This window comes from Neorhizobium sp. IRS_2294 (assembly GCF_050500145.1).
Lineage (GTDB): Bacteria > Pseudomonadota > Alphaproteobacteria > Rhizobiales > Rhizobiaceae > Neorhizobium > Neorhizobium soli.
In genome coordinates this window covers 336,263-566,948 of sequence record NZ_CP191439.1, presented here as the reverse complement: position 1 = coordinate 566,948, position 230,686 = coordinate 336,263, and the positions used below count along the sequence as shown (strand labels likewise).

Annotated in this window: 200 protein-coding genes, 5 tRNA genes, 1 pseudogene and 1 riboswitch (2 of these 207 cut by a window edge); of the genes and pseudogenes, 73 read left to right on the top strand and 133 right to left on the bottom strand. The window is 60.5% G+C overall.

What is annotated here, in order from left to right; genetic code table 11:
* The 3 genes from zwf to edd all read left to right on the top strand — a co-directional run.
* A protein-coding gene (zwf, locus tag ACQY1K_RS02750; protein ID WP_062453773.1) for a glucose-6-phosphate dehydrogenase crosses the window boundary here: on the top strand, positions 1–463 show its 3' portion. The gene continues 1,010 nt to the left of window position 1, outside the view; only the last 463 of its 1,473 coding nucleotides appear in the window; its start codon lies off the left edge, out of view; the stop codon is at positions 461–463.
* 7 nt (positions 464–470) lie between these two features.
* Entirely contained in the window at positions 471–1,169 is a 699-nt protein-coding gene (gene pgl / locus ACQY1K_RS02745; RefSeq protein ID WP_430258239.1) for a 6-phosphogluconolactonase, read from the top strand.
* A gap of 100 nt (positions 1,170–1,269) precedes the next feature.
* Positions 1,270–3,087, top strand: a complete 1,818-nt coding sequence (gene edd, locus ACQY1K_RS02740) for a phosphogluconate dehydratase (RefSeq protein ID WP_430258238.1) — start codon at positions 1,270–1,272, stop codon at positions 3,085–3,087.
* Between the two features lie 72 nt (positions 3,088–3,159).
* On the opposite strand, the gene ACQY1K_RS02735 is transcribed toward edd, so the two are convergent.
* From ACQY1K_RS02735 to ACQY1K_RS02595, 29 genes are all read right to left on the bottom strand, one after another.
* Positions 3,160–3,516 carry a hypothetical protein gene (locus ACQY1K_RS02735; protein WP_113109509.1) on the bottom strand — a complete coding sequence of 119 codons (357 nt, stop codon included), beginning with the start codon at positions 3,514–3,516 and terminating at the stop codon, positions 3,160–3,162.
* Positions 3,517–3,699: 183 nt separating this feature from the next.
* Entirely contained in the window at positions 3,700–4,788 is a 1,089-nt protein-coding gene (locus ACQY1K_RS02730) for an ABC transporter ATP-binding protein (protein ID WP_430258237.1), read from the bottom strand.
* 33 nt (positions 4,789–4,821) lie between these two features.
* On the bottom strand, positions 4,822–6,489 hold the full coding sequence (locus ACQY1K_RS02725) for an alpha-glucosidase family protein (protein ID WP_184654057.1): 1,668 nt from the start codon (positions 6,487–6,489) through the stop codon (positions 4,822–4,824).
* Positions 6,490–6,515: 26 nt separating this feature from the next.
* Positions 6,516–7,682, bottom strand: coding sequence for a carbohydrate ABC transporter permease (locus tag ACQY1K_RS02720; protein ID WP_430258236.1), 1,167 nt, complete (start codon positions 7,680–7,682; stop codon positions 6,516–6,518).
* A gap of 1 nt (position 7,683) precedes the next feature.
* Positions 7,684–8,697, bottom strand: coding sequence for a carbohydrate ABC transporter permease (locus ACQY1K_RS02715; RefSeq protein ID WP_062453780.1), 1,014 nt, complete (start codon positions 8,695–8,697; stop codon positions 7,684–7,686).
* Between the two features lie 153 nt (positions 8,698–8,850).
* Positions 8,851–10,212, bottom strand: coding sequence for an ABC transporter substrate-binding protein (locus ACQY1K_RS02710; protein WP_430258235.1), 1,362 nt, complete (start codon positions 10,210–10,212; stop codon positions 8,851–8,853).
* 112 nt (positions 10,213–10,324) lie between these two features.
* Positions 10,325–11,224 carry a bifunctional methylenetetrahydrofolate dehydrogenase/methenyltetrahydrofolate cyclohydrolase FolD gene (folD, locus tag ACQY1K_RS02705; RefSeq protein ID WP_430258234.1) on the bottom strand — a complete coding sequence of 300 codons (900 nt, stop codon included), beginning with the start codon at positions 11,222–11,224 and terminating at the stop codon, positions 10,325–10,327.
* A 129-nt stretch (positions 11,225–11,353) separates the two neighbouring features.
* Positions 11,354–13,195: a hypothetical protein gene (locus tag ACQY1K_RS02700; protein WP_430258233.1), complete on the bottom strand. Its 1,842-nt coding sequence runs from the start codon at positions 13,193–13,195 to the stop codon at positions 11,354–11,356.
* 83 nt (positions 13,196–13,278) lie between these two features.
* Positions 13,279–13,872, bottom strand: coding sequence for a hypothetical protein (locus tag ACQY1K_RS02695; RefSeq protein ID WP_430258232.1), 594 nt, complete (start codon positions 13,870–13,872; stop codon positions 13,279–13,281).
* Positions 13,873–14,017: 145 nt separating this feature from the next.
* Entirely contained in the window at positions 14,018–14,554 is a 537-nt protein-coding gene (locus ACQY1K_RS02690; protein ID WP_430258231.1) for a hypothetical protein, read from the bottom strand.
* Positions 14,554–14,919: a hypothetical protein gene (locus ACQY1K_RS02685; protein WP_062453786.1), complete on the bottom strand. Its 366-nt coding sequence runs from the start codon at positions 14,917–14,919 to the stop codon at positions 14,554–14,556. Before ACQY1K_RS02685 ends, ACQY1K_RS02690 begins: the two co-directional genes overlap by 1 nt.
* 19 nt (positions 14,920–14,938) lie before the next feature.
* A complete protein-coding gene (locus ACQY1K_RS02680) occupies positions 14,939–15,511 on the bottom strand; it encodes a rod-binding protein (protein WP_062579116.1) in 573 nt (190 codons plus the stop codon).
* Positions 15,512–15,541: 30 nt separating this feature from the next.
* Complete coding sequence (locus ACQY1K_RS02675; protein ID WP_062453788.1) at positions 15,542–15,961, bottom strand: hypothetical protein; 420 nt, start codon at positions 15,959–15,961, stop codon at positions 15,542–15,544.
* Positions 15,962–15,985: 24 nt separating this feature from the next.
* Entirely contained in the window at positions 15,986–16,738 is a 753-nt protein-coding gene (gene fliR, locus ACQY1K_RS02670) for a flagellar biosynthetic protein FliR (RefSeq protein WP_430258230.1), read from the bottom strand.
* Positions 16,735–18,819 (bottom strand): flagellar biosynthesis protein FlhA, encoded by a 2,085-nt coding sequence (flhA, locus tag ACQY1K_RS02665; protein ID WP_062454866.1) that lies wholly within the window; start codon positions 18,817–18,819, stop codon positions 16,735–16,737. Before flhA ends, fliR begins: the two co-directional genes overlap by 4 nt.
* Before the next feature lie 193 nt (positions 18,820–19,012).
* Positions 19,013–19,279, bottom strand: coding sequence for a flagellar biosynthesis protein FliQ (fliQ, locus tag ACQY1K_RS02660; protein ID WP_062454868.1), 267 nt, complete (start codon positions 19,277–19,279; stop codon positions 19,013–19,015).
* A gap of 156 nt (positions 19,280–19,435) precedes the next feature.
* Positions 19,436–19,867, bottom strand: a complete 432-nt coding sequence (gene flgD, locus ACQY1K_RS02655; protein WP_062453790.1) for a flagellar hook assembly protein FlgD — start codon at positions 19,865–19,867, stop codon at positions 19,436–19,438.
* The gene (gene flbT / locus ACQY1K_RS02650; RefSeq protein WP_062453791.1) at positions 19,858–20,307 is read right to left on the bottom strand and encodes a flagellar biosynthesis repressor FlbT; all 450 of its coding nucleotides are present in this window, start codon (positions 20,305–20,307) and stop codon (positions 19,858–19,860) included. The genes flgD and flbT overlap by 10 nt, the downstream gene beginning before the upstream one ends.
* Positions 20,304–20,651 carry a flagellar biosynthesis regulator FlaF gene (flaF, locus tag ACQY1K_RS02645; protein ID WP_062453792.1) on the bottom strand — a complete coding sequence of 116 codons (348 nt, stop codon included), beginning with the start codon at positions 20,649–20,651 and terminating at the stop codon, positions 20,304–20,306. Before flaF ends, flbT begins: the two co-directional genes overlap by 4 nt.
* Positions 20,652–20,699: 48 nt before the next feature.
* Entirely contained in the window at positions 20,700–21,728 is a 1,029-nt protein-coding gene (locus tag ACQY1K_RS02640) for a flagellar hook-associated family protein (RefSeq protein WP_092661200.1), read from the bottom strand.
* 3 nt (positions 21,729–21,731) lie between these two features.
* A complete protein-coding gene (flgK, locus tag ACQY1K_RS02635; RefSeq protein WP_062453794.1) occupies positions 21,732–23,171 on the bottom strand; it encodes a flagellar hook-associated protein FlgK in 1,440 nt (479 codons plus the stop codon).
* A gap of 16 nt (positions 23,172–23,187) precedes the next feature.
* On the bottom strand, positions 23,188–24,456 hold the full coding sequence (locus ACQY1K_RS02630; RefSeq protein ID WP_062579112.1) for a flagellar hook protein FlgE: 1,269 nt from the start codon (positions 24,454–24,456) through the stop codon (positions 23,188–23,190).
* A 179-nt stretch (positions 24,457–24,635) separates the two neighbouring features.
* Positions 24,636–25,307, bottom strand: a complete 672-nt coding sequence (locus ACQY1K_RS02625) for a response regulator transcription factor (protein ID WP_062579110.1) — start codon at positions 25,305–25,307, stop codon at positions 24,636–24,638.
* A 271-nt stretch (positions 25,308–25,578) separates the two neighbouring features.
* Entirely contained in the window at positions 25,579–26,094 is a 516-nt protein-coding gene (locus tag ACQY1K_RS02620) for a transglycosylase SLT domain-containing protein (RefSeq protein ID WP_430258882.1), read from the bottom strand.
* A 169-nt stretch (positions 26,095–26,263) separates the two neighbouring features.
* A complete protein-coding gene (locus tag ACQY1K_RS02615) occupies positions 26,264–27,871 on the bottom strand; it encodes a flagellar hook-length control protein FliK (protein ID WP_174195625.1) in 1,608 nt (535 codons plus the stop codon).
* Complete coding sequence (locus ACQY1K_RS02610) at positions 27,868–29,145, bottom strand: chemotaxis protein (protein ID WP_113166213.1); 1,278 nt, start codon at positions 29,143–29,145, stop codon at positions 27,868–27,870. Before ACQY1K_RS02610 ends, ACQY1K_RS02615 begins: the two co-directional genes overlap by 4 nt.
* Before the next feature lie 6 nt (positions 29,146–29,151).
* On the bottom strand, positions 29,152–30,360 hold the full coding sequence (locus ACQY1K_RS02605) for a MotB family protein (protein WP_062453799.1): 1,209 nt from the start codon (positions 30,358–30,360) through the stop codon (positions 29,152–29,154).
* Positions 30,357–31,004, bottom strand: a complete 648-nt coding sequence (locus tag ACQY1K_RS02600) for a hypothetical protein (RefSeq protein WP_430258229.1) — start codon at positions 31,002–31,004, stop codon at positions 30,357–30,359. The genes ACQY1K_RS02605 and ACQY1K_RS02600 overlap by 4 nt, the downstream gene beginning before the upstream one ends.
* Before the next feature lie 304 nt (positions 31,005–31,308).
* Entirely contained in the window at positions 31,309–32,193 is an 885-nt protein-coding gene (locus ACQY1K_RS02595) for a flagellin (RefSeq protein ID WP_184654067.1), read from the bottom strand.
* A 568-nt stretch (positions 32,194–32,761) separates the two neighbouring features.
* Between ACQY1K_RS02595 and ACQY1K_RS02590 the strand changes: the two genes are divergently transcribed.
* Together ACQY1K_RS02590 and ACQY1K_RS02585 are read left to right on the top strand one after the other, a co-directional pair.
* Positions 32,762–33,655 carry a flagellin gene (locus ACQY1K_RS02590; protein ID WP_184654068.1) on the top strand — a complete coding sequence of 298 codons (894 nt, stop codon included), beginning with the start codon at positions 32,762–32,764 and terminating at the stop codon, positions 33,653–33,655.
* 275 nt (positions 33,656–33,930) lie between these two features.
* Positions 33,931–34,821 carry a flagellin gene (locus tag ACQY1K_RS02585; RefSeq protein WP_184654069.1) on the top strand — a complete coding sequence of 297 codons (891 nt, stop codon included), beginning with the start codon at positions 33,931–33,933 and terminating at the stop codon, positions 34,819–34,821.
* Positions 34,822–34,903: 82 nt separating this feature from the next.
* On the opposite strand, the gene fliP is transcribed toward ACQY1K_RS02585, so the two are convergent.
* From fliP to flgB, 10 genes are all read right to left on the bottom strand, one after another.
* The gene (gene fliP, locus ACQY1K_RS02580) at positions 34,904–35,641 is read right to left on the bottom strand and encodes a flagellar type III secretion system pore protein FliP (protein ID WP_430258228.1); all 738 of its coding nucleotides are present in this window, start codon (positions 35,639–35,641) and stop codon (positions 34,904–34,906) included.
* Positions 35,638–36,144: a flagellar basal body-associated FliL family protein gene (locus ACQY1K_RS02575; protein WP_430258227.1), complete on the bottom strand. Its 507-nt coding sequence runs from the start codon at positions 36,142–36,144 to the stop codon at positions 35,638–35,640. Before ACQY1K_RS02575 ends, fliP begins: the two co-directional genes overlap by 4 nt.
* A 46-nt stretch (positions 36,145–36,190) precedes the next feature.
* Positions 36,191–36,913 carry a flagellar basal body L-ring protein FlgH gene (gene flgH, locus ACQY1K_RS02570; RefSeq protein WP_062453806.1) on the bottom strand — a complete coding sequence of 241 codons (723 nt, stop codon included), beginning with the start codon at positions 36,911–36,913 and terminating at the stop codon, positions 36,191–36,193.
* Complete coding sequence (locus tag ACQY1K_RS02565) at positions 36,910–37,467, bottom strand: MotE family protein (protein WP_062579097.1); 558 nt, start codon at positions 37,465–37,467, stop codon at positions 36,910–36,912. Before ACQY1K_RS02565 ends, flgH begins: the two co-directional genes overlap by 4 nt.
* Entirely contained in the window at positions 37,464–38,561 is a 1,098-nt protein-coding gene (locus ACQY1K_RS02560) for a flagellar basal body P-ring protein FlgI (RefSeq protein WP_371816134.1), read from the bottom strand. Before ACQY1K_RS02560 ends, ACQY1K_RS02565 begins: the two co-directional genes overlap by 4 nt.
* 17 nt (positions 38,562–38,578) lie before the next feature.
* Complete coding sequence (gene flgA / locus ACQY1K_RS02555; protein ID WP_244473995.1) at positions 38,579–39,031, bottom strand: flagellar basal body P-ring formation chaperone FlgA; 453 nt, start codon at positions 39,029–39,031, stop codon at positions 38,579–38,581.
* Positions 39,032–39,115: 84 nt separating this feature from the next.
* Entirely contained in the window at positions 39,116–39,904 is a 789-nt protein-coding gene (gene flgG / locus ACQY1K_RS02550; protein ID WP_062453809.1) for a flagellar basal-body rod protein FlgG, read from the bottom strand.
* Positions 39,905–39,921: 17 nt separating this feature from the next.
* The gene (locus tag ACQY1K_RS02545) at positions 39,922–40,260 is read right to left on the bottom strand and encodes a flagellar hook-basal body complex protein FliE (RefSeq protein WP_062453810.1); all 339 of its coding nucleotides are present in this window, start codon (positions 40,258–40,260) and stop codon (positions 39,922–39,924) included.
* 2 nt (positions 40,261–40,262) lie between these two features.
* Entirely contained in the window at positions 40,263–40,676 is a 414-nt protein-coding gene (gene flgC, locus ACQY1K_RS02540; protein WP_062453811.1) for a flagellar basal body rod protein FlgC, read from the bottom strand.
* A gap of 5 nt (positions 40,677–40,681) precedes the next feature.
* The gene (gene flgB / locus ACQY1K_RS02535; RefSeq protein WP_062453812.1) at positions 40,682–41,071 is read right to left on the bottom strand and encodes a flagellar basal body rod protein FlgB; all 390 of its coding nucleotides are present in this window, start codon (positions 41,069–41,071) and stop codon (positions 40,682–40,684) included.
* 297 nt (positions 41,072–41,368) lie between these two features.
* Here flgB and ACQY1K_RS02530 point away from each other — a divergent pair, with 297 nt between their 5' ends.
* Entirely contained in the window at positions 41,369–42,334 is a 966-nt protein-coding gene (locus ACQY1K_RS02530; protein ID WP_062579095.1) for a flagellin, read from the top strand.
* 142 nt (positions 42,335–42,476) lie between these two features.
* On the opposite strand, the gene ACQY1K_RS02525 is transcribed toward ACQY1K_RS02530, so the two are convergent.
* The 3 genes from ACQY1K_RS02525 to flgF are packed head-to-tail and all read right to left on the bottom strand — an operon-like array spanning position 42,477 to position 45,179.
* Positions 42,477–43,022, bottom strand: coding sequence for a flagellar protein (locus tag ACQY1K_RS02525; RefSeq protein ID WP_430258880.1), 546 nt, complete (start codon positions 43,020–43,022; stop codon positions 42,477–42,479).
* Between the two features lie 12 nt (positions 43,023–43,034).
* On the bottom strand, positions 43,035–44,426 hold the full coding sequence (gene fliI / locus ACQY1K_RS02520; protein ID WP_062453815.1) for a flagellar protein export ATPase FliI: 1,392 nt from the start codon (positions 44,424–44,426) through the stop codon (positions 43,035–43,037).
* Between the two features lie 18 nt (positions 44,427–44,444).
* A complete protein-coding gene (gene flgF / locus ACQY1K_RS02515; RefSeq protein WP_062453816.1) occupies positions 44,445–45,179 on the bottom strand; it encodes a flagellar basal-body rod protein FlgF in 735 nt (244 codons plus the stop codon).
* A gap of 205 nt (positions 45,180–45,384) precedes the next feature.
* On the opposite strand from flgF, the gene motA reads away from it, so the two are divergent.
* The 6 genes from motA (at position 45,385) to glf (ending at position 50,294) form a co-directional block, all read left to right on the top strand.
* Positions 45,385–46,257 (top strand): flagellar motor stator protein MotA, encoded by an 873-nt coding sequence (motA, locus tag ACQY1K_RS02510; protein ID WP_062453817.1) that lies wholly within the window; start codon positions 45,385–45,387, stop codon positions 46,255–46,257.
* A 2-nt stretch (positions 46,258–46,259) separates the two neighbouring features.
* On the top strand, positions 46,260–47,198 hold the full coding sequence (locus ACQY1K_RS02505) for a FliM/FliN family flagellar motor switch protein (protein WP_192078242.1): 939 nt from the start codon (positions 46,260–46,262) through the stop codon (positions 47,196–47,198).
* Positions 47,199–47,253: 55 nt separating this feature from the next.
* A complete protein-coding gene (locus ACQY1K_RS02500) occupies positions 47,254–47,589 on the top strand; it encodes a hypothetical protein (RefSeq protein WP_430258226.1) in 336 nt (111 codons plus the stop codon).
* A gap of 28 nt (positions 47,590–47,617) precedes the next feature.
* On the top strand, positions 47,618–47,851 hold the full coding sequence (gene fliN / locus ACQY1K_RS02495; protein WP_430258225.1) for a flagellar motor switch protein FliN: 234 nt from the start codon (positions 47,618–47,620) through the stop codon (positions 47,849–47,851).
* Between the two features lie 28 nt (positions 47,852–47,879).
* On the top strand, positions 47,880–48,917 hold the full coding sequence (gene fliG / locus ACQY1K_RS02490; protein ID WP_430258224.1) for a flagellar motor switch protein FliG: 1,038 nt from the start codon (positions 47,880–47,882) through the stop codon (positions 48,915–48,917).
* Between the two features lie 225 nt (positions 48,918–49,142).
* On the top strand, positions 49,143–50,294 hold the full coding sequence (gene glf, locus ACQY1K_RS02485) for a UDP-galactopyranose mutase (RefSeq protein WP_430258223.1): 1,152 nt from the start codon (positions 49,143–49,145) through the stop codon (positions 50,292–50,294).
* Between the two features lie 120 nt (positions 50,295–50,414).
* Here glf and ACQY1K_RS02480 read toward each other — a convergent pair whose 3' ends face one another.
* The gene (locus tag ACQY1K_RS02480) at positions 50,415–53,144 is read right to left on the bottom strand and encodes a beta strand repeat-containing protein (protein WP_430258222.1); all 2,730 of its coding nucleotides are present in this window, start codon (positions 53,142–53,144) and stop codon (positions 50,415–50,417) included.
* An 824-nt stretch (positions 53,145–53,968) separates the two neighbouring features.
* On the opposite strand from ACQY1K_RS02480, the gene ACQY1K_RS02475 reads away from it, so the two are divergent.
* The 5 genes from ACQY1K_RS02475 to ACQY1K_RS02455 all read left to right on the top strand — a co-directional run bounded on the left by ACQY1K_RS02475 (position 53,969) and on the right by ACQY1K_RS02455 (position 66,990).
* Positions 53,969–56,020 carry a glycosyl transferase gene (locus tag ACQY1K_RS02475; protein ID WP_184654074.1) on the top strand — a complete coding sequence of 684 codons (2,052 nt, stop codon included), beginning with the start codon at positions 53,969–53,971 and terminating at the stop codon, positions 56,018–56,020.
* 107 nt (positions 56,021–56,127) lie between these two features.
* A complete protein-coding gene (locus ACQY1K_RS02470) occupies positions 56,128–62,964 on the top strand; it encodes a beta strand repeat-containing protein (protein WP_430258221.1) in 6,837 nt (2,278 codons plus the stop codon).
* 154 nt (positions 62,965–63,118) lie between these two features.
* Positions 63,119–64,201: a flagellar biosynthesis protein FlhB gene (gene flhB / locus ACQY1K_RS02465; RefSeq protein WP_062453826.1), complete on the top strand. Its 1,083-nt coding sequence runs from the start codon at positions 63,119–63,121 to the stop codon at positions 64,199–64,201.
* Positions 64,202–64,205: 4 nt separating this feature from the next.
* Positions 64,206–64,661 carry a hypothetical protein gene (locus ACQY1K_RS02460; RefSeq protein ID WP_062453827.1) on the top strand — a complete coding sequence of 152 codons (456 nt, stop codon included), beginning with the start codon at positions 64,206–64,208 and terminating at the stop codon, positions 64,659–64,661.
* A 130-nt stretch (positions 64,662–64,791) separates the two neighbouring features.
* Positions 64,792–66,990 carry a DUF1217 domain-containing protein gene (locus ACQY1K_RS02455; RefSeq protein WP_430258220.1) on the top strand — a complete coding sequence of 733 codons (2,199 nt, stop codon included), beginning with the start codon at positions 64,792–64,794 and terminating at the stop codon, positions 66,988–66,990.
* A 5-nt stretch (positions 66,991–66,995) separates the two neighbouring features.
* On the opposite strand, the gene visR is transcribed toward ACQY1K_RS02455, so the two are convergent.
* The 14 genes from visR to ACQY1K_RS02385 form a co-directional block, all read right to left on the bottom strand.
* Positions 66,996–67,742: a transcriptional regulator VisR gene (visR, locus tag ACQY1K_RS02450; protein WP_062453829.1), complete on the bottom strand. Its 747-nt coding sequence runs from the start codon at positions 67,740–67,742 to the stop codon at positions 66,996–66,998.
* Positions 67,743–67,759: 17 nt separating this feature from the next.
* Entirely contained in the window at positions 67,760–68,476 is a 717-nt protein-coding gene (gene visN / locus ACQY1K_RS02445; RefSeq protein WP_082471832.1) for a transcriptional regulator VisN, read from the bottom strand.
* Between the two features lie 370 nt (positions 68,477–68,846).
* Positions 68,847–70,529 (bottom strand): flagellar basal-body MS-ring/collar protein FliF, encoded by a 1,683-nt coding sequence (gene fliF / locus ACQY1K_RS02440; protein ID WP_062579079.1) that lies wholly within the window; start codon positions 70,527–70,529, stop codon positions 68,847–68,849.
* A 151-nt stretch (positions 70,530–70,680) separates the two neighbouring features.
* Positions 70,681–71,070: a chemotaxis protein CheT gene (cheT, locus tag ACQY1K_RS02435; RefSeq protein ID WP_062453832.1), complete on the bottom strand. Its 390-nt coding sequence runs from the start codon at positions 71,068–71,070 to the stop codon at positions 70,681–70,683.
* Positions 71,071–71,101: 31 nt separating this feature from the next.
* Positions 71,102–71,659 (bottom strand): chemoreceptor glutamine deamidase CheD, encoded by a 558-nt coding sequence (gene cheD, locus ACQY1K_RS02430; protein WP_062453833.1) that lies wholly within the window; start codon positions 71,657–71,659, stop codon positions 71,102–71,104.
* Complete coding sequence (locus ACQY1K_RS02425; protein WP_062453834.1) at positions 71,656–72,045, bottom strand: response regulator; 390 nt, start codon at positions 72,043–72,045, stop codon at positions 71,656–71,658. Before ACQY1K_RS02425 ends, cheD begins: the two co-directional genes overlap by 4 nt.
* Entirely contained in the window at positions 72,045–73,085 is a 1,041-nt protein-coding gene (gene cheB / locus ACQY1K_RS02420; RefSeq protein WP_062453835.1) for a protein-glutamate O-methylesterase CheB, read from the bottom strand. Before cheB ends, ACQY1K_RS02425 begins: the two co-directional genes overlap by 1 nt.
* Positions 73,082–73,990 carry a protein-glutamate O-methyltransferase CheR gene (gene cheR / locus ACQY1K_RS02415; protein ID WP_062453836.1) on the bottom strand — a complete coding sequence of 303 codons (909 nt, stop codon included), beginning with the start codon at positions 73,988–73,990 and terminating at the stop codon, positions 73,082–73,084. Before cheR ends, cheB begins: the two co-directional genes overlap by 4 nt.
* Positions 73,987–74,466, bottom strand: coding sequence for a chemotaxis protein CheW (locus tag ACQY1K_RS02410; protein WP_062453837.1), 480 nt, complete (start codon positions 74,464–74,466; stop codon positions 73,987–73,989). Before ACQY1K_RS02410 ends, cheR begins: the two co-directional genes overlap by 4 nt.
* 5 nt (positions 74,467–74,471) lie before the next feature.
* Positions 74,472–76,715, bottom strand: a complete 2,244-nt coding sequence (locus tag ACQY1K_RS02405) for a chemotaxis protein CheA (RefSeq protein ID WP_430258219.1) — start codon at positions 76,713–76,715, stop codon at positions 74,472–74,474.
* Between the two features lie 16 nt (positions 76,716–76,731).
* A complete protein-coding gene (gene cheY1, locus ACQY1K_RS02400) occupies positions 76,732–77,097 on the bottom strand; it encodes a chemotaxis response regulator CheY1 (protein WP_062453839.1) in 366 nt (121 codons plus the stop codon).
* A gap of 2 nt (positions 77,098–77,099) precedes the next feature.
* Positions 77,100–77,393 carry an STAS domain-containing protein gene (locus ACQY1K_RS02395; protein WP_062453840.1) on the bottom strand — a complete coding sequence of 98 codons (294 nt, stop codon included), beginning with the start codon at positions 77,391–77,393 and terminating at the stop codon, positions 77,100–77,102.
* A complete protein-coding gene (locus tag ACQY1K_RS02390; protein WP_430258218.1) occupies positions 77,393–79,015 on the bottom strand; it encodes a methyl-accepting chemotaxis protein in 1,623 nt (540 codons plus the stop codon). The genes ACQY1K_RS02395 and ACQY1K_RS02390 overlap by 1 nt, the downstream gene beginning before the upstream one ends.
* A gap of 440 nt (positions 79,016–79,455) precedes the next feature.
* Positions 79,456–81,849 (bottom strand): cellulose synthase, encoded by a 2,394-nt coding sequence (locus ACQY1K_RS02385; protein WP_430258217.1) that lies wholly within the window; start codon positions 81,847–81,849, stop codon positions 79,456–79,458.
* Between the two features lie 242 nt (positions 81,850–82,091).
* Here ACQY1K_RS02385 and bcsN point away from each other — a divergent pair, with 242 nt between their 5' ends.
* From bcsN to ACQY1K_RS02370, 3 genes are all read left to right on the top strand, one after another.
* Entirely contained in the window at positions 82,092–83,138 is a 1,047-nt protein-coding gene (gene bcsN, locus ACQY1K_RS02380; RefSeq protein ID WP_162238117.1) for a cellulose biosynthesis protein BcsN, read from the top strand.
* Positions 83,139–83,212: 74 nt separating this feature from the next.
* Complete coding sequence (bcsA, locus tag ACQY1K_RS02375; protein WP_062453845.1) at positions 83,213–85,384, top strand: UDP-forming cellulose synthase catalytic subunit; 2,172 nt, start codon at positions 83,213–83,215, stop codon at positions 85,382–85,384.
* Between the two features lie 5 nt (positions 85,385–85,389).
* A complete protein-coding gene (locus ACQY1K_RS02370; protein ID WP_430258216.1) occupies positions 85,390–87,864 on the top strand; it encodes a cellulose biosynthesis cyclic di-GMP-binding regulatory protein BcsB in 2,475 nt (824 codons plus the stop codon).
* 10 nt (positions 87,865–87,874) lie between these two features.
* Here the strand turns inward: ACQY1K_RS02370 and ACQY1K_RS02365 are convergent, their stop codons facing one another.
* The gene (locus tag ACQY1K_RS02365) at positions 87,875–88,468 is read right to left on the bottom strand and encodes a DNA-3-methyladenine glycosylase (RefSeq protein WP_430258215.1); all 594 of its coding nucleotides are present in this window, start codon (positions 88,466–88,468) and stop codon (positions 87,875–87,877) included.
* 123 nt (positions 88,469–88,591) lie between these two features.
* Here ACQY1K_RS02365 and ACQY1K_RS02360 point away from each other — a divergent pair, with 123 nt between their 5' ends.
* A complete protein-coding gene (locus ACQY1K_RS02360) occupies positions 88,592–89,032 on the top strand; it encodes a DUF2231 domain-containing protein (protein WP_113109478.1) in 441 nt (146 codons plus the stop codon).
* Between the two features lie 3 nt (positions 89,033–89,035).
* Complete coding sequence (locus ACQY1K_RS02355; protein WP_430258214.1) at positions 89,036–90,622, top strand: PQQ-dependent sugar dehydrogenase; 1,587 nt, start codon at positions 89,036–89,038, stop codon at positions 90,620–90,622.
* A 94-nt stretch (positions 90,623–90,716) separates the two neighbouring features.
* Here the strand turns inward: ACQY1K_RS02355 and ACQY1K_RS02350 are convergent, their stop codons facing one another.
* Complete coding sequence (locus ACQY1K_RS02350) at positions 90,717–92,051, bottom strand: aspartate aminotransferase family protein (protein ID WP_174195610.1); 1,335 nt, start codon at positions 92,049–92,051, stop codon at positions 90,717–90,719.
* Between the two features lie 352 nt (positions 92,052–92,403).
* On the opposite strand from ACQY1K_RS02350, the gene ACQY1K_RS02345 reads away from it, so the two are divergent.
* Together ACQY1K_RS02345 and pbpC are read left to right on the top strand one after the other, a co-directional pair.
* Positions 92,404–97,869 (top strand): alpha-2-macroglobulin family protein, encoded by a 5,466-nt coding sequence (locus tag ACQY1K_RS02345; protein ID WP_430258213.1) that lies wholly within the window; start codon positions 92,404–92,406, stop codon positions 97,867–97,869.
* 94 nt (positions 97,870–97,963) lie between these two features.
* A complete protein-coding gene (gene pbpC, locus ACQY1K_RS02340) occupies positions 97,964–100,045 on the top strand; it encodes a penicillin-binding protein 1C (RefSeq protein WP_430258212.1) in 2,082 nt (693 codons plus the stop codon).
* 52 nt (positions 100,046–100,097) lie between these two features.
* On the opposite strand, the pseudogene ACQY1K_RS02335 reads toward pbpC, so the two are convergent.
* From ACQY1K_RS02335 to ACQY1K_RS02270, 14 genes and pseudogenes are all read right to left on the bottom strand, one after another.
* Positions 100,098–101,453: pseudogene (locus ACQY1K_RS02335) on the bottom strand (pilus assembly protein TadG-related protein).
* A 508-nt stretch (positions 101,454–101,961) separates the two neighbouring features.
* On the bottom strand, positions 101,962–102,681 hold the full coding sequence (locus tag ACQY1K_RS02330) for a hypothetical protein (RefSeq protein WP_430258211.1): 720 nt from the start codon (positions 102,679–102,681) through the stop codon (positions 101,962–101,964).
* A gap of 106 nt (positions 102,682–102,787) precedes the next feature.
* Positions 102,788–103,111: a hypothetical protein gene (locus ACQY1K_RS02325; RefSeq protein ID WP_192078226.1), complete on the bottom strand. Its 324-nt coding sequence runs from the start codon at positions 103,109–103,111 to the stop codon at positions 102,788–102,790.
* A gap of 426 nt (positions 103,112–103,537) precedes the next feature.
* Positions 103,538–103,613: transfer RNA gene (locus tag ACQY1K_RS02320), tRNA-Phe, on the bottom strand.
* Between the two features lie 181 nt (positions 103,614–103,794).
* The gene (gene yacG / locus ACQY1K_RS02315) at positions 103,795–104,013 is read right to left on the bottom strand and encodes a DNA gyrase inhibitor YacG (RefSeq protein ID WP_062579059.1); all 219 of its coding nucleotides are present in this window, start codon (positions 104,011–104,013) and stop codon (positions 103,795–103,797) included.
* A gap of 22 nt (positions 104,014–104,035) precedes the next feature.
* On the bottom strand, positions 104,036–104,656 hold the full coding sequence (locus ACQY1K_RS02310; protein ID WP_113109473.1) for a Maf-like protein: 621 nt from the start codon (positions 104,654–104,656) through the stop codon (positions 104,036–104,038).
* Between the two features lie 28 nt (positions 104,657–104,684).
* Positions 104,685–104,903 (bottom strand): translation initiation factor IF-1, encoded by a 219-nt coding sequence (gene infA, locus ACQY1K_RS02305; RefSeq protein WP_062453856.1) that lies wholly within the window; start codon positions 104,901–104,903, stop codon positions 104,685–104,687.
* A 129-nt stretch (positions 104,904–105,032) separates the two neighbouring features.
* On the bottom strand, positions 105,033–105,527 hold the full coding sequence (locus ACQY1K_RS02300) for a low molecular weight phosphatase family protein (protein WP_244508870.1): 495 nt from the start codon (positions 105,525–105,527) through the stop codon (positions 105,033–105,035).
* Between the two features lie 5 nt (positions 105,528–105,532).
* Positions 105,533–106,006: a UPF0262 family protein gene (locus ACQY1K_RS02295; protein WP_062453857.1), complete on the bottom strand. Its 474-nt coding sequence runs from the start codon at positions 106,004–106,006 to the stop codon at positions 105,533–105,535.
* 2 nt (positions 106,007–106,008) lie between these two features.
* Positions 106,009–107,322, bottom strand: coding sequence for a histidinol dehydrogenase (gene hisD / locus ACQY1K_RS02290; protein ID WP_430258210.1), 1,314 nt, complete (start codon positions 107,320–107,322; stop codon positions 106,009–106,011).
* 42 nt (positions 107,323–107,364) lie between these two features.
* Entirely contained in the window at positions 107,365–107,796 is a 432-nt protein-coding gene (locus tag ACQY1K_RS02285) for a DUF2948 family protein (protein WP_092663522.1), read from the bottom strand.
* Between the two features lie 83 nt (positions 107,797–107,879).
* Positions 107,880–108,722, bottom strand: coding sequence for an oxidoreductase (locus ACQY1K_RS02280; protein ID WP_174195605.1), 843 nt, complete (start codon positions 108,720–108,722; stop codon positions 107,880–107,882).
* Positions 108,723–108,875: 153 nt separating this feature from the next.
* Positions 108,876–110,168, bottom strand: coding sequence for a UDP-N-acetylglucosamine 1-carboxyvinyltransferase (murA, locus tag ACQY1K_RS02275; protein ID WP_192087543.1), 1,293 nt, complete (start codon positions 110,166–110,168; stop codon positions 108,876–108,878).
* Positions 110,169–110,297: 129 nt separating this feature from the next.
* Positions 110,298–110,522: a hypothetical protein gene (locus tag ACQY1K_RS02270; RefSeq protein ID WP_192087544.1), complete on the bottom strand. Its 225-nt coding sequence runs from the start codon at positions 110,520–110,522 to the stop codon at positions 110,298–110,300.
* A gap of 153 nt (positions 110,523–110,675) precedes the next feature.
* On the opposite strand from ACQY1K_RS02270, the gene ACQY1K_RS02265 reads away from it, so the two are divergent.
* Positions 110,676–110,750, top strand: a tRNA-Thr gene (locus ACQY1K_RS02265).
* Positions 110,751–110,936: 186 nt separating this feature from the next.
* Here ACQY1K_RS02265 and ACQY1K_RS02260 read toward each other — a convergent pair.
* Complete coding sequence (locus tag ACQY1K_RS02260) at positions 110,937–111,935, bottom strand: glycoside hydrolase family 5 protein (RefSeq protein WP_430258209.1); 999 nt, start codon at positions 111,933–111,935, stop codon at positions 110,937–110,939.
* A 303-nt stretch (positions 111,936–112,238) separates the two neighbouring features.
* Here ACQY1K_RS02260 and ACQY1K_RS02255 point away from each other — a divergent pair, with 303 nt between their 5' ends.
* Genes ACQY1K_RS02255 through ACQY1K_RS02235 form a run of 5 tightly spaced genes read left to right on the top strand, consistent with a single transcriptional unit; the run spans position 112,239 to position 117,620 of the window.
* A complete protein-coding gene (locus ACQY1K_RS02255) occupies positions 112,239–113,306 on the top strand; it encodes a glycosyltransferase (RefSeq protein ID WP_430258208.1) in 1,068 nt (355 codons plus the stop codon).
* Positions 113,299–114,402 (top strand): glycosyltransferase family 4 protein, encoded by a 1,104-nt coding sequence (locus tag ACQY1K_RS02250; protein WP_430258207.1) that lies wholly within the window; start codon positions 113,299–113,301, stop codon positions 114,400–114,402. Before ACQY1K_RS02255 ends, ACQY1K_RS02250 begins: the two co-directional genes overlap by 8 nt.
* Before the next feature lie 5 nt (positions 114,403–114,407).
* Entirely contained in the window at positions 114,408–115,187 is a 780-nt protein-coding gene (locus ACQY1K_RS02245; RefSeq protein ID WP_430258206.1) for a WecB/TagA/CpsF family glycosyltransferase, read from the top strand.
* A gap of 8 nt (positions 115,188–115,195) precedes the next feature.
* The gene (locus ACQY1K_RS02240; protein WP_430258205.1) at positions 115,196–116,119 is read left to right on the top strand and encodes a glycosyltransferase; all 924 of its coding nucleotides are present in this window, start codon (positions 115,196–115,198) and stop codon (positions 116,117–116,119) included.
* A gap of 43 nt (positions 116,120–116,162) precedes the next feature.
* Complete coding sequence (locus ACQY1K_RS02235) at positions 116,163–117,620, top strand: oligosaccharide flippase family protein (protein WP_430258204.1); 1,458 nt, start codon at positions 116,163–116,165, stop codon at positions 117,618–117,620.
* Positions 117,621–117,767: 147 nt separating this feature from the next.
* Here the strand turns inward: ACQY1K_RS02235 and ACQY1K_RS02230 are convergent, their stop codons facing one another.
* Entirely contained in the window at positions 117,768–118,388 is a 621-nt protein-coding gene (locus ACQY1K_RS02230; protein WP_430258203.1) for a transglutaminase-like cysteine peptidase, read from the bottom strand.
* A 370-nt stretch (positions 118,389–118,758) separates the two neighbouring features.
* Positions 118,759–119,193, bottom strand: a complete 435-nt coding sequence (locus tag ACQY1K_RS02225) for a BA14K family protein (protein ID WP_062453869.1) — start codon at positions 119,191–119,193, stop codon at positions 118,759–118,761.
* Between the two features lie 197 nt (positions 119,194–119,390).
* Here ACQY1K_RS02225 and ACQY1K_RS02220 point away from each other — a divergent pair, with 197 nt between their 5' ends.
* Positions 119,391–120,479 carry a hypothetical protein gene (locus ACQY1K_RS02220; protein ID WP_430258202.1) on the top strand — a complete coding sequence of 363 codons (1,089 nt, stop codon included), beginning with the start codon at positions 119,391–119,393 and terminating at the stop codon, positions 120,477–120,479.
* 21 nt (positions 120,480–120,500) lie between these two features.
* Here ACQY1K_RS02220 and ACQY1K_RS02215 read toward each other — a convergent pair whose 3' ends face one another.
* The 6 genes from ACQY1K_RS02215 to ACQY1K_RS02190 all read right to left on the bottom strand — a co-directional run bounded on the left by ACQY1K_RS02215 (position 120,501) and on the right by ACQY1K_RS02190 (position 128,670).
* The gene (locus ACQY1K_RS02215; protein ID WP_430258201.1) at positions 120,501–122,306 is read right to left on the bottom strand and encodes an ABC transporter ATP-binding protein; all 1,806 of its coding nucleotides are present in this window, start codon (positions 122,304–122,306) and stop codon (positions 120,501–120,503) included.
* 2 nt (positions 122,307–122,308) lie between these two features.
* Positions 122,309–123,163, bottom strand: coding sequence for an ABC transporter permease (locus ACQY1K_RS02210; RefSeq protein WP_430258878.1), 855 nt, complete (start codon positions 123,161–123,163; stop codon positions 122,309–122,311).
* Positions 123,164–123,168: 5 nt separating this feature from the next.
* Positions 123,169–124,110 carry an ABC transporter permease gene (locus tag ACQY1K_RS02205; protein WP_430258876.1) on the bottom strand — a complete coding sequence of 314 codons (942 nt, stop codon included), beginning with the start codon at positions 124,108–124,110 and terminating at the stop codon, positions 123,169–123,171.
* A 31-nt stretch (positions 124,111–124,141) separates the two neighbouring features.
* Positions 124,142–125,671, bottom strand: coding sequence for an ABC transporter substrate-binding protein (locus ACQY1K_RS02200; protein ID WP_430258200.1), 1,530 nt, complete (start codon positions 125,669–125,671; stop codon positions 124,142–124,144).
* Between the two features lie 63 nt (positions 125,672–125,734).
* Positions 125,735–127,216 (bottom strand): M81 family metallopeptidase, encoded by a 1,482-nt coding sequence (locus ACQY1K_RS02195; protein ID WP_430258199.1) that lies wholly within the window; start codon positions 127,214–127,216, stop codon positions 125,735–125,737.
* Positions 127,217–127,581: 365 nt separating this feature from the next.
* Positions 127,582–128,670, bottom strand: coding sequence for a D-TA family PLP-dependent enzyme (locus tag ACQY1K_RS02190; RefSeq protein WP_430258874.1), 1,089 nt, complete (start codon positions 128,668–128,670; stop codon positions 127,582–127,584).
* Positions 128,671–128,806: 136 nt separating this feature from the next.
* On the opposite strand from ACQY1K_RS02190, the gene ACQY1K_RS02185 reads away from it, so the two are divergent.
* Complete coding sequence (locus ACQY1K_RS02185; protein ID WP_430258198.1) at positions 128,807–129,670, top strand: MurR/RpiR family transcriptional regulator; 864 nt, start codon at positions 128,807–128,809, stop codon at positions 129,668–129,670.
* Positions 129,671–129,688: 18 nt separating this feature from the next.
* On the opposite strand, the gene ACQY1K_RS02180 is transcribed toward ACQY1K_RS02185, so the two are convergent.
* From ACQY1K_RS02180 to mscL, 7 genes are all read right to left on the bottom strand, one after another.
* Positions 129,689–130,084, bottom strand: coding sequence for a RidA family protein (locus tag ACQY1K_RS02180; RefSeq protein WP_430258197.1), 396 nt, complete (start codon positions 130,082–130,084; stop codon positions 129,689–129,691).
* 116 nt (positions 130,085–130,200) lie between these two features.
* The gene (locus tag ACQY1K_RS02175) at positions 130,201–131,961 is read right to left on the bottom strand and encodes a putative bifunctional diguanylate cyclase/phosphodiesterase (RefSeq protein ID WP_430258196.1); all 1,761 of its coding nucleotides are present in this window, start codon (positions 131,959–131,961) and stop codon (positions 130,201–130,203) included.
* Between the two features lie 171 nt (positions 131,962–132,132).
* Positions 132,133–132,336 (bottom strand): KTSC domain-containing protein, encoded by a 204-nt coding sequence (locus ACQY1K_RS02170; RefSeq protein ID WP_062579001.1) that lies wholly within the window; start codon positions 132,334–132,336, stop codon positions 132,133–132,135.
* A 170-nt stretch (positions 132,337–132,506) separates the two neighbouring features.
* Entirely contained in the window at positions 132,507–133,274 is a 768-nt protein-coding gene (locus tag ACQY1K_RS02165; protein WP_113109457.1) for a polysaccharide deacetylase family protein, read from the bottom strand.
* 120 nt (positions 133,275–133,394) lie between these two features.
* Positions 133,395–134,429 carry a UDP-glucose 4-epimerase GalE gene (galE, locus tag ACQY1K_RS02160; protein ID WP_113109456.1) on the bottom strand — a complete coding sequence of 345 codons (1,035 nt, stop codon included), beginning with the start codon at positions 134,427–134,429 and terminating at the stop codon, positions 133,395–133,397.
* Positions 134,430–134,593: 164 nt separating this feature from the next.
* Positions 134,594–135,769 (bottom strand): pyridoxal phosphate-dependent aminotransferase, encoded by a 1,176-nt coding sequence (locus ACQY1K_RS02155; RefSeq protein ID WP_062453879.1) that lies wholly within the window; start codon positions 135,767–135,769, stop codon positions 134,594–134,596.
* Positions 135,770–135,893: 124 nt separating this feature from the next.
* Complete coding sequence (gene mscL, locus ACQY1K_RS02150; RefSeq protein ID WP_062578996.1) at positions 135,894–136,337, bottom strand: large conductance mechanosensitive channel protein MscL; 444 nt, start codon at positions 136,335–136,337, stop codon at positions 135,894–135,896.
* A gap of 187 nt (positions 136,338–136,524) precedes the next feature.
* On the opposite strand from mscL, the gene ACQY1K_RS02145 reads away from it, so the two are divergent.
* A complete protein-coding gene (locus ACQY1K_RS02145) occupies positions 136,525–140,046 on the top strand; it encodes a PAS domain-containing hybrid sensor histidine kinase/response regulator (protein ID WP_430258195.1) in 3,522 nt (1,173 codons plus the stop codon).
* 206 nt (positions 140,047–140,252) lie between these two features.
* Positions 140,253–141,497 carry an OpgC family protein gene (locus tag ACQY1K_RS02140; RefSeq protein WP_430258194.1) on the top strand — a complete coding sequence of 415 codons (1,245 nt, stop codon included), beginning with the start codon at positions 140,253–140,255 and terminating at the stop codon, positions 141,495–141,497.
* A gap of 72 nt (positions 141,498–141,569) precedes the next feature.
* Here the strand turns inward: ACQY1K_RS02140 and ACQY1K_RS02135 are convergent, their stop codons facing one another.
* From ACQY1K_RS02135 to ACQY1K_RS02120, 4 genes are all read right to left on the bottom strand, one after another.
* A complete protein-coding gene (locus ACQY1K_RS02135; RefSeq protein ID WP_430258193.1) occupies positions 141,570–143,783 on the bottom strand; it encodes a 3-hydroxyacyl-CoA dehydrogenase NAD-binding domain-containing protein in 2,214 nt (737 codons plus the stop codon).
* Positions 143,784–143,798: 15 nt separating this feature from the next.
* Positions 143,799–144,182 (bottom strand): cupin domain-containing protein, encoded by a 384-nt coding sequence (locus ACQY1K_RS02130; protein WP_062453884.1) that lies wholly within the window; start codon positions 144,180–144,182, stop codon positions 143,799–143,801.
* A gap of 2 nt (positions 144,183–144,184) precedes the next feature.
* On the bottom strand, positions 144,185–145,393 hold the full coding sequence (locus ACQY1K_RS02125) for an acetyl-CoA C-acetyltransferase (protein ID WP_430258192.1): 1,209 nt from the start codon (positions 145,391–145,393) through the stop codon (positions 144,185–144,187).
* A gap of 195 nt (positions 145,394–145,588) precedes the next feature.
* Positions 145,589–147,382 (bottom strand): acyl-CoA dehydrogenase C-terminal domain-containing protein, encoded by a 1,794-nt coding sequence (locus tag ACQY1K_RS02120; RefSeq protein ID WP_430258191.1) that lies wholly within the window; start codon positions 147,380–147,382, stop codon positions 145,589–145,591.
* A 485-nt stretch (positions 147,383–147,867) separates the two neighbouring features.
* Between ACQY1K_RS02120 and ACQY1K_RS02115 the strand changes: the two genes are divergently transcribed.
* The 4 genes from ACQY1K_RS02115 (at position 147,868) to ACQY1K_RS02100 (ending at position 155,664) form a co-directional block, all read left to right on the top strand.
* Positions 147,868–151,782, top strand: coding sequence for a peptidoglycan-binding protein (locus ACQY1K_RS02115; protein WP_430258190.1), 3,915 nt, complete (start codon positions 147,868–147,870; stop codon positions 151,780–151,782).
* Between the two features lie 251 nt (positions 151,783–152,033).
* Positions 152,034–152,960, top strand: a complete 927-nt coding sequence (locus tag ACQY1K_RS02110; RefSeq protein ID WP_062453888.1) for a sulfite exporter TauE/SafE family protein — start codon at positions 152,034–152,036, stop codon at positions 152,958–152,960.
* A complete protein-coding gene (locus tag ACQY1K_RS02105; RefSeq protein WP_062453889.1) occupies positions 152,960–153,772 on the top strand; it encodes a TIGR02186 family protein in 813 nt (270 codons plus the stop codon). The genes ACQY1K_RS02110 and ACQY1K_RS02105 overlap by 1 nt, the downstream gene beginning before the upstream one ends.
* An 89-nt stretch (positions 153,773–153,861) precedes the next feature.
* Positions 153,862–155,664: a chloride channel protein gene (locus tag ACQY1K_RS02100; RefSeq protein WP_082476242.1), complete on the top strand. Its 1,803-nt coding sequence runs from the start codon at positions 153,862–153,864 to the stop codon at positions 155,662–155,664.
* Positions 155,665–155,724: 60 nt separating this feature from the next.
* On the opposite strand, the gene ACQY1K_RS02095 is transcribed toward ACQY1K_RS02100, so the two are convergent.
* Entirely contained in the window at positions 155,725–156,525 is an 801-nt protein-coding gene (locus ACQY1K_RS02095) for a DUF4394 domain-containing protein (RefSeq protein ID WP_430258189.1), read from the bottom strand.
* 311 nt (positions 156,526–156,836) lie between these two features.
* Between ACQY1K_RS02095 and ACQY1K_RS02090 the strand changes: the two genes are divergently transcribed.
* From ACQY1K_RS02090 to ACQY1K_RS02080, 3 genes are all read left to right on the top strand, one after another.
* Positions 156,837–157,361, top strand: a complete 525-nt coding sequence (locus tag ACQY1K_RS02090; RefSeq protein ID WP_113165352.1) for a sigma-70 family RNA polymerase sigma factor — start codon at positions 156,837–156,839, stop codon at positions 157,359–157,361.
* Positions 157,358–158,083 (top strand): anti-sigma factor, encoded by a 726-nt coding sequence (locus tag ACQY1K_RS02085; RefSeq protein ID WP_430258188.1) that lies wholly within the window; start codon positions 157,358–157,360, stop codon positions 158,081–158,083. Before ACQY1K_RS02090 ends, ACQY1K_RS02085 begins: the two co-directional genes overlap by 4 nt.
* 82 nt (positions 158,084–158,165) lie before the next feature.
* Complete coding sequence (locus tag ACQY1K_RS02080) at positions 158,166–159,170, top strand: alpha/beta hydrolase family protein (protein WP_430258187.1); 1,005 nt, start codon at positions 158,166–158,168, stop codon at positions 159,168–159,170.
* Here ACQY1K_RS02080 and pdeM read toward each other — a convergent pair.
* The 5 genes from pdeM to ACQY1K_RS02055 all read right to left on the bottom strand — a co-directional run bounded on the left by pdeM (position 159,064) and on the right by ACQY1K_RS02055 (position 164,786).
* Positions 159,064–159,810, bottom strand: a complete 747-nt coding sequence (gene pdeM / locus ACQY1K_RS02075; RefSeq protein WP_430258186.1) for a ligase-associated DNA damage response endonuclease PdeM — start codon at positions 159,808–159,810, stop codon at positions 159,064–159,066. The two genes, ACQY1K_RS02080 and pdeM, sit on opposite strands and share 107 nt — an antisense overlap.
* An 86-nt stretch (positions 159,811–159,896) precedes the next feature.
* A complete protein-coding gene (locus ACQY1K_RS02070; protein WP_430258185.1) occupies positions 159,897–162,419 on the bottom strand; it encodes a ligase-associated DNA damage response DEXH box helicase in 2,523 nt (840 codons plus the stop codon).
* A 39-nt stretch (positions 162,420–162,458) separates the two neighbouring features.
* Positions 162,459–163,103, bottom strand: a complete 645-nt coding sequence (locus ACQY1K_RS02065; protein WP_430258184.1) for a YitT family protein — start codon at positions 163,101–163,103, stop codon at positions 162,459–162,461.
* Positions 163,103–163,720 (bottom strand): YitT family protein, encoded by a 618-nt coding sequence (locus ACQY1K_RS02060; RefSeq protein WP_062453896.1) that lies wholly within the window; start codon positions 163,718–163,720, stop codon positions 163,103–163,105. Before ACQY1K_RS02060 ends, ACQY1K_RS02065 begins: the two co-directional genes overlap by 1 nt.
* Before the next feature lie 139 nt (positions 163,721–163,859).
* The gene (locus ACQY1K_RS02055) at positions 163,860–164,786 is read right to left on the bottom strand and encodes a methyltransferase (protein WP_430258872.1); all 927 of its coding nucleotides are present in this window, start codon (positions 164,784–164,786) and stop codon (positions 163,860–163,862) included.
* Between the two features lie 219 nt (positions 164,787–165,005).
* Here ACQY1K_RS02055 and ACQY1K_RS02050 point away from each other — a divergent pair, with 219 nt between their 5' ends.
* Together ACQY1K_RS02050 and ACQY1K_RS02045 are read left to right on the top strand one after the other, a co-directional pair.
* A complete protein-coding gene (locus ACQY1K_RS02050) occupies positions 165,006–165,272 on the top strand; it encodes a DUF6460 domain-containing protein (protein WP_062578966.1) in 267 nt (88 codons plus the stop codon).
* Positions 165,273–165,758, top strand: coding sequence for a CAP domain-containing protein (locus ACQY1K_RS02045; RefSeq protein WP_430258183.1), 486 nt, complete (start codon positions 165,273–165,275; stop codon positions 165,756–165,758).
* A gap of 1 nt (position 165,759) precedes the next feature.
* Here ACQY1K_RS02045 and ACQY1K_RS02040 read toward each other — a convergent pair whose 3' ends face one another.
* Both ACQY1K_RS02040 and ACQY1K_RS02035 read right to left on the bottom strand, forming a co-directional pair.
* Positions 165,760–166,848: a quinone-dependent dihydroorotate dehydrogenase gene (locus ACQY1K_RS02040; RefSeq protein ID WP_430258870.1), complete on the bottom strand. Its 1,089-nt coding sequence runs from the start codon at positions 166,846–166,848 to the stop codon at positions 165,760–165,762.
* Positions 166,849–166,859: 11 nt separating this feature from the next.
* On the bottom strand, positions 166,860–167,207 hold the full coding sequence (locus tag ACQY1K_RS02035; RefSeq protein ID WP_062453901.1) for a DUF952 domain-containing protein: 348 nt from the start codon (positions 167,205–167,207) through the stop codon (positions 166,860–166,862).
* A 92-nt stretch (positions 167,208–167,299) separates the two neighbouring features.
* On the opposite strand from ACQY1K_RS02035, the gene ACQY1K_RS02030 reads away from it, so the two are divergent.
* The 3 genes from ACQY1K_RS02030 to ACQY1K_RS02020 all read left to right on the top strand — a co-directional run bounded on the left by ACQY1K_RS02030 (position 167,300) and on the right by ACQY1K_RS02020 (position 169,325).
* Positions 167,300–167,704, top strand: a complete 405-nt coding sequence (locus ACQY1K_RS02030) for a hypothetical protein (RefSeq protein ID WP_430258182.1) — start codon at positions 167,300–167,302, stop codon at positions 167,702–167,704.
* 98 nt (positions 167,705–167,802) lie between these two features.
* Positions 167,803–168,450: a response regulator gene (locus ACQY1K_RS02025; RefSeq protein ID WP_062453903.1), complete on the top strand. Its 648-nt coding sequence runs from the start codon at positions 167,803–167,805 to the stop codon at positions 168,448–168,450.
* A 209-nt stretch (positions 168,451–168,659) separates the two neighbouring features.
* Positions 168,660–169,325, top strand: coding sequence for a S24 family peptidase (locus ACQY1K_RS02020; protein WP_062453904.1), 666 nt, complete (start codon positions 168,660–168,662; stop codon positions 169,323–169,325).
* A 43-nt stretch (positions 169,326–169,368) separates the two neighbouring features.
* Here the strand turns inward: ACQY1K_RS02020 and ACQY1K_RS02015 are convergent, their stop codons facing one another.
* Positions 169,369–170,223 carry a transporter substrate-binding domain-containing protein gene (locus tag ACQY1K_RS02015; protein WP_430258181.1) on the bottom strand — a complete coding sequence of 285 codons (855 nt, stop codon included), beginning with the start codon at positions 170,221–170,223 and terminating at the stop codon, positions 169,369–169,371.
* A 103-nt stretch (positions 170,224–170,326) separates the two neighbouring features.
* Between ACQY1K_RS02015 and ACQY1K_RS02010 the strand changes: the two genes are divergently transcribed.
* Positions 170,327–172,249 carry a glycosyltransferase family 2 protein gene (locus ACQY1K_RS02010; protein WP_430258180.1) on the top strand — a complete coding sequence of 641 codons (1,923 nt, stop codon included), beginning with the start codon at positions 170,327–170,329 and terminating at the stop codon, positions 172,247–172,249.
* A gap of 13 nt (positions 172,250–172,262) precedes the next feature.
* Here ACQY1K_RS02010 and ACQY1K_RS02005 read toward each other — a convergent pair.
* Both ACQY1K_RS02005 and ACQY1K_RS02000 read right to left on the bottom strand, forming a co-directional pair.
* Positions 172,263–172,336 (bottom strand) — tRNA-Gly (locus tag ACQY1K_RS02005).
* Between the two features lie 70 nt (positions 172,337–172,406).
* Positions 172,407–173,501, bottom strand: a complete 1,095-nt coding sequence (locus ACQY1K_RS02000) for a 2'-deoxycytidine 5'-triphosphate deaminase (RefSeq protein WP_062453921.1) — start codon at positions 173,499–173,501, stop codon at positions 172,407–172,409.
* Positions 173,502–173,574: 73 nt separating this feature from the next.
* Positions 173,575–173,653, top strand: a riboswitch (SAM riboswitch).
* A gap of 47 nt (positions 173,654–173,700) precedes the next feature.
* Between ACQY1K_RS02000 and ACQY1K_RS01995 the strand changes: the two genes are divergently transcribed.
* A complete protein-coding gene (locus ACQY1K_RS01995) occupies positions 173,701–174,891 on the top strand; it encodes an O-succinylhomoserine sulfhydrylase (protein WP_062578956.1) in 1,191 nt (396 codons plus the stop codon).
* 166 nt (positions 174,892–175,057) lie between these two features.
* A complete protein-coding gene (apaG, locus tag ACQY1K_RS01990) occupies positions 175,058–175,450 on the top strand; it encodes a Co2+/Mg2+ efflux protein ApaG (RefSeq protein ID WP_062453923.1) in 393 nt (130 codons plus the stop codon).
* A 13-nt stretch (positions 175,451–175,463) separates the two neighbouring features.
* Here the strand turns inward: apaG and ACQY1K_RS01985 are convergent, their stop codons facing one another.
* The 3 genes from ACQY1K_RS01985 to ACQY1K_RS01975 form a co-directional block, all read right to left on the bottom strand.
* A complete protein-coding gene (locus ACQY1K_RS01985) occupies positions 175,464–176,453 on the bottom strand; it encodes an Hsp33 family molecular chaperone (protein WP_092663650.1) in 990 nt (329 codons plus the stop codon).
* 199 nt (positions 176,454–176,652) lie between these two features.
* Positions 176,653–177,570, bottom strand: coding sequence for an ornithine carbamoyltransferase (argF, locus tag ACQY1K_RS01980; protein WP_062453925.1), 918 nt, complete (start codon positions 177,568–177,570; stop codon positions 176,653–176,655).
* Between the two features lie 49 nt (positions 177,571–177,619).
* The gene (locus ACQY1K_RS01975) at positions 177,620–178,816 is read right to left on the bottom strand and encodes an aspartate aminotransferase family protein (RefSeq protein WP_430258179.1); all 1,197 of its coding nucleotides are present in this window, start codon (positions 178,814–178,816) and stop codon (positions 177,620–177,622) included.
* 451 nt (positions 178,817–179,267) lie between these two features.
* Between ACQY1K_RS01975 and ACQY1K_RS01970 the strand changes: the two genes are divergently transcribed.
* Complete coding sequence (locus tag ACQY1K_RS01970) at positions 179,268–179,807, top strand: GcrA family cell cycle regulator (protein ID WP_062453927.1); 540 nt, start codon at positions 179,268–179,270, stop codon at positions 179,805–179,807.
* A 196-nt stretch (positions 179,808–180,003) separates the two neighbouring features.
* A complete protein-coding gene (locus ACQY1K_RS01965) occupies positions 180,004–180,438 on the top strand; it encodes a PACE efflux transporter (RefSeq protein ID WP_062453928.1) in 435 nt (144 codons plus the stop codon).
* Here ACQY1K_RS01965 and ACQY1K_RS01960 read toward each other — a convergent pair.
* A complete protein-coding gene (locus ACQY1K_RS01960) occupies positions 180,377–181,165 on the bottom strand; it encodes an ArsR/SmtB family transcription factor (RefSeq protein WP_192078195.1) in 789 nt (262 codons plus the stop codon). The two genes, ACQY1K_RS01965 and ACQY1K_RS01960, sit on opposite strands and share 62 nt — an antisense overlap.
* 124 nt (positions 181,166–181,289) lie before the next feature.
* On the opposite strand from ACQY1K_RS01960, the gene ACQY1K_RS01955 reads away from it, so the two are divergent.
* Entirely contained in the window at positions 181,290–182,204 is a 915-nt protein-coding gene (locus ACQY1K_RS01955; protein ID WP_430258178.1) for a DMT family transporter, read from the top strand.
* Here ACQY1K_RS01955 and phoB read toward each other — a convergent pair.
* The 7 genes from phoB to phoR all read right to left on the bottom strand — a co-directional run bounded on the left by phoB (position 182,186) and on the right by phoR (position 190,122).
* Entirely contained in the window at positions 182,186–182,869 is a 684-nt protein-coding gene (gene phoB / locus ACQY1K_RS01950; protein WP_062453930.1) for a phosphate regulon transcriptional regulator PhoB, read from the bottom strand. The two genes, ACQY1K_RS01955 and phoB, sit on opposite strands and share 19 nt — an antisense overlap.
* Before the next feature lie 125 nt (positions 182,870–182,994).
* Positions 182,995–183,708: a phosphate signaling complex protein PhoU gene (gene phoU / locus ACQY1K_RS01945; RefSeq protein WP_062453931.1), complete on the bottom strand. Its 714-nt coding sequence runs from the start codon at positions 183,706–183,708 to the stop codon at positions 182,995–182,997.
* Positions 183,709–183,759: 51 nt separating this feature from the next.
* Positions 183,760–184,575, bottom strand: a complete 816-nt coding sequence (gene pstB, locus ACQY1K_RS01940) for a phosphate ABC transporter ATP-binding protein PstB (RefSeq protein WP_062453932.1) — start codon at positions 184,573–184,575, stop codon at positions 183,760–183,762.
* 15 nt (positions 184,576–184,590) lie between these two features.
* Complete coding sequence (gene pstA / locus ACQY1K_RS01935; RefSeq protein WP_113109437.1) at positions 184,591–185,907, bottom strand: phosphate ABC transporter permease PstA; 1,317 nt, start codon at positions 185,905–185,907, stop codon at positions 184,591–184,593.
* On the bottom strand, positions 185,904–187,388 hold the full coding sequence (gene pstC, locus ACQY1K_RS01930) for a phosphate ABC transporter permease subunit PstC (protein ID WP_062453934.1): 1,485 nt from the start codon (positions 187,386–187,388) through the stop codon (positions 185,904–185,906). The genes pstA and pstC overlap by 4 nt, the downstream gene beginning before the upstream one ends.
* Before the next feature lie 187 nt (positions 187,389–187,575).
* Positions 187,576–188,610, bottom strand: a complete 1,035-nt coding sequence (locus ACQY1K_RS01925) for a substrate-binding domain-containing protein (RefSeq protein ID WP_062453935.1) — start codon at positions 188,608–188,610, stop codon at positions 187,576–187,578.
* 195 nt (positions 188,611–188,805) lie between these two features.
* Entirely contained in the window at positions 188,806–190,122 is a 1,317-nt protein-coding gene (gene phoR / locus ACQY1K_RS01920; protein WP_209903039.1) for a phosphate regulon sensor histidine kinase PhoR, read from the bottom strand.
* 97 nt (positions 190,123–190,219) lie between these two features.
* Between phoR and ppk2 the strand changes: the two genes are divergently transcribed.
* Positions 190,220–191,098, top strand: coding sequence for a polyphosphate kinase 2 (gene ppk2, locus ACQY1K_RS01915; RefSeq protein ID WP_062453936.1), 879 nt, complete (start codon positions 190,220–190,222; stop codon positions 191,096–191,098).
* A gap of 50 nt (positions 191,099–191,148) precedes the next feature.
* Here the strand turns inward: ppk2 and ACQY1K_RS01910 are convergent, their stop codons facing one another.
* The gene (locus ACQY1K_RS01910) at positions 191,149–192,420 is read right to left on the bottom strand and encodes a hypothetical protein (RefSeq protein ID WP_430258177.1); all 1,272 of its coding nucleotides are present in this window, start codon (positions 192,418–192,420) and stop codon (positions 191,149–191,151) included.
* 295 nt (positions 192,421–192,715) lie between these two features.
* Here ACQY1K_RS01910 and ACQY1K_RS01905 point away from each other — a divergent pair, with 295 nt between their 5' ends.
* Positions 192,716–193,672, top strand: coding sequence for an NAD(P)H-dependent flavin oxidoreductase (locus ACQY1K_RS01905; protein WP_430258176.1), 957 nt, complete (start codon positions 192,716–192,718; stop codon positions 193,670–193,672).
* A 116-nt stretch (positions 193,673–193,788) separates the two neighbouring features.
* Positions 193,789–193,864: transfer RNA gene (locus ACQY1K_RS01900), tRNA-Thr, on the top strand.
* Positions 193,865–193,896: 32 nt separating this feature from the next.
* Here the strand turns inward: ACQY1K_RS01900 and ACQY1K_RS01895 are convergent.
* Both ACQY1K_RS01895 and ACQY1K_RS01890 read right to left on the bottom strand, forming a co-directional pair.
* A complete protein-coding gene (locus ACQY1K_RS01895; protein ID WP_430258868.1) occupies positions 193,897–194,622 on the bottom strand; it encodes a response regulator in 726 nt (241 codons plus the stop codon).
* A gap of 2 nt (positions 194,623–194,624) precedes the next feature.
* A complete protein-coding gene (locus ACQY1K_RS01890; RefSeq protein WP_113109433.1) occupies positions 194,625–195,857 on the bottom strand; it encodes a sensor histidine kinase in 1,233 nt (410 codons plus the stop codon).
* Between the two features lie 239 nt (positions 195,858–196,096).
* Between ACQY1K_RS01890 and ACQY1K_RS01885 the strand changes: the two genes are divergently transcribed.
* The 5 genes from ACQY1K_RS01885 (at position 196,097) to ACQY1K_RS01865 (ending at position 201,510) form a co-directional block, all read left to right on the top strand.
* Entirely contained in the window at positions 196,097–197,104 is a 1,008-nt protein-coding gene (locus tag ACQY1K_RS01885) for a substrate-binding domain-containing protein (RefSeq protein ID WP_062453953.1), read from the top strand.
* 87 nt (positions 197,105–197,191) lie between these two features.
* The gene (locus tag ACQY1K_RS01880) at positions 197,192–198,670 is read left to right on the top strand and encodes an ATP-binding cassette domain-containing protein (protein WP_430258175.1); all 1,479 of its coding nucleotides are present in this window, start codon (positions 197,192–197,194) and stop codon (positions 198,668–198,670) included.
* On the top strand, positions 198,667–199,608 hold the full coding sequence (locus ACQY1K_RS01875) for an ABC transporter permease (RefSeq protein ID WP_430258174.1): 942 nt from the start codon (positions 198,667–198,669) through the stop codon (positions 199,606–199,608). The genes ACQY1K_RS01880 and ACQY1K_RS01875 overlap by 4 nt, the downstream gene beginning before the upstream one ends.
* Positions 199,605–200,552, top strand: coding sequence for an ABC transporter permease (locus tag ACQY1K_RS01870; RefSeq protein ID WP_430258173.1), 948 nt, complete (start codon positions 199,605–199,607; stop codon positions 200,550–200,552). The genes ACQY1K_RS01875 and ACQY1K_RS01870 overlap by 4 nt, the downstream gene beginning before the upstream one ends.
* 40 nt (positions 200,553–200,592) lie before the next feature.
* Positions 200,593–201,510: an SMP-30/gluconolactonase/LRE family protein gene (locus ACQY1K_RS01865; protein ID WP_430258172.1), complete on the top strand. Its 918-nt coding sequence runs from the start codon at positions 200,593–200,595 to the stop codon at positions 201,508–201,510.
* A gap of 172 nt (positions 201,511–201,682) precedes the next feature.
* Here the strand turns inward: ACQY1K_RS01865 and ACQY1K_RS01860 are convergent, their stop codons facing one another.
* Both ACQY1K_RS01860 and ACQY1K_RS01855 read right to left on the bottom strand, forming a co-directional pair.
* Positions 201,683–201,937, bottom strand: a complete 255-nt coding sequence (locus tag ACQY1K_RS01860) for a DUF6074 family protein (protein ID WP_430258171.1) — start codon at positions 201,935–201,937, stop codon at positions 201,683–201,685.
* Between the two features lie 115 nt (positions 201,938–202,052).
* Positions 202,053–203,165 (bottom strand): NAD(P)/FAD-dependent oxidoreductase, encoded by a 1,113-nt coding sequence (locus tag ACQY1K_RS01855; protein ID WP_430258170.1) that lies wholly within the window; start codon positions 203,163–203,165, stop codon positions 202,053–202,055.
* A gap of 85 nt (positions 203,166–203,250) precedes the next feature.
* On the opposite strand from ACQY1K_RS01855, the gene ACQY1K_RS01850 reads away from it, so the two are divergent.
* Together ACQY1K_RS01850 and ACQY1K_RS01845 are read left to right on the top strand one after the other, a co-directional pair.
* The gene (locus ACQY1K_RS01850; RefSeq protein ID WP_430258866.1) at positions 203,251–204,201 is read left to right on the top strand and encodes a D-2-hydroxyacid dehydrogenase; all 951 of its coding nucleotides are present in this window, start codon (positions 203,251–203,253) and stop codon (positions 204,199–204,201) included.
* A 31-nt stretch (positions 204,202–204,232) separates the two neighbouring features.
* The gene (locus ACQY1K_RS01845) at positions 204,233–205,078 is read left to right on the top strand and encodes a GNAT family N-acetyltransferase (protein WP_430258169.1); all 846 of its coding nucleotides are present in this window, start codon (positions 204,233–204,235) and stop codon (positions 205,076–205,078) included.
* A 64-nt stretch (positions 205,079–205,142) separates the two neighbouring features.
* Here the strand turns inward: ACQY1K_RS01845 and ACQY1K_RS01840 are convergent, their stop codons facing one another.
* Positions 205,143–205,535, bottom strand: coding sequence for a PRC-barrel domain-containing protein (locus ACQY1K_RS01840; protein WP_430258168.1), 393 nt, complete (start codon positions 205,533–205,535; stop codon positions 205,143–205,145).
* Positions 205,536–205,797: 262 nt separating this feature from the next.
* On the opposite strand from ACQY1K_RS01840, the gene ACQY1K_RS01835 reads away from it, so the two are divergent.
* The 4 genes from ACQY1K_RS01835 (at position 205,798) to ACQY1K_RS01820 (ending at position 210,943) form a co-directional block, all read left to right on the top strand.
* Entirely contained in the window at positions 205,798–207,495 is a 1,698-nt protein-coding gene (locus ACQY1K_RS01835; RefSeq protein ID WP_430258167.1) for a long-chain-fatty-acid--CoA ligase, read from the top strand.
* Between the two features lie 135 nt (positions 207,496–207,630).
* Positions 207,631–208,884 carry an alpha/beta hydrolase gene (locus tag ACQY1K_RS01830; protein ID WP_430258166.1) on the top strand — a complete coding sequence of 418 codons (1,254 nt, stop codon included), beginning with the start codon at positions 207,631–207,633 and terminating at the stop codon, positions 208,882–208,884.
* 101 nt (positions 208,885–208,985) lie between these two features.
* On the top strand, positions 208,986–210,602 hold the full coding sequence (pgi, locus tag ACQY1K_RS01825; RefSeq protein WP_430258165.1) for a glucose-6-phosphate isomerase: 1,617 nt from the start codon (positions 208,986–208,988) through the stop codon (positions 210,600–210,602).
* A 176-nt stretch (positions 210,603–210,778) separates the two neighbouring features.
* Positions 210,779–210,943, top strand: coding sequence for a DUF3096 domain-containing protein (locus ACQY1K_RS01820; RefSeq protein ID WP_082471821.1), 165 nt, complete (start codon positions 210,779–210,781; stop codon positions 210,941–210,943).
* 60 nt (positions 210,944–211,003) lie between these two features.
* On the opposite strand, the gene ACQY1K_RS01815 is transcribed toward ACQY1K_RS01820, so the two are convergent.
* The 4 genes from ACQY1K_RS01815 to pyrC form a co-directional block, all read right to left on the bottom strand.
* Positions 211,004–211,930 carry a carbohydrate kinase family protein gene (locus tag ACQY1K_RS01815; RefSeq protein ID WP_430258164.1) on the bottom strand — a complete coding sequence of 309 codons (927 nt, stop codon included), beginning with the start codon at positions 211,928–211,930 and terminating at the stop codon, positions 211,004–211,006.
* 91 nt (positions 211,931–212,021) lie between these two features.
* On the bottom strand, positions 212,022–212,717 hold the full coding sequence (locus tag ACQY1K_RS01810) for an orotate phosphoribosyltransferase (protein ID WP_430241093.1): 696 nt from the start codon (positions 212,715–212,717) through the stop codon (positions 212,022–212,024).
* A gap of 160 nt (positions 212,718–212,877) precedes the next feature.
* Positions 212,878–214,053: a diguanylate cyclase gene (locus ACQY1K_RS01805; RefSeq protein WP_430258163.1), complete on the bottom strand. Its 1,176-nt coding sequence runs from the start codon at positions 214,051–214,053 to the stop codon at positions 212,878–212,880.
* A 112-nt stretch (positions 214,054–214,165) separates the two neighbouring features.
* A complete protein-coding gene (gene pyrC / locus ACQY1K_RS01800; protein WP_325263981.1) occupies positions 214,166–215,209 on the bottom strand; it encodes a dihydroorotase in 1,044 nt (347 codons plus the stop codon).
* 253 nt (positions 215,210–215,462) lie between these two features.
* Here pyrC and ACQY1K_RS01795 point away from each other — a divergent pair, with 253 nt between their 5' ends.
* A complete protein-coding gene (locus ACQY1K_RS01795) occupies positions 215,463–216,389 on the top strand; it encodes a tetratricopeptide repeat protein (protein WP_430258161.1) in 927 nt (308 codons plus the stop codon).
* Between the two features lie 39 nt (positions 216,390–216,428).
* Here the strand turns inward: ACQY1K_RS01795 and ACQY1K_RS01790 are convergent, their stop codons facing one another.
* The 5 genes from ACQY1K_RS01790 to ACQY1K_RS01770 all read right to left on the bottom strand — a co-directional run bounded on the left by ACQY1K_RS01790 (position 216,429) and on the right by ACQY1K_RS01770 (position 223,152).
* Positions 216,429–217,466: a 4-hydroxyproline epimerase gene (locus tag ACQY1K_RS01790; protein ID WP_430258160.1), complete on the bottom strand. Its 1,038-nt coding sequence runs from the start codon at positions 217,464–217,466 to the stop codon at positions 216,429–216,431.
* Positions 217,467–217,532: 66 nt separating this feature from the next.
* Complete coding sequence (locus ACQY1K_RS01785) at positions 217,533–219,062, bottom strand: glycosyltransferase family 39 protein (RefSeq protein WP_430258158.1); 1,530 nt, start codon at positions 219,060–219,062, stop codon at positions 217,533–217,535.
* Positions 219,063–219,175: 113 nt separating this feature from the next.
* Positions 219,176–219,252 (bottom strand) — tRNA-Arg (locus ACQY1K_RS01780).
* A 136-nt stretch (positions 219,253–219,388) separates the two neighbouring features.
* Positions 219,389–220,897 (bottom strand): sensor histidine kinase, encoded by a 1,509-nt coding sequence (locus ACQY1K_RS01775; protein WP_113109678.1) that lies wholly within the window; start codon positions 220,895–220,897, stop codon positions 219,389–219,391.
* 218 nt (positions 220,898–221,115) lie between these two features.
* Complete coding sequence (locus ACQY1K_RS01770) at positions 221,116–223,152, bottom strand: methyl-accepting chemotaxis protein (protein WP_192087588.1); 2,037 nt, start codon at positions 223,150–223,152, stop codon at positions 221,116–221,118.
* A 484-nt stretch (positions 223,153–223,636) separates the two neighbouring features.
* Between ACQY1K_RS01770 and rpmH the strand changes: the two genes are divergently transcribed.
* The 5 genes from rpmH to yihA all read left to right on the top strand — a co-directional run bounded on the left by rpmH (position 223,637) and on the right by yihA (position 227,859).
* Complete coding sequence (rpmH, locus tag ACQY1K_RS01765) at positions 223,637–223,771, top strand: 50S ribosomal protein L34 (RefSeq protein ID WP_062578914.1); 135 nt, start codon at positions 223,637–223,639, stop codon at positions 223,769–223,771.
* A gap of 25 nt (positions 223,772–223,796) precedes the next feature.
* A complete protein-coding gene (gene rnpA, locus ACQY1K_RS01760) occupies positions 223,797–224,189 on the top strand; it encodes a ribonuclease P protein component (protein ID WP_062453971.1) in 393 nt (130 codons plus the stop codon).
* On the top strand, positions 224,189–225,997 hold the full coding sequence (yidC, locus tag ACQY1K_RS01755; protein WP_062453972.1) for a membrane protein insertase YidC: 1,809 nt from the start codon (positions 224,189–224,191) through the stop codon (positions 225,995–225,997). The genes rnpA and yidC overlap by 1 nt, the downstream gene beginning before the upstream one ends.
* 193 nt (positions 225,998–226,190) lie before the next feature.
* Positions 226,191–227,147: a DMT family transporter gene (locus tag ACQY1K_RS01750; RefSeq protein ID WP_430258156.1), complete on the top strand. Its 957-nt coding sequence runs from the start codon at positions 226,191–226,193 to the stop codon at positions 227,145–227,147.
* Positions 227,148–227,205: 58 nt separating this feature from the next.
* Positions 227,206–227,859 (top strand): ribosome biogenesis GTP-binding protein YihA/YsxC, encoded by a 654-nt coding sequence (gene yihA, locus ACQY1K_RS01745; protein WP_430258154.1) that lies wholly within the window; start codon positions 227,206–227,208, stop codon positions 227,857–227,859.
* Positions 227,860–227,942: 83 nt separating this feature from the next.
* On the opposite strand, the gene ACQY1K_RS01740 is transcribed toward yihA, so the two are convergent.
* The 3 genes from ACQY1K_RS01740 to ACQY1K_RS01730 all read right to left on the bottom strand — a co-directional run bounded on the left by ACQY1K_RS01740 (position 227,943) and on the right by ACQY1K_RS01730 (position 229,947).
* Complete coding sequence (locus tag ACQY1K_RS01740; RefSeq protein ID WP_062453974.1) at positions 227,943–228,500, bottom strand: fasciclin domain-containing protein; 558 nt, start codon at positions 228,498–228,500, stop codon at positions 227,943–227,945.
* Between the two features lie 170 nt (positions 228,501–228,670).
* Entirely contained in the window at positions 228,671–229,411 is a 741-nt protein-coding gene (locus tag ACQY1K_RS01735; protein WP_430258153.1) for an anti-sigma factor, read from the bottom strand.
* Positions 229,408–229,947 carry a sigma-70 family RNA polymerase sigma factor gene (locus tag ACQY1K_RS01730; protein ID WP_062454914.1) on the bottom strand — a complete coding sequence of 180 codons (540 nt, stop codon included), beginning with the start codon at positions 229,945–229,947 and terminating at the stop codon, positions 229,408–229,410. The genes ACQY1K_RS01735 and ACQY1K_RS01730 overlap by 4 nt, the downstream gene beginning before the upstream one ends.
* A gap of 142 nt (positions 229,948–230,089) precedes the next feature.
* On the opposite strand from ACQY1K_RS01730, the gene argB reads away from it, so the two are divergent.
* On the top strand, positions 230,090–230,686 hold the 5' portion of the coding sequence (gene argB / locus ACQY1K_RS01725) for an acetylglutamate kinase (protein WP_062453976.1). 291 nt of this gene lie beyond the right edge of the window; 597 of the gene's 888 nt are visible here — the first part of the coding sequence; the start codon lies at positions 230,090–230,092; the stop codon falls past the right edge of the window.

Genomic DNA, 230,686 nt, shown 5'->3' with positions numbered 1-230,686 from the left:
CCGCACCGGCAAGCGCCTTGCGAGCCGCATGTCGGAAATCGTCATCACCTTCAAGCCGATCCCGCACAATATCTTCGATGCGAGCGCTGGCCGGATTGCAGCCAACCAGCTGATCATCCGCCTGCAGCCGGACGAAGGCGTCAAGCAGTCCCTGATGATCAAGGACCCGGGTCCGGGCGGCATGCGCCTGCGCGAAGTGTCGCTGGACATGAGCTTTGCTGCTGCCTTCAACGTGCGCAACCCGGATGCCTACGAGCGTCTTCTGATGGACACGATCCGTTCCAACCAGACGCTGTTCATGCGTCGCGACGAAGTGGAAGCCGCATGGCGCTGGGTCGACCCGATCCTCAAGGGTTGGGAAGCCGCCGGCCAGCAGGTTCAGGGCTATACGGCCGGAACCTGGGGACCGAGCCAGGCGATTGCCCTGATCGAGCGCGACGGTCGCACGTGGCACGAGACCTGAGGTAGCCATGACCTATACGAAACACGAATATTCTGACGGCGCGGCTCTGGCAGCCGCGCTTGCCGACGAGGTGGCAAGCCGCCTCGCCGCAGCGATCTACGCACGCGATTCCGCCTGCATCGCGGTTTCGGGCGGCTCCACGCCGAAGAAATTCTTCGAGGAGCTTTCGAAGCGCGAGCTTGCCTGGGACAAGGTGAAGGTGACGCTGGTCGACGAGCGCTTCGTGCCCGCCGACAACGAGCGCTCCAACCATCTCCTGGTTGCCAAGCATCTTTTGGCGAACAATGCGGCGGCGGCAACCTTCGTGCCGCTCTATTACGAAGCGCCCTCGATCGAGGATGCGGCCGTGATTGCGACAAAGGCAACGGCTGCGCTCGACAAGCCGTTCGACGTCGTGATCCTTGGCATGGGTGGAGACGGGCACACCGCCTCGTTCTTCCCGCATGGCAACAATCTGGAGCAGGCGCTCGACCTTACCGGTCTTTGCCGCGTCATGACGATGAAAGCGGAAGGGGCCGGCGAAGAGCGGTTGACCTTCTCCTTCTCCAGCCTTTCGGATGCCCGCTTTCTGGCGCTGCATATAGAGGGACAGGGCAAGAAGGACGTGCTGGAAAAGGCGATCGCCGGATCCGACGAGACCGAAATGCCAGTCCGTGCGGTTCTGAACCGTGCCGCATCGCCACTCGACATTTACTGGGCGCCGTAACACGCGCCTCACCTGGCGGCCGCTTCTTGAGGGGCCGAAGCAGTAACACCAGCGATCCCGGCACTCTCCTAGACCGGGATCGACCCAAGGAGGATGAACCATGGGCGCCCATTCCGGCATCGAGGCGATCACCGCCCGTATCGTTGAACGATCGAAACCGCATCGTGAGGCCTATATCGACCGGGTGCGCCGCGCCGCATCGCGCGGGCCACATCGCACCACCCTGTCCTGCGGTAACCTTGCACACGGCTTCGCGGTCTGTTCCCCCGCCGAGAAGGACGCGCTCGCAGGAGACGTCGTTCCGAACCTCGGCATCATCACCTCCTATAACGACATGCTTTCGGCCCACCAGCCCTACGAGACCTTCCCCGCGATCATCCGCGAGGCGGCACGCGCAGCCGGCGGCATCGCCCAGGTTGCCGGTGGCGTTCCGGCTATGTGCGACGGCGTCACGCAGGGGCAGCCCGGCATGGAGCTTTCGCTGTTTTCCCGCGATGCAATTGCCATGTCAGCCGGTATCGGCCTGTCGCACAACATGTTCGATGCGGCCGTCTATCTCGGCATCTGCGACAAGATCGTGCCGGGCCTGGTGATCGCGGCCCTGTCCTTCGGACATCTGCCGGCAGTGTTCATTCCGGCTGGACCGATGACGACGGGCCTGCCCAACGACGAGAAGTCGCGCATTCGCCAGCTTTATGCGGAAGGCAAGGTCGGCCGCGCCGAACTGCTGGAAGCGGAATCCAAGTCCTATCACGGCCCGGGCACCTGCACGTTCTACGGCACGGCCAACTCGAACCAGATGCTGATGGAGATCATGGGCTTCCATATGCCCGGCGCCTCCTTCGTCAATCCGGGCACGCCGCTTCGCGAAGCACTGACGCGCGAGGCCGTCAAGCGGGCGCTCGCCATCACCGCACTCGGCAACGAGTTCACGCCGGCGGGCGAGATGATCGACGAACGCTCGATCGTCAACGGCGTCGTCGGCCTGCATGCGACCGGCGGCTCCACGAACCACACGATGCATATCGTGGCGATGGCGCGTGCCGCCGGCATCCACCTGACCTGGGAAGATATTTCGGAACTGTCCGACATCGTTCCGCTGCTGGCCCGCGTCTATCCGAACGGACTGGCCGACGTGAACCATTTTCACGCAGCCGGCGGCATGGGTTTCCTCATCCGCGAGCTTTTGAAGACAGGCATGGTGCATGACGACGTGCGCACCGTGTTCGGCCACGGGCTCGAGGCCTATACGGTGGAAGCCAAGCTCGACGAGAAGGGCCTCGTGGAGCGCCATACGGTGCCGCAGACAAGTGGCGACCCGAAGGTTCTGGCGCAGATCGAAACGCCGTTCCAGCCGACCGGCGGCCTGAAGATGCTGACCGGCAATATCGGCAAGGGCGTCATCAAGATTTCGGCCGTGAAGCCGGAGCGACATATCATCGAGGCGCCGGCCATCGTGTTCCACGACCAGCAGGAACTGCAGGACGCGTTCAAGCGCGGCGACCTGAACCGTGACTTCATCGCCGTCGTGCGCTTCCAGGGACCGCAGGCGAACGGCATGCCCGAGTTGCACCGTCTGACGCCGCCGCTCGGCGTGCTGCAGGACCGCGGCTTCAAGGTGGCGCTTCTCACCGACGGGCGCATGTCCGGCGCATCGGGCAAGGTGCCGGCCGCCATCCACATGACGCCGGAAGCCTGCGATGGCGGGGCGATCGCCAAGATCCAGAACGGCGACATGATCCGTCTCGACGCGGTGGCAGGCACGCTGGAGGTTCTGGTAGATGCCGCCGAATTCGACGCACGCCTGCCTGCCACGGCCGACCTTTCCGAAAACGAATTCGGCATGGGCCGCGAACTCTTCACCGCCTTCCGCCGCAATGTCGGCCGTGCCGAGCACGGCGCCAGCGTGTTTTCCTGAAATAACAAAGGGCGGCCTTGAGCCGCCCTTTCAAGAACTCCGACAGTGCCCGCGGTCCTTGGACCGGTGGATTTACCAGGCCCGGAGATCGATCGTCATGTCGCGGTGGTTCGGATGCGTCGAGAAGACGAAGATGCGGTTCATCTCCTTCTTCGTCAGCATCTTTAGAAAGCGAACCTGAATGGTGTTGTTGGTGTTGACCCGCATCAGGATGCAGCCGACCTTGGAGATGCGGGCGTCCGGGATGTCGAGATAGAATTGCTTGGGCAGGTGGTACTGGGTGATGATGCCGAGAACCGCTTCGGTTTCGGATATCTGCAGAACGTCGCAGCGGCGCTGCGCCATGTTCATCACGCCGTTTTCGGTGTACTCGATGCGGGCTGCGTTCATCGTGTCATGCATCTTGAACCGCGCTTCGCGGTCGTACATGAACGACTCTTCCTTATTCAGAAAATGGCTTTTTCCAATGGGGGCCGCGGTCACGACAGTGTCTCCTATTCCAATGTCAAAAGAGTAGGGCCTGAAGTTTAACAGAGCGTTGGAATTTCAAACGCGGCCCGAATCGGAGCATTAGTCACAAAATTCCGGTAAATGTAAAGTTATCCCGATCCGTCAGCGGCGATAGGTCTGGCCGTCCGCGTCGAAGAGATGCAGCTTCTGCGGATCGGCTGAAAAACGCATCGTGTCGCCTCTTTTCACGTCGATGATCCCAGGCAGTTTGGCGATGATCGGCTCCTTGGCCGACAAGCCTTCGATGTAGAGGAGCGTCACCTCCCCGAGCGCCTCGACGATGGAGACCTTGCCTTCGAAGAGATAATCCTCGCCGGTCGCGATGGTCAGATCTTCCGGCCGGACGCCGAAGCTTGCGCTCTTGCCGTTCGCGCCGGTTTCGGTCGAGATCGGTACGATGACCGACTTTCCGTCGACAAGCGAAACGGTGGTCACAGCGCCGGTTCCCTTGACGGTGACGGGCATGATGTTCATCGCCGGCGAGCCGATGAAGCGCGCGACAAAGAGGTTTTTGGGGCGCTCATAGAGTTCGAGCGGTGGCCCCACCTGTTCGATGCGGCCGGCCGACAGCACGACGATCCGGTCAGCGAGCGTCATCGCCTCCACCTGATCGTGGGTGACGTAGATCATCGTCGTGTCCGGCATCTGCTCCTTGAGCCGGGCAATCTCGATGCGGGTCGCGACGCGGAGAGCTGCGTCGAGGTTGGACAGTGGCTCATCGAACAGAAAGACTTTCGGGTCACGGCAGATCGCCCGGCCAATCGCCACGCGCTGGCGCTGGCCGCCCGAGAGCGCTTTCGGCAGGCGGTCGAGATAGGGCGTCAGTTGAAGGATATCGGCGGCCGCACGAACCCGTCGGTCAATCTCCTCCTTGCTTTCCTTGGCGATCCGCATGCCGAAGGCCATGTTGTCGTAGACGGTCATATGCGGATAAAGCGCATAGGACTGGAACACCATGGCGATGCCGCGGCGCGAAGGCGGAACGTCGTTGACCACCTGACCATCGATGAGCATCTCGCCGCCGGTGATCGTCTCGAGCCCGGAGATCATCCGCAGCAGCGTGGACTTGCCGCAGCCAGACGGGCCGACAAACACCACGAACTCGCCCTGCGCAATGTCCAGGTCGATGCCGTGCAGCACCTTCACCTGGCCATAGGACTTGCGGATATCCTTCAGTACGACACCGGTCATGACGTGATCCTCCCCGTTACCCTTTGTTGTCTCTTACGTGTGGCGAGCGAAATACGCCCCCCAAGGTGGCAGCTCGACACGATTGCCTTCGACACGGCTGTCAAAACCGTGGCCAACGAGCATGTCCCACTGACCGATCGGCAGGTCGGTCGCGACCTCGCCCGCACTCATGTTGAACAGGCAGAGCAGGGTCTCGTTGCCGTATTGGCGTTTGTAGCCCAGCACCGTGTCATCGACCGGAAGAGACATGAACTGCCCCTTGCTCAGGGCCGGATGCAGTTTGCGGAAGGCGAGAAAGCGGCGATACTGCTCCAGCACCGAAGCCGGATCGCCATACTGGGCGCCAACGGCTTTCAGCTGGTGTTCGACCGGGATCGGCAACCATGTCTTTTCGGCCGTCGAAAAGCCGGCCTGAAGCGCCTGGGCATCCCAGACCATCGGCGTGCGGCAGCCGTCGCGGCCCTTGAATTCCGGCCAGAACTGAATGCCGTAGGGATCGCGCAGGTCGGCATAGGCGATATCGGCCTCGGTCAGGCCCAGTTCTTCCCCCTGATAGATGCAGACGGAGCCGCGCTGGGTCAAAAGAATGGCCGAGAGCATTTTTGCGTAGGCTTCACGGTCGAGCACGTCCATGCCCCAGCGGCTGACATGGCGCACCACGTCGTGGTTGGAAAACGCCCAGCAGGCCCAGCCCTCAGGCGCGGCCTCGGAAAAGGCGGTCTGCACTTCGGCCACGCGGGCGGGCGTCAGAGCGTCGGGCGCCAGGAATTCGAAGGCGTAGCACATCTGCATCTTGTCATCGCCGGACGTATATTCGCCGACGATCTCAAGGCCTCGCTGACTGTCGCCCACTTCGCCGACGGCAGCGATTGCCGGGAATTCGTCGAGAACGGCGCGGAAGCGCTTCAGGAACGCGATATTTTCCGGCCGGTTCTTGTCGTAGATGTGTTCCTGGAAATTGTAGGGGTTCACGGCGGGCGCCGTCGACGCGTTGCGGCGCGAGGGATCGAGCGCCGGATTGTCGCGCAATTGCTTGTCGTGGAAGTAGAAGTTGATCGTATCGAGGCGGAAGCCATCGACGCCGCGGTTCAACCAGAAGCGCGTCATGTCCAGCAGCGCATCCTGAACCTCGGCATTGTGCAGGTTGAGATCCGGCTGCGAGGTGAGGAAGTTGTGCATGTAATATTGCATGCGGGTCGGATCCCAGTGCCAGGCCGAACCGCCAAAGATCGACAGCCAGTTGCAGGGCGGCGTGCCGTCGGGCTTCGCGTCTGCCCAGACATACCAGTCGGCCTTGGGATTGTAGCGCGAGGAACGGCTTTCGATGAACCACGAATGCTGATCCGACGAATGCGACATGACGAGATCGATCATCACCTTGAGGCCAAGGCGATGGGCTTCCGCGATCAGGCCATCGAAATCCGAAAGCGTGCCGAACATCGGATCGACATCGGAATAATTGGCGACGTCATAGCCGAAGTCCTTCATCGGCGACGGAAAGAACGGCGAGATCCAGATGGCGTCGGCACCAAGCGCTGCGATATGCGGCAGGCGCGCGGAAATGCCCTTCAGGTCACCGATACCGTCACCGTTGCTATCCTGGAACGAGCGGGGATAGATCTGGTAAATGACGGCGCCACGCCACCAGTCCCGATCCTTTGCTGCGTCCGTTGCTCCGGAGACTTCCGCCGAACTTGTCATCCACTATCCCTGTTGGTTCACAGACATCATCCGCCCTTGACCGACCCGGCGAGCAGGCCGCGGACGAGGTATCGCTGCAGTGCAAAAAAAACGATAATCGGGACGATGATGGTTATGAAGGCCGAAGCGGTGAGAATTTCCCATTTGCCGCCCATCGACCCCAACAGCGCGTTGAGAGAGCCGGTCAGGACCAGTTGATCCTTGCCGGTACCGAGAAATACCATGGCGACGAGAAGGTCGTTCCACGTCCACAGGAACTGGAAGATCGAGAAGGAGGCGAGTGCCGGAAACGACAGCGGAAGGACGATCTTGACGAATATCTCGAAATCGCTGGCGCCATCGACACGGGCGGATTCGATGATCTCCTTGGGCAGACCTGCAATGTAGTTTCGCAGGAGATAGATCGCGAGCGGCATGCCGAAGGCCGCATGCGCAAGCCATATCCCGACATAGGAGCGCGACGACACGCCGAACAGGTTGCCGATGTCGTTATAGAGCGTCAGCAACGGGATCAACGTCATCTGCAGCGGCACGACGATCAGCCCGACCACGAGCGCGATGATCAGCGACCGGCCGGGAAACTGCATCCAAGACAGGGCATAGGCTGCGAAGGCTGCGATCAGGATCGGGATGATGGTGGCGGGTATTGCGACCGTCAGCGAATTGATAAAGGACTGGCCGATGCCGGCGGACGTCAGTACCGTGCGGTAATTGTTGAGGGTGAAGTTCGGCGGTTGGGTGATCGAGAGATAGATGCGCTTGCCGCGCTTGTCGTCGAATGGGCCGCTCTTCACGTAGGAATAGCTGCCATCCGTGTTGACGGTGAGCTTCTCGCCGTCTCCCAGATCCGCTTCCTTGCCGGCCTCGAATTCTGTCGGTGCAGCGACCCTGGTGCCGAAGGCGACCACACTGCCGCTCTTGACGTCGCCGCCATCGAAGACGGAGCCTGATATGTTGTAGTTGGGGCCGTCCTGCCGGGCGCTTGCGGGATCGCCAAGGCGTGCGGCGCTGGTTTCAGCAGCACCCGTCAGCGCCGTCCACCAGCCCGAGGAGGTGATCTGGCCGGCATCGCGGAACGAGGTGACGAGGATGCCGAGCGTCGGGATCAGCCAGATGATGCAGATGATCAGAACCGAGGCATGCAGGATCAGTCTTGGAACGCCGATGCGGCGAAGGCTTGCGACAGCGCTCATCTCAATGGTCTCCCATGTCGCGGTTCGCCTGACGGATGTTCCAGATCATGATCGGCGTCACCGCCGCCATGATGACCAGCGCGATGACGGCACTTCGGCCGCTGTCGCCGCCGCCGCGGAACATCCAGTCGAACATCAGGTTGGCAAGCACCATCGTGTTCCACTGACCGTTGGTCATGGTCAGAACGATATCGAACACCTTGAGGACGAGAATAGTGATCGTGGTCCAGACCACTGCGATCGTGCCCCAGATCTGCGGCACCATGATTTTCCAGAAGATCTGCCAGCCATTGGCGCCGTCGATGACGGCTGCCTCGACGGTTTCCTCAGGAATCCCGCGTAGCGCTGCCGACAGGATGACCATCGCAAAACCGGTCTGGATCCAGATCAGGATCGCCATCAGAAAGAAGTTGTTCCAGAAGGGCAGCGAGATCCACACCTGCGGATCGCCGCCGATTGCCCGGACGATCGCGTTCAAGAGGCCGATCTGCGTTTCGTTGCCGCCACGGAATTCGTAGATGAATTTCCAGATCACCGAAGCGCCGACGAACGAGATCGCCATCGGCATGAAGATCAGGCTCTTGGCGAGATTTCCCCACCAGATACGGTCTGTGAGCACCGCGATGACCAGGCCGAGGAAGGTGCAGGCTGCCGGCACGACGGCGAGCCAGAGGATGTTGTTGAAGATCGACTGGCGGAACTGCGCGTCGAAGAAGGCCCAGCGGTAATTGGCAAAGCCGACGAAATTGCCGCCGGAACGATCGTAGAAGGACAGGATGAAGGTCGCGATGACGGGATAGACGAGATAGACCGCGAGCAGCAGGAGTGCGGGTCCGAGAAACAGCCAGGGGCGGATCGTGGCTCTGCGGTTGAGATTGGCCGAAGCCTTGCGGGCATCGCCTTCCGGCACCGGAAGTGCCGCTGATAGCAGCTTGTCGGAAAGCCAGTAGTAGAGCGCGCAGGCAAAAACGCCGGCAACGACGACACCCATGGCAGATGCAATCTGAGCTAACATAGGCCCTCCCCCTTTTCTGCAGTGCTAAGCAGGTCTTCCGTCGTCATATCCGGGAAATGCCAACCCTGGAAATGCCCCTCGCCCCCGCATCCACCCTTCTCCCTGTGGTCGAGGGAGAAGAGCAGTCGCGAGCACAGCCTTCGACGTGAATGACTATTTCTGGCCGTCCCAGGCCTTCTGGATATCGCCGCCCACAGCCTTTGCATCCTTGCCGCCGACATAGTCGATCATGCCGGTCCAGAAGGCGCCGGCACCGATCTTGCCGGGCATCATGTCGGATGCATCGAAGCGGAAGGTGGTGGCGGTGGTCAGCAGTTCGCCCTGCTTGCGCAGTGTGTCGTTGGCATAGGCTTCCGTCTTGGCGCCCTTGAACGGCGTGAGGAAGGAGGCTTGCGCCATCCAGACTTCATGGGCGATCGGCGTCTTCAGGAATTCGATGAAGGCCTTTGCCGCAGGAGAATCCTTGGTGATGGCAAACATCGTGCCGGCACCGAGGACCGGGGTGCCGAGTTCAGGCTTGGAGGCATAGGTCGGCAGGTAGAAGAAGTCCGCATCGACGCCCAGTTCCTTGTCCGCAGGGAAGAAGGATGGCACGAAGGAGGCCTGGTGATGCATGTAGCACTTCGGCGGGATGTCGAAGAGGCCCTTCGGGCTGTCGCGGAAGTCGGTCGAGGCGACCGCTGCAACGCCGCCCGCGACGTATTTGTCATTGCGGGCGAACTTGCCGAATTCCTCGATGGCGCCAACCACTGCCGGATCGTCGAACTTGATCTCGTTCGACACCCACTTGTCATAGGTTTCAGCCGACGACGTCCGCAGCATCATGTCCTCGACCCAGTCAGTCGCAGGCCAGCCAGTCGCGCCGCCCGATCCGAGACCGATGCACCACGGCACGCCGCCATCCTCGACGATCTGGTCGGAGAGCTTGATCAGGTCTTCCATCGTCTTTGGGACTTCGTAACCGGCTTCCTCGAAATTCTCCGGCACGAACCACACGAGCGATTTCAGGTCGGCCTTGAACGGGAAACCGAAATAGGCCTCTTTGCCGTCCTTGCCCTTGTAGGTCCCGTAGCGGATCCAGTCCTCGCCGGAGCCGTAGTTGGTCTTGATCCAGTCGGCATTTTCCTGGCCGAGCGGCGTCAGAAAGCCCTTGGTCGCGAGATCGGCCAGAAGACCCGGCTGCGGGATGATGGCAATGTTGGGCGGCGAGCCTGCCTGGGTATCGATGACGATCTGCTGCTCGTAGTTCTCGGACGACGAGTATTTACCGTTCGCACCCGTCGCGGCATTGAAATAGGCGAGCACGCTGTTGAACAGCACCTCGTCCTCACCACGCCAGGGACCGAACAGGGTCAGGCTCTGGCCCTTCAGGTCACCATGCGCGGATTTGAAATCCTCGTAGCTTTTCCAGTTGAACTTGGCATCTTCGCCGGGCGCGAACTTCAGTTCCTGCGCACCTGCGGCACCAGCCAGCAGTGCGACGAAAGCCGTGCCGATCCAAAACGATTTCTTCATCAAAATATCCTCCCCTTTGAAGCGTAATCTACAGGGGGATTTAAGGCAGAGCCAGAGGTTTCAAGGGCGCCAGTGCAAGCAAAACGCCTTGAATGTGATGAATGGTCCGAAATCAGAACTTTGGCGCAGGCAGCCCGGCGGCGCGATGGGCGGCGATTACGGTGTTGGCCATCAGCATGGCGATGGTCATCGGACCGACGCCGCCTGGAACCGGCGTGATGGCTGCGGCGACCTCTGAGGCCTCGTCAAAAGCAACGTCGCCGACGAGACGGGTCTTGCCCTCGCCCTTTTCCGGTGCCGGCACCCGGTTGATGCCGACATCGATCACGGTCGCGCCGGGCTTGACCCAATCCGCCTTGACCATTTCGGGCCGACCGACGGCGGCAACCAGGATATCGGCGTTGCGGCAGACGGCGGCGAGATCCTTCGTCTTCGAATGCGCCATGGTGACGGTGGCGTTTGCGGCCAGAAGCAACAGGCCCATCGGCTTGCCGAACAGGTTGGACCGGCCGATGACCACGGCGTTCAACCCGGACAGGTCTTCGCCATGGATGCGCTTGACCAGCAGCATGGAGCCGGCCGGCGTGCAGGAGATCATGCCTGTCGTCAGGTCACCGGTGGCGATCTTGCCGGCATTGGCGATGTTGAGGCCGTCGACATCCTTTTCCGGCAGGATGGACTGGATCACCGGCTCCTGATCGAGATGTCTCGGAAGCGGCAGCTGGACGAGAATGCCATGGATCGCCGGATCGGCGTTGAGCGTATCGACGAGAGACTGAAGCGCCTCCTGCGTCGTCTCTTCCGACAACGTGTGCTGGATCGAGTTGAAGCCGCACTGCTTCGCCATCCGGCTCTTGGAGCTGACATAGGCGTGGCTGGCCGGATCGTTGCCGACGATGACGACTGCGAGGCCGGGCTTTGCGCCGCCGGCCCGTTCGAGACTTTCCGCTGCCTCCGTGACTGCCGAAATGACCGATGCTGCCGCCTGCTTGCCGTCGATTACCGTGACCACGTGCCATCTCCCGTTGACCGAACAGATCTAAGCCGGAGGCTACTGCCCGAACTGGCTCACCTGCGCCTAATGCTGTCGGGAGCAAACAAAAGCAAGGTCAAATCTTGATCCGGGTGACCCGTGCCTGCCCTATCGTCCCGACGCGGTGCGCAGTTCGGAATAGCTCTGCACGCGGTCGCGCAGTTCTATCATTTCCTGTCGCAGAAGCTGCAATTCCTCGATCGCCCGGCGATCCTCATGCGAGAGTTCGGAATAGGCAAGCTCTTCCTCCCGCATCGCATGCCGGTGCGGATCCGAAATTGCGACCGCGAGAAGCGGTGGAACGGCGGCCTGATCGTAGGGCTGTCTGTTTGCCATCAGCAGTTCGCGAAGCTGTGCGGACAGCGGTAGACCATTGGCGGCCTCGCGCTCCTCCATTTCGTGTCTGTAATCCTCGGACACGGCATCGGTCTCGACGTCCTGCGCCCAGGCGTCGGAGCCCGCACCGTGGTCATATTCGTAGGCGGCTGCGATCTCTTCGGACTCATCGGTAAGATCCAGATCGGCGGCCCAACGCGCATCCATCGGCAGCGCGGCGATGTCCTCGACATCGTCCCGCAGGATCGGATCGGCCTCGTCGTGCTCAATATCGACGTGCGCGACCTGCGGCTCCGGCGACGAACGGCGTCCCATCAATATTGCGCCGGCAGCGCCGAGAAGCAGGCCAGCCATGCCGCCGAGCCCGCTCAGCGCGTACCAGGGCAGGCCGAGCCAGACGGTCGCCGGTGCTTCGTTGGGGGTGACGGTCAGAGGCTTTGAGATCTGCACCCGTGGGGCGGCGACCAGCTTGGAAGAACCGGGGCTGTTGAACCGGCCGCTTGAGTAATTGTCGCGCGCTTCCGCAACGGCCGTTTCCAGCCCTGAGAGCGCTGCGATCTCGTCAGACACCGTCTTGTCTGCGGAAAGCTGTTTCAGCTTGGCGCGAAGTTCCGCAAGCTGCGCGGCGGCATGCAGCTGCTGGCTGTTCAGCGACTTCACCAGTTGCTTCAACGCGTCCTGGATCGAGAGGCGCGCCTGTGCAAGCACTGCTTCGGCTGCCTGGAAACGCGGATGAAGCGGGCCGAGATCGCTGGAAAGCTGATCGACGGCAAGCTGTGCTTCCACATGCCGCTGGCGCTGATATTCGAGGCCGGTATAGTCCAGACTGTCCGGCAAAGGCTTGTTCAGAACGTCGGCGACCTTCATGGCGGAGGCCTGGCTCAGCCTGTCTTTCAGAGCGACGAGATCGCTCTCGGCCTGCTCGACATCGCGGCTCAGGTCGCGCATTTCGGAGGCCCGGCTTTTCAGTTCGGCAACCTTGTCCTTGCCGGTTCGGCTGACAAACCCTGAAAGCGCCGCTTCTGCGCGGCCAAGCGTGTCGCGAAGGGCTTCGACGGCCGGGTCGCGGCCATCGAACGCGCCGACAGACAACGCTGTCGGCACGGCATTGCCCAGCATGCCGACGATCTGGCGAGCCTCTTCAGGCTTTCCGGCCGTCGCCGCAATGCGCAGATCCGTGCTGCTTTGGTCGTATGAAATGGTGATTGCGCGGGTCAGGCGGTCGCGCAGACCCGCTTCGTCCTGCAGGGTCGTCGTCCCGGTGCCGGACAGGATTTCGTAGAGAAGGCCGGTCACGCTCTGGGGTTCGGTCGCAAAACTGCTGTCCTTGCCAAGGTTCAGGGCATGGATGAGATTGTCGATCGTGGTTCTGGCGAGAAGCTGCCCCGTCGCAGCAGATACGGTCTGCTCACTGACTGCCCCGACCTTCAGCTGCGTCTGGGCGGTAAACGTCGCATCGCTGCTGCCGAGGAGGACGAGCGGCGCCACGCCTCCGAGAGCCGTCATCAGACCGATCCCGAGCAGCGCGGACGGGAGTGCACGCCGCGCCGGGAGGTTGTCCCGGGCGCTATCCTCGAGCAGGCTGTCGGGCTTTTCGATCTCAGAATTATCCATGGAAAGACCGTCTTGTTTCGCGGGCAGCACCGAAGCGCTCCGATTTTCTTAATACAGTCTAAATTTCCATGGCAAAGAAAGCGTTAACGACGCGAAATCTGACCCGGCAGCCGGAAGAGATCATCGTTTGCGGCAATCGTCAGAGCTGCGGAGGCAATGGCCGGCAGATGGACGAGGCGATCGAGATCCTGTGGACGGCGAAGATCGGCGATCACGAGATCAAAGCCGCCTTCGAGAACCGACGACGGATCGACAGTCTCGAAACGGTGCCAGGGCGCATGGCGGGAGAACGCGGTGCGCAGCGGCTTGAGAACCGCCACGTCGTTGCCAACCAGGCCAATGCGGCGGTTCTTCTCGGAAAATGTCAGGAACGCCGGGACGAAGGCCGACGCGGTGAAGCGGTCACGCAGGCCGGGGCCGAACAGGCGTGCCGATATGCCGGCCAGACGTACGCTGCCACGAACGGGAAGCCGCGCGCGCGCAACGCTCTCACCCGTTTCCGAAAGGGTCCGATATTCGACGAGACCGCGTGAAAACGTTATGGTCGACGATGGATGTGGATCGTTGAGCATAGCCTCCGCACGCTCGAATGCGGCAGTCCAGCTCAGCTCTTCGATGCCGTTGCCCAGACCGTGCGGGACTGCCTTGAAGGCGTTGATGTGTACCGAGGCGTTCACGTGTGCTCTCCGCTCGAAAATCCAGTCGTCCTGGACCCTAGCGGAAAGTGCTGAACCGGCTTTGAAGCCAACCGTTAAAATGCGAGCGATGTGTCGAAAAGACATGGCCGTTGAAACGGCATGCCTGATCCGCAGCGACGACTGCCTAGTGCGACGGAGCTGCCGCCGGTGCCTCGACCTTGACGCCCTCGACGATTTTCTGGGCCGGAACGGGGTTACTGCCGCGTCTCGCCGTGTTCGTGTCGATCGTCTCCTTCGACATGTAGTCGAGCTGTTCGATCAACACGTTGGCGACGACCGTATCGCCGAGCTTGGCGTTGATGCCGTCCTTGATCTTCGTGCGGAAGCTTTCCGGATCGAAGGTGCCGACGCTTTTCAGGTCGATCATCTTTTCGCCCATCAGAAGCGAGAACAGTTGGTCCGTCAGAACGACTTCCATCGGAAGCTGAACGTGCTTGGACTTCATGCTGTCGACCGAAAGCGAGATGCGGCCAAGGAAATAGCCCTGAACCGTACCATTGTTGATGACCGGCAGGCTGACCGGGTTGCCTCGCACGATCGTGGTCACGACCGCGGCTTCCGCCTCGGTCGCCACGGGCGCCTTCGACATCTGCGCAGAGACATACACGCCACCGATCGTGGCGATGCAGACCCAGAGCCCGATCAGCAGAACCTTGATCATCAGGACGTGCCGAACCGGAACTGATGTTCCGAATAGGTGCCGTCGGCGTCCATGTCCTTGACGGCGTTCTTGAGGATGTCGGCAACGGCGCGGACGGCCTCGAGATGCGCTTCGACGCGCTGGGCGTTGAGCTTCAGCTTCTTCTTCAGGCCCTGCAACTGACCAAGATAAGGTGCCGACGTTTCCTTGACGTCCGGCCCGCGGAACAGGGTCGTCAGTTCATAGAGGCAGCGGCTCTTGTGGGCGTTCGACACTTTGAGGTCGAAGCCGGAGTCGCGGCCGATCCGATCATTCTCGTTATCGATGATCATCTCAAGACGGGAGAGCACGGTCTTGATGCGGTAGTCAGTGGAAACGACGTCCATATCAACCTTCTAATGTTAATTAATTTGATTTCTTGGCTGCGCCGGCGTTTTCCGACGGAGACAGGATCTGCCGCTGGAAATCAGTGATCATGCCCACCGCCATCTGGCGATCGCCTTCATCGGTCTTGGCATTCGGTGCCGTGCCACGTGCATGCTGAACCGACTGCGAGAATAGTTTTTCGGCAATACCGAAACCGCCCTGCTTGGAGACGGCATCAGCAATCTGTTCCGCCATCATGCCCTTCCAGAAATCGCCGGCGGAACCCTTGCCGAAGACTTCTTCGCTCTCGGATGGAAGCATGTTCTGGATAAACGTGGAGGCAACGCTTGCCTCGAACTTCCGGTAGGTCTCCGGAATATCCTTGTGGCGCGAAACACGGACGTTTTCGACCGTGGCGTCGGACCCGGCGGACTCTGCGGACTTGGCAGTCTGGCTTACGGCCTGGGCGAAACCCACACCGTTGGAGGCCAGCATGACCGATTGCGCCGTTGCTTCGTTTGCCTTCAGCTTTTCACGTGCGGCCTGAAGCAGGCCCGGATCTGCGGCCTGGACAACATCCAGGACAAGATCGCTCGGGGGGGAAATAGCCAATTCCAGTTCCTCATTATTTAGCGAACTGGATCATCCCTTATCAAGCTTGCTGGAAGCTGGTGTGGAGACCATCAGGCCGAGATCAACGAGATCGTACATGCGCTCGTCCTCGGCAAGCCGGCCTTCCAGCTCCTTTGCGTCGCCCATGCGCTCCTCGAGCCTATCGCCCTTGGTCTTTTCGCGCAGGACCCGCTGTTCCTGCGCCTTCTGCTGGGCAACGATCTGCTGGCTTCGCGAAAACAGGCGTGTCAGCCGGTCGGCGTAATTCTTGGAGAACTGCTGGTGTACGGGATCGGTCGAGGACAGCGCATCAACAGTCGTGTCGATGGATTGATCGATTTCCGCCTTGCGCTGCACCGTGGTGCTGAGCTCGAACTCGGCGAGCTTTTCTAGCTGGCGCTGGACATCGACCAGACGCCGCAGCTTGTCGGATTTCTTGTTGCCTGCCACGCGCGTCCTCCTTGGAAGCCTTGCCTACAGCCCGGTGAATACAAGCGGAAACCCGCGCACGAATTCCTCGATCATGGAGGCGATGCCGAGATAGAGCAGGAAGATACCACCCATCAGCGCATACGGCGTCGAGATGAAGTAGACCGGGATCTGCGGCGCCATCTTGTTGATCATTCCGACAGCGACGTTGAACATGATGCCGTAGACGAGGAAGGGGCTCATCAGCCTCAGGACGATCATGAACGTGGCCGACAACGTATCCGTCAGAGTGATCAGGATGCGCCGCGGATTGAGACCTTCGGCGAGCGGGATTGTCGTGTATGAATCGACCAGCGACCTGATGACGATGTGATGGAAGTTCAGCATAAACAGGACAAGCAGGCCGGACAGAGTCAGAAGACTGGTCAGCTGGCTTTCCGACGAATCTTCCAGCACGTCGGATCCGGGCGGACCGCTGAAGGAGATCGACATGGCGATGGCGGCGCCGGCAAACTGCAGACCCGACGCATAAAGGCGGGCGATCAGGCCGAACACGGCCCCGACGAGGGTTTCAGACGCAATCAGCAGGCCGAGACCCGCAGCGTCACCGGAAACCCTGGGGTAGATCGTGTCCCAGACCATCGGCAGCACCGCCATGGACAGCGCCACCGATAGAAACAGCCGGACTTCCATGGGCAATCTGGCAGACGAGAACCCGGGCATGATCATGATGCAGCCGCCGATTCGGCAGAATGCAAGAAAGAGAGCGATGATCGTGCCCTGCGGGTCCGTTATCATGAGATCGATCCAAGTACCTTGATCTCGGTGCCCTTTGCCAGCTCGACATGCGACAGGACGGGAAGAGTTGCGAACAGCCGCTCGATGATCATGCGCACATAAGAGCGTGTCTCCGGCGACGTGACAAGTACGAAGGGCATGCCCTTGTCCATGTATTCACGGATGACTTTGCCCGCCTGTTCGCTGAATTCCTCGAGCGAGCGCGGATCGATGTCGAAATCGATGATGTCGCCCTTGGGATCGCGCTTGATCGCCTGATGGAACAGAAGATCCCATTTGGAGCCGAGACGCAGGACGCGCAGGATGCCGTTGTCGGCAAGATCGCCGCAGATCTGCTGGGCCATGCGGACGCGCACGTGCTCGACGAGCTGCTCGGTCTTGCGGACATGCGGCGCGAGTTCGGCGAGGGCCTCGAGAATGAGGTGCAGGTTGCGGATCGAGACGCGTTCGGCGAGCAGAAGCTTCAGAACCGCCTGCAGTCCCGAGTAGGACATGTGCGACGAGCACATCTCATCGGCCAGCTTCTTGTATTCCGGATCGAGACGCTCGATGAGGATCTTGACGTCCTTGTAGGATAGAAGCTGCGGCAGGTTGTTGCGGATGACTTCGCTGACATGGGTCAGAAGCACCGAGACGTTGTCGATCGGGTGGAAACCCTCGCGCTTCAGATCCTCGACGAAATGCTCCAGCACCGAGACGGCCGGCATGCCGAACGTGGGTTCGCGAACCTCGTCGCCGGGAACCGACGGCTTGCGATCCTTTCCGACTATGACGAGGACTTCGCCCAGTCGCAGCGTGCTGCTGGCGACCGTCGTTCCGTGGATGCGGATCTGGTAGGACTTTTCCGGGATCTGGATATCGTCGACAACCTTGATTTCCGGCACGACGAACCCGTATTGCGTGGCAAACCGCTTGCGCATCTTGCCGACGCGGAACCCGAGTTCCTGGTGGGCGCCGAGAAGACGCGGCGAGACCTGCTTGCCGAGCGCCAGTTCGATTTCTGCCGTCTTGAGGACGTTCTTGACCGAATCCTTTTCCGATTCGCGGTTCTCGACGACCTTCTTCTCCTCGCTTTCGCGCACCCTCTGGTTCTCGGCTTCGATCTGCCTCGGAATGACCCAGCCGGCACCGGCGAGAAGGAATGCAAGCGTCATGAACGGCATGAACGGCAGGCCGGGCACCAGTGCCAAGGTCGCCATCATGCCGGCTGCGACCCACAGCGCGCGAGGATAGCCGCTCAGCTGGCCGATAACGGCTACGTCGGTGGAACCCTGGGTACCGCCGCGGGTGACGATCAGGCCGGCTGCGAGCGAAACGATCAGCGCCGGAACCTGTGACACGATACCATCGCCGACCGACAGCTTGACGAAGACGTCGGCGGCTTCGCCGATTTCCATGCCGTGACGGAAGTACCCGATGATGATGCCGCCGAACACGTTGATCGTGGTGATCAGCAGGCCGGCGACCGCGTCACCGCGTACGAATTTGGAGGCACCGTCCATGGCGCCGAAGAACGAGCTTTCTTCTTCCAGCTCGCGGCGGCGCAGCTGCGCCTCCTTCTCGTCGATGATGCCGGCTGACAGATCGGCATCGATCGACATCTGCTTGCCGGGAATGGCGTCGAGGGTGAAGCGCGCGCCGACTTCGGCGATACGCGTCGCACCCTTGGTGATGACGATGAAGTTGACGACGATCAGGATCAGGAAGACGATCAGACCGATCACGAAATCGCCGGACATGACGAGGTTCGCGAAACCCGCGATCACGCCGCCGGCGGCGGTATGGCCTTCGTGGCCGTGCGAAAGAATGACGCGGGTGGTGGCGATATTGAGCGCCAGCCGGATCATCGTCGCGATCAGAAGGATCGTCGGGAAGGACGAGAAGTCCAGCGGCCGCTGGATCCACAGCGCCACCATCAGGATCAGAACGGAAAAGGCGATCGAAAACGCCAACCCGATATCGATCATGAAGACCGGCACCGGCAGGAACAGGATGCACAGGATGGCCATGATACCGACGGCAAAGCCGATATCGCGGCCATTCGGCGCGGCCTTCACGGGGGTAATGGACGTCTTCGTCATTGCCATATGCGGTATCTCTTCATGAGATTAGAAAGGCGCGTGCTGCGCCCATGGATCGCGCAAAAAGCAAGACATGATAATGCCCGGACCTGTTGCGACAGATCCCTTCTAGGCAGCGAAGCTTGTGTGAGGGTGTCCGCCATCATCGCAGGCGAAGCGTGCGAGCAAGCCTCGCAGCCTTGGCAGCCGTGCGCTAGAAACCGGACTGGACGCGCGAAAAGACGAGATCGGTGAAAAGCGAGATCTGGCCGCCGATGAAGGGAGCAGCAATCCCGAGCGCCAGCATGACGGCGACGATCTTGGGCACGAATGTCAGTGTCATTTCCTGGATCTGCGTCAGCGCCTGAATGAGCGCCACGACCATGCCGACAATCATCGCGGTCAGCACTGCCGGGCTTGAGGCGATGAGAATCGTCCATATCGCCGAGTGCATCATGTCGAGAGCATCGGCTTCATTCATTGCAGGATCATCCGGGGCATTGGTGTCGTGGCCATCATCATCTGGCGCGAATCGCATGCGGATGATGACAGCCACCGACCGCCAATGCAATTGAGCGACCGGTACTGCCCCCGGCAAAACCGCAGGCTCGCCTGCAATTTCAGGAATTCAGTCGGATCAGGACTCCGAGGACTTCGTCGCAGATATCGTGATGCCGTCGCCGATCGTGATCTCCTTGCCAGCATCGGTCGTTGCAACCAGACCGTCAGAGGTGACTTCGATCGATTCGACCACACCGCTGGTCTTGCCATCACTGCTGGTGATCGTCTTGCCGATATAGGACGAGGCGTTGGACAGCGACGACTGTGCGATCAGGCTTTCCAGGTTGGTGTTCGTCTGGATCGACTGTTCGACCTGCGAGAAGGTTGCCAGCTGCGAGATCTGTTCGCTAGCATCCAGCGGATCGGTCGGATCCTGGTTCTGCATCTGGGCGATCAGAAGCTGCAGGAAAGCGTCGTAATCGAGCGAAGCGCTTGCCGCAGCGGATGAAGCCTTCGACGAACTCGTTGCAGTCGTCGAGGTTGCGGACGATACCGTATCTACTGCCATAGCCCCATCTCCTTGCGCAGACCGGCGATAGCAGCCGGCGCGACTTCCTTGCTGTTCAGGATGCGCTCTTCGACAGGATAGAGCGCGCGGATTGCCTTCAGTGCTTCAAAAGCGCGATCGGAGGCAACAAGCGCATCGATCTGCTTGAGCTCGTCGATGATTTCCGGATTGCGGAAGCATGCGAGCAGCATCATGACCGACCGGCGGAACATGGTCACGGCCTGGTCCTTGCCTTCCGGATTGATCAGCATCATCTGTGCGATGAAGTACAGCTGACGAAGCGGGGTCGTCGTATCCTCGGGCTGGAGAACATGGTTTTCCAGCAGAAACGTAACGTTGTTGAGGAATTCGAGAGAAACCTTGCGATCAACACGCAGGACTGCGCCGTTGATGAAGATCTTTTCGCCGGACTTCAGCGAGATACGCAGTGTGCTTTTCATCTTAGGCCATCCCTGATGATGGTAGTCACGTCGATAATGCCCTGGTAATTGTCGGACTGCTTTTTACGAATGCGTTCGCATTCCTTCAGTATCCAAAGGGCGATGGAGATCAGCTTTGCGCGCAGCTCGATGCCGAGCTCGTTGTCGGGCTGGTTGAGGTCTTCGATAAACCGGGTCCAGACCCTGCGCGTATAATGGATGGCCTCGACGGCCTCGCGTCCATAATGCGATTTGTTCGGGACTGCAGAGAGGAGCTCAATGGAGCGGGCCAGAACCTGGCGTTCTCTCTCTCTAGCGCTTGCGAGGTCATCCTTGATTACCTCGGCATACGCAAACTGGAACATGCTTGCTTCCTTCATGTTGCAAACCAAATGCCGCGGGGCAACTACCCATTATAGATAGTTGACGAGGCTCAGTCCCTGGATCTTGGAGGTGATGGTGTATGAGGTCTCTACTTGCGTCAACAACGTGTTGAGACGCACCGAAGCATCATAAGTATCCACGCCGACGAGATCTGTCAGTTGGGTGTTGATGATATCCATTTGCGCCGACATGGCGGTATTGGCCTTTTCGACGCGCTCCTGGGAAAGACCCATGGAAGAGCGCTCAGCATCGATGCCGGACACCGATAGGCCGGCAAGATTGGTAACGGTCGCGTTGACCTTGTTCAGTGCATCGGCGGACAGGCCCGCCGTTGCCAACTGGGACGTGATCAGGCTGCCGAGAACGAGGTTCTTGAAGCCATCGGCATTCAGGCTCGTCGAAGTGGTGACGGTCTCAGACGTGCTGACACGACCGGTCATTTTGGTGTCGGACGCGTTTGTCCAGCCGGACCAGTCGAAGGACGACGTATAGTCGTCGAGGAAGGTCGCCATCTGGCTGGACGATATATCCGATGCGCTGGAGATACCGTTGGCCGACATGAAGCTCGAAAACTGCGTGTTGAAGTCGTCCGTAAGGTCGGTGATGAAGCTGTCGTCCAGAGGTGCGGCATCGGTGTTGATGCCGGAAAACAGATACTCGCCATTGACCGAGACGTTTGCGTAGCTGACGAAATTCTCGAGCACGGACGTCGCCGTATCGGCAGAAACCTGCAAGCTCGTCTTGTCGCTGCTTCCGGAGAGCGCGACCAGTGAATCCAGCAGCGTCTGGCCGGAGTCGGACATCTGCTCCATCGCAAGCTGCGAGGAATCCATTCGCTGATTGGTCAGCGAATTGGAATCGATGATTGCCTGCAGCCGTGATGACTCGCGGCCGTAATCGAGGCTTGCAGACGTCCGCGTACCGAGTTCCAGACCCGTATCCGCATAGGTACCGTTGACCGATTCCTTCTGCAGTTTGGCGATCTCGGTCTGCGAGTTCTGTACGGTCAGCTGCATTGTCTGGCTGACGGACAGGGTTGAGATGGATGTCGTCTTCATGACTTAGTTCGCAGCCTCCATCAGCGCCGCCAGCATCTCGTCGATGGTCGACAAGAGCTTTGAGGCCGCCTTGTAGGATTGTTCGACATCGAGGAGGAGGATCAGTTCCTCGTCGAGATTGACGCCCGTTGCGTTGGAATAGGCCTCGGTTGAACGCGACAGCATGGCCGTCGTGGTTTCCGCAGCATTTGTGGCTCCGCTCCGGTATTCCTCGACCCAGCCGACAGAATCCGTTGAGTAATCCAGCAATGTGGCCTTGTCGCCGATCTTGGCGGCAGGATCAAATTCCATGGAAGTCTCGAAGCCCGAGACATATTCGCTGAGCAACGTGGAAAAGCCGCTCGCGCTTTCGGTGTTGACACTGGCACCCGAAATCGAGCCGTCCCTGAGCTTGGTGGGGTCGGCGACCGCCTCGGCATTGACCGTGATGATCCCAGCCAGGCCGGTGATGATCTCAGCCGTTTCGAAATCGACTTCGTCGCCTGTGGTCGTCGTGAAAAGACCGGCGATCTGGCTTGCGCCATCTGTTTCGGAAAACAGGGAAATCAGGCCGCGGGCGATTTCGTCGAGCTGGTCCTGGTACGTTGGATAGACCTCGTCACGCAGCTGGACGAGTGCCTGAAGCGACCCTTGCGCCGTCGTGTCGCTGCTCTGGCCGGCTTTCAGCTCCACGCCGTCGATATAGACTGCGCCGCCGACCGTCGTTGCATCGTAACCGGCAGTCGAATCGAACGTTACAGGCCGTGCCGTGCTTTCGAACAGCGTGATGCCGCCATTCGTATAGATCGACATGTCGTTGTTGTCGCGCGTCGCGGTGCTGATACCGACGATGCCGGAAATCTGCTTGAGCAGGCTTTCGCGGGTATCGAGAGCATTGTTGCCGTCGGTGCCGGCCGCAGCCGCCGTCACAACCGCCTTGTTGGCCTGCTCGAACTGCGCAAGCAGCTTATTGAGCTTGTCAACCTGGCCGGAAATCTGGGCGTCGGTGCCAGCGCGAAGCTGCTGCACTTCGGTGGTGCTGGTATTGAGAGCCGTCGCAACATCGACCGCCGAGTTGACCGCAGCCGAAGCCAGCGTCACGTCTCCGGGGGTCGCCGCGTAGGTCTGCAGCGCGTCCCGCAGTTCGGACAGTGCCGTGGACGGAGCAAGCGAATACCCGTCCCCGCCCATGATTGTGTAGACGGATTCCAGTCCGGCCAGCAATGTCTGCTGTCCCGCATCGTCGGCCGTAGACGAGAGTGTCTGCTTCAGCAGCGCGGCGTCTTCCGTCCGCGCTGTCTGAACGGTCGTGGCACCGGTATAGGCGTTCGTGACAGTCGCTGCGGAACGGCGGTTGTAATCGCTGTTCCCGACGTTTTGAACGTTTGTCGACAACACCCCCGTCTGCGTGGCGGTGTTGTTCAAGATATTCTTTGTCGTACTCAGTGCCGATGCGAGTGACATCGCTTAACTCCTGAAACTACCGGACCAGATTAATCAGTACGTCCATCAGATCGGAACCGGTCTGGAACACTTTGGAATTGGCGCTATAGCTGCGCTGCGCTTCGATCATCTCGGTCAGTTCGTTGGCCAGATCGACGTTGGAGGTTTCGAGCGCGCCCGAAACGATCTCGCCAAATCCACTGGAGCCGGCAAAGCCGAGGGTGACCACGCCGGAGCTACTCGTCGTGCGGTAGACGTTGCCGGAGGAGACTTCGAGGTTGTCGGGGCTTTCGACCGTCGCCATGGCGATCTGGTACAGCGACTTCGACGAACCGTCCGCATAGACCGCGTTGATCGTGCCGTCAGATTCGATCTTGACGCTGGAGATGGAGCTCGGCGCGCTGCCGTTGACGCTGCCGCTCGAGATGTTCGACTTGGCCGACAGCTGCGTCATGCCGGCGAGATCGAACTTGATCCCGTTGACCGTGACAGAAAGCTCCTCGGCACCGTCAACTGTTTCAAGCTTGCCGGACGAATTAAACGCGAGCGACAGGTTGGCGAGTTCGCCATCACCGCCATAAGGGAAGCTGCCGGTGCCGGTCGTGCTTGCGTCAGCTGCGTTATAGACGCTGAGCTGCCATTCGCCTGCAGCCGTCTTCGAGAAATAGAAGTCGTAGACGATCGGGTTGCCGAGGCTGTCGTAGCTGGTCAGCGACGTCTTCAGCGTGCTGTCCATGTCGACGTCGACATCTTCGGTGTTGTCGGCCGGCAGGTCGGCGGCGACGACATCGGACGCGCTGTTGAGGTTGCCGGAGAGCGACCCGGAGGTCGACGCGACCGCACTCAGTTCCGAGCCGCCGACATTGATCGGGACCAGGCCGTCATAGCTGTTGACGACGGTCGTCGGGGTTCCGGAATCGTAGGAGTAACCGAGGAGCGTATAGCCTGCAGAGTTGACCAGGTTGCCCTGCTCGTTCGGCGTAAAATCGCCGGAACGGGTCAGAAAGGTCTCGCCCGCTGAATTCTGTACGACGAAAAATCCGTCGCCCTGGATGGCAAGATCGGATCCTGACGTGGTGTATTCGAGAGCACCCTGCTCAGAAATCGAATACTTCACGCTGGTTTCGACACCACCGGAATTGTATGAGCCGGCCGTCGATGGCAGCACTAGCGACGCAAACTGCGTGGACGACTTTTTGTAGGCAGTCGTCGACGAGTTAGCAATGTTATCGCCAACGGTGCCCAAACGGTTTGCCTGCGCATTCATGCCCGATACGGCGGTTTTCATAGTTCCGAAAAGGCTCATAGCAATCCTCGTTGCACTTAGGCTTATGACTTTAGGGGATGGGCCTTGCGTGAAGCTGTCTGCGTGCTGGCATCGAGCGCTGATCTGCGTCGAAGTCGAGGGCCCTATCTGTCTGACAAAAATGACAAATCGAGCACGCAAAAAAAATGGCACCTCATATTTGGGTGCCATTTTCAGTGTCAGTTCCAGTCGATGCAGTATCCTAGGAACCGCTTCGAATCGATGGGATCGAAGCCCAGTTTCTTGCGAAGCTTCTTGCGAAGCTTGCTGATGTGGCTTTCGACCACGTTCTCTTCGACGTCCTCGTCGAACACGCCGTAGATGGCGTTGAAGATCTGCGACTTGGAAACACGACGGCCGCGATTGGCAATCAAGTATTCCAGGATGCGGCGTTCGCGCCGTGGAAGTGCAAACGCTTCGCCTTCGACTTCCGGATCGCGGCCATCGGAGAAAACCCGGATCGCGCCGATGTCGGTGTGATTGGCAACCGCGTTCAGGCGGCGGCGGATAGCCGCTGCCCGTGCCAGAATTTCCCTTGGATGAACCGGCTTGCGCACCACATCGTCGACACCGCAGTCGAAAAGCGCAAGCGTGGATTCCAGGGACGGCTGATCGCTGACAGCGATTACCGGTGCACTGCTGCGTCCACGGATTGCCCGTGGCAAATCATGGATCAGGTCGCCCTGACCAATCAAAAACGCCTCGATTGCAGCAATATCGGCTTCCGCTGCCGAATTCACCCAATCTGTAAATTCTTCCGGATCAAACCCGGTAGAAGGAACGCCTTCGCGCCCAAACAAAGACGTGTAACCGTCTTTCACTATTTCTCGTTCATCAACCACTACGATCATTCGTCCGCCTCCGAATCAATATCGCATCTCAGTGAGAGAGTGATACGAATCGTCAGGAATCTGGGCAACTAGAGGAAGTAACAGGGGCTTGCTAATAATTGATTAACCATGTTGCGCCGATTTGGTACTAGATCTAGTAGAAAAAGGGTGGCCTTCGCATAATGCGCGGTGGAAAATTAATTTTTGAGAAAATGCTCACTTGAAAACGCAGTTTGAACGCATTCTCTCATCGGCAGCCGTAAACAGATATTAGATTTCACTAATTTCTATTTCAGGTTGCGCTCTGACCGCAAAAATTCGTCGCGTTCCGCGTCCATTTTCCGAAGTCGGTGGCAACAAGATTGGCGATCACCCGGCACACATAGCGCTGCTGCGCCGGATTGTTGTTGGGACCGGCATGATATCTGGCGACTGCCATCGTCCATGTCTCGTGCTTGTCGTGCAGCCGTTTCAGAAATAGCGCCGCATATTCGACGTTCTTTCTCGGGTCGAGCATGTCCGGAACCGAGGCAAACTCCTCGCCATGGAAGTGGTGATTGATCTGCATGCAGCCGAGATCGATCAGCTTGGCGCCCGTGCTCTTCGCCTGGGTAAAGAGCTGCATCGCCTCCTGCACAGACGACGCGAAATAGGCCTTGCCTTCGATATTCAGCGCATAGGGACTGAGCGATCCCTTGCGTCCGGTCTCTGTCAGTCCCACCGAGTAAAGGATGCCTTCAGGGACGCCGTATTTGCGCGCTGCGGCCTGGATCTGGGCCTCGCAGATGCTGACCTGTTCCGAGGTGATCTTGCCGTTTCCAGCCTGGTCAGTCCCTGGCTGGGCGGTTCGGGCCTGATCGCGCCGCTGCGGCGCGCCGGCGCGCTTCTGCGTCCCCGGCTGCGCGGCGTTGGGCACGTCTGCCTGCTGAAGAGGCTGCTGGGTGGCGTAGAGCTGCCAGGCGCGGGTTTCGAGCGCGCTACAGGTAAATGTCGCCAGTGCCAGTGCTGCCGATGTCAGTTTCAACGACAGTCTCATTGCGCTTCTCCATGTCGTTGCGATTGCTGTCGTTGGAGCGGCCACCCTGAGCCTGTCCCTGCTGGCGGGCTGCCTCGCCGTCACGGGCGAGCTGCTGCTGTGTCTGGGCGCCGCTGCCGCCCTGCTGCTGGTCTGCAGACGAGTTCGAGCTGTCGGTCGACGGCGCCATGCTGACGGTCACCTGGTCGACGTTGAAGCCCTGGGCCCGCAAGGCATCGAGCATCGGCTTGCTGTCGTCGCTGAGCTCGCGATAGGCCATGCTGCTGTGGACGGTAAGATGGATGCTCAGCTGATCTCCCACCAGCCGCATATGCGCGGTCACGGTACCGAGATTGTCGGGCGTCAGCTGGAGCTTGAGCGTATTGACCACGCTGCCGGTGCCGGATGTGCGGGTCGGATCGGTCAGCGCGGAAGACGGCTGCATGGCCGCGGTCCATTCCCTGTTGCTGGAGGCAGCACTCAAAAGATTGCTGGCATTTTCGCCGACGCCAAAGCCGAGATAGCGCCGCGAGTCGAGAACCGTGACGGTTTCGGTGTTGGCTGTGCCTGGAAGGCTGTCCTGCAGGTCGGATCCGCCGTCCGCGCCTGTGACGATCGACAGGCTGACAGCCGCAATCGCATCTCCGGCTTTCTGGAAGCGGTAGGATTTAACGTCTGTCTGGGGTTCTGCCTCGCCCGTATCGAGGAAATCGAACGACGTGGCAGCATCCGTGTCGTCGGACGGCATGCTGGCGTCCGTCTTATCGTTCGACATCCCCGTCTCGGTCACGGAGATCATGGCCGACAGTGCGGCTATATCCGCGGACTGGGCCGGGTTACCGGTCTCGACGCTGGCCGTCAGATTGAGCAGTGCCGCTGTTGAGAGTGCAGCCGTTGAATCTGGCACAGCGGTCGCGAGGGCCGCTCCTTGGCTTTCATCGTCCGGCACGTCTTTCGAAAGCACACCGGCGATCTTCGCCTTTCCATCGTCGGCAGCAACAGTCGTGACGCGTTTGGTTGCAGTAGCAACCAACTGGGTAACGTCGATCTGGCCGCCGGCCTTGTCCGGGCTACGGGTCTGTTTGATGTTGCCTGTTTGGTTGAGGCTGTCACTCTGGTCCTGACCCGGAATCTCTTCCGGCAAGGCTTGTCCGACGAGCTCTTCTTTGACCGCTTCGTCTACAGACAGCGCCGGAACCGGCTGTCCGACCGGGTGCGGCACGTCCACCTGCGGGGCTGCGACTGGAAGCTCGGCTGCAGCCTGGACCAGCGTTGCAACGGATGGAGCAGCGGTATCCGCAGGTTCCGCCGGCTTGAAGTTTGCGGCAAGCGACGTCAGGTCGGTAAGCGTCTTGAAGCGGGAACTGCCGAGCGAAATCTTTCCCGTTCCGGATCCGTCTTCGGCAACCGCCGTGCCGTTCTCTGTCGATTTCCCGGCATCGGCGTCCGCGTCTGTCAGCACCTGGGCAAATTCGCCGGCTTCGCCGTTCTGCGGCGATGCCTTTCCGAAAAGAGTCCCGACCTGCCCGTCTGATACTGCCTTAACCGAAGCGCCTGCTACGTTCGTCATTCATATGCCTCATCGCTGAGCAGGTCGTCGATCTGCTTCAGCTTCATTCTGTTCTGCTCTACATAGGTCTGGAGGCTTGCCTCCATTTCCGGGTTCTCGGTCTTTGCTGCGGGCTTGGCCACAGAGGTGGTCGGTGCCGGCGCCGAAGGAATGGTGGCGGACGCCGTCGCAGCCTGACCCGCTTCGCCCGCGGGCATCACCACCGGCTCTGACGATACGCTCGACGTTTCGGGTGCCATCAGGATCTGTTCGACGACCTTTTGCGCCGCTGCACGCAGGTTCCTGTCGCGTTCGGAAAGCGCGCCATCGGGGATCTGCGACAGACTCTTTGCCGCTTCCACAACGTTACTGGACGAAATGCTGGCAAGATCGCCATACAGCTGCCCGATCGCATTGTTCTCCGAACCGGGACTGGGGGAGAGACGTTCCGCGTTCAATGCCGCAAAGCGAGCCAGATCCTTGTTGCCCGCGAGCAAGGCGCGCCTGGATACCCGGAGGTAGAACTCGTGCGCGCGCGGATCGTCCATCATTGAGACGACGTCGGTCCAGCGGCTCCGGTCACCCTTGCCGTCATCGTCAGTGGCAAGTTGCACGAACATGTCGATAAACTGGCTGGCATAGGGAGAATAGAGAAAACGACGGACGTATTTCGCCGCCAGATCGAAGCCCCTGCCCGGCTCCGTCGGTAGGATCACGGCGAGCGACCGTCTGAGCGCTGCCTCTTCCAGATTGGTCCCGGGTGCGAGCAGCCGAACCTGATCGAAATAGCCGATCGCCTTGGCGGGGTCGGCATTCGCCGTGATGTTGCCGGCGACGAGCGCCAGATAGGGGCCAACCGGGCTTGTGCCATACTCCTTGACCAACCCCTCGAATGCAGCGACCGCCGTCAGGCCCTGCCCCTGGAAATAGCGACGGAGAACGCGCGCCAACCGGCCATCGAATTCACCGTCGACATCGCGTGCCGCAAGAAAATCCAGCGTCTGCGGATTGCCGCCACTCATGGCGAATACGAAAACCGCATCGACGTTGCGGGGATCCTTGAACACATCAGGTGATGCCGTGCGTAGCCGCTGATCGAGTGTCTTGAGAAGGAAGCGCTGCATTTCGTTGGCGGAATGATCGCCCGCGACGATCGCGTCCTGCAGATATTGCAGGGACCGGATCATCTTGTATGGCTCAAGATCCTCACTGGCCACGGCGTTGCCCGCAGCGGCGAGAAAAACCCCGGCGACCAGTGAGCGCAGCAAGTTATGGCGATCGCGCGAACGCATCATCTCGATTTATCCGTTGCCCAGCAGGATTTCGATACGGCGGTTGGCGCCGCTCATCGGATCATCGACGTTTTGAAGTCGCCGGTCGGCAAATCCAGAGACCTGCTTTACCCTCTCCTCGTTCAAGCCGCCCCGCACGAGCATGTAATAGGCCGCATGCGCGCGGGACATTGACAGGCTCCAATTGTCTCCGGTGCGTCCCTTGAAGGGCCGTCCGTCCGTGTGGCCACGAATGATCACCGACCCTGGACGCGCGGCCAGGAGTTTGCCGATCTTTTCCATGGCGAGCACGAGCTCCTTGCCGGGCAATGCGGATCCGACATTGAACATCGCGGTATTTGCTTCGTCCGAGATCGTGATCAGCGTGCCGCCTTCGGCCGGCTGCACCACGATGCCCTCGGCCAGCTTGCCGGCAATCCCGGCGACCTGCGCCTGAATTTCCTTCTGAAGCTCTTCGGCCTTGTCCTGCCCGGCGGCGTCGAGTTCAGCCTTTGCCTTCTTGACCGATGCATCGGAAGCATTGGGCGCTGAGACGGCATCCGGCTTTACCGATACTGGGACAGTTTCCACCGCGGGCGGCTGGGAAAAGGCGCTCGCCTGCTCGCCCGGCAGACTCGTGTCCGAAGCAAGCTTGGCTTGCGCCGGTGTGTCGAGCTGCTTGCTCCAGAAATCCGGATCGAAAGGATCACGATAGGCTTCTCCGCCATCCGCACCGGTGGACGGACCGGAATCGCTCGCGCCGCCCTCGCCCTTCGTGCTGACATTGGCCTGTTGGCCCACTTCCTGAGCGATGCTGGCAAGCACGGAATAGGGATTCTGGAACAGAGCTGCTTCGGAAAAGGTCATGTCGTCGCCAGAGGCGGAAATGGACTCGCCATCCATGCCCGCCTTGCCGCCGCCCGTCTTGTCGTTCTCCACGGTGGACTTCTTGTCGGAATCTTCGCCCTTGGCCTGATCCGACGGCTTCTTGATGCCCTTGGATGCGGGCGTGTCGTCAGACAGCGGCACGGGATTGAAATAGCTCGCGAGCGATGCCTTCGTTTCCTCATTGGCGGCGTTGACCAGCCACATGACGAGAAAGAAGGCCATCATGGCGGTCATGAAGTCGGCGAACGCAATCTTCCATGCACCGCCGTGATGGCTGTCGTGATCGCCGCGGTGACGCTTGATGATGATGATTTCGTTTTTGCCGTGATGATGGTTCTCAGCTTCGCTCATGCCAGCACCCTCTCAAGGTCGGCGGCAAAGGCAGAAAGGCGCGTCACGAGAAGCGAATCACCGATCTCGACGCGGATGTCGGTGTCATCTGTGTGGACGAAAGACACCGCATCGCCTTTCTCCTCAAGCTGGGCTTTGAGAAGATCGCAGAGGTGCTCCGGTCCGAAGACCGTAATCTGCTCCAGAATTTCCTTGGCGAGCGTCGGTTTAAGCTCCTCGACAAGCTCGTTGATAGCGCCGCGCATCACCTGTTCTTTGAGCAAGGGAGACAGAACGCGTGCCGTCGCCTCGGACAGTTCGGCAGAGACCCGCGACGCGAGATCCGGAAGAGCCTTCGAGAGATAATCGGCCAACCCGTCCTCGAACTGGAGGCGCTGCTGTTCGATCTCCTGCGCATGCTGTACCTTCAGCGCCTCGAGCTCTTCGGCATGCTTCGCCGTCAAGGATTGGGTCGCCGCAAGATGACCTTCATCATAGGCTTCGCGACGCTCGGCCTCGAGATCGACTTCTACCGTCTGCGCAAAGCTTTCCAGCGCCGGCATCTCGGCGGGCGACGCAAAGTGAGAGGGCGTTTCTATCGGGGCCGCAAGCAGCGCAGCCTCGGCGCCGAAATCTCTGAGATACCGCGCAAGTGGGGAATTCATCAACGCACTCCATCAACGTCGTTTGCGGAATAAGGCCGCAACGTCTCACGCATCGCCCGTTCTGTGATGCTCCACACCGGCCTCCGGCCCGCGCCCGATCGCCGGGGCGGCGGAGTTCGCCATGGGAATAGATCAGAAATTAGGAAGTTAAACTTGTGCGAGGATGATGCAGTCCTCGTGAACCTGAACGACAAGGTGCGACGACACCAAGATACCTGACACCTACGCCGCAAGAGCCGTACAGCAAATGCAATCGGCCGCGCTCGAAAGCGCGGCCGACTTGAAAATTGCCTCGGGACTACTCTTACTGCTGGAAGAGCGAAAGAATGTTCTGCGACGAGGAGTTCGCGATCGACAGCGACTGGACAGCGAGCTGCTGCTGGGTCTGCAGGGCCGAAAGCTTGGCGGATTCTTCTTCCATATCGGCGTCGACGAGGCGGCTGATGCCTTCCTCGATCGCATCAGACAGCGTGCCGGCATACGTTGTCTGAAGATCGATACGGGTCTGGAGAGCACCGAGCGCTGCACCGGCGTTCGTCATTTCAGACAGGGCGGATTCTACAGTCACGAGAAACCCGTCAAGCTGTGCGGGAGTCGTGGCGTCCGAAAGCACGATGCCCATGACATTGCCGAGGATGCCGTCGGAACCAACGCCGTCGTCATCGATTTCGCCGAACATGGCATAGGTCGAAACCTCGAAGGATGCCGTCGTGACTTCGACCGTACCGTCGTCGTTACGGATGAAGCCGTCAACGACGGTTTCGTCGGCTGCGCCGGCTGCGGCAACCATCCAGTTCTCGCCCGAGAACGACGCGCCCTGAGCGATCGAGGACAGCTGTTCCTGCAGCTTCTTGATTTCGAGCTGGATCTGCTCCTTGTCCGTCGAACCTTCGTTCGCGGTGACAAGCTTCGACTTAATTTCGTCAACGACATCGAGCGCGGCTTCCATGGCAGCATAGGCCGTGTCGACCTTGGCAGCACCGACGCCGAGAGCATCGTTGGCAGCCTTGAGTGCGTTGTTGTCCGACCCCATCGTGGTCGAGATCGACCAGTAGGCGACGTTGTCCGAGGCTTCTGCAACACGATAACCGGAGGAGACGCGGCCCTGGGTTTGCTCCAGGCTGTCGTTGATACCGCGCAGCGTCTGGAGTGCGGAATTGGCGGCAACATTGGTCAAGATACTGGTCATTGAAAACTGCCCCTTGTGGCGTTTATTGTGAGGGCATCCCGGATGTACCGGTAACGACGATCAGCCTCATGCCTGCCGCGCCCTTGCGTTCGACTCGTCGCTTCGATGAGCACAGAAAATCATTTTATGGTTAATGGAGAGTTAAGCTGTAGTAGAAGTTAACGCCGGCCCAAACTTTTTCGGTTTTTTTAACGGTCACAGCGAGCCTCGCCTAGATCAGCAGAAGGACGCGGTGGACGCTCGCCGGTCGGGCCTTACGCTTCTTTGCAGAGCGACCCGAGCCGAGGTTTCCAACCGACCCGCCGCTCGCGCAACTTGCCGCCGAAGCGCGCGCCGCCCCATCAAGCCTATTTCGTGTTGTTTCGAACTCGTTAACCACGTCCCTAGTCGTTCAAGAGTTGGACGCCGATTTAAGACCTTGGCAAGGAATGGCTGCGAAATTGCAGCCTAGATGACGGGCTTGGATCCAATAAGGAACAAGAGGCATGAAGCCGGGCCGTCATTTGCCGGTGACACTACCGAACCCGGTATGTCCTCCTTTTTTGTATAGAGTCCAAGGGGACACTCCATGACTAGCATCAATTTCAATTCTTCTGCTTCGTCCGCTCTTCAGACACTGAGCACCATCAACAAGAGCCTGGAGCAGACGCAGAACAACGTTTCTTCGGGCTACAAGGTTGGCAAGGCTTCGGACAACGTCGCCTACTGGTCGATCTCGACCACGATGAATTCAGACAACAAGGCCCTCAACGCCGCTTCCGACGCTCTCGGCGTTGGTGCAGCCAAGGTCGACACGGCCTATGCCGCTATGGAAAGCGCCATCGACGTCGTCAACGAGATCAAGTCGAAGCTGGTCACCGCGACCGAAACCTCGACCGACAAGGGTCAGATCAACCTTGAAATCAGCAAGCTGAAGGAACAGCTGACCTCGATCGCCAAAGGCGCTTCGTTCTCGGGCGAAAACTGGATGATTGCCGGTGATCAGACGAATGGTTCCGTCGTCGACGGCTTCGTCCGCTCGACCGACGACGGTGGCGTCCAGAGCGTTGCAGTGACTACCGCGACTTACGCCATCAATACCAACGCGCTGTTCGACGACGAAGACGCAACGACCGGCGGCATTCTCGGTGCTGACGACGGTGTCATGTCGATCGCGCTGACCGACACCACGACCCAGGCCCAAATCGCGACATACATGTCGGCTGTCGAAACTGCTCTCGACGGCATGACGACTGCCGGCGGTACGCTCGGCGCTCTGTCGACCCGCATCGACCTCCAGACCGATTATGCCGGCAAGCTGTCCGACGCTATCGATCAGGGCGTCAGCCGTCTCGTCGACGCCGACATGGAAGAAGAATCTGCCAAGCTGTCTGCCTTGCAGACCCAGCAGCAGCTCGCCATCCAGTCGCTGTCGATCGCCAATTCCTCTTCGCAGAACATCATGTCGCTGTTCCGCGGCTAATAGAACGCCAGCCAATTTCACTTGCCTCGAAAAGCCCCGGTCTATCCGGGGCTTTTTGCGTTTCCGGACAGAGCTTTCCGAAAAAATAGCGATCGCGCGACAACTAATGGCCGGTCATTCGATATTCATTAACCTTAATGGTGTTTTCTACCATCATCTAAGCGGCGGGCCGGAATGAGTGAGTATTTTCCGACTGGCATGATGCTCACACGTCGCTTCCCGGTGATTTACCGGAATGTCCCCTCACCTGTTTCTTTTATCTAGGGGTTAGTACAATGACGAGTATCCTTACCAACGTTGCAGCGAATTCTGCACTCCAGACGCTGAGCACCATCAACAGCAGCCTTGAAGAGACCCAGGGCCGAGTATCCTCAGGCTACAAGGTCAGCGAAGCTTCCGACAACGTCGCCTACTGGTCGATCTCGACGACGATGAATTCCGACAACAAGGCCCTCAACGCCGCTTCCGACGCTCTGGGCGTTGGTGCAGCCAAGGTCGACACGGCCTATGCCGCTATGGAAAGCGCCATCGACGTCGTCAACGAAATCAAGGCCAAGCTGGTCACAGCGACCGAAACCTCCACCGACAGTGTTCAGATCAACCTTGAAATCAGCAAGCTGAAGGAACAGCTGACGTCTATCGCCAAAGGCGCTTCGTTCTCGGGCGAAAACTGGATGATTGCCGGTGATCAGATGAATGGTTCCGTCGTCGACGGCTTCGTCCGCTCGACCGACGACGGTGGCGTCCAGAGCGTTGCAGTGACCACCGCGACTTACGCCATCAATACCAACGCGCTGTTCGACGACGAAGACGCAACGACCGGCGGCATTCTCGGTGCCGACGACGGTGTCATGTCGATCGCGCTGACCGACACCACGACCCAGGCCCAAATCGCGACATACATGTCGGCTGTCGAAACTGCTCTCGACGGCATGACGACTGCCGGCGGTACGCTCGGCGCTCTGTCGACCCGCATCGACCTCCAGACCGATTATGCCGGCAAGCTGTCCGACGCTATCGATCAGGGCGTCAGCCGCCTCGTTGATGCCGACATGGAAGAAGAGTCTGCCAAGCTGTCTGCCCTGCAGACCCAGCAGCAGCTCGCCATCCAGTCGCTGTCGATCGCCAATTCCTCTTCCCAGAACATCATGTCGCTGTTCCAGTAAGAGCAGCTTATCTACCAAGACCGAAAGGGCCGCGCTCGATGCGCGGCCTTTTTTATGCGCCGATGGCAGAGAAGAAACGCTGTTACGAGAACGATCTCACCAGCGAGCCGACGAGAAGGTTCCAGCCGTCGATAAGGACGAAGAAAAGGATCTTGAACGGCAGCGAGATCGAGGTTGGCGGCAGCATCATCATGCCCATCGCCATCGTGATGCTGGCAACGATCATGTCGATGACAAGGAACGGCAGCACGATGAGAAAGCCGATTTCGAAGCCGCGACGGATTTCCGACAGCATGAATGCCGGGATCAGCACGCGGTAGTCCGTCTGCGCGCCGAGCGTGACCGTCTGGCCGCGTTCCCGGGCGATGTCGACGAACAGCGCCACATCCTTGTCGCGGACGTTGGCAATCATGAATTCGCGGAACGGCTGCGCGATGCGCTGTATCGCTTCGGCCTCGTTGATCTGGTTCTGCAAAAGCGGCTGTGCGCCATCCTGCCAGGCACGGTCCATCGTCGGCGCCATGACGTAGAAGGTCATGAACAACGCCATGCTGGTCAGGATCATGTTGGACGGTGTGGTCGACAGGCCCATGCCGGACCGCAAGATCGAGAAGGCGATGATGAAGCGCGGGAAGCTCGTCACCATGATCAGGATGCCGGGCGCGATGGATAGAACCGTCAGCAGGCCGAAGGTGCGGATGATCCAGGCGGAAACCGAGCCGTCGACCGGCAGGTTCAGCATGTCCAGGGCAGACTGTTGCGCATTCGCCGCGTCGGGTAACGCAGCGAAGAGAGCAAGAACGGCTAAAAGTCGAATCATTCGATGATGAAAGTCCTGAACACCAGATCAGCAACCTTGCCCTGAGACCTCAGCTTGGCGCGTTCCTTCAGGTCATCTCGGAGATAACCGAAGCCGCGTGGCCCCTGAATTTGCTGCAGCGACAAGGTCCGCATATAGGCGAGTATATCTTCCTGAATGGAAGCCGCCACCGCTTCATCGATGTTTTCACCGAATATTAACGAAACCTCGAGGCGGACCATGCTGTCCGAAGGATAGGCGAGGTTGGCAATGATCGGTTCCAGCGGCCGGACGTGGCTCGCACCGGCAGCGGCGCCGTGTTCCCCTCCCCCGGCAGGGGTCGCGGCTGCGCCATGACCGGCGGCAGGTGCCTCCTCCACGACCGGCGACGGGACGATCATCTTGCCGACAACCCAGCCTCCGCCCACGCCGACGACCGTCAGTCCCAGTACGGCCGCCGCAGTCATCACCAGGGAAGACTTTTTCTTCGCTGGTTGATCCGCCGTGAGGCTGGCGTCGGTCATGGTGGCTAAACTCCGCTAGTAGTGAGGGACATCGAATCGCGCCCGGTCAGATCGGCGAGAAGATGTCGCTGATCTGCTGGCCGACCGGCGGCTGCTGGACTTCCATCAGGCGACCGCGGCCACCGTAGGAAATGCGGGCTTCGGCGATCTTCTCATAGGATATCGTGTTCTCGGCATTCACGTCCTGAGGGCGCACGATGCCGGCAACGTTGAGGATGCGGATCTCGTGATTGACGCGCACTTCCTGCGAGCCGCTGATGATGAGATTTCCGTTTTCGAGAACGCCGGTGACGACCGCGGCCACGAGAAGTGTGAGCTTCTCGGCGCGGCTGATGGAGCCCTTGCCGTTCGACTGGCTGTCGGAATCAAAGCCCGCCGTCGAATCTGCCTCCGGCTTCCAGCCAAGGATTTCCGCGGCGGCCTGCCAGTTGGTGGTCTTGGAATTCTTGCGGCTGCGATCCGTCTCGTTGTCAAAGCTCGCCTTGTCGTTCATCGAGATATTGACCGTCAGGATATCGCCGACGTTCAGCGCGCGGGCATCCTTGAACAGGGCGCCCTGGCTGTCGCTCCACAGCGAGAAGCCGCTCGCCATGTGGCGCGGCTGCTTGGGATACATCGACATCTGCTGCGTCTGGCCATATTGCAGGCCGCTGCCGATCGGGCTCATGGCCGGCGCATTGCCGATTTCCTTGATGGTCGTCATCTGCCCGTTCTGACATCCGGCGATCAGCGATGTCATCGCAAGAAGAGCCGTGAGTTGCTTTTTCATGACGGGTCCTTGGAGGTATTGGGGTCTGCGGCGCTCGCCATGATCATTGCGACCATGGCAGCCTTCTGGGCGTCCATTTCGGCAAGGATCAGGCCCGATTGCCGCGGTGGCAGCTGCATGATGATGGCGGCTGCAATGTTGATGTTCATCTGGTCGAACTGCGGCGCGACTTCGTCAGCCTTTGCCGTCTTGTAGATTTCGACCAGACTGGCCTTGGCGCTGGCCAGGAACGCGTTGCGTTTCTTCAGCCAGTCCTGATATTCAGCGCGCCGATTTTCGAGCTCGGTGATGCGCGTGTTGATGTCGCCCTGCAGCTTTTCCAGTTCCTGCTTCTGCAGGAGATAACGCTGGTCGCGGGCCGAATCGACGATGTTGCCGCAGAACTGCTGGACTTCCTGCTGGCTGCCACCGGCTTCCTGTGCGGCGCCAAGAAGTTGCGGCTGCTGCTGCGCGCGGGCGCCCGGTAGAAGGCAGAGCGAGAGAGCGGCGGCGATCAGATAGACCGAGCTGCGAGTGGCGAGAACCGGGAACCTGCCTGAAACTGTGTTGGTCATTGCAGAACGAGCTCCGCTTGCAGGGCTCCGGCAGACTTTATCGCCTGGAGGATCGAGATGATGCCGTCCGGCTTGACGCCGATATTGTTCAGGCCGGCGACCAGCGTCTTCAGATCAGGTCCGTCGATGACGGCAATCGGTCCGCCGGTCTTTTCGGCCATGATATCGGTCTGCGGCTGCACCGCCGTTTCGCCCCTTGAGAACGGTTCGGGCTGGATGACCTGCGGCGTCTCGGTGACCTGAACAGTCAACGTGCCGTAGCTGACCGCAACCCGGGCGACCCGGACATCGGCGCCGATGACGATCGTACCGGTGCGCTCGTTGATCACCACGCGTGCGGGGGCGTCGGTCTGGACCACGAGATTTTCGATGTCGCCCATCAGGCGGGTCAGGTCGGCTGAGCGCGGTTTCTGGACAACCACTTCCTGGCTGTCGCGCGCTTCGGCGATCGGATCGCCGAAGGTGCGGCGGGCATAGGCGTTGACGACATCGGCGATCCGAACCGATGTCGAGAAATCCGGGTTGCGAAGCTGCAGCACCAGATTGACCGAATCCTTGAACTTGGACGGAAGCTCGCGCTCGATGATCGCTCCCGACGGCACACGACCGGCTGTGGTGACGCCTTCGGTCAGTGTCGCAGCAGCACCCTGTGCGTTGAAGCCGGAGACGATCACCGACCCTTGCGCGACGGCATAGATCTGTCCGTCGGCGCCGGTGAGCGATGTCATGATCAGCGTGCCGCCGCGCAACGAGGTGGCGTCGCCGAGCGAGCTGACATTGACGTCGATCCGGCTGCCCGGGCTCGCGAACGAGGGAAGATTGGCGGTGACCATGACCGCAGCAATGTTCTTGGCGCTGGACTGACCGCCCTGCGTCGAGATGCCGAGGTTCTGCAGCATGGCGCGCAGCGACTGATCGGTGAACGGAGACGAACGCAGGCTGTCGCCGGTTCCCTGCAGACCCACGACCAGGCCATAGCCGATCAACTGGTTCTCGCGACCGGACTGCAGCGAAGCGATATCCTTGATGCGGGACGACGTGGCCGTGGCATCGGTGACGGGCAGCATCGTGATGACCGCGATCGCCGCAATCATCAGTTTCCGGACCATACTCATTTCTGAACCACCTCGACGCTGCCGTCCGCCATCACCGTGCCGTTGACCATGACGCCCGTATCGAGGTTCCTGACCTTGATGACCTCGCCTGTCATCGCATCGTCCATGGGCGCGCCGCGGGCAGCGATGACCATGCGCTGCGACGAGAAGGTAAGCCTGACACTTGTGCCGCGCTTGACCGTGAAAGGATCGCGGAGAACGTTCAAAGGAATGGTGCGGCCGGCAAGCAGCGTCTTGCGCGTGACCTTGCCGACCACCTGATCCAGCGAACTGGCATAGCCCGGCGCGATATTCGGATTGGTGACGGCCACCTCGCTGACGAACGCCTCGCCGATCGTATCGCCCGGATAGATCGTGGTGCTGGGCACGACGGCATTGCGCGGCTCCGCGAATGCCGCCCCCGGCAGGATGAGCGCGCTCAAAAGCGCCCCGGCCAGCCAGGTCTTCATTCCGGTTTTCCAGCTGCTTGCCCGACCGGTTTTCCGGACGTTCTCTTGCCAAAGCATCATGCTCGGTCCGCCTTCTATCTTCCGCTACTTGAGGTTCTGGCTGACGATCTGCGCCATCTCGTCGGCGGTGGTGATCACCTTCGAGTTCATTTCATACGCACGCTGAGCGGAGATCAGATCGGTGATCTCCTTGACTGAATCGACGTTGGAGTTCTCGAGATAGCCCTGCTTGAGGTAGCCGAAGCCAGTCTCCTGCGGGTTGGCGACGACCGGCTGCCCGGATGCCGCCGTTTCAGAAAACAGGTTGTCGCCCAAAGGCTTCAGACCAGCATCGTTGACGAAGTTGGTCAGAGTGATCTGGCCGAGTTCCGTCGGGGTCGTCGATGTCCCGATCGTCGCATTGACGATCCCGTCTTCGCTGACGCTGACCGACGTCGCGTCAGTCGGAATGGTGATTTGCGGGATGACACCGTAACCGTCGGCAGTCACCAGTCTTCCGTTGGCATCCTTGTTGAAGGACCCGGCGCGGGTGTAGAGGGTCTCACCGTTGGTGCCTTCGACCATGAACCAACCACGCCCGACGATCGCCATGTCAAGATCGTTGCTCGTCTGGGTGATTTCGCCCTGGATGTGGAGCTTGCGGACGGACTGCGTCTGAACACCGAGACCGATATTGGCACCTTCCGGCACAGCGGACTGATCGGCGCGGTTGGCGACGCCCGAAGCGCGCTCGGTCTGATAGAGAAGGTCGGTAAACTCGGCACGCGACCGCTTGAAGCCGGTCGTGTTGATGTTGGCGATGTTGTTTGCAATGACTTCGAGATTGGTCTGCTGCGCATCCATGCCGGTGGCGGCAATTGCTAGTGCTCTCATGGTCTCTGCTCCAGTCTCTAGATCTGCATCTTGGTGATGTCGAGGTAGGCGGACACGATCTTGTCGCGGAACGCCGTCGCAGTCTTCAGCGCCTGTTCGGCCTGGAGAACGGCATCGACCACTTCACGCGTGTTCGCCTTGCCCTGGATGCCGGCAAACGATGCAGTTTCACCGCCCTTGACGGCGTTGATCGCGTCTGTTGCCATGCTGCCCAGGACATCACCGAAGCCCGGTCCTGCAACGGCCGTCGTTGCCGCGTTGACCGCGGTGCCGAGAACATTTGCTGCCGTATTGTCGCCGGAGACGCCGTCGGTCTGCTTTGTGAACAGGCCGAGGCCCTCAATAGGATTGATCATCTTTAACCTTTCAAGAGATCGATGGTCGCCGAGATCAGATCACGGGACTGGCGAATGCTCTGGAGATTTGCCTCGTAGCTGCGGTTTGCTTCACGCAGGTCTGCCATTTCGATCAGCATGTTGACGTTCGGCATCTTGACGACGCCGTTTGCGTCCGCTGCCGGATTGCTGGGGTCGAGTTCTTCAACGAAGTCACCCTTGTCGACACCGATCTTCTGGACGCCGACGGTCCTGACCCCTGTTGCCCGGTCGAGTTCGGCGCCGAACGTCACCGTCTTGCGGCGATAGGGATCGGCACCCGGCGTATCGCCGGTGGTGCGGGCGTTGGCGATGTTTTCCGACACGATGCGGAGTCTGGTCGCTTCCGCTTCCATGCCGCTGCCAGAAATCTTGAGGGCTGCTGATAAAGGATCCATTGGGCTCACTTGCCGACTGCGGTCAACATCATGTTGTGGAACGCCTTCACCAGCTGCGTATTCAGCTCGTACTGGCGCTTGATCTCCCCGCTCTTGGAGAGTTCGCTGGCAACAGCAACCGTGTTGCCCGACTCCTGATTGCCGATCTCGTTGTTGAGATCTTCGTCCCTGACGTCGACATTGTCCGAGCCAAGGCCGACGCTGGCGAAATGGGCCGAATTGGTGCGCGCCATCGGGATGTTCGAGGCGTCGAGTACCGATTGGAACGGCGTCACGTCCTGTGCCCGGTATTGCGGTGTATTCGCGTTGGCGATGTTGGTGCTGACGACTTGTTGCCGGATCGACAGCCACTCCGCCTGCCTGGAGGCAAGCTCAAACAATTGGATCTGTTGCATCACGTCTTCTCCGTCTTCTCGACAAAGGAGTAAGATTAGAAACTTGCGTGGGACTTGTGCTGATGCCCGCAGACCCGCGGCGAGCCCGGCATCCAAGATGAATGCTGCGTGGGTGCGGACCCGTTGCACGAGGTTTTGCGGGTCGACCGTTGAGGCCTAATTAACTTTCTGTTAAACATAAGCTTACAAATTGCTGCAAAAGCGATGGGCCTGCGTCTTCGACCAGGCGGGCATGAAGCCATTCGATCGCAGCCAGATGTTTTGGCAAAATCCCTTATTTTTCAAGGATCATGCCTGATGTCCGACGCTATCTCCGTCAGCTATATCCAGAGTGCTTTGCAGACTCTGCTGTTTACCAGTGATTCGCTGGAAGAGGCACAGAAGCGTACCTCCAGCGGCTACAAGATCAATTCCCCGGCGGATAATGCGAGCTACTGGTCGGTCGCAAATTCGATGACGTCGGACACGAAAATTCTGAGCAGTGTGAACGATGCGCTCGGTCTTGGCGCCGCAAAGGTCGATGCCGCCTATTCCGCTGTCGAATCGTCGATCGATATTGCCGACCAGATCGTGGCCAACCTGACCACCGCCAAGGAAGACGGTGTCGACCAGAGCGCCGTCAACGCCACAATCAGCGATCTCAAGGCCAGCCTCTCGTCACTGATCAAATCCGCATCGTTCGGGAGTGACAACTGGCTTTACAACTCGTCGGAGGCCGACGCTGGCGCGAAGACCGTTCCGGCCTATTTCCAGCGCAGTGTGTCGGGTTCAGTATCGCTGTCCTACGCGACATTCGATGCAACAAATTCCACGCTGATCGATACCGGCGATGCAAACCGCGGGCTTCTTACGAGCTCGATCGATCCGAGTACTCTTGCCTCGAACGGAACCGGCTCGGGCAAACAGTATTATCTGCTGGACGCAGGGTCGGAGATCGCCACGGATGGTTCCCCGATCGAACTGACCGACGAGACGACGTCCGAAGACATCGACGACATGATCAACGTCATGAACTACATTCAGCAGAAGCTGACGACGCTCGGTTCAACGCTTGGGACGATGTCGAACCGGATCGATACCCAGTCGAGCTTCGTTTCGAGCCTGGCGGACGTGTTTGACAAGAGCATCTCGCACCTCATCGATGCGGACATGGAGGCGGAGTCGACCAAGGTCAGCGCCTATCAGGCCCAGCAGGAGCTTTCGTCCCAGATCCTCGGCATGGCCAATACCCATCTGCAGAGCCTCGCGACCCTCTTTAGGTAGGGCGGCCCTCTTCAGCGCCACGGCTCTGAAATTTTCGCAATAAAAAGCCTCGGACGCCGGTGAACTGACCCCATCAAAGCTGGATCAGCTTTGATGGGCAGCGTACGGACGTGCCGAAGCTTTTTGCTGTGCTGCCAGTTGCTTACTGGGCGCTCTCGTACATTTCTCCGGTGGAGGTGACGATCACCCATTTGCCGTTCTTCTGGGTAAGCGCGGCCAGACGGCTGTTGTCCGGCAGGACCGAACCCGTCTGAACAATGTACATTCCCCGATCGTCCTCGATCATCGCGCGTCCGTTGGCGACGTGAAGAAGACGGAAGCTAGAGCGTCCAGGGAACGGCTGCTGAGTGCCCGTGTCCTCGCCTTTCGCATCGGCCGCGCCCGCCTTGGGAACTGTTGCCGTTACAAGCAGGTCGGTCGGGTCCTCGGGCGGTCTGCGGGCCACCGACATCGGCGGCACTTCGACCACGTCGCGCTGACGGAAGCTGCGCAGGTCGCGCAGTTGCTCCCAACCCGAAACGTTGACGCCGAACTTATCTTCGTTGAGGAGGACGTACCACGGGAACATGGCGGCGGCGACGGCGAGCAACAACGTGCCGCCCTTCAGCGTGATGTCTGCCGCCGTGGTCTTTTCGTCCGACTTCTTCTTGAAGCGTTTTGCCAGTTTCTGCCGTTGCGTGAATTTCATCCCCAATCCTCATCAACCCCTCTTGAGAGCCGGCATCTGGCCTTGGGCCGCGACATTGCGCAGCGCGATGGCCAGCTCCGCGTAGGCGTCGGCAACGCGCTTGTCGCCGGGCGTCTGCTTCAGCACTTCATAGATCGCGGGCACCTGCCTCACCGCCATGTCGAGATCGGCATCGGTCCCTTGCCGGTAGCCACCGATCAGGCGCAGATCGCGGGTTTCCTCGAAGCGATGCATCAGTGTTTTCAACCGCATGACCAGTTTCTCCTGGTCGGGCGTCCAGGCCTTTCGGGCTAGACGCGAGATCGACGACAGGGGATTGATCGGCGGGTAGCGACCTTCGTCGGCGAGACCGCGCTCCAGCACGATGTGCCCGTCGAGAATGCCGCGGGCGGAGTCGGAGACCGGATCGTTGTGGTTATCGCCGTCGACGAGGACGGAAATGATGGCGGTGATCGTGCCGCTGTCTTCGAGGCCCGGCCCTGCCCGTTCCAGCAGTTTGGGCAGTTCGGTAAACACCGAAGCCGGATAGCCGCGCGAAATCGGCAACTCGCCGCCGGCGATCGCGACTTCACGCACCGCATGCGCAAAGCGCGTCACGCTGTCTGCGATGAACAGCACGTTTTCGCCCTTGTCGCGAAAGTGCTCGGCAATGGTCATGGCGATCAGCGGCGCCATCTTGCGCAGCATCGGGCTTTCATCGCTCGTGGCCACCACGGCGATGGATTTCTTCATGTTCTCGCCCATCGTGTCTTCGATGAATTCGCGCACCTCGCGGCCGCGTTCCCCGACGAGGGCAATCACGACGCGGTCGAACGCATCGGCGCCGGCCATCATCGACAGGAGTGTCGACTTGCCGACGCCGGAGCCTGCGAAAATGCCGAGACGCTGGCCGAAGCAGAGCGGCGTGAAGATATCGATCGCCTTGACGCCGGTACGGAAACCTTCCTCGACGCGACGGCGGGACATGGATGGCGGCGCGGTACTCATGATCGACCGCGCCACGTCGCCCTGCACGAGCGGGCCGCGGTCGTCGATCGGCCGGCACAGCGCATCGATGGCGCGACCACACCAGCTGTCATGCGGGGATACCTTGAACTCACCGATGCGCAGAACACTGTCACGGATGCCGATCGGCTCGCCCGGTTCGATCGGGCAGATATGAACCTGGTCGGACTCGACCTTGATCACCTGGCCGAGATGCGTACCAACACTGCTGCAATGCTCGACGAAGTCGCCCAGCCTGACATGTTTCGAAAGGCCGCTGACGGTGTAATAGGTCGCGGAAATTGCGGTGACCACGCCGCCCGGTGCAAACGCAAAGGCCGGCCCGGTGTGGCGCCCAACGAGGGCTGCCAAGAGATCGAGCTTGTTTGCCGGGCCGTGAACTGTCTGACTTGCGGTCATGAGGGATCGTTTTCCGGCTTACTGGCTACCGCCCAAGGTCTTGATGGCCTCGGTGAAGCTGCTGTCTGTGGAGCTGAGAAGCGAGGAAATGCTTTCAAAATTGCGGCTGATCGAAATCAGCTCGGTCATCTGGCCGATGCCGTTGACGTTCGACTGCTCGATAAAGCCCTGCATGACGCCGACGTCGCTGTTGTCGACGACCGGCTGTGCCGGTGACGACGGCAGGACGCCGCTGTTTTCATAGCGCAGATAGCCCTTGGAAAGATCGGCCTGGAAGAGGCCGAGCGAAGCGACAATCCTGCCGTCCTGCATGATGCGACCATCGGTGCCGACCGAGGGCGGGCCGCCGTTGCGGTCGAGCTGGATGGCGCCACCGCCGGCATCGAGAACCGGATAGCCCCGGATCGACTGGAGTTCGCCCGTGTCTGCCATGGTGAAGCGTCCGTCACGGGTCAGGACCTGGCCCGCCGGCGTATCGATCGCCATCCATGCGTCACCCTTGACCGCAAAGTCGAGAGGGTTGCCGGTCTGCTGCAGTTCTCCCGATCTCGTGGAGAGGTAGTCGTTGCCCTGCGACACGAAGGAAACCGACGCGGAGATGTTGTTATCGATCTTGGCGAGCATCTGGTCGAACTTTACTTCGGTCGCCCGGAAGCCGACGGTGTTCATGTTGGCCATGTTGTCCGCGACGGTCGTCAACCGCCGCTCAAGCGCCATTTGGGCCGACAGGCCAACATAAATACCAGATTGCATCGATGGATCTCCTGAGATGAAGCGGCTCCTACCATCGAGGAATCGCCGAGCGGCCTGAACCGGCCTTCGTGCGCATTCAAACAGGGGTTGCTTGTGTGAAGCTGATCGAAAGTGCGAAACGGCGGAGAGGCCGCGATAGCCAGCTTCACGCAAGGCTACCCGCCTAGATGTTCCGCTGCATTAATGACGGCGGATACACATCAAAATGATGATCATTGTGGGTTTCATAATCACTATTGGCTGCGTGCTTGGTGGCTTCATGGCCATGGGCGGCCATCTCAATGTTCTGTTCCAGCCTTTCGAGCTGGTGATCATCGGCGGCGCAGGCCTGGGCGGCTTTATCATGGCCAACCCGATCAAGGTCGTGAAAGACAGCGGCAAGGCACTGGGTGAAGCCTTCAAGTTCGCGGTTCCCAAGGAGCGCGAATATCTCGACATCCTCGGCGTTCTCTACGCACTGATGCGCGACCTCAGAACCAAGCCGCGCAACGAGATCGAAGCGCATATCGACAATCCGCAGGAATCGTCGATCTTCCAGACGGCTCCGACGGTTCTGAAAAACAAGCAGCTGACCGTGTTCATCTGCGACTATGTTCGCCTGATCATCATCGGCAACGCCCGCAGCCACGAGATCGAAGCGCTGATGGACGAAGAGCTGGAGACGATGCTGTCCGACAAGCTCAAGCCCTATCATGCGATTACCGCAATGGGTGACTCGTTCCCGGCCATCGGTATCGTCGCCGCCGTTCTCGGTGTCATCAAGGCCATGGGCAAGATCAACGAGTCGCCTGAGGTCCTGGGCGGACTGATCGGCGCCGCACTGGTCGGCACCATGCTCGGTATCATTCTCTCCTACTGCGTTTGCAATCCGCTGACCTCGCAGATCAAGGTCGTCCGCACAAAGCAGCATCGCCTCTACACGATCGTCAAGCAGACGCTCATCGCCTACATGAACGGCTCCGTACCGCAGGTCGCTCTCGAATACGGTCGCAAGACCATCGGCAACGGCGATCGTCCTTCGATCGACGCCGTCGAGCAGGAGATGATGAACCCCGGTGGTGAGAGCAAGGCGGCCTAACGATGAACAATCCGTCGAGCGAAGTCACTAAGCCGATTGACCCGATCGTCCTTGCGCGGCTGACAGGCAGCCTGGGTGACGTGAAGACGATTGCCCATTGCTGCAGCGATGTTGCGGCCCTGCAATGCCAGCTTCTCGGCGATGTCGTCCAGGAGGAAATGCAGCTCGACATCGGCGTCGAATATGCCGGCCACGTCTCCGGTCTGCGCTCTCAGGTCATCGCGGGCCTTGGCTCGGGTTACACGCTTGTCAGCGCCAGTCAGCGCAACTGGTGTACCCATTTCGTGATCGCCACCCGGAACAGCCTGCCGATCGCCATGATCGCGCAGCTGCTCGGCGATACCGACCAGCCTTCTGACGACACGCGCACGTTGACGTCTATCGAGGGCGATATCGCATCGCTGCTCGTTTCGCGGATCGCGGGCGTGCTTCGCCTCGGCCTCGGCCCCAAGGGGGAGTTCGAGCCGGTGCTGTCGCCATGCTATCCGATCACCGACTACGCCCGGCAATCGCTGGAGATCCCCGACTGTTTCGCAGCCGCGGTCCGGCTTCAGGTCAAGCTTGGATCGCTGACGGGGGAGGTCGTGATCGTCATTCCGCAAAGCGTGTTGCTGAAGACGACGATCACCCGTCCTTCCGGACAACTGGCAAACAGTCTTCCGGCGCCGGCCGACGCCGTTGCCGATCACGTGCTGCGCTCGCAGATCGATCTTTGCGCGCGCATCAAGCTCACGCCGCTCAAGCTTGGCTCAATTGCCAGATTGAAGCCTGGTGATACCATACCGTTCGAAGACATCGGCGACATTGGGGTCGATATGGATGCGAACGGGAAACTGATCTACCGCTGCGAGTTCGGCCGGTCCGGCGACAGCTATTCCGTAAAGATAAAATCCAACGTCTCTCCAGACGGCAATATACTCAAAAAAATTCTCGATAATTGACGCGGCGCTTCCGCGCCCGGCAGCTTCAGACAAGTTTCGATGTGGATAATAGATCATGGCTAGAAAAACGACCGTCAAAAACGAACTGACTGAAGATCCGATCGCTTCGAGCAGCCTGGATCTGGAACACGCGATCGACGACCTACGTGGCGCATTGAAGGCGGACGAGGACGGCACGCTGCTGTCGGCCGATCCGTTCGCGTCACCGGCCTCCGATTTCGGCAGCGACAGCTTCGGTTCGAACGGATTTCGGAACGAGCGACTTTGGCTCGACCGATTTCGGCGGCAGCGACTTTGGTGGTGGCGACCTTGGCAAGTCCGACTTCGGAGCCAGCAGCTTTGGTGGTGGCGCAAGTGCGATGCCGAGCTTCGGATCCGACACGCATGGTGAAAGCCTCGAGGCCAATCATGACCTCATCTTGGACATTCCGATCGATGTCCAGATCGTGCTCGGTTCAAGCCGCATGCCGGTCAAGGCTCTGATGAGCCTCAAGGAAGGCACGACGATCACGCTCGACAAGAAAATCGGCGAGCCGGTCGATATCACCGTGAACGGTCGCCTGATCGCCCGCGGCGAAATCACGCTTCTCGAAGACGACGATACACGCTTCGGCGTAAAGCTCACTGAATTGTCAGGAGCTCCCAAGAGCTAAAATGAATTTAGCGTTTTAGGACAAGCCCATGATGGACTTCGATACCTTTAGTGACAACCTGCCCGGCCAGCCGCTTTCTCAGGCAGAGAAAGCGGCTGCGGTTCTGCTCGCAATGGGAACGGGCGTTGCAGGTAAGCTGCTGAAGTATTTTACCCAAGCCGAACTGCAGACAATCATTGCCTCCGCGCAGAGCCTGCGCGCCATTCCGCCAGACGAACTGACCACTCTCGTCAACGAGTTCGAAGACCTGTTCACCGAAGGAACAGGTTTGATGGACAACGCCATGGCGATGGAAAAGATTCTCGACGAAGGCCTGACGCCGGAAGAGGTCGACGGCCTGCTGGGAAGACGCACCGCGTTCCAGACCTACGAGGACAGTCTCTGGGACCGTCTTCTGGACGCCGATCCGGTTTTCATCTGCAAGTATCTCGGCCGCGAACACCCGCAGACGATCGCCTACATCCTTTCCATGCTGCCTTCCGCCTTCGGTGCGAAGATCCTGGTCGAGCTGCCGGAGAGCCTGCGCGCCGACATCATGAAGCGTGCGGTGAACCTCAAGAACGTCAATCCGCAGGCGGTGCAGATCATCGAGAAGCGGATCGCCGATCTGGTCAACGAAATCGATGCCGAGCGGAACTCGACCGGCCCGGTCAAGGTCGCAGACCTGATGAACCAGCTCGAAAAGCCACAGGTCGATTCCCTGCTGGAATCGCTGGAACTGGTCAGCCAGGAAGCAGCGCAGAAGGTTCGCCCAAAGATCTTCCTGTTCGAAGATCTCATGGTCATGCCGCAGCGCAGCCGTGTCATCCTGCTCAACGATATCGCGGGCGACATCCTGACGATGGCGCTGAAAGGTTCGTCGGCACCGATGCGCGAATCCGTGCTCGTCTGCCTCAGCCCACGCCAGCGCCGCATGGTCGAATCGGATCTTGCCGCCGGCGGTACGATCAACCCGCGCGAAGTGGCGCTTGCCCGCCGCGCGATCTCGCAGGAAGCGATCCGGCTTGCCAATTCCGGCCAGATCGAACTCAAGGAAAAAGAAGCACCGGCAAGCGAAGCGGCCTGATTGCCTCCGCTGCCGGACGCATCCAACACCGAAATGCCCGCCTCGTGCGGGCATTTTGTTATCCTTCGCCATCTCGGATGCGGTCAAGCATAGCCGGGACACGATGGAAACTATGCTCGCAGCGCCGCGAATCGGTTAAGGCTTTCGCGCTCGCCGAGCTGGACGAGTATGGGGAGATGTCGCGCTTTCGTGGGCCGACATGCTGAATGCCACTGGGAGAGATCGATGTCGAATAAGCGCATATTGCTGGTCGGAGCCGGATTGTCGGGCGCCGTCATCGCCAGGAAACTTGCGGAGGCCGGTCATTCCGCTGTCGTTCTCGACGAGCGCGCCCACATCGCCGGCAACTGTTTTACCGAGCGTGACAGCGATACGGGCGTGATGGTGCATGTCTACGGACCGCACATCTTTCATACCGACGATGAGCCGGTCTGGGATTATGTCAACCGGTTCCAGACCTTCATGCCCTATGTCAACCGCGTGAAGACGACCAGTGGCGGGCGCGTGTTCCTGCTGCCGATCAACCTGCACACGATCAACCAGTTCTTCGGCAAGACGCTGCGACCCGACGAGGCAAGAGAGTTCATCGCGTCGCTGGCCGATACGTCCATCGGTGAGCCGAAGACGTTCGAGGAACAGGCTTTGAAATTCGTCGGCCGTGATCTCTACGAAGCGTTCCTGAAGGGCTACACAGTCAAGCAATGGGGCTGCGAGCCGAGCCAGCTGCCGGCCAGCATTTTGAAGCGTCTGCCCGTCCGTTTCAACTATGACGACAACTACTTTTTCCATCGTTTTCAGGGCATGCCTGAGAACGGCTATACGGAAATGGTCGAACGCATCCTCAATCACGAGCGCATCGACGTCAGGCTCGGGACCCGTTTCACCCGGCCAGATGCCGCGTCATTCGACCATGTCTTCTATTCGGGACCGCTTGACGGTTACTTCGACTTCGAACTGGGTCGGCTAGGCTATCGGACGCTGGATTTCGATCGCTTCAGCTACAACGGCGACTACCAGGGCTGCGCCGTGATGAACTACGGCGATCTCGACATTCCCTATACCCGGATTACAGAGCACAAGCATTTCTCGCCTTGGGAAACCCATGAGAAGAGCATCTGCTACCGGGAATATTCGCGCGCCTGCGGACCAAGCGACATCCCCTACTATCCGATCCGCATGGCCGACGAAAAGGCCCTGCTCGAGCGCTATGTCGAGCTGGCCCAGACGCAGCAGAACGTGACATTCGTCGGCAGGCTCGGCACCTATCGCTACCTCGACATGGACGTGACGATCCGCGAGGCCCTGGACACGGGGGACGCCTATATCAACGCCCTGCAGGGGAAAGGCGCGCTCGGAGCGTTTTTCGTTAATCCGTAGGGAATAGTCAGCGGCAACTATGTGTCTAACTGCTGCGGCGCGGTTAAAAACCGCGCCGCAGCTTTGAATTGAGCGCTGTTGGGAAGACCATAGAGTCTGTGATCTTCCCGTTAGTCGCAATCAGTAGTTTTTGTACGCCGCAACAACGGCCTCAACCTGCGCAGTGTTCAATGCCTGAAGCTGCGCTGAAGACAAAGCAGCCATGTGGCCGCTGGCGAGTCCGGCGAGTGCGTCCGTGGAGAAGCCGGCGACCGCCTTCACGCCAATAGCAGAGATCTCGTCGGTAGAGAACAATCCGAGCTCTGCGGAGTCCAGGGTTCCTATCTGGGCGGAGCTCAGACCCGCGATCTGCGTGCTGGTCAGCGCCGTCACCTGATCGGAAGACAGGGTGCCGAACTGGGTGGCTGACAGCGCTGCAAGCTGCGTCGAGCTCAGAGCCGCGACATTGGCCGTGCTGAGCTTGGTGAGATCCAAGCCACCGATCGCCTTTTTGCTGATCGCAGCCATCTCTTCGGAGGAGAAGGTCGCGAGCTGGCTCGAGGACAAGGCGGCAAGCTGGGTCGAAGAAAGTCCTGCAACCTGTGTCGTGGTCAGAGCTTCCGCATTGGCTGTCGTGAGACCGGCGATTGCGTCAGTCGAGAGGCCTGCAAAAGCCTTGGCGCTGATGGCAGCAATTTCGTCAGTGGAGAACAGTGCAATTTCTGCGGAGTCCAGGGTTCCTATCTGGGCGGAGCTCAGACCCGCGATCTGCGTGCTGGTCAGCGCCGTCACCTGATCGGAAGACAGGGTGCCGAACTGGGTGGCTGACAGCGCTGCAAGCTGCGTCGAGCTCAGAGCCGCGAAATTGGCCGTGCTGAGCTTGGTGAGATCCAAGCCACCGATCGCCTTTTTGCTGATCGCAGCCATCTCTTCGGAGGAGAAGGTCGCGAGCTGGCTCGAGGACAAGGCGGCAAGCTGGGTCGAAGAAAGTCCTGCAACCTGTGTCGTGGTCAGAGCTTCCGCATTGGCTGTCGTGAGACCGGCGATTGCGTCAGTCGAGAGGCCTGCAAAAGCCTTGGCGCTGATGGCAGCAATTTCGTCAGTGGAGAACAGTGCAATTTCTGCGGAGTCCAGGGTTCCTATCTGGGCGGAGCTCAGACCCGCGATCTGCGTGCTGGTCAGCGCCGTCACCTGATCGGAAGACAGGGTGCCGAACTGGGTGGCTGACAGCGCTGCAAGCTGCGTCGAGCTCAGAGCCGCGAAATTGGCCGTGCTGAGCTTGGTGAGATCCAAGCCACCGATCGCCTTTTTGCTGATCGCAGCCATCTCTTCGGAGGAGAAGGTCGCGAGCTGGCTCGAGGACAAGGCGGCAAGCTGGGTCGAAGAAAGTCCTGCAACCTGTGTCGTGGTCAGAGCTTCCGCATTGGCTGTCGTGAGACCGGCGATTGCGTCAGTCGAGAGGCCTGCAAAAGCCTTGGCGCTGATGGCAGCAATTTCGTCTGTGGAGAACAGTGCAATTTCTGCGGAGTCCAGGGTTCCTATCTGGGCGGAGCTCAGACCCGCGATCTGCGTGCTGGTCAGCGCCGTCACCTGATCGGAAGACAGGGTGCCGAACTGGGTGGCTGACAGCGCTGCAAGCTGCGTCGAGCTCAGAGCCGCGACATTGGCCGTGCTGAGCTTGGTGAGATCCAAGCCACCGATCGCCTTTTTGCTGATCGCAGCCATCTCTTCGGAGGAGAAGGTCGCGAGCTGGCTCGAGGACAAGGCGGCAAGCTGGGTCGAAGAAAGTCCTGCAACCTGTGTCGTGGTCAGAGCTTCCGCATTGGCTGTCGTGAGACCGGCGATTGCGTCAGTCGAGAGGCCTGCAAAAGCCTTGGCGCTGATGGCAGCAATTTCGTCAGTGGAGAACAGTGCAATTTCTGCGGAGTCCAGGGTTCCTATCTGGGCGGAGCTCAGACCCGCGATCTGCGTGCTGGTCAGCGCCGTCACCTGATCGGAAGACAGGGTGCCGAACTGGGTGGCTGACAGCGCTGCAAGCTGCGTCGAGCTCAGAGCCGCGAAATTGGCCGTGCTGAGCTTGGTGAGATCCAAGCCACCGATCGCCTTTTTGCTGATCGCAGCCATCTCTTCGGAGGAGAAGGTCGCGAGCTGGCTCGAGGACAAGGCGGCAAGCTGGGTCGAAGAAAGTCCTGCAACCTGTGTCGTGGTCAGAGCTTCCGCATTGGCTGTCGTGAGACCGGCGATTGCGTCAGTCGAGAGGCCTGCAAAAGCCTTGGCGCTGATGGCAGCAATTTCGTCAGTGGAGAACAGTGCAATTTCTGCGGAGTCCAGGGTTCCTATCTGGGCGGAGCTCAGACCCGCGATCTGCGTGCTGGTCAGTGCGGTCACCTGATCGGAAGACAGGGCGCCGAACTGGGTGGCTGACAGAGCTGCAACCTGCGTCGAGCTGAGAACTGCGACAGTGCCTGTGCTGAGCATGGCAACATCCAGGCCAGCGATCGCACTCTTGCTGATTGCAACGATCTGCGTGCTATCAAGAGACCCGATCTGCGCAGTTGAGAGCTCAGCAACCTGGCTGCTGTAAAGACCTGCCACCTGGGCGGTGGAGAAGCCATCGAGCTGAGCAGAGCTGAGAATTTCGATCTGAGCCAGGGTCAAGCCCCCGAGTGCCTTTACCGAGATAGCGCTCATATCCGCTGAATCGAATCGAGCCAGGCTGTCGGTCGAAAGGGCCGCAATCTGCAATGAGCTGAGGGATGTGATTTGAGCACTGCCCAAAGCATCGACATCTTCCGAGGTCAGCCCCGCGATCGTGGTCGTCGATAGTTTGGAAATCTGCGTATTAGATAGGGAAGAGATGATCGTGGTCATGGACGTGTCCTTGATGTCGTTAACGAGAGGTCACGCCTATCTGCCGTCAGACACCCACACACCTGGCGGCAATCCGACCTTGCGCAAATACAGCGAAACAAAAGGGGACATGGCTCACGTGAACCTCGGCGTCGGAAAGGCATCATGCAATTCGAGCCAGAACATAGCTCGGATTTCCCACGCTCACTTGTGCGAAAACTTGAACGCTGTTTTCGCGCCCTAAATTATTTAGCCGAGAAGTCTTAAATGAGGCTTAACAAGGGCACAGGTATAATTGTTGGCGCTCCAGCCGACACTTTATTCGGTTAAACGCTAAGATGCCTTGAGAGTTTCGCGGCTTGGAATAAAACAGTGGTACTCATAGTATATAAGGAATTGTTGAATTTCTAAAGTCACTTAGCCACCGCTTGTTTCAATCAAAAAGGCGCCGGCTACAATGACAATCGTCATTTTACCAAAACATCTCAGCCCTTAAGCTTGAACGTCGGGGATAACTCTCTGAGGATAAAAAACTCAAGCGTACCTATCAAGACAAACGGCTATGGCATCACTCACGTTTGTTGTTGGCCTATTGCGCCGGAGACGAGAACGATCTGGCATTCATAGACATGCTGCACTAGGCCATCCTTCTTTGGACCGCGGCCCTGGATAAGCTTGTCGCTGGTGAGCGACATCATCGCGCGAGCCACTGCACCCCTGGATTGCCCTCGCCCCGTTTCGCGACCGCGATAACAAGCCCTACGCAAGCTACCCCCGATAATCACAAGGATAAGACGCGTGTAGTGCGTCAATCGTCAGCAACGCTGCCTTGGAACGGGATGGTCATGAACGCCAATATCGCACCTGCAACTGCCCAGGCTTCGCCCTTCGACAACATTCTGGAGAAGGCGCAGAACCAGCAACTTTCGCTTGGCGATCTGTTTCAGGTGGCCGAAGCGCTCAATTCCAGCGGTCAGCAGGCGCGGGCCGTTGAGGTCTACAAGGTGTGGACCGCCTTCAACGAGAACCACCCGCTTCTGCATGTCGCCTATTTCAACTATTCCGTGACGCTGAGACAGATGGGTGACAATGCGGGCGCCATTCTCGCCTTGCAGGCCGCCAACAAGCTCGAACCGCTATTTGGTCCCGCCCATATCAACCTGGGACGTACCCTCGAAGATTCCGGGCTGATCAACCAGGCGCTCGAGAAATGGCGCACCTATATCGATCTGACCGACGAAGTCATTCCTGACCGCATCAACAACCGCCTGATGGCCATGCAGCATACCGGCCGCGTGCTCGAAAACGCAGGTCGGCTGGATGATGCGGAATCCATCCTGTGGCAGGCGATCGAACTGCAGCCAAACAAGACGGAGGCCGGCCAGCACTGGAGTTCGATTCGCCAGCGCCAGTGCAAATGGCCGGTTCTGACTACGACATCGCCGCATGTGACGCCGCGCCAGCTTCTCGATGCGATGTCGCCGCTGACGCTGTCGTGCTATTCGGACGATCCGATGTTCCAGCTGGCCAAGGCCTATCGCTACAGCAAGCAGCTTATCGGCGGGCCGTTCGACCTCAGCGCCTTCCCCCGCAAGGCGGCCAAGAAAAAGACCGGAACCGGGCAGCGTCTGCGCATCGGTTATCTCTCATCAGACCTTCGCGACCATGCCGTCGGTTTCGCATTGCGTGAAGTGCTCGAGTTGCATGACAAGGATAGCGTCGAGATCTACGCCTACTATTGCGGCGAGGCCCGCACCAACGATGCCACGCAAGACCGCATCAAGGCGGTCGCCGACCAGTGGCGCGATATTGCGGCACTTGGCGATGCGGAAGCGGCGAAGACCATCCGCGCCGACGAGATCGATATCCTGATCGACGTCAACGGCTATACGAAAATGGCCCGTGCGAAAATCTTCGCCTACCGTCCGGCACCGGTCATCGTCAATTTCTGCGGCTATCCGGGATCGATCGGCAGCCCGTTCCACCAGTACATGATTGCCGACGGTCACATCGTGCCACCGGAAAACGAGATCTTCTACACCGAGAAGGTGCTGCGGATCGCCTGCAACCAGCCGATCGACCGCAAGCGCGTAATCGCCCCGACGCCGAGCCGCATCGATGCCGGACTGCCGGACGGCGCCTTCGTCTATGCCTGCTTCAACGGCATGCAGAAGATCACATCGGACTGCTTCAATCGCTGGATGAAGATCCTGTCTGCAACGCCCGGCAGCGTCCTCTGGCTGCTCGCGGGGGACGAGGATGCCAATGTGCGGCTGCGTCAGTTGGCAGAAAAGCAGGGCATCGCGGCAGAACGGCTGATCTTCGCGCCGAAAGCGCCGAACGCCAATCACCTTGCCCGCATCGCCTGTGCCGATCTCTTCCTCGATACATTCCCCTACGGCGCGCATTCGACGGCATCGGACGCCATCACCATGGGTCTTCCGATCCTCACCGTGTCGGGCAACGGCTTTGCCTCGCGGTTCTGCGGCAGCATTGTTGCCGCCGCCGGCATTCCGGAGATGATCTGCGCCACACCGGAGGAGTATGTCGCGCGCGCCATCGGCTTTGCGCATGACCGCGAGAGCCTGCGCGCGATCAGAACGTCGCTCTGGGACAAGCGCGACACGAGCGCGCTTCGGGACATGCCCGGCCTGGCGCGTCGGCTGGAAGAACTCTACTGGCAGATGCAGGGCGAGGCCGAGCGTGGCGAGACGCCGGTGCCCGATCTTCGCAATCTCGACATCTATTACGAAGTCGGCGCGGAGCTCGTTCTCGAGGGGATCGAGTTCGAAACTGCCGATGCCTACCGGAAGCGCTACACATCCAAGCTGGCATATCAGAACGAATATGCGCCGATTCCCTACGACGACCGTTTCTGGAAACAAAACAAGGGCTGAACTGTCCTGACCCGGCTGTTCTCGATCGAGAGCGTCCGGGTTTTCGGCAGTCTCAAAGGCTCAAAATCCATTTTTAAAATCAAATGCCGCATCAAGGATCATAGCGTATGACCTCGACCATTTCCTCCCTGAGTGCCTCTCAGGTCAGGTCCCTCTCAACGGCAAGCGTCGCTGCGTGGACCACGGAAGATGTCGCATCGCTTTCGACCAAGCAGATCGCTGCGATGTCGTCCTCGCAGATTGCGGCCCTTGATGTCGAAGACGTCGACGTGATGAACACGGTGCAGCTCAATGCCATTTCGCAAAATGCGATCATCGGCCTGACGCTGGACCAGTTGTCCATTCTCAACGGGAACGAAATCGCCAGCCTGAGCACGAGACAGGTTTCCTCACTGTCGACCGCACAGATCAGCAGCCTTTCGGACGATCAGGCCGAGGCTCTGACCTCCGTCCAGGTCGGCGCCCTCACCTCGGAACAAATCGCGGCCCTTACACCCGACGAGATCGCAACATTTTCGACCGCCGACATGGCTGCGATCAGCGCGAAAGGTGTGCGCGGCCTGACATCGACGCTGATCGCCGCACTGTCGGAAGAACAGGTTGCAGCGCTCAACACAGCGGCGATTTCCAATCTCGCCACGAGCCAGATCGATGCCTTTTCCGCCGATCACCTTGCAGCGCTGAAGACAATCCAGATTGCCGCTCTCGGCGGGTCGCAAATGGGCGCATTGACCAGCAACGATATCGCGGCGCTGTCGACGGATCAGGTTGCGGCGCTCAACACAAGGGCGATCGTCGGTCTCAACACCGATCAGATTGCTGCTCTGTCCATCGACCAGGCCGAAGCGCTATCCTCGGTCCAGGTAAAAGCGCTGACCTCGATCCAGCTCGCGGTTCTGAGCGCAGAAGCGATCGAAACGTTTTCGACGGCGGACATCGCATCGATCAGCAGCAAGGCGGTCTCCGGTCTGACAACCGACGTGATCTCAGCCCTGTCCGAACAGCAGATTGCCGCCCTGACCGTGGGGACGGTTGCGAAGCTTTCGGCAACGCAGGTGGCAGCGCTCTCGGTCGATCAGTTCACTGCCATGGCAACAGCGCAGATCGCAGCGCTCAGCGCAACGCAGATCACCGCAATCAGCACGGGGACCATAGCCGAATTTTCCACGCAGCAGATTGCTGCACTCGGAACCGCGACCGTTGCCAAGCTTTCGACGGTGCAGATTGCAGCACTTTCCGAAGATCAAGCGGAAGCGCTCTCCTCGGTCCAGGTAAAGGCCCTGACCTCGTCGCAGATCGCAGCCTTCAGCGATTCGGCAATCGCCACCTTCTCGACCGACGATATCGCTGCCATCAGCAATCGTGGCATTGCGGGGCTGACCGTCGAGAACATTGCCGCGCTGACAACCGGACAGATCGCTTCGCTCAGCACGTCCGCCATTTCCAACCTCGGCACGGACCAGATTGCCGCCCTTTCGGTCGAACAGGCCGAGGCCTTGTCTTCGGTCCAGATCAAGGCGCTGAGCTCGAAGCAGCTTGCCGCACTGTCGCCGGAGGCAGTCGCGACCTTTACCACCGCCGAAATCGCCGCGATCAGCAGCAAGGGTATCGGCGGCCTCAGTTCGGATGCGATCGCAGGACTTTCCATCAGCCAGGTCGCGGCTCTCGGCACGGGTGCGATCGCCAAGCTTTCGACAACCCAGATCGCCAGCCTTTCGGCCGAGCAGGCGGATATCCTATCCACCCTGCAGATCGCGGCACTGACCTCGAAACAGCTTTCAGCGCTTTCCCCCGAGGCAATCGCGACGTTTACGGCCGCAGAAATCGCGACGCTCACCAACAAGAGCATCGGCGGCCTCAGCACCGATATCATTGCGGCACTCACGACAGCGCAGATCGCCGCTCTCGGGACGAGCGCGATTGCCAACCTCGGCACGCAGCAGATTGCGGCACTGTCGACGGATCAGGTGGCTACGCTTTCGGCGGCTCAGGTGAAGGTACTGTCTTCCAAGCAGGTTTCTGCGCTGACGGAAGACGGTATCGCGACACTGTCGACGAACCAGGTGGCAGCACTGTCAACAGGTGCCATCAAGGGCTTGGTCGCGGACCAGATCGGTGCAATGTCGACCCGGCAGGCCGAAAGCCTGACGTCGGCACAGGTCGGCGCCCTGTCGTCGAAACAGCTCTCGGCGTTCGACGATGATCACATCGCCACCTTCTCGACGCTCGATATTGCAGCAATCGGATCGAGCGCGGTTGGCGGGCTGTCGGAGGATGCGATCTCGTCGCTCTCCGCAAGCCAGATCGCAGCGCTTGGGACAGGTGCCCTGGCGGCACTTGGTACAGGCCAGATCGCAGCTTTTGCGACATCCCAGATCGGAGCATTGAGCACCCAGCAGATCGCCGCCCTGAAACCGACACAGATCGCAGCGCTCGGCGCGAGCGACATTGCGGTTCTCTCCACGGCGCAGGTCGCCGCACTGAGCGCCTCCGCAGTGGCAGCGCTTGGCGTCGATCAGGTCGAGGCTCTCACATCCGCACAGATCACGGTGCTCGGCTCCAAGCAGATGGCGGCCCTGACATCGACGCAGGTCGCAGCGCTTGATACCGCCGACATCGCACGGCTATCTTCCATGCAGGTCGCAGCCCTAAGCGCCTCCGGCGTTGGGGGTCTCAGCACCAGACAACTCGCCGTTCTGTCGGTTGATCAGGCCGAAGCGCTGAATTCCAATCAGATCGGTGCACTCACATCCTCGCAGCTTGCTGCACTCGGGACCGACGACATCGCGACATTCTCGACCAAGGAGATTTCGGCGATCGGTTCGGGCGCAATTTCGGGTCTGTCCACGTCAACGATCGCCAGCCTGTCGAGCGAGAAGATCGTGGCGATCAGCACAGCCGGTATCTCCGGCATGACGACACGGCAGGTCGATGCCCTGAGCGCTGGTCAGATCGCGATCCTTTCCACGAAGCAGGTGTCGGCGCTGACCTCGCTGCAGGTCTCTGTTCTTGAGACTACAGATATTGCCGCTCTTTCCTCGAGCCAGGTGAACGCACTCAGTTCCACCGGTGTTGTCGGCCTGACCACGAGCCAGATTGCCGCGCTCTCCTCGGATCAGATCGCAGCGCTGTCCACCCGCCAGGCTGCGGTTCTGAGCTCGTCGCAGATCGTGGCGATCATCTCCAACAATATCGAGGCGTTTTCCGCCAAGAACCTCGGCGTGATCAGCTCCAGCGCGGTTGCCGGGCTTTCAACATCGGTCATCGCTGCTCTTTCGACCGCAGCCATCGCGGCGCTCAGCACGAACGGCATTTCCGGACTGACGACGAAACAGGTGGATGCGCTGACATCCGACCAGGTTTCGGTCCTCACCACGAAGCAGCTCGCGACACTGACCTCGGCGCAAGTCGGTGCTCTCGGCGCCAGCGACGTGACCGTGCTGACGACGTCCCAGATCGCGGCGCTTAGCGCGGCGGGTGTCGCCGGGCTTTCGACCGGCCAGCTGAGTGCGTTGAGCACGGCGCAGGTCGAAGCCATGACGGCCTCGCAGGTCGGCGCGCTCAGCTCTAAGCAGCTTGGAGCGCTCGGCACCGACGACATCGCCACATTCTCCACCGCAGATATCGCCGCGATCGGCTCGGACGCCATTGCCGGCCTCTCCACCGACATGATCGCGGCACTGTCGGTCGACCAGGTCGATTCGCTCAGCACAGCCGGCATAGCCGGTCTCAGCACCAGGCAGATCGACGCCATGGACTCGGCGCAGATCGAGGCGCTGACAAGCAAGCAGGTCGCGGCCCTCAATTCCCGGCAGGCGACGGCGCTCGACACTGCCGATATCGGCAAATTCTCGACGCAGGATATTGCAGCGATCGGCTCCGACCTCATCGTCGGGCTTTCGACCGCCGTGATCGCAGCACTGACCACCGATCAGGTCGCAGCGCTGAGTGCAGCCGGACTGTCCGGGCTGTCGACGAAGCAGATCCAGTCTCTGACAAGCGACCAGATCGGATCGCTGTCATCGTCCCAGATTGCCGTTCTCAACTCCAAGCAGATCGCAGCGCTGGATACGGAAGATGTCGCGGCCCTTTCGGCCGGCCAGATCGCCGCTCTGAGTTCTAGCGGCGTTACGGGGCTTTCGAGCGCTCAGATCAGCGTCCTTAGCACCGCTCAGGTCGAGGCCTTTACGGCGACCCAGGTTGGCGCCTTCAGTTCATCGCAGATTGCAGCGCTTGGCGCCGACGATCTTTCGACCTTCTCGGAGGCCGATATCGCAGCGATCAGCTCGGCTGCGATGCAGGGTCTGTCGACCGCGACCATCGCGGGCTTTTCGGCAGACCAGATCGAAGCGCTAGGCACCGCCAATATCGCCGGCCTGACGACGGCTCAGGTCGGGGCGATGAGCACGGATCAGCTGTCTGCGCTGACCACGAGCCAAATCAAGAACCTGACCTCGCGGCAGATTTCGGCGCTCGGCACATCCGGGATCGCTGCCTTCTCCCACGATCAGATCGAAGCGCTCAACACGGCCGCCATCGCGGGGCTGACAACGGCCCAGATGAGCAGCATGAGCAGCGATCAGATCGAAGCTCTGACGTCCGTTCAGGTTGCCATGCTGAGTTCGACGCAGATCGCATCGCTTGGCACGGACGATCTGGCGACATTCAGCACTGGCGATCTTTCGGCGATCAGTTCGTCGGCCATGCAGGGGATCTCGACAGCGACGATTGCAGGCTTCTCCGCCGATCAGATCTCTGCACTCGGCACCGGCGGCATTGCCGGGCTGACAACGGCCCAGATCAATGTCCTCAGCACCGATCAAGTCGGCGCACTCACCACCGGCCAGCTTTCGGCTCTGACATCGAGGCAGGTGGCAGCGCTCGGCACCGACGACATTCTTGCCATCTCGGCCGATCACATTTCGGCGCTCAACCCGTCGGTGATCGCCGCTTTTTCGACGGTCCAGATCGCAGCGCTCAGCACGAGCCAGTCGGAGGCACTGACATCCAGCCAGATCGCCACCTTGAGCTCAGGCCAGATCGCAGCCTTCGGCCTTGACGACATCGAGACATTCTCGACTGCAGACATCGCCGCCATCACGTCCAAAGCCGTGCCCGGCCTGTCGACGTCGATGATCGCGGCACTTTCGACCGACCGGATCGCGGCTCTCAGCGCCGACGGCATTGCAGGCCTGTCGACCGCCCAGATCAATGCCCTGAGCGTGTTGCAGGTGGAAGCCCTGACGACTGCACAGTTCTCGGTGATGACGTCCCGCCAGCTTGCGGTGCTCGGCACGGACGATCTGGCGATGCTGTCGCCGAACGATATCGCGGCGCTCAACACAGGCGCGATATCAGGCCTCTCGGCGACCCAGATTGCCGCCTTGACGGTCGATCAGGTGGAGGCATTCACCTCCGATCAGGTGGGCATGCTCACATCCACACAGCTTGCCGCGCTTGGCCAGGACGATATCGAATCGTTCTCGACCAGTGACATTGCCGCGATCAGTTCGAAGGCGATGCCTGGCCTTTCCACAGCAATGCTGTCGGCGTTTTCGGTCGAGCAGATCTCCGTGCTCGGTACCGGCGGCATTGCAGGACTTTCGACGGCGCAGATCGTCGTCTTGAGTTCGATGCAGATCGAAGCTTTGACGACCACGCAGATCGCGGTCTTCACGTCCAAGCAGATTGCAGCGCTCGACACCGGCGATCTCGCCGTTCTCTCGAGCCAGCAACTCGCGGCCATCAGCTCGGCCAGCGTCGGCGGACTTTCGACGGCAACGATCGGCGCCTTCACGACGGAGCAGATCGCGGCCTTGAGCCCGGCGGCGATCTCGGGTCTCTCCACCAGCCAGATCAACGCCATCAGCGTCGATCACCTGGAAGCGCTGACGACCGACCAGGTCGGCGCCCTGACCTCCAAGCAGATGGCCTCGCTCGGCACAGACTATATCGCAGCACTTTCGGTCGAACAGATCGCAGCGATCGGTGCCGGCGGCATTTCCGGTCTCGGCAGTGTTCAGATCGCGGCTCTCAATACCGAGCAGATCGACGCGTTCACGACGAGCCAGATTGCGGCGCTGAGTTCCGGCGCGCTGATGGGGCTCTCGTCGGAAGATTTCGAAACCTTCTCGACGGCGGATCTGGCAGCGATCAGCTCATCCGCAATCAAGGGCCTTTCGACCGGCTTTATTGCCGCGCTTTCTAACGATCAGATTGCATCCTTGAGTGCCGGCAGCGTCGGCGGCCTGACAAGCCTGCAGATCGACGCCATGAGTTCGCAGCAGATCGACGCGCTTTCGACCGAACAGCTTGCGGGCCTCAGCGCCAACGGACTTGGGGGGATTTCGGCAGACGATTTCGGCACGTTCACACTCGAAGAACTGGCCGTTCTCAACCCGACTTCGGTCAAGGGACTGCCGGTCAGCATCATCGCAGGTCTTTCCACGATCCAGATCGGCGCGCTGACGACCAGCCAGGTGGCCGGCCTCGGCTACAACCAGATCGTCGCCATGAGCACCGATCAGCTCGCCGCATTGTCGGTCGATCAGGTCGGGGCCCTGGGCGCGCTTCAGGCATCTGGCATCGGCGCCGACGATATTCTCGGCTTCACCACCGAGGAGATTGCCGCCTTCAGCACCGGTGCGATCTCAAGCTTGAGCACGCTGGTCATCGCGTCGCTCACCACGGCACAGGCAGAGGCCCTCACACCGCTGCAGGTCAACGCGATGACGTCGGCACAGATTTCCGCACTGACGGATGCGGGCCTTGCGACATTCTCGGCCGAAGACATCTCGCTCATCAGTGCCTCGGGGATCTCCGGCATATCGACGGCAGACATCTCGCATCTGACGAGCGACCAGCTTGCGGCGTTGATCGATACGCAGATGGGATCGTTGAGCCCGGACCAGATCTCCGCCGTGATTGCCCGCTATGTCGCGTAAGTAAGGTTCCCCGCGTCGCGGTGAACCGCTCGACGGCCGTTGGGTTCAAAGCATCTGTGAGAAACCGGTAAACCTTGCGGCGCGGCACGGGCGGACAGATGCCACCGCGCCGTGCTTCTGCTAAGCTTGCTGCCGATGAAGCAGGAGTTGGCTCTTGTCCGACGATCAGGATAAAGACAGCAAAACCGAAGACCCGACTGGTAAAAAAATCCAGGACGCGATGGACAAGGGCAACATCGCGATCTCGTCCGAGGTGGCGATCTTCGCCTCGACGCTTGCCTTCTACATCTACCTGATCTTCTTCCTGCCGCAAAATACCGCTCATCTGGCTGAGGTTCTTAAAGATCTGGTCGAACGCCCCGAACAGTGGCGCATCGATTCGAGCGCGGACCTGGTGTCGCTTTGCGCCTATGTGCTGCTTCAGAGCGCTTATTTCATGCTTCCGGCAGCCGTCCTTTTCATGGGCTTCGGGTTGCTGGCGTCGGCAGGTCAGCACATGCCGTCGTTCATTCTCGAACGAATCAGGCCGCAGTGGAACCGGATCTCGCCGATGTCCGGGTTCAAGCGGCTTTTCTCGATGCAGGGCATGGTCCATTTCGGCAAATCGCTGATCAAGATCGTCGCCGCCGGCATCATCATGTACCTGTCGCTGCGCAACGAGTATTTCAAACTGCTCGATTCGATCTTTTCCGACCCGCAGACGCTTTTTCCGATTCTGGCGCGAATCATCAAGAAGATGATCATCGTCGTTCTGGCCTGCACGTTTCTGGTTGCTGCACTGGATATCGCCTGGACGCGTTTCCACTGGTTTACCGAGCTTCGGATGACCAAGCAGGAAATCAAGGACGAGATGAAGCAGTCGCAGGGCGACCCTTTCGTCAAGGCGAGGCAGCGTTCGATTGCTCGTGATCGCGCCCGTCGGCGCATGATCAACAGCGTTCCGCGCGCCACACTGATCATCACCAACCCGACCCATTATGCGATCGCATTGCGGTATGTCGCGCAGGAATCGGAAGCTCCGGTTGTGGTTGCCAAGGGCCAGGATCTGATTGCGATGCGAATCCGCGAAATTGCTCAGGAGCACGGAATACCGATTTTTGAGGACCCACCGCTCGCCCGTTCCATGTTTGCGCAAGTCTCGGTTGATAGCGTCATCCCATCGGTTTTTTATAAGGCGGTCGCTGAACTGATCCATCGGATCTATGCGGGACGTCGTCAGAACAAACGGATGCGCTGACAGAATGAAAAAATGCTCCTATTCCGCCGTACGTGAAGAAATTCTCGCAAAGGCCATCGGCCCGCTTGCATCCGAATTACGGCTCATCGATGCGGCCGATCTCATTTCGCTTTTGCGGCTTGAGTATCATGCCAATATCTCGGACCTCGTCTCTTCGGCGGCCGAGCTGTATTTCCATCCCGGCACCGTGAATTTCGGCGTCGGTGGCGACTATCATCTCGACTGGGATACGCACCCATCAGTCACGCTGGACCTGGAGATCAAGCCGCGTGGCGTGACGATCCATGCTCAGCTGACGCTTCAGGCCGAAAAGGCGAGCGTCGAAATCAACTACATCAGCTTCCTTTCGCCCTCGGCCAATCCTGACGAGAACACCCGGTTTCTCGAGCGCAGTCTTCAGGACGCAGCCTTCGTACCGTCCATGCGCGGTTTGGCCGGCATGGCCGCCACGGCGAACTAAAAGGCGTCGTACCGCGGATCGTAAAGCTCCGCTTAACCGGGTCTCTGGTACATATGCTTGATTCGGCATTTGACTGCCGAATCAAGCGGCGATGCCCGGGAATGAAGCCCGATCTTTAAGGGTGAAGACCATGACTTCGACGACGCTGTCGACCTATACGAGCTACCTGATCGTCAACCGCGACATGAAGTCGTCGCTTGACCGCGTCGCCAACCAGGGCACGGTCGCTCGCGATACCGAATATTACGAAGCCAATATCGACAAGGTGACGACAGCCGACGAATTCGTCGATGACTATCGGCTGTATTCCTATGCGATGAAGGCCTATGGCCTTGAGGAAATGACCTACGGAAAGGCCTTCATGAAGAAGGTCCTGGAGAGCGATCTCAGCGATACTGCAAGCTTTGCCAATTCGCTGACCGACAAGCGCTATGCGACCATGGCGGCGGCTTTCAACTTCGGCACGAAGACCGCCGAAGCGCAGACTTCGGTTCAGGAAGATAATCTCGTCAAGGCGTATCAGGATTCCTTCGATCAGGAAGAAAAGGATATCCAGTCCGAGGTCGACTATTACAGCAAGGCCATCGCTAATATCACCGATGTCGACGACCTCCTGTCGAACAGCCGGCTGAAGACATATGTGCTCGACTCATTCGGGCTCGATGCCAAGTACACGTCCACCAGCTATCTGAAGCAGGTGTTGACCAGCGATCTCGAAGACCCGAACAGCTTTGCCAACCAGACCGGCAGCGACAAGTTCGTGGCGCTTGCCGAAGCGTTCAACTTCCAGGCTGACGGCACCGTCGCAGACGGCGACAGCGCCCAGACGAGCGGCCAGATCGAATCGCTGAGGCTCGATTACGTCTACAACAAATCGACGTTCCCATCCGATACGCTCGCGGCCGCCAACCAGACCTATTGGGAAACCAATATTTCCTCGATGACCAGTGTCGACGAGTTGGTCGACGACCCGCGGATGGTCGAGTATCTGACCACGGCCTTCAGCGTCAAAGTGCAGTTCACCTCCACGATCCGGTCGCTGCTGACCAGCGATTCGGCTGCAGCGACGCTTGGCTATACGGGCGTCAAGGCGATGTTCAATTTCCAGAGCGACGGTTCGATCGCCACTGGCGAGACCGCTCAGAACCAGACCCAGCTGGCGTCTACCAGCACCTCCTACCAGACGGCCTTCAAGGCCAACCAGGAAGATGCGGTCACCAATGCGGTCACCAACTATCAGACGCGCATCGCCGAGGTGAAAAGCGTCGATGACTTTCTAAGTTCGAATAAAGACGACGACGACGATACCAATGACGATGTGACGGAGATCTGGGACGTCGCGCTGCGCGCCTATGGGATCGATCCGGCCGATGTCAGCAAGAGCCGGCTCAAGGATATTCTGGCAAGTGATCCCAACGACCCGAAGAGCTATGTCAACCAGCTGAAAGACGACCGGTACGTCAATCTGGTCAAGGCGTTCAACTTCGACGCGGAAGGCGATATCGACACGCCTCTCCTCGTCCAGTCAGCCAGCGTCATCAGCAATTTCGCGACAGACTACAAGACGGAACAGCTCAAACTTCTCAAGGGCAGCGCTCGCGAGAAGGCTGAGGAAGCTGCCGACAAGGAAATCGACTACTACAATACCCAGATGCAGACGATCACCACGGCCGCCGAGCTTATTGCCGACGACCGCCTGGTGTCCTTCGTGCTCGAATCGAAGGGGATCGATCCCAAATCGGTCACCAAGGACGAGCTGAAGAACATGTTCTCGTCCGATCTCGACAATCCGAAAAGCTATGTGAACAGTCTTGCCAACGGCGTGTTTGCTGAGATCGTCGCATCGTTCAACTTCGATAGCGAAGGCAACCTTTCTGCGCAGCCCGTGGGCACGATCCAGCAGCGCGGCGACGTGCTGGCGACCGTCAACAACTACAAGCAACAGACGCTTGAAGAGCAGGAGGGGGAATCCAACGAGGGCGTGCGGCTGGCGCTGTATTTCGAGCGCAAGGCGGCGGACGTTACGAGCGCTTATACGATCCTTGGCGACACGGCGCTGTTCGAGTTTTTCAAGACGACGTTCAGCATGTCCGACTACATATCCAACATGGATACGGATCAGCAGGCGAGCATGATCGAGAAATACGTCGACATCTCGAAGCTTCAGGATCCGGACTACGTGACCAAGTTGATCAAGCAATACACTGCGCTCTACGATTCCGAGAACAGTTCGACGACATCGCCGGCGCTGACGCTGCTCACAACCACCGGCACGACACGCATCAGCTCCGATACGCTGCTTGCCGTCGCCCAGCTTTCATCGAAATAGAGACTTCAGTGGATGTAGCCGAGGCGGATCGCCTTGGCGATCGCCTGGATGCGGTTCACGGAATTGAGCTTGATCGTCGCGGAGCCGAGATAGGCGTTGACGGTGTGAACGGAGAGGCCAAGCTTCTCGGCGATCTCTTCGCTGATACGACCGTCACCGGCCAGTTGAAGACACGCCACTTCCCGTTCGCTCAAGGATTCGGCCGGCACGCTTCGACGCTCATCGAGTGCCAGAAGGTCCATCATGACCTGACAACTTCTGACGTGCTGGTCGATGATCAGATTGCTGCCCAGCTCCAGCGAGCCCGACAAAAACGTGACGTAGCCATTCCCGAGAGCACCCAACCGCACCGGGAATGCAATTCCTGACGACGGCATGATCCGGTCGTCGATCTTGCGCACGAGCGAGGAAAAATCGCCGGCCTCGCTATAGGCCCCTTTTTCCGTGCCGGTCCACACGATCGGCAGGATCGACATTTCGATATGATCGAGAAACATATCGCCGTAGGAGCTCACGAGTACGCCCTGATGCTCCCCGCTTCCGGCGCCCCAGTTGTCCAGCTCGCAGACCAGCTTGCGCTTGTTGGGAAGCCCGGCGCCGGTAACACGAAACACAGCAAAGTGCCGCGCCTTGAGGTTCCTCTGCATGGCGACGAGTTTGGGAAATATGTCCGAACGACTGGAGGCACGCTGAAGACGCAGATACTGGATGCTGCCCGGTCCATCTGACGTTCCACCGCGGGAAAAGCCCATTGTTGCCCCAAGCCTTCCTAAACCAGATTGTTGCGTACGGCATAAGCGATCGCTTCCGACCGCGTTTTGGTTGCCGTCTTACGCATCACGCTGGTGATGTAGTTGTTGATCGTATTGCGGGAGATCCCGAGGATCACCGCTATCTCATCGCTGGTCTTGCCCTCGGCGATCCAGAACAGGCATTCCAGCTCGCGTTCCGTCAGTTCGAAGTCGCGTTCAGCCTTGGCATCGCGCGCCTCGGCAAAGCTTGCGCCATAGGATGCAAACAGTCCGACTTCGCGAAGTCTTTCCTGTGACAGGATGATGCCTTCCAGGAAAAGCAGCATCAGAGAGAAACGGGTTTTGCCGACGCAGAATGTCAGCGAACAGTATTGGCGGCTGATGTCGTCCGGCGGCGTGATGTCATCGGGCAGGAGCGCGAAGCTCGGGGTCAGCAGCGACAGACACTTTTCGAGTTCCGTCGAACGCGCATAACCACTCGCCAGATCCGCCCCGAGCCGTCGGACGAGATCGAATGGCCAGTTGGAGGTTACGATGAAATCGAGACCGTGTTCCTGGACGAGGTCGTAGCGGGCGAGAAGAAAATGCGAAGCGCCAACGTAGTCTGCGAGCAGCCGCATGATAGCCTGAACGTTGTTCGATCTCGACAAGATCGAAAGCCGTCTTACCAGTTGTTCACGGGAGATAATTTTCGACCCAGGTCCATCGTGATACGCGCGCTGGTCGATCGTCATCTCTGCTTCAGGCAACTCCACCGTTATCTGCTCCCCACCGGCTCCTCTCCCCGAAGGGCGACACCGGTATGTTCAAACGACGTATGGCATCCGCTTCCAGAATTAAGGCAGTTCCGGGTGCCGATACCCTGGCGTGACCGGTCCATTCCGAATCAGACTTCACATGTGCAAAGCCTAGACGTTGCCGTACGAATCAGGGCCATTGTAGGAATCGCTTTTGGAAATGCTATGCCGCGAGCGCCGATTTTGCCCACTTCCATCCATAAAGGCTTCATCAATGAGGCTAAAATGCGCCAACTGTATGGCAATGCCCACGCAGCAAGGCCGGGACGAGCCCGGCCTGTTGTGATCATATGTTTGTGAAGGCAGTTTAGGCTGCTTTGTCGATCGCCCATTTGCGCAGGATTTTCGCGGCCCGCTCTTCGGAGATCTCGACCATGCGGGAGAGACGTTTTTCCGGACCTTCCTTGACCCGGCGGTTGAAGCCGCCGTCGTCCGCACCGCCCATAAGATCATCGGAGCTGTCGAAACCGAAGTCGGCGCCGAAGCCATCCATGAGCGCCGGGCTTGCGCCACCCGGTGAGAAGTCGGGAAGTTCGAGGCCGGCCGCATCGGCGGTAAGCTCTCCGGCCGGGACGCTGGTGTTGCCACCGACGGTGCGCACCAGAGGACGAAGGCCAAGCCAGACCACGAGAAAGGCGACAAGAACGAACGCAAGCGAGTTGATGATGCCGCCGATATTACGGTTGAGCACTTCCATCATACCCGGACCAGACGAAGCGGCCTCGTCGAGAAGCTGGGTTTCGACGAAATCCATGGCCGTGAGTGTGACGACATCGCCGCGGTCGCTGCTGATGCCGGCAGCCGAAGACACGATCTTCTGCATTTCGGCAAGATAGGCGTCGACCTTTGCCTGATCCGCGGGCTCGCCCACCATCTTGGCAATACGGCCCTTGTTGACGACGACGGCGATCGAAATCTTTTCAATCTGATAGCCGTTGCGAACTGTCGCCGTGGTCTTCTGATTGATTTCGTAGTTGGTCTGCTCTTCCTTCTTGTCCGACTGGTCGGAGGATTTAGGAGCGCCGTCGCCGCCGGCCTGAGGAGCGGCCTGTGGAACGTTCTGCTCGACCGTGGTCGCGCTGTCGTTCTGGGCCTGCTGCGACTTGGAAGCTTCCTTGGTGGAGCGCACCGACCGTTCAACGCGGGAGTTCGGGTCGAAAACGGTTTCCTGGATCTGCTGGCTGTCTGTGTTGAGGGCGGCAGTCACGCTGGAGCGGAAGTTATCCATTCCGAGAAAGGGTGCCAGCGCCTTGTCGATGTTGTTTTCGATTTCCTGCTGGACCGACTGGACCACACCGAGCGAACGGCTGATCTGGCTGTTGCTGCCATCGTCACCCGAGGCGAGAAGCTGGCCGGTTGAATCGAGGATCGTGACGTCGTCGACTTCGAGGCCCGGGACGGCCGAGGCGACGAGATGGCGGATAGACGCAGCGGCTTTGCGACCGGCGGATGCGTTCGCACGGATCATCACGGACGCCGTCGGCTTCTGCTCGCCGCGACGGAAGTTGCCGGCATCAGGCATGACGATGTGGACGCGTGCGGCCGACACGCCGGAGATCTGCTGGATCGAACGGCCGATTTCGCCTTCGAGCGCCCTCACCCGCGTGACTTCCTGCATGAAGGAGGTCAGACCGAGCGAACCGACATTGTCAAACAGCTCGTAGCCAGCATTGGCGCTGTTGGGCAGACCGCGTTCTGCAAGCATCAGACGCGCCTTGCCGGTCATACCGACAGGCACCTGGATGCTTGCGCCATCAGAGCCAACCTCAAAGGGCATGTTGGCTTCCGCAAGGGCGATGCTGATCTGATTGAGATCGGCTGTTTCGAGACCGACATACAGTCCCTCATAGGAGGGCTTGTTCACATAAAGGGCAGCGGCCAGAACGATCGCTATCGAAACGACACCGACGGCGCCCAGCGCGATCAATCGTGTCTGGCCAAGACTGGCCAGATTTTTGAATATTGTTGGAAATTGAGATAACAGATTCATTCTGTCCCACGCCGCCAGATAACATCTCGAGCCTATGCCCAGCATCACCCTAGGGAGCGAAGCTTGCGCGAGCGTTTCGAAACGTCATGTCTGGTTGCCGCATGATGATTGCGACGCGGCCTGGCAGCAGGGTCAGAGACAGTCTGTGACGTCAGAAGAAATCGAAGTCTCCGGCGGCCTTGTTGAGCGGCTGGGAGTGGCCGTGGCGCATCCCGTTGGCCAGCGCCTTCTGCATGTCGGCAAGTTTGACGAGGCTGAGAGCCGTCGACAGATCCACCATCCAGTCGCTCGGAATGCTCGCGGTGACGGTATCGATGAACTCTGCGAGACCCCGCGTTTTCTGCACCGCGAGATCGATGCCCTGCAGCACTTTCACGCTGTCGGGCGAATGAAGCAGGCCCGGGCCGCCCAGTTCCAACACCTGCGGTTCGATACGCTCGATCAGATAGGCGACATCGTGCAGCTCCGAGACGAGGCGCATCAGTACCTCGGGCAGAGATTCCTCAAGGGAATCGCGTATCGGGGCGGTGATTTCAGTCATGAATTTCCTCGTCTTTACCCAAGCGTAAGAATTAAAAGAATTCGATCGAGCTTTCGACGGGCTTTGGTGGCGTACGGACAGGACGCTGCTCCAGCGCAACCGTCTTTTGCGTTTCGGCGCCTGTGAGAGGATATTGCCGGGCACGGCCGCTGACCGGCCAGAATTCCAGCTTGCGGCCGTGATCGCCTCCGGTCGAGGACCCCACCACCGGAATGCCTTCGTCACGCAGGAACTCCACGGCGAAGGCCGCATTCTGTTCGCCGACATTGGAGAAACTGGCAATCGTCTTTGCGCCGCCGAAGATCTTTGCCTCGAGCCGATCACGACGGGCACCCTTTTTCAGGAGACCGTTGATCAACAACTCCATCAGGTGCACGCCGTAGCGGGTCGCGTCGCCCCCCGACGACGCTGCCCCGCCCGAGCCCGGAAGCAGGAAGTGGTTCATGCCGCCGACACCGGCGACAGGATCACGAAGGCAGGCAGCCACGCACGAGCCAAGAATCGTCGACAAAACCACATTGGGATCGCTTTCGACCTTGAATTCGCCCTGGATAATATGGACGCGTTTGGCACCTGCCGGGTCGTTCATTTAAGGGCTCCGAACACCGCCTCGATAGCAGCTTTCATCTTTTCGATTGTGAATGGCTTGGCGAGCACGTTGTTGGCGCCGAGCTGAGCAGCCTTCTGAACCAGAGCGCGATCGCCCTGCGCCGTCAGAATGATAAACGCTGCCTTCTTGGTATTCGGGTTGGTGCGCACTGCCTGCAGCAGGCCCAGACCGTCCATGTTCGGCATGTTGAAGTCCGAGATCACCAGGTGATGCGGCTGCTCGGCCATGATCTTCATGCCCTGCACACCATCGCCGGCGGCAGTGATCTGCTTGAAACCGAGCTGTGTCAGAGCGTCGCTGAGCAGCAGTCGGCTGGTGACCTGATCGTCGACGATCAGAACTTTGATTTTTTCAGCGAGGGACATTATTCGGTACCTTCTTTTCGGGCGGCAGTTAGTTTCAGTATTTCGTCTCCGATGGAGCCGAGCGGCAGCTGCTGCTCGACTGCACCAATTTCGTAGGCGACCCTCGGCATGCCGTAGACCACACATGTCTTTTCGTTCTGGCCGATCGTGCGAGCGCCAGCGCTGCGCATCCTCAACAGTCCCGAAGCCCCGTCGCGACCCATGCCCGTCAGGATAGCCCCGACCGCATTGCGACCCGCCAACTCCGCGACCGAATCAAACAGGACATCGACGGAGGGCCTGTGGCCGTTCACCGGATCGCGTTCGACCAGCCGGCAGCATGGCGCCGACGGATTGACCACCTGAAGGTGCCGGTCGCCACCAGGCGCGAGATAGATCTTGCCGATCTCGAGACGCGCACCATCGGTCGCTTCCTGCACCACAGGAGCGCAGATACGATTAAGCCGTTCAGCAAAACTTTTCGTAAACGTGGACGGCATATGTTGAGTGATTACAGTCGGTGGGCAGTTCAACGGAAACTTTTGAAGCACTGCGATCAACGCTTCAACGCCACCGGTAGAAGATCCGATCGCCACAACCTTGCGACCGTTGCGGTAATCTGATGCCGGCGTCGGGACCATTGAGACCGGAGCACTGACCTGTCGGCGTGCAGAGCGTGCCGCGGCCTTTACCTTTTCAGCCAGATCCATGAACGGGCGAACGTCTCCCGGCACCGGCTTTCCGACGCAGTCGAACGCACCGATTTCGAGCGCGGCAAGCGTTGCGTCGGCGCCGCGCTGGGTCATGGTCGAGACCATGATGACCGGCATCGGACGCAGACGCATGATCTTTTCGAGGAAGTCGAGGCCGTTCATGTTCGGCATCTCGATGTCCAGCGTCACGACATCAGGATTGAGCTGCTTGATGGCGCTACGCGCTTCCATCGCATCGCTGGCCTGCCCGACGACGCTGACATCGGGATCGGAATTGAGGACGGCCGTGATCAGGCCTCGCATGGTCGGGCTATCGTCGACGACGAGAACTCTGGCCGGTGCGATCATGCCTTCCTCCCGGCATTCTTACCCATATATTTGTAGGTCGTGATGCCGATATTATCGAACGTGTTCTTCGCTTCGCCCGATACCCGCTCCGAATGGCCGATATAGAGATGGCCGCCTTCCGGCAGAAGCTGGGAGAAGCGTGACCAGATTTTCACCTGGGTCGGTTCGTCGAAATAGATCACGACGTTGCGGCAGAAGATGATGTCGAAACCGCCCTTGAAGGGCCATTGCGCCATCAGGTTCAGTTCGTTGAAGGTGATAAGCTTCTTGACGCGATCATCGACCTGGAACTTGCGGCGGCCACCGACGTCGACCTCGCGGAACCACTGCTTGCGCATGGCCGGGGAAACAGTTTCGAGGGCACCTTCGTCATAGGCTCCTGCCCGCGCGGCAGCCAGGATCTTAGGGTCGATATCGGTTGCCAGGATGCGGAAATCATAGTCGGCAGCGTTGGGAAGAAGGCCCAGCACCGTCAGCGCGATCGAATAGGGCTCCTGTCCGTCGGAACAGGCCGCCGACCATATGCGCACACGTCCGCCATTGCGGGCACGCTGGATCAGCCCGGGCAGGACCTCGTCCCGAAGGTGCTCGAAGTGGTGGTTCTCTCGAAAGAAACGGGTGAAGTTCGTCGTCAGATGCGACAGCATCTCCCGGCGTGCCGGAGCGCCCTCGACAGAGGCGACCAGGGTACAGTATTCCCGAAAGCCCCGCAGTCCGAGGTTGCGGATATGCTTGGACAAGCGGGAATAGACGAGCGACGCCTTGGAATCGTTGAGGTAGATCCCGGCATCGGCGTAGATCATCGCCGCAATCTCCGACAGGTCGCGACGCGTCAACGGGTATTCCCCGCTGGCGAGGACTTCGTCCGGCGACTGTCTGGCTTCTATGGCGCCCAGGGGCATCATGCGGCTTCGCTTTCCTTTTCGAGGTACGTCTCGGGGAAGAGATGATCCAGCTCGATCATGCAGATCATCCGCTTATCGAACGCCAGAATGCCCTTCGCGTATTGTTTCGCCAGGTCGGAGGAAATCTCCGGCACAGGCTGGATATTCTCTTCTGTAATCGTAAGGATATCGGAAACGGCCTCGACCAGCAGGCCGACAATCCGTTTCCCGACCTGCGCAACGATGATGACGTGACGCGCCGTCGGTTCGGCATCCTTCATTCCAAGCCGCGCCGACAGATCGACGATCGGCAGCACGGCGCCGCGCAGATTGATCACGCCGCGCACATCGGCGGGAGCGTGCGGCAGCTGCATTGCCGGCGTCCATCCGCGGATTTCGCGGACAGACATGATGTTGACGCTGAATTCCTGATCGCCGATCCGGAAAGCGATCAGCTCCCGGCTTGCCTGCGTCAGATTTTTCACAGCGTAGGACATTGTGTTCAACCTGTCGCAGCGAGCGACATCTCCGGACTGAGCGACTGACCGCGGGATGCCGCAACCACCGCGTCCACATCCAGGATGAGAGCGACGCGGCCATCACCAAGGATGGTGGCGGCGGCAATGCCCGGAACATGGGTGTAGTTGGCTTCCAGCGACTTGATGACGACCTGACGCTGACCCTGGATGGCATCGACCATCAGCGCGCGCTGACCGCCGCCTTCGGATTCGACCAGCAGTGCCACGCCCTCGACCGGATTTGCCTGTGTGGCGCGGAAGTTGAGGATGCGGCCGACATCGACCAGCGGGCAGAACGAGTTGCGGATCGAGATGAGCCGCTGCGTTGCGCCAAACGAGTGGATGGCAGACGCTTCCGGCTGCAATGTCTCCACGATCGCCGTCAACGGCACGACAAGCGTCTGGCCGGCAACCGTTACCACCATCCCGTCGAGGACGGCGAGCGTGAGCGGCAGGCTCATGGTGAAGGTCGAGCCCAGACCCGGGCGCGAGGAGATCGAGATACGGCCGCCAAGTGCCTGGATCGAACGCTTGACCACATCCATGCCGACGCCGCGGCCGGAAATGTCGGAGATCGTGTCTGCCGTCGAGAAGCCCGGCGCGAAGATGAGGTTGTCGATTTCCTCGTCCGACAGATTGGCATCCGGCGAAATCAGGTCGTTGTCGATTGCCTTCTGCTTGACGCGCTCACGGTTGATGCCGCCACCGTCGTCGATCAGTTCGATCAGGATGCGGCCCGAACGATGCTTGGCCGAAAGCTTGATCGTGCCTTCCGGATCCTTGCCGGCGGCTTCGCGCTTTTCAGGGCTTTCGATGCCGTGGTCGACAGCGTTTCGGATCATGTGGGTCAATGGCTCGGCGATCTTGTCGATAACCGTCTTGTCGACTTCGGTGTTCTCGCCTTCGGTGACCAGACGGATCTGCTTGCCGACCATGTCTGCGACTTCGCGGACGATACGCGACATGCGCTGGAAGACCGGCTTGACCGGCTGCGCGCGGATCGCCATGACCGAGTCCTGGATCTCGCGCGTCAGCTGCTGCAGCTCTTCGAGACCCATATTGACGGCGGAGGTGCCGCTGGCATCGTTTTCGATGACGCTCTGCGAGAGCATCGCCTGGTTGATGACAAGCTCGCCGACCAGGTTGATCAGGCGATCGACGCGATCGAGATCGACGCGGATCGTCTGGCCGGCGGCCGCTGTGGCAGCGGCCTGGGCCGGAGCCGGCGCGGGTGCTGCGGCTTCCTTCTTTTCGACGCGTGCCGCGGCGGCAGCCATCTTGCTGACGTTGGCGGCAGCCATCTTGCTGACGTTGGCGGCAGCTTCAGTCGCCACGACGGCGGCTGCCTCGTCGGCAGCCTTCGTGTCGGAGCCGAGCTCATCGTCGAGCGACGAGAGATCGAATGGTACCGGAACCATCGGCAGTTCTTCGTCGCTTGGCTTTGCGGCGGCCAGCTTGACGTCGAGATCACAGTCCCATTCGGCGAATTCGAACACCGAGCGAATATCGGCTTCGGTCTTTTCGGTCGTCAGGGAGATTTTCCAGCTGAAATAGGAGGCTTCCGGATCCAGCTTGTCGAGGGTCGGCAGCTGCTCCATGTCGCAGCCGACGCTCATCTCGCCGAGCTTGGACAGGTCGCGCAGCAGGAGGGCTGCTTCGTTGCCCTTGGCATAGAGATCGTGGCGCGGCTTGAAGCCGATCTCGTAGACCGACCCTTTTGCTGCCGGGACGTCGTCGTCGAAACCATCGAAGGTGAAAGGGATCGGCTGGAAACCGCTGTCATCGCTCGGCTTCGGTGCCTCGGCCTTTGCAGGCTTTGCGACTTCGGCATGGGCCGAAGGCATTTCGCCATGGGCAAGGGCTTCCAGTTCCTTGACGAGGCCGCGTGATCGCGCCTCGTCCACACCACCGCCGTCACGGGACGCGGTGACGAGATCGGCGAGCACGTCGGCCGATTTCAGCATCACCTTCAGAACGTCCTGGTTCGGCTCGAGCTTGTTGGACCGGACGCAGTCGAGCGTCGTCTCGAAGACGTGGGCAAAGCCCACGAGGTCATCGAGGCCGAAGGCGCCTGCTCCACCCTTGATGGAATGAACGGCGCGGAAGACGGCGTTGACCGTTTCGGGGTCGCGGTCCCCGTCGTTCAGCTTCAGCAGACCAGATTCCAGTTCAGCGAGCTGTTCTTCGCATTCCTGAAAGAAGATCTCTTTGATTTCGTTCATATCCATGGGAGGATTTCCTGGCTCAGGCGGTTACACGCTCGATGGCATCGATCAGTTTAGCGGGATCGAACGGCTTGACGATCCAACCCGTGGCACCGGCCTGGCGGGCGCGGTTCTTCTTCTCCGCGTCGCTTTCCGTGGTCAGGACCAGGATCGGGATGGCGCGATACTTGTCGTTGCGGCGAACGCCTTCGATGAAACCGAAGCCGTCGAGGCGCGGCATGTTGATGTCGGTGACGATCACATCGGGGTTGCAGCCTTCGAGGACTTCGAGACCTTCGATGCCGTCTTCAGCCTGGATGGTTTCGAAACCGGCGTTGTTGAGAGTGACCAGAAGCATGTTCCGGATCGTCCGTGAATCGTCCACGGTCAGGACTTTTTTCTTCATCGCTAAATCTCCTTAGCAACCAAATTCTGTGTATCGAGGCCGATGAGCTGCATCGTCTTGACGAAGGCATCGGAAGGCTTTTGGACGGCAAAGGACTTCTTGTCGTCATCCCAGGCGTTTGCGCCGGCGACGAGGACCTGGACGCACTGGACGCCGAGACGCTCGACACCGGACGCATCGATGACGATGTCGCTACCACGCATGGACAGCAGTTTGGCATGCAGCGCGGACGCCTCGTTGAGGTCCAGCACGGAAGACAGTTTCAAACTTCCCGGACCGGCTTTCTTGGCCGCCATCAGCTTATTCCTTGTCGTTTGGAGTAAAATGTCTCTGAGGAACCGATGCGTTCCGCCGCGGCGCGCGGGGAGATGTCGGTGGCAACTTCCGGCCGGCGTGCAGCCGGTCTTGAGCGGTCGTCATCGTAACGGCCCTGTCGCGCAATCCGGAATTCGCGAACCGTGCGTCCAAGCTCCAGGATCACCGTCTGCAATTCGTCCGCGCCTTCGCCCGAGCGACGTGCCAGAACGGCATTGGATGCGACTTCCTGGCTGAGATCACTGACATGTGCCGTAACGACGTCGAGGCCTTCCGCCTGGACCCCGGTATCGCGAGCTATGCCCGCAATCGTGTCGTTGATGGCCGACACCTGCTGGACGATGCCATCGATGGCGCCCTGCGTGCGGTGAACCATTTCGACACCCGCATCGACCTGCGTCTTGGTGCCGTTGACGAGCGTCTTGATCTCGCGGGCGGCTTCGGCGGAACGCTGGGCGAGCGCCCTCACCTCCTGCGCGACGACCGCAAAGCCGCGGCCACTGTCGCCGGCGCGGGCGGCTTCGATGCCGGCATTGAGGGCGAGGAGATTGGTCTGGAATGCGATCTCGTCGATCGTGCCGATGATCTGGCCGATCTTTTCGGCTGACGCTTCGATATCCGCCATCGCGCTGATCGCCTGACCTACGACCTTGCCGCTGTCTTCCGCTGACCGGCGTGTGGCGGCCGTTGCCTTTTCGGCGGCAGCCGTGCCGGCGGCACTCTGGCGGACACCGGCAGCGATCGACGAAAGCGTTTCGCCGGACTTTTGCAAGCGGGCGGACTGATTCTCGGAAGTTCTGGCGAACGTGCGTGCGCTCTCGGAAAGAGCGTCGGTCAGCATGTCCGCCTGGATTCCGGTCTCTCCGACGGTCTCGAATGTCGTGCGGAGGTCGCCGATGGCGCTGTTGAGGATGTCGCCGAGTTCGCGATAGGCGTCCGGCATGTCGTCCGGAACCTTGGCGGTCAGATCGCGATCGGCCAGCGCTGAAACCACGGAGAGGAACGTCTCAACGGCCTGCGCCTGATCGGCCTGGCGCTGCTCGGTCAGGGCACGCTGGTGCTTGAGGCGCAATTCGTTAAAGCGCAACGACACCGCGATCTCCGCGTCGACCATGACGAGACGCACGATTGCGCTGACGAGATCGTTGAGTTCCTGTTCGCGCTTGCGACTTGCCGGAAGAATGGAGCGGGATGACATGCCGGCGACCGCACCGGTGATCAGATGCTCTAGCATCACCGAATGACCGGCGAGGTGCCAGCGCGGATCAAGACCCATGCGGCTTTCGGTATCGGAGAGGAGTTTGACCCGTTCGGCGTACAGTGCATCGAAGCGCGCGTCGCTGAGCACGCTCCAGTGAGACGCCTGGAGGTCATGCAGGCGTTCGATCTGCTGTTCGCTTTCGAAGATACCGGCAGCCTCGGGAACGGACTGCAGCCGGTGAAAATAGTCGCGCAATCCGGCTTTGAGATGCGGTTCGAGCTGCGGCCGGCACCGGCGCAGCAAGTCGCGCAGGTCCCCGTCGAGGCCAGCAAAGGCCAAGCGTTCGCTCAGGCTGCCCGCCTGGCTCCGTCGCCCCTGTTCTGTCGGCGTGTCCTGCACCAAAACCGTCCCCGCATGAAAGTCAGACCAACCCGACGAGTTGGTGTATTGCCGCCCAGCGAGGCAAATCCGAAACGGGCGGGAGCGTGCCGGGACAGGCCATGACCTGTCTGCGGTGGCGACGCTTATACCGCGAAGCATTTCGTAATCTGTCGATGAGAAATACCGGATTCAGACCGGTACGGCTTGGCGGCTTCATGCCTGTTGGGAGCCCTCGGGACATCCCATTCGCCGTCTATCTAATATGTATGGTTAATTCCTTGCCCGAAGGTTAACACGGGCGGTGTGAAATGCTCTTTCAAGCAAAGTCAGAAACCGGCCATCGCTCGGACTGTCCGCAAAGGTGACAACAAACAGAGGCGCAGAACAGCTCAACCAAAAGCTTTAAAACTTGCAGTAAAATCAAATGGATCTAATCTGGAAGTTCACCTTGCGGCGGTGTTTCAATTATCCGGCGGCCAGATCAGTTCGGCCAGCGCTCGTTGGCCGTCCTTGCTTCCGGTCGATGCAAGAGCCTGAAAAATTCTTCGCGCATCGGGCTTGCGACCGACATTGAGGTAGGCGTAGCCGCGAAGGATCATCAGATCGGTCTGTTCCGGCGTGATCTGGGCGCGCTGATCGAGCGCGATGAGCGCCTCCCGGTAGCGACCGAGGTTGAAGGAGCTTTGGGCGCGATTGGCAAGAATGGCGCTCTGAAGCTCCACGGCGCGGGAGTTGGTCTGCTTGGCGGCGGCGGCGGCAACAGATGCCTGATCCGTCAGGCCTGCCCGCAGATAGGCAAGGCTTCGACCATAGGACGCATCAGAGCGGACCACGTCGGAAGCACTGTTTTGCGCGACCTCGAAAGCCTTGACGGCTTCGAGCGGCCTGTTCAGATCCATCAGGCACCAGCCGCGCGATAGCGCCTGGTCCGGATTGGTCTGTCGGAGTTCCGTCAGAGCACAACCGCGAGACGGCGGCCCGGAGCTTGCCTGAGCGGATCTGGTTGCCTGGCGGACCGACGGCTGCACGGCAACAGGCTGCCGGGTTGCAGCGGCACGCTGCGGGTTGGGTTGCTGAACGCTGCGTTGCGCTGGTTGCTGGTAGGGTTGTCCGTCCTGCTGCGAATAGGCTTCCGCAGTGCGATCCTCGGGCCTGACGCTCGGCAGCGGCGGTTGGCGACGGTAACCTGTCCGATCATCGACGCCCGCTACAGATGGTCTGCCGAGATTTGCAATGCGCTCTGAACGACCGCCCCAGGCACGCTGGAGAGAAGCGACACCGGCCCGGTCGCCCAGGTCGTTGCGGGTCAGCGCCAGACCATAGGCGGAGGGCTCGTCATCCGGCTTCCAGGCGAGTGCTGCCCCGAACCACTCGGCGGCTGTGCGAAGCTGCCGCATTGCTCTTGCATACCAGCCGAACTGTTGTGCCGCGTCGGCATCGCGGGCGGCGATCACGACAGGCGCCATGCGGGCCAGAACCTCTTCCTGCAGCATGGGCGGAGGATCGAGTGCAAGAAGATTGGCGACGGCGGAAAGATAGGCCGCCTTGGTGCCTTCGGAACTTTCCCGGAAACGATAGAGAACGTTTTCCGCTTCGAGCGGCGACTTCTGGCGGACCAGGGTGAGCGCCAGCCCCTCAGCAGCGGAGGCCGTCTCTTCCTTGCCATAGGCGCGCCGGAACCAGCGCTCGGCACCGCCGAGATTGTCTCTGCGATAGGCATACCAGCCCAGCAGCAGCGCGTCCGAGGCGAGCCCCTCGCGTTCCGCGAGTTGTTCGAGACGCGTGACATACTGCTGGCCGACGACCAGTTTCGCATCGTCGCCGGCTTCGCTGATAAAGCGGCGCGCGAGATCGTTTCTCAGACCCTCGAATTCCGGCTGACCACCGGCGGGAGTTTTTTCCTTGGCGAGGAGATCTTCCAGCATGGTGGAGGGAAGAAGTTCACTCGCCTTCTGCACCGTGGCGACACGCGCGGCGGTGTCCTCGCAATTGTCCAGAACGTAGAGATAGGCATCCCGGGCGCGACCCTGTCGCTCGGTCTCGGCAAAGGCTTCCGCCACCCGCCACAAGACGTCGATTTCGCTGCAGGTGAGAAGGCTCGGGTTTTCGGCCGCCATGCGGATGACGACGTCGTAATCCTTGCTGTCGGAGGCGCCGGTCAGGCTGACACGTGCTTCGGCAAGCTTTAGCCGGTCGAGGAGATCGTCCGGTGCCTGCCAGCCGCTCTCGGCAGTCTGACGGTCGGCGATTGCCTTACGCACGTCGGCAAAGCGCGACTGTGCATAGAGTTGCCACATGTTTTCGAGCTGCGGATCACCGCTTGCGCGCACAGCCAGCGGATCAGCGGGCGGCGACCAGGTCGGATAGAGCGCGCGCAGGCGCGAGATCTCGGCCTGAAGCCGTGCCGTGTCGCCACGGGCAGCAAAATATCGCAAGGCGCTTTCATCCACGACGACCGGAGGCGGCGTGTTGCCGCGCTGCGCCGTCAAGTTTTCGGGACGCTGCAAGGGTGGTGGCGACGATGCGGCCGGGGACTGTGCGATCAAGGGCATGCCCGAACGCGCCGGGGAAGGCGTATCGGCCGGTTCGGTGGCGGATCCGTTCGGCAGCGTTTGCGTGATCACAAGCGCTGCTGCACCCGGAGACTGCGCGGAAGGTTCGTCGGAGGAGAGCAGTTGAGCCGTAAGCCGCTCGGTCTTGGGACGCGGCTGCATACCGTCTGCCCATGCGGGCGCGTCGGGACTGATGGCGCCGGTCAGCTGCGTCATGTCGACATTGGAGGATTGTCTATCGAGGCTCCAGAATCCAACAGCGGCGATACCTACCACCGTCAATGAGATCATCATAACCTTCATGGACTTCCGATCCCGATCCTAACCCCGACCTGTTGCCCCGCAACGAGGCGTATCAATGGCATGAACGCCATGATGTGTAAGAATGAGCTGATATGGTTAACGAACAATTTAGATTTGTTTAGCAAATTGTAAGCAAGACTCGCGATTCGCTTCGTTGCGTAGACTTTTGTGGAAGCGGAAATCGAGACGGAAGCGATCGGACGATGACTGTCCAGTAGATGCGCCATTATATGCGAGTGCCCATGACGAAAAGATCATTTGCCGAAGTTCGCCGGTTCGTACGCAGCGACCGCCGAAGCTTCGCAATTGCCATCGCAGGATTGCTGCCTCTCGTCCTGGCAAGTTGCGGCGGAGCTCCGATCCAGCCGGGCGCCCTGGTGAAGACCGTGCAGGCGGAAGAAGCCATGGTCATGCCCCCGCCATCCGGCCCCGGTATCGTCGGCGTCATCGAGCGGCGCTACGACAACGCCATCGAGCAGGAAATTCCGCTCTTCACATCCGCACTCACGCCCGGCCAGAACTTCATCAAGGCGCAGTTCTTCGGCACGAAGAGCGCGTTCAGCTATAGCTCGAACCGGCTGACGTCGAAAATGGTCTCGCAAAGCGGCACGGCCCGCGAAATGGCATCCGGGTTTCCCGGTGTACGGATGGTGCGGTCGCAATTTTACGTCCAGAACAGCTATGGCCCGTTCGGCTATGCGTTCGGGCGCGGCAGGGGCAGCGATCTTTGCCTCTACGGATGGCAGCAGATCCGCTCGCAGGCGCAGAAGATGTCGCCGGTCGATAATTACGGCTCGATCCAGATCCGCGTGCGGATCTGCGAGGCCGGCGCGACGGAGCAGGCGCTTCTCGCCTTCATGTACAATTTCACTATCAACGCCTCCGTCGACTCGCTCGGCTGGAATCCCTATGGCGATGCGAGCCCGCTTTCGCCGGAAATCGGACGAACCGGCGCTCCCACCTACCCGCGTCCTGCCTCGACGGAAGCTATCGTTCCGGTCCTGCCGCAACGACAAGCTGCGCCGATGATCCGCCGCGCAGCCCCTGCGGCGCCGGTCCGGCCAGCCGTAGCACCGGTTGCCAGCAGCATGATGGAGCCTGTCATGCAGCCGGTGGGGCCAAGGATCCCCAGCGTTTCCGCCCTTTCTCCCGCAGGCCTCAGTCCGTCAGCACCCTCGGACGCTGCTGCGTCCCCGAGGTCACTGACACCCGCAGCCGCTCCGCGCGTCACTGTTCCTTCGCCTTCCTGCTCGACACAGGCGGAGGGTGCCAATGTCGTATGTCGCTGAGCGTCAGGCCGGCAATCCCGTCGTGATCCTGCCAACCGTAATCCGGTCGATCGAACCGCAAAGGTAATCCGGCGATGCGTACTTTTATTTCTGCCATCGTGTGGGTTCTCGCCACGATCATGATCGTGACCCTGGTCACCCTGCCGATCAACACGCGCACCCAGTTGATCGCGAGCGTCCTGATCGTCACGGTGATGATCATCATCAAGATGCTCAACGCCGACGGCAAATGGCGTCTCGTGGCTCTCGCCTTCGGCACCGCGATGGTGATGCGCTACGTCTACTGGCGCACGACGAGCACGCTGCCGCCGGTGAACCAGCTGGAGAACTTCATTCCCGGCATGCTCGTCTACTTGGCCGAGATGTACAGCGTGATGATGCTGGCGCTCAGCCTCTTCGTCGTTGCCATGCCGCTGCCGGCGCGAAAGCCGCACGGCCGCACCGAAGGACCGCTTCCGAGCGTCGACGTCTTCGTGCCGTCCTACAACGAGGACGAGACGTTGCTTGCCAACACGCTTGCAGCCTGCCGCAACATGGATTACCCGGCCGACAAGTTGACCGTTTGGCTGCTCGATGACGGCAGCACGCTGCAGAAGCGCCGCGCCGACAACGTGGCGGATGCACGGGCTGCGGATGCGCGCTACAAGGCCCTCAACCAGCTTTGCGAAGACCTCGGCGTCAAATACCTGACCCGCGAGCGCAACGAACACGCCAAGGCCGGCAATCTCAACAACGGGCTTGCCCATTCGAGCGGTGATCTGATTGCCGTGTTCGATGCTGACCACGCCCCGACGCGCGACTTCCTCTTGGAAACCGTCCACTATTTCGAGAAGGAGCCGAAACTCTTCCTCGTGCAGACGCCGCACTTCTTTCTCAATCCGGACCCGGTCGAGCGCAACCTGCGGACCTTCGAGAAGATGCCGAGCGAGAACGAGATGTTCTACGGCATCATCCAGCGCGGTCTCGACAAGTGGAATGCCGCCTTTTTCTGCGGCTCCGCGGCCGTTCTCAATCGCAAGGCGCTCGAAGTCTCCAACGGTTTCAGCGGCGTCAGCATCACGGAAGACTGTGAAACCGCGCTCGATCTGCACGGTCTCGGCTGGCACAGCATCTATGTCGACCGCCCACTGATCGCCGGCCTGCAGCCGGCGACTTTCGCCAGCTTTATCGGCCAGCGCTCGCGCTGGGCGCAAGGGATGATGCAGATCCTTCGGTTCCGCTTCCCGCCGCTCAAGCGCGGGCTCTCCTTCCCGCAGCGCCTCTGCTACATGTCCTCGACGCTATTCTGGCTGTTTCCCTTCCCGCGGACGATCTTCCTGTTTGCGCCGCTGTTTTATCTGTTCTTCGATCTGCAGATCTTCACCTCGTCCGGCGGCGAGTTCCTGGTCTACTCGCTGACCTACATGATCGTGAACATGCTGATGCAGAACTACCTCTATGGGTCGTTCCGCTGGCCGTGGATTTCGGAGCTCTACGAATACGTCCAGACCGTGCACCTGCTGCCGGCTGTCGTTTCGGTCATGCTCAATCCGCGCAAGCCGACCTTCAAAGTGACGGCGAAGGACGAGTCCGTGTCCGTCAGCCGACTTTCGGAGATCAGCCGTCCGTTCTTCGTGATCTTCTGCGTTCTCGTCATTGCCTTCTTCATCAGCATCTACCGGGTCTATACCGAGCCGTTCAAGGCGGACGTGACGCTGGTCGTGGGCGGCTGGAATCTTCTCAACATCATCATTGCGGGCTGCGCGCTCGGCGTCGTTTCCGAACGTGGAGAGAAGCAGTCGTCCCGCCGTATCCGCGTCAGCCGGCGTTGCGAATTCGGAATCGGCGACCGCTGGTTCACGGCGACGATCGAGGATGTTTCGGTCAATGGTGCAGCACTGCAGATCTATACGGAAGGCGCCAGGGACATCGCGAACGGTGCCATGGGTGTGCTCCGGTTCCAGCCGTTCAGCGACCTGCCGATCAGCGACTTGCCGATCGAAATCCGCAATTTCGATACGGTCGGCGACGTGACAACGGCGGGGTGCCGCTACATGCCCCAGAAATCCACCGATCACCGTTTGATCGCCGATCTCATATTCGCCAATTCGAGCCAGTGGACACAATTCCAGACCTCGCGACGTTACAACCCGGGTCTCTTGCGCGGGACGATCTGGTTCCTGGGTCTTGCCGCCTATCAGACGACCCGCGGCCTCGGCTACCTGTTGAAGGATCTGGGCAAGAGCCAGACGACGAAGGAAGGTTGAGCGACATGATCATCAATACACGCTTCCCCCGCCTTCTCTTCGTCGCGGCCATGCTGGCATCGACCGGCGCCCTGTCGGTCTCGTCGCTTGCGCAGCAACCCGGTCAATCGCCGGCCACCGCATCATCGCCATTCGACATGGGTCCGGAGCGGTCCCGCCAAGGTGTAACCCCGACCGCGCCGCCTTCACCGCAGACCCCGGCTCCAGCACCTGTGCCACAGGTTCAACGGCCCATTCCAGCCGCTCCGAAAACGCCCGCGGCACCGGCACCGGCGGCCACCGCTTCTCCCTCTCCGGTAACGGCCCCTGCTCCTCAGGCGGCAGCCAAGGCTTCGACCGAAACGGCGCGGCGCTACCTCATCCCTGCCCCGTCGCTGCGCCTGAACGGCGAGGTCCAGCAGCGTTCCTGGTCCGTCTACCTGACCGAGGAGCAGGCGGCGACGGGTGCAAAGCTGCACCTCACGTACCAGAACTCGATCGTCGTCGCGCCGGAGGCCTCGCGCCTTTCCGTGACGATCAACGACGTCGAGATCTATGGCGACAAGATTGCATCGCCCGACCAGCCGTTCGAAAGGGTGCTCGACATACCGCCGGGCGTTCTGAAGGCGGGCGGCAATATGGTACGGTTCGCGGCCAATCAGCGTCACCGCACCGACTGCACGGTCGAATCCACGTTCGAACTCTGGACCGACATCGACCCGAAGCGGACGTTCCTGGCGTTCGACGACGAGCGTAGCGACCGGTTCAACCGACTGGACGATGTCAGGGCAGTCGGCGTCGACGGCAGCGGAAAGACGCGGTTCCGCTTGATTGTGCCGGCGCTCGACCAGCTGGGCGCGACGGATGTTCTGATGCGGCTTGCGCAGGGACTATCGCTGGTGGGCGGCATGCCGAACCAGTCGTTTTCCTTCCAGAAAACCATCACGCCCGATCTGAGGCCCGGCGAACTTGCGGTCTTCGTGGGGACACCGGACGAGCTTCGACCGATCCTTCCGAACCTGGCGGCAGCCGCTTCCAGTGCAGCCGTTGCAAGCTTTACCGATTACCCCGGGCACGGATCCTCCGCTCTGGTCCTGTCGGGACCCAGCTGGCCGGCGCTTCAGGGCCTTATCGACAGTTTCGTTGCCTCCACCGATGGCGGCAGCATCCAGCGCCGCGATACACTGGCGACCTCGAGCTGGCGCGGCATCGATACGCCATTCCTGTTTGCCGAGAAATCGATTGATTTCAATTCTCTTGGGGTCAGCAGCGAGGAGTTTTCCGGGCGGCTTTACCGTACCGAGTTCACAATCGGCGTCCCGGCGGATTTCTACGCGAACGCCTATGGCGAAGCGCGCATCCTGCTGGATGCCGCCTATGTGTCGGAGGTTCTGCCTGGCAGTCACATCGACGTCTTCGTCAATGGGAATATTGCCTCAACCGTTCCGATCACCTCGGACGGAGGCGCCATTCTGCGCCACCTGCCGATCAAGCTGACGCTGCGTCACTTCAAGCCTGGGGTCAACACGATCACGCTCGAAGCTGCGCTGCTGACCGCGTCGGACAAGGCCTGCGCGCCGGGCGCCACTGCGAATGAAAGCACGCGGTTTGCTCTCTTCGGTACTTCACAGTTCGAGATGCCGGATTTCGCCCGCATTGCCCGCGTCCCCAATCTCGGCGCTACGTCGGGCACCGGCTTTCCTTACTCGACCGGCACCGAGTCCGTTCCTTTGTTCCTCGGCCGGATCGATGAAAAGACCCTCGGATCTGCGGCGACTTTCCTTGGCAAGATCGCGACCGCGTCACATCGGGCAATACCGGTCTCGGTGACGATTTCAACGGCGCGTATAGCCGGGCGCAATGCGCTGTTTGTCGGCGCGATCTCCGAATTTCCAGCCAATATCCTGACGGATCTCGGCATCGAGCAGAAAAGCCGCGGTAGCTGGGGTGAGAACAGCGATCACGTCCCGGCCGACCGGGCGTCATTGACGCTCCAGGACTGGCAGGATCGCAACGGCAACAACTTCTTCGGCCGACAGCTTTCTTCCGTGGCGGATTGGGCCAAGCGGAACTTTGACCTCTCCGCACCGATGCTGCGGTTTGCGCCGGCCGGTGACGCGATCTATGTGCCCCCGAAAACCGCCGGAATGATCATCGCACAGGAAAACGATCCGACCCAGACCGGCACCTGGACGGCGGTGATCGGCGCGACGGGCGATGAGCTTTCCGCCGGGATGGAGGCCTTTTCGGCACGCGAAGCGTGGAACCAGCTCGACGGACGCGTGTCCGTGCACGATGTTTCCGAAGCAGATCCGGTGATTGTTCCGGTCAACTGGTTCCACTTCACGCCGACTGCAAACTTTTCACTCTCGAATGCACGGTTGATCGCAACGAACTGGCTGTCGGACAACATCATGTCCTACGGACTGCTTCTCGTCGCGAGTGCAATTCTCGTGGGGCTGGCAACCGGTGGACTGCTGACCCGGCTCGGTCGGAAATAGGCACCGCAGGTCAATCCCGTGCGGCTGTCGGGTCCCCCGGCAACCCTCCCTTGCCGGTAAAGCGTCGGCTGACATGCAGCGATCCCTGAAGGCCGAACCGCCAGGGCTGGTCGATACCACGCGAGATGCCGATCCGCCGTCCCGCGACCACCAAGGGCGGCGTTACCGGCGGTGCAAGCCGGAAAGGCGCTTCCATGAGCGACAGGCCGTCATGCTCGATACCGATTCCCAGCGCCTGGCAGACGCGTCCGGGGCCGGAGCATAACAGCAGGGGCTCCGCCCTGCCCCGCCGGTGTTCCATCTCGGCAATGCCGTTCACGGGCTGCAAGGCCCGGATCAGCACCGCGCTGCCCGGCGTGCAAACGAAATTCACGCACCAGTGTATGCCGTAGGAACGGTAAACATAGGCATGACCGGCCGGCCCGAACATGGCAAGGTTGCGGGGCGTCGGCCCGCGAAAGCTGTGGGATGCCGGATCATCCGGCTGGTAGGCCTCGGTCTCGACGATGACGCCGCCGACGCCCGAAAGCTCGAATTCAGCGCCGATCAGGTCGCGCGCCACATCCACCGCGGACCGCGTGAAAAATCCGACTGCCAGTGCCATGTCGTGCCTCACCATCTGTGCGGTTCATGATCCAACCTAACCACTCGATAGCGCCAAGGGAACAAAGGGCGTCGTCACGGGTTGGCGTCCATTCCCTGGCTCTTTGCCTCCCGGAGCGTTTTCATGACTGTTTTTTCTTCCGATAGCAGAGACTCTGCGGCCTATCCGCTGCAGTCCCTCTTCGTTCCCTTTCCTTTCGTCTGCTTCACCCTGACACTCGGGACCGACCTGGCCTTCTGGCTAAGCGATGGTCACCTGATGTGGCAGAACTTTTCCTCCTGGCTTCTGTTTGCCGGCCTTGTCTTCGGCGGCGTTGCAATCGTCGCTGGCCTGCTGGATATGCTTCGTCCAAGAACGCGGCCGCTGCGCCCGGCATTTCTCACCATCGTCATCTATATCGTCATTCTGGCGCTGGCCTTCCTCAACAGCCTTGTTCACGCCGGCGACGGCTGGACGGCCGTTGTGCCTTACGGACTGGCGATTTCTGTCGTCACATTCGTTCTCTCGGTTTTCGCCGCCGCGATTTCCGCCCGCAAGTATTCCCGCCTGGCCTGGAGGATCTGATCCATGAAGCCGTCCCGCATTCTCTTTGCCTCCGCGCTTTCGCTGTCGCTCGGCACCGCCTTGCCGGCCTTTTCCCAAAGCAATGACTTCGACGTCAACTCGCAGATTGGCCCCGATCCTGTCCTGCCGGAACCATCGCACCCGCTCATCCCCGACCTGAAAGTCGCGGAAGTGATCGGCTGGAAGGATGGCGAAACGCCGAAGGTTCCTGAAGGCCTGAAGGTTACCGTTTACGCCAAGGATCTTTCGAGCCCGCGCACCGTCCACACGCTTCCGAACGGCGATGTGCTTGTCGTGCAATCCAAGGCACCGGCAGGCGAGCCGACCTCGAGGCCGAAGGATTTCATCCGCGGCTGGATCATGTCGATCGCCCACGGCGATATTGGCGCTGAGAAGGAAACCAATATCATCACTCTGCTGCGCGATACCAATCGCGATGGCACGGTCGATGAACGGCACGACCTTCTGACCAAGCTCGATTCCCCGTTTGGCCTGGCTTGGGTGGACAATACGCTCTACGTGGCCTCGGCCAGCGCCGTGATCGCCTACCCTTATGAACTCGGCCAGAACGAGATTACCGCGCCGCCAAAGGTGCTGACCCCGCTTCCTGGCGGGCCAATCAACCACCATTGGACTAAGGATCTGGCGCTCAGCCCCGATGGCAAGATGCTCTACGTCTCGGTCGGCTCGAACTCCAATATCGTGGAGAACGGGCTCGAGGCTGAAAAGGGCCGCGCCGCGATCTGGCAGGTCGATCGTCAGACGGGGGCGGCACGCGTCTTTGCATCCGGCCTACGCAACCCGAATGGTCTTGCCTTCAACCCGGATACGGGCGTTCTCTACACCGTCGTCAACGAGCGTGATGAACTCGGTCCTAACCTGGTGCCGGACTACATGACGTCGGTGAAGGAAGATGGCTTCTACGGCTGGCCGTGGAGCTACTACGGCAACCATGTCGACGTCCGCGTTCACCCGCCACGGCCGGACATGGTCGAACGGGCGATCGCGCCGGACTACGCGCTGTCCAGCCATGTCGCAGCACTCGGCCTGACGTTTTCGGCCAATTCCGCCATGCCGTCCGCCTTCGCAAGCGGTGCCTTCATCGGCGAACATGGCAGCTGGAACCGGGATCACTTCAACGGCTACAAGGTCGTCTATGTGCCCTTCGAAAACGGCAAGCCTGTCGGCAAGGCACAGGACGTCGTGACAGGCTTTATCGAGAACGATCAGGCGCGCGGCAGACCTGTCGGTGTCGGGATCGATGGAACGGGGGCGCTTCTGGTTGCCGACGATTCCGGCAACACGGTCTGGCGGGTCGCCAATGCCGACGGCACGGTCATTCCGCAGCCGATCGGCACCGACCAGACCGCGGCAACCGCACAGCAGGCCGCGACCACCGACAAGACGGATCGGGCACCGGTTGCAGCAGTGAATCCTCCGGCCAACGGGACGACCGGCTCCACGGAACCGGCACTCGCCGCACCAACCGCCCCTGCAGAAGAGCGGCTGACCGGTCAGGCCCCAGTATCCGGTAAAAGCGATACGCTGCAGCCGTCGCAAACCGACATTGCGCCAGCAGCAAGGCCCTGATCCGGAAACGGTCTCGCGCTTATCGACGCTAGACAGACGAACTCATGTGCAGCCGGTACCACCTACCGGCTGCACTTTCTTTTTAAGGTCGCCGTCATGCCGCGCGCTTGAGCGCATCACCGAGCATCGAGACGATGGTGCCGATCTGCTCCTTTTCGATGATCAGCGGCGGCGACAGCGCGATCGTGTCGCCCGTGACTCGGACCAGCAGCCCCTTCTGGAAGCAATCGACGAAGACATCATAGGCACGTGCTCCCACAGCGCCTTCGCGCGATGCCAGCTCGACGGCGCCGACGAGGCCAAGGTTTCTGATGTCGATGACGTGCGGCAGGCCTTTCAGCGAGTGCAGCGCCTCTTCCCATTCGCCAGCAAGACCAGCAGCGCGGGTCAACAAGCCCTCTTCCTCGTAGATTTCCATGGTCGCTAGACCGGCGGCGCAAGCGACCGGGTGGCCGGAATAGGTATAGCCGTGGAACAGCTCGATCGCGTTCTCAGGCCCTGCCATCAGTCCGTCATAGATCGTGCGGCTGGCAAACACCGCGCCCATCGGGATCGTCCCGTTGGTAATGCCCTTGGCGGTGGTGACGAGATCCGGCACGACACCGAAGTAATCCGTGCCAAACGGCATGCCGAGACGGCCAAAGCCGGTGATGACTTCGTCGAAAATCAGAAGAATGCCGTGTTTCGTGGCCGTTGCGCGCAGCTTTTCGAGATAGCCCTTGGGCGGCAGGATGACGCCGGCGGAGCCTGACATCGGCTCCACGATCACGGCTGCGATGGTTTCCGCCCCGTGCAGTCCGACGAGACGTTCGAGATCGTCGGCAAGCTCAATGCCATGCGCCGGCAATCCCTTCGAGAAGGCGTTGCGCTCGATATCGAGCGTGTGACGCATATGGTCTGCCGGGATCTGCGGAAAGACGCGGCGATTGTTGACGAGACCGCCGACCGAAATGCCGCCGAAGCCGACGCCGTGATAGCCCTTCTCGCGACCGATGAAGCGAGTTCGTGTCCCCTGCCCGATCGACCGCTGATAGGCGATGGCGATCTTAAGCGCGGTATCGACGGATTCGGAACCGGAACCGGTAAAGAACACCCGATCCAGCTTGGCGGCGGCACCGCCCGGCGCATGCTCCGCCAGTTTCGTGGCGAAATCGAACGCGATGGGATGACCCATCTGGAAGGTCGGGGCAAAATCCATGGTGGTGAGCTGGCGTTCGACGGCCTGTGCGATCTTCTTGCGACCATGGCCGGCATTGCAGCACCACAGCCCCGCCGTGCCGTCGAGAACCTTGTTGCCGTCGACATCGGTGTAATACATGCCATCCGCCTGCGCGAGCAGACGCGGCGTCGCCTTGAACTGGCGGTTTGCCGTAAACGGCATCCAGAAATTGTCAAGATTGAGCGCGTTTGTCTTGCTCGCGTGGTCCATGAAAGCCTCCTGTTCGATAGGGTAGATGTCACGGATTTTTTGGTGGCGAACAAGTCTTTTTGTGGTGGGGGGGCATCTCGTGCGGGTGTGGCCTCCGAAAGCGGATGTCAATCTGGGTGAAATGCCTCCCCCGCTCAGGGCTATGCGGCCGGATACCGAGCCATAAATTGTGGCTGCGGGAAAAACCGTGCGCTGTCATCTCGATAGCCTCAACCTCGGATCAAAGGTTGTCGAATCGATCAGCGTAGAAATAGGCAAAACTGCATCTGCTGGTTGGCTTTACTTCCGTTGACAAGTGCTTACTCAGATCCGACAACATAACTTGGACGGCAGCCACCGGGGGGACTTTTTGATGTCTAGGCGCGCGATCTTCGGACTTTCCGCATTGTTGTTTTCGTCTCTCGTTCTGGCGCTGCCTCTGACTGCGGCGGAGCGGCGGATAGAGACCACGGCGGATGGGGACTATTCGGGTTTTGATCTGCGGACCGTCAAGAATGTCAGCCAGGGTCAGTGCGAAACTGCCTGTATCGGCGACAACCAGTGCCGCGCCTTTACCTATAATGTCAAAGCCAAGTGGTGCTTTCTCAAGTCCGACCACGCGCAGCTCAATCCGTTTGCAGGCGCGGTCGCCGGCAAGATCGTCGAAGTGGCGGCAGAGCCGGATATCGGAGCGGCGCCGCGGCTCTCCTTTCTGACGGAAGAACTGCTTCAGCAGGCCCGCGAGCAGAAGGATGGCCTGACGCTTGGTGACAACCAGCAGGGCCGGGATGTCGAAAGACTGAAGACCGACGCGCAGGCCGAACTTCTCGCAGGCCGGTTCGATAACGCGATCTATAATTACAAGGGTGCCCTCTCGCTCACACCTGAAGATGGCGCGCTCTGGATCGAATTTGCACGCGCAGCATCCACCGCCAATGGCAACGGCTCTGCAGATGGCGATGCGACGCTTGGCGCCATCAACGGCTATCTTCTTACCCGAACGACCCAGACAAGAGCCGATGCGCTTGCCGTTCTCGGTGCAGCGCTTGCCAAGCAGCAGGCTTACCGCCAGGCGATTTCCGCCTACAAGCAGAGCCTCGCGCTGGTCAGCGCCCGCACGGTGCAGGCTTCCTATAACGACCTTCGCGAGCGTCACGGGTTTCGCGTGACCGGCAACACGGTCGATGCAGACAGCGCCAATCCGCGCGCCTGCGTTCAGTTTTCCGATCCTCTGGTGAAGGCCGGCGTCGACTATGCACCCTTCGTCACGCTGGACGGCAAGGCGCCGAAAGCGATGGAGGCGAAGGACAGCCAGATCTGCGTCGAGGGTCTGACCCACGGCCAGCGTTACAAGCTGTCGCTGCGGCGTGGCCTTCCCTCCTCCGTCGATGAACCGCTGCCAGCGCAGGTGGATCTCGACCTTTACGTCAAGGATCGCTCTCCGACGGTGCGGTTTACCGGAGACAGTTTCGTGCTGCCATCCACGGCCCGGCGTGGCATTCCGATCGTTTCGGTGAATACCGAAAAGGCCGCTCTCAAGCTCTACCGGATCGGCGACCGCAATATCGCGCCGCTTTTGACGGATTCGGAATTTCTGACCCAGATGAGCGGCTACACTGCCGACCGCATCGAGCAGGAAAACGGCGAACTCGTCTGGCAGGGCACGATCGCTCTTGGGCCCGAATCCAACCGCGAGCTCAACAAGGATGTCGCGACCAGTTTCCCGGTCGACGAGGCGCTGCCGAACCGCAAGCCCGGCGTCTATGTGCTGACCGCATCGGCCGCCAACGCCATTTCGCAGGAATGGGATAACAAGGCGACGCAGTGGTTCGTCGTTTCCGATATCGGGCTGACCACCTACGCCGGCACGGACGGCCTCAGTGTGTTTGCCCGATCGCTCGGTTCCGCCAAGCCGATCGCCGGCGTCGATCTTCAGCTTCTTGCCAAGAATAACGAGGTGCTGGGCACCGCAAAGACCGATGGCGACGGCCGTGCCACGTTTACGGCCGGCCTGATGCGCGGGACGGCGGCCATGGTGCCGGCGGTGCTGACAGCGCAAAACAGCGGCCAGGACTACGTCTTTCTCGACATGAGCCGCGCCGGTTTCGATCTCTCCGATCGCGGCGTGACCGGCCGGCCGGCACCCGGCGCGATCGATCTTCTGCCCTGGACCGAACGCGGCATATACCGGCCAGGCGAGACGGTGCATGCGAGCGCCCTTGCCCGCAATGTGGATGCCACCGCGATCGACAACCTGCCGCTCACCTTCGTCTTCCTTCGCCCTGATGGCGTCGAGGACCGCCGCATGGTGAAGTCAGGCGCGCTCGGTGGCTACACGCTCGATCTCGCCCTGCAGGACACGTCCATGCGCGGCACCTGGACGATGCAGGTGTTTACCGATCCCAAGGGCTCGGCGATCGGCGAAAAGACGTTTCTGGTCGATGATTTCGTGCCTGATCGTATCGAGTTCGACATGACCAGCGCGGCGAAGGAAATCGTGGTCGGCGAACCGGCTACGGTCGAGATCGACGGACGTTTCCTCTATGGCGCACCGGCAGCGGGACTTGGCCTGGAAGGCGAGATCGCCCTCAAGCCGACCCGCGAAAATGCTGCCTTTCCCGGCTACCAGTTCGGCCTTGCAGATGAGGAACAGGCGGAAACCGTCCGCATTCCGCTCGAGGCACTCGACGATACCGATGAAGACGGCAAGGCATCGTTTCCAGCAGATGTCGCGGAGCTTCCCTCGACCACCAAGCTGATCAATGCGGATATCGTCGTGCGCATGAAAGAATCGGGCGGCCGCGCGATCGAGCGGACCCTGTCGCTGCCGGTCAAGGCGGACGTGCCGCGTATCGGCATCAAGCCCGAGTTCTCCGGCGACCTGCCCGAGGGCGCGGTTGGCAGTTTCAACGTCATTCTCGTGGACGAGACCGGAGCAAAGCAGGCCGCGAAAGGCTTGGCCTGGAAGCTGGTCAAGGTCGAGCAGGACTATCAGTGGTATCGCGAGGGGAGTTCCTGGCGCTATGAGCCGATCACCCGCACCAAGCAGGTCGCCAATGGCAGCGTCGACGTAACTGCCGACGGCGGCCGGATTTCGGTTCCGGTCGCTTGGGGCCGTTACCGCCTGGAAGTCGAGACGGTCGATGCCGGCGGCCCTGCCTCAAGCACCGAGTTCGATGCCGGCTGGTTCGTGACCGCCACGTCGACCGAGACGCCGGACGCGCTGGAAATCGCCCTCGACAAGCCGAGCTACAAGGTCGGCGATACTGCCAAGCTCAAGGTTTCCTCGCGTTATGCCGGCGAACTGATGATCATTGCAGGCTCCGAGCAGCTGACCGCGGTCAAGACGGCAAGCCTTGCGGAGACCGGCGGAGAGATCGAGATCCCCGTCACGGCCGAATGGGGAGCAGGTTCCTATGTGACCGCAACGCTCTACCGCCCGGGTGCGGCGCGTGAAAACCGTATGCCGATGCGGGCGATCGGCGTGACCTGGCTGAAGGTCGATCCGGAAGCGCGCGATCTCAAGGTCGCGATCACGGCACCGGATAAAACCCTGCCGCGCCAGCCATTGGATATCTCCGTGGCCGTAACCGGTGCCGGCGCCAACGAAGATACCTATGTGACGGTGGCAGCCGTCGATGTCGGCATCCTCAATCTCACCCGCTACGAGCCACCGGCGCCGGACGACTGGTATTTCGGCCAGCGCCGTCTCGGGCTCGAAATCCGTGACATCTACGGCCGGCTGATCGATGGCTCGCTTGGTGCTACCGGTCGCCTGCGCACCGGTGGTGATGGCGGCAGCATGGCACTGCAGGCAAGCCCGCCGAAGGAAAAGCTTGTCGCGTTCTTCTCGGGCCCGGTGAAGCTTGATGCAGAAGGCAAGGCGAATGTCTCCTTCGACATTCCCCAGTTCAACGGCACGGCGCGCGTCATGGCCGTCGCCTGGTCGAAATCCGGGGTCGGTCACGGGGTGAAAGACGTCATCATCCGCGATCCGATCGTCGTGACCGCCAGCCTGCCGCGCTTTCTTGCGCCGGGAGACGACAGCAACCTCAGACTGGACATTGTCAACACCGACGGACCCGCCGGCACCTATGATCTCGGCATTACGACAAACGACCCGGTTGCGGTCGGCCAGAGCGCGATCAAGCCGGTCGAACTGGCGGCTGGCGGAAAAACGAGTGTGACGCTGCCGCTGGTCGGCATCGGTCCGGGCGATGGAACTGTTGCGATCCGGGTCTCGAATGCATCTGGCCTGTCGGTCGATCAGGTTCTCAACATCCCGGTTCGCCCGGCGGCCATGCCGGTGACGGAGCGCCGGCTGGTGGATCTGAAGCCCGGCGCAAGCGTAACGGTGGATTCCAACCTTCTTGCCGACAGCGTGCTTCAGGGCGCCTCGGTCAGCGTCAATGTCAGCCGCTCCAACGCGTTCGATATTCCGGCGCTGCTGATGAGCCTTGACCGCTATCCCTATGGCTGCGCCGAGCAGACGACAAGCCGGGCACTTCCGCTTCTCTATCTGAGCCAGATGGCAGTTCAGAACGGGCTTGGCGATGATGCCGAGGTCAAGAAGCGCGTGCAGGATGCGATCTTCCGCGTGCTCTCCTTCCAGGCATCGGCTGGCAGTTTCGGGCTTTGGGGACCTGATGGTGCCGGCACCGATCTCTGGCTGGACGCCTATATCACCGACTTCCTGTCGCGGGCTCGCGAACAGGGTTTCGACGTGCCTGAAAAGCCCCTCGTGCAGGCGCTCGAAAATCTGCAGAACACTCTGGCCTACACGACCAATGTCGCCGACCAGGGCAATCAGATCGCCTATGCGCTCTACGTGATGGCGCGCAACCGAAAGGCTGCGATCAGCGACCTGCGCTATTATGCCGATACGATGCTCGGCGACTTCCCGACACCGCTTGCCAAGGCGCATATCGCCGCGGCACTTTCGCTTTACGGCGATGCCCAGCGCTCGCGCACCATCTTCAACGACGCGCTGCAGATGTCGGAAGAAGCGCAGATCAAGAAAGTCAGCCTCAGCCGTTCGGATTACGGCTCCTCGCTGCGAGATGGTGCAGCGGTTCTGGCGCTGGCCGCCGAAAGTCGGCCGGTGCCGCCGATCGTGCCTGCACTTGCCAATGTCGTTGCCAAGGAATGGGTGGCGAAGAAACATACCAGCACGCAGGAACAGACCTGGATGCTGCTGGCGGCCCGGGCCTTGCAGAACGGCGATGAGGGCCTGCGTCTCAGCGTCAACGGCGCGGCCCACATCGGGACGCTGATGTCGCAGATGCCAGGCGACGTGCTGCTCGATCATCCGCTGACGGTGCGCAACGACAGCAAGGATAAGCTGTCTGCCGCCATCACCACGGTTGCCGCCCCGGCGCAGCCGTTAGCTGCCGGCGGCGATGGTTTCGAGATCACCCGCACCTACTACACGATGGATGGCGAGGAGGCGAATGTCAGCACGGCGCAGCAGAACACGCGTTATGTCGTCGTTCTCAACGTCACGGAGACAAACGACTGGCCTTCGCGCATCGTCGTGACGGATCTCCTGCCGGCGGGTTTCGAGATCGACAATCCGAGCATCGTCAACAGCGCCAGCCTTGCCAATTTCGACTGGATCGAAGAGGTGCAGGCCGCCCATACGGAGTTCCGCAACGACCGTTTCGTTGCAGCCTTCAACCGCGCCGAGGGTGACAACCGCAAGATCACGCTCGCCTATGTGGTGCGCGCCGTGACACCCGGTACCTACGACCATCCGGCGGCACAGGTGGATGACATGTACCGCCCGCAGCTTTCCGCACGGACGGCGATGGGCAAGATGGAGGTGGTGGCGGCGCCGTGAGATCCGGCAGGCAGGTGTCTGCCGCCCTCCTCAACGGGCGGCAGCTTGCACGGAGCGAAGTCGAGGCAGTCAGCGTCAGGACGACAAGAAGACCATGAGACGCAGATGGACGTATTCGTTGGGTCTTGGTCTTTTCGTCGCGCTCGCGGCGGGGCTGGCGATTGGACTTGACGCTGCAGACCGCGCCTATCCGCCGCCGCTCGACAAGGCGCAAACCGTATCGGCAGAGGTGCTTGACGCGGACGGGCTGCTGCTCCGTGCATTTGCCACATCCGAAAGCCGCTGGCGTCTGAAGACCTCGATCGCGGATGTCGATCCGCGCTTCCTGAACATGCTTGTTGCCTATGAGGACCAGCGGTTTTACCAGCATGGCGGCATTGACCTGAAGGCGATGGGCCGCGCCGCGTTCCAGCTTCTCGTCAACGGGCGGATCGTTTCCGGCGCCTCGACGCTATCCATGCAGGTCGCGCGTCTGATCGAGCCCCGGGAAGCCCGGTCATTTTCGGCAAAGCTCCTGCAGATCGCCCGCGCCATCCAGATCGAACGCCGCCTCGACAAGCAGGAGATCCTCGAGCTCTATCTCACCTACGCACCCTATGGCGGAAATCTCGAGGGCGTGAGGGCTGCAAGCCTTGCCTATTTCGGCAAGGAGCCGGGGAGACTGACGGTGGCGGAAGCCGCTCTGCTTGTCGCCCTGCCGCAATCGCCGGAAACGCGGCGGCCGGACCGGCACCCGCAATCGGCCATGCGGGCCCGTCAAGGCGTTCTCTCAAGGCCGGCCGTGGCGTCGCTGACGGGTGAAGGGGAAGCGGAACGGGCATCCCATGACGGCCTCCCCCGGCGAAGACTGCAACTGCCAGCGCTCGCCGCGCATATGGCGGAAGCCGCAATCCGTAAACAGCCCGGGGTGCCGCGATACCAGAGCACGTTGAAACGCGGCATTCAGCAGAAGCTGGAAGACGTCGCGAGGGAAGCTTCGGCGAAGCTCGAACCGAAAGCATCGCTCGCCATGGTGATGGCGGATGCGATGACGGGCGAAATTGTCGCCCAGGTCGGTTCGGCCGACTATTTCGATGCCAGCCGCGCCGGCTGGATCGACATGACACGGGTGCTGCGGTCGCCGGGGTCGACCCTGAAGCCGTTCATCTACGGACTTGCCTTCGAACAGGGGTTGGTGGCGCAAGAAACGATGATCGAGGATCGACCCGCCGATTTCTTCGGCTATCGGCCGAAGAATTTCGACATGAGCTATCAGGGCGATGTCACGGTGCGCCAGGCGTTGCAGCTGTCGCTCAACGTTCCGGCGATCCGACTGCTCGATGCCGTCGGCCCGTCGCGTCTGATGATCCGGTTCAGACGGGCCGCGGTACAACCGGTGCTTCCCCCGAACGAGGCGCCGGGCCTTGCGATCGGGCTTGGCGGGATCGGCATCACGCTAAAGGATCTGGTTCAGGCCTATGCCGCTCTGGCCAACGGCGGCCAGCCCGTTCGGCTCGGCAACGGTATCGACACCATCGCGGCACGGCTGGACAGCGAGCCATTGCTGGAGCCTCAGGCGATCTGGAACGTCACCGACATCCTTTCGGATGTGCTGCCGCCAACCGGAAGCCGCCGCCTCGGCATCGCCTACAAGACCGGCACGAGTTACGGATACCGCGACGCCTGGTCGGTGGGTTATGACGGACGCCACGTACTGGGTGTCTGGGTCGGCCGGCCGGACAATGGTGCCGTGCCGGGCATTGCCGGCTACCAGACAGCGGCGCCGATCCTGTTTGAGGCATTCGCCCGCTCCGGCGTCGCGATCACACCGCATTCATCGCCACCATCAGCCACGGCCCGGCTGGCGCAATCGGACCTGCCGATGGGCCAGCGGCGCTTCTCGATGACAGCAAGCGGTCTGATCAGCGCCTCGACCCGCGAGGCCGCTCCGCAGATCGTCTATCCGCCCGAGGGTGCCAAAGTGGATCTCGGCGCCCAAACCGGCGAGATCTCGCCGCTGGTGCTGAAACTGCAGGGCGGGCGCCCGCCGTTCCGCTGGCTGGCCAACGGAAAACCCCTCACCGATCTTTCCCGCCGCCGCACCAACAACTGGTTACCCGAAGGCGCGGGCTTCTCGACACTGACGGTGATCGATTCCGCCGGCCGGGCTGCAACCGTGCGGGTGTTCGTGGAGTGAGGGCAGGTTAGGCCAGGAGTGAACCGGACCGAGATCGGAATGATCAGGCCCGTCAGCTTGTCAGCCGTACACGGCCCACGATCTTGCGAAACAAGACATCCATTGCCTCGCTTATGCCGTCGGTCGGACTGACCTCGAAATAGTAGCCTTCCGTGGCGCAAGATTGCATCTGCGTCGGAATTTCCTTCTGAAAGGGTGCGATCCACTTCTTGTAGAAACCGTCTTTGGGCAGAGGCAAATAGGTTGTGTACAGGACTGCGACCTTGATTCCGCGCGCCTTCAGGGCGTTGCAATGACTGGCATTCAACGGCTCCATGCAGCGATCGCCGTTGGATGATGAAAGCTTCTTTGTACAATCGGAACGGTATGCGTCTCCAACGCCGTCCGCGACAAGGAAAACGATTGGCTGTCTATCCGCCGAACTGCTCCCGTCACCGACGGTTTTGATCTTTTGGCCGATCTTGGACAGTATTTCATTGTAGTCGGTCTGCCCGTTCGGCGACGAATGGCTCGGAACGCTCATCAGCTCAATCATCTTCGTCGCCTTTGCCACGGAGGTGAAATTGCTCGTCGGCTCGGAAACGGTATATAACTGGGCATCGGCAGAGGTTTGTCCGAACGTATAGGCACCGATCTTGAATTGGCCGGAAACGGTCTAAGTCTCCTGCGCCGTTGTCATGAGCGCGGAGACCGCCTCCGCGACAACGTCGATGCGGATGGTCGCGCCAACTTCTTTGGCGAGATAGTAATAGCTGTTTTTGTCGGCGACACCGCTCGTCGAAACGATGTGGCATGCAAAAGCGCAGTTGGCGTCCTTGCCTTTCCCATCCGATCCATTCTTCGTTGCAGCTTCCAGTTTCGCCACGTCGTCGGCAGTCGCGCCGACCCCCATCGATGGCGTGTTGTCCAGCAGCATGTAGAAATCCAGAAAACTCGGTATCAGGTAGGCTGCGGTCGCTTGCCCCGAAATCGCCATCTCGTCATTGCCGAGGATCCGCGTAAAGGTCGTGGGTAGAGTGGCGGCGTATTTCAGTCTCGATGTGACGACGCCGTCGGACTTTACCAGCTCCAGCTTGACGTCGATCAGCAGGCTCGACAAACCTTCCATGTTGTCCCCATATCTGGCCGACAACTGAGATTTGAAGATTTTCTTGGCTTCGGTGTCCGCGATGGCGACAGTACCGTCCTCGGCCATTTTCATGGCTTTTGCGACCGCTGCGGATTTTTCGGAGACAGCAGCAAGTACCGCAGCATCCGCGGCTGCATCGAGATAGGATTTTGCCTCCAGGGCACGTCCGAAATCGATTGCCAATCCGACACTACCGATCAAAGGAACCATGATAAGGCCGGTGAGCACGCCGAAATTGCCCCGGGTGCAGGAAAAAATAGACCTCAATTTTGCAAGCATAAACCGCAATCTGCCTTTTAGTTTCTTATAGCGGCATCATGCTGCATTTCGATCAGAGCATTCGATCAGCTCCCACCGTTTCAAATGTTTGTTACTAAAGTAGCTAATTGAAATTGTTAACGAAACGTGTTTTTGCGGCGCCTGTTCTCGTTGGCAGTGGTGAGGAACGGGAAGCCGCTCACCAAAGAAGTCGGCCGATCCTTGTGGAGTAGCGTTTTTGACGAACAACAGGTGAGTGGTAGAGATGCCCGGATCTGCAAAGACGAGAAAAATCGCCTTCAACTGGACTCGATCAACACAGGCATTTTCTCGAAAAAAAAGGGTGCCCGGAGGTGGCCAAACTGGCCGGCTTCGGCAAAGGAACAGTGCGCTTGACGCTCGAACTTGCGCGGATCTCGGGGGACCTGAAGATCATACGGCGACAAGCTGATGGCTACACAAACACCGTTGTACTGCCTAGTTCTCAAAACCGTAGCCAGTAGAAACGGTTATTGCAGTTCTTTTGGCGTCACTTCTCTAATTTAAGAAAATCGAGATCTCCGAAATAGAGCTTCGATTTTTCTCCGATTAGCTGCTGAAGGTAGCTCGTCTGCACGATAATATGTTGTGAATTGCTGTCTATAAAAGAGGCGAGGTTCTGCAGATTGCTAATCATCGCATCGACTCTATCGCTGGGGAGCGACCACCGTCGTTCGATATAATCCTCGCGCAGGTGGTTGTAGCGCTCAACCAGCGAAAACATCGACCCGTATTCACTGTAAAGCCACATAGAAACATTAATCAACTCCTGCGAGTTCAGACGCATGAGCGCTTCGAGTTGCGTCAGTTCTGGACGAAAAGCGGGTGTGAATTGTAGCGTGTGCGCAGCCTGCCATAGCTTGAAATCAGGCGGATTCATATTCCGGTAATTATTGAGTTGTTGCTGCACATTTTGCATGTCTGCCATGATGCGCATGGTAGTCATGATGGTCAGTTTAAGTCTGTCCTTTAGAAGCTTTTCTTCCTCGCTCGCTCTATCTTCCCGTTGTTCTTGAAGAGAGAGCTTCTGTACGAGAAAGCTTGCTATGCCGCCGACGATGGCTCCGATAAGAGCACCGAAGACGGCCGCAAAGATATTGGTTAAAGCTTCTGGAGAAATGTATGTTTGCCACGTTGGCGCACAAGCCGGCCAATGGGCTACGCCAGTGCTGCATGCGGCGCTCACAAACCGATCCCATATGCCGCTCATGCAAACCCGCACACGAGTACCAAGCCTCTGTCGGTACCAGAGGCTGCCTCGTTGTTTATTGATTTCATGAACGCGTTCCAGCGCGCCTCGTGCTGCGCTTTGTCCATCAGCATGACATCCGGCGGAAAATCCAGCTAACTGCGCCGGAGATGGCCGAAAAATCGGCGTTGTCGCTAACAATGGCAGCTAGTGTCGTGACTATACCGAACAACAGGAAGAGGACGCCCCTTATAAGGCTACGCGAGGCGCTTTCGTGCGCTCGGTCTGCATAGTTGTGGCCCGCGTGCTCCTGATTGCTGTGACCATTGAGGAAAACATTCGCGTCTTTTTCAGGAACGGCAGCCTTGAAATGTTTATCAAAGTCAAAGCGGTCTACGAGACTTTGGTATGCGTGTGCTTTGTAGGTCTCGTGGTTGAACATTGCAGCCATCGTAGATGCTGCGAAGCCTAGTGCGACTAGGAACGCGGTCGCTGACACTAGCAACAGCCACTGCGCCCAAAATGAAGGAGACTTCGTCGCAATGTACGTCGAAAGCGTTATGAGCCCAGCGCCAGACCCGGTGGAGACCGAAGTTATGATTTTCGATAGCCAGTCGTCCGCTTGCCTCTGGTGATCCGATCTTGCGGCGGACGCTTCCTCTCTGCTCAGGAACTGATCGGAGACTTTCATTGGATACCGAGATGGTCAGCCATTATTCCTCGCATGGCGTGTTGCGTCCATGTTGCGTGGACTAGCCAAGTGTGGAGGAAACTGCCCGGAAATCAAGGGAATTGGCGCGCAACAGTGCGCAACATGGGTAGACACCGAGCTGAATGTCAAACTTACATTAAGACACTGTATTTCTCGAAGAAATAATGGTGCCCGGAGGCGGATTTGAACCACCGACACGCGGATTTTCAATCCGCTGCTCTACCAACTGAGCTATCCGGGCATCCGGGCTTTATGCAAGCCGTTCCGGTCCTTGGTTGACCGGCCAGGGTTTGTATCCCCGGGAAGCGAGCGGGGTTATAACATCTTGTTCGGCCATGTCCAGCACCCCGGACGACTTTTTTGAAAGGTTTGTGAAAAACCTGATTTCATGAGCGAAATCAAAGGCCGAACCGGACGAGGATCTAGTCCTCGTAGTTGTCGGCTTTGCTTTCATCGTCGGCCACGGGGATGGCGTAGCTGCCCTGCAGCCAGCGGGAGAGATCCAGATTGCGGCAGCGGTCCGAGCAGAAGGGATAGTGTTCGCGCGCGGAAGGGCGGCTGCATTCGGGACAGGGCCTTGCCTTGCGCAAAGGCTCCACCTTGCCGCCTGTCGTGATGTCCTTGTTTGAAGTTTCAGCCATATCAGGCCTCCTTCTTAAGTCTTCAGCCTTGCGGCCATGCGCCGGCGACGTCAAAACCTTCGCCAGCCAGCAGACCCGTCACTTCATGAAGCGGCAGGCCGACGACGTTGGAATAGGAACCGACGAGTTTCTGCACGAAGGCGCCGGCGATGCCCTGGATCGCGTAAGCCCCGGCTTTTCCCCGCCACTGGCCCGATGCGATATAGTTCTCGATCTCGCGGGTCGACAGTCGCTTGAAGCGCACCTTGGTCTCAACCACCTTCTGGCGGAACTGGCCGCCCGGCGTGACAAGACAGATGCCGGTATAGACCCAGTGGCCGCGGCCCGACAGAAGATGCAGGGCGGCACTGGCGTCCTGCGTATACTCAGTCTTTTCCAGAATGCGGCGCCCGACGGCGACGACCGTGTCGGCTGACAGGATATAGCTGTGGCGCCAGGCAGGATCGTCTTTGACGGCAGCGAAGGCGGCTTCCGCCTTTTCCGTCGAAAGACGACGCGCAAGCGAACGCGGATGCTCCACCCGCTTAGGTGTCTCGTCAATATCCATCGGCATCAGCCGGGCCGGTTCGATGCCGACCTGATTGAGAAGATCGAGACGACGCGGCGAGCCTGAGGCCAGGATGAGCTTTTGTTCGATCGCCATGGGGACCCGTCTTTGCCGCGAGAAATTCTTACTTGAAGCGGTAGGTGATGCGACCCTTGGTCAGGTCGTAAGGGGTCATTTCGACAAGAACCTTGTCGCCTGCCAGAACGCGGATACGGTTCTTGCGCATGCGGCCCGCGGTGTGGGCGATGATTTCGTGTTCGTTCTCGAGCTTCACGCGAAAGGTCGCGTTCGGCAACAGTTCGACGACAATGCCCGGGAATTCAAGAACTTCTTCTTTAGCCATGTATTGGTTTTCTTTCTGTGTTGAAGGTCGGGCAGGCCGAAATCTGATCAGCCGCCTCGAAATTTGCGCGGAAACTACACAATCGCGTCCGGTTTGTGAACCTCGCTTGACAGCGATTCTTGAAGACCGTCAATCGCCTGCCGGAGGTGGCCTGCGAATGGGCCTCATCCGTCGGTCAATCAGCTTCCACAGATGCTCTCGCACCTCGCGATAAGCGTCGAGAACCTGCTCGCGCGTGCCGGTCGCAGCCGTCGGATCCATGGTCGGCCAATAGACCACATCGACGGCGTTCGAACGGGTGAGTTCCAGGGCCGCGTGATGGGCCTCCGGCGTCAGCGTCACTATCAAATCGAAGAAATCATCCTCAAGGTCATCCATCGTTCGCGGCTTGTGCTGGCGGTTGCGGTTGAGCGAAAGGCCCACCTCTTCCAGAACGACATCGACGAAGGGATCGTGCTCGCCGGAACGGACACCCGCCGACTGGATGTAGATATCGGGCTGCAGCAGGCTTTTTGCAATGGCCTCCGCCATCGGCGAACGGATGGAGTTGAAACCGCACATGAAGAGGATCGCGGTCGGAATACCGATCGTCTGCTTTCTGGTCGGTTCGTCTTCCGCCGCCATGGTCGTCAGCCGCGCCAGTAGAGGACGCAGACCAGCGTGAACAGCCGTCTCGCGGTATCGAAGTCGATGCGGATCTTGCCGTCGAGACGATCCATCAGGGTTTGCGAGCCCTCGTTGTGAATGCCGCGGCGGCCCATGTCGATCGCCTCGATGCGCGATGGCGTGGAGGTCTTGATCGCCTCGTAATAGCTTTCGCAGATCATGAAGTAATCCTTGATGATCCGCCGGAACGGCGTCAGCGACAGGATGTGGACCGCAACCCCCTCGCCCGCTTCGCCCGTGATGGTGAGCATCAGCTTTGCCTCGACCAGCGAAAGCTTCAACGTGTAGGGGCCGCCTGCATGGCCGACCGGCTCGAAGGCGTTTTCCTCGACAAGGTCGAAGATGGCAACTGCCCGCTCATGTTCGACATCGGGCGTCGAGCGCCCGATCGAGTCGTCGAGGACGACATCCGAGAGCCGGAAGTGCCCTTGTCCCATCCCTAGCCCTCGTCTTGCGGAGGATGGGCGTTCATGCGGATGGCGACCGAACGGGCGTGTGCATCGAGCCCTTCCGAATGGGCGAGCGTGATGGCGGCCGGCGCCAGTTGCCGCAGCTGATCGGGTCCGAGCCTGAGGATCGAGGTGCGCTTGACGAAATCGAGCACACCGAGGCCGGACGAAAAGCGTGCCGAGCGTGCCGTCGGCAGAACGTGGTTGGAGCCGCCGACATAATCGCCGATGACTTCAGGCGTGTGGCGACCGATGAAGATGGCGCCGGCATTGCGGATGCCGGCCATGAGCGCATCCGGATCGGCAACGGCCAATTCAAGATGTTCGGCGGCAATGCGGTTTGCCAGCGGCAACGCGGCTTCGAAATTCTCGACCAGGATCACAGCGCCGAAATCGCGCCAGCTCGCGGCGGCCGTTTCTGCGCGCGACAGTGTCTTCAATTGTCGCTCGACGGCTGCCTCGACCGATTTTCCGAATTCGGCATCGTCGGTGATCAGGATCGACTGGGCACCGGCATCGTGTTCAGCCTGGGCCAGAAGGTCGGCGGCGATCCAGTCGGGGTCGTTGTCCTTGTCGGCCAGGATCAGCACTTCAGATGGGCCGGCGATCATGTCGATGCCGACGATGCCGAAGACCTGGCGCTTGGCGGCCGCCACATAAGCGTTGCCGGGACCGACGATCTTGGCGACCGGCGCAATCGTATCGGTACCATAGGCAAGCGCTGCCACGGCCTGCGCACCGCCGACGCGGTAGATTTCCGTAACGCCCGAGATGCGCGCCGCGGCAAGGACGGCCGGGTTGATGCTGCCGCCACCGGCCGGCACGACCATGACGACGCGCGGCACGCCGGCAACCTTTGCCGGCACCGCATTCATCAGCACGGAGCTTGGATAGGATGCCGTGCCGCCCGGTACGTAGAGACCGACGGCTTCGATCGCTGTCCAGCGGGAGCCGAGGCCGACGCCGATCGCGTCTTCGTAGATATCGTCCTTCGGCATCTGACGGGCATGATGCTTTTCGATCCGCTCGGCTGCGAACTTCAGCGCGTCGATCACCTTGCGGTCCGTTTCGGCGAAGGCCTTGTCGACCTCCTCATCGGTCACGCGGATGCCGGTCGCGGCAAGATCGATGCCGTCGAAGCGTTTTGAATAGTCGATAAGTGCCGCGTCGCCGCGGGCGCGCACGTCATCGATGATGGCGTGCACGACGGCGTTCACATCCTCGGAGACTTCCCGCTTGGTCGAAAGAAAAGCGGAAAAGCGTGTCTCGAAGTCCGGTGCTGTCTGCTCAAGCCAGAGTGCCAAGCGGATATTCCTTCCCGTTCCATGCCATGATCACAAGGCCGGTCAAGGATGGCGCGGCCTCGTTGCGGTTTCCCATGCGCCGCCGATATCTGCAAGAGCAACTTCGATGCATTCGACATCGAGAGCAATGGTGCCGCCGCCGGAAAGCAGCAGTTCCACGGTGCCATCAGGCCCCTCGCCCTTGGGCATGAAGCGCACGGCGAGAAGCGACAGAACATCGTCCTTGCGGTTGCGGTCGATACCGGTCGAACGGACCGCTTCCACGCGCTTGAGGACGAGCGCTGCACGGTGCCGCTCGAACCCCTTTTTCTTCTCGCCGGCCTTTTCCCAATCAAACCTGTTGGCAGCCAGCGAGAATATCTTTTCCGACGCCGACCACTGCACGTCGGACAGCTTGAACACCGCATCCTGCATATGGGCTGACACGATCCCCAGATCGTCGGTATCGAGAGCCAGAAGCTTGAGCTCGGTCATGCGCGTCCATTCCGTTCCTGGGCCGCGATGTGCGGCCCGTTGTTTGATGGTCTGGAGATAGGATGGCGCATGGCAAGAAGCAACTATTTCGGGAAGTCGGCAGAGAGCGTCGTGTCCTTCCAGGCAACGATTTCGTCGCGGCGTTCCGATAGCTTGGCGGTGATGCCGGTATAAGCGATTTCGCCGAGCACGAGATGGCGCGGCGGGTTTGACGCTTCAACGACCTTGATCATGGCTTCGCCGGCACGCACGGGATCGCCCGGCTGCTGGCCGCTATAGCCTGCCGTCTGCGACAGACGGGCGCCTGCGGTATCCTGATACTCGTCGATCTTGACAGGCGTCTGTTTCAGCGAACGGCCGGCCCAATCCGTCCGGAACGGACCCGGTGCGACGCAAGTGACCTTGATGCCAAGCGCTGCAACTTCGGCGGACAGCGCATCGGAAAAGCCTTCAACGGCGTGCTTGCTTGCCGCGTAATAACCGGAGCCCGGGAAGCCGATAAAGCCGGCCTGGGAAGTGATGTTGAGGATGTGGCCCTTGCGGCGGGCGCGCATGCCGGGCAGCACCGCCCGCGTCATGGCGAAAAGGCCGAAGACATTGGCATCGAACATGCCGCGGATCTCGTCTTCCTCGCCTTCCTCGATCGAGGCCTGGTAGCCGTAACCGGCATTGTTGACGAGGACGTCGATGCGCCCGAACTTTTCCTCGGCAGCGCTGACAGCAGCTGCGATCTGGCCTTCGTCGGTCACGTCGAGATCAACGGCGAGCGCATTGTCGTGGCCTGCAACGAGATCAGCAAGCCTCGCCTTGTCGCGGGCCGTGACGACGGTCGGAAAGCCCTTTGCAATTGTCAGCTTGGCGAGTTCCAGGCCGAAGCCGGAGGAGCAGCCGGTGATGAACCAGACGTTGGAAGATGCATCAGTCATAAAAATATCTCCGATGGAAAAGCCGGATCATGAAAATGAGGCGGGGCGTGTTGGATGACAATACCTGACATAGGCATGAAAAAAGGGACGGCAAGGTATCCCCTTAGCCGCCCCTCATCCGTCGAAACATGCGGCCTCTTCAGGCGATATTGCTCAGTCGCTGACGCGTTCGACGATGGCGCCGCAGCGTGTCAGCTTTTCTTCAAGACGCTCGAAACCACGATCGAGATGGTAGACGCGGCTGACGATCGTTTCGCCTTCGGCCGCAAGGCCGGCAATGACGAGCGACACCGATGCGCGAAGGTCTGTTGCCATCACTGGCGCACCCTTCAGCTGCGAAACGCCTTCGATACGCGCCATCTGCCCCGACAGCGAAATGCGCGCACCGAGACGGGCGAGTTCCTGCACGTGCATGAAGCGGTTTTCGAAGATGGTTTCGGTGACGTGCGAAACGCCCGACGACATCGTCATCAGCGCCATGAACTGTGCCTGCAGGTCCGTCGGGAAGCCCGGGAAGGGTTCTGTGACGATATCGACCGGCTGGATCCGGTTGCCGTTCCTGACGACACGCAGACCGCTTTCGGTTTCGGTGATCTCGGCACCGGCAAGCCGCAGCGTATCGAGCGCATTTTCAAGCAGCGAGGCCTGCGTGCCTTCGAGCACCACATCGCCGCCGGTCATGGCAACCGCCATCGCATAGGTGCCGGTCTCGATCCGGTCCGGCAGGACGCGGTGGCGGGCGCCAGACAGCGAGGCCACGCCTTCGATGGTGATGGTGCGCGTGCCGGCGCCGCTGATCTTGGCGCCCATGGCCGTCAGGCATTTTGCGAGATCGACCACTTCGGGTTCGCGGGCGGCGTTGTCGATGACGGTGGTGCCACGGGCAAGGGTTGCCGCCATCAGCATGACGTGCGTGGCGCCGACCGAAACCTTGGGGAAAGTGTAATGTGCGCCGACAAGGCCGCCCTTGGGGGCCGACGCGTTGATATAGCCGGCATCGACCTCGAGGATGGCGCCGAGCGCCTGCAGGCCGTCAAGGAACAGATCGACCGGACGCGTGCCGATGGCGCAACCGCCCGGCAGCGACACGCGGGCCTTGCCTTCACGCGCAAGCAGCGGGCCGATCACCCAGAACGAGGCGCGCATCTTGGAGACGAGCTCGTAAGGAGCGGTCGTATCGACGATGGTGCGGCAGGTGAAATTGATCGTGCGCGAATAGCTCTCGGCCTGGCTTTCGCGGCGGCCGTTGACGGAGACATCGACGCCATGATTGCCGAGAATGCGCAAGAGCTGCTCGACATCGGCAAGATGCGGCACGTTTTCGAGCGTCAGCGTATCGCTGGTCAGAAGCGACGCAATCATCAGCGGCAGCGCGGCGTTCTTGGCGCCCGAGATCGGGATCGTGCCGTGAAGCTCGTTGCCGCCGGAAATTCTGATGCGATCCATGGTGTGGTAACTCTTTCTCTCAAGCGGCCGGGTTTGCGTCTCTAGACCAAACCTTGCCCCGCTTCAATCCGTGATGAAAACTGCGGATGAGAGCAAATCGTGCCACAACCCGTTTATGCACTGCAAAGACTATGATGATTCGTCCGTTTTTGCGGCAGAGGGCGAAGACGCCGGCAACCCTTGCGTCTCGTCCGCCTCGCCGGCGCGCCGCGCGCGCGACTGACCTTTTCGCCGCATCAGGTTTTCCCGCAATTTCGCAGCCGCCCGCTGCTTGCGATCCAGCTCACGCCGCTCGGCTTCGCTCATGGGTGCAGCCTGCGCCTGGCTATCCAAGGTTTCTGGTTTTTTCGACATGGCTTCTCCTTAAAGAAAAAGCCCGACACACGAAAGCACCCCGGGCGTTTTCCCGGATGGTTCTCCAAGAAGTTCGATTTTGCTGCTTGCACTTGCCCCGAACCTATGGCAATAGCCCCCTCGCTGACGACACGAACCCGAACGTCCGCAGATGCTGCTATAGCTCAGGGGTAGAGCACTCCCTTGGTAAGGGAGAGGCCGAGAGTTCAAATCTCTCTAGCAGCACCATTTTTCCTTCCATCCATTATAATTAGTCTGCCAGTAATTTTCGGACAGTCGTACGACCTAGCGCGACGCGAAGTTTCGCTTCGCCGCGTGCGCAAACTACCAGCCGTTTCATTGTCGATTTCGCGTGCGACCACTTTGGTTCGCCGGAGAACCTGAAGTCGTAGAAGGCCACCTCCCCCTCCCCGCCTAGCCACGACACCCAACATACGGCAGCAGCAGCTTCATCTGCTCACTCATGACGCCCGGACTGTCGCGTGGGGGATCAACAGTTTGCTGGTTGGTGTTGCCCCAGACGCCGCCGCCGGCCCAGTAGGTGGCGCCGAGGAAGATATCGGGGTGGGCCATCATGACGTCGAGCAGGTCGCGCAGTTCCCGCAGTGAGGCTTCGGTTCGGCCGGTGGCGAATTCGCCGATGAAGATGCGTTTTCGATGTTGGGTCGCCCAGTCCACGGCGCTCGACAGTATCCGTTTTCCGATGCCTTCGGTGGCGATCGGGTTGGAGCCTCCAAAACCCTTGTCGAGATACTGGTGCATGTCGAAGCCGTAATTGTCTGCAGGATCGAACGCTTGCAACATCACGGTGCCGTTCGAGGTCTTCGTCCAGGAATGGGCGCCCGTCCAGGCGATGCCGGAAAATAAGACAGTCCCAGTGCCGCCACGCCGCCTGATTTCGGCGCATGCGGCGTTCTGGGTGTTGAGGTTGAGAATGGGATCCTGGTCATGCGGTTCGTTCATCAGCCCGTACCAGACAAGGCTGTTTTTCCCGTAACGCTGTGCCAGCTCGCCCCAGAAGGACGCATAGCTTTCGAGCGTTGCCGCGGACGTGCCGTCTCCGATGACGATCTTATCGCGCCTTCCGTAGTCATGCATATCCAGGAGGACAACCGCACCCTCGCCGACTGCCCGGCCGACCAGACGATCCAGGCCCTCAAGTGCCGCCGGCTCAAGCGGTTTTGAAATGTCGGGCTGCAGGCGGTTCCACTTGAAGGGGATCCGAAACACTTTCACGCCCAGCGAGAGGTAATAATTCAGGTTCTCCAGGTGAGGCCACTTCCAACGGCCGCCAATCATCTCAAACTCAGCACCGGCCAGGTTAACCCCGATCAGCGGGCACGTTGCCGTTCGGGCGCCTACGGAAGGACCTGACGACACAACCGACGCCGCAAACGCGCCAGCGCCGAACAACAAAGATCTTCTTGAGCATTCATTCATGTAAGACGCCTGTAATAAAGATTTTATTATAATATTGATGCACTAAACAATCAATAACTTACGGATTTTTGTGCAACACCTCAGCGAATTCACACTACAACACCCATATTGAATTCCATTATACGATTAACCTAGCGATTAGTTTTGTTTATTGAGGACTCAGCAAGAGCATATCCATGCTGTAACCACGATTCGATGTCGTGCTACACGACATTTCACTGATTAGCAGCGGTGATGGACGGCATGCGCGGGTGTCCGGCGACAGCAGGAGTGGGAATGCGAGTGATATTCGATCTGACGCTTGCCACGCGCAAGCCGGAGATTACCGGTGTCGAACGTTACGGGATCAATCTATTCGAGGCATTCAGGAAAATTTGCCCTGGCAGCACGGCCTATGTCATGTCGACGTCGTTTTTTTCGAGCGACGACAACCTGGTCCTCTGCCGGCATCCTTTGATGGCCTGGCTCACTTTGCCGTTCAGGCTGGCATCTTCCAGTTACGATGCGGCCGTCTTTCCGAGCATGCCAGCAAGTCCGCTCTCCATATCATCCAAACTGCCCCTCTATCGCATCATTCACGACGACTTCCCCTGGACAAGGGGACAGGAGATGCCGATCAAGGGGCGCCTTCTGTTTCGGGATGTGGAGCGCGCCGTTTCATCCCGATACCGCGCCATATTTGCGCCAACCGGCTACTCGGCGGCAAAGCTTCGCCCGATCTTTCCCTCCCATGATGTCAGCGAGATCGGCAACGCCCCCGCGCTGCCGTTCGACGGCGAACTGTCCGAGATCGCGGAACTGCGAGGCAAAGTCTTCGTCCTGAGCGTGGGGACGGTGGAGCCCCGAAAGAACTACGAGAAGATCATCGACGTCGCGGCAGCGCTTCAACCGCACAATGTCCTGTCGGTCGTTGTTGGTCGCAGCGGTTGGGGAAATATCGCCACCGATCTCGACCGGGCGAGCAACGACCCAACGAGCAACATCCGATGGATGAAGGACATATCCGACAGCCAGTTGCGGTGGCTTTACGCAAACTGCCGGTCGTTCCTGTCCTTGTCGCACGACGAGGGGTTCAATATGCCGCTCGTCGAGGCAGGGTCGCTGGGCTGCAGCATTGTCGCGTCCGACATCGCCATCCACCGGACTGTTTCTCCGCCATGGGGACGGCTGGTCTCGCCGGGCACCCCCGCTGATGAGATCGCGACTGAGATCATGACGGCTCCGCGAGCGACTGAGAGCGCGTATCTTGCCTACAGAGCCCGGTATTCCTGGGATTTTATCGCAGCCAACCTGCTTTCGAAAATCCAGGCCCATAGACGCACCGGAGCACGGTCCCATGCCTGAGCACCAGTTGACCATGCTCTGGCATGAAGCCGGAAACTCGCACTACCATGACCGATTTGTCGAGCTTTCGAAGGTCGCCAATCTCACGGTCATGGGGCCAAAAACCTTTCAAGGCACAACATTCGACCCTGAAAAATTCCGCTTCCCGGTGAAGCTGTTTAATTCCGTCTTGTCGTCGCACTGGCTGACATTCATTCCGAGCACCATCGCTTTCTACCGGGAAGCGCGACGGGCGGACATTCTCTACGTTCATGAGGAACCGCACTCGCTTGTCGCGTTCCTAAGCGCCACCCTGCGTCTCGGGCGGCCGATGTACATCGAAAGCTCGGCCATCAATCTCAAGGGAAACCTCTCCGGATGGAATGTCCTCGAGCGGTTCGTCTATAAAACAGCGACCAAGATCATTCCCAAGAACCATGAGGTCGCCGATGTCCTTCACAGACGGGGGGCTCCCCGGAGCAAGATCTCAAGCCCCATCGGTAACGGCGTTTCAAAGTCGTCGTTTTCGATCGTCGATAAGTCGGCGGCACGTTCTGCGCTTGCGCAAAAGTATCCGCAGGTCTCCGATGCATTCAAGAAGGGCGGTCTCGTTCTCGGCTATGCCGGGCGGATCTGGCAGCCGAAAGGGATAGAGATCCTGGCGCAGCTTGCACAGGAACTCCCGGTCACGATCCTCGCCTGCGGGCCGGTCGCAGATGATTATCTGGTCGATACACTCGTTGCGGCGGGGGTAACGGTTCTTCCCAGCCTTCAAAAAGATGATCTGCGGACATTTTACAGCGCGCTCGATCTCTTCATTCTGCCGAGCCTCTCGACGAAGAACTGGCGGGAACAGTTCGGCCGTGTCTGCATCGAGGCGATCTATTGCGGGACGCCGGCTGTCGGTTCGTATGTGGGCGGCATTCCGATGGTGATCGGCGTCAGCCAGACCTTCGAGGCAGGCAATATCGAGCAGGCCAAGGCACTGCTGACCAAACTTTCAGACGAGGCGGAGCGGGCGGAAATCCTGCGGTGGCAGACCGCCCATGTCGATCAGAATTTTTCCTGGAAAGCGATTGCAGCGCAAGTTTTAGCCGTCACACACTTAAAGAGATAAATGCAATGACCGAAGACCGACTTGGGTCCAGAGATAAAATATTCGGTTTATCCTTTTACGAATATTCCGACGACGCTCTCGTAGAACAGGCTCTTTCTCCCCTTTCCGAGACGGACGGGGTAAAACTGGTCGTCACTGCGAATACGGATCACGTCTCCAACCTGTACAAGAATTCTGAATTCAGACGTGCTTACGACAGTGCGTGGTCAGTCACGATCGATGGCATGCCCGTCTTTCTCTATGCGAAACTGTGCGGCGCGGCCGTCAAGCAGCGGATACCAGGCGCCGATCTCTTTCCCAAGCTGCTCGATGCCCTGACAGACAAGAACCATCGGCCGTTCTTCGTCTGCTCGAGCCAGGCGACGGCGGACGGGCTGGCAGTCCAGATGACGGCGCGTGGCTTCACGGAGGCCGGCTTCGGTTACGCGATACCGCCGTTTGGTTTTGAAAAACAACCCTCTCATACGCACGACCTGCTGAGCGCGATCCGCGACAACCGCACAACGCATCTGTTCATGGGTATCGGCGCGCCCAAATCCGAGATTTGGGTGAACCAGAACAGATCCGCGCTTGGGCACCTTTACGCCTTCTGCTTCGGCGCGGCTCTCGAATTCACAGCCGGCACCAAGACTCGAGCGCCAAAGGTTTTCCGTCTGGTTGGAATGGAATGGTTCTGGCGAGTGGCCACCGAGCCCCGTCGCTTGTTCAAACGGTACTTCATCAGTTCCTGGGGCTTTTTCTCAGCCGTTGTCGCCGATCTGAACCAATCCAGAATAAGCTCGTAGGTGGCCCGATGTATGATGTCTCCGTGATCATTCCAGTCGTATCGAAAAGCAGTCGTCTGCCGCGCACCCGCGAAGTGGTGCGGCGATTGCAGGAGCAGAGGGCGATCGCGCTTGAAATCATTATCGTGATGCAGGGGTTCGACGAGACCGAAACGATCGGCATTGATGGTGTTAAAACCGTATTCTCGCGCGTGTTCAGCTCGTCGCATTCCCGAAATGTCGGCGCCTGTCACGCGACGGCCGATCTCATCTCGTTTCTGGATGACGACACATTTCCGGCCGCGAGCGATTTCTACCGCAGGGTGAAAACCATTCTCGATGTCGGCGCGGTCGATTTCGTCACCTGCAACATCGTCTCGAACGGCAAGCGGCTGGCTGCAAGCCGGATCGAAAGCGATGTCCAAATCAACAGGCAAACCATCATCGGCAACATGTGGGAACCGGGGCTGACGCTTCGCCGCAAGACGTTCTTAAAATTCCAGTTCGATGCCACGCTGGGTATCGGCGCCATTCATGGATCGGGAGAGGGCTTCGATCTCGGGGCACGTTTGGTCGATGCCGGCCTGAAGGGCAAGCGGTTGGCCGGCCTGGAAATCGACCATCCGCCTTTGCCGTTGAACTCCGAATTCGATGTCCAGCGCACGTTCTACTACTCGCTTGGCAACGGCAGCTCCCTGGTCGCCAGAGGGTTCCACAGGGCCTATGCGAAGCAACTCTTCAAGCAGGTCGCAAAGACGGTGCTCTATCCATGTCTCAACAGGTGGAGCGAGGCGAAGCTTGCCCTGCTGCGGCTTGCCTGCCTGCTGATCGGGCCGGCGATCCCGCGCGGCGTTCCGAAGATCATTCCAAACCAGTTGGCAAAGGACCTGATCGACGGTGAAATCCACCCGTTCCCTGAGGTGGAACCTCGGATCGACCGGGCCACAGCCTAGACCATTCGCATGACGCGACCGAAATATCACCGATCGGGTTCACATGTCCTATTTGAAACTGGCAATCAAGGGTACGAGCTGGTCGCTTGCGCAGGTGCTCGTCGAGCGGCTGACGCAGACCGTGGTGTTTCTGATTGCGGCAGCCCTGCTCGGGCCGCATGAGTTTGGTGTCGCAGCGCTTTCAACCGCGCCGGCCGTGATCATCGCGTCCACCCTGCAGTCCGGAAGCCAGGTGGTGATACAGCGGCGATTGCTCGACGATGACTTCGTCAATTCGGTCTTCGGTCTCTTCCTTCTGCTTGGCCTTTGCGGCTCGGCGCTACTGTTGATAGCGAGCGCCCTTCTCCGCCACCTGGAAACCTTCTCCGGCCTCAGTGCCATGGTTGCCGTGACGTCGATCGCTCCCCTTGTCTCAGCGCTCGCGGTCGTGCCGGAAGGGCTGCTTGCGCGCGATTTTGCCTACAAGGTACTGGCGGTCCGAAAGTCGGCCGGGTTGCTTGTTGGCGGGATTGTCTGCTGCGCGCTTGCGTTTTCGGGGTTCGGCGCCTGGAGCATCGTTGCAGTCGTCGTGATAACGCCGATCGTTGCGGCGATGGTCAGTGTTGTGGCGGCGCGCTGGAAGCCAACGGCCATGCCGACGCTGATCTCGATGCGGTCGACGCTGAATTTCTCGTTCGCCGTAATCGGAATGTCGGCAGTCACGCAGATCAACGTGCGCTCTGCCGATGTGGTGGTCGGTTTGGTCGCGACACCGACAGCGACGGGTGTTTTTCGGCTATCACGCACGGTGCTTGATCTCGCATCAAGCCTGTTTCTCAACCCGATCAACAACATCCTGCTGCCAATCTTTTCCAGGATGGGTGAGGATCGTGACCGGGTGATAAGCACGATGTGGCGGTCATGCGCGGTAACTGGCCTTGTTGCCGCGATACCCTTTGTCGCTTCCGCGTTTTCAGCGCCCTATGTCGCTTTTATGTTTTTTGGAGACAGGTGGCCACAACTGCCCGAAACGATAACACTGATGCTGGTGGCGCTACCGTTCATTGCGGTTGTCGTGCCCGTGCAAACCTTCCTCGTTGCAACAGGACACCCAAGCTTGGCATTGCTGAACAACGTTTACCAGGCACTTGCTGATGTCGCGATGATTGCAGTCGGAGCATATTTCGGGATATTTTGGGCAGCAGCGATGTTCAGCCTGAGATTCTCTCTGACAGCGTTGTTTATTCTCCTGGCCGTGCAGAAACGATTCAGTGAGATCAACGCGTTTGATGGGATCAAAACAACATTTCCGGCGCTTGTCGCGATTGCGATCGTATCAACCCTGACCGGGTTTCTATGGCTATGGCAGCTCGATCTCAAACACCTATCAGTCGCTGTATCATTTAGCGTTACGGCCTCTCTGGCATACGCATTGATATGCGCGTTCGTATTTCACGATCGTATCCGGCCAGTTCTTGAGATCTGGAAGGCGCGGCGCGTTCGTGCGCCGACTGCTGCCTGATCTAAAGCCCGGCTGTCTCGCAGGCTGGCCTCCGTCTCGAGGTCCTGGGGAAGGTTGGTGGTCTGATACGGTATCATCGTAACCGTCGGGGCGTCCGACCTGATCGATCAGGACATCGCGCCGGTGGCTGACGAGTGCGACCCTAGTTTACCATTGGTTAGCAACAAAGGTCGGGCGGTCGTCGGATGGCCCGATCTTGACCCAGATCCTAGGGCTGTTCTGCGATTGCATCATGATCCAGGTCAGGTCGGTCTTCTTCCACGGCTTGATTTCGGAGAACCGGTTGTCCAGCACCAGGTCGCCGGCGGATGTCTTTGCAACCAGCACCGCATGTCCCTCTCCGGACCGCGTTCTTGCCACAGCCATTCTCAGCGATCCGGAAGGCCAGCCGAGGGAGATGAGGTGTTTGCGCTTCGTGAGCGCGTAATCTTCGCAATCGCCTGACGCCACATCAATGCTCCACTCGTCGGAGCCGTCGGCATCATTGACGGGACGGACGGTGCGATTGATGCCTGAATTCACCGAAAGCAGTTGCGCCTTGCGATCATCAGTCAGTTCGACGATGCCGTCGCCGCCGGTATCGGCGCACTGTTCCTGATTGCTACGGCAGAATTTCGCAAAAGCGTAAGGTGCAAGCGCAAAACCATTTTCCTGGATGCGCTGCATTGAGCCTCTCACATCCCGCAGAAAGCCGACAGGGCCAGCCGCCATCGTTACCGATGGAACTGCGAAAAACGCCAGAGTTATGACTATCGAATGCAGTTTCATGGCACGTCTCCATGTGGAATGGAGAGAAATTTACCTGCATTCGTTGTATATCACGTTTTGAGAAAGTGTAAGATTTTAATCGTCGTGCAGATTGAATTTTTCTGTTTAAGAACTACTGCAGATATCGATTTGCTGATGGTTCAAGGAACTGCTGCCATCAGGGCAATAAAAAAGGCCGGAGCGAATACACGCGCCGACCTCCCTACATCGCTCTCAGCCACTGCGCCAGTACATCCGTGGTCGCCGACGAAAACAATGTTGTAGTCAAGATATGGTAGCTCGATCCAGATATTCAACAGGAAATCGGGATCAAAAATGGGGGCAGCAGCTCAATGCGCTGCCCCTCATCACCTCAAAAGGCTAGACGCCCTCAGTAAGGCGAGTTGCACTGTGCGCGAACGCCGGCACGTGGCACGTAGCTGTTATCCGATGCACGGTAGCTGCGGTAGCGGTCGGCACACCACTGGACGTGAGCACGGGTACCTGCGCGGGCCGGGCGACTTGTCACGGCACCGCCGATGATTGCGCCAGCGCCGAATGCTGCGAGGGGATACCAGAAACCATCGGAATGGCGGCGATAGCCCGGACGGCGATCACGGTATCCACGGTGGCCCTGGTGCCACCCGCGACGATCACGCATTTCCCGGCGTTCGCGCATGTCACGACGGTACTGGACATGTTCGACATCGGATACCTGAGGCGACTTCACCATCGGCAGGGGTGCCGCAGTCGCCGGGACAAGCGAGGTGAGGCCCAGTGCCACCGCAAGCGACGACGCGGTCAGAAACTTCGTAACAATATGCATATTAGTTCTCCGTGTTATGGAGAGACAACACATTGACGCAACAGGGAGTTCCCTCATCACGCGAGAGTGAGGCCCGCGTTACAGGTGTTTCCAACCTTGAGCGAGCGCGACAACGGAAACAGCGGCCAATACATCGTTTAAATCTTAAATAAGCATTCTCCGCTATTTCTGATTGTTCAGAGCGTGCGGAGCATCCCATGGGCTTTTACGGCAACCCCTTCGGCTACGAGTATCAGTTCCCAAACAGGCTTACGCCGTCCCTGGACAAGGACGTCGTCAGCGTGGTTGACACCACCGCGGTTGCCGCGCTTACCGTCAATACAAAGTCGCTGTTCCAGCTGAAACTGCAGGACAACTCGATCCGCTTCGAGTTTACCCAGTATGCCTTGTGGACCTCTGGTTACAAGCCGACTTCAAGCGATACCGCCAGCGCTGTGCACTTCAACGGGCCGGTGTTTACCGATATCAACAACAACCTGTCTCCGATCGTCGGCGTCTCGATCAAGAGCAATATTGCCGGCCTCGACAGCCGGGACGTTTCGTTCGACTACAACAAGATTGCGATCGACTTTACCGGCATCAAGGCGGGTCCGACGTCGTACATCACAGTGACCGTGACCTTCAATGAACCCAAGCTTGGGGGTGACGGCAACGACGTGCTGAACGGATCGCGTTACGCAGACATCATGTCCGGCGGCAAGGGCGACGACAAGCTGATGAGCAGCGCCGGCGCCGACAAGATGGACGGTGGTGCCGGAACCGATACCGTCTCCTACGCCAATGCCACCATGGCAATTGTTGCGAGCCTCGCCTCGCCGCAGGGCAATACACACAATGCCAAGGGCGACACCTATACCTCGATCGAGAACCTCATCGGGTCGCAATACCGCGACGTGCTGACGGGCGACCAGGGCGCGAACGTCCTTTCCGGCGGCCTTTCGAACGATCGCCTGACAGGCGGCGAAGGCGCGGACAGTTTCGTGTTCGACACGCGACTGAACAAGAAGGGCAATGTGGATACGATCACGGATTTCTCCGTCGCGGATGACACGATCTGGCTCGACACGGATATATTCACAAAGGCCGGCACGGTTGGGGATCTCGCATCGGATGCATTCCATAGCGGCACCGCGGCCAGCGACGCATCCGACCGGATCATCTACGACAAGGCGACCGGTCGTCTCTACTACGACGCCGATGGAACCGGGAAATACGGGCAGATGCTGTTTGCCATCGTCGACAAGGGCCTCAACATCACCGCAGCAGACTTCGACATCATCGCCTGACCGTATCCGGCACGAGGGTGCTTACGCCGCCTGCTGGACGAAATGGCCCGGCGAGACCTCGAGATAGGTGCGCTTCGGCGCCACGTAATCGAGCGGCCTCACGGGGCTCTTAATCTCTTCGGACAGTGGCGGCGGCGTCTCACCGCGGCGTGAGGGGTCGGGAACCGGCACGGCCGAGATCAGCCGGCGGGTATAGGCGTGCTGCGGATTGTCGAAAATCGCCGCACGCGGCCCGATCTCCACGATCTCTCCAAGGAACATGACAGCGACCCGGTGGCTCATGCGCTCCACGACCGCCATGTCGTGGGAGATGAACAGATAGGCCAGACCGTGCTTTTCCTGAAGCTCGAGCAGCAGGTTGGAGACCTGCGCCTTGACCGTGACGTCGAGGGCCGAGACGGCTTCGTCGGCGACGATGAATTTCGGCTCCAGTGCCAGAGCACGCGCGATCGAGATGCGCTGGCGCTGACCGCCGGAAAACTCGTGCGGATGGCGGTCGGCCATTGCCGCCGAAAGACCCACCTGTTCCAGCAGTTCTGAAACCCGCGCCTTGGCCTCGCGCTTGCCCATCATCTTATGCGCAAGGATGGGCTCGGCAATCGCCGAACCGACGGTGATGCGCGGATTGAGCGAGGCAAACGGATCCTGAAAGATCATCTGCGAATTGCGACGCATGGTGCGCAGATCGCGCGTGCCGGCCTTGGTCACATCCTGGCCGTCGATGACGATCGAGCCGGCGGAGGGATTGAGCAGACGAATGATCGCGCGTCCCGTCGTCGACTTGCCGCAACCGGATTCGCCGACCAGCGACAGTGTTTCACCGGGGCGCAGATCGAAGGATACGTCTTCCACGGCATGGATCCGGCCATTCGGCAGGTCGAAACGGACGGCGAGGTTTTCGACCTTGAGGATCGGTTCGACGGTTTGAGAAACCGGTTTCATTTCGCGGCCGTCGGTCGCCTCGCCCGTCGCAGGATCGACTTCGGGAAAACGCTTCGGCGCAAGGCAGGCGCCCATCGCGCCGAGACGCGGGATCGAGGCGAGCAGCGCCTTCGTGTAGATCGCCTTCGGGCTTGCAAAAATCTCGGTGGTCGGACCGGTCTCGATCATGTCGCCGCGGAACATCACGACGGTGCGGTCAGCGATTTCGGCCACCACGCCCATGTCGTGGGTGATGAACAGCACGCCCATGTTCTCCTCGCGCTGCAACTCGCGCAGCAGGTGGAGGATCTCGGCCTGGATCGTTACATCGAGTGCCGTCGTCGGTTCGTCAGCGATCAGCAGTTTCGGACGACAGGCAAGCGCCATGGCAATCATCACGCGCTGGCGCATGCCGCCGGAGAACTTGTGCGGATATTCGTGCAGCCGCGCCTTGGCGGCGGGGATGCGCACCCGCTCCATCAGCCGCACGGTTTCGGCCTCGGCTTGCCTCCACGACAGGTCGCGATGCAGCACCAGCGCTTCGGCAATCTGGTTACCGATGGTGAAGACCGGGTTGAGCGAGGTCATCGGCTCCTGGAAGATCATGCCGATCGACCCGCCGCGGACCTTGCGCATTTCGGATTCGCTTGCGCTAAGCAGATCCTTGCCGTCGAGCAGGATGCGGCCCTCAGTGCGCGAGCGTCCCGGCGGCAGCAGCCGCATGGTGGAGAGCGCCGTGACGCTTTTGCCGGAGCCGCTCTCGCCAACAATCGCCACCGTCTCGCCGGCATCGACGGACAGGCTGATGTTGCGGATGACGGCCTTCCATCCTTCCGGTGTCTTGAAGGAGGTCGTCAGGTTTTCGACTGACAGAACCGGCCGGGTCGTTTTTACTGTGTCGGTCATGATCAGCTTTCCTTCGCCAGCCGTGGATCGACGAGATCGCGCAGGCCATCGCCCAGCAATTGCAGGGAGAGGACCGAGAACACGATGGCAAGGCCTGGAAACACCATCAGCCACGGAGCGTTGTTCATGTATTCGCGCCCGGAAGCCAGCATCGTGCCCCAGGTCGGCATGTCAGTGGAAACACCGACGCCGAGGAAGGAGAGGCTTGCTTCCGCCAGCATGGCCGAAGCGAAAACGAAGGTTGCCTGCACGAGGATGGGCGATGCGAGGTTGAGGAGAACGTGGCGGAGCAGGATCTGCCATGTGGGCAGACCCATGGCCACAGCTGCCTCGATATAGGGCAGTTCGCGCAACACCAGTGTCGAGCCGCGGATGATGCGGGCGAGACGCGGCGCGTAGGTGATACCGAGCGCAAGGATGACGGTCGTCAGCGACGGACCGAGGGCTGCGACGAGCGCGATCGCGAGCAGGATATCGGGAAACGACATCATCGCATCGAGGAGGCGCGAAATCGGGGCGTCGACCCTGCGGAAGAAGCCGGCGGCGACACCCAGGATGACGCCGAGAACCGTGGAGATGGCGACCACGCCGAGGCTGACCATCAGCGAGATCCGGCCGGCGAAGATGGCGCGCGAAAAGATGTCGCGGCCGAATTCGTCCGTGCCGAAGAAATTCGCCATCGACGGCGGCTTCAGCTTGTTGACGATCGACAGCTTGTTTGGCGCGTAAGGGGCGACCCAGGGCGCAAGCAGTGCAGCTGCAACGACGACCACCAGAATGATGGCGCCTGCCAGCATCGCGCGGTTTCCGAACAGGCGGCGAAGGCTTGACGCGAAGGGCATGGAAACGGAGGCCATGGTGTTCATAGGCGCACCCGCGGATCAACGATGATGTAGAGCATGTCGACGATAAAATTGATGAGAACGTAGATGGCGGCAACGACGAGCAGCGCGCCCTGGATGACCGGATAATCACGCCGCAACACGGCTGACACGACAAGGTTGCCGACGCCGGGAAGGCCGAACACGGTTTCCGTCACAACGGCACCCGCGACCAGCATGGCAACCGACAGGCCGATGACGGTGATGATCGGGATCAGCGCGTTCTTCAAGGCGTGCTTGAGGATAACGCGGCCTTCGCCCGCTCCCTTGGCACGCGCGGTGCGCACATAATCGTCGCCGAGCACATCGAGCATTGCGGCGCGCGTGAAGCGGGTGATCAGCGCCGAGTTGACGACGCCGAGCGCCACGGCCGGCAGGATGAGGTGATGCAGCCGCTCGAAAAACGGCGTGCCCGGACCGCCGTAGCCGGAGGCCGGGAACCAGCCCTGCCCGACCGCGAAGATCTGGATCAGCATCAGGCCTAGCCAGAAGCTCGGCACGCTTGCGGCCACCATTGTCAGCGTCACGACGATCTGGTCGAAGATCGTGCCGCGCTTCACGGCCGACAGAATGCCGACCGGAAGCGCGATGGCAACCGCGATCAGGATCGAGAACAGGGTGAGGAAGAAGGTGGGTTCCGCCCGCGCGGCAAGGGCAGTCGTGACCGGCTGGTTCAAGAAGATGGACTGACCGAGATCGCCTTTCAGAATGCCCAGCACGAACTGGCCGTACTGGACGAGCATGGGCGCATCGAGGCCCATGCGGGTGCGCAGCTGCGCGATGTCTTCCGGGGTCGCATCCGACCCCAGCATGACAGCGGCAGGATCGCCAGGCGTCACGCGAACGATGATGAAGACCACCGTCACGACGAGGGCGAGCACGATGGCCATGCCCCCCAGCCGTTTCAAAAGTGCCTGTGCGATCCTTGCCATAGCCAGTCCTTAGTTATCCAGCTTACTTCTTCGGGCTCACGTTCCAGAAATGCGGCCAGTAGGTCGGCTCATAACCGGAAACGCCGTTGGCCAGACCCGAAACACCATTGAAGTTGCCGACCTTGTAGAGCGGCGCATCGTCGTAAATGACCGTCTGGATGGCGTCCCATGCGGTCTTCTTGGCATCGTCGGTCGTGGCGTCCATGTAGGTCGCAACGGCCTTGGTCTTCTGGTCGGAGACGTACCAGCCCGGATAGGTGTCGGTGATCGTGTTGATCGTCGTCGGATCGCCCGGGAAGTTGGAGTGGGTGATGAAGATGTCCCACTGCTTGGCATCGGCACGACGGGTCGTGAGCGTTGCCCAGTCGACCACCTGCAGATCGACCTTGAAGCCTGCGGCTTCCAGATAGGCCTTGGCGACTTCGCCGATCTTGTAGTGGAATTCATACTGGCGGCTGGTCATCAGACGCAGGGGCTGGCCATCGTAACCGCCATCCTTGAGCAGCTTTGCCGCCGCTTCCGGATCGCCTTCGCCGTAACGGGCAACACCTTCTTCGGTGTGCCAGAACGAGCCTTCCGGGAAGATCGAGGCATCGACGCTGAAGAAGCGGTCATCGGAGAAGGCAGCGAGCATCATGTCCGATGCATTGAGCGCTGCCTGAACGGCCTGACGGAGTTCCTTCTTAACCAGAAGGCCTTCCTTCATGTTCATGTTCATCGAAGCCCAGCCGGCATTCTTGAAGATGACAGGCTTGGCATTGCTGCTCTTTTCGACGCGCTCATAGGCGCTGACCGGCAGCGAGTCGGCGAAATCGAACTGGCCGGAGATCAGGCCTTCGACGCGGGTATTGGCGTCTGGAACCGGCACGAAGCGGATTTCCTTGGCGATCGCCTCGCGCTTGCCGGCATAGTTGCTCGGCGTCCCCTCGGGCGACTTGTAGCCATCGAAGCGGACGAGCTGGGTGTACTGGTCGGGCTTGCGTTCTTTCAGCGAATAAGGACCCGTGCCGACAAATTCGGTCAGCGTATCGGCGATCTTTTCGGATGGCAGGATGACCGACGCCTGCGACAGGGTCGCGAGCAGCGGCGCATAGCGCGACTTCAGCTTGATGACGACGGCATGGTCGCCATCTTCCGCGATGCTTTCGACGACGCCGGCAACCTGCTTGCCCTTGGAATTGATCGTCATCCAGCGCTTCAGCGACGCCGTGACGTCCTTGGCATCAAAGTCGCTGCCGTCGTGGAACTTCACGCCTTCGCGCAGCGGGATCTTGTAGGTGAGACCATCTTCCGAAAGCGTCGGCATGGCAGCGGCCAGAAGCGGCACGGACTTCCACTCGGCGTCGTAGGTGTAGAGCGTTTCGAAAATGTGCTGGTCGATCGTCAGCACGATATCGGTCGGCGTCTGCATCACGTCGAGCGACGGCGGCTCGCCGATCGTCGCAACCGTCAGCACGCCGTCGCCTGCCTGGGCGTTCGCCTTTGTCAGCGCCAGGCTGCTGGTGCCGGCCAAAGCCGCCAGCGTCATGAGAACAAGTGCACTCTTTTTCATTGTCATCCCCTTGTTGTCTTCAGTGATCAAATCCCGGCCGGCTTTCCTGTCCGGTCGAAAAATTCAGGCATCCAGTCCCAGCGGATCGGCGACGCGCGGCCATATTTCGAGGCTCGCCTTGCGATAGGGCGTCGTTGCGGGATTGGTCGGGTAACAGGTCGGCGCGGCGATATAGACGATCTCAGACGAGACCGGCTGGAAGCCCGCGTGAAAATGGTTGGTCGACTTGACGAGCAGATAGGATTTCGCCGCGAAATCGATGCCCTGATTGGCAAATATGTCGGGCTCGTAGGTCTGGGTGCGGCTGGTGATCAGCACGATATCGATACGGGTGCCGACCGGACGCACGACGGCAGTGCTGCCGAGCGTGACGCGGCTGTTGCGAAAGCTCTGCCAGCCCGCATCGAACACGCTTTGCACCGTGACGCGCAGATCGAGCGGTTCACCGCCTTCCGGACCGGACTTTCCACCCACGCGCAGGCTGAGTTCGGCGCCCTCTCCCGCCGCCTGGCAGAAGGTGACGGCAATCGGATCCCAGATGGTCGCAACGGCGAAATCGTCCATGCCGCGCTCCATCATCCGGCGCAGGATGAAGGTCGCATCACCCGCCACGCCGCCGCCGGGATTGTCCCAGACATCGGCAATCGTCACCGGCAATCCGGGATGCGAGGCGCGGATCGACACGGCCTTGTCGAGGCCCGCTTCGGTATCGAGCATGGGCATCGCAGTCTGCCGGCGCAGGCTGTAGAGCTCGCGACCGAGAGAGGCCGCCAGCGCATCGCCCTTGGCCTTATCATTGTCGGTCACGACGACGATCCGGGTGCCCATGTCTGGCAGGTCGCCGGCCATGAAGCCGTGGATGACAGAGGCCGACAGGATACCGTCCTTGCCTTCCATTGCCTGCATGCGATCAACGAAGGAGCGCATCGGCTCGCGGCTGGTCGGGAAGATCGTGATCATCCGGCAGTCGAATGTGGAGATGACCGGCTTGATCTCGCCCTTCAAGGCCTGCAGCGCCAGTTCGACCACGTGTTCGCCGCGCTGTTCGAAATCCGTATGGGGGAATTCGAGGAAGGCAGCCATGATATCGAGATTGGCGACACGCAGCGCCGTCAGGTGACTGTGCGGATCGAATTCGGCGGCAACCAGAACATCCGGGCCGACGATCTGTCGGACACGGGCCAGAAAATCACCTTCGGGATCGTCATAGCCCTGCGCTGCCATTGCACCGTGAAGGCCGAGCACGACGCCATCGACGGGAAGCGCTTCCGTCAGTTCGGAAAGGATCAGGTCGCGCAGCGCTTCATAGGTCTGGCGCTGGATCAGGCCCGCGGGCTCTGCCCAGCAGGACGTGCCCTCGATCACGGTAAAACCTTCGGCCCGGCCTCGGCGGCGCAGAATTGGCACGACGGACGAGCACAGCGTCGGCGTATCCGGATGCTCTCCGGGCCCGGCGAAGAACGCCGCCTTGAAGGCGTTCATATCCGTCGGAACGGGAGAAAATGTGTTGGTCTCGGTCGCCAGGGAGGCGGTGAAGATGCGCATATGTCTTATCCGGATAGGTCCGACGGCATCAGGCTCCCGTCATGGTCACCGAGCGCCAGCACCCCTATTGCATGAATTTTGTCGATCGCCGGAGCAGGCATGCCACGCTCCGGAAAACCTCAGTCCCGTTTCTCGTTCAGTTCGCCCATTCACCATTTTGGTGTAATTTATTTTCTTCATAATGCGTCAAACCCGGCTGAAGTCAACGAATTTCGAGACATCGCACCGATTTGTGTAATTTATTTTCTACGGGTCTAGATTCGGGGAAATTTTCACCTCCACGGCATTTCGCGCTGCGAACATGAAAAAGGGCGCCCGAAACAGGCGCCCCATTTTCATTCCGTCTGGGGAAATCGATCGGTAAGCTACCAGACGGTGCCGCGCGCATCGACGTTTTCGACGCGGGTGACGATGCCGTTCCGGTGAAACACCATCTGGTCGAACAGGTTGGTGACGACGCAGGTGTGGTTCGGCACGACCTTTACGATCTGGCCGATCTCCGCAAATGGCACTGCACAGCCCGAGAGATCGACCACCGCATGTTCTTCCGACAGCGAGACGATCCGCGCGCCCTCGAAGCCGACGAGTGAACCGTAATCCGAAAAGCCGAGCAGATCGGAGGTCAGCGCCTTCGAGCCGCAGTCGAGCACCGCCCGGTCAGGCGCCGGCTTCGAAACGACCGTTGCGAGGATATTCATGGCCAGATCGTCTGGCGTGCAGTGACCGGCGCGCACCATGCTGCGGTCGTTATAGACATAGGTGCCGGCCCGATGTTCGGTGGCGGAGGGCACCAGATGCGCCGAAAACAGATCCGGTGAACCGCCGCTGGACCGCACCGGGCATTCGATGCCCTTTTCCGACAGAAGCGACATGGTGGTCGCCATGAACTCCTCGACGGCCTCTGCGCCACCGATGGCCGGGTAGGTCATGATGCCACCGAAGCGCAGGCCGGGCGCCGCCGCAATCTTCTCAGCAAGAGCCACCGCCTGTTCCGGCGTCTGCACGCCGCAGCGTTTTGCGCCCGTATCGCATTCGATCAGGACGGTCAGCGGGTGATCGGCATCGAACGTTGCAGACAGGCCCGACACGGTCGTTTCACTATCTGCGACGACGGCAAGCTTTGACACGCGCGCATTCAGCGCCTTCAGCCGCGCAAGTTTCACCGGTCCGAGGATATTGTAGGTGATCAGGATGTCGTCGAAACCGGCATCGGCGAACACTTCAGCCTCGGTGACCTTCTGGCAATTTAGGCCGACGGCGCCGGCTTCGATCTGCTGGCGGGCGACGGCTGCGATCTTGTGGGTCTTGATATGCGGTCGGAACGCCTTGCCCTGCGCATCGCAGTAGGCCTGTACCCGCGCAATATTGGCGGCAAGCCGATCCTCGTCGATCACGGGCATCGGCGTTGCGATCTGATCGAGCGGCGTGCCGGGTTCAGGCCAGGGATAGTTCATGATGTAAACCTCTGTGGGCATGGCTGGTTTCGTTGATGCTTGCCCGCTTTGTGCTATCAGGGCAAGAACTGGTGAAATTCATTTTCACGATCATGACGTGCTTCGTTTGTGAGACCAGTTTCGAGGAAGATACCTGATGGACCTGTTTCACGCGCTTTCCGATGAAGACGGCAGGCTCTCGAGCCTGGAGACGAAACTGGCGCAGTTTGCGCTCGCCAATGTCGATTTCGTGGTCAATTCCTCGATCAGCGATCTGGCCGAGCGCGCCGGAGTTTCGCCGCCGACCGTGACCCGGTTCTGCCGTCGACTTGGCTGCCAAGGCTATTCCGATTTCAAGGTGCAGCTGGCCAAGATGGCCTATGTGGGCCTGCGCTACCTGAAGCCGGAAGCACCGACCGCGACGGTGGAAGAGGTTGCCCAAGACATCATCTCGAAAGCCCAGAACGCGCTTTTCGATTTGCATCGACAGCTCGACCTTGGCGCGATCGAAAAGGCGGCGCAGATGCTGCGCGGCGCCGAATTCATCCAGGCATTCGGTGCCAGCGGCAATTCCGCGATGGTCGTCAACGAGCTGCACAATCGCCTCTTTCGTCTCGGCTGCCGCATCAATGCCTCGAACGACCACAACATGAACCTGATGATCTCGGCGGCAGCGCAGCCGGGCACGGTCGTGTTCGGGTCGTCCTATACCGGCCGCGACATGGGCCTCGTCCAGTGCCTCAAGCTGCTGCGTCAACATGGCATTCCCACCATCGTGATGACGCAGCGGGGCTCGCCTGTCGCCGATGCTGCCGACCTGACGATCGCCATCGACATGCAGGAGGGCAAGAACATCTTCCGTCCCACCTCGACCCGCTTTGCCTATCTTGCCGCGATCGATATCCTTGCCAACATGGTCGCCTATGCCGACCGCAACATTGCGCTCAAGGCGCTGCGCAGCATCAAGGAAGAACTGGTGCGCAACCGCGACGGCGACGACCGCCAGCTTCTCGGAGACTAACGGTCGTCATTGACACAATCAGTCGATCGGCTTGTAGGCGATCACGTCCATCTCGACCTTGGCATCGACCATCAGCGGCGACTGGACCGTCGAGCGTGCCGGCGGATGATCGATGAAGTGCTTCTGGAACACGGCGTTGAAGCTGGAGAAGTCACGGGCATCATCAAGCCAGACATTGACCTTCACGACATCGGCCAGCGTGCAGCCCGCAAGCGCAAGCACGTCCTTGATGTTCGCAACGACCTGTTCGGTCTGGGCCACGATGCCACCGGTCACCACTTCGCCATCCACCGTCGGCACCTGGCCGGACACATAGACGAAATCGCCGGCGCGCACGGCCTTGGCAAATGGACGTCGCTGGCCGCCCGCCTGGGCATCCGCAGCAGCGAGACGTTCGATCTTCTTCTGGCTCACGAGGCTCTCCGTAATTTATTTTCACCGATCACGGGTCTAGCACTGCCGAGATGCGGATTTCCAGCACCTCGGGGAATACGAGAAAATTATTTACGGTAGTTAAAACTGCTCGGATATCAGCGACGCCTTGCCGAAGACGCGCGCGAACCGGTCGGCGCCGTCGTATGGCGCTTCTCCAAGCGCTTCTCGACGACATGTGCCGGCTCCGGCCGGCCAAAGGCAAAACCTTGCAGCAGGTCAACGCCAAGACTTGCCAGCACGTCCGCATGGCCGTGCGTTTCGACTCCCTCGGCGACGACTTCCATGTCCAGCGTCCGGGCGATATCGACCAGTGCGGCTACCAGGCGCTGCTGGGGCAGGCCATCCAGCATGGGCAGGATGAGCTGCCGATCGATCTTGACGCGGTCCGGGCGAAGCTTGATCAACCCGAGCAGTGAGGCATGGCCCGAACCGAGATCGTCGATCTCGATTTCAATCCCAAGCGACCGGATGGCATCGATATTGGCTCTGATCTCCGGTGTGAGCTCATCGAGGAAGATCGTCTCGACCAGTTCGAAACTCACCTGGCCTGCCGGGATATCGAGACGCTTGAGCTTTTCCTCCAAATCAGGATCGGAGAGGCGGGAGGCCGACATGTTGACGGACACGCGCGGCAGAGCAAATCCCTCGGCTTGCCATCGCCTCAAGTCGGCAAGGACGAGGCGCAGCATGATTTCGTCGATTTCGTCAATCAACCCGTTCGTCACCGCAGTCGGCAAAAATGCGCCGGGCGGTTTCAGCTCTTCTCCATGTTTCCACCGCACCAGCGCTTCGAGGCCCTTGATCGCGCGGGTCCGGGCATCGACCTGTACCTGGTAGAACGGCACGAAATTGCCGTTGGTGATGGCGCTGCGCAGCTCGTAGAGGATGTGTTTTTCGGCGATCGATGCGGCTGCCATGGCGGGCGAGAACCATTCGGCGCGGTTGCGTCCGTTTCTCTTGGCCTCATAGAGCGCGAGATCGGAACAGGCGAGCAGTCCGGTGACATCCGACGCCGAGGTTTGCGCCACGCCCATCGAACAGGTGACAACGACATTCTTGCCGTTGAGAAGAACGGGTGACTGTAGCTCGGCGCGGATTTCGGCGACGATCTTCTCCATCGCGTTGAGGCCGCGGTCCATCGAAACGATGGCGAATTCGTCACCCCCCAGCCGCGCCACGATATCTCCCGGGCGGCTTGCCTGCTTCAGGATCGACGCGACATGGGCGATGACCACATCTCCACAGGCGTGGCCATATCGGTCGTTGATTTCCTTGAAGTTATCGACGTCGAGATGGCACAGCGACACGAAGTCCAGCTCACCCCGTTTTGCAAGGCTGGCACATATCGCGTCGAAGCTGCGGCGGTTGAGAAGTCCGGTCAGGTGGTCGTGGTCAGCAGCATAGCGCGCTTCGGCGCGGCTCTGGTCTGCGGCTTCCCGCTCTTCCGCCAGTTGATGGCTTCGCATCACATCGTCGGTGACATCCCATTCCGCGCCGACGAAGCATGGCTCGCCATTCCCGTCGATGAAGAACTTTGCGCGTGAGCGAAGGTGGCGAATGGAGCCATCCTGGCGGATGATCCTGAACTGCGACGCATAGTCTTCGCGGTTTTCGATTGCCTTTTCGAAGTGCGCATTGGCGGCATCTCGGTCGTCTGGGTGGACGCATTCGAGCCACACCACATCCGTCGGACCCTTCGGGACACCGTAGAGTTCCTGTAGCTGCTCATCCCACCGGGTCTGGTTCTTGCGCAGATTGTGCTGCCAGATGCCGATGCCGGAAGCCTCCAAAGCAACATTCAACTGGCGCAGGAGGTCGTCCAGTTCGTTGTTCGTCCAGATGCGTTTGTTTTCCATGGCTTGCTCTGCCGACATCAGTGGCGACGACAATAACAGCCATTACTTAGCGAATACTAAAACAATGTGCACGTGTTATTATGAGGGAGCTCTACCCTTTAAACACCGGCGATCCGCGTCAGCGAGATAGCTCAGGCCGTTCGCGACCGCCGCGCGACGCCGTTTCGGCGATCAACCGAACATCGGGAACTTGGACCGTATGTTTTCGATGTAATACTGTCCTGGCGACCGGGACCCTGCCAATTGCTGGAACACCTGCACGGGTACCGTCTCGAATTCGCGAATTTGCCCGTTTTTCATGAACAGCCGGAGACGCTCTGCACCTTCATCATAAGCAGCAGCATCGAAGAGAGATGAGTTTAGCTCTGCTTGCATAATCGCACTCCTTAAACGGAGACAATAATGCAGTGCAGCATAAAAATTGCAAGAAAATTTAAGCTTAATTAAGTAATCGAGATGCTCACGCTCTCTTCGTTGCTTTCACATGAAATTCGGAGGAACGAGCAACTTCCGAGCCCTCCTTTTGAGGCTGATCCCGATCCACCTCAAAACAATCCAGGCAGCTTGGCGGTCGTCTCATGGTCGCCTGAGGCCTCGAAATCAGAGAGGCGAACGAATTCTGCGCCTCTGTTTTTCAGATCAACCAGTGCACGAGCGACCCCCTCGCCGGCGGCATGAGTCGGCTGGTTGATGTGTGAAATCACCACATCGCCATCCTTGGCAGCAGCAATCCGTTTTTCGGCAGCCGCGGCGCCGAGGAGCGAGCCATCATCGCCGTTCAGCGAATAGCCGGCGATCTTGAAACCCATGGCCCGGATCTCCCGGATGGCCGAGAGATCATATTTTGCCGTCGCGCCGCGAAACCAGTGCGGTCTCGGAAGACCGGCTGCAAGCATGGCGTCGGCTCCTCTCCCCACCTCGCGGCCGACAGCTTCAGGCGAGCCTGCGGCCGGTATGCCATAGATCGCGATCGGAATATCGACTGCGGGAATGTGATTCTCGCCGTGATTCTCCAGCTCGAAGAGATCGCTGTTTTCACGCAGAACAGCGACGGTTTCCGGATTGTGCTTCAGCCAACGTGACGTGACGAAGATCGTTGCGGGAATTCTTTCACGAACCAGCGTCGTCAGAATACGCTCGTCGGCCTTGCCCATGCAGGCATCGAAGGTAAGGGCAACACGGATGTGTTTCGCATTTCCCGCAGGCGCCACCGTCAGACGCGGCTCGACCAGTTTCTGAACCGCCAGAGTGTCTGCCTTCGCCAAAGGCGCAAGACAGCAAAGGAGGATAGCGGCGGTGGACAAGAGGCGCATGGTCAGTTTCCGCAGGATCGGGTTGTTCCAGAATCCCGCTTTTAATCCCCTGCACGCCATTCGACCATGCGCATTCTCACGTATCAGCAATGCGGCCGCATCACTGCATCATGCTTGCGCTCAGAAGCTCGCCGACGCGAGCCGGGTGCGGATCGCACGGATGCTTTCCGGACGGCGATCGCCCAGTTCCCGTTCCCAGCGGATTGCGGTTTCGACGATCAGGTCGAGATCGTCGTGGCGCGGGATCCATTCAAGAAGGCGCCGGGCGAGCGTCGCATTGGCGACGACGCTCGCTGCATCGCCCGGGCGACGCGGGCCGTAGTTGATGTCGAACCCGCGGGCTCCGGCTTTCTTGACCGCTTCGAGCACTTCCAGCACCGAATAGCCGCGCCCATAACCGCAATTGGCGATCAGAGGTTCGCCGCCACGACGCAGATAGCTCAGTGCCTTCAAGTGCGCTTCGACCAGATCGGTCACATGTATGTAGTCGCGCACACCGGTACCATCGGCTGTCGGATAATCGGTGCCATAGACATCGACGCCGCGGCGCTTGCCAAGAGCCGCCTCGCAGGCAATCTTGATGAGATGCGTCGCACCTTCCGTGGAAAGACCGGTGCGCCCAAGCGGATCAGCACCGGCGACGTTGAAGTAGCGCAGCGCGACGAAGCGGAAATCATGGGCTGCAGCCGCATCGCGCAGCATCAGTTCGGACATCAGCTTGGACTGACCGTAGGGGTTTTTCGGCAGCGTCGGCGCGCTTTCCAGAACCGGCGTGTCATCCTTCTGATCGCCGTAGACGGCGGCGGTGGAAGAGAAGACAAAATGCTTGATGCCCGCTTCGACGGCGGCTGCCGCCAGGAAGCGGGTCTTGCCGGTATTGTTCTCGTAATAATCCAGCGGATGCGCGACCGATTGTGGCACGACGATCGAGCCTGCGAAATGCAGGATGGCGTCGATGTCGTTTTCGGCAAATATCTGCTTCAGGATGATGGAATCGCCGACATCGCCGAGATAGAAGCGCGCCTCGTCCGGAACCGCCCAGCGAAAGCCTGTCGACAGCCGGTCGAGCACGACGACATCCTCGCCAGCGTCGAGCAGCGCCCAGACCATGTGACTTCCGATATACCCTGCACCACCCGTGACCAGAACAGCCATTTTCTCGCCCCTGCTTTTTCTTTCGCAGAGAGAAACACGGCCGTTCTTCAGCAAACCTTACCACCGGGCGGGGCCGCCGGGTTTAACGCGGAACACGGAAAACACGGCGTTCAGGCGATCGATAAAATTTTACAGACCGCCCTCTTTGCGGTGATGGAGCGGGGTTAGAGGCGCTTGATATAGTCCGCCAACCGACCGGCGGCTTCTTCGACATGGGCCGAATTGCGCAGAAAACAGGCCCGCAGAAACAGTTCGCCACCCTCTCCGAAGGCAGAACCGGGCGCCAGCGCCACGCCGATCTTGTCGACGATGTCCATCGCCGTCAGGCGGCTGTCGGTTACGCCATCCACCTTCAGGAAGGCGTAGATCGCGCCATCCGGTTTCAGCGTCTGCACGCGGTTGGTGGCGATCAGCGCATCGCAGAGGATATCGCGTCCGGCGACGGCGCGGGCCACGTTCTCGTTGACGAAGGCATCGCCTTCGTTGAGCGCCACCACCGCGCCGCGCTGCATGAACTGGGCAACGCCCGAATTGGAATACTGGATGAGGTTTTCGATCACTTGCCCCATTTCCGGCGGGGCCACCAGCCAGCCCATGCGCCAGCCGGTCATCGACCAATTCTTGGAGAAGGAGTTTGCAAAAATGATCCGATCGCCCTCTTCCATGATGTCGAGGAAGGACGGAGCCCTTGCCGCACCACCGTAGTAGTAACGGGCATAGATCTCGTCGGCGATGATCCAGATCCCATGTTTGCGGGCGAGCGTCAGAATGTCTCGGAGATCATCAAGCGTTGCCGTCCAGCCGGTCGGGTTGGCGGGCGTATTGATGAAAAGGCCACGTGTCTTTGGTGTGATCGCAGCGTCCAGCGTGTCGAGATCGAGAGACCAGCCGCCGCCGGTAAAGGCAAGCGGCAGGCCGATGGCGGAAGCGCCGGAAATCTCGATCGCGGAGATGATGTTTGGCCAGGTCGGCGAGAGGTAGATCAGTTCATCGCCCGGCGAGGCGATCGCCTGCACGGCCATCATGATCGCGTGCATGCCGGAGCCGGTGACATAAAAATGCTCTGACGACAGCGTCTTTGAAAAATGCCGCGTGTAATAGTCTGACAGTGCCTGGCGCAGTTCGGGAATTCCGCGCTGCCAGGTATAGAAGGTCTCACCGCCCAGAAGCGCGCTCGATGCCGCCTGATTGATAAAATCCGGGCTCGGCAGATCGCCCTCGCCTGCCCAGAGCGGGATCAGGTCGCGGCGGCCACCGGCGCGGGCGTGATTGATGATCTCGACAATACCGCTTTCGGGAGTGGAGACGGCACGCGGGCTGAGACTTGCAATGATCGACATGGTTCCTGAACATTTCCCTATGCTTTAATTCTGTTTAGCGCAGAGAACTCGGAAAATCCCATGACAATCCGTGGATCGGCGATCGTTTTTCTTGATGGATCGCCGATCTGTTGACGCGGTTGGATTACCGGATCGGGTTACCCGTCTTCAGAAGATCGCGGATTTCCGACAGCAACTGGATATCGGCCGGCGGCGGGGCCGGTGTGGCATCCGCAGGCTTCTTTTCTTCCATGGCGCGGAGCTTGTTCACGCCCTTGACCATGAGGAAGATGATGAAGGCGAGGATGAGAAAGTTGATCGCGACCGTGATGAAGCTGCCATAGGCGAAGACGGCGCCCTGCTTGCGGGCTTCTTCCAGCGAGGGCGCTGTGACCGCGCTCGACAGCGCCACGAAGTAGTTGGAAAAGTCGAAGCCACCGCCTGTCACGGCACCTACGACCGGCATGACGAGATCGTTGACCAGTGATGTGACGATGCCGGTAAAGGCGCCGCCGATGATGATGCCGACGGCGAGATCGACGACATTGCCCTTGGCGATAAAGGAACGGAATTCGGAAACAACGGACATAGCATTACCCCTGCTGCTCGGGTTGTTGATCCGCCCCAACATAGTGCATCACCACTTGCTGAAAAGGTGAAAAAGACAGAGACTTAAAGATGACCAGGCATTGGACTTTTTGCCAATGCCGCGGCGATTTGCAAACCCTTGCTTTTGACCTAATCTCATCCGCGTCGCGGCATTGCGGGGAGGAGACATGCTTTCGGGCTGGGTGATCATCGTCGCCGCTTTCGCCTATATCCTGCTGCTGTTTGCGGTCGCAAGTTATGGCGACCGGAGAAGCCGCGTCGTGGGCGTGCCGAAGATCGGCCGGCCCGTGGTCTATGCGCTCAGCCTGGCGATCTACTGCACCTCGTGGACCTATTTCGGTGGCGTGGGTCTGGCTTCCCGTCGCGGGATTGAATTCCTCGGCATCTATATCGGCCCGATCCTGATGCTGACATTGGGCATGCCGCTGATCCGACGCATCGTTGAACTCGCGAAAGCCGAGAAACTGACCTCCGTCGCCGACTTCGTCGCTGCCCGCTATGGCAAGAATTCGACCGTGGCGATGATCGTCGCCATCATCGCGCTGGTGGCCTCCGTGCCCTATATCGCGTTGCAACTCAAAGCCGTGTCGAGTTCGGTCGCCGTGATGGTCAATCCCTCCGACTACGGGATTGGCAGCGGCAACCTGCATTTCATCGATCTGGCCCTGATCGTGACACTGCTGATGGCCGGTTTCGCCGTCATGTTCGGCACCCGCCATACGGATGCGACGGAGCATCAGGACGGTCTGATCCTGGCAGTGGCGATGGAATCCGTCGTCAAGGTATTCGCCTTTGCAACCGTTGGGCTGACGGTGCTGTTCGTGCTGTTCGACGGTCCTGCAGACCTGATGGCCAAGGCTGCCGACAACCTCTTGATCACCTCGGCACTGTCCTACGAAACGCCGCTCAGCCGCTGGCTGATTTTGATACTGCTCTCGGCCTTCGCCATCCTGCTTCTGCCTCGGCAGTTCCATGTGACGGTCGTGGAAAACCGCACGGACCGGGAACGCAAGGTCGCTTCGTTTCTGCTGCCGATCTATCTCGTCGCGATCAACCTGTTCGTCCTACCGGTGGCGATTGCCGGACTGGTCACGTTCGGTGGAACCGGCAATGCCGACCTCTACATTCTCACGCTTCCGCTCCACGGCAATCTGCCGGCCGTGACGCTGATCACCTTCATCGGCGGCTTTTCCGCCGCAACCGCGATGGTGATCGTCGAATCCGTCGCACTGTCGATCATGGTGTCGAACGACATCATCATTCCTGTCTTCCTGCGCCGCAAGCTGATGGCGGCACGCTCGGCGCATGGGGGTCGTGCCGATTTCACCCGTGCACTTCTCAATATCCGACGGCTCGCGATCTTCGCCGTGCTGCTTCTCGGCTACGGCTATTACCGCATGGCGGACACCCAGTCGGGTCTTGCCTCGATCGGCCTTCTGGCGTTTGCGGCGATCGCGCAGGTGGCACCCGCGCTGTTCGGCGGGCTGATCTGGCGCCGGGCCAATGCCCGAGGCGCAATCCTTGGCATGTGCCTCGGGTTTGCGGCCTGGGCCTATCTGTTGTTCGTGCCGAGTCTCGGCGGACCGGACAATTCCCACATCGCCGCGGCCGTGCTGAATTTCCTGATCCCCGGCACCGGCATATTCTCCGGTCCCGAAACCGATCCGCTCGTCAACGCGACGATCTTCAGTCTGGCGCTCAACATGCTGGCTTTCGTGCTCGGCTCTCTGTCACGCAATCCACGGCCCGTGGAGCGTTTGCAGGCCGGAATTTTCGTCAAACGGCATCTGCGCTCGGAATTCGCGACCCGCGGCTGGAAGACCCGTGTCAGCGTGGGAGACCTCAAGGCGACGATTGCGCGCTATCTCGGCGAGGAGCGCATGCAGCGTTCGTTTTCCCACTATGAGCGCACCGCAGGACGCCGTTTCGAGGACGACCAGCCGGCCGATATGGCGCTGGTGCATTTCTCCGAACAGCTGCTGGGAAGCGCGATCGGTTCTTCCTCGGCACGGCTCGTCTTGTCGCTGATCCTGCAGAAGGCCGAGGATGCCAGTGCCGACACCGCCTTCCTGCTCGATCAGGCGAGCGAGGCGCTGCAGTATAACCAGGACATGCTGCAGACGGCGCTTTCGCAGATGGACCAGGGAATTGCCGTGTTCGACAGTGCCGACCGGCTGACTATCTGGAACCGACGTTTTCGCCATCTTCTCGACCTTCCCGACCAGGTCGGCCAGGTCGGATTTCCGCTCTCAGATATCGTGGCGATGCTTTCGGACCGCGGTGACATTCCTGCAGACGAACAGGCGGATGTGGTCAACCGGTTCAAGACGCTGGATGCGTCGTTCTCGCTTGTCGTTGCAAGCGGCGAGCGGATCATCGAAGTGCGCACCAACCCGATGCCGGATAGCGGCATCGTTGCAACCTTCACCGATATTTCCGACCGTGTTGCGGCGGCAAAGGCGCTGAAACAGGCGAATGAAACGCTCGAACAGCGGGTGACAGAGCGCACCTCAGAGCTGACCCGCGTCAACCATGCACTGGGCCAGGCGCGTGCCGAGGCCGAGGAAGCCAATATCGGCAAGACACGTTTCTTTGCCGCTGCCGGCCACGATATCCTGCAACCGCTCAATGCCGCGCGACTGTACTCATCCGCGCTGGTCGAGCGCATGACGCCTGCCGACCGCAACGGTCCGCTGGTGCGCAACATCGATTCCGCGCTCGAATCGGTTGAGGCGATCCTTGGGGCGGTACTGGATATTTCGCGGCTCGACACCGGCGCAATGAAGCCGCAGCTTGAAACCATCGCCCTCGACGACCTGTTGCGCCGGATCGCGACCGACTATGAGCCGATGGCGCGCGAGAAGAACCTGACTTTCGTGGTGATGCCAACCTCACTCAGGGTTCGCTCCGACGCCAATCTCCTGCGCCGGCTGGTGCAGAATCTGGTGTCCAACGCGATCAAATACACAATCAGCGGCAAGGTTCTGGTCGGCGCGCGGCGGCATGGCGGGCGAGTATCGATCGAAGTGCACGACTCCGGCATCGGCATTCCGGCAGCCCAGTTCGAGACCGTGTTCAAGGAATTCGCAAGGCTCGACGAAGGGGCGAAAACCGCAACCGGTCTCGGCCTCGGTCTTTCCATCGTCGACCGTATTTCGCGTGTGCTCGACCACCCCGTGCAGCTTGCATCGAGGCCCGGTCGCGGAACCATCTTCAGGGTGGATCTGCCGCTCGACGCATCGGTCGCGCGACCAGCGAAAGCCTCCGAGCGGCCTGAACGGCGCAAACGCTCGCAGCCGCTGACCGGGCTGAGGGTTCTGTGCATCGACAACGAGCCGAAGATTCTGGAGGGGATGGCGCTGTTGATTACGGGTTGGGGTTGCACGGTCAGGGAAGCGCAGTCCATCACGGCGCTGGACGAAATCACCCGTTCGGGTGAGCCGGCGCCGGATATCATTATCGCCGATTATCATCTCGATGACGGCGACGGGATCGCGGCGATCCAGTCGCTGCGTGCCGCTTACGAGGCCGATGTTCCGGCCCTGCTCATCACCGCCGATCGGTCCGCGGATGTGCGCAACGAGGCTGAGAAACACGGCATTTCACTGCAGCACAAGCCGGTGCGACCGGCGGCGCTGCGCGCTTACCTCACCCAGATCGCCGGTCTGCGGCGTCTCGCGGCGGAATGACGCAAACTGCTTAAAAAGCTGTTCATCGAATAGTCATCACAGATTGTTTACGGTTGAAATGTCTGAACGTCAGATACAAAGCGAGTGTCGCTCGGAACTCTCCGGCGCGTCGCGACGTTTAGGCGCGTGACTTCCCGGCCCGAAGAGGCCTTACGGACCGAAAGGCACGAGGCCATCGGAACCGGTAGAGACGGAGACCGCGACCGATGAAACGATTCGAGATCATTGACGGGATGCGGGGATATTTCCTTGTATTTATGGTTCTCAACCACCTGATATTTGCCGGTGGCTACTTCCTGGTCAAAATCAACCACAACCAGCTTGCTTTTGTCGAGGATGCGCAGGGCTTCGTGTTCCTGTCCGGCCTGATGATCGGCATGGTCTATGCCCGCAAGATGATGAAAGGCGGATATGCCGCCGGTCGCACTGCGATCTACAGCCGTGCCTTCGAGCTCTATCGCTATGCGATGGGCATCGTGATCGCCGTGCTGGTGGCGCAGATGCTGCTGCCGGGGGCCTATTCGGTCTGGTTCAACTGGCTTGGCTACACCAATTTCGACGATCCGCTGCGTCTCGCTGCGATCGCTACCTTCCTATACCAGCCGACCTTCATGGACATCCTGCCGCAGTATATCGTCTACATGCTGTTTGCACCGATGCTGATCAAGCTGGTGCTTGATGACAAGTGGCACTACGTGGTCGCTGCCTCGATCATGATGTGGATGGCCGGACAGCTGGGTCTGCATCAGATCGCAACGATCCCGATCAATGAGCTGATCATGGGTTCGGACGATCAGGGCATCCGCGTCTCGTTCAACCTGTTTGGCTGGCAGATCGTGTTCTTCTCGGGCCTCGTTCTCGGTGCGCTGACCTCGTCCGGCAAGATCAACTGGGGCAAGATCCTGTCGCCAGACAACACGTTCATCCCCAAGGTGGCGCTGGTGCTGGTGATGTTCTTCCTGCCGCTGCGCCTGATTACCGCCAACGAGCTGATGCCGGCCTACATGATCGGCAAGTTCGCCTCGATGGAAATCCGTGCCGATTTCGGTCCGGTCTATCTCCTGAACTTCGCCGCGATGGGTCTTCTCGTCACCTGGCTGCTCGTTGCCGGTCCGCAGCACAAGGCAAACTGGGTGCGAAACATCGCGTCTGCCGTGACCTGGGTGTTCACCCTGCGGTACCTGCGCCTGCTCGGCCGCCACTCGCTCTACGTCTATGTATGGCACGTCGCGATCGTCTACTTCGTATACTACTTCGATGGTCGTACGCCGGAACTCGGCGAGTGGACGAAGACTGCGATTGCACTGACCGCCGTCGGCCTTCTCTCGATCCCTGCCCTATGGCGCGAGCGCGACAAGTTGCTCGGCACGGCGGAGCCGGCACCTGCGAAGACCCTGAAGTCGCAAAAGCCGGCGGCCCAGAGCGTTCCGCAGCAGATGGTCATCCGGTAAAGACGACTATCGTTCGCATACAAAAAAGGGCGGCTCCAAGCCGCCCTTTTTCATGGTCGCTTGACGGCGACTTCAGGCCGCCTGGCCGATTTTCGCGTAGGGGTCGAACCGACCGTAGAAGGTCTCTCCGTTCGCCGCCATGTCCTTGAGCAGCTGCGTCGGCTTGAAATGGCTGCCATATTGCGCGGCCAGCTTTTCGGCGAGTTCGACGAAGGTCTTCACGCCCATGCCGTCGATGTAGGACAGCGTGCCACCCGTATAGGGGGCAAAGCCGAAGCCGAGGATGGAGCCGACATCGGCTTCGCGCGGATCGGTGACGATGCCTTCCTCGACGGTGCGGGCGGCTTCCAGTGCGATCGTCACGAGGAAGCGCTGCTTCAGCACGGTAACGTCGACATCTCGGGCCGGCTTTTGCGGATAGAGATCCTTGAGGCCGGGCCAGAGCGATTTTTTCGCGGGCTTGGCGGGGTAGTCGTAGAAGCCCTTGCCGTTCTTGCGGCCGCGGCGATCGAGCACATCGACCATGTTGTCGATCAGCGCCATGTGTTCCGGCTTGACCGAGTTGGGGCCGAGATCGGCGATCGAGGCCTTCATGATCTTCTGGCTGAGATCGACGGCCACTTCGTCGTTGAGAGACAGCGGGCCGACCGGCATGCCGGCCATCTTGGCGGCATTCTCGATCATGGCTGCCGGCACGCCTTCGGCCAGCATGTCATAGGCTTCGTTGATATAGCGGAAGACGCAGCGGTTGACGAAGAAGCCTCTCGTGTCGTTGACGACGATGGGCGTCTTCTTGATCTTGCCGACGAAATCCAGCGCCACGGCAAGTGCCCTGTCGCCCGTCTTTTCGCCCAGGATGACTTCGGTCAGCATCATCTTTTCGACCGGCGAGAAGAAATGCACGCCGACGAACTGGTCCGGACGCTTGGAGTTTTCCGCGAGGCCCGAGATCGGAAGGGTGGAGGTGTTCGAAGCGAAGATCGTGGTTTCCGGAATGACGGCTTCGACCGCTTCGATCACGGCCTTCTTGACCTTGCGGTCTTCGAACACCGCCTCGATGACGAGATCGGCATCGGCAAGTGTCGAATAGTCCGGCGTGGCGGTGACGAGCGAGAGGAGCTTTTCGCCCTCCTCCTTCGTCAGGCGACCCTTAGAGACACTGTCGGCCACCAGCTTTTCGGAAACGGCCTTGCCCTTGTCGGCTGCTTCCTGGCTCTGGTCGATCAGCACGACGGGAATGCCGGCGGCAGCCGTCACATAGGCAATCGAGGCACCCATGAAGCCCGCGCCGACCACGCCGACCTTCTTGAATTCGCTTTTTGGAACGCCTGCCGGACGACGGGCGCCCTTGCCCAGTTCCTGCATCGAGATGAACAGCGAACGGATCATCGAGAAGGCTTCGGTGGTGCCGAGGATCTGCGTGAAATAGCGCTGCTCGACCTTGAGCGCCGTATCGAAGGGCAGCTGAAGTCCCTCGTAGACGCATTTGAGGATGGCGAGCGCGCCCGGATAATTGCCTGCCGTCTCGCGGCGCAGGATGGCGGGAGCCGCCGGGAAAAGCTGTGCAGCCTGCGGCGTCCAGACCCCGCCGCCGGGTGCCTTGAAGCCCTTTTCGTCCCACGGAGCGACGGGCTTCAAACCATCCTTGATCATCTGCTTTGCAGCGGTCACGAGCTGATCGGGTTCGACGACCTGATGCACGAGACCCATCGCCTTGGCGCGTTGCGGCGTCAGCGTCTGACCGGTCGTCATCATTTGCAGGGCGGACTGGGCATCGGTCAGGCGCGAGACACGCTGCGTGCCGCCGGCGCCTGGAAAGATGCCGACCTTGACTTCAGGCAGCGCGAGCTTGACCGACTTGGAATTCGCGACGACGCGCCCGTGGCAGGCCAGCGACAGCTCGAGAGCGCCGCCCATGCAGGTGCCGTTGATGGCCGATACCCAGGGCTTGCCATTGGTTTCGATGGCGCGGAACAGCCAGGTCATTTGCCCTGCAACCTCGAACAGCTTCTGCTTGGCGGTGGCAGGGTCCTGTGCGGTCGCTTCCTGCAGCATGGAGAACATGCCGCGGATCATGGTGAGGTCGGCACCGCCGGAAAACGAGGATTTGCCGCTGGTAAAGACAACGCCCTTGATGGCGGCATCCGCGACGGTTGCCCTCAGGATCGCGTCGAGTTCTTCCAACACCTCGGCGGTAAAGACGTTCATCGACTTGCCCGGCATATCCCAGGTGACGACAGCAATCCCGTCCGCGTCGGTTTCGATGGTGAAGTTGGTGTAGGTCATTGGGTTCCTCCCCTATCAGGCCGACAAATGGCTGCGCTGGGTTTCCAACGTCCTGGTCTTTTCGACCACGACATCGCCGGTATGCTTCGTCTCGGACGGTTCGAACAAGAGTATCCAGCACTCATCGGCCGCGACCGGATTGTGCTCGACGCCCTTCGGAACGACATGGAAGTCGCCTGCCTTCATATGGACATGCGGCCGGTCCCGATATTCGATCGTGAGTTCGCCCTTCCAGATGAGGAACAGTTCGTCCTCGTCGCGATGCGAATGCCAGGTCAGATGATCCTTGACCTTCGCGACCTTCACGCTCTGTCCGTTGAGATCGGCAATGACGCGTGGCGACCAGTGGTCGTCAACATGCGCAAATTCGTCTTCGATTGTACCGGTATTGAAGCTCACGGTCAGACCCTCTCGATCACGGTAGCAGTACCCATGCCGGCACCGATGCAGAGCGTGACCAGTGCGGTGTTGAGATCGCGGCGTTCGAGTTCGTCGAGAACGGTGCCGAGGATCATCGCGCCGGTGGCGCCGAGTGGATGCCCCATGGCAATCGCGCCGCCATTGACGTTGATGATGTCGTGGGAAATGTCGAACGCCTGCATGTAGCGCAGCACGACGGCGGCAAAGGCCTCGTTGAGTTCGAACAGGTCGATATCGGCAATCGTCATGCCGGTGCGGGCCAGCAGCTTTTCGGTGACGTCGACTGGGCCGGTCAGCATCAGCGCCGGGTCGGAGCCGATGGTTGCGAACGCGCGGATACGGGCGCGCGGCTTGATGCCCATGCTTTCGCCGCCGGCCTTCGAGCCGATCAGGACGGCGGCGGCGCCATCGACGATGCCAGACGAATTGCCGGCGTGGTGGACGTAATTGATCTTTTCGATTTCCGGATGCGCCTGAATGCCGACAGCTTCGAAACCGCCCATTTCGCCGGGCATCTGGAACGAGGCATTGAGCGAGGCCAGCGCCTGCATGTCGGTGGTGGGCCGCATATGCTCGTCGCGGTCGAGAATGGTGAGGCCGTTCTGATCCTTGACCGGGATCACCGAGTTCTTGAAATAGCCCGCATCCCAGGCTTTTCCGGCGCGCTTCTGGCTTTCGACGGCATAGGCATCGACGTCATCGCGGGAGAACCCGTATTTCGTCGCGATCAGATCGGCCGAGACGCCCTGCGGCATGAAGTAGGACGGGAAGTTGACCGAAGGGTCCATGTACCAGGCGCCACCGGACATGCCCATGCCGACGCGCGACATCGATTCGACACCGCCGGCAATGACGATGTCGTCGGATCCGGCTGCGATCTTACCGGCGCCGAAATTGACGGCATCAAGGCCCGATGCGCAGAAACGGGAGATCTGCATGCCGGGTGCCCGGGTCGAATATCCCGCTTCGAAGGCTGCGGCCTTGGGGATGACGGCGCCGCTATCCATGACCGGATCGACGCAACCCATGATGATGTCGTCGACGGTTTCCGTATCGAGCCCGTTGCGATCACGGATGGCTTCGAGGGTCTTTGCCGCGAGACGGACAGCCGGCACTTCGTGCAGTGAGCCGTCCTTCTTGCCGCGACCGCGCGGCGTGCGCACGTGATCGTAAATGAAGACTTCGGTCATGGTGTCATCTCCCTTGGTGGCAAATTACATTGCCTTTGTTTCACTGCGGGAGAGAAGACCCCTCCCAAACCCTCCCCACAAGAGGGAGGGTTTATCCCGCCGCACCGCCGATGTTCAATCGGGACGAGCAGTCGCCACACATTTTCTCCCCCTTGTGGGGGAGATGGCCGGCAGGCCAGAGGGGGTAGCCAACGCTTAGAACGCCTCGGCGGCCAGTTCCATCATGGTGTCTGCGCCGGCCTCGATTCGCACCTTGCGCAGCGCGGTTTCCGGCATGATACGCTCCATATAGAACTTCGCCGTGACGAGCTTCGTCTTCAGATACTCCTCGCGGGGATCCCCGGCAGCCAGTGCAGTCTGGGCGGCTTTCGCCATCTTCGCCCACATGTAGCCGAGCGTGACGAGGCCGAACAGATGCATGTAGTCGGTCGACCCGGCACCGGCATTGTCGGGCTTGGCCATGGCGTTCTGCATGAACCACATGGTCGAGGCCTGCAGGTCGTTCAGACCCTTCTTGAGGCCCTTGGTGTAGAGAACCATCGCCTCGTCGCCGCGGTTTTCCTCGCAGAAATCACCGATTTCCTTGAACATGGCCATGACGGCGCGGCCGCCGTTGAGGGCAAGCTTGCGACCGACCAGATCGAGCGCCTGGATTCCGTTGGCACCTTCGTAGATCATCGCGATGCGGGCATCGCGGACATACTGGCTCATGCCCCATTCTTCGATATAGCCGTGGCCGCCGAAGACCTGCTGGGCCATGACCGCGTGATCGAAGCCCTTGTCGGTCAGCACGCCCTTGAGGATCGGCGTGGCAAGCCCGAGGAGATCGTCGGCGTTCTGGCGTTCCGCTTCGTCCTGCGAGCGGTGGGCGATATCGGATTTCAGCGCCGTCCACAAAACGAAGGCGCGGCCTGCCTCGTTGAAGGCCTTAATGGTCATCAGCGAGCGGCGGATATCCGGATGGACGATGATAGGGTCAGCCTTCTTATCCGGCGCTTTCGCGCCCGAAAGCGAACGGCCCTGGATACGCTCGTTGGCATAGGCGACGGCGTTCTGATAGGCGGTTTCCGCGATCGACAGGCCCTGGAGGCCAACACCGAGGCGGGCTTCGTTCATCATCACGAACATGGCCGAGAGACCCTTGTTCTCGGCACCGATCAGATAGCCCGTGGCATCGTCATAGTTCATGACGCAGGTGGAGTTGCCGTGGATGCCCATCTTCTCTTCGAGCGCACCGCAGCTGACGCCGTTGCGGGCTCCGAGCGAACCGTCATCGCCCACCATGAACTTCGGCACGATGAACAGCGAGATGCCCTTGGTGCCTTCAGGCGCGCCCTCGATCCGCGCGAGAACCAGATGCACGATATTGTCGGTCATCGAGTGTTCACCGGCGGAGATAAAGATCTTCTGACCGGAGATTTTGTAGGAGCCATCATCCTGCGGCACCGCCTTGGTGCGCAGCAGACCGAGATCCGTGCCGCAATGGGGCTCGGTGAGGTTCATGGTGCCCGACCAACTACCGCCGACCATGTTGGGCAGATAGGTGGCCTTCTGCTCGTCCGTGCCGTGGACGAGGATGGCGGCGATCGCCCCTTGCGTCAGGCCGGGATACATCATCAGCGACATGTTGGCCGACGACATGTATTCGCCGACGGCGGCATGCAGTGTGTAGGGCAGGCCCTGGCCGCCGAACTCTTCCGGTACGGCCAGGCCGATCCAGCCGCCCTGGACATACTGGTCATAGGCCTGCTTGAAGCCGTTGGGCACCAAAACAGTGCCGTCGTCGTTGCGGGTGCAGCCTTCCCGGTCGCCGGAAAGGTTGATCGGGAACAGGGCCTCTTCGGCTACTTTCGCCGCCTCGCCGATGATCGCCTCGATCATGTCGGGCGTCGCATCGGCAAAACCCTGCAGGTTGCCGTAACGCTCCAAGCCGAGCACATCATTCAGAACGAAAAGTGTATCGTTTACCGGTGCCTTATAGACGGGCATCGTTATCCATCCTCCAGATTAGCCTGACGCTTCCTCCCGGGCATCGCAGCCCGTCGTCTCCTGCACTTACTTAATTGACGTTCGCGTAAACGTCAAACAGTTGGAGTCTCATATCGCGAGCCGAGTTTGACCCGGCGTTAGCATCACCTAATAGGTGCTTTCGCCTGCACTGCCGAGGAAGTCGCGCCCGCCGCGCTGCATCACAGTGATAGCATCGTCGAAACCCGTGTCATCCGGGCAAACATGCGGAATCGTGGCAAAAAGGTTAAGATCTTAACGAACATTAACGATTTATTTACTACGTTTCTGGAAATAGTGGGGACTACGGGAGGTCAGTCAAATCCATCCAACGAATGAGTCGTTCTTTCATAAGGCAAGCCTTGCGTAAGAAATGTCTAATATGGATGTGATTCACCGGTGCCAATAGGCGGCGGATGAGGCTGAAACCGAGCGTCGGCAGGTAAAACGCGGAAGCGAGCGAGCACATGAACGGATCACGATCGAATCCCAACCGCCCGGGCGAACGCTCCTCTCTTGACGCCCTGAACCGTACGATCGAGGGCCTGGAGGCCCGAATCGAGGATCTGATGTCGGGCGCCGGGCGCGAACGCCGCCAGCCCGCTTCCGACCCGCGCCTCGAAAAACCGGCGTCCGTGCAGCCCCCGCAGATGCAGAGGCCAGCGGCGCCTCGCTTTGCCGACCCGCTGGCGGAAATCCGCGAGCGCCAGCGCATGCTGGGATCGGCCCGCGAGCGCATGGCAAGCGCACAGCAGTCGCATGCGGCCGAACCGGTCCGCCAACCCGTCCAATCACCACTCCGCGATAAGATCACGCCGCCGGAAGCCTATCGTCCCAGCCAGGAGCGCCGTCCGGCTGCACCGGTTGCGGCAACTGCCACCGAAGTTTCTGCGAGCCGCTTCGAGCGGGCCGTCGCCAGCCGCGATATGCAAATGCGGGAAACCCGCCAGCAGGCGACCGATGGCGCCTCCATGCGCGAAATCGCCGAAGCGCTGGTCGGCTTGCGTCACGAACTGAAGCAGGACATCGCCGAAGGCGTCGCCCGCGAGATGGGCGCACTGCAAACCGAAATCCGCTCGATCCGCTCGATTGCCGAAGATCATCGCGGCACCGAAGACCTGCGCGGCGATTTCTCCCGTCTTGCCGACAGCATTAGTCAGCTGGGCTACAGCAATTCTCCCGATGCGGAGGCCCTGCGCGCCGAGTTCGAGGAACTGCGCAATGTCATGGCCCAGGTCATGGATGGCGTGGCACGCGAAGATTCCGTGCAGCGCATGGAAAGCCGCTGGCAAGGGCTGGAAGAGCGTATCCACGGGCTTGAGCCAGAGCTTCTGCGCGACGAGGTTTCGCAGCTCGCCTACCGGATCGACGACATCAAGACCCAGCTTGGCGGCATGAACGACAGCCCCGCGCTGCGCGCGCTGGAGCAGAAGCTGATTGCGATCGCGACCGCGATGGAGCAACTCGGCAGCCGCATGCAGCCATCCGACGAACTGCTTGCCGAGCAGTTCACCATTCTCGACGAGCGTCTCGACGAAATCACTCGCGCCGTTGCCGCCGGCAGCCGTGCTTCGGCTGCAGCCACGCTCGACCAGGCTTTCATGCAGAAGCTCGACGGCCGGATCGTCGCTATCGCAGAGCAGGTCGATCAGATCAGCCAGGCTGCTGCCGATCCGAGCGAGATGCTGTCCGGACGGATCGAAGCGCTGACCGCGCGGATCGAGGAACTCTCCGACGAACAGGCCGCCATGCGGCTGGAAGAGCGGCTCGACCAGCTTTCGGTCATGCTGACGCAGGCGCAGAAGCCCGCCTATCAGACCGAGCTTTCCGACCACCTCGCCGATATCTCGCGCAAGATCGATGGTCTTGATCACAACTCGATCAACGACATGCTGGGCGAGCGGCTGGATGATCTCGCCCGTCGTATCGACGAGATCGAATATCGCCCGGCGCCTGCCACCGACGAGCGGGCCTTCGACCGGTTGGAAACCCGGCTGACCGACATCGCCATGCGACTGGACGAAGCAGCCAGCGCACCGCGCGGAGACGAAAACGCCCTGCGTAGCCTGGAAGACCAGATCGCGCATCTTTCGAGCCTGATCAGCGAGCCGCAGACATCTTCGGCCAGTGCGCTACCTGATGGTTTCGAGCATCGGTTCTCGGCAATCGAAAGCTACATGTCGACCAACGACGAGTACATTCTGGAAGCCGCACGGCAGGCCGCAGAAGCCGTCGTCGAGGCCTATTCGCGCAATACCGGGGCCGGCGGCATGGCCGTCGCGTCCGGCGACATGGCAGCCCTTTCAGCCCTCGCCGACGATCTTCGCCATCTTGAAGAGCTGACCCGTGGCACGGAAACGCGCAGCCATCAGACGTTCGAGGCCTTGCACGGAACGCTGGTGCAGATCGCCAATCGTCTGGACACGCTGGAAGACAGCATTTCCACGGCCCGTTTCGAGCCCGCCTATCGCGATGCGCCGGCCAATCGCGAAGCCCAGACCGACCAGCCGCTTCGCCATCCCAAGATGCCGGCCACAGCGCAACTGTCCGTTCCAGCGATGGAATTTGCCGGCGCCGAGGACCGCAATGTTGCTTTGGCAGATGCGCCCGTCGAAACCGACGAGGTCGTCGTGCCCCCTGCAGCCGCGCGGGAAGAGCCGGCCAAGCCCGGTCTGCTGGCCGGCCTCTCGAAGCGTTTCAAGTCGGGCACCCGCGATGCAGGCGAAAAGCCGGCCCGCACCGTCATAGAGCCAACGCCTTCGATCGATCCAGCCGACATTCTCCCAGCCGGCCGTGAAAACGACCTGCTGGAGCCGGGCTCGGGCGCTCCTGACGTCAAGAAGATCCTCGAGCGCGTGCGTGCCAGCCAGGCCGCCGGCGATTTCAGTGGCGAGAAACCCGGAACGGCCGACAAATCGGACCGCGCTGACTATATCGCCGCTGCCCGTCGTGCAGCCAAGGCCGCAGCACAGGAGACGGATCCTTCACAGGTCAACGCGGTCAAGAGCGTTCGCTCCGCCACCAAGTCGCAGACCACGTCGGTTGCCGGCACGCCGTCCGAAAAGACCGGCATGTTTGCCAAGTTTTCGCAGCATCGCCGCCCCATCCTGATGGCCGTCGGCGCCGTGCTGCTGGTGATGATGTCGATGCAGGTGGTCAAGAACGTGACCGGAAGCCGCGACAGCGCGCCCGAACAGGCTGCCCTCGAAGCCCCGGCTCCGGTCTCCGTGCCGGAAGAGACTGCGCAGGCTCCGAGCGCACCAGTCGAAGCTCCCGCTCCTGTCGACACCGCTCAAACCCCGGCCGAAAGCCCTGCAGCCAGCGATGGTGACGGACAGGATGTGGCAGCGACGCCGCCTCCGGTCGCGCCCGACGCCGCGACAAACCACCTGATCGATCCGGTTCCCGCAGCCGGAGACCTCGCTTCAATGCGTCCGGCCGCCGAAGCTGCTCCGGCACCTTCAGAAGACGCCGGCTTCACGGCACAAGCGCCGGCTGCCGCTGAAATCGAGGCACCGGCTCCGATCGTCGTGCCTGTCGGCCTGGAGCCGAAATCGCTTGCCGACGCCGCATCGTCGGGCGATGCCAACGCGCTGTTCGAGATTGCCACCCGCTTTACCGAGGGACGTGGCGTCAAGACCGATCTCGCAGAGGCGGCAACCTGGTACAAGCTTGCCGCCGACCGTGGTCTTGCGCCTGCCCAGTACCGCATGGCGAACATGTTCGAAAAGGGAACGGGCGTCGAGCGCAACCTCGGTGAAGCCGTTCGCTACTATCAGCTGGCCGCCGAAGCCGGCAATGCCAGCGCCATGCACAACCTCGCCGTTCTCTACGCGTCCGGTGCCACGGGCCAGCCTGACTACACCCAGGCCGTCAAGTGGTTCACCCAGGCCGCCGACCACGGTGTGGCCGACAGCCAGTTCAACCTTGCCATCCTGTTTGCCCGCGGCAACGGCGTGAAGCAGGATCTGGAAGAGAGCTACAAGTGGTTTGCCGTTGCGGCAAAGGCAGGCGACAACGACGCCGCCCAGAAGCGCGACGAAGTGGCCAATGCCATGCGCAAGGAACAGCTGGAAAGCGCCCGCGCCAAGGTCGACCTCTGGAAGGTGATGACACCCGAGCCGCGGGCAAATGCCGTTGTTGTTCCGGATGAATGGGCTGCCGGCAAGCGTCTTACCACCGCATCTGTTGACATGGAAAAGGCCGTCCGCAACATCCAGGCGATCCTCAACAAGAACGGCTTTGAAGCCGGACGGCCGGACGGCAAGCTTGGTGCCAAGACGGTAAGCGCAATCAAGTCGTTCCAGTCCTCGATCGGCCAGGAGCCTTCCGGCCGCATCAACGACGCACTGGTTCGGGAATTGCTGGCACGCAACAAGTAGCCAGCAACCCGTAAGACGACCAATCCGGTCGGGCTGGGGACTATCGGCCACGCCCATTGGAAAACGCTGAAGCTGCTGTTTTCCCCACGGATTCACGAATTGACACCCCGGCAGGCCAAGCGCATGACGGGGTGTCCTTCATGCGCGGTTCATCGCGTCTGTGAAAGGGTTCCCCAAAGCCAAAGCGACGGCCCACTTGAATGCGTGCCGCCTGCAACGGCGTTGTCTTTTCGACGTGTCGAGGTTCAGCCGTGACTGTCTACCTGCCGATTGCAGAGCTTTCGGTGAACATCTTCATCATCCTTGGCATGGGTGCAGCTGTCGGGTTTCTGTCCGGCATGTTCGGCGTCGGCGGTGGCTTCCTGATCACGCCGCTTCTGATTTTCTACAACATTCCACCCGTCGTTGCCGTCGCAACCGGCGCCAACCAGGTCGTTGCCTCCTCGATCTCGGGCGCGATCACCCATTTCCGGCGCGGGTCGCTGGATATGAAACTGGGCACGGTGCTGCTTGCCGGGGGCCTTGTCGGCGCGACGGTCGGTGTGTGGATCTTTTCCTGGCTACGGCGCATCGGCCAGCTCGACCTGTTCATCTCGCTTCTCTATGTCGTGCTTTTGTCGACGATCGGCGCGCTGATGCTGCAGGAGAGCCTGAGAGCCATGCGGCGGGCAAAGAACAACCAGCAGCTTCCGCTGAAACGCCCGGGCCAGCACAACTGGGTGCACCGCCTGCCCTTCAAGATGCGTTTCAAGAAGTCGAAAATCTATCTCTCGGCCATTCCGATCCTGGTGCTCGGTTTCGTGATCGGCGTCCTCACCTCCATCATGGGTGTCGGCGGCGGCTTCATCATGGTGCCGGCGATGATCTATCTCCTGCGCATTCCAACCAATGTCGTGGTCGGCACCTCTCTGTTCCAGATCATCTTCACCACCGCCTATACGACGATGGTGCAGGCGGCGACGAACTACTCCGTCGATATCGTGCTTGCGACGATCCTGATGATTGCCGGCGTGATCGGCGCCCAGTACGGCGTGCGCGTCGGCCAGAAGCTGCGCGGCGAACAGCTGCGCGCACTGCTGGCGCTGCTGGTTCTCGCCGTCGGCATCCGTCTTGCGATCGGCCTGATCGCAACGCCGAGCGACGTCTATTCGGTGGCCGTCGGAGGACTGTCCTACTGATGCGCAGGCTGATCCTCTCCCTCCTTCTTCTTCTCTCATTCGGATTGTCGCTGGCAACGCAGGTCGCGGCCCAGACGCCGTTCGACACGGCCTCGCCGATCAAGGAAGGGCTGGAGATCGGAGCATCGTCGAGCGAGATTGCCATCACCTCGGATTTCCGCGGCGCCGACCTCACCATCTTCGGGGCCATTACCAATCCGGACGAGCTGCTGCTCGCGATCGGTCAGTACGATATCGTCGTGACGCTTGAAGGTCCGCGCGACTATGCCACCGTGCGGCGCAAGGAACGCGTGCTCGGGATCTGGATGAACACCCAGGCGATGACGTTCGAACAGGTGCCGGAGAGCTATTCGATCGCCAGCACACGCCAGCTGAACGACCTCGATCACCAGGCGCCGTCCTTCAACAATATCGGGGTCGGCATCGAACACCTGCCTCTCAACCCCACCGGCTACATTCCGAATTCCGGTCTGATCAGCGATTTCCGCGAGGCCTATCGCCGGCAGAAGCTCAACAGCGGGCTTTACCAGCGCGACACGAGCGGCGTGCGCTTCGTCTCGTCCAGCCTGTTCCGAGCCTCGTTGCGGCTTCCAGCCAACGTGCCCGATGGCGTGCACATGGTCCACGCCTATCTGTTCAAGAGCGGCGACCTGATCTTTCAGCGGGAGATGCCGTTGCGCGTGGTCAAGACCGGCCTGGAGCAGGCGATCACCGATGCAGCCCACGAGCGTCCGATCGCCTACGGTCTGTTCTGCGTGCTGATCGCTGTCGTAACCGGATGGGGCGCCAGCATCATCTTCCGCAAGGACTGATCGTCTAACAAATTCGCCGGAACGGTTTCCAATCCTCTCCTCACGCCCTAGTTAGGGCGCAACATACAGTTCCAATGCAAAGCGTCAGCATGTTCCGCCGGATCGCCGCACGCCTTTTGGCTTCCCTGTCCCTCCTCCGTCCGCTGCTTCGGCCGTCCGAACTGCGCGCAGTCATCAGGCGCAGCGAATTCGGCCTGATCCTGATCGCAGGCGTTGTCGGGGTTCTCGCCGGCCTCGCGGTCGCTGCGATGAGTTTTATCTCGCACGCGCTGCATGTCCTGATCTTCAAGATCGGCAGCACCGAGCGCTTAAGTTCGGCAGCGTTTCTCGAGCCGACGACGGTGCTACTGGCGCCGGTTGCCGGCGGTGTCGTGATGGGCCTGCTGTACCTGATCCTGCGCAAGTGGCGTAAAAAGCCGATGGTCGACCCGATTGAGGCCAATGCGCTGCATGGCGGTCGCCTGTCACTGACCGACAGCATCATCGTCGCGGTGCAGAACCTGATCTCCAACGGCTTCGGCACCTCGATCGGGCTTGAGGCCGGCTATACGCAGCTGTCCTCCGGCATTGCGTCGAAGATCGGCTCATTGGTGCAGTTGCGCCGAACGGATCTGCGCGTGCTGGTCGGCTGCGGTGCTGCCGGTGCCATCGCATCCGCCTTCAACGCACCGCTGACCGGCGCCTTCTACGCGTTCGAGCTGATCATCGGCACCTACACGATCGTGAGCCTCGCGCCCGTCGTCGTTGCGGCGCTTGCGGCAACCTTCGTCACCCGGCTTTTCGTCGGCGATGCCTTCATGATCGATATCGGCAAGATCGGCACCGTCGTGCCCGCCGATTACCTGCCGGCGGTGGTGCTGGGCATCGTCTGTGCCGGCGGCGGCATCCTTCTCATGCAGGGCGTGACCAAGGTCGAGGAACTGGCGCGCGCCAGTTCCATCTCGTCCGCCTTCCGGCCGGCGATCGGCGGACTTGCGGTGGGCCTGCTGGCGCTGATCGATACGCAGGTGCTTTCGGCCGGCCACGGCGCGCTGCATGCGAGCCTCAACCAGAATATGGCGATCGGCGCGGTGCTGGGCCTGCTTCTGCTGAAATCCGTTGCTTCGGCCATCACTATCGGCGCCGGTTTCCGTGGCGGCTTGTTCTTTGCCTCACTGTTTCTCGGTGCGCTGATCGGCAAGCTGTTTGCCTATTCGACACCCTACATTTTCGCCAATGCGACGCTGACCCCAGTCATCTATGCCGTGGTCGGAATGAGCGCGATGGCCGTTGCCGTGATCGGCGGACCGCTGACCATGACCTTCCTGGCGCTCGAAGTGACCGGTGACTTTCCGATCACGGCGCTGGCGCTTGCCGCGGTCATCACCTCGTCCGTCGTGGTGCGCACCACATTCGGCTACTCGTTTGCGACATGGCGTTTTCACCTGCGTGGTGAAAGCATCCGCAGCGCCCATGACGTCGGGTGGATCCGCAACCTTACCGTCGACAAGCTGATGCGCGCCGACGTGAAGACGGCACCGGCATCCATGACGCTCGAGGATTTTCGCAAGGAGTTTCCGCTTGGATCAACCCAGCGCGTGATCATGGTCGGCGAAGACGAAAAATATATCGGCATGGTGCTGACGCCGGAAATCTATTCGGCGGCGACCGAAGGCGGCGAGGAAAAGCCGCAGCTTGCCGATTTCATCCGCTTCAAGAACGACGTTCTCCTGCGCAGCATGAATGCCAAGCAGGCAGCGGCGATGTTCGACAAGACGGAGACGGAAGCGCTGGCCGTGGTCAACAACCAGATCGAGCGCAAGGTGATCGGCCAGCTTTCGGAAAGTCATACGCTGCGGCGCTACACGGAAGAGCTGGACCGCAGGCGCCGGGAGATCTCGGGCGAGATATAGGCGGCACGCATCGTTTGAGTCGGCGGGGCGGAACCGCTGTGGTCCGCCCCGCCAGTCGCATTACATAGCAGGCAGAACCGCGATGTCACGTACATCGGTCTCGACGCCGGAGATTGTACCGACTTCGGTCGCAGCGCCCGTTTCCAGGTTGACCGTGTAGAGCATCTTTCCGGCTGCGAGATAGGCGGTGTTCTTGCCGCCGTCTTCACCCTGAATATCGAAGGCGTAGGTCGCCGGCTTGTCCTTGAGACCGAGCTTGCCGATTGCCTTCAGGGTACCGTCGTTCGGCTTGGTCTGCTGGATCAGCGCGCCGATCGTGGCATCGATGTTGTACATCGCGGTCTTCTCGGGCTTGCCGATCGAATTGGTATAGGCCGCGGCGACGATGTTCGGGGCTTCGCCCTTGTGCATGTCGCCCTCTTCGAAGGCGAGCGTCCCATCGACCGTGACGGCGCCCGTATCCGGATGGACGCGGTGGTTGGTGGTGCCGGTCATGAAGCGCAGGCGGTCCGCCATCGGGTTGAAATCGACCACAACAGGAGCGTCCGACATGGTCAGCATCTTGTCCATCTTGGCGACTTCGGTGGCGGCACCGGTTTCGAGATTGATCGAGACGATCGCGTGTTCCGGCGTGACGCCGATCACGGTCTTGTTGCCCGGGCGGAAATCAATGCCAACCAGCTTGGTGACGCCGGTGACTTCCATCGTCTTGCTGACTTCAGGCTTTGCCGTGTCGAACATCACCAGCGTCTTGTCGCCGGTAAGACCGAGGACCGGGGCGGCGGAGGCGGCAACTGCGCCCGTGACGGCTGAAGCTGCGAGGATCGAGGATGCGATCAGAGCGTGGCGAAGGGTCTTCATGGTGTCTGTTCTCCCGTTGAAACCTTTGACGAGAGCATGTCGGCGCATGGCCTTTTCGATGCTCTCAGAAGGGAGACACACGGGAGGATACGTTTGGATGCAGCAGACGAAAATATTTTTTCGCTGCATCCATTTTCCGGTTTGGCGTGTCCTTAAGTTCGAAGGCGACTTTGCAGCCGGTAAACCTTTCGAGACTGGACGAGCCCATGCCCGCCGTGGCAACAGCACAGAGACAATATTCGCGTTCCTGCGAACGCGCATGGGGAGAGAGCGGCTTGGCCCTGGTGACCGACCAAACACACGATCTCGAGATGGCGCTTGCCGCCTGCGCTGCGGGCGACCGTCAGGGCTTGCGCCGCATCTTCGACGACGAGGCCGGCCGGCTGGTGGCTGTTGCGCAGCGGATCGTGCGGCGGCGGGAGCTGGCGGAAGAAGTGGTGCAGGAAGCCTTTATCCGCATCTGGACCCATGCACATCAATACTCGCCCGAGCGCGGATCGGCGCGCGGCTGGATCTACGCGATCGTGCGCAACCGCGCGCTCAATCTGTTGCGCGATGGCAAGCGCGAGGATCTGGTCGGCGAAGATAGGCTCGAGACGCTGCAGGACGGCGAGCAGCTGGACCAGATCATGGCCTCTTTCCACAGGCTCGACCGCAACAGCCGTCTGCACGAGTGCCTCGGTTCCCTCGACGAGATCAAGCGACGCGGCATCCTGATGGCCTATGTCGGCGGATACACGCATGGCGAAATCGCCGGACGCCTCAAGCTTCCGCTTGGAACGGCAAAATCGTGGATCCGGCGCGGACTTTCCTCGCTGCGGGAGTGCATGGCATGAGGATCGAGGAACGAGACTTTCCGGCCATCGCCGACGACTATGTTCTGGGTCTTCTCGATGCGGCCGAGGCTGCCGAGGTCGAAGCCGCCATCGAGCGCGACGGCGGCCTTGCCGAAGCAGTCGCCAGGGCACGCGAGCGGTTCCTGCCGCTCGACACCAGCGTCGAGCCGGCTCCCGTATCATCCGCGCTCTGGGACGCGATCGCCTCCCATCTGCCGGTGCAACCGGGCGCCACAGCCCCGTCTCTCGCTTCGGTTTCGCCGAGACTGCCTCTCGCGGGCAACGACAACAGCCGCTCCGGCTGGCGGGCAACCGCGATCTCCGCAATCGCGGCGTCGCTGATCCTTGCCGGTGGTCTGGTCTGGAGCGTCACCCGGGTAAACGAGCCGTTGGTGGTGGCTGTGCTCCTCAACGAGGCCGGTGAAATCCAGGCCGTGGTCGAGGATTTTGGCAACGACACGGCAAGTGTCAGACTGCTCAGCGACTTTACGGTGCCGCAAGACAAGACGATGCAGGTCTGGACGCTGCCCTCGCGTGACATGGGGCCGATGTCGCTCGGCCTTTTGGAAGGCGCGCATTCCGCAACGCTGCACGGCCCTGCGCTGCCGAGACCCCAGGATACCCAGCTCTACGAGATCACCCTCGAACAAGCCGGCGGCTCCCCGACCGGCCGCCCGACCGGCCCGATCCTCGCCAAGGGGTTCGCAAAACTGCCACGCTAGAGGCGCGCAACCGCCTTGGCCTTTCGGCCAATTGCGCACCAAAAACAGGGCTGTATTCTCCCTTCGCCGAAGGGAGAATGGGATGACGCTGACGCAGGACACACCACGTCCGACAGGTGAACCGATGACGATCACCTGCCAGGACGGGGTGGTGCTCGGCGGTCACATCTGGCCGGCATCGGGGCCGCCGCTTGCCAGCGTCATCATCAACCCGGCAACCGGCGTCCTTGCCCGCTACTATCACTATTATGCGGAGTTTCTAACGAGGCACGGCTTCGATGTGCTGACCTACGATTATCGCGGCATCGGACTGTCGCGACCGGCGAGCCTTAAGGGCTGCGGCTATCGCTGGCGGGACTGGGGCGAGCAGGATTTCGACGCAGCGCTTCGGTTCATGCACGACAGGCGGCCGGATCAACCGCTGCAGGTGGTTGGCCACAGTATCGGCGGCTATCTGCCCGGCCTATCTCCGAACGGGGCACGGATCGACCGGATGCTGACGGTAGGCGCGCAATACGCCTACTGGCGCGATTATGCGCCGGGGCACCGCGCCCGGCTGTTTTTCAAGTGGCATGTAGTGATGCCGGTGCTCACCGCCGCATTCGGCTATTTCCCGGGCAAGCGGCTCGGCTGGCTCGAAGACCTGCCGGCGGGCGTTGCCAACGAGTGGAGCTTTCGCGGGGCCCGGATGGAGATGACCCATCCGGTCGGCGAGCGCGACGAGGTTCTGCGCCGGTTTGCGGCGGTCACGGCACCCATCCTGGCCATTGCCGTTGCGGACGACGACATCGGCAGCGTGGCAGCTATTCGCCGCAGCCTTGCCTATTATAACGGCGCCGAACGGACGGAGGTTCTGCTGGAGCCCGCGGTCTACGGGCACTCACGGATCGGGCATTTCGGCCTGTTCCACGCGCGCCACAGGGAGGAGTTCTGGACCGACACACTGCGTTGGCTGAAGGAGGGGGGAATCCCTGGAGCAATCAGCCCAGCAAATTGCCGTAGCGGACGGAATAGATGCGATCGCGCCCGAGGAGGTGGGCGACCAGGGTTTCGCGGTCGAATATGCCGTGCATCGCCTTGTGATTGAGGTCGAGGCCGCCGGCGAGAACACCGAAGGCGGGCATGAGGAGGCGGTGGCCGTCACTGGCAAAGCACGGACGGCGGACGGATTTTTCGCGGCGGCGGACCGTGGCGGACGGGTGGAGATGGCCTGCGACCTCGCCCTTGACGCCGTTCGGGCCGGCAGCGAGGCTCGGTTCATGGCGGAAGACGAGGTCGCCATAGACGAGTTCGTCGGAGCAGGTGCCCGGCAGGTCGATCGTTCCATCAGGATCGTGGTTGCCGTTGATCCAGATCCAGTCGCGGCCGCGCGCCATGTCTGCGATCATCGTGCGCAGGTTTGCCGGCAGGTATTCCGAGCCGCGGCGATCATGGAAATTGTCGCCGAGCGACACGACCACTTTCGGATCGTAGCGGGCAATGACGGCGGCGAGGATGTTGAGAGTGGCGATCGTATCGTAGGGCGGCAGCATCATGCCGCGCCTTGCAAAGGCAGCGCCTTTTTCCAGATGCAGGTCGGACACGACGAGCATGCCGGTTGCCGGCAGATAGAGGCCGCCGAGCGGATCGCAGACAGCCGCGACGCCATGGACAACGATCTCTTCCGCGCCGGTAGCGGCCGGGGTCATCGTGCTGGATTGAGCGGCGAGGCGCAGGCGGTGCAGCAATGTCTTTCGGTCTTTCCTGTCTTGCGGTGCAAAGCCTTTTATCCCCGCGCCGGGCCTTTGTCCGGGCTAGCGTCGCGAATAAAGCCTTACCCCATCGCCTCGGCGATCAATTCGTCTGCGGCCTCGGCCAACACCACGTCCTGCGCTTCGCCCGGCACCGTTTCCCGGCCGATTTCCAGCATGATCGGTACCGCCAGCGGCGAAACGCGATCAAGGGCGCGGTGGGTGATATGCCCTTTGATTCGGGCCAGCATATCTCCTAGCCGGCCAATATCCAAAAGCCCCGTTGCCGCATCGCGGCGTGTCGCCTCCAAAAGAACGTGATCGGGCTCGTGGCTGCGCAGCACGTCGTAGATCAGATCGGTCGAGACCGTGACCTGCCGGCCGGTCTTTTCCTTGCCCGGATGACGCCGCTCGATCAATCCGGAAATCACTGCGCAATTGCGGAAAGTCCGTTTCAGCAGATAGCTTTCGGCGAGCCAGGTTTCGAGATCATCGCCCAGCATGTCCTCGTCGAACAGATCGGAAAGGCTGAGGCTGCCGTCCGCGATCATCGCACCCATGTCGTTGAGGCCATAGACGGCAAGTGAATAATCGGTGGCGACGAAGCCGAGCGGCCTGCCGCCTGCGCGCTCCAGCCGGCGTGTGAGAAGCATGCCAAGCGTCTGGTGGGCGAGCCGCCCTTCGAAGCAGTAGGCGATCATGAAGAAGCGTTTGCCGCGTGGAAAGGTCTCGATTAGCAGCTCGTCGCGGCGCGGCAGGATGGAGCGTTCCTTCTGGATCGCCAGCCAGTCGCGCACCTGATCCGGTAGAACCTTCCAGCGTTCCGGATCCGCCAGCATGGCGCGCACCTGATCGGCGAGATAGGTGGTGAGCGGAAACTTTGCGCCCGCATAGGTCGGGATCATCGGATCGGTCGAATAGGTGTTCGACACCAGACATTCGTTCTCGCGGATGGTTTCAAACCGCAGCACCTTGCCGGCAAACAGAAACGTATCGCCGGGCACGAGCTGTTCGAGGAACTGCTCCTCGACCTTGCCGAGCGTCATGCCGCCGCGGCCGACCGCGCCCTTGGCATTGCGCTTGACGAGGCGGACACTGAGTTCGGTCGCCTCGACGATGGTGCCGAGGTTGAGGCGGTATTGCTGCGCCACCTGCGCATTCGAGACCCGCCAACGGCCCTCCTCCGTCTTGCGGATCTTGGCGTAACGCTCATAGGCGCGCAGGGCATAGCCACCGGTCGCGACGAAATCGACGATCCGTTCGAACATTTCCCAGGAGAGACCCGCATAGGGCGAGGCCGAGATGATCTCGTCATAGAGCTCAAGCGGATCGAACGGCTCGGCGCAGGCCATGCCGAGGACGTGCTGGGCGAGAACATCGAGCGCACCTTCGCCGACCGGCGGCGTATCCTGGGCGCCCAAGTAATTGGCATCGAGCGCCGCCTGGCATTCCATCACCTCGAACCGGTTGCCGGGCACGAGGATCGCCTTCGAGGGTTCGTCCATGCGGTGATTGGCGCGGCCGATGCGCTGGGCGAGACGCGAGGCGCCCTTGGGCGCGCCGATATGGAGGACGAGATCGATATCGCCCCAGTCGATGCCCATGTCGAGCGTCGAGGTGGCGACGACGGCGCGCAGCTTGTTTTCGGCCATCGCCGCTTCCACCTTGCGGCGCTGGCCGGCATCTAGAGAACCGTGGTGGAGCGCGATCGGAAGATTGTCGTCGTTGATTGTCCACAGCGCCTGGAACAGGAATTCGGCCTGGAAGCGGGTGTTGACGAAGATCAGCGTCGTCGCATGGCGCTTGATCTCGCGGTAGACGTCCGGGATGGCATAGGCCGAGACATGGCCGCCCCACGGGATGCGGTTTTCCGTGTCGAGAATGGTGATATCGGGTGCAGCACCCCCCGTTACATGGACGAGGCCGGCGGGTGGGGCCGGATGTTCGCCCTGCGGCACCAGCCAGCGCTGGAGATCCATCGGATCGGCCACGGTGGCAGAGAGCCCGATCGTCTGCATGGTCGGGGCATGACGGCGAAGGCGCCCGAGGGCGAGCGACAGGAGATGGCCGCGCTTGGAGGTGACCAGCGAATGCAGTTCATCAAGGACGACGTATTTCAGGTCCTTGAAGAACCGCTCCGCCTCCTTGTTGGCGAGCAGCAGCGACACCTGTTCGGGCGTGGTCAGCAGGATATCGGGCGGGTTGAGCTTCTGGCGCTGGCGTTTCGACTGCGGCGTGTCGCCGGTGCGGTTCTCGACGGTGACGGCAAGCCCCATCTCGGTGACCGGCTTCATCAGGTTTCGTTCGATATCGACCGTCAACGCCTTCAGCGGCGAGATGTAGAGCGTGTGGATACCGGTAAACGCCGAGCCCGGCGGGATCTTGCCACGCATGACCAGATCGGTCAGCGACGGCATGAAGCCCGCAAGCGTCTTGCCGGCACCGGTGGGCGCGATCAGCAGCATGTTTTCGCCGGCCTGCGCGCGGGCGAGAAGTTCCAGCTGGTGGGCGCGCGGAGACCAGCCCTTTTCCGCGAACCATTTGAGGAACGGGCGGGGCAGAGCGACAGCATCAGAGCCGGGCGTTGGGTTTTCGACGAGATCCACGTCGTTAAGGTAAGACGAACCTGGCGAAAATGAAGAGCATTACCGAACGATATATCTATCGGTGCGGTGGTTGATCGCAAGCGTCAGGTTCAGCGTCACCGCGGCGATGACCGAGCAGAGGATGACGAAGGGGCTGGCAACGAGGAAGGACAGGACCAGCACGACGCAATCAAGCCCGAGCTGGACGAAGCCGGCCCGCCAGCCGAGACGGTCCTGCAGGTAGAGCGCGAGGATCCCGAAACCGCCGAGAGAGGCGCGATGGCGAAACAAGATCAGCATGCCGCAACCTATCAGGAGACCGCCGAACAGGGCGGCGATAACAGGATCGATCGCGCTGATGGTGATCAGCTTCGGCAGAACGCCTGTCAGCACCGACGTGACCGCAACGGCGGAGAAGGTCTTGACCGTGAACACCGGACCGAGCCGCTTGTAGGCAAGCCAGTAGAAGGGCAGGTTGATCAGGAAGAATGCGGCACCGAAACTGATATCGACCGAGTAGCGCAGCAGGAAGCCGATACCTGCCGTGCCGCCGATCAGAAGGTTTGCGGCCTGCAGCAGCACGACGCCCAGCGCTGCCAGCATGGAACCGGCAAGGATCGCCTGCACATCTTCGATGAGCGAATGTTTTTCCGAGCTGGAAGCCCATAGGCCGACGGGGCTCTTTTTGTCGGTCACGTTTGCCATCAGCGCACCGCGATGTAGCGGTCGGAGCGATGGTTGACGGTCAGGAGAAGGTTTAGCACGACGGCGCTCAGGAGCGACCAGACCACGGTCATCGGGCTGACGACGAAGAAGGCGGCGGCCATGACGCAGAGATCGAAACCCAGCTGGACGAGGCCTGCCGGGATCTTGAAACGGTCCTGGATGTAGATCGCGAGAATGCCGATGCCGCCAAGCGAGGCGCGGTGCCGGTAAAGGCCCAAGAGGCCGAATCCGATCAGGATGCCGCCGAGCAGCGCTGCCCAGAACGGATCGAGATACTGGATCACCAGAAAGCGTTTCTCCAGCTCGGCAATGACGGAAACGCCGGCAATGGCGATGAAGGTCTTGACCGAGAAACCGAGGCCGAGGCGTTTGAAGGACAGGTAGTAGAACGGCAGATTGACGACGAAGAACAGGACACCGAAGGGAATATCGAACGCATAATGCAACAGGAAGGCGACGCCGGCCGTGCCGCTGGTGAGGAGCCCGACCTGGTTCAGGAGATAAAGACCTAGGGCTGCAACCATGGCACTGATGAACAGGCCCTGCGCATCTTCCAGCATCGTATGGCGTGCCGGATCAAGGCTGTAGAAACCCATACGGCGCCTTGCTGCAACCTGTTCGTCGGCCACGCTATTCCCCTTGATTTTTGGCGGATTGTGCACCGCGATAGCAGCTTCATCAAGCGACATCGCTGCGCGCGCCGACGGCCTTTCGAAATAACAACAAAGTGAAGGCTTACCCGGTCTTTCGCGACAGAAACAGTATGCCGTGGATGGGTTTGCCGGCATCCATGCGAATGGTCGTCCGCTCGACGGCGATGAGAACGAAGCCGTAATGCGCGAGCAGGCCGCCGATATAGACTTCCGAATGGGCGTAACGGAGCGAATCCTTGAGCACAAACGTCTCGTCCTCGCCCGCATCTTCCACCGAGAAGGCGAACAGACCGGCCGGTGCCAGAAGCTCGGTCACGAGTGGGAAGACCGTTTCGAGCGAGCCGAGATACATCAGCACATCGGCTGCCGAAACGAGATCGGCACGGTGCGGCGGAAGCGTGTCGAACAGGCCGGACTGTGCTGCCTCAAGGCTGAGATCCGACTGGCCTAAGTGATCATAGAGGTGTTTGTCCGCAGCCTTGGCCAGCATGTTGGCAGACAGGTCGAACCCTTCCAGGCGCCCTGCCCGGTCGCGGATCTCGGCCCCGAACAGGCCGGTGCCGCAGCCGAGATCGACCACGGTCGCAAACGGCCCATGGTGCGCGACCAGCGTGCCAAGCTTTTGCGGGACCGAGTAGTTGAGCTTTTCCACCAGTGACGTATCGAACCTGTCGGCATAGTCGTCGAACAGGCCCTCCACATAGCGGCTGGGCGGATGGTCCGGGACATCGCCGGCGCCGATCAGCGCGAGCCGCAGGCTGGCGCCGAAGATATCGTCCGGCTGCAGCTCAAGCGCGCGGCGATAGGCGTCGGCAGCATTGGCGAGTGCCGCCTTGTCGCGGTATTCGCCGAGCCTGAACCATCCGGCGGCCCAGGTGGGCACGAGTTCCAGTGCCTGCTCCATCAGTTCTGCGGCGGCGGGAAAATCCTGTCCCTCGGCCAGCATGCGGGCATAATCCGCGCGGCGGTCGGCAATGACGTCACCGGAAGAGAACTGGATCGCGCTCATGGCGTGACGGCTTTCACTGGAGTTACGGCGGGCATTACGGCGACGGTGGAGTTGCGTCATCTCGCCATTCCCCTTGCCCCTCCTGTCACCCGGGCCACAAAAAAACTCAAGTTGTATTTGAGAGGCTAGTGAAGAGTGCCTATGTGACAGGTTGCGGGACTGTTCCCGCAAGGCTATGGCAATCCCAAACCAATTTTCCAACGGTGGAGACGATCGACGATGGCGGATGGCGTGAACAGGTTCCTCGGCGATTCGATCGGCCGCACGATCGTCAAGCTGATCGTCGTCTGCCTGATCGTCGGCTTCGTGCTGGCGTTTTTCGGCTTCACGCCGGACAATATCGTCGACACCATCCGCTACTATTTCCTCGACCTCTGGTACAACGGTTTCCAGGCACTGGGACGCGTCGGAGACTATCTCCTTCTCGGCGCGATCATCGTGGTGCCTGTCTTCATCGTGCTGCGGCTTCTGAGCATTCGCCGCTGAATGTCGATGGTGTCTCTCCCCTCCCGTCGCACCTTTCTGGCGCTCGCCGGCACCGGCCTTCTCCTTGCCGGCTGCTCCACCACATCTGTCATGACGCCGACGCCTGGTTCTGTCGACGAGACGGAAGCAGCGCTTCCGCTCGTCAACAAGCTGCGCCAGGCCCAGGGCCTTTCGCCGCTTGGCCTCGACAGGCCGGCCCAGCAAGCAGCCGGACGGCAGGCCGTCAGAATGGCGAAGGCGAAAGAGATGAAGCACCTGATCGGCTTCGGCGACGATTTCGGCGACCGGATGCGAAAGAGCGAGGTGGCGCTGCCAGCCGCCGAAAACATCGCGACCGGACAGCACACTGTCGGCGAAGCTGTTCAGGCCTGGATCGATTCGCCGAAACACCTGCGCAACATGCTGGGCAGCTACAAGAGCCTCGGCGTTGCCGCCGCCCGCGCAAGCGACGGACGGCTTTACTGGGCGATGGTACTTTCCAACTGATCTAGAGGCTTTTGGCCGCCCACTGGTCGAGATGCGTGTCGCGCAGTTCGCGGATCGATGTGGCCTTTTCCTGGTCAAGCAGAGATGACAGGCCGCGGACGATCGCGGATGGCAGGCCCGGTCCTTCATAGACCATGCAGGAATAGACCTGAACGAGATCGGCTCCGGCGCGGATCTTTTCGAGCGCTTGCGCCGCACTTCCCACACCGCCGACGCCGATGATCGGCAGATCCTTGCCGACCCGCTGGCGCATCTTGGCAAGCACGGTCGTGGAGCGTGAAAACAGCGGCGCGCCGGAAAGGCCGCCCGCTTCTTTCGCCTGGGTCTGGTTGCGCAGACCGTCACGTGCCAGTGTCGTGTTGGAGACGATCAGACCATCCAGAGCATGGGACGTAGCTTCTGCCGCGACGTCGTCCATTCCCTCTTCGGTCAGATCCGGCGCGATTTTCAGGAAGATCGGCACGGAACGGCCATGGCGGGTCGCCTCTTCGTCACGCACGGACAGGATTGCCTCGAGCAGTGCCTTCAGACTGTCGCGCGCCTGCAGGTCGCGCAGGCCGGGCGTGTTGGGCGACGAGATATTGGCTGTGAAATAGGTGGCAAGGCCGTAGAATTTGCGGATACCGGCGACGTAATCGGCGATACGGTCCTCTGCATCCTTGTTGGCGCCGATATTGACACCGACGATGCCGCTTGCGCCTCTACGGGCCGAAAGTCGCTGGAACGCCGCCTCGTGGCCCTCGTTGTTGAAGCCGAGCCGGTTGATGATGCCGCGATCCTCAACGAGCCTGAAGATACGCGGCTTGTCGTTGCCGGCCTGCGGCTTCGGCGTCACGGTACCGACCTCGGTAAATCCGAAGCCGAGCTTCAGGGCCGCATCCGGCACTTCGGCATTCTTGTCGTAGCCGGCGGCAAGCCCGATCGGGTTTTCAAAGCGGATGCCGGCGATGGTCTGGGCGAGCCGCGGATCGGCTTTCAGGCTGCAGGCGGGTACGACACCGCTTTTCAGCGCTGCGACCGACAGGCCGTGGGCCTTTTCCGGATCGAAGACGAACAGACTGCGCGACGCAAACGCCGAAAAGGGCCGCATCACTGTACCGATCATGGCATTTTCTCCGGAAAGGCATGCTGGCCGTCAACGCCGATCAGCAGCGGCATTTCCCACAGCACGGCCGAAAACGGCAGGAAGCCGTAAAGGTGGGGGAAAAGATCGCCACCGCGAGAGGGTTCGAATTTGAGGGCATCGCCCAGAACCAGCGTGTTGACGGCGACCAGCATCAGGCCCGTCAGACCGGCGAAATGCCGCTTGGCCGTTTCGCGCGCCTGGGACCCGGTGGAGAAATGGATGTAGCCGTCGCGCAGGTCGATTTCCGCACCTTCGAAGCGGCCGGTCTCCTTGGCCTTGCGCCAAAGTGAATCGGGTACGATCTTGTAGACGATATCGGGCATCACGAACTCCCATAGTCCGGCTCTGATCTATGATCGGCACCGTTTGCCGCAAAGGGCGTTGATTGTCCATGGTGCAATGAGGAGGAAGGATCATGAAAAGGATCACTGCGACACGAGTCTTTGTAACCGTTGCGCTCTCGACGCAGGTGCTTTCGCTGCCGGCTCAAGCGCAAGACGACCGGCGGTTCCAGCTGGAGCGGACCGAACAGGGCATCGTGCGGCTGGATACGCAAACCGGCGCGATGTCGCTGTGCAACGACACCGACGGAGAACTGGTCTGCCGCATGGCACCGGACGAGCGGGCCGCCTATGAAAAGGAACTGGATCTGCTCGAAAAACGCGTGACCGCGCTGGAACAGCGTCTTGCCGATCGCCCCAAGACCTTTCCTGATGACGATGCTGTCGACCGGTCGCTCTCGATCATCGAGCGGTTCATGCGCGGCGTCATGTCGTTGGTGCGGGAATTTGGCGGTGAGCCGCAACCGGACAGGACCTGAGTCATGCTATTTTGCAGACTTGTGTCGCGCCACACTCGGCGCTACACATTAGGTATTACAGGGAAAGCACGACTATGCCTTTGGGAGGGGGCGTGGACATGCAGACACTCAACATCATCATCGCCGACGACCATCCGCTTTTCCGCGGTGCGCTGAAACAGGCGATACAAGGCGTTGCCGACGAAATTGTCATCATCGAAGCGGGCGACTTCGATGCGGCGAGAACAGCGGCGCAAGACAATCCCGAAACCGATCTCATGCTGCTCGACCTTGCCATGCCGGGCGTGAGCGGATTTGCGGGCCTGACGTCGCTCAGGTCGGCCTTTCCGGCGCTACCGGTGATCATCGTTTCAGCCACGGACGATCGCAGCACGATCAGGCGGGCGCTCGATCTGGGCGCTTCCGGCTTCATTTCCAAATCCTGCGGGCTGGACGATATCAGGGCCGGAATACAGGCCGTGCTGGAAGGCGATATCTGGGTGCCGAAAGGCGAGACATCGCAGAGCGAGGAAGACGCCGCAAGATCAGACATTCTCGACCGTCTGCGGACGCTGACGCCCCAGCAGCACCGGGTTCTGTCGATGCTTGGCGAAGGCCTGCTCAACAAGCAGATCGCCTACGAGCTGGGCGTCTCGGAGGCGACCATCAAGGCGCATGTCTCGGCTATTCTTTTGAAGCTGAACGTCGATAGTCGCACCCAAGCCGTCATCAAGCTCGGCCGGCTCAACATGGCCATGGTGGCGTAGGATAGCAGCAAAGGATTTTATTCCTTTTCTGCTTTACGAAATCCCCCTGCTGGGCTAAATTCTGCGACGAGCAAGCGGAGATCGCTCATCTCCGGGCGGCGGCCTTGAGGGCCGGTATCCTTGACGCTTGCATCCAACGGGACTGATCGGCAATGGCAGGCGGAAGGCGGCAACGGCTGTTTCCTCTTGTGCCGGGGGCAGGGACGACGATGCTGTCACATGAGACGATATGGATCGCGATCGACACGCTGGCTGAGCGTCATCAGCTGTCGCCGTCCGGGCTTGCCCGACGCGCAGGACTGGATCCGACCTCGTTCAACAAGTCGAAACGGCTTGGCCCCGACGGACGACTGCGATGGCCCTCGACGGAATCGATTGCCAAAGTTCTGGAAGCGACCGGCGCAACGGTCGATCAGTTCATGAGCTATCTGCCGCATGCGATGGGCAGGTCGCAACTTCCCGACGGCAATTTTCCATCCCAGAACGGCACGATCCCGCTGCTCGGCTTTGCCCAGGCCGGCTCCGGCGGCTTTTTCGACGATGGCGGTTTTCCTGCCGGACAGGGCTGGGATGTGGTGGAGTTTCCCGTCGATCCTGCTCGAAAAGCCGGTGTCTACGCGCTCGAGGTCCAGGGCGATTCCATGATGCCGCTCTATCGGGACGGCGACGTGCTGATCGTCGAGCCCGGCGCACAGGTTCGGCGTGGCGACCGCGTGGTGTTGAAAACCCGCGAGGGCGAAGTGATGGCGAAAGTTCTGGCGCGCCAGAGTGCGCGCCTGATCGAGCTTCTGTCGCTCAACCCCGAACACGCGAACCGTTCCTTCGACACGGCCGATGTGGAATGGATGGCACGGATCATCTGGGCGAGCCAGTAAGCCGCGTTGCATTCAACGTATCTTGAGAAAAAATTCCTTGGTCTCAGTAGAGGCCGTTCGGGAAATAGCGCAGGTAGAGTTCCTGCAGGCGGCCGTTGCGCGACAATTCGGCCAGCGCCTGATCAAAGGCGGCGGCAAGGGTCGGATCGTTTCTGCGGACCATGATGGTCAGGCCTTCGCCTAGAAATTTCTGCGACAGGTAGGGGCCGTCGAACAGGCTGCAACAGGTCTCCGATGCCTCGCTTGCGACCCAGAAAGGCAGGCGAAGGCCATCGGCAAAGACCGCATCGACTTGTCTCTCCTTCAGCGCTGCCAGCATGTCCTCGTAACTGTCGAACGGCTTTTGCGTGATCTTCGGGAAGAACGCTATTAGCATCGCCTCATGCGCCGTTCCCTTGACGACACCGACCGGACGATCGCTGAGGTCCGATACCGTGGTCGCAGCCAGTGTCGCCGCGTTGTTGCGGGCAAACCTTGCCGGGATACCGAGATAGGGCCTGGAAAACAGAAAGCGCTGCCGCAGCGACGGAGTTGCGGCGACCGCTGCCATCACGGCCTCCCCGCCCCCGTCTTCCAGGGTCTTTTCGAGATCCGCGAAGGGCATGGCCTGAATCTGGCACTTTGCCTCGATCTTCAGGACCGTGCAAATCTCGCGGGCGAGATCGATGTTGAAGCCTGACAGCCGGCCCGATTGATCTGCGAAATTGAAAGGGGGGAAATCAACAGTCGTCAGGATGCGCACGCGCAGGATTGTCGACATATCCTGGCGCTCCACGCGTTCTCGTGCGTCAAACATCAGCGGAAGCTGGGTCGCCGGGGTAGAAGGCGGAGCGGTGGAGGCCGCAAGTGCCTGCGTTGCGGACAGAAGTCCGTATATCACCACCACCAAGAGCTGCATAAACTTGAAAACACCACTGCTTTTTAGGGATGTAATCAGGTATCGCATCTTTATGATCCGTGTGGGGCAATAGGGGTTCGTCTGCGGACGGTGTAGCAGCAACATGCGCTCAGAGGAACATGCTTCGCAGCCGACCTATCACGACGAAACGGGGGCGCCGCCGACCGACGAGATCGAGTCCGGGCAATTGCTCGACTTTCGTCCCGGCATCCAGGTCGAGCTGACAGCGCTTGCGGCCCTCGGTTTCTCGAAACCGTTGATCGCCACGCTGGCTGGCCTCTCCAGGCAAAACGGGACGACGGTCGAGGCCGAGCTTCTGGCATGCGGCGACGTGAGGGAAGACGCCTATTACGGTGCCATCGCCCGTCTGCTGCGACTTCCCTTCGTCTCGTCGCTCGATCCCGCGCTTGTCGTTATCCTGCCCTCGACCGACGCCCAGCTGACACGCCCGACCATGGTGAGGATCGCCCATCGCAACAAGGCGCAGGAAATCGCCATCGTGCCGGAGGCGGCGCGACTTTCGCAGATTGCGGCAACGCTTGCGACCCTGCCGCTTGTGGGCCGCGATCTCGTCATCACCACGCCGAGCGCCATTCGCGAATCCGTCTGGAAAGCCGATGCAGCGCGCCGCATCCGCGAGACCACGAATACCCTGTTCGAGCAGAGACCCCTGCTGTCGGCCCGCGTTGTGCTCGCAGGCCACCAGGGCTTTTACGGTGGGTCGTTTCTGACGACCCTTGCCTGTCTCCTGCTGATTGCACCGATCGATACGCTGCTTGCGCTGCATATCGTCCTGTCGCTCACCTATTTCTCGACGCTCTGTCTTCGGCTTTCGGCGATGATCCGGCAAACGTTGGTGGCGCCTGAACGCGTGCCAGTCGCTCCACCGTTCGGGCTGCTGCCGCGTTACACTATTCTGGTCGCACTCTACCGCGAAGAGGACATGGCCGAGCAGTTGGTCGCAAGCCTCAAGCGGCTGGACTGGCCCGCATCTCTGCTCGACATCAAGTTCGTATGCGAAATCGACGACCGGCAGACGATCGAAGCCTTGAAGGCGCTTGAGCCTGGCCCCCAGTTCGAGATCGTCGAAGTGCCGGCCTATGGTCCGCGGACGAAGCCAAAGGCTCTCACCTATGCGCTGAAAGGTGCGCGCGGCGAATTCACGGCAATCTACGACGCCGAGGACAGGCCGCACCCGCTACAACTCCGCGAGGCGTACCGGCGGTTTCGCGCGGCACCATCCGAACTCGCCTGCCTGCAGGCACCACTGATCATCACCAACGCCCGGGAAAGCTGGTTGAGCGCGTTGTTTTCGCTCGAATATGCAGCGCTGTTTCGCGGCCTTTTGCCGATGCTCGGGAGAATGAACATGCCGCTTCCACTCGGCGGCACGTCCAACCATTTCCGCACCAGCGCGCTGATCGCAGCCGGCGGATGGGATCCGTACAACGTGACGGAAGACGCCGATCTTGGCATGCGGCTCTACCGGCTCGGCTTTACCGCCGACGTGATGCGGCACCAGACTCTGGAGGACGCGCCCTTATCGATCAAGGTGTGGACGTCGCAGAGAAGCCGCTGGTTCAAGGGCTGGCTGCAAACCTGGCTGGTGCTGATGCGCGACCCGGCGCGGCTGATCGGCGAAATCGGCATCAAGCCTTTCTGCGTGATCCAATTGCTGGTGGGCGGCATGCTTTTGTCATCGCTGCTGCATCCGCTGATCCTCGTCTTTCTCGGCGTCGGCTTCTCGGCAATGCTGCGGGCGCCGATCGACACGCTGCCGGTCGAGGTCGTCGGCCTGTTCGCGATCGACTTCACCAACATTCTCGGCAGCTATCTCATCTTCCTCGGCCTCGGCATCGGATCGATGACCAACCACGAAAAGCGCCTCGTCGGCCGTCGCTGGGTTGCGGTGCCGCTCTACTGGATGATGACATCCTTCGCCGCCTGGAAGGCGCTGTGGGAACTCAGGACAAAGCCGTTCCACTGGAGCAAGACACCCCACATGCCGCGACGGAAGGAGAGCTGATCGGGAGGGGGATTGGAGCGGGTGAAGGGAATCGAACCCTCGTATTCAGCTTGGGAAGCTGCTGCTCTACCATTGAGCTACACCCGCGTCGGGGGAAGGTTTCCAACAATGGGCCTTGTCTGTCAAGGTCGCCGGGGTGGAAGCGTCCGGGGATGTCCTAGCTGCGGAAATGCTTGGAGAGTTTGAGGCCCTGCGCCTGATAGTTCGAGCCGAGGCCGGAGCCGTAGAGGCCCTGGGGTTCTTCCAGCATGTGTTCGTAGACGAGGCGACCGACGATCTGGCCGTCTTCGAGGATGAACGGGACCTCGTGGCTGCGCACCTCTAGGACTGCGCGGCTGCCGCGGCCGCCGGCGGCCTCGTGGCCGAAGCCGGGGTCGAAGAAGCCGGCGTAATGGACGCGGAATTCGCCGACCAGCGGGTCGAACGGTGTCATTTCGGCCGCGTAGAGCGGTGGCACATGGACGGCCTCGCGCGAGACGAGGATGTAGAATTCATCCGGATCCAGAATCAGTTCGTTGCGGCCGCGGCTGTGGATCGGCTCCCAGAAATCGAACAGATCATGCTGGGCCTTCTTGTCGACATCGACGACGGCCGTGTGGTGCTTGCCGCGGTAGCCGATCAGGCCATCGTTGTCGCCGGCAAGGTCGATCGATAGCGCTATGCCGCCGCCGGAAATGTTCGGCTGCGCGGCGGCGACCAGCGTTTCGGCTCCATGCAGCGCCAACAGCTCCGGCTCCTGCAGAAGGGCGTTGCCGACGCGGAAGCGGATCTGCGACAGGCGCGAGCCTTGGCGCACGACGATCGGAAATGTGCGCGGGGAAATTTCGAGATAGAGCGGACCGCGATAGCCTGAAGGGATCTTGTCGAACTCCTGGGCGCGATCGGTGATGACGCGGGTAAAGATATCGAGGCGGCCGGTGGAGCTTTTCGGATTGGCCGAAGCCGACATCTCGGCCGGCAGATCGAGGCTTTCCATCAGCGGCACGATATAGACGCAGCCGGTTTCGAGGACGGCGCTTTCGGAGAGATCGATGACGTGCAGGCTGAGGCGCTCGAGCTTGTCGGACACGAGGCTCATCGGCCCCGGCATGAACGAGGCGCGCACGCGAAACGCCTTCTGCCCCAAGCGCAGATCAAGGCTCGCCGGCTGGATCTGGTCCTGATCAAGCGCCCTCTCGGACTTCAGCCGTCCTTGTTCGAAGAGCGCCGCAATTGCGCGGTCCGCCAGAATTCCCGTTTCGCGAGCCATCATGTCTCTTTCAGATTTTGGGGGCGACAAAACCAAATGCGGACCATTGACGCAAGCGGAAGCGAGGCGTAAGGCAGCTTTATCCCGTGGTGATTTGGCCGGTCGGCTTGCAGCCACGTTAAACAAGTGGCTAAAAAGACCGGGTTGAAAACCGGTCTGCGATTGCGGCCGGTTTTTTTTGTATCACGAAGGTGATGAACACATGAGCAAATCCCCGAACAAGAACTGGCGCCCGGCCACCACGCTCGTCCATGGCGGCACGCTGCGCTCGCAATATGGCGAGATGTCGGAAGCCATCTACCTGACGCAGGGCTTCGCCTACGACAGTTCAGAAGCCGCCGAGGCCCGTTTCAAGGGCGAGGCCGACGGCTATATCTATGCCCGCTACGGCAGCCCCACCAACGACATGTTCGAAAAGCGCATGTGTGCGCTGGAGGGTGCAGAAGAAGCCCGCGCCACCGCCTCCGGCATGGCCGCCATCACGGCAGCGCTCATGTGCCAGCTTCGCGCCGGCGACCATATCGTTGCCGCGCGGGCCCTGTTCGGTTCCTGCCGCTGGGTTGTCGAAACGCTCGCCCCGCGCTACGGCATCGAATGCACGCTGGTGGACGGTCGCGACCTTGCCAACTGGGAAGCGGCGATCAAGCCCAACACCAAGGTGTTTTTCCTGGAAAGCCCGACAAACCCGACGCTGGAAGTGATCGACATTGCCGGCGTTGCCAAGCTTGCCAATCAGGTCGGCGCCCGTCTGGTGGTCGACAATGTGTTTGCAACGCCGCTCTTCCAGCGGCCGTTGGAACTCGGCGCCCATGTGGTCGTCTATTCCGCCACCAAGCATATCGACGGCCAGGGCCGCAGCCTTGCCGGCGTCATCCTTTCGGACCGCGAATGGGTTCTGGAGCACCTGCAGGACTATTATCGCCATACCGGTCCGGCAATGTCGCCGTTCACGGCATGGACACTGATCAAGGGGCTGGAAACGCTGCCGATCCGTGTTGCCCAGCAGACGTCGAATGCGGCAAAGATCGCCGATTTCCTGGCCGAGCAGTCCAAGGTCGCGAAAGTGATCTATCCCGGTCGCAAAGACCATCCGCAGGCCGATATCATCGCCAAGCAGATGACGGGCGGATCGACGCTGGTCTGTTTCGAGCTGAAGGGCGGCAAGGAAGCGGCCTTCAAGCTGCAGAATGCCATGGAGGTGGTCACCATCTCCAACAATCTCGGCGACACCCGCTCGATCATCACGCATCCGGCAACGACGACGCACAAAAACCTCAGCGACGAAGCCCGTACGGAACTGGGAATTTCGCCCGGCACCGTGCGCTTTTCGGCCGGCATCGAGGATGCGGACGACCTGCTGGAAGATTTCGCGCAGGCGCTGAAGCAGATCTGATCGACTTTACGCCGAACGATGGGTAGACCCGGAACGCTCCGGGTTTACCATATCAGTTATCCCTATCATCAAGAACGCGACATTGCCTCAGATGCAAGCCGCGAGAATTCTTGACCTTTCTCCCCCACTGTACGATATCGGCACGATGAGCAATCTTGAGGTGCCAATGTACCGCGCCCGCACCAGAGACATAGACGTCGCCGTCGAGCCCTATTATCTCGAGGAGCAGTCGAGCCCCGAGGACAGTCGTTATGTCTGGGGATACCGGATCGTCATCGAGAACAAGTCCTCGATCAGCGTCACGCTCGTGCACCGCTACTGGAACATCACGGACGAAAACGGGATCGTCGACGAGGTCGACGGACCAGGCGTCGTTGGCGACCAGCCGCGACTGGAGCCGGGCGACAGCTATGAATATTCGTCCGGGTGCCCGCTCGACACGCCATCCGGCGTCATGTTCGGCACCTACGATATGAAGACGGACGAAGGCGAGACTTTCAAAGTCGACATTCCCGCCTTCTCGCTGGATTCACCAGGCGTCGTGCGCGTTCTGAACTGACCCGCAAAGCGGATCAGGCGCTTTCGAATTCTTCCGTCACGAACTTGTAGGTGGTCGAGCAGAACTCGCAGGTTACCGCGATTTCTCCATCTTCCACACTCGCGTGGATTTCTTCCGCAGAGAAGCCGTCCAGCACGCCCTTGATCTTGTCGCGCGAGCAGCTGCAGCGGTCGAACACCGTCTGCGGATCATAGACCCGCACGCCGCGCTCGTGGAACAGCCGGAACAGCAGCCGTTCGATCGCCACCTGCGGATCGGTCAGCTCGTCCGTATCGATGGTGCCGACCAGCGTGCTCGCCTCTAACCAGGCATCGTCCTCGACTTCGACGGCATCGCGTTCGTCACCGTCGCCGCCATGCAGGTCGGGCTGGCGCATGCGCTCAGGCGCCTGCGGAAGGAACTGGGCGACAAGTCCGCCGGCGCGCCAGTTGTGGCGCGGGTTGCCGTCCTCGTCGCGGTCGATGAGTTCGGCGACGGCGAGGCGAACCCTGGTCGGGATCTGTTCGGACTGGCGGAAGTAGACGCCGGCCATTTCTTCAAGCGACGAGCCGTCCATCGGCACGATACCCTGATAGGGCTGCATGCCGCGGCCCTGATCGATGGTCAGCGCAAGAAAGCCATGGCCGAGAAGTTCGGCAGGCGAGATCTTGCCGTTCTCGACGGCTTCGGCCAGTGCATCCTCGTCGTAGCGGGCATAGGCGCGCAGTGCATCCGGCGTGGAGAAATCGGCAACAAGCAGGTCGACCGGGCCGTCACCCTTGGTCTGCATGGTGAACTTGCCTTCGAATTTCAGCGAAGTGCCCAGCAGTGCAGTGAGCACGACGGCTTCCGCCAGCAGCCGTGCGACAGGTGCCGGATAATCGTGCCGTCCGAGGATCGCGTTGAGGAGTGGCCCGAGCTGGACTGCACGGCCACGCACATCAAGACCATCCACCTGGAAGGGCACGACGCGGTCGTCGCCGGCAAAATCGAGTTCGTTCAGTTCAACAGTCGCTTCCGCCATGAGTTAACTCCTTCGCGCCGGCGCTCCCATTTCCTCGAACGCTTTTACACAAGCGACAGCCGCAGCGGAACCGCCGGCCGGGGATTTGAGAACGTTGACGATATCGTGTTGAAGCGCCGCACTCGTTCGGCGGCGCGCTTTGAAAGCCGTCAGATGGTGGCGGCTCTCATCGAATTCAAGTCGGAAGCGCTTTCGATCCTCAGACGATGCCGAAGCACCAGGCAAGGATCGACTTCTGCGCATGAAGGCGGTTTTCCGCCTCGTCGAACACTACCGACTGCGGTCCGTCGATGACCTCGTCGGTGACTTCCTCGCCGCGATGGGCCGGCAGGCAGTGCATGAAGAGCGCGTCCTTGTTTGCCTGATCCATCAGCGCCTTGTTGACCTGATAGGGCTGGAAGATGTTGTGGCCACGCGCCTTGTGCTCCTGGTTCATCGACACCCACGTATCGGTGACGACGACATCAGCGCCGGTGACCGCCCGTTCGGCGTCGTGGCAGAGCATGATCTCGCCGCCATTGTTGCGGGCCCAGTTGAGGAACTTGTCATGCGGCTCGGAGCCCATTGGCACGGCCATGTTCATTTTGTAGCCGAACCGCGCCGAGCCTTCGACGAGCGAGTGCAGCACGTTGTTGCCGTCACCCGTCCAGGCGATGGTCTTGCCTTTGACAGGACCGCGATGCTCCTCGAAGGTCATCAGGTCGGCCATGATCTGGCAGGGATGGGTATCGTCGGTCAGCGCGTTGATAACAGGCACGGTGGCGTGCTCTGCCATTTCCCGCATGCGGTTGTGATCGGTGGTGCGGATCATGATCGCATCGACATAGCGCGACAGGACACGTGCCGTATCGCCGATCGTCTCGGCGCGGCCGAGCTGCATTTCCGTGCCGGACAGGAAGAGCGTCTCGCCGCCGAGCTGGCGCATGCCGACATCGAAGGAGACGCGGGTGCGGGTGGACGGCTTTTCGAAAATCATCGCCAACATCTTGCCGGCGAGCGGCTGGTCGCCCTTGCCGGCCTTGAAGGCCTGCTTGCGGCTTTTCGCGTCGTCGAGAATGGTGCGAAGATCCTCCGGCGAAACCGCCGAAAGATCCAGGAAATGCTTTGGTGATGCCATGCTATCGTCCCCTATCGAGGGGAACCGTCACCGGCACCCCTCATCGCGCTCAGGCTGTTTTCTTGAGTTCTGCCTCGGTCAGCTTTTCGGCTGCCCGTTCGATCCGTGCGAGCCCCTCGCGGGCTTCCTCGGCCGTGATCGTCAACGGCGGCAGAAGGCGCACGACGTTATCGCCAGCAGGTACTGACAGCATTTTCTCATCGCGCATTGCAACGACCAGATCGCCAGCAGGCACCCTTGCCTTGATGCCGAGCATCAGGCCTTCGCCTCTGATATCTTCGATCACATCCGGGAAGCGATCCTTCAGGCTTGCCAGTCCCTGGCGGAACACGAGCGCGACATCGCGGACATTTTCAAGGAAGCCATCGGCCAGCACGACGTCGAGCACCGCGTTGCCGCAGGCCATGCCGAGCGGATTGCCGCCATAGGTCGTGCCGTGAATGCCGGGCTTCATGCCGGAAGCAGCCTCTGCGGTCGCAAGGCAGGCGCCGAACGGGAAGCCGCCGCCGATGCCCTTGGCAACAGCCATGATATCAGGCGTGATGCCTGTCAGTTCGTGGGCGAAGAAGCGGCCGGTGCGGCCAACCCCGCTCTGCACTTCGTCGAGGATCAGCAGCAGACCCCGGTCGTCGCAGATGCGACGCAGCTCGCGCAGGAATTCCTTGTCCACGACGCGCACGCCGCCCTCGCCCTGGATCGGCTCGATCAGCAGCGCGCCGGTGTTTTCGTTGATCGCAGCATTGAGGGCGTCGAGATCACCGAACGGCACCTGATCGAACCCTGGCGCCTTCGGGCCGAAGCCTTCCATATATTTTTCCTGACCACCGGCGGCGATCGTCGCGATGGTCCGGCCGTGGAAGGCACCTTCGAAGGTGATGATGTGGAATTTCTCCGGATGACCCTTGGAGAAATGATAGCGACGCGCCGTCTTGATGGCGGTCTCAAGCGCTTCGGCGCCGGAATTGGTAAAGAACACCTTGTCCGCGAAGGTGGCATCCACCAGACGGCGGGCCATACGCTCCTGCTCCGGGATCTCATAGAGGTTGGAAAGGTGCCAGACCTTCTCGGCCTGCGACTTCAGCGCGTTTACCAGATGCGGATTGGAATGACCGCAGGAGGTGACGGCAACGCCTGCGCCGAAATCCAGATATCGCTCGCCACCTTCCGTCACAAGCCATACGCCCTCGCCTCGATCAAAGCGCAAAGGTGCCCGGGCAAACGTGTCGTAAAGTGCGGCTTCAGCCATGGCGACATCACTCCTCTGGGTAGGTTCCGACCCCCCTCTCCAGACCTCTCCGGAGACCGGGAATGCGGCCTGAAAAATCAAAAATGCCGCCCACCGGGCGGCGCGGGCACTATCATGGCTAAGTGCCTCCATGTCAACAAAACTTGGTGTTTTATAGGGCTTTCGGGGCATATGCCGCGATGCAACCTGATGCTGTATTGCGGCATTTCGGTCTGTGACAAAAATGACTCTTGAGGGCAGCAAGTTGGGGAAAACCGCGAAATCGATTCGCGGCGATTCGAGCGACTCTTGCCACGGAGTCAGCCACACACTAGGTTAATCCTCAATTACTAGAACGCATGCGGCGGAACTAGTCACCTCGAAGCATAGATTGCGTGGGTGCGGCGGATTTATTTCGCCGCAGAGGTGAACGGATTCTGTCTGCCAGCAACGTTCAAAGGCGGAGAACGGCATGAACTGGACTGATGAGCGCGTCGAGCGACTTAAAAAACTATGGTCGGAAGGTCTCAGCGCCAGCCAGATTGCAGCCCAACTTGGAGGCGTAAGCCGCAATGCCGTGATCGGCAAAGTGCACCGTCTCAACCTTCCGGGTCGCGCCAAAGCAGGCGGTTCGGCGTCGGCCAATCGCCCGGCATCTAAGCGCCCAGCGCCCGCAGCTCCGCGCGCGCCGAGCTTTGCCGGACGCGACACAGCCCGTCCCGCAGCACGGACGGTGGGTGCAAACGCCCTCAAGGAAGATCAGGACGTCAACGTCGCGGAGCCGGTGAAATACACCGCTTCCGGCAGCGTCGTCGTGCCGATCTCGCGCCGTCTGTCGCTGACGGATCTCACCGAGCGCACATGCAAGTGGCCGGTTGGCGATCCGCTGACGGACGACTTCCATTTCTGCGGTTGCGATGCGCAGGATGCGTCGCCCTATTGCAAATATCACGCGAAGCTTGCCTACCAGCCGGTACACGAGCGCCGTCGTCCGGCTGCCCGCGCGTCCTAAGCCAGGCGGCTACGGAAACAAGATCGAAGGCGGGCTCTGGCCCGCCTTTTGCGTTTTCGGCATGGCTGACTTGCGCTGAAAAAACTTGCCTCGCACTCCCTGGGCTCCTATTTCGGCCTCGAGAGAGGACGACCTCCCCCTGAATGGGCATAACGCCGGGACGACCCGGCATGAACCTCACCTAAAGGGGAAGATCATGCGCTCGATAAGAGACCGTATTCGCCACGCCATCAGCTTTGAAATCATCGGGCTTCTGATGATGGTGCCGCTCGGCGCTTTCGTCTTCGACATGCCGGCCGAACATATGGGCATTGTCGGCGTCGTGTCTGCGACGGTCGCGACCGGCTGGAACTACCTCTACAATCTGGGTTTCGACCGCTTTCTGCAGGCGCGACGGGGTACGACGCTAAAGACGCCTGCCTTGCGCATTGCTCATGCGGTGCTGTTCGAAATCGGTCTGCTGGTCGTGCTGATGCCGTTTATCGCGTGGTATCTGCAGATTACCCTTCTCCATGCGCTGACAATGGATATCGCGATCGCGCTGTTCTACGTGGTCTATGCCTATCTCTTCAATCTTGGCTACGACAAGCTGTTCCCGCTGCCGGAATGGAAGACCCAGGAAGCCGCCTGACCATCAGAGTTTCGGACGGTGCAATACGCCAGTCCGATGGAAGCCTGAATGTCTCGGCAAACCCGATCTCTCCGGCGCGCGTGATCCGCAGAGCCCGGGTTTCCTCTCGGCGGCCGATCCAGCCGACGCCAAGAGCGCGGTCCAGCAGCGCCGCACCCATTTGTCCCGCCAGATGCGGCCGTCGCTCGCTCCAATCGAGGCATGTCCGGCAGAGCGGGCGTTTCGAACGGGTCAGCTGTTCGAGATCGATCCCGAAATCACAAAAGAACCGTCTGCCCTCGTCGGTGATCAGGCCGGCTCCATCGCCGAGCAGCATGTAGCCGCTTCCTGTTAGGGCATCGGCGAGCGCGATGGCGAGACGGCCGGCCATGTGATCGTAACAGGTGCGGGCAAGCCGTAACGCTTCGTCTTTCGGGCCGACAGGATGATGGCGCTTCGGCCCATCCGCGGCGACTGCCATCAACGCGTGGATCGCGTGCGCGACTTCCGGAGAGGCAAGTCGGTAATAGCGGTGCCTGCCCTGCTTCTCAACCTCGATCAGGCGAGCCTGCGCCAGTTTGCCGAGATGGCCGCTGGTGGTCTGCGCGGTGACGCCGGCGTGGCGTGCCAGTTCGCCCGCCGTCAGCGCCTGTCCGCCCATCAGCGCGGACAGCATGTTGGCGCGTGCAGCATCGCCGATCAGGCTTGCAACTTCCGCAATCGTATTTCCTGAAACCATATTGGGCATGATCCAGTTCTAGCACCGGAAAACTTTGCCGTCAGCGGTCAACGGTTCGGCCGTCGTCGAAGCATTTCTTTTCCTGGTTCCGCTAAGAGGGGCGGAGATTGCATTCATGGGGACAGGAACTGGAATGGCGGACACCAAAACAAGCATGGCAACGGATCTGTTGCTGCTCCTCACGCTCGCGACGCTTTGGGGCGCGTCCTACACGCTGATCAAAGTCGGTGTGGAGACGATTTCGCCTGTCACCTTTATTGCCGTCAGAACACTGGTCGCCGGGCTCATTCTCGCTGCGGCACTACGCCTTCGCGGATTGAAGCTGCCGACCGACCGGCAGACCTGGAAGCTTTTCACGGTTCAGGCCTGCCTCAACAGCGCGGTCCCCTTCACCCTCATCGCCTGGGCCGAACAGACGACCGATGCGGGCCTTGCCACCATCTTGAGTTCAACGACGCCGATCTTCGCCTTTCTTTTGACGGCGCTGATCACCCGCCATGAAAGCGTCTCTGCGGCCAAGCTGTTTGGAGTTGCCGCAGGCATTGTCGGCATATGCCTGATCGTCGGCATGGAGGCGCTTGCCGGCTCGGGCGAGAACCTCTGGGCGCAACTCGCCATCGTGGCGGCGACGATCTGCTATGCGGCGGCTGCCATCTTCGGCAAGAATTTTAAAGGATTGGACCCGATGATGCCCGCCGCGGGATCGCTGATCGCAGGGGCGGCCATCCTCATTCCCGTGAGCCTCGTGGTCGACAGACCCTGGACGCTGACGCCCAGCACCGACTCGACGCTCGCCCTGTTGGCGCTCGCGGTATTTTCGACGGCGCTCGCCTTCGTCATCTATTTCCGGCTGGTGCAGACGCTGGGCTCCGTCGGCACGACGGCGCAGGCCTATCTGCGGGTGCCGATCGGCGTTGGCATCGGCGTCGTGTTTCTCGGCGAAACGCTTGCCTCGACAGCCTGGCTCGGTCTCGCCTGCGTCGTGACCGGTGTGATTGCCATGACGCTGCCGGCTAGGAGACGCGGTGCTCAGGCTTCCATTGAGTAACCGGCACCGCGGACCGTGCGGATGACATCCTGCATGTTGGAGAAGTTGAGTGCCTTCCGCAGGCGCCCCACATGCACGTCGACGGTGCGTTCGTCGACATAGATGTCATGACCCCAGACGCCGTCGAGCAGCTGCGAGCGCGAAAAGACGCGGCTGGGTGAGGCCATCAGGAATTCCAGAAGTCTAAACTCTGTCGGCCCGAGGCGAACTTCGCGGCTCTTGCGGTGAACGCGATGGGTTTCGCGATCGAGTTCGATATCGCCGCATTTGAGGACGCTCGAAAGGACCTCCGGTCGGGCACGGCGCAGCATCGCCTTGACGCGGGCCATCAGTTCCGGCGTCGAGAAAGGCTTGACCACATAGTCGTCTGCGCCGGTGGCAAGCCCGCGAACGCGCTCGCTTTCTTCGCCGCGCGCCGTCAGCATGATGATCGGCAGGCGTTCCGTCTCCGGCCGCATACGCAGGCGACGGCAGAGTTCGATGCCTGAAACGCCCGGCAGCATCCAGTCGAGAATGAGAAGATCCGGAACGCGCTCCTGAAGCCTGATTTCCGCTTCGTCACCGCGAAGCACGGTATCGACCTCGTAACCCTCGGCCTCCAGGTTATACCGAAGGAGGACGCTGAGGGCCTCTTCGTCTTCCACGACTGCGATCTTCGGCTGCATTCCGACTTGCTCCGTCACTCGTCCCGAACCGCACTTAGATCCGCCAGATCCGCTCGCGCTGCTTCAGGTCATTGGTTTTGGCAGTTATCGTCCCGAAACCGGCAGGCGATTTCGGGAGAGCTGCATCATGTCCCGGCGGAGCCGAGCATGTTGGACGTATCGTCCTTCGGACGTTCGCCCTCCGGCTGTGCGCCGGTCGCGATGTAGTAGATGGTCTCGGCGATATTCGTCGCGTGGTCGCCGATGCGCTCGATGTTCTTGGCGCAGAACAGGAGATGGGTGCACGTGGTGATGTTGCGCGGATCCTCCATCATGTAGGTGAGGAGTTCGCGGAACAGCGAGGTGTACATCGCGTCAATCTCTTCATCGCGCTGGCGGATGATTTCGGCTTTTTCCGCGGAGCGGTTGGCGAAGACATCAAGAACGTCCTTGAGCTGCACCAGCGCCAGTTCGGAAAGATGCTCCAGACCACGGGCGAGCTTGCGCGGGACGCCTGTTCCCTGCACGGCGAGCACGCGCTTGGCGGTGTTCTTACCAAGGTCGCCGACGCGTTCCAGGTCAGCTGCAATGCGCAGCGTGCCGATGATCTCGCGAAGATCGGCCGCCATTGGCTGGCGCTTGGCGATGGTGACGATCGCCTTGTCCTGGATATCGCGCTCGGCGTGGTCGAGAATGACGTCGTCGGAGATGACCTTCTGGGCGAGTGCGGAGTCGGAGTTGACGAGCGCACGCACGGCATCTCCGCACATCTGTTCAGCGAGACCGCCCATTTCGGAAATCCGGCGGTTCAGGTATTTCAGTTCCTCGTCATAGGCCGAGAGAATATGGGTCGAAACCATGTGTCTGATCCTTGATGTCTGCAGTTGCGGCTGACGGGCTCTGCGCCCGCATCAGCCGAAGCGGCCCATGATGTAATCCTGGGTGCGCTGGTCATCCGGATTGGTGAACATCTTGTCGGTATCGTTTTCCTCGACCAGGTGGCCGAGATGGAACATCGCCGTGCGCTGCGAAACGCGGGCCGCCTGCTGCATCGAGTGGGTGACGATCACGATCGTGTAGTTGGCGCGCAGTTCGTGGATCAGTTCCTCGACCTTGGCCGTAGCAATCGGGTCGAGTGCCGAGCACGGCTCGTCCATCAGAATGACTTCAGGCGAAACGGCGATCGCACGGGCGATGCAAAGGCGCTGCTGCTGACCGCCGGAAAGGCCGGTACCGCCTTCATGCAGGCGATCCTTGACTTCTGCCCAGAGGCCGGCGCGCTGCAGGCTTGCCTCGACGATCGCGTCCATTTCCGTTTTGCCACGGGCAAGGCCGTGGATGCGGGGACCGTAGGCAATGTTCTCGTAGATCGACTTCGGGAACGGGTTCGGCTTCTGGAACACCATGCCGACCCGGGCACGCAGCTCCACGACGTCGATTTCCTTGTCGTAGATATCGTCGCCGTCGAGCGTGATCTTGCCGGTGACGCGGCAACCCTCGATCGTATCGTTCATGCGGTTCATCGTGCGCAGGAAGGTGGACTTGCCGCAGCCGGACGGACCGATCAAAGCAGTGACGGTATTTTGGCGGACATTCAGGTTCACGTCATAAAGAGCGCGCTTGTCACCGTAATAAACGGAGACATCCTTGCCGATCATCTTATATGCAACGTCGTTCATTTTCTTGTCCAGCGCCTTCTCAACTGCAGCTTCTGACATCATGTTCATTGCTTCCCCCTTCCTCTACCAACGCCGTTCGAAGCGGCGTCGCAAGAGAATTGCGCCAACATTCATCAAGATCAGGAACAGGAGCAGGATCATGATCGCTCCCGAGGTTCGTTCAACGAAGGCGCGTTCCGCCTCGTTGGCCCACATGTAGATCTGTACCGGCAGTGCCGTCGACGGATCCATCGGCGTGGTCGGATAGTTCGCCACGAAGGCGACCATTCCGATCAAGAGGAGCGGCGCCGTTTCGCCGAGGGCGTGCGCGAGGCCGATGATCGTACCGGTCAGGATACCGGGCATGGCAAGCGGCAGGACATGGTGGAAGATGGTCTGCATCTTCGAGGCACCGAGCCCGAGCGCTGCAGCACGGATCGACGGTGGCACTGCTTTCAGCGCCGCGCGGGTGGCGATGATAATGGTCGGAAGCGTCATCAGCGTCAGCACCAGGCCGCCGACCAGCGAGGCCGAGCGCGGCAGGCCCATGAAGTTGATGAAGACCGCGAGACCCAACAGACCGTAGACTATCGACGGGACCGCTGCGAGATTGTTGATGTTGACCTCGATCAGGTCCGTGAACCGGTTCTTCGGGGCAAACTCTTCAAGATAGATCGAGGCTGCGACGCCGATCGGCAGGGACAGGACGAGCACGATCAGCATCATATAGAAGGAGCCAATCAGAGCGACGCCGACGCCAGCTGCTTCCGGACGGCTGGACGCGCCGTTGAAGAAAATGCCGGTGTTGAATTCCTTGGCGAGCGCACCGCTGTCGGTCAGCTGCTTCATCCATCCGACCTGCTGGTCGGACACCTTGCGGCTGGTTTCCGCCACGTCGAGATTGATCTGGCCTTTCACGGCGCTGTCGATATCGCCGGCTGCCAGAAGCGAAACCGTCTGGGTCGTGCCGATGATCTCAGGATCGGAAACGACCATATCGCGCAGCTGGCCACGAACGCCGTCCGAAATCATCTGGTTGACGGCACGCAGACCCTGGCGATCGTTTTCGGCGACGCCCAGAACCTTCGCCAGCGCATTGCGGGCGACGATCGGGTAGTTGGCCGTCATCAGCTTGGCCGGATCCGTAGCCCGCACATTATCCTTGTCGATGATCTGCTGCGAGAACTCGACAGGGATGGTGATCATCGTCTGCTGGAAGGCGGTGTAGCCCTTGGAGACGACCGACCACAGAAGGAGCATCAGGAACAGGATGCCGAACGAGAGAGCAGCGATGCCATAGGCACGAAAGCGGCGCTCGGCGGCGTAGCGGCGTTTGATACCGATATCGCGACGGGCAGGCTTGGCCAAGACGCCGGCGGTGGAGGAAACCACGTCGGTCATTCGTACTGCTCCCGGTATTTGCGCACGATGTAGAGCGCGTAGATGTTGAGGCAAAGCGTGATCGCAAACAGCGTGATGCCGAGTGCGAAGGCGACAAGCGTCTGCGGCGAGGTGAATTCAAGGTCGCCCGTCAGCTGGCTGACGATCTTGACGGTCACCGTCGTCATCGGCTCGAACGGGTTGAGCTGCATGCGGGCGGCGACGCCGGCGGCGAGCACTACGATCATGGTTTCGCCGATGGCGCGCGAGGCGGTCATCAGAAGTGCGCCGACGATGCCCGGCAGTGCTGCCGGCAGGACGACCTTCTTGATGGTTTCGGACTGGGTGGCGCCGAGACCGAGCGAGCCGTCACGAAGCGTTCCCGGCACGGCGGTGATGATGTCGTCCGACAGCGACGAGACGTAAGGGATCAGCATGATGCCCATGACGAAGCCGGCAGTGAGAACGCTCTGTGCCTGGATGAAGTTGGCGTAATCGCCTGTGACAAGGCCGTTCAGCTGCGAAGACAGGTCGCGCAGGAACGGGCCGACCGTCGTCAGGGCAAAGAAGCCGTAGACGATGGTGGGAATGCCGGCGAGAACTTCGAGCAGAGGCTTTGCGACGGAGCGGACACCGCGGGAGGCGTATTCCGACATGTAGATCGCGGAAAACAGACCGCTCGGGACGGCAACGAGCATGGCGACGAAGCCGATATAGAGTGTGCCGAGAAGCAGCGGGATAAGGCCGAACTGACCAGCCGAGTCCGTGGCGCCGGCGGCCGCAAAGCGCGGATCCCACACGGTGCCGAAGAAGAATTCCCACGGCGGGATGCTGGTGAAGAAATGGGTCGCTTCCGTCAGCATCGAGGCGACGATGCCGACCGTCGTCAGGATCGCGATCGAGGATGCGACGACGAGGCTGGCGAGGATCACCTTCTCGACACGGTTGCGAGCCCGAAACCGCGGCGCGATGCGCGTGTAGGAAAAGCCGGCGCCGATCAGGGCTGCCAGAAGGACTACCGCGGTCATAACCCAGTTGCTGATCTTGGTCATGACGTTGAGATCGCCAGCGGACTCGACCATGTATGGTTCGGGGTCGCCGGCAAGCGGGACGCCCTTAGCGCCAAGCGCTGCGCGCAGTTCGACGGGATTTCCGCCGATGCGCTCGATCTCGTCCAGGCTCAGTACGTTCATGCCGCGCGCAAGCGAGCTTACCATGCCGAAGGAGAGACCCTGTTCGGCCGGCGAACGCGCCTTTACGTCTTCAGGAAAGCCATCGAGGACAGTAGAGTTGATATAGAGGGGGCTGACGACCAGCCACGCGGCCAGGATGAGAACCGACGGCAGAACGGCGCAGAGTGCGACGAAGGTGCCGTAGTAGCCCGGACGTGAATGAAGCTTTGAGGAACGGCCGCCAGCGATTGCCAGGGCGTGCCTGGTTCCGACAACGTAACAAGCGATCGCAATTATCGCCAGAATCAATAAAATCAATGGTGTGCTCATTAAAATCCCCCGGCCTACCGCCATCGACGGCACCCATTACCGCACAAATCCCACCATCGGAATCAATATGTTTCGCCATCCAAAACGCAGCGACTGACGCCAGGCTTTGCTTCTGTCGCACGACGGACAAGTCGCCGCCTGGCACGAAAGAAGACCGGCGCCGCAAGAAGCGGCGCCGGAATTTTGATTACATGGTCTTGCCGGCTTCGAAGTCCTTGCGGACCTGTTCGCGCTGATCGTCCGGAGCAGCAACCAGGCCGTATTCGGCGAGCGGGCTGTCAGGGCCGATCATTTCGTCGGAGATGAAGAACTCAACATATTCCTTGAGGCCTGGAATAACGCCGAGGTGAGCCTTCTTGACGTAGAAGAACAGAGGGCGCGACACCGGGTACTTGCCCGAAGCAATGGTTTCGGTGGAAGCAACGACATCCGAAACGGTCGCGACCTTCAGCTTGTCCATGTTGTTTTCATAGAAGGCCAGGCCGAAAACGCCGAGGCCGGTCTTGTTGGCCGAGATGCGAGCCAGCGTTTCGGTGTAATCGCCGTCGATGTCGACAGCTGCGCCGTCCTTGCGAACTGCAACGCACTTGGCAGCAGCCTGCTTGGCATCGGTGATGGCAGCCTTGATGACGTCCGTCGCGCCGGCTTCCTTGCAGCCTTCAGCCATGATCTTCTCTTCGAAGACTTCGCGGGTGCCGTGCTTGGAGCCTGGGATGTAAGCTGCGATCGGGCCCTTCGGCAGGGTCGCATTGACTTCCGACCAGTTCTTGTAAGGGTTGGCAACGAGCTTGCCGTCGACGACGACTTCAGCGGCCAATGCCTTGTAGAGATCCTTCGGGGTGATCTTCATGTCGCCGTTCGACGAGTCGGCGGCGAATACGATACCGTCGTAACCGATGCGGATTTCCTGGACGTCCGTGACGCCGGCAGCCTTGCAGGCTTCGGCTTCGCTCTTGTTGATCTTGCGCGAAGCGTTGGCGACATCGATCGTGCCTTCGCCGACGCCGGAGCAGAATGCCTTCAGACCGCCGCCCGTGCCGCCGGACTCAACAACCGGTGCCTTGAAGTTCGGGTTGGTCTCGGCAAAGGTCTCGGCAACGATCTTCGCGTAGGGAAGAACGGTGGAGGAGCCGGCAACCTGAACCTGGTCGCGTGCGGATGCAACGCCGGCAAAGGCAACAGAGGCCACGAGGGCTGCTGCGGAAAGTTTGAACATGTTCATCGAAGTTCTCCCGGTATGGGTTTCCAGAAATCTTGTCATGCCGGCCTCTTAGACATTTGCCGGCTCTCGGCCCGCTGGTCATAGCCGCCCTTGGCCTTAGCTTTTATGTCACTTCGGTGAAACATTTGTGACAATTCAAGCTGTTGAAAATATTGACGTTCTGGAAGAGACCGGGAAAACTGGGTTGGTTTTATGTCAGAAACGGACGGTAAACTCCGTCCCCTTGCCGAGTTCCGACTTCACAAGCAGGCGGGCGCGGTGCCTGGTGAGGATATGCTTGACGATGGCAAGCCCCAATCCGGTGCCCTTCTTGGAGCGGCTGTCGGCGACGCTGACGCGGTAGAAACGCTCGGTCAGGCGCGGAACGTGCTCCGCCGGTATGCCCGGCCCCTTGTCGATGACATTGACTTCAACCGGCAGCCTGCCGCCGCCTTTCAGGAAGACATCGACGAACTTGCCCTCCTGACCATACTTGCAGGCATTCTCGATGAGGTTCTCGATCACTTCGATCAGTTCGTCTCGATCGCCCAGCACATCGACCCTGCCTTCGGGAAGATGCAGGCGGATTTCGACGCCCAGTTCCTCAGCCAAAGGCAAGAGCGCGTCGCTGACATGGATGATCAGCGGCTTCAGGTCCACGGTCTGGTCCGGAGCGATATGCGACTTCAGTTCCAGCCGCGACAGGGAGAGAAGGTCGTCCACCAGTCGGCTCATCCTGGTCGCCTGGTCGAGCATGATGCCGAGAAAGCGTTCCTGCGCCTTCGGATCGCCGCGAGCCGGGCCCTGGATTGTCTCGATGAAGCCTCTGAGCGAGGCAAGCGGCGTTCTCAGCTCATGGCTTGCATTGGCGACGAAATCGGATCGCATCCGGTCGATGCTGCGCAGTTCGGAGACATCGCGGAACGACAGGAGGTAATAGTTTCCCATGCCCGGCGCCAGGCCGCCGATATCGATCGGCGCCACGCGCAGGATGAAGACCCGTTCGGACGGAAGGCGCTCAGAATGTTCGATCTGGTTCGGCTGGCCGGTTGCGATAGTTTCGCGCAGCATGTCGAGAATGCCGGGCGACCGCAGCCGCGCCGTCAGATGGGTGCCGATCGGCAGATCGCCGAAGGCCCGCTCCGCTGCCTTGTTGCGGTAGAGAACGGTGATGTCTCCACCCAGCACCACGACCGGCATGTCCAGCGTGCCGAGAGTTGCCGAGATCAGCGGCAGCGGGTCGAAGACGGGTGGCTCCGGAACAGGCATTTCAACCGGTACGACAGGTATCTCCGGCAAGGGCCGGGACAGTACGGCGACGACGAGGGGAAGCCAGAGCGCGAAGACCAGAAGATCGTTCGCGCCGGCAACAAAAGCGATCACCGCGATCGTCGAGAGCAGCAGAAGCAGCAGCCACTCGCGCCGGAAGCGAAGTGCCAGCTCTTGCGCAAACCCGCGCTCTTCCTTCGGCAACGCTTCCACGCGCGAACCCCTTTTTGTTTGGTCGAACTTGCGGTCATATAACGCTTGCATGACAGATATGCATCGGTCCTGAGGGAAACCTCAAGCCCTGCAAACCGTTGAAGCAGTCGCAGCCGTTTCGGCCGCCGAAGGAAAAAGGACAGCAATCATGGCAGAGACAAGCAGCCGGTCAGCGGAACTGGAAATCGATGGCAAGCTGAGGCATTTCGACATTGACGATCCGAAACTGCCCGGCTGGGTGCATGATCACGCGCTGGAATCCGGCGGCTTTCCCTATGACCACAAGTTGGACAAGGAGAAATACGCCAAGCAGCTGGAGAAGCTGCAGATCGAGCTCGTGAAGGTGCAGTACTGGCTGCAGGATACCGGCAAGCGGATGATTGCGCTGTTCGAGGGGCGGGATGCTGCCGGCAAGGGCGGTACGATCATGTCCATCCGCTCCTATATCAATCCGCGATCTGCACGCGTGGTGGCGTTGAGCAAACCTTCGCCCACCGAAGCGGGCCAGTGGTATTTCCAGCGTTACGTGTCGCACTTCCCGACGTCGGGCGAGATCGTGCTGTTCGACCGCTCCTGGTACAATCGCGCGGTGGTCGAGCCTGTCATGGGCTTCTGCAAGCCGGGCCAATACGAAGCCTTTATGAAGGACGTGCCGCAATTCGAGGAGATGATCGTCGACGACGATATCCATCTGTTCAAGTTCTGGCTGGATATCGGCCAGGAAATGCAGCTGAAGCGGTTTCACGACCGGCGCCACGATCCGTTGAAGATCTGGAAGCTTTCGCCGATGGACATCGCGGCACTCAACAAATGGCCTGACTACACCGCAAAGCGCGACCAGATGCTGGAGCGAACACACAGCAAGCTTGCGCCATGGACGGTGGTGCTGGCAAACGACAAGCGGCGTGCGCATCTGAACGTCATCCGCCACATCCTTGGATCCCTCGATTACGAGGGGAAAGACAGGGATGCGATCGGCGAGATCGACGACAAGATCCTCGGCTTTGGCAGCAAGTTCCTGAAATAGAGACAGACAGGTGAGCGAGCCGGACGACGTTGTCGTCCGGCGTTCGGGGTTCAGCCTGCGGGCAAAATGCGGACGGAGTAGAGCAGGACCGGTCTGTCGGCACCGTCGAGGCCGGTATTGATCAGGATGCGACCCGGCGCGTTTGGCGCGATCGCCCGGTCGAAGCTGACCTTGAACAGGGCTTCCAGTCGCTCCTGGGTTGCCGTGAACCGATGTCTTGCGCAGCCCCCAAGGCTGCCGAAATCGCAGCGTATCGACATCTGGACACCTTGGTTGCCGCCAGCCTGGACGGTGACTGCGATGGTGGCCGGCCCGCCTGCCAGACGCTGCAATACATCCGCCGGAACCGTGACGGCGATATCACCGCCGGTTTGCGGGGTTGCCGACAGGAGCCGAACGGCTGGACCTTCCGAACCGGTTGCAGCCTCTGCCTTTGCCTCGCGACCGACCTGCAGCGTATCGATCTGCTTCGGTTCGAAGACCTGCGCCCATTCATCGGAAAAGCCGCCGCGAGGATCGAAGCGCGCATTGGGACCCGCCTGCGATTGCGACGCCCGGTTGGCGGCCTGCAGGGCCTCGTCCATCACCGACTGGACCAGACCCGAATTATAAAAATACCAGCAGGCGACGCCGACGACTGCAAGCGAGATGATCCATTTCAGCAGCCAGGAGATCAGCCGCTGACGACGGCTCTTGCGCGGCTTGGCTGCAGGGTTCGTCTCGGCGTCGCGCGATCCGCGCCGCTTCCTGCCGCGCTCGGGCTTGGCAACAGGCGGTTGGCCACGTTGCACGCGGTCCGGCTCGACCGAGGTCAGTCCATCCATCTGCGGCACTTCGGATGAAGCCGGACGGAAATCCGGTCGCGCGGCGCCGAGACTTCCGAGATCCCCGGCCGACTGGACATCGTTGGGCTGCCTCTGGTCATTTGCCGGGGATGGCGCGCGTGTTGCGCCGCCGAGACCGGTATCCGGATCGGGGACGGCTACCCTTTCATCCGCAACGATCGGGGCTGCGACATCTGGAGCTGCGGCTCTGGCCGTGGCGGCAGGTGCGACGACCGGGTCGATGACAGGATGAGTGATCTCGTCAGGCTCGATAGCGGGACCGGCCAGCCGGTCCACTTCCTCCGTCTCGATCTCGCGGATCTTTTCTTCCAGCCGCTTTTGCTGCTGCATGACAATCAGCTTGTCGGTCACGCCCTGGCGCTGCAGACCTGCTTCCAGCGCCTGTCGCGCCGACTGATAAATCCGTGCCCGCGTGTCGCCATCGGTCCGATCGGAACGATCAAGGGCATTCCTGATGGCTGTTTCCAAACCGCTCACTGCGGATCCTTCCGATTGTGCATACCCGACTGCCGGCCTTGCTGAAAAGACGGCGTTAATTTTCGGTAACCTCTCCGTCGCCGAACTGCAAGCCGGTGGTCAATGGCCTTCCTTCGCCAAGATTGGGGAGAAGATATGGTTAGGCTTGAGAATGCCGCGGAAACAGACGCTTATCGAGCCGCCAGTGCGCATGGCACGCATACCTTCGCCAGACGGAGCCATCTTTCCCGAGCCGAGTGCATCTGCTAAAACCGATATTACGTGTGCGTAAACGTAAACCAAAAGGAGATTGCCGATGCTTCCGGACGTGCTGAGACAAGGACTGCGAATTCCCGTCGTGGCGTCGCCGCTGTTCATCATCTCGCATCCGGCACTGACCTTGGCGCAGTGCAAGGCCGGCGTTATCGGCGCCTTCCCTGCCCTCAATGCTCGACCGGAAAGCCAGCTGGACGAATGGCTTGCCATGATGACCGAGGATCTTGCCACCTATAATGCGGCCAATCCCGACAGGCCCGCCGCACCGTTCGCCGTCAACCAGATCGTTCATACGTCCAACAGGCGGCTGGAACACGATCTGACGATGTCCGTGAAATACAAGGTGCCGATCGTCATCTCCTCGCTCGGCGCGGTGCCGGAAGTGAATGCAGCGGTCCATTCCTATGGCGGCATCGTGCTGCATGACGTCATCAACAACCGGCATGCGAAGTCCGCGATCCGCAAGGGTGCCGATGGGCTGATTGCTGTCGCAACCGGTGCCGGCGGTCATGCGGGGACGCTGTCTCCCTTCGCGCTTGTGCAGGAGATCCGCGAGTGGTTCGACGGCCCGCTCCTGCTCGCCGGCTCGATCGCCACCGGCGGCGGCATCTTGGCGGCGCAGGCGATGGGGGCCGACATGGCCTATATCGGCTCACCCTTCATCGCCACGCACGAGGCGCGCGCGGTTGACGGCTACAAGCAGATGATCGTCGAATCCTCCGCTTCCGATATCGTCTATTCCAACTATTTTACCGGCATCCACGGCAACTACCTGAAGGGCTCGGTGACGGCGATGGGGCTTGACCCGGACGCGCTTCCGAGCGCCGATCCGACCAAGATGGATTTCGACGCGGCTGTAAGCGGCCCGAAGGCCTGGAAGGACATCTGGGGTGCCGGCCAGGGCGTCGGCGCCGTCAAATCCGTGACATCAGTCGCAGATCTGGTCGGCCGGCTGGAGCGCGAATATGGCGAGGCCCGCAGCCGTCTTGCTCTCTGACAGCCCACGGACCGCAGTGATAAAATTTCACGCCAATCGAAAACCGGCTTGAAATCACGCCCCATTGCCTGTATCAGCGCCTTCACTCGCAGCAGGCAACACCTTGCGCTGCGTAGGCCGCTTTAGCTCAGGTGGTAGAGCACATCATTCGTAATGATGGGGTCAGAGGTTCGAGTCCTCTAAGCGGCACCATTTTTCCCAATACCTCTCATCTCACCACCCCCTCACATCCGCCCCGATGCCTGCAAATCGCGTTCGGCGCGTTCAAGTGCGCTGGTGTTGAGGACCTTGCGCTGGAGGGCGACCGCGACGGCGCGCATGCGGAGGTTGAACCAGCCTTCGCTGCCTTCGTGGTTGCGGCCGCATGATTCGTAGACATCGAGTTTTTCGTAGAGCTGCTGCAGACGGTTCTGGACGCTGCGGAGCGACAGGTGCTTGCGGTGGGCGATCGCCTTGTCGGTGAGGCCGAGCGCGACGTCGATGAGGATTTCGTATTCGACGTCGCTGAGGCCGAGCGAATTGCCGAGGCTTTTCTGCTGGATGCCGCGCACCTCGCGGTCGATGACGCATTGGGATTCCATGAAGACGCTGCGCAGCGCCAGCTTCAACCGGTCTTCGGATGCGGATTTGAGGACATAGCCGTAGGTTGCGCCCTCGGGCACGATGCGTGAGACGCCGCGCACATAGGCCTCGTCGGAATAGTTCGACCAGAACAGTATTTTCGTATCGGGACGTTCGCGCCAGATGGTGCGCGCCGCTTCGATGCCGTTGCGCTCGCTCATCTGCAGGTCCATCACCACATGCTCGATGCGCGAGGAGCGCGCCTGCGCCTCGCCGATGAGGCCGTTTTCGGCCTCCACAACGCTGCGGCACTCGGGAAGGGCCGAGCGCACCGCCTCATGGAGATAGGAGCGGTGAAGCGCGTCGTCCTCGATGATCAGGACATCCATCATTATCCTATCTCTACCCCGTTTTTCGGCTGTATCGGAAGGGTCAGCCGCACGAGCGTGCCGCGATCTTTGGCGCTGGTGATCTCGAACCTTGCGGAGATCAGCCTTGCGCGGGTCTTCATGTTGTCGATGCCGTGGCCGGCGCGGTTTTCAGGCGCGCCGATGCCGGAGCCGTCATCCTTCACCTCGATCGAAAGGGCCCTGCCCGACTGGGTCAGCGCCACCTCGATCCGGTCCGCCTGGCCGTGGCGGATGGCGTTGTTGACCGCTTCCTGGACGATCCGGAAGAGGGCGATCGCCACGGTCGGATCAAGATCGCGAAGCGTGCCGCCGGTCTCGTCGGTCATCTCCCAGGCGATCGTCTGGCCGCTTTCGCGCACCGACCGCTCCAGATGGTTCTCGATCGCCTCGGCGACGCCAAACAGTTGCAGCACAGTGGGCTTGGCTTCCTCGATGATCTCGCGAAGATCGTGCATGCATTGCTGCATGGCGCGGCAGAGCGGCTCCAGCGCATCGCCCGGCACGCTCGCAACACCCGTCAGCTTCTCCATGCGGCGCGTCAGCCGGGTGAGATCGGCGAGCGTCTGGTCATGAAGATCCATGCCGATCCGCTGGCGCTCTGCCTCCAGGGCCTCGGTGAGTTTCAGGGCGCCGAGCCGCAAGCCCTCTTCGCGGGCGCTGGCTTCGGTCTGGATCACGGCCGAGCGCTTGGCCTGTTCGGCGGCCCGCAGCGCGAAGAAATAGGGGGCGAGCAGGTCGGCCACCGCGCGTGCGTTCTCGACATCTTCCATCGTATAGCAGTCATACTGCCGGCTGGAACAGCTGAGCGCGCCGATCACGTCGCCCTGGGCTTTCAGCGGAACATGGAGACGGCTTTTCAGCGACAGCTCGATGATGGGGCTCGCAAAGGCGCCGTCGAAATGAAAGCGCGGATCGGTCAGGGCATTGCCCGAGAGAAGATAGTCCACCTCGCCGGCCAGCAGCGTGCGGATCGGGCTGCCGGTCAGGAGCGCCGGCGGCTCCTTGCTCCAGGCGGTATCGAGGCCGCTTTCGTAGGCAATATGGTATTTTCCATCCAGCATCTTGATGCAGACATCGAGATGGTCGTGCGGGATGATATGGCTGATCTCCTCGCCCACGGCCTTGATGATCGCATCGAAATCGAGCTGGCCGGCGAGCAATCTCGAAATGCCGAGATAGCGGTCGAACAGCGAGTTGCGCGCCGGATTGAGCATGATCAGGCCTCCTCCCAGGCCTTGGCGACATTAAGCGCCAGCTTTTCAGTCACGTCCTGCGGGAACCCGCAGACTTTGCGCGAAAGCCCGCAGAAAGCGTGCTTGGATGCGCCTGTACAACATTAGAAAACTCCTCCATTCTCGATTTACTGAGCAAAAGGGGCTCAGGGCAATCATTATCTCCGGACACCCGTTGAGGAGCGGCCCGGGGATATAGAGGGAGCTTTTGGGAGGAAATCATGAATATCAGAACGATGCTTGCGGCATCCGTTGCCGTCGCGTGCCTGTGTGGTCCGGCGCTTGCCGATACCTCATCCAAGAAGATCGCGCTTTCCAACAATTATGCCGGCAATTCCTGGCGACAGGCGATGCTGACGAGCTGGGACAAAATCACCAAGGAAGCCGTTTCCAATGGCGTGGTCGCAGCTGCTGATCCGTTTACCACGGCCGAAAACCAGGCGACCGAACAGGCCGCCCAGATCCAGAACATGATCCTGCAGGGTTATGATGCGATCGTCATCAATGCCGCGTCGCCGACCGCACTCAACGGCGCCGTCAAGGAAGCCTGCGACGCCGGCATCACCGTCGTGTCCTTCGACGGTATCGTGACTGAACCCTGCGCATGGCGCATCGCGGTCGACTTCAAGAAGATGGGTGAGAGCCAGGTCGACTATCTCGCGAAGAAGCTGCCGAAGGGCGGCAATCTTCTCGAAATCCGCGGCCTTGCCGGCGTTTCCGTGGACGACCAGATCCATGCCGGCATCCAGGCAGGCGTTGCCAAGCACACCCAGTTCAAGGTGGTCGGCTCTGTCAACGGCGACTGGGCGCAGGACGTGGCCCAGCGTGCGGTTGCCGGCATCCTGCCGAGCCTTCCGGACGTAGTTGGCGTGGTGACACAGGGCGGCGACGGGTATGGTGCGGCCCAGGCATTTGCCGCCGCCAAGCGCCCGACGCCGACGATCGTGATGGGTAACCGCGAAGACGAACTCGTGTGGTGGAAGCAGCAGAAGGACAAGGATGGTTACGAGACCATGTCGGTCTCCATCGCGCCTGGCGTCTCGACGCTTGCCTTCTGGGTGGCCCAGCAGATCCTCGACGGCAAGGAGGTCAAGAAAGACCTCGTCGTGCCGTTCCTCAGCATCGACCAGGCGGGCCTCGAAGAAAGCCTGAAGACCACCCAGAAGGGTGGCGTGGCGAATGTCGAATATTCGCTGGCAGACGCCAAAAAGGTGATCGACGCCAAGTAGCGTCGCCTCCCGCGTGCCGGGCCGCGAGGGCTTCGACCTCTCGCGACCCGGCATGATTTCCCATTCAAAAAACAGACTGCGATCTGCATGAGCGAAACCTTGAACCGACAAGAGGTTGTGGCCGCGCGCGGCGTCCGTGTGACTTTCGGAGCCGTGAAGGCGCTTGATGGCGCCGACCTCGTGATCCACGCGGGCGAATGCGTCGGGCTGGTCGGCCATAACGGTGCCGGCAAATCCACCATCGTCAATGTCATCAATGGCGGCTTATCTCCCCATGAAGGCTCGCTCCGCTACAGCGGCAACGATGTGCGGGGCATTTCGGCTGCGCGTGCCAACGGCGTGCGCTGCGTATTCCAGGAACTGTCGCTCTGCCCAAACCTGACGGTCGGTGAAAACGCCCGCATCATGCATGCGGAGCTGAAAGGATGGAACTGGCGCGGCCGGGCGCTTGCGCTGGTCGAAACCCAGCTGCAGGACATCTTTCCCGGCCATGCCATCGATTGCGACAGCACGGTCGACGACCTCTCGATCGCCGAACGGCAGATGGTGGAAATTGCCATCAGCTTTGCCGGCATCTCGGCGCCGCCGAAGCTGGTCATTCTGGATGAGCCGACGTCATCGCTCGATGCCGGACTTGCCGCACAGCTGATGGCCTATATCCGCAAGTTCGTTGCCGCCGGCGGGTCGGTGCTGCTGATCTCGCATATTCTCGGCGAAATCCTCACCACCTCCGACCGCATCGTCGTGATGAAGGATGGCCGCGTGGTGGCAGATCGCGCCGCTTCAAAATTCAATAACCGCAGCCTTGTCGAGGCGATGGGCAATGTGGTGCGCGAACAGGAGCTTTCCCGCCCCGCGGTTGCGAAGTCGGGCGCTCCGGTGCTTTCGATGCCGGCGCGGCGTGGGCGCGGGCATGGACAGGGAAATGCTTTGCCCTTCGAAGCCTATCGCGGCGAGATGATCGGGCTTGCCGGTCTCGGCGGCCATGGCCAGACGCAGGCGCTGCTCGATCTCTATCTGGCGCGCAACAGCAACTGGTTTCCGACGAAAAAGCGCGACATCGCCTTCGTCGCCGGTGACCGCAGCCTGAACGGCACGTTTCCGCTCTGGAGCATTCTCAAGAACCTGTCGATCGCTTCGCTCGACCAGCTGTCATCGAAGCGGATGATCGATGGCGACCGCGAGACTGCGCTCGGCGAAGGCTGGAAGAAGCGGATCGAGATTCGCACGCCCGACATGGGCAACCGCATCCTGTCGCTTTCCGGCGGCAACCAGCAGAAGGTTCTGTTCGCGCGGGCTCTCGCGACCACCGCCGAAATCGTGCTGATGGACGATCCGATGCGCGGCGTCGATATCGGCACCAAGCAGGAAGTCTACGAGATCCTTCGTTCCGAGGCCGCCAACGGCCGGACATTCATCTGGTACTCGACCGAGATGGACGAAATCCGGCTCTGCGACCGGGTCTATGTGTTTCGCGAGGGCGCGATCGTCGCCGAACTTGTCGGAGAGGAGATCAGCGAGAAGAGCGTGCTTTCTGCCTCGTTTGCGCAGGGAGAAGCGGCATGAAGATCTCGTCCGGCACCATTCGCCTGATCATTCCCGCCGCATCGCTGGTGCTGCTGCTGGCGGCCGTCTTCTATATGCAGCCGCGCGCCATGAGCTATAACGGCCTCAACCTGCTGTTCAATCTGGCGGTGCCGATCGCGCTTGCGACCATCGCCCAGATGCTGATCATGTCCGTCAACGACCTCGACCTGTCGATGGGCACGTTTGTGAGCTTCTGCGCCTGTGTCGCCGCAACGCTTTTGCAGACCTCGCCGGCACTCGGCATCCTGATCCTGCTCGGAGCGATCGCGACCTATGCCGTCATCGGCGTCGTCATCCATCTGCGCGAACTCCCGTCGATTGTCGTCACGCTCGGGATGAGTTTTGTCTGGGGCGGGCTTGCGGTGCTGATCCTACCCTCGCCCGGCGGGACGGCACCGGGTTTTGCGCGTTTTATCATGACCGCCAAGCCGCCGCTCGTGCCGATGGCGATCGTCGCCAGCATCCTGATCGCGGCCGTCACCCATACTATCGTGATGCGCTCGTCGTTCGGCGTTTTGATGCGGGGCGTCGGCGGCAACGACCGTTCGGTTGAGCGGGCCGGCTGGTCGGTGATCGGCATTCGCGCCGGAACCTATGCGCTGGCCGGGCTGTTCGCCGTGCTTGCCGGCATCGCGCTGGTGGGGCTTACCACCTCTGCCGATGCGAATATCGCCCTGCGCTACACCCTGCTATCGATCGCCGGCGTCATCCTTGGTGGCGGTGAGTTCGTTGGCGGCAAGGTGTCGCCGATCGGGGCCGTCATCGGCGCGCTGACGCTGACGCTTGCGGGGTCGTTCCTCTCCTTTATGCGGATCTCGCCGGACTGGCAGATCGGCGCGCAAGGGGCGATCCTGATCGTCGTGCTTGCCCTTCGCCTCGCCCTCAACCGTCTCGAAAAGCGGGAGAAGAGCCAATGACCATGCAACGTCTTCTCGTCGCCAAGCCGTGGATCTGGTCGTTTGCAGCGACCGCCATCGTCTGGGTCATCACCGTTCTCTTTACCGGCGGAGCAAGCTCGTTCGGCCTGTCGCAGGCAGCGCTGACCTTTGCCGCCTTTTCGGTCATCGTCGGCATAGGCCAGATGTTCGTCATCACGCTCGGGCCGGGCAATATCGATCTGTCCGTGCCGGCGACGATGACGCTGTCAGGCACGCTTGCCCTGAAGCTGATGGATGTGCAGGACGGCATGATCGTCGTCGGTCTTCTTGCCTCTGTTGGCATCGGCCTCGTTGTCGGGCTGGGCAATTACATCCTGATCAAGCTCTTGCGCATTCCGCCGATCATCGCGACGCTGTCGATGAGTTTCATCGTCCAGTCGGTGGCGATCTGGAGCAATCGCGGCCTGCGCATCAAGCCGCCGGAAACGCTGGCGGAATTTGCCACATCCGGCCTGCTCGGCATTCCCAATGTGGCGCTGGTGGCGTTGATCCTGTCGGCCGTAGCATGGGTGCTTCTGGAAAAGTCGATCTACGGGCGCTGGATCTCGGCGATCGGCCAGAGCACGTTTGCGGCCCGCATGACCGGCATTCCCGTCGATGGAACCCGGCTTGTCACCTATATGCTGTGCGCGGTTCTCGCGTCCGTCTGCGGTTATCTGCTGGCGAGCTTCTCCGGCGGTGCTGCGCTCAACATGGGCTCGGAATACCTGCTGATGTCGATTGCCGTCGTGGTCATCGGCGGCACGGCGGTGGCCGGTGGAAATTCGAACATACCGGGCATCTGGGGCGCCTCGCTGTTCATGTTCCTGGTCGTGTCGATGCTCAACACTTATGGCTTCGGCGCCGGTGTGCGCCTGATCCTCACCGGTACGATCATCATCGCCGTCATTCTTCTCGCCGGCGGTCGGCAATCTGGCCGATAATCTTCAAACACTTCAGACAGTTTCAACCGGACGCAATGCCATGTCGCAGACATCTTCACCCTACGAAATCCACGACGACCGCTTCCGGCACCTGATCGTTCCGAGTTCAGGCCTGGAGGAGCTCTATTCCGACTGCCGCTGGGCGGAGGGGCCTGTGTGGTTTTCCGATCTGCAATGCCTGATCTGGAGCGACATTCCCAACCAGCGGATGCTGCGCTGGGTGAAAGATGGCGGCGTTTCGGTGTTTCGCACCCCCTCCAATTTCACCAACGGCAATACCCGCGACCGGCAGGGGCGGCTTGTCTCCTGCGAGCACGGTGGCCGCCGCGTCACCCGCACCGAGATCGACGGCTCGATCACCGTGCTTGCCGAAAGCTATGAGGGCAAGCGGCTGAATTCGCCCAACGACGTGGTGGTGCGCTCGGATGGCAGCGTCTGGTTCACGGACCCGACCTATGGCATCAAATCCGATTACGAGGGTTTTCGGGCTGAGCCTGAACAGGCGACCCGCAACGTCTATCGGCTGGATCCGGAAACCGGCGAGATCGACGCCGTGGTGACTGATTTCGGCCAGCCCAACGGGATTGCCTTCTCGCCGGACGAAAAGATCCTCTATGTGGCCGACTCATCCTCCAGCCACGACCCGTCCGCGCCACGTCATATCCGCGCCTTCGATGTCGTGGACGGCAGGCAGCTTAAAAACAGCCGGGTATTCTGCGATATCGACAACGGTCTGGCGGACGGGTTCCGCGTCGATGTAGCAGGCAATGTCTGGACGAGCGCCGGAGACGGCGTTCATTGCTTCGATCCCGACGGCAAGCTTTTGGGGAAAATCCTGCTGCCGCAGACGGCGGCGAACCTCACGTTCGGCGGCCCGCGGCGCAACCAGTTGTTCATCACGGCAACGAAATCGCTCTATGCGATCTTCCTTGCAACAACGGGCGCCGGCGTTAGCTGAGCAAGTGTAAAATTAGCAAAACGCAATCCATGGTGAGGCAAGCTTCGGTTATTATTCAACAACCCGTCGCTCACCGCCAAGGAGCGTCATTCGGGAGGATTGGCTACCCGCCGTAGGCGGTCCTCCCGTCATTCACGCGTCACGCTATACCAGTCACGCGCTCTGCGAAAAATCAGCCAGCCGATACGTCCGCGTCCTGTTCTGCAAACATCATCTGCAGTTCCATCTGGACGGCATGCATGAACAGTGCGGCCTGCCTTGAGATTTCCTGGTCGTCAGCGCCGCGCTGGCGCATGGACCGTGCAAATTCCGCCATTTCCGTTCTCCAGAACCGGTTGGCGGCGTGGCCATGAAGATCACTCAGGGTTTCAGCACATCGTCTGACATCACCAGTGCGTCGATCGGCCGGGAACTGTAAGAGCGTCATTTCAACTCCGTAAATACCGGGCGAATCGCCCGTACTGAGCGAAACAATGAGCTTTACTCCTTCACAAAAGCTGAACGAGGCTCGCGGAGGTGCGTTCCCAAACCTCGCGAAATCGTTAATATATTAGTTTTTCTAGATATTCGGCGATTGCCATCGACGATGTCAGCCCGGGCGACTCTATTCCGTAGAGCGCCGCATACCCCGGGTGACCCGTCTGCTTCGGTCCCTGAATGATGAAATCTCCCCCGCCGCCTCCCTTGGGACCGACGACCTTGGGGCGGATGCCGGAATAGGCGGGAACAAGCGTGCCATCGGCAAGGCCCGGCCAGTAACGGCGGATGGCGGAATAGAACTTCTGCGATCGATCGGGATCGACGTCATAGTCGACCCTCTCCACCCATTCGACGTCAGGGCCGAACCGTGCCTGACCGGCCATATCCAGCGTCAGATGCACGCCGAGCCCGCCGGGTTCCGGCACCGGATAGATCAGCCGTTGCGCCGGCGCGCGGGCCGAAAGGGAGAAATAGGATCCCTTGGCATAATGGCGTTCGGGGATGGTCGTGGGGTTGAGACCTTCGAGACCGGCGGAAATGCCCCACGCGCCGAGGCCCGCCGCATTGACGACCAGCTTTGCGTCGACATCAACTGGATCGGCTCCACCGACCGACAGGCGCACCGAATCGTCCCGCAAGGTGCCGCCGAGAACCGGAGAGTTGAGGACGATGCTGCCGTCGTTGTTCTCCATATCGGCGATATAGGCTTCCATCAGCCGGTGGCTGTCGATAATGCCGGTCGAGGGCGAAAGCAGCGCCTTGAAGCCGCGGATATCAGGCTCCATGGCCGCGAGTTCCGCGCCGTCGATCAGCCGGCAATCCTCGACGCCATTGGCCATTGCCTGCTTCAGGAGCTTGTCGAGATAGGCGACCTCGGCCTCGCTTGCGGCAACGACAAGCTTGCCGCAGCAACGGTGGGGAATGCCGCGCTCCTCGCAGTATTGGTAGAGACTGTGTTTGCCGGCGACTGAAAGTGATGCCTTGAGACTGCCTGTCGCGTAATAGAGTCCGGCATGGATGACTTCGCTGTTGCGGGCGGAGGTAATGCTGCCGGTCAGTGATTCGGCCTCGAGCACGATCACCTCGCGGCCGGAGAGCGCAAGGCGACGCGCGATCGCCAGCCCCACCACACCGCCGCCGATGACGACGCAATCGAGCTCCAGTATTTCCGCCATGCCCACTCTCGCAGTTTCCGCCTTCCACGCGGCATGGCGGATGTTATACGAGAAATCCGGTGAGGCCAGAGGAGGAAAGCCAGTGCTGAAGATCGTATTCCTGGATCGCGACACTATCGGCCTTTCGGTAACGATCACAAGCCCGGGGTTTGCGCATGAGTGGATCGAATACGGCAAGACGCCTGAAGATGACGTCGCAGCGCGCATTGCCGATGCCGATATCGTCATCACCAACAAGGCGCCGGTGCGTGCCGCCTCGATCGCGCAGGCATCGCGGCTGAAGATGATTGCGGTCGCCGCCACAGGTTATGACGTGATCGATCTGGCAGCGGCAAAGGAGCGCGACATCGTCGTTTCGAACGTGCGCGGTTATGCGGTCAACACGGTTCCGGAGCATACATTCGCGCTGATCTTTGCGCTGCGCCGCTCGATCATCGGCTTCCGTCAGGACGTGATCGATGGCGAATGGCAGAGGGCGAACCAGTTCTGTTTCTTCAACCATCCGATCAAGGATCTTGCCGGCTCGACGCTCGGCATTTTCGGCGGCGGGACGCTGGGCAAATCCGTGGCACGGATCGGCGAAGCGCTGGGCATGACCTCGCTGTTTGCCGCTCGCAAGGGATCGACGGAGGTTGCGCCGGGCTATACGGCGTTCAACGAGGTGCTCGAGCGCGCCGATATCATCACCTTCCACATGCCGCTGACGCCCGAGACCCGTGACATGATCGGCATCGAAGAATTCCGGCGGATGAAGCGCAAGCCGCTGGTCATCAACACGGCGCGCGGGGGGCTGGTCAACGAGGCCGATCTGGTGACGGCACTGAACGAGGGCCTGATCGGCGGCGCAGGCTTCGACGTGTTGACGAAGGAGCCACCGGCACCGGATAATCCGCTGCTTGCCGTTCTCGACCGGCCGAACGTGATCGTTACGCCCCATGTCGCCTGGGCAAGCGACGAGGCGATGCAATCGCTCTGGGCACAGGTCATCGACCATGTGGAGAATTTCAAGAAAGGCGCGCCTTCCAACACTCTCTAGTCAGCGCGCCGGTGGGCGGAGGTCTTGATCATTGCAGAAAACAGAAGCCGTCACACGTCGCAGCCTTGCGGAAACCACGATGGAGCATGCAGCCGCCGCCTTCACCGAAGGCTTTCGCGGCTATGTCGTCAAGTTCACCATCTCCGCTGAAGCGTTTGCCCTGCGCATGGCGCGCGAAGATGTCGATCCGGAAGCCAGCGAGGTATTTTTTGACGGTGACAAGCCCGCCGGCGCATTGCTGATAGCACGACGGGGGAAACGGTCCCGCGTTAGTGCGCTCGGCATTGGACCGACGATTCGCGGCCAGGGTCTTGGGACCCGCGTGATGACGGATGCGATTGCGGCGGCCAGGGCCCGGGGCGACGAGGTGCTTCTCCTCGAAGTCATCGATTCCAATATCCGCGCTCGCGATCTCTATCTGTCTCTCGGCTTCGAGATGTCGCGTAGGCAGGTCGGCTTCAGCCGCAGCCGGACACGACCGGTGCCGGACGTTCCACCCGCAGCCGAATGCGGCCAGATGGAAGCGGCCGCGATGCTGTTCCGTTTTGCGGATGCACACCCGACATGGCAGACGGATCCGGTCTGTTTCCGCCATCCCGGTTCGCCGCTGAAGAGCTTTTCGATCGGGACAAAGGCGGTCGCATTGCTTGATGATACCAAGCACGACGTGCGGATCTATGGTTTCGCGGTCGTTCCGGCGGAAAGGCGCAAGGGTCTCGGCCGCGCCTTGGCCGACAGCCTCGCGGCGCGCTATCCCGGTCGCAGGCTATATACGGCGGAGAATATTGCAGCCGGGTTGCTTGATCCCTTCATGCGCCGCATCGGATGGCGACGCAGCCGGCTGACGCAGTCCGAGATGGTGCTGAGGCTGGATTGAACGGAAACGCAAAAAGGCCTCGCACGCGGCGAGGCCTTTCGATCAAAAGTAGCTTATCGAGCGACTACATCCAGTATGGCGGGACGCCGTAGTAGTCGTAGACCGACTTGTCTTTGGCGCTGTAGAAGCTGTCGTCGTCGATATCCTTGTAGCGCGGTGCGCCGGAGATCTGATCCTTGGTGAGATCGATCCGGTAACCGTCCAGCTCCTCGTCGTAGTGAAGCTTTTCCCACGGCAGCGGATAGTAATCGTCGCCAATGCCAAGGAAGCCACCGAAGCTCAGGACGGCGTAGGCAACGCGGCCACCCTTTTTCTCCAGCAGAATTCGCGCAATCGAGCCGATCCGCTTGCCATCGGCGCCGTAAACTGCGGTGCCTTCGACCCTGTCGCTGGCAATCAGCGAAACGGTATCCTTGACATAGGGGTCCTGCCCCGCACGCGGTTCATGATGCATCATAACGCAACTCCTTTTTGTCGTGTCGTTATGGTTGAAAAACGGCTTGCGGCCGTGGAGGTTCCGCACTTTGCGTCCAAAAGCTTGTCGAGTATCAAGTCTCGGCACATTGACGCTTACGTCAAAGTTAGATAGCAATTCACGATAGGTTGCGCTGGTCTGTTGGGGCTGACGCATGGCATAATCATCGACGATGGCCGGCGGAGGAGGAAGCCGCCAGCCAGCTGCGCCTGATGCGCGCAGATCGATATGGGAGGAGACGCAGATGAGCGAATTGTCCAAGCAGCCCGCCACAGCGAGGGAAAAGATCTGGCTTGCCAGCTACCCGCCCGGCGTTCCCCCCGAAATCCCACCCCTGGCACATGCTTCGCTCGGCGCTCTATTCGAAAATAGCTGCGCCCGTTATGCCGATCGCCCGGCCTTCTCGAGCATGGGCAAGGCCATCACCTTTCGCGAGCTTGAAGCCGAGAGCCGCAAGATCGGCGCCTGGCTGCAATCGACGGGCTTGCAAAAGGGAGACCGGGTGGCGGTGATGCTGCCGAACATCCTGCAGAACCCTGTCGTTGTCTACGGCATCCTTCGGGCAGGCTATACGGTCGTCAACGTCAACCCGCTCTACACACCGCGCGAACTGCAATACCAGCTGGAGGATTCGGGTGCCAAGGCGCTCTTCGTACTGGAAAACTTCGCCCATACGGTAGAACAGTCGCTTGCTGGCACCGATGTGAAGCATGTGGTCGTAGCAACGATGGGCGACATGCTGGGCCTCAAGGGCCATATCGTCAATCTCGTCGTGCGAAAGGTGAAGAAGCTCGTTCCGAACTGGTCGTTACCCTCGGCGACAAGCTTCAAGCAGGTTCTCTCCGAAGGATCGGGCAAAACCCTGACGCCGCAGGATGTGGGACCACAGGATGTCGCGTTCCTGCAATATACAGGCGGCACGACGGGTGTTTCCAAGGGCGCGATCCTGACGCACGCCAATCTTCTTTCCAACGCATCGCAGATGGGCCTGTGGCTGGACACCGCCTTCCTGACAAAGCCGCGTCCGCCGCAATTGCAGTTCCTGTGCGCGCTACCCCTCTACCACATTTTCGCGCTGACGGTGAATTCGCTGATGGGGGTTGCGACCGGCAGCCACAACATCCTGATCGCCAATCCGCGTGACATCCCGGCCTTCGTCAAGGATTTGCAGAAATACAAGATCCACGTCTTCCCCGGGCTCAACACGCTGTTTAATGCGCTGATGAACAATGCCGATTTCCAGAAGCTGGACTTTTCGGCGCTGCTTCTCGTCTTCGGCGGCGGAATGTCGGTGCAGCGGCCGGTCGCCGAGCGGTGGCTTGAGATGACTGGTTGCCCGATCACCGAAGGCTACGGCCTGTCCGAGACGTCGCCGGTCGCCACCGCCAACCGGATGGATGTCCAGGGATTCACCGGCATGATCGGCTTGCCGATCTCGTCTACCGACATCTCGATCCGCGACGATGACGGGCTGGAGGTCGAACTCGGCGGCGTCGGCGAGATCTGCATCCACGGCCCGCAGGTGATGGCCGGATACTGGAATCGGCCGGACGAGACGGAGAAGGCGATGACCCCGGACGGCTTTTTCCGCACCGGCGACATGGGCTACATGGACGCTGCCGGCTATATCAAAATCGTCGATCGCAAGAAGGACATGATCCTTGTCTCCGGCTTCAACGTCTATCCGAACGAGGTCGAGGAAGTCGTGGCGAGCCATCCGGGCGTGCTGGAATGCGCGGCAGTCGGTGTCAAGGACGAGCATTCCGGCGAGGCGGTCAAGGTGTTCGTCGTGCGCCGGGATCCGGAACTGACCGAGGCCAATATCAAGGCGCACTGCATTGCCAACCTGACAAACTACAAGCGCCCTCGCTTTATCGAGTTCCGCGACGCGCTGCCGAAAACGAATGTCGGAAAAATTCTGCGGCGCGAGCTTCGGCAATAGCCATTCGTTGCGCTGCTGCGACAAACGCTGCCCAACTGCCCCCGTCCGACGAGAGATCACCCGTTTGAGGTGGACCTTGGACGCCTGCTCCGTTAGCCGTTAAGGATAATTAACTTTTTGGCATGTGGAGTTCGCTTGGATAAAAGCGCTGGACCGTTTCGTTGCATCGTCATTGCTGCGCTCTTGGCAGCCGCCCTTTCGGGCTGCGCCGGGCGGCCTGAAGGCGTGCTCGTTCCAGCCGCGGCAGGGGCTGCGGAAACCAAGGGCATATCCAAGGTAGACGTTCTCGTAGCCACCACCCGCCGAGCCTCCGAGACGCCGGGCGTGCTGTTTTCCGGAGAGCGCGACAAGACCCCGAGCGTGACCGAAATCAGCGTCTCGATACCACCCGATTCCGTCCGCAAGATCGGCGAGGTCCAGTGGCCGAAAAAGATCGTGGCGGATCCGACCAAGGAATTTGCGACGCTTTCGGTCACGCCGCTCTCGCCGCAGCGTGCCAGTGAGTGGCTGCGCGGCAACCTGCCGAAAAGCCGACGGGTAATGGTGTTCGTGCACGGGTTCAACAACCGCTACGACGACGCCGTCTACCGTTTTGCCCAGATCGTCCACGACAGCGGAACCGATGTGGCACCGGTCCTCTTCACATGGCCTTCGCGCGGCAGCATCTTCGCCTATAACTACGACAAGGAAAGCACCAACTATTCCCGCGACGCGCTGGAAGACATGCTGAGCCGGCTTTCCAAGGATTCCCAGGTCAGCGAAGTGACGATCATGGCGCATTCCATGGGCTCGTGGCTGACAGTCGAGGCGCTGCGCCAGATGGCGATCCGCGACGGTCGCGTGGCACCGAAGATCACCAACGTCATCCTTGCCTCGCCGGATCTCGATGTCGACGTGTTCACCAACCAGTTCTCGGCGCTTGGTCCCAAGCATCCGAAATTCACGTTGTTCGTTTCGCGCGATGACCGTGCGCTCAATCTGTCGCGACGGATTTCGGGCAATATCGATCGACTCGGGCAGGTGGATCCGACCGTCGAACCCTATCGTACCGAATTCGAGAAGGCCGGTATTACCGTGCTCGATCTGACGGCGCTGAAGGGGAACGATCCGCTCAACCACGGCAAGTTCGCCTCAAGCCCGGATGTCGTGAAGCTGATCGGCAACCGGCTGATCGCCGGCCAGGAAGTGACCGACAGCGATGTCGGACTTGGCGAGCGTCTGGGTGCCGTAGCACTCGGCACGGCGCAGACGGTTGGCAGTGCGGCAAGCGTTGCCGTCTCAACACCGATCTCGATCTTCGACCCGCGCACGCGGCGCAACTACGCCGAACAGGTAGATCGCTTCGGCCGCGCCATCGGCAACACGGCCGAAAGTGCCATCGTTCCGTAAGGCCAGAAGTCCAGGCACGCAGCGAACATCGCGCGCAGCGCTTGATTTGAACGCGAAAGCGAATAGGTTCCCACGCATCCATCCGAATGCGAGGAACGTCCATGCAGACCATCGTCAACGAGCTGAAATCCACTGCCGAGAAGACAAATGCCACGGATATCCGCGCGGCATTCGCTGCTGATCCCGGCCGGTTCGGGAAATTCAGCGTCAGCTTCGATGACCTCATCATGGATTATTCCAAGACTGCGGTGAACGGAGAGATCCTTGCCCTGTTCGAGACGCTGGCGGAAGCTGCCGGTGTTGCGAAAAAGCGCGATGAGATGTTTTCGGGCGTCGCCATCAACTTCACGGAAGACCGGGCCGTTCTTCACACCGCCCTGCGCAACCGTTCCAACACGCCTGTTATGGTCGATGGCCGGGACGTGATGCCGGATGTCAACGCCGTGCTTGCGGCGATGGGCAAATTTTCAGACGGCATTCGCTCCGGCAGCCTGAAGGGCGCAACGGGCAAGGCGATCACCGACGTCGTCAATATCGGCATCGGCGGCTCCGATCTCGGCCCGGTCATGGCAACGCTGGCACTTGCGCCTTTCCATGACGGCCCACGCGCGCATTTCGTTTCCAATGTCGATGGCGCCCATATCGCCGATACGCTGAAGCATCTCGACGCCGAAACGACGCTGTTTATCGTCGCCTCGAAAACCTTCACGACGATCGAGACGATGACCAATGCCGCCACGGCCCGCAAGTTCATCGCCGACAAGCTGGGTGACGATGCGGTGAAGCATCATTTCTGCGCGGTCTCGACGGCGCTCGACAAGGTTGCCGCCTTCGGCATCGACCAGGACCGGGTGTTCGGCTTCTGGGACTGGGTCGGCGGTCGCTATTCGATCTGGTCGGCGATCGGCCTGCCGCTGATGCTTGCCGTCGGTCCTGAGAATTTCGGCAAGTTTCTCGATGGCGCGCATGTGATGGATACCCATTTCCGCACGGCGCCGACCGCGCAGAACCTGCCGATGCTGCTTGGCCTGGTCGGCTTTTATCACCGCAACGTGCTGGATTACCCGACCCGCGCGATCCTTCCCTATGACCAGCGGCTGCTGCGCTTCCCGGCCTATCTGCAGCAGCTGGACATGGAATCGAACGGCAAGGGTGTGACGATCGATGGAACTCCGGTCGAAGGCAATTCCGGCCCAGTCGTCTGGGGCGAACCCGGCACCAACGGCCAGCATGCCTTCTACCAGCTGATCCACCAAGGCACGAGCGTCATTCCGGCCGAATTTATGATTGCAAAGACTGGCTTCGAGCCGGAGCTTCGCCATCAGCACGATCTGCTGATCGCCAATTGCCTGGCGCAGTCGGCGGCCCTGATGAAAGGCCGGACACTGGATGAGGCCAAGGCGCAGCTGGCAAAGGCCGGCATGGACGAGGCGAAGGCCAGCCACATCGCGCCGCATCGGGTCTTCACCGGCAACCGCCCGTCGATCACCTTCGTCTACGACAAGCTGACGCCGTTTGCGCTCGGCCGGCTGATCGCGCTCTACGAGCACCGGGTCTTTGTCGAAGGCGTGCTGTTCCGCATCAATTCCTTCGACCAGTGGGGCGTGGAGCTTGGCAAGGAACTGGCGACCGGTCTTTTGCCAGTCGTGCAGGGCAAGGCCGCCGCTGACAACCAGGACGGCTCGACGCAAGGTCTGGTGAAGGCATTGATTGGCTGAGACGCCTTAGGATGAGCCGGGTTCGCCCGGCTCATCCTTGATACCACGGAAGCGCATGCCGCACTCGTCGTGATTGGCGCTCCGAGCAACCAATAGCTCCTCACCGAGTTTGTGAAGGCGCGGACACTTCTGCCGTTGCTGGCGAAACGCCCATAGTCTGACCAGGAGCCAAGACAATGCAATCGATCGTCTTCATACAGCCGCTCGTCGCGCTCATCGCGGGGATTGTCATCCTTCTGATGCCGCGCATTCTGAATTACGTGGTGGCGCTCTATCTGATCTTCATTGGCGTTACTGGCCTTTGGCCCAATGTGATGCAAAACATCCCGATGCCAAATTAAGCCTGTCCTGCCGCTGCCTCGTTCTTCAACGAGGACAGCTGGCAGGCGACACGGTCCTTGTCAGAGCCCGATCTCGTGGGCAAACGGCGGGTTCGCCCCTGCTCGCGAGACGGTGACTGCCGCAGCCTTGGCGCCGAGCGCCAGAAGGGCCGCAATCTGATCTTCGGACAGGCTTGCGACCTGTGTCTTGGTGAGCAGGTTCTGCATTTTCAGCGAGGCCAGCACACCGGCGTCGAACGTATCACCGGCACCGACGGTATCAACCACCGTCACCTTCTCGCTCGGCACGGTCACCTTGTGATTGGCGGTGTAGCCGACTGCACCATCGGCGCCGCGGGTCACGACGACGAGCTTTGCGCCGTGATGCAGCCAGTGGCGGGCAAGCGTGCCCTCATCGCCTTCAAGGCCGAACCAGGCAAGGTCTTCATCCGAAAACTTGACGATATCCGACATCGCCGCCATGCGGTTGATGCGGGCGAGATGCGAGGCCTTGTCCTTGATAAAGCCGGGACGGATGTTCGGATCGAGAGAGATGACGCGCTTGCCCTGCTCGCGAGCCATCAGCGCTTCGTAGGTCGAGCCACAGGGTTCTGGAATGAGGCTGATCGCGCCGAAATGCAGGGCTTCGCAATCCTCGCCGATCGCTGGCAGGTCGGCCTCGGTGATCATGCGGCCGGCCGTGCCCTCGTCATAGAAGGCGTAGGTGGCATGGCCATCGACCAGCTTGACGAAGGCAATGGTGGACGGGCGGGCGGTGATGGCACAGTAGCTGAAATCGACATTGCTGCCGCGCAGCGTGTCGCGCAGGACATCGCCCATCATGTCGTCGGCAAGGCCCGTGAAGAAGCCTGTGTCCACGCCGAGGCGCCCGAGCGCGATGGCCGTATTGAAAATGGCGCCACCGGCATAGGGCGCAAAGCCCTTCTCGCCAAGCGTGGTTTCACGCGGAAGCATGTCGATAAGAGCTTCGCCGCAGCACAGGATCATGGATTTCCTCCCAAGGAATTTGCCTGTTTTCGACAGGAATAAGCGAGCTTTTGTCCGTTGACCAGAGCAAAAGCTCGCGTTCCGCGAATGCTTAGCGGGGCAGTTCGCTGATGCCGCCGTTGCGGGCCGACCATGCCAGCGGGGCATCCAGAAATGCCTCGACTTCCGACAGCGTGTTCTCGTCGAACAGCTTCTGGTCGCGGGCGACCGAAAGCACGTTGCGCCATGTGGCAATGTGATGGAACTGCACCTTGCCATCGGCAAAACGCAGCGCGCCCTCGTCGAAGATACCGTAGTAGAACAGGGCCATGCCATGATCGACGACGCCGCCGGCAGCGCGGATGGCATCGATGAACTTGAACATCGAACCGCCGGCCGTGGTCAGATCCTCGATCACGAGGACGCGTGAACCTTCGGGCAGGTTACCCTCGATCTGGGCGTTGCGGCCATGGCCCTTGGGCTGCTTGCGCACATAGATCATCGGCAGCGCCAGGCGGTCTGCCAGAAGGGCAGCGAACGGAATGCCGGCGGTCTCGCCGCCTGCGATGCAATCGAATTTCTCAAAGCCGGCGTCACGCAGAAGCGTCGACACGGCGAAATCCATGATGGTGGAGCGGATGCGCGGGTAGGACAGCAGCTTGCGGCAATCGATATAGACCGGGCTCATCATGCCTGAGGCAAACTTGTAGTGCTTTTCGGCATTGAAATGCACCGCACCGATTTCCCACAGCATCTTGGCCATGAGTTCGGCCATAACGCCCCGGTCCGGAAATGTGGTCTGAATCATGCGCCCGCTCCTTTGCTCGATTCATCGTGTCGCAAGTCCCGGCGGTAAGGCCGCATGACATTCTCGTCGGAACTGCATCTAGAAACCACGCGCCGCAATATCAGCAAGCGGGAGACCGCGCCAGCGCAAGGCGGGTACGATTTACTGAATTCAGGCGTTTTCAGGCGCTTGTGCGATTTTCGCCCGACGACACTGACCGCAGGTAGCCTGAGACCTGGACGCGGTCACGCCCGGCCCGCTTTGCTTCGTAAAGTGCCGCATCGGCGAGGCTAAGCACGGTTTCGAAAAGCACGCCCGATTGGGAACCCACCGCGATTCCGGCGCTGACCGTGCAGCGCACGCGTTCAACCCCGACCGTGATGTCACGGGCACCGAAACGATTGCGGATATCGTTGGCGATCCGCTCGGCGCGCCCCGGCAGAACATTGTCGAGAAGGACGGCGAATTCCTCGCCGCCCAGTCGCGCGGTGTTGGGGCCCGGCGTTTCCACCAGCAGATCCTCGGCAAAGATCTTCAGCACTTCATCGCCGACCGCATGACCGTACTGGTCGTTGATTGTCTTGAAACGGTCGATGTCGAACACGATGACTGCGGTGGAGGTGCCCAGCATCCGACCGCCGTTGCGCTCGAACATGGCGCGGCGGTTCATCAGTCCGGTCAGCGCATCGGTCATTGCCTCGCGCCGATGGAGCGCTGCCATGCGCCACTGGTGAAGCGCCAGCGAGAGCGCGCCGATGCCTGTCATGCCGGCGATGCAGATGCCGATATTGAGCGTCTCGGCCCAGTTGTTCGGGGCGTGACCCAGCACCCACTGCTGGTTGGCAATGAGGACGGATGCACACAGAACGAAGGAAAATCCGCTCATCGCATAAAGGATGGCCATGCCGGTCAGCGGACCGGGCGCTTCGCTGCGCGCCAGCCAGTATTGCCATGCCGTACCGCCAAGAAGCAGCGCTGCTGCAATGTTCATCAGGATGAAGCCCAGCCCGTCGAGACCGCCGATCATCAGCGGCAGACCCGGGGCGATCGCCGCAAGCGCCAAAAGTGCGGCAAGCCGCCAGGGCTTTGCGCCGGTGCGGAACTGCACGGAAGCACCGTATATCACGCTGAGGCCGGAGATCATGAACACGTATGCGACGGATGCGGTCAGGGTACCGGCTTCGGCCGTATAAAAGCCATAGGCGAAGATGCCGGTTACCGTCATGCTCAATGCGATGACCAGCGTCAGCAGGAAAGAATTGGTCCGCCTTGAAAACCAGGTGCCGAACAAGGTCACCATCAGGCACGCGGCAGAAACGCCGAGCGCAAGCAGAAGAGATTTATAGTCTAGCGTCATGCCGGCAAACTCTTCGGTGATCGAAGTCAGGTAACGGGCGGAAAACTATCTCCCGTTTGTCTCCAAATTATTACCAAGCAACCGTCAAGCTAAATTTCCTGGCAAATGCCGCTTAGGTTTCAACGACTTCCCAGTGCAGCGGAAACATCGGATCAAACACGGTGACGAGGCCAGCCCCCGTGTCCCGCTTGTCCGGGAAAGCAACCGGATCAGCCTGTCGAACCATCGAGATGCGTTCTTCGTTGGGCGCCAGACCATACCAAGCCGGGCCGTTCAGCGAGGTGAAGGCTTCGAGCTTGTCGAGCGCGTTATCCTGTTCGAACACATGGGCAAGGCAGCTCATGGTGTTGAGCGAGGTATAGATGCCGGCGCAACCGCAACCGCATTCCTTCAGCGGATCCACATGCGGCGCCGAATCGGTGCCGAGGAAGAAGCGGGCATCGCCGGAAGTCGCCGCGGCTCTCAGTGCCAGGCGATGGTTTTCGCGCTTGGCGACCGGCAGGCAGTAATAATGCGGGCGGATACCCCCCACCAAAAGCGCGTTGCGGTTGATGATCAGGTGATGGGTGGTGATCGTTCCGGCCAGATTGGAATCGGCCGACTTGATATAGTCGATGCCGTCGGCCGTGGTCACATGCTCCATCGTCACCTTCAGTTCCGGCAGGCGCTTGCGCAGCGGATCGAGAACGGTCTCGATGAAGACGGCTTCGCGGTCGAAGATATCGACGTCAGGCGTCGTGACCTCGCCGTGTACGCAAAGCGGCAGGCCGATCTTTGCCATGCGCTCGAGCGCCGGCATCGCCTTGTCGAAATCGCGCACGCCGCCATGCGAGTTGGTGGTGGCACCGGCGGGGTAGAGTTTGACCGCGGTGATCAGACCGCTGTTCTTGCCGTCTTCGAGATCATTGGGATCGGTCTGTTCCGTCAGGTACAGCGTCATCAGCGGTTCGAACCGGTCTCCAACAGGCAGCGCCGCCATGATCCGTTCGCGGTACGCTCTTGCGTCTGCGGTCGTGACCACCGGCGGGACCAGATTGGGCATGATGATCGCGCGCGCGAAATGCCGGCTGGTATCGCCGATCACCCCTTCGAGAACCGCGCCGTCGCGCAAATGCAGATGCCAGTCGTCGGGGCGGCGGATACTGATGGTATTCATGGGGCCTCTGGGCGGTTGTTGGCGCTGGAAGAGTTCATCCCCCTTAGCATCAACATTCCGCTCAAAACAATCACCGCGACAACAAACTGACGCGGACGATAGTGTGGAACCCCATCACTACACGCCCCGATTACACGCAAATGTGCACAGGCTGGATACCATTTATCAATGAAAGCTTAAGATCGGCAGGAACCAGTCCGCATTTCCGGCGTTCGTCCACCAATCGAACAGTTCTACCAGCCGGAGCGAGAAGATGAAATCCCTTAATTCGAAAGTCAACAGGGGATTGGCAATTGCAGCAGGCGCTGCCGCAGCTTTCTGTGCATTGACGGTTTCCCTGAGTGCCCAGGAGCGTTCCAACCTCCTCGTGACTGTAGCGCTTCAGACCGAGTGCGACCAGCTTGCCGGCAGCCCGTTCGACGAGCAGCGCAATGGTTCATTTGCTCCGGTCGATATCGCAAACATCGACGTGAAGGCCGTTGATGCGTGCCGCACCGCTTACGAGGCGACCGGCAACCCGCGTTTCGCCTATCAGCTGGGCCGCGCGCTCAACAATTCCGAACAGGCCGATCAGGCGATGACGGCTTATAATGTAGCTGCCGAAGCAAACTACCCTGCAGCCAAGGTTAACTTCGGCATGCTGATGGGCCGCCTGGGTGACGAGCAGCAGGAATTCCGTCTCTATACAGAAGCTGCAAACGGCGGTAACCGGCTCGCAGCCTACAATCTTGGCGTCGCCTATCGCGATGGCCTGGGAACTCAGGTCGACGTCACCAAGGCGCTCATCTGGTTTGAAAAGGCAGCTGCTGAAGGCGACGATACCGCTGCGTTCAACATCGGCGCGATTTATGACGAAGGCACGATGTTGCCGGCCGACGATCAGACGGCGATCGCCTGGTACGATCTGGCTGCACAGCGCGGCAATACCGATGCGATGATCAACCTCGGCCTGATGTACGAAAGCGGCGAGGGCATTACGGCCGACGCGCAGAAGGCGGTCGACCTCTATCGCAAGGCTGCCGAGAAGGGCGACCTGTTCGGCGCACAGAAGGTCATGGAATTCCAGGAACTCGGCATGATCCCCGCTCAGCCAAAGCAGGACATGAACGAGGGTATGAACACGCTGGTTCTGAAGCAGGGCGACATTGAAACTCCTGCCAAGAACGGCAGAGATATCTAAGACCTTCGAGACGACGCAAGGCTCGCCGACGGCCTCCGCTTAGATCTCTCCGGCTGACGGACCCCAGACATCCGTCATCGCGAAACCATCGGCCAGTGGGTCGAACGGATCAAGCGCGATCTGGTGCAGACCAAATGTAAAACCGCGTCCCGCTATCGTCGGAATGATCGCAGTTTTACCGGCAACCTTCGTTTCGGCAGCCAATCCCACTTCGAACTGAGTGCCGATGATGGAGCGCGAGATGAAGCTGTCTCCGACCTTTGCCCTGCCGCGCGCGTGAAGCGTTGCGAGATTGGCCGAGTTGCCGGTGCCGCAGGGCGACCTATCTGCCCGGCCCGGCCACATGGTCGTGCAGGTTCTGACCGTGCCATCCGCCTCCGTATCGCGAAACATCACATAAGCAACCCCGGAAATTTCGGGAATTTCAGGGTGCACGACCTCGACCTGCCGGTTGACCAGATCCTTCAGGATCATGCCGGCCTTGACCAGTTCCGCGGCATTGCCCTTCTCGATCTTCAAGCCGATCTGATGGACGTCAACCAATGCATAGAAGATGCCGCCGTAGGACAGGTCGAGCGTGATATCTCCCCATTGCGGTGTGCTGATCGTCACATCAAGCTGATGGACGAAGGACGGCACCATGGTGAGCTTCACCTTCTCGCACCGTCCGTCCCGACAGGTAGCAATGGCCCTGACGAGGCCTGCAGCCGTTTCCAGCGTCACAACCGTCTCGGGCTCCTTCATTTCGACGATACCAGCTTCCAGAAGCGCGGTGGTGGCGCAGATGGAGTTGGACCCGGAACTGGCATGCGCCTGATCCGGCTGGAGAATCACGAAGGCTGCATCCGCATCCGGATGCTTCGCCGGCAGCAGCAGGTTGACGGAACCGATCGGGGCGCCACGCGGTTCCAGGCAGAGGAAGCGGCGCAGTTCGTGGCCCTTGGGATCGGAATTCAACCAGGCAAGCTGGGCTGCGACCGTATCGCCCGGGATCTTGGGGACGCCACCGATTGCGACCCGTCCGATCTCACCTTCGGCATGAACATCCAGCAACTGGATCGTACGTTTCCATCTCATGTTTCGCCCCTGACGCGCTTGAACCTGTTGCCGGATCTCACCGGCCTGATCTCTTTGAAACCGGCCTCAGCGAAGCCAGAGGTACCGGAAGCCCATGTTTCGGTCCGGCGCGCGATGATACGGAACGAGCCTTGTCCGGAAATCGGTGGCGGAAAGACCGGTCGCGCTTTCCAGCATTGCCGCATCGAGTTTCGGCTCGACAACGGCACCGTCTCCATCCGCCTCGATCACGAGGACCGGCGGCGCGAGATCCCGCATCGCGCGCTTGCCCGCTGCACTGTCGATGTCGAACACCGGTACATCGGGAAACTGCATGCGGATATTGCCGGAAAGATGCATCCCGAGTGCCAGGATGGTTGCCGGGCGATCCTCGGTGCGGATCTGCTTTGCCAGGTCAGCAAACGGCATATTGATACGGCCCGGAGGTCCAAGCAGGCCTGCCGTCAGAACCTTTGCCGGCCCCGGTACCAGCACGACCGCCATGATCACCAGAAACACGGGGACCAGCCGTTTGAAACCCAAACCAAGGTCGGCCCCGGCGCGATCGAATTTCAGCAGCAGATATAGCGGCAACGCCAGCAGATAAGGGTCGAGCCAGCGCTCGGTGATCCGGGTCGTTCCAGCCACGAGGACGACCGCAACCACGCCGACCAGCGAGAACAGCATGATGCGGCCAAACAGCGTGGTCCAGCGATCCCCTGCCCTGACCGCCCGCTTGACCGACGACTTGAATGCAAGTGCCAGCACGACGACAGCCAGTGCGCCGAAGGCGAGGCAGGCGACGAGGAGCGATCCGAGCGCCTTGGTGACGCGGAAAATACCCTGCGGTGCATCCGACTCAACCATTTTGCCGAGCGTGCCACGCGTTGCGAGATCTAGATTGCCGAGAAGCCAGACCGCGTGCGGCAGGACGATGGCAATGCAGATGACGGCGGCGAGCAGCATGCGCGGATCATGAAGACGCGCGCGCCAGTCCCGATCGAGCGCAACCGCCACGATGGTCGCGGCCGGAAGGATGACGAAATTGTACTTCGAGATCGTACCGATCCCGATCGCAATGCCGATGATCGCATATCCCTGCCAGTCAGGACGCACCAGCGTGCGGCAAAGACCGTAGAAAAACAGGGAGGTCGCCATCAGGAGCGCGATCGTGTGGGTAAGATCCTGCTGCGGCATGAAGGAAACCTGCGGCAGCAGCGTCAGGCTGAGCATGGCAAGGCCGGCAAAGCTGCGGCTGACCTGCAGTTCCCGCGCGGCAAGGCCCATGAACAGATAGACCAGGAACAGCATTCCAAACCGGGGCAGCGCCAGCGACAGCAGCGATATGTCGAGCGCGCCAACGAACAGGTTCTGTACCCAGTTGTAGAAAGGCGGCTGCGGTCCGTAGCCGAGCAGCCAGAACTGCGAGTTGAGCGACTGCTCAGCCTCGTCGAGCGTCAACGAATTGGGAAGCGACACGCGAATGGCGATGCTGAGTATGAAGTAGATGCCGAACAACACCGCGACCGGCTTCACACCACCGGAAAGAAAGCCGGAGATGCCCCCACTAGCGCCGGAGCCACCGTCTCTCGATGACAGCATGTTTGCGTTCTGCATGGTTCTCGCTCCGAATTGACGGAACAGCAGGTCGCATATCCCCTATCGACAAATCAACAAAAATGATTGCCGGCGGACCGAGAGTTGAGAGAACATTTTTGGGAAGAAGAGAATGGCGCACCCGAAGAGATTCGAACTCCTGACCCCCAGATTCGTAGTCTGGTGCTCTATCCAGCTGAGCTACGGGTGCGTCTGCAAGCAGTGTGTTTTGCTTGCGTGGCGATCCTCTAAATGCTGCGGCAAAGGATTGCAAGCGATTTTCGGTCAGCGGCTGTCATTTTCATGTCAAATAGTTCGCAAGCCCCTCAATTTGCGTGATTTTGCGATCAGGCGCGGGCGCGGTAGTCGTCCAGCGATACGGGACGGTCGGGAATTTCGATGCGGAACTGAGTACCCTCGGTCGGCTTTTCCACCAGCGCAATCGTGCCGCCATGGGCAAGGACAAGCTCGCGTGCGATCACCAAGCCAAGACCGGTGCCGCCGGACCGGGCCGAACCGCGGAAGGCCGAGAACAGGTTCTCGCGGGCCTTGCGGGGCATGCCGGGGCCGGTGTCGTCGATCATGATGCTGACGACGCTGCCGACCCTGTGGGCTGAGACCGTGATGCGGCGCGCAATCGACTTGTCGTCCGGCTCGAACGTCACCAGCGCCTGCAGCGCGTTGCGGCAGAGGTTGTGGATCACCCGGAAAATCTGTTCGCTGTCGCAATCGACCTCGAGATCGACGGCGATCTGATCGTGAAATTCGATGCCGGCATCAGGATCGATGGCCAGGATGTCGCGGACTTCCTGGAAAAGTTCGGCGAGAAGAATCCTACGTCGCTTCGGCGCGGCTTCCGAGGCCTGCCCGTAAGCCAGCACTTCGGTCGTGTAGCCGACTGCGCGGTCGATCGTGCGCAACAGTTTTGGTGCGAAGCTGCGCACCATCGGATCTTCAACATCGGTCAGGCGGTCCGACATCAGCTGCGCTGACGCAAGGATGTTGCGCATGTCGTGGTTGATCTTGGAGACGGCGAGACCGAGATCGGCCAGGTTGCGCTGTTGTTTCAGCGTCCGCTGCAGCTCAGTCTGCATGGCCGACAAATGCCGGCCGGCGACGGCGAGCTCGCCACGAGACCGGTCGGCAGTAAACACACGCGCAGGATCTTCCGGCTGCTCGGAAAATTTCTGCATGCTTTTCGTCAGGCGCCGGATCGGCAGGATCATCATGCGGTTGATGGCGAGGAAGATAAGAACTGCCGTGATGATCGAAATCAGGAGTGACAGGAGAAACATCATCTTCGCGTATTTGAGCATATCCTTGCGCAGAGCATCGTCGGTCATGACCAGTTCGATGATCATGTCACTTTCGCCGATCGGGCCGTAGATGCGCATGACGCGTCCGCCGCCCAAAAACAGCGTGTCCAGCGCGTCGCGCATCGTCACCAGAAGCGGCGTATCGGTCAGATCATACTGCTCGTCGATCTGCGGCGGCACATCGACTGCTGCCAGCAGGCGCGAGGTCCCGTCCTTGCGCAGCGCAATCACCTTGGTTCCTGTGGCAAGAAGCGTGTCGTCCTGCACGGCGCGGGGCAGTTCCGCCGGCTGAAGTCCGTCGATGACAATCCCGGCCGCAGCGGCAGTATCCAGCCGGTCACGCAGCCAGTTCATCCGCATGCCGGCAACAGACGGCATGAAGATCAGGATTTCGGCCAGCATCACGAAGACGATCGTCAGCCAGAGAAGACGACCGGAGAGCCCACGGAAAAGCTGCGGCATCTGCTCGGCAGACGCCCTGGAGGCTGTTCCGGTCTGCGCCGATTGCTCCTGCTTTGGAGTTTCGGCCGCATCATCCATGTGGCTCGTCATCGTTATCTCGCCTGTCCAGCCGTTCGGTGGTGGCTGCAATCATCTGCATATTCTAGCTTTCTGGCGCATTTTTTCCACCCCCCAACCGGAAGTCGGCCTTGGAGCGTTTCCTGGGCTAGATTGAAGCACGACAGAACCGACCAAAACAAAGGGCCCGGATGGACGATACCACCTGGGCCCCTGTTCGCTTGCACGGGTGGTTCGGCTCAGAACTCTTCCCAGTCCGCGCTTGCCGACGGCGCCGCTGCCGCAGCGGCGGATCCGCCGCCAAAGGCGCGGGCGATCGACTTGGTCATGGTCTTGACTGGGGACACGCGGGGCGCCGGTGTTCTTGCAGAGGCAGAACCGGAAGCGACCGCGACGGGTGCACGATGACCCGACGATTCGCCGTCGATCCGGAACTTGGATACGAGTGCGAAGAGATTGTCCGCTTCACCGGAAAGCCGCGAGGTCGCGGCGGATGTTTCTTCCACCATCGCGGCATTTTGCTGCGTCACCTGATCCATCTGGTTGATGGCGCTGTTGATCTCCGCCAAGCCGGTCGCCTGCTCGCGCGATGCAACCGCGATCGAGTTGATGTGATCGTTGATGCTGATGACGCGGGATTCGATGTCGGACAGGGCATGGCCGGTGTTCTGGACGAGACGCACGCCGGCCGCTACTTCGTCACCGGACTTGCCGATCAGCGCCTTGATATCCTTGGCCGCACTGGCCGACCGCTGCGCCAGTTCGCGCACTTCCTGTGCGACGACGGCAAATCCCTTGCCGGCTTCGCCCGCACGAGCTGCCTCGACACCGGCGTTGAGCGCCAGGAGGTTGGTCTGGAAGGCAATCTCGTCGATCACGTTGGTAATCTGGGCAATCTCGCGCGATGCCTGCTCGATACGGCCCATGGCGTCGACCGCGCTGCGCACCACCTCACCGGACTGCACGGCACTGGTCTTGGCTTCGCTCACCATCACGGTCGCCTCGGTGGCGCGCTCTGTCGAGGTCTTCACGACAGCTGTGATCTCGTCGAGTGCCGCCGAGGTTTCTTCGAGAGCCGCTGCCTGCTGCTCGGTGCGCTTGGAGAGATCGTTGACGGCGGAGCTGAGTTCGGATGCTCCGTCGTTCATCGCGCCGGTTCCGGCACGGATGTTGCGCATGGTGCCACGCAGCGTGTCCATCGTCGCATTGACGTTCTGCTGCAGTTCGGCAAAGGCGCCCTTGAAATGGCCGGCCATGCTGTCGTCGAACTTGCCTTCCGCCAAGCTGCCAATGACACGGCGCGTTTCCGCCACGCCTGCATCGACACTTGAGACAAGCTGATCGACATTACGTGCGAACCGGTCGAGGTTTTCATCGCCCCACTGCTTGTCGATGCGCCGCGAAAAATCACCTTCGACCGCTGCGCCGACGACGTTGGCCATGCGCGCCTGGAGATCGTCGTTCTTCGATCGCATCTCAGCTTCGGCACCGCTCATCCGCGCCACCTCGAGGCCGTTCTTCTTGAACACGCCGACAGCCTCGGCCATGTCTCCGATTTCGTCGGCACGGCCGGCAAAGGGCACAGCTGCGGCGTAGTCGCCGGTGGCCAAACGCTTCATCGAAGACGTGAGCTCGAGAATCGGCTGGCTTATCTGCTTGCGACCGAGCGAAATGCCGAATGCCAGACCACCCATCACACCCAGCAGGGTAGCGCCGAGCACGCTGTAGAAGATCATGTCGCCAAAGCCGTCGATTTCGGCGCTGAGCTTGTCCATCGCCGCCTGGTCGATCTTGACGATTGCGTCGATCTGCTCCTGGTAAGCCTTGCGGTTGGCGCGATTGGCGTCGTTATTGCCCTGAACGTTGGCGGCCTGTGGCCCTTCGGCCTGGCCCAGACGCGCAGTCTCAGAGCGGAAGGCCTTAAATTCCTGGAAGCGCGCGACGAGCTTGTCGAAGATTTCCTTCTCCTCCGCCGGGACGGTCGGCCCCCAAGCGGCGATGAGCTTCTCGATTTCGGCAAGCGATTTCATGATACCATCGCCGAACGGCTTGGCGCTTGCTGCGTCCTTGGCTGCATAGACGCCCCGCGCATCCATAACAACGGCCGTCACCATGCGGTTAAGATGCTCACCCTGGTACACGCGCTGCGCAACAGCAGCATAGTCTCTGGTCTGCTGATTGTATTTCTGGACTGCGAAGAGCGATATGCCACCGATGACACAGGTTACAACGCTCATCACACCAACGAGCATGTTGATCTTGGCTCTTATCTTCACAATGCATTCCCCCGAAGCGACAAATTAAAAAATGCGGAGGGCCCTAAACCCCTACATCTTGATGGTGCGAGAAATAGCACTGAGAGATTAACATTTGTTGATGATCAAAAGCTCAATTAGCGGGCGCCTGCCTAGTGTAGCGCTGCCTCGCAACTGACTGACGTCTCCCGAATCCACGAAAATACATGGGGTCTACTCCGGGAAAGCACGGTTTGCATCCGTCAGGTTTACAGGACATGGAAAGCCCGTGTGGACACAAGCGTTAACGCGACATCCAGAATCCAGCCCGTTTCATCAGACACTTGCCCGGAACCGAGCGCAATCGCGGTGCTGCGATTGACTTTTCGCGCCTCTTCCCCTTATAAGCCGCGCACGTTCACAAGGCTCACAGTCGCACTGCGGCCGGCGCCCGAACGTTTCCTAAACGCTCTTGCTTTTAACGAAGCAAACTTCAAGAAGGGCCGCACACCGCGGTATTAAAAAAATGAAGCGTACCTACCAGCCGTCCAAGCTTGTTCGCAAGCGTCGTCACGGCTTCCGCGCCCGTATGGCAACCAAGGGTGGCCAGAAGGTTCTTGCCGCTCGCCGCTCACGTGGCCGCGCTCGTCTCTCGGCTTAACGCCGGGATGCCCGGATAGCGGGCGATGACGACCGAACCTACGAACAAGAAGACTGCCGGGCGGCTGAAAAGCCGGCCGCAGTTCCTTGCCGTGCGAAAGGGTGAAACCCGACGCGGCCGGACTTTCCTTCTGGAAGTCCTTGATCGACATCAGCCGGACGAAGCGCCGCGGGTCGGATTTACTGTTACCAAGAAGCATGGCAACGCGGTTGAACGAAACCGCATGCGCCGCCGCCTGAAAGAGGCGGTTCGGCACTCAGCCGCATTTGCAATGAAGAACGGACACGACTATGTCATTGTCGCGCGGAGGGAGGTCCTCAAGACCCCGTTTGCAGACATGACGGCACAGCTCATCGAGCGCATCGAAAGCCTGCCGAAATCGAAGCGGTCCGAGGAGACCCTTTCCAGGAAAGCATGATGGAAAAAAACCGCAATTACTTCATCGCGATCGCACTTTCTGTGATGATCGTCCTTGCCTGGCAGTTCCTCTATATGAACCCGAGGATGGAAGCTCAGCAGCGCGCCGACGAAGCACGGCTTGCGCAGCAGCAGCAGACCACCGAGCAGGCCGGACAGAACTTCACCCCGGAAAGCCCGGGCGCTGCAACCTCGACCGGCAACCTTCCTGGCGCAAACCAGGCGCAGGCGACGGCTACCCGCGAAGAGGCGCTTGCAAAGTCTCCGCGCGTTGCGATCGAGACCGCGGCCGTTTCCGGCTCCATCAACCTGGTCGGCGCTCGCTTCGACGATCTGAAGCTTCGCGAATATCATGAGACGGTCGACGACAAGAGCCCGATCATCACGCTATTCTCCCCGGCCGATACCAGAGACGGCTATTTCACCGAGCTTGGCTACATCGGCAGCGACACCAGCGGCACCGTACCCGGTTCCGGCACGCGGTGGACGCTTGCTGGCGGCGACCGGCTGACGCGCGAAACGCCGGTGACGCTGTCGTTCACGAACGACAAGGGCATCGTCTTCAACCGCACCATCGCGATCGACGAACACTACATGATCACGGTCAACGACAAGATCGACAACCCGACCCAAGAGCCGGTTTCGATCTCCTCCTATGGCCGCGTGACCCGTTACAACAAGCCGGCAACGCCGTCCGTCTGGGTCATCCACGAAGGCTTCATCGGCGTTCTCGGTGCAGACGGCAGCCTCAGCGAACATACCTATCACAATATCGAGGAAGAGGCTGTCGCCAACACCAAGGCGACCGGCGGCTGGCTCGGCATTACCGACAAATACTGGGCCTCGACGATCGTGCCGCCACAGGCGATGCCGTTCGAATCCCGCTTCACGCATTTCACCGACGGCCAGCCGCGTTACCAGGCGGATTACAAGGGCGACGCGCTTTCGATCGCTCCCGGCCAGTCGACAGAGCTGAAGAGCCTCGTGTTTGCCGGCGCCAAGGAAGTTCCGCTGATCGACCAGTATGTCGAGCAGCTCAAGATCCCGCATTTCGATCTGGTGATCGACTGGGGCTGGTTCTACTTCATCACCAAGCCAATGTTCAAACTGATGGACTTCTTCTTCCGTCACGTGGGCAATTTCGGCGTGGCAATCCTTTTGACAACCGTCGTCGTCAAGCTGCTCTTCTTCCCGCTGGCGAGCAAGCAGTATGCCTCCATGGCCAACATGAAGCGCATGCAGCCGCGGATGGAAGAGCTGAAGGCCAAGCACGGTGATGACCGCATGGCCCTTCAGCAGGCGATGATGGCGCTCTACAAGGAAGAAAAGATCAACCCGATCGCCGGTTGCTGGCCGGTGGTGCTGCAGATCCCTGTCTTCTTTGCGCTCTACAAGGTGATCTATACCACCATCGAAATGCGCCATGCGCCGTTCTTCGGCTGGATCCAGGACCTTTCCGCGCCGGACCCGACATCGCTGTTCAACCTGTTCGGTCTTCTGCCTTACGACGTCCCGCATTTCTTGATGATCGGCGTCTGGCCTATCATCATGGGAATCACGATGTTCATCCAGATGCGCATGAACCCGACGCCGCCGGATCCGACACAGGCGATGATCTTTACCTGGATGCCGCTGGTCTTCACCTACATGCTGGCGTCCTTCCCGGCCGGTCTCGTGATCTACTGGGCATGGAACAACACGCTTTCGGTGTCGCAGCAGGCCCTGATCATGAAGCGCCACGGCGCCAAGATCGAGCTGTTCGACAACATGAAGGGGCTGTTCAAACGAAAGCCCGCGGCGTCCAAATAGCTATTCTTCAGAAACCCCGGTTCGCCGGGGTTTTTCTTTGGCCGATTGAGAGCCTAGCGAGCGGAAAGCGACATTGGCTGACGTGGGTGGATCAGTCCCGCCTTTGGGCCGGCGCTAGGTTGCCCGAGGCAAGTTCCGCAAGCAGAGTAGAACATGCTGACGCTGGAATTGCTCCAGCAACCGGAACAGTCCCATGCCCGCGCCCTTCCCGCCGCCCACCCCACCGGGTCCACCCTTGGCCGGCACGATCCCCGCGAGCCTTCCCGGCTCGGAATACCGTATCGGCGCCCTGCTCGTCTTCGGCTCTGCTTTTGCCTGGAGTTTCGGCGGTGCGATCGCCCGCTTTCTCGATATCCCCGACAGCTGGACGATCGTGTTCTGGCGCAGCCTGTTCGGCACCCTGTTCCTGCTCGCCTTCATGCTGCTGCGCGACGGGCCGCGCGGCACGGTGGCGCTGTTTCGTAGCATGGGCTGGCCGGGCCTTTCGGTCGGCCTCTGCTTCATGGTGGCGTCCACCTGCTTCATCATATCGATCCAGTATACGACCGTCGCCAATGTGGTGCTGCTCGGTGCAGGTGTGCCGCTGTTTGCGGCGCTGATGGTCTGGCTGTTTTACGGCGAGCGCATATCGGGCGTTACCTGGCTTGCGATCGGCACCGTGATCGTCGGTGTCGGCATCATGGTATCGTCCTCGTTTGCCGGAAAGGTCTCGCCGCTCGGAGACGGCCTGGCGCTGATCATTCCGCTGGTGTTTGCGCTGGCGACCGTCATCACTCGCCGTTACCCGCATGTGCGGATGACACCCGCCACCTGCTTCGGATGCTTTGCAGCCGGCATGATCGCGCTGACGATGTCTTCGAACCTCGCGGTCACCCCGGGCGAACTCGGTATTCTCTTCATCTTCGGTGCGCTCAATCTCGGGCTCGGCATGGCACTGTTCGTCACCGGTGCGCGGCTTATCCCCTCAGCGCTGGCTGCCCTGCTCGGCACTGGTGAAACCGTTCTCGGGCCCGTCTGGGTCGCCGTGATCCACGGCGAGATCCCGGCACCGCGCACGATCGCGGGCGGGGCGCTGATCCTTGCGGCGCTCCTCACCCATCTGACCTTCGAGTTTCGCCGGCAGAAGCGACAGAACCGGTCGAACGCTTGACATATGGGGCTAAAACCCGGAAGCGATGTCCTTGAAATGAAGACAGGACGACGAGACCATGGCCGCAGACCATAATTCCGAGGAAAAGACGCTGTTCGGCAGCGCGTGGATCTTTATCCGCGGCGTGCCCTCGATGGAGTTTCTGCCACCGGAAGGACCGCTTGAGATCGCGTTTGCCGGACGCTCGAATGTCGGCAAGTCCTCGCTGATCAATGCGCTCGTGGGCTACAAGGGGCTGGCGCGCACATCCAACACGCCGGGCCGCACACAGGAACTGAACTATTTCGTGCCCGACGGCTATTCCGGCCAGGCAGGCGACCTGCCGCCGATGGCGCTGGTTGACATGCCCGGCTACGGCTATGCGCAGGCGCCGAAAGAAAACGTCGATGCCTGGACGAAGCTCGTGTTCGATTACCTGCGGGGCCGCGCCACGCTGCAGCGCGTCTATGTGCTGATCGACAGCCGCCACGGCATCAAGAAGAACGACGAGGACGTGCTCGACCTGCTCGACAAGGCCGCCGTGTCCTATCAGATCGTGCTGACCAAGACGGACAAGATCAAGGATCCTGCGGTTCCGAAGCTGATTGCCGAGACGCTCGAAAAGATCCGCAAGCGGCCCGCTGCCTATCCGGAAGTGCTGTCGACATCGTCTGAAAAAGGCCGCGGCCTGGACGAGCTGCGCGCCGAGATCATGAAGACCATCGGCCGGTAAAATCTCCCGAAACGCAAAAATCCGGCCGCCTGTGACAGGCGACCGGATCTATATGCGAGGCTTCGACCTGCTTTGGTCAGCCGTTACATCTTTGGCAGCAGAACCTTGTCGATGACGTGAATGACGCCGTTCGACTGCTTGACGTCGGCGATCGTCACGGTTGCCACACCACCGGTTTCGTCGGTGAGCGTGATCTTGCCCATGCTTTCCTTGGCCTTCAGAACGCAGCCGCCGACGGTCTTGACGTCATGCGTGCCCTTGTCGTCCTTGATCATCTTTTCGATCGCCGTCGACATGGCGTTCGCGGCCACCACGTGGCAGGTAAGGATCTTGGTCAGCTGTGCCTTGTTTTCCGGCTTCAACAGGGTTTCGACGGTGCCCTTCGGCAGCGCGGCGAAGGCTTCGTTGGTGGGCGCGAACACGGTGAACGGACCTTTGCCCTGCAGGGTCTCGACGAGGCCCGCTGCCTTCACGGCGGCGACCAGCGTCGTGTGATCCTTGGAGTTCATGGCATTCTCGACGATGTTCTTGTCTTCATACATGGCAGCGCCACCGACCTTCGGGTTTGCGGCGTAGGCGCCGGCAACGGAGGCGGACAGGATTGCGGCGCATGCGGCAAGGCGGATTGCGGATTTAAACATTGTTCTCTTCCTCTCTACAGCCTGAACGACCCCGGCGCTGAAGGCGCCTCCCAGGTCCGGCTTTCCCTCTGTGGGGACATGGCTAGAGACGAGAGGAAAGCTGGAAGAGTTTCAAAGGCTAGCGACGCGAAGACAGAAATCCGCTATGCCTTTGATTTAGCATTCCTTAATTAGAGATCCCGGATTTTTCCGACGGCGAGAACCGGCCCGGTCCGGTGACCGGTCGGCGAGCCGCCCAATGGTTCAAGGCTGACGGCGAAGGACGCGCCGTTCTCGACACGCTTGCGATGCCCGGCCGGCACTTCGATCGTGTCGCTGCCGCTTTCCGGCAGGATACCGAGCGAGATTGCTTCTTCACCGCTGCCGGGGACAAGCCACAGTTCGAGCGAGCGGCGTTCCGCCGTCGTTGCGGCAACGGGCGTCAGCTGCAAGCGACCGCTGGCACCGTCATACCGCGCCCTCAGGCCGAACGCATTGCCCTCGCCGCTCATCTCGGCGACCAGTTGCTTGCCCGGCGCAGAGACACCCACAGGTCCGCCGATCCAGCCCGTTGACAAGGACGCGTATGTCACCAAAAGGGCAATCGAGGCGAATGACACGCCGCGCCATAAAAGCAGCGAGTTCCACCATCCACCGCGTGCCAGCTCGTTTCCGAAACCGTTCTGGGCGAAGACGCGCTTTTCGATCCTGGCGTAAACGCCTTTCGGCGGACGTTCCTCGCCGTATTCCGCATCGAGGTCGGAAGACAGGTTTTCCTGCCAGCGCATCACCATGGCCGCAAAGGCCGCATCACGGACGATGCGATCCTCGACGCGGCGGCGCTGGTCAAGCGGCAGGACCCCGAGCACATATTCGCCAGCCAGAAGCTGGTCGCGGGAGCGATCGTTTTCGCTTTGGTCTGGTGTCGTCATCGGTCCAGGCACTCCCTCAGCTTGAGAAGGCTGCGCCTCAGCCAGGTTCGCATCGTATTCAGCGGCACGCCATGGCGTTCCGCCAGTTCCTGATAGGTCAGGCCTTCGACATAGGCGCTTTTGACTGCACCTGCGCGGTCAGGATCGAGCTCCTGCATGCAGCTGTCAATGCGCCTTCCTTCACCGCGCATCACCGATGCCTCCTCCGGATCAGGACCGAGGTCGGCGATATCCGTCCTGTCTTCCAGAGCGTCCGTCACGGGCCGGCGGGCGCGAAGGCGGTCGATCGAATGGTTTCGGGCGATGGCGACGAGCCAACCGGCTGCGCTTGTTCCCGAAGGGGCAAACCGATCGGCTCTCTGCCATATCCGCACGAAAATCTCCTGCAGGGCATCTTCTGATTCGGCCCTATCCTTCAGGATACGCAGGCAGACTGCGAATAGTTTCGGCGAAACGCCGGAATAAAGCTTTGTGAATGCCGTCCGGTCGCGCAAACCTACGCGGCCGATCAATTCGGCAATCTCGCGATCACTCACCAAAACCAAAGCCTCCCCGTGCGGCACAAGACGCAATGCATCGCTGCCACATACATGCCTCACCGTAATTTTGCTCATGAATTATTTGATCTGTCAAAAACATGCGTTAAAAGGCCCCACACATTTCCCCAGAGGTATTTCCATGACGGCTTCGGAAAGCGAACTTCAGGCACAACTTCTGGCACAGGCGCTGCCCTATATGCAGCGCTACGAGAACAAGACGATCGTCGTCAAATACGGCGGCCATGCAATGGGCGATATGGCTCTGGGCAAGGCTTTCGCGGCCGATATCGCGCTTCTCAAGCAGTCCGGCGTCAACCCGATCGTCGTTCATGGCGGCGGCCCGCAGATCGGCGCGATGCTGACCAAGATGGGCATCGAATCGAAATTTGAGGGCGGGCTTCGCGTCACCGACGCAAAGACGGTCGAGATCGTCGAGATGGTCCTGGCCGGATCGATCAACAAGGAAATCGTCGCGCTGATCAATCAGACCGGCGAGTGGGCGATCGGTCTCTGCGGCAAGGACGGCAACATGGTGTTTGCCGAAAAGGCCAAAAAGACCATCATCGACCCCGACAGCCGCATCGAGCGCGTGCTCGACCTCGGCTTCGTCGGTGAGGTTGTCGAAGTCGACCGGACGCTGCTCGACCTGCTGGCGAAGTCCGAGATGATCCCCGTCATCGCCCCCGTGGCCCCCGGCCGCGACGGCGCCACCTACAACATCAATGCCGACACGTTT

What these genes read in the sequence shown, in the direction of transcription:
- ACQY1K_RS02100 (WP_082476242.1), top strand. Translation starts at nt 153,862, where the DNA reads ATGTTCCGCCGGATCGCCGCACGCCTTTTGGCTTCCCTGTCCCTCCTC.
- ACQY1K_RS02610 (WP_113166213.1), bottom strand. Translation starts at nt 29,145, where the DNA reads ATGATGCGTTCGCGCGATCGCCATAACTTGCTGCGCTCACTGGTCGCC.
- ACQY1K_RS01820 (WP_082471821.1), top strand. Translation starts at nt 210,779, where the DNA reads ATGCAATCGATCGTCTTCATACAGCCGCTCGTCGCGCTCATCGCGGGG.
- ACQY1K_RS01895 (WP_430258868.1), bottom strand. Translation starts at nt 194,622, where the DNA reads ATGGATGTCCTGATCATCGAGGACGACGCGCTTCACCGCTCCTATCTC.
- phoU (WP_062453931.1), bottom strand. Translation starts at nt 183,708, where the DNA reads ATGGTTTCGACCCATATTCTCTCGGCCTATGACGAGGAACTGAAATAC.
- ACQY1K_RS01965 (WP_062453928.1), top strand. Translation starts at nt 180,004, where the DNA reads ATGCGCTCGATAAGAGACCGTATTCGCCACGCCATCAGCTTTGAAATC.
- ACQY1K_RS01810 (WP_430241093.1), bottom strand. Translation starts at nt 212,717, where the DNA reads ATGATTCAGACCACATTTCCGGACCGGGGCGTTATGGCCGAACTCATG.
- yihA (WP_430258154.1), top strand. Translation starts at nt 227,206, where the DNA reads ATGGCCGCAGACCATAATTCCGAGGAAAAGACGCTGTTCGGCAGCGCG.
- ACQY1K_RS02355 (WP_430258214.1), top strand. Translation starts at nt 89,036, where the DNA reads ATGAAGCCGTCCCGCATTCTCTTTGCCTCCGCGCTTTCGCTGTCGCTC.
- ACQY1K_RS02360 (WP_113109478.1), top strand. Translation starts at nt 88,592, where the DNA reads ATGACTGTTTTTTCTTCCGATAGCAGAGACTCTGCGGCCTATCCGCTG.
- ACQY1K_RS02280 (WP_174195605.1), bottom strand. Translation starts at nt 108,722, where the DNA reads ATGACTGATGCATCTTCCAACGTCTGGTTCATCACCGGCTGCTCCTCC.
- apaG (WP_062453923.1), top strand. Translation starts at nt 175,058, where the DNA reads ATGTACCGCGCCCGCACCAGAGACATAGACGTCGCCGTCGAGCCCTAT.
- pgi (WP_430258165.1), top strand. Translation starts at nt 208,986, where the DNA reads ATGCAGACCATCGTCAACGAGCTGAAATCCACTGCCGAGAAGACAAAT.
- ACQY1K_RS02250 (WP_430258207.1), top strand. Translation starts at nt 113,299, where the DNA reads ATGCCTGAGCACCAGTTGACCATGCTCTGGCATGAAGCCGGAAACTCG.
- ACQY1K_RS02330 (WP_430258211.1), bottom strand. Translation starts at nt 102,681, where the DNA reads ATGAGCGGCATATGGGATCGGTTTGTGAGCGCCGCATGCAGCACTGGC.
- ACQY1K_RS02690 (WP_430258231.1), bottom strand. Translation starts at nt 14,554, where the DNA reads ATGATCAAGGTTCTGCTGATCGGGCTCTGGGTCTGCATCGCCACGATC.
- ACQY1K_RS02475 (WP_184654074.1), top strand. Translation starts at nt 53,969, where the DNA reads ATGAACGCCAATATCGCACCTGCAACTGCCCAGGCTTCGCCCTTCGAC.
- ACQY1K_RS01970 (WP_062453927.1), top strand. Translation starts at nt 179,268, where the DNA reads ATGAACTGGACTGATGAGCGCGTCGAGCGACTTAAAAAACTATGGTCG.
- ACQY1K_RS01955 (WP_430258178.1), top strand. Translation starts at nt 181,290, where the DNA reads ATGGCGGACACCAAAACAAGCATGGCAACGGATCTGTTGCTGCTCCTC.
- ACQY1K_RS02345 (WP_430258213.1), top strand. Translation starts at nt 92,404, where the DNA reads ATGTCTAGGCGCGCGATCTTCGGACTTTCCGCATTGTTGTTTTCGTCT.
- ACQY1K_RS02285 (WP_092663522.1), bottom strand. Translation starts at nt 107,796, where the DNA reads ATGACCGAGCTCAAGCTTCTGGCTCTCGATACCGACGATCTGGGGATC.
- ACQY1K_RS01795 (WP_430258161.1), top strand. Translation starts at nt 215,463, where the DNA reads ATGAAATCCCTTAATTCGAAAGTCAACAGGGGATTGGCAATTGCAGCA.
- ACQY1K_RS02215 (WP_430258201.1), bottom strand. Translation starts at nt 122,306, where the DNA reads ATGACCGACACAGTAAAAACGACCCGGCCGGTTCTGTCAGTCGAAAAC.
- fliG (WP_430258224.1), top strand. Translation starts at nt 47,880, where the DNA reads ATGATGGACTTCGATACCTTTAGTGACAACCTGCCCGGCCAGCCGCTT.
- bcsN (WP_162238117.1), top strand. Translation starts at nt 82,092, where the DNA reads ATGACGAAAAGATCATTTGCCGAAGTTCGCCGGTTCGTACGCAGCGAC.
- pstA (WP_113109437.1), bottom strand. Translation starts at nt 185,907, where the DNA reads ATGACCGACGTGGTTTCCTCCACCGCCGGCGTCTTGGCCAAGCCTGCC.
- ACQY1K_RS02045 (WP_430258183.1), top strand. Translation starts at nt 165,273, where the DNA reads ATGTCGATGGTGTCTCTCCCCTCCCGTCGCACCTTTCTGGCGCTCGCC.
- pbpC (WP_430258212.1), top strand. Translation starts at nt 97,964, where the DNA reads ATGAGACGCAGATGGACGTATTCGTTGGGTCTTGGTCTTTTCGTCGCG.
- ACQY1K_RS01885 (WP_062453953.1), top strand. Translation starts at nt 196,097, where the DNA reads ATGAATATCAGAACGATGCTTGCGGCATCCGTTGCCGTCGCGTGCCTG.
- ACQY1K_RS02595 (WP_184654067.1), bottom strand. Translation starts at nt 32,193, where the DNA reads ATGACCAGTATCTTGACCAATGTTGCCGCCAATTCCGCACTCCAGACG.
- ACQY1K_RS02025 (WP_062453903.1), top strand. Translation starts at nt 167,803, where the DNA reads ATGCAGACACTCAACATCATCATCGCCGACGACCATCCGCTTTTCCGC.
- ACQY1K_RS02590 (WP_184654068.1), top strand. Translation starts at nt 32,762, where the DNA reads ATGACTAGCATCAATTTCAATTCTTCTGCTTCGTCCGCTCTTCAGACA.
- ACQY1K_RS01750 (WP_430258156.1), top strand. Translation starts at nt 226,191, where the DNA reads ATGCCCGCGCCCTTCCCGCCGCCCACCCCACCGGGTCCACCCTTGGCC.
- ACQY1K_RS02575 (WP_430258227.1), bottom strand. Translation starts at nt 36,144, where the DNA reads ATGACCGACGCCAGCCTCACGGCGGATCAACCAGCGAAGAAAAAGTCT.
- ACQY1K_RS02210 (WP_430258878.1), bottom strand. Translation starts at nt 123,163, where the DNA reads ATGGCCTCCGTTTCCATGCCCTTCGCGTCAAGCCTTCGCCGCCTGTTC.
- ACQY1K_RS02165 (WP_113109457.1), bottom strand. Translation starts at nt 133,274, where the DNA reads ATGCGCCTCTTGTCCACCGCCGCTATCCTCCTTTGCTGTCTTGCGCCT.
- ACQY1K_RS01775 (WP_113109678.1), bottom strand. Translation starts at nt 220,897, where the DNA reads ATGGATGATGCGGCCGAAACTCCAAAGCAGGAGCAATCGGCGCAGACC.
- bcsA (WP_062453845.1), top strand. Translation starts at nt 83,213, where the DNA reads ATGCGTACTTTTATTTCTGCCATCGTGTGGGTTCTCGCCACGATCATG.
- flgD (WP_062453790.1), bottom strand. Translation starts at nt 19,867, where the DNA reads ATGGCAGTAGATACGGTATCGTCCGCAACCTCGACGACTGCAACGAGT.
- fliR (WP_430258230.1), bottom strand. Translation starts at nt 16,738, where the DNA reads ATGATAACGGACCCGCAGGGCACGATCATCGCTCTCTTTCTTGCATTC.
- ACQY1K_RS02395 (WP_062453840.1), bottom strand. Translation starts at nt 77,393, where the DNA reads ATGGCGGCCAAGAAAGCCGGTCCGGGAAGTTTGAAACTGTCTTCCGTG.
- ACQY1K_RS02255 (WP_430258208.1), top strand. Translation starts at nt 112,239, where the DNA reads ATGCGAGTGATATTCGATCTGACGCTTGCCACGCGCAAGCCGGAGATT.
- ACQY1K_RS01875 (WP_430258174.1), top strand. Translation starts at nt 198,667, where the DNA reads ATGAAGATCTCGTCCGGCACCATTCGCCTGATCATTCCCGCCGCATCG.
- flgC (WP_062453811.1), bottom strand. Translation starts at nt 40,676, where the DNA reads ATGGATCCTTTATCAGCAGCCCTCAAGATTTCTGGCAGCGGCATGGAA.
- ACQY1K_RS02370 (WP_430258216.1), top strand. Translation starts at nt 85,390, where the DNA reads ATGATCATCAATACACGCTTCCCCCGCCTTCTCTTCGTCGCGGCCATG.
- flgH (WP_062453806.1), bottom strand. Translation starts at nt 36,913, where the DNA reads ATGAAAAAGCAACTCACGGCTCTTCTTGCGATGACATCGCTGATCGCC.
- yidC (WP_062453972.1), top strand. Translation starts at nt 224,189, where the DNA reads ATGGAAAAAAACCGCAATTACTTCATCGCGATCGCACTTTCTGTGATG.
- flgG (WP_062453809.1), bottom strand. Translation starts at nt 39,904, where the DNA reads ATGAGAGCACTAGCAATTGCCGCCACCGGCATGGATGCGCAGCAGACC.
- pgl (WP_430258239.1), top strand. Translation starts at nt 471, where the DNA reads ATGACCTATACGAAACACGAATATTCTGACGGCGCGGCTCTGGCAGCC.
- ACQY1K_RS02350 (WP_174195610.1), bottom strand. Translation starts at nt 92,051, where the DNA reads ATGGACCACGCGAGCAAGACAAACGCGCTCAATCTTGACAATTTCTGG.
- ACQY1K_RS02270 (WP_192087544.1), bottom strand. Translation starts at nt 110,522, where the DNA reads ATGTCGAAAAAACCAGAAACCTTGGATAGCCAGGCGCAGGCTGCACCC.
- ACQY1K_RS01890 (WP_113109433.1), bottom strand. Translation starts at nt 195,857, where the DNA reads ATGCTCAATCCGGCGCGCAACTCGCTGTTCGACCGCTATCTCGGCATT.
- ACQY1K_RS02685 (WP_062453786.1), bottom strand. Translation starts at nt 14,919, where the DNA reads ATGGACGTCGTTTCCACTGACTACCGCATCAAGACCGTGCTCTCCCGT.
- ACQY1K_RS02185 (WP_430258198.1), top strand. Translation starts at nt 128,807, where the DNA reads ATGGACCTGTTTCACGCGCTTTCCGATGAAGACGGCAGGCTCTCGAGC.
- ppk2 (WP_062453936.1), top strand. Translation starts at nt 190,220, where the DNA reads ATGGCAGAGACAAGCAGCCGGTCAGCGGAACTGGAAATCGATGGCAAG.
- ACQY1K_RS01785 (WP_430258158.1), bottom strand. Translation starts at nt 219,062, where the DNA reads ATGCAGAACGCAAACATGCTGTCATCGAGAGACGGTGGCTCCGGCGCT.
- fliP (WP_430258228.1), bottom strand. Translation starts at nt 35,641, where the DNA reads ATGATTCGACTTTTAGCCGTTCTTGCTCTCTTCGCTGCGTTACCCGAC.
- cheT (WP_062453832.1), bottom strand. Translation starts at nt 71,070, where the DNA reads ATGACTGAAATCACCGCCCCGATACGCGATTCCCTTGAGGAATCTCTG.
- ACQY1K_RS02405 (WP_430258219.1), bottom strand. Translation starts at nt 76,715, where the DNA reads ATGGATATGAACGAAATCAAAGAGATCTTCTTTCAGGAATGCGAAGAA.
- flgA (WP_244473995.1), bottom strand. Translation starts at nt 39,031, where the DNA reads ATGAAGACCTGGCTGGCCGGGGCGCTTTTGAGCGCGCTCATCCTGCCG.
- ACQY1K_RS01855 (WP_430258170.1), bottom strand. Translation starts at nt 203,165, where the DNA reads ATGGCGGAAATACTGGAGCTCGATTGCGTCGTCATCGGCGGCGGTGTG.
- ACQY1K_RS02020 (WP_062453904.1), top strand. Translation starts at nt 168,660, where the DNA reads ATGCTGTCACATGAGACGATATGGATCGCGATCGACACGCTGGCTGAG.
- ACQY1K_RS01805 (WP_430258163.1), bottom strand. Translation starts at nt 214,053, where the DNA reads ATGACGCTAGACTATAAATCTCTTCTGCTTGCGCTCGGCGTTTCTGCC.
- ACQY1K_RS02225 (WP_062453869.1), bottom strand. Translation starts at nt 119,193, where the DNA reads ATGCATATTGTTACGAAGTTTCTGACCGCGTCGTCGCTTGCGGTGGCA.
- ACQY1K_RS02030 (WP_430258182.1), top strand. Translation starts at nt 167,300, where the DNA reads ATGAAAAGGATCACTGCGACACGAGTCTTTGTAACCGTTGCGCTCTCG.
- cheR (WP_062453836.1), bottom strand. Translation starts at nt 73,990, where the DNA reads ATGATGCCCCTGGGCGCCATAGAAGCCAGACAGTCGCCGGACGAAGTC.
- ACQY1K_RS02245 (WP_430258206.1), top strand. Translation starts at nt 114,408, where the DNA reads ATGACCGAAGACCGACTTGGGTCCAGAGATAAAATATTCGGTTTATCC.
- ACQY1K_RS02525 (WP_430258880.1), bottom strand. Translation starts at nt 43,022, where the DNA reads ATGAAATTCACGCAACGGCAGAAACTGGCAAAACGCTTCAAGAAGAAG.
- ACQY1K_RS02000 (WP_062453921.1), bottom strand. Translation starts at nt 173,501, where the DNA reads ATGATGGCTCGCGAAACGGGAATTCTGGCGGACCGCGCAATTGCGGCG.
- ACQY1K_RS02715 (WP_062453780.1), bottom strand. Translation starts at nt 8,697, where the DNA reads ATGTTAGCTCAGATTGCATCTGCCATGGGTGTCGTCGTTGCCGGCGTT.
- pstB (WP_062453932.1), bottom strand. Translation starts at nt 184,575, where the DNA reads ATGAACATGATGTCAGAAGCTGCAGTTGAGAAGGCGCTGGACAAGAAA.
- rnpA (WP_062453971.1), top strand. Translation starts at nt 223,797, where the DNA reads ATGACGACCGAACCTACGAACAAGAAGACTGCCGGGCGGCTGAAAAGC.
- ACQY1K_RS01840 (WP_430258168.1), bottom strand. Translation starts at nt 205,535, where the DNA reads ATGATGCATCATGAACCGCGTGCGGGGCAGGACCCCTATGTCAAGGAT.
- glf (WP_430258223.1), top strand. Translation starts at nt 49,143, where the DNA reads ATGTCGAATAAGCGCATATTGCTGGTCGGAGCCGGATTGTCGGGCGCC.
- ACQY1K_RS02095 (WP_430258189.1), bottom strand. Translation starts at nt 156,525, where the DNA reads ATGAAGACCCTTCGCCACGCTCTGATCGCATCCTCGATCCTCGCAGCT.
- ACQY1K_RS02480 (WP_430258222.1), bottom strand. Translation starts at nt 53,144, where the DNA reads ATGACCACGATCATCTCTTCCCTATCTAATACGCAGATTTCCAAACTA.
- ACQY1K_RS01995 (WP_062578956.1), top strand. Translation starts at nt 173,701, where the DNA reads ATGAGCAAATCCCCGAACAAGAACTGGCGCCCGGCCACCACGCTCGTC.
- ACQY1K_RS02530 (WP_062579095.1), top strand. Translation starts at nt 41,369, where the DNA reads ATGTCCGACGCTATCTCCGTCAGCTATATCCAGAGTGCTTTGCAGACT.
- ACQY1K_RS02190 (WP_430258874.1), bottom strand. Translation starts at nt 128,670, where the DNA reads ATGAACTATCCCTGGCCTGAACCCGGCACGCCGCTCGATCAGATCGCA.
- murA (WP_192087543.1), bottom strand. Translation starts at nt 110,168, where the DNA reads ATGGATCGCATCAGAATTTCCGGCGGCAACGAGCTTCACGGCACGATC.
- ACQY1K_RS02605 (WP_062453799.1), bottom strand. Translation starts at nt 30,360, where the DNA reads ATGAGCGAAGCTGAGAACCATCATCACGGCAAAAACGAAATCATCATC.
- ACQY1K_RS02295 (WP_062453857.1), bottom strand. Translation starts at nt 106,006, where the DNA reads ATGGGACAAGGGCACTTCCGGCTCTCGGATGTCGTCCTCGACGACTCG.
- ACQY1K_RS01925 (WP_062453935.1), bottom strand. Translation starts at nt 188,610, where the DNA reads ATGAACATGTTCAAACTTTCCGCAGCAGCCCTCGTGGCCTCTGTTGCC.
- ACQY1K_RS01905 (WP_430258176.1), top strand. Translation starts at nt 192,716, where the DNA reads ATGCTTCCGGACGTGCTGAGACAAGGACTGCGAATTCCCGTCGTGGCG.
- ACQY1K_RS02220 (WP_430258202.1), top strand. Translation starts at nt 119,391, where the DNA reads ATGGGCTTTTACGGCAACCCCTTCGGCTACGAGTATCAGTTCCCAAAC.
- ACQY1K_RS02720 (WP_430258236.1), bottom strand. Translation starts at nt 7,682, where the DNA reads ATGAGCGCTGTCGCAAGCCTTCGCCGCATCGGCGTTCCAAGACTGATC.
- ACQY1K_RS02010 (WP_430258180.1), top strand. Translation starts at nt 170,327, where the DNA reads ATGCGCTCAGAGGAACATGCTTCGCAGCCGACCTATCACGACGAAACG.
- rpmH (WP_062578914.1), top strand. Translation starts at nt 223,637, where the DNA reads ATGAAGCGTACCTACCAGCCGTCCAAGCTTGTTCGCAAGCGTCGTCAC.
- ACQY1K_RS02050 (WP_062578966.1), top strand. Translation starts at nt 165,006, where the DNA reads ATGGCGGATGGCGTGAACAGGTTCCTCGGCGATTCGATCGGCCGCACG.
- ACQY1K_RS01870 (WP_430258173.1), top strand. Translation starts at nt 199,605, where the DNA reads ATGACCATGCAACGTCTTCTCGTCGCCAAGCCGTGGATCTGGTCGTTT.
- phoB (WP_062453930.1), bottom strand. Translation starts at nt 182,869, where the DNA reads ATGCAGCCGAAGATCGCAGTCGTGGAAGACGAAGAGGCCCTCAGCGTC.
- flbT (WP_062453791.1), bottom strand. Translation starts at nt 20,307, where the DNA reads ATGAAAAGCACACTGCGTATCTCGCTGAAGTCCGGCGAAAAGATCTTC.
- ACQY1K_RS01740 (WP_062453974.1), bottom strand. Translation starts at nt 228,500, where the DNA reads ATGTTTAAATCCGCAATCCGCCTTGCCGCATGCGCCGCAATCCTGTCC.
- ACQY1K_RS02085 (WP_430258188.1), top strand. Translation starts at nt 157,358, where the DNA reads ATGAGGATCGAGGAACGAGACTTTCCGGCCATCGCCGACGACTATGTT.
- ACQY1K_RS02455 (WP_430258220.1), top strand. Translation starts at nt 64,792, where the DNA reads ATGACTTCGACGACGCTGTCGACCTATACGAGCTACCTGATCGTCAAC.
- ACQY1K_RS02725 (WP_184654057.1), bottom strand. Translation starts at nt 6,489, where the DNA reads ATGACAAGTTCGGCGGAAGTCTCCGGAGCAACGGACGCAGCAAAGGAT.
- cheY1 (WP_062453839.1), bottom strand. Translation starts at nt 77,097, where the DNA reads ATGAAGAAAAAAGTCCTGACCGTGGACGATTCACGGACGATCCGGAAC.
- ACQY1K_RS01790 (WP_430258160.1), bottom strand. Translation starts at nt 217,466, where the DNA reads ATGAGATGGAAACGTACGATCCAGTTGCTGGATGTTCATGCCGAAGGT.
- ACQY1K_RS02230 (WP_430258203.1), bottom strand. Translation starts at nt 118,388, where the DNA reads ATGAAACTGCATTCGATAGTCATAACTCTGGCGTTTTTCGCAGTTCCA.
- ACQY1K_RS02040 (WP_430258870.1), bottom strand. Translation starts at nt 166,848, where the DNA reads ATGCGGCCCTTTTCGGCGTTTGCGTCGCGCAGTCTGTTCGTCTTCGAT.
- ACQY1K_RS02560 (WP_371816134.1), bottom strand. Translation starts at nt 38,561, where the DNA reads ATGATTGCGGCGATCGCGGTCATCACGATGCTGCCCGTCACCGATGCC.
- ACQY1K_RS02385 (WP_430258217.1), bottom strand. Translation starts at nt 81,849, where the DNA reads ATGAAGGTTATGATGATCTCATTGACGGTGGTAGGTATCGCCGCTGTT.
- ACQY1K_RS02460 (WP_062453827.1), top strand. Translation starts at nt 64,206, where the DNA reads ATGAAAAAATGCTCCTATTCCGCCGTACGTGAAGAAATTCTCGCAAAG.
- ACQY1K_RS02115 (WP_430258190.1), top strand. Translation starts at nt 147,868, where the DNA reads ATGAACGGATCACGATCGAATCCCAACCGCCCGGGCGAACGCTCCTCT.
- flgF (WP_062453816.1), bottom strand. Translation starts at nt 45,179, where the DNA reads ATGCAATCTGGTATTTATGTTGGCCTGTCGGCCCAAATGGCGCTTGAG.
- ACQY1K_RS01860 (WP_430258171.1), bottom strand. Translation starts at nt 201,937, where the DNA reads ATGACGCTCTTACAGTTCCCGGCCGATCGACGCACTGGTGATGTCAGA.
- fliF (WP_062579079.1), bottom strand. Translation starts at nt 70,529, where the DNA reads ATGAATCTGTTATCTCAATTTCCAACAATATTCAAAAATCTGGCCAGT.
- yacG (WP_062579059.1), bottom strand. Translation starts at nt 104,013, where the DNA reads ATGGCTGAAACTTCAAACAAGGACATCACGACAGGCGGCAAGGTGGAG.
- flaF (WP_062453792.1), bottom strand. Translation starts at nt 20,651, where the DNA reads ATGTTCCAGTTTGCGTATGCCGAGGTAATCAAGGATGACCTCGCAAGC.
- phoR (WP_209903039.1), bottom strand. Translation starts at nt 190,122, where the DNA reads ATGCAAGCGTTATATGACCGCAAGTTCGACCAAACAAAAAGGGGTTCG.
- ACQY1K_RS02175 (WP_430258196.1), bottom strand. Translation starts at nt 131,961, where the DNA reads ATGGAAAACAAACGCATCTGGACGAACAACGAACTGGACGACCTCCTG.
- ACQY1K_RS01880 (WP_430258175.1), top strand. Translation starts at nt 197,192, where the DNA reads ATGAGCGAAACCTTGAACCGACAAGAGGTTGTGGCCGCGCGCGGCGTC.
- fliI (WP_062453815.1), bottom strand. Translation starts at nt 44,426, where the DNA reads ATGACCGCAAGTCAGACAGTTCACGGCCCGGCAAACAAGCTCGATCTC.
- galE (WP_113109456.1), bottom strand. Translation starts at nt 134,429, where the DNA reads ATGGCTGTTCTGGTCACGGGTGGTGCAGGGTATATCGGAAGTCACATG.
- ACQY1K_RS02615 (WP_174195625.1), bottom strand. Translation starts at nt 27,871, where the DNA reads ATGACGAACGTAGCAGGCGCTTCGGTTAAGGCAGTATCAGACGGGCAG.
- ACQY1K_RS02035 (WP_062453901.1), bottom strand. Translation starts at nt 167,207, where the DNA reads ATGCCCGATATCGTCTACAAGATCGTACCCGATTCACTTTGGCGCAAG.
- ACQY1K_RS02325 (WP_192078226.1), bottom strand. Translation starts at nt 103,111, where the DNA reads ATGGCTGCAATGTTCAACCACGAGACCTACAAAGCACACGCATACCAA.
- fliQ (WP_062454868.1), bottom strand. Translation starts at nt 19,279, where the DNA reads ATGAATGAAGCCGATGCTCTCGACATGATGCACTCGGCGATATGGACG.
- visN (WP_082471832.1), bottom strand. Translation starts at nt 68,476, where the DNA reads ATGACGATCGACCAGCGCGCGTATCACGATGGACCTGGGTCGAAAATT.
- ACQY1K_RS02120 (WP_430258191.1), bottom strand. Translation starts at nt 147,382, where the DNA reads ATGCCCGTCTATAAGGCACCGGTAAACGATACACTTTTCGTTCTGAAT.
- visR (WP_062453829.1), bottom strand. Translation starts at nt 67,742, where the DNA reads ATGGGCTTTTCCCGCGGTGGAACGTCAGATGGACCGGGCAGCATCCAG.
- ACQY1K_RS02625 (WP_062579110.1), bottom strand. Translation starts at nt 25,307, where the DNA reads ATGATCGTAGTGGTTGATGAACGAGAAATAGTGAAAGACGGTTACACG.
- ACQY1K_RS02710 (WP_430258235.1), bottom strand. Translation starts at nt 10,212, where the DNA reads ATGAAGAAATCGTTTTGGATCGGCACGGCTTTCGTCGCACTGCTGGCT.
- ACQY1K_RS01735 (WP_430258153.1), bottom strand. Translation starts at nt 229,411, where the DNA reads ATGACGACACCAGACCAAAGCGAAAACGATCGCTCCCGCGACCAGCTT.
- ACQY1K_RS02065 (WP_430258184.1), bottom strand. Translation starts at nt 163,103, where the DNA reads ATGGCAAACGTGACCGACAAAAAGAGCCCCGTCGGCCTATGGGCTTCC.
- ACQY1K_RS02730 (WP_430258237.1), bottom strand. Translation starts at nt 4,788, where the DNA reads ATGACCGGTGTCGTACTGAAGGATATCCGCAAGTCCTATGGCCAGGTG.
- flgK (WP_062453794.1), bottom strand. Translation starts at nt 23,171, where the DNA reads ATGTCACTCGCATCGGCACTGAGTACGACAAAGAATATCTTGAACAAC.
- ACQY1K_RS02545 (WP_062453810.1), bottom strand. Translation starts at nt 40,260, where the DNA reads ATGATCAATCCTATTGAGGGCCTCGGCCTGTTCACAAAGCAGACCGAC.
- ACQY1K_RS02140 (WP_430258194.1), top strand. Translation starts at nt 140,253, where the DNA reads ATGAAACGATTCGAGATCATTGACGGGATGCGGGGATATTTCCTTGTA.
- ACQY1K_RS02240 (WP_430258205.1), top strand. Translation starts at nt 115,196, where the DNA reads ATGTATGATGTCTCCGTGATCATTCCAGTCGTATCGAAAAGCAGTCGT.
- ACQY1K_RS02195 (WP_430258199.1), bottom strand. Translation starts at nt 127,216, where the DNA reads ATGCGCATCTTCACCGCCTCCCTGGCGACCGAGACCAACACATTTTCT.
- ACQY1K_RS02170 (WP_062579001.1), bottom strand. Translation starts at nt 132,336, where the DNA reads ATGCAAGCAGAGCTAAACTCATCTCTCTTCGATGCTGCTGCTTATGAT.
- ACQY1K_RS02640 (WP_092661200.1), bottom strand. Translation starts at nt 21,728, where the DNA reads ATGAAGACGACATCCATCTCAACCCTGTCCGTCAGCCAGACAATGCAG.
- ACQY1K_RS02145 (WP_430258195.1), top strand. Translation starts at nt 136,525, where the DNA reads ATGCTTTCGGGCTGGGTGATCATCGTCGCCGCTTTCGCCTATATCCTG.
- ACQY1K_RS02235 (WP_430258204.1), top strand. Translation starts at nt 116,163, where the DNA reads ATGTCCTATTTGAAACTGGCAATCAAGGGTACGAGCTGGTCGCTTGCG.
- pyrC (WP_325263981.1), bottom strand. Translation starts at nt 215,209, where the DNA reads ATGAATACCATCAGTATCCGCCGCCCCGACGACTGGCATCTGCATTTG.
- edd (WP_430258238.1), top strand. Translation starts at nt 1,270, where the DNA reads ATGGGCGCCCATTCCGGCATCGAGGCGATCACCGCCCGTATCGTTGAA.
- ACQY1K_RS02015 (WP_430258181.1), bottom strand. Translation starts at nt 170,223, where the DNA reads ATGCAGCTCTTGGTGGTGGTGATATACGGACTTCTGTCCGCAACGCAG.
- ACQY1K_RS02505 (WP_192078242.1), top strand. Translation starts at nt 46,260, where the DNA reads ATGAACAATCCGTCGAGCGAAGTCACTAAGCCGATTGACCCGATCGTC.
- ACQY1K_RS01835 (WP_430258167.1), top strand. Translation starts at nt 205,798, where the DNA reads ATGAGCGAATTGTCCAAGCAGCCCGCCACAGCGAGGGAAAAGATCTGG.
- infA (WP_062453856.1), bottom strand. Translation starts at nt 104,903, where the DNA reads ATGGCTAAAGAAGAAGTTCTTGAATTCCCGGGCATTGTCGTCGAACTG.
- flgB (WP_062453812.1), bottom strand. Translation starts at nt 41,071, where the DNA reads ATGCAACAGATCCAATTGTTTGAGCTTGCCTCCAGGCAGGCGGAGTGG.
- ACQY1K_RS02080 (WP_430258187.1), top strand. Translation starts at nt 158,166, where the DNA reads ATGACGCTGACGCAGGACACACCACGTCCGACAGGTGAACCGATGACG.
- ACQY1K_RS02300 (WP_244508870.1), bottom strand. Translation starts at nt 105,527, where the DNA reads ATGGCGGCGGAAGACGAACCGACCAGAAAGCAGACGATCGGTATTCCG.
- ACQY1K_RS02585 (WP_184654069.1), top strand. Translation starts at nt 33,931, where the DNA reads ATGACGAGTATCCTTACCAACGTTGCAGCGAATTCTGCACTCCAGACG.
- argF (WP_062453925.1), bottom strand. Translation starts at nt 177,570, where the DNA reads ATGGCATCACCAAAGCATTTCCTGGATCTTTCGGCGGTTTCGCCGGAG.
- ACQY1K_RS01985 (WP_092663650.1), bottom strand. Translation starts at nt 176,453, where the DNA reads ATGGCGGAAGCGACTGTTGAACTGAACGAACTCGATTTTGCCGGCGAC.
- ACQY1K_RS01815 (WP_430258164.1), bottom strand. Translation starts at nt 211,930, where the DNA reads ATGATCCTGTGCTGCGGCGAAGCTCTTATCGACATGCTTCCGCGTGAA.
- flhA (WP_062454866.1), bottom strand. Translation starts at nt 18,819, where the DNA reads ATGACGAAGACGTCCATTACCCCCGTGAAGGCCGCGCCGAATGGCCGC.
- ACQY1K_RS02500 (WP_430258226.1), top strand. Translation starts at nt 47,254, where the DNA reads ATGGCTAGAAAAACGACCGTCAAAAACGAACTGACTGAAGATCCGATC.
- motA (WP_062453817.1), top strand. Translation starts at nt 45,385, where the DNA reads ATGATGATCATTGTGGGTTTCATAATCACTATTGGCTGCGTGCTTGGT.
- ACQY1K_RS02470 (WP_430258221.1), top strand. Translation starts at nt 56,128, where the DNA reads ATGACCTCGACCATTTCCTCCCTGAGTGCCTCTCAGGTCAGGTCCCTC.
- ACQY1K_RS02060 (WP_062453896.1), bottom strand. Translation starts at nt 163,720, where the DNA reads ATGGGTTTCTACAGCCTTGATCCGGCACGCCATACGATGCTGGAAGAT.
- ACQY1K_RS02055 (WP_430258872.1), bottom strand. Translation starts at nt 164,786, where the DNA reads ATGAGCGCGATCCAGTTCTCTTCCGGTGACGTCATTGCCGACCGCCGC.
- ACQY1K_RS02125 (WP_430258192.1), bottom strand. Translation starts at nt 145,393, where the DNA reads ATGACCGAAGTCTTCATTTACGATCACGTGCGCACGCCGCGCGGTCGC.
- ACQY1K_RS02090 (WP_113165352.1), top strand. Translation starts at nt 156,837, where the DNA reads ATGGCGCTTGCCGCCTGCGCTGCGGGCGACCGTCAGGGCTTGCGCCGC.
- ACQY1K_RS02105 (WP_062453889.1), top strand. Translation starts at nt 152,960, where the DNA reads ATGCGCAGGCTGATCCTCTCCCTCCTTCTTCTTCTCTCATTCGGATTG.
- ACQY1K_RS02135 (WP_430258193.1), bottom strand. Translation starts at nt 143,783, where the DNA reads ATGACCTACACCAACTTCACCATCGAAACCGACGCGGACGGGATTGCT.
- ACQY1K_RS02365 (WP_430258215.1), bottom strand. Translation starts at nt 88,468, where the DNA reads ATGGCACTGGCAGTCGGATTTTTCACGCGGTCCGCGGTGGATGTGGCG.
- ACQY1K_RS02310 (WP_113109473.1), bottom strand. Translation starts at nt 104,656, where the DNA reads ATGGCGATCGAACAAAAGCTCATCCTGGCCTCAGGCTCGCCGCGTCGT.
- cheB (WP_062453835.1), bottom strand. Translation starts at nt 73,085, where the DNA reads ATGATCGCACCGGCCAGAGTTCTCGTCGTCGACGATAGCCCGACCATG.
- ACQY1K_RS02735 (WP_113109509.1), bottom strand. Translation starts at nt 3,516, where the DNA reads ATGTACGACCGCGAAGCGCGGTTCAAGATGCATGACACGATGAACGCA.
- ACQY1K_RS02630 (WP_062579112.1), bottom strand. Translation starts at nt 24,456, where the DNA reads ATGAGCCTTTTCGGAACTATGAAAACCGCCGTATCGGGCATGAATGCG.
- ACQY1K_RS02155 (WP_062453879.1), bottom strand. Translation starts at nt 135,769, where the DNA reads ATGTCGATCATTGCAAGTCTCAGCCCGCGTGCCGTCTCCACTCCCGAA.
- ACQY1K_RS01865 (WP_430258172.1), top strand. Translation starts at nt 200,593, where the DNA reads ATGTCGCAGACATCTTCACCCTACGAAATCCACGACGACCGCTTCCGG.
- ACQY1K_RS02700 (WP_430258233.1), bottom strand. Translation starts at nt 13,195, where the DNA reads ATGGATAATTCTGAGATCGAAAAGCCCGACAGCCTGCTCGAGGATAGC.
- pstC (WP_062453934.1), bottom strand. Translation starts at nt 187,388, where the DNA reads ATGAGCACACCATTGATTTTATTGATTCTGGCGATAATTGCGATCGCT.
- ACQY1K_RS02565 (WP_062579097.1), bottom strand. Translation starts at nt 37,467, where the DNA reads ATGACCAACACAGTTTCAGGCAGGTTCCCGGTTCTCGCCACTCGCAGC.
- ACQY1K_RS02200 (WP_430258200.1), bottom strand. Translation starts at nt 125,671, where the DNA reads ATGAAAAAGAGTGCACTTGTTCTCATGACGCTGGCGGCTTTGGCCGGC.
- ACQY1K_RS01975 (WP_430258179.1), bottom strand. Translation starts at nt 178,816, where the DNA reads ATGGCTGAAGCCGCACTTTACGACACGTTTGCCCGGGCACCTTTGCGC.
- ACQY1K_RS02600 (WP_430258229.1), bottom strand. Translation starts at nt 31,004, where the DNA reads ATGAATTCCCCACTTGCGCGGTATCTCAGAGATTTCGGCGCCGAGGCT.
- mscL (WP_062578996.1), bottom strand. Translation starts at nt 136,337, where the DNA reads ATGTCCGTTGTTTCCGAATTCCGTTCCTTTATCGCCAAGGGCAATGTC.
- ACQY1K_RS02425 (WP_062453834.1), bottom strand. Translation starts at nt 72,045, where the DNA reads ATGTCCCTCGCTGAAAAAATCAAAGTTCTGATCGTCGACGATCAGGTC.
- ACQY1K_RS02410 (WP_062453837.1), bottom strand. Translation starts at nt 74,466, where the DNA reads ATGTCCTACGCTGTGAAAAATCTGACGCAGGCAAGCCGGGAGCTGATC.
- cheD (WP_062453833.1), bottom strand. Translation starts at nt 71,659, where the DNA reads ATGAACGACCCGGCAGGTGCCAAACGCGTCCATATTATCCAGGGCGAA.
- ACQY1K_RS01960 (WP_192078195.1), bottom strand. Translation starts at nt 181,165, where the DNA reads ATGCCCAATATGGTTTCAGGAAATACGATTGCGGAAGTTGCAAGCCTG.